This is a genomic window from Methylosarcina fibrata AML-C10 (genome assembly GCF_000372865.1).
GTDB lineage: Bacteria > Pseudomonadota > Gammaproteobacteria > Methylococcales > Methylomonadaceae > Methylosarcina > Methylosarcina fibrata.
In genome coordinates, this window is the sequence record NZ_KB889965.1 from 2,863,635 (window position 1) to 3,094,320 (window position 230,686).

A 230,686-nucleotide genomic window follows, 5' to 3' on the forward strand; every position below is an offset into this window, starting at 1 on the left:
GTTTCGTTCTAAGATGGCTCGTTACCAAAAGATATCGAAATAACCATTCAGGCGGAGCCTACGTCATTCCGAACGCGGCTCAATTTGCGGCTTTATCCGCATGCTATACGCTTTTTCAACTTCGGATCAAAAGGATATTTATGGATTTGGCCTATTCGCTTTCAGGCTTCGCTGTGGGACTGCTGGTCGGATTGACCGGCGTGGGCGGGGGATCATTGATGACTCCTTTGCTGGTTTTTCTTTTCGGGTTCAAGCCCGCGGTCGCCGTCGGCACCGACCTGCTGTTTGCCGCCATTACCAAAACCGGCGGCGTCTGGGTCCATCACGGCAAACACAATTCGGTCGAATGGAAAATCGTCGGATTGCTGGCGCTCGGCAGCCTGCCGTTCGCGCTTCTGACCCTTTACGTGCTCAAACATCTGAGCACCGCCGGCAAGGAAATCAGCGGCGTCATGACCTATTCACTCGGCATCGCGCTGATTTTGACCGCCTTGGCCCTGCTAATACGCAGCGCCTTGCTGCAACGGGCGAAAAAATTGGGCCAGATCGACGACGACCACAGCACCGAGGCCAATGCCGCTCGTTTCAAGCGTTTTCACGTACCGGCGACCATTCTGATCGGCGCGGTATTGGGCGTACTGGTAACGTTGTCGTCGGTCGGCGCCGGCGCTCTCGGCACCGTCGCGCTGTTGTTCCTGTATCCTAAAATGACCACGGTAAAAATCGTCGGCACCGACCTGGCTCATGCGATCCCTCTAACCGCCGTAGCCGGACTGGGCCATCTAGGGCTCGGCAACGTCGACGCCGTGTTGCTGGGAAGCTTGTTGATCGGCTCCCTGCCCGGCATCTGGATCGGCAGTCATCTCAGCGCAAAAATTCCGGAAGCGGTGATGCGCCCGATTCTGGCAAGCGTTCTGCTGCTCATCGGCCTCAAGTTCGTGTTGCAATAATCTCTCCGCCCGGACAGCCGCACGGCCAACGTGCGCCGTTTTCAAGCGCTGTCCGGGCGTCTTTCCGGCGTCGAGCCGATTCCCTCGCCTTTTTCGAACGCGAACAGGGATGACGAAGCCCGTCAATCCTTTCCCGCTACTCTTGTTTTCATCATCAAGACCGCAATGGCCGAAGCCGGCTTCTTTCAAACCTGCCGCCGTACTTTTCTCACAGACGTCCCGACACTCGCCATCGGCCAATTACGCTTGACTCGATGGTAACGGCCTTCCCTTGCCGCCGAAGCGAAATATAAAACGTGATATTTCCAGTACTTGGCAAATTTCTGCCATTTTTTTTCATTTTTTGGTGGGGTTTTTCTTCTTTCATTCGTCTTATTCAACAACACTCCTTCATGTTATGAAAACCGGCATGGATCGAACCGGCCGTGCCGAGACGTCTGAAGTGAAATAAATCATCCGGAAAAATTTCAATCGATCGCTTGATACCGAAGAAGTCCATTTAAACCCGTCCATGCAATCCGATTTGAAACGTTTTCCGGTCGTCCTGCTTTGTGCGCTCTCGACGGCCTGTCAATCCTTGGTCGAACACGGCCGGCACCGCGACGCGCCTCCGGCTCCGGAGCAGTGGGCCGCCGCGACGCCTTCCGATGCCGTCCAGAATCACTGGCTGGAAGATTTTGCCGATCCGCTGCTGGCGGCGACGGTACAGTCGGCGCTGTCGAACAATTTCGATCTCAAGGCGGCCTCTGCCCGAATCGAGGCGGCGCGCGCCGAGATGCGCATAGCAGGAGCGGGGCGCTGGCCGCAACTGGCATTGGCCGCCGGCTACCGCCGAGGCGATCCGGGCGAACTCGACGAGGAAACCGGCGCTTTCGAAGCGTTGTTCAACCTGTCCTGGGAACTGGACGTCTGGGGACGCATCCGCGCGCAACAGGAAGCCGCAGGGCAGGAAGCCGAAGCCACTCTGGCCGACTGGCAAGCCGCCCGGCTGTCGCTGGCGGCGCGCACCGCACAAAACTACGTCGAGCTGGCCGAGGCGCGGGAGCAGGTCAAGGTGGCCGAACAGTCGATGCGCGACCGGGGCACACTGGTCGAACTGTTGCGTGGGCGCTTTCGCCGAGGCCTGACGCATGCTCTGGACCTGCGCCTGGCCCTGACCGATCTGGCCAACGCCGAAGCCCAGCTTGCCGAACAACGCAACCGCGTCCAGATCCTGACCCGGTCACTGGAAGTCCTGCTCGGCGGTTATCCGGAAGGCCGATTCAAAAACGCGGAAACGCTGCCGCCACTGCCTCACGGCGTGCCCGCAGGTCTCCCGTCCGAACTGCTCGATCGCCGCCCCGATCTGAATGCCGCCTTCGCCCGTCTTTCCGCTTTCGATAACCGGCTGGAAAGCGCGCGCAAGGCGCTGCTGCCCCGTTTCACACTGACCGCGAACGGCGGCTCGATCAGTTCGTCCCTGACGGACTGGGCCGATCCGCGCGCCGCCGCCTGGAATTTTGCTCTCGGCCTGCTCCAGCCGATTTTCACCGGAGGCCGCCTGCTCGGCGATATCGACCTACAGCAAGCCCGGGTTGAAGAAGCGCTGAACGGCTATAAAGCGGCGGCACTCAACGCGTTTCGCGAAGTCGAACAGAGCCTGACCGCCGAAGGCCGCTTGCGCGAGCAGGAGCAGGCCCTGCGGGAAGCGGTGCGGCAGACCGACGCCAGCCGCAAACTGGCGGTGTATTCGTATCAGCACGGGCTGATCGAGATTCTGACCTTGCTGGACAGTTACCGCAGCACCCTGAATGCACAAAGCGCACATCTGACCGCGCGCCGGCAATTGCTGAACAACCGGATCGAACTGTATCTGGCGCTGGGCGGCGGCTTTTGAACGTCAACACTTTATGAAACCGATAAAAATCGTTCTTCCGATTCTGTTACTGTCGGCCTCGGCGGCCGCCTCCTGGGCACTGATCGCGAACAAGCCGGCGGCCGCTCCGCCCGCCAAAAACCGGCCGCTGCCGCAAGTGACCGTCGCCATGGCGCAACCGGAAACTCTGCGCATGAACGTGATTTCACAAGGAATCGTCAAGCCGCGCACCGAAATCGACCTGGTCAGCGAAGTGGCCGGCAAGGTGGTGGCCATCCATCCGGCTTTTGCGGACGGCGGCTTTTTCAAAAAAGGCGAACGCCTGATCGCGATCGATCCGCGCGATTACGACTACGCGATCACGCGGGCCGAAGCCCTGGTCGCCGAGGCGCGCAAGGAACTGCTGCGCGAAGCCGCCGAAGCGGAACAGGCGCAAAACGAATGGCAGGCGCTGGGCGGCGGCGACGCCAACGATTTCGTGCTGCACAAGCCGCATCTGGCCGAACGCAGGGCGAAACTGGCCGCGGCGAAAGCAGATCTGGCGGCGGCGCGCCTCAATCGCAGCCGCTGCGATCTGGCCGCGCCATTCGCCGGCCGCGTACGCAGCAAGCAAGCCGACGTCGGCCAATATCTCGACAGCGGGCAGATCGCCGCTCGCATCTATGCGACCGACCGTGCGGAAGTCCGCCTGCCGGTGCCGAGCGCGGAGCTGGAATTTCTCGATTTGCCGCTGACTTATCCGGATGCGGGTCAGACTTCACTCGGGCCGGCCGTCAGGCTCAGTGCCCAGTTTGCAGGCCGAATGCACAACTGGGAAGGCCGCATCGTGCGCACCGAGGGCGCTCTCGACGACAAGACCGGCCTGTTGTATGCCGTGGCCGAAATCCGCGATCCGTATGCTTACCACAAGGACCGCCCACCGCTCGCGGCCGGCCTGTTCGTGCGGGCGGAAATCGCCGGCAGCGAGCGCCGCGATCTGATCGACATTCCACGTGCGGCGCTGCACAGCGGTTATCAAGTCTATGTCGTCGACAAGGACAATCGCCTGCGCCAGCGCCGCGTCGAAGTGTTGCGCGCCGATACCGACCGGATCGTGCTCGGCAAAGGATTGCAGCCGGGCGAGCGGGTGCTGGTGTCCGGCGTGGAATTGCCGATCGAAGGCATGCAGGTCGCGATTCAGACGTCTTCTTCCTCCTCTGCGGAGCCCGGCCATGGCGCGGATTAAAAACGGTCGTTCGCTGCTCGGCTGGTTTGCCGGCAATCCGGTCGCGGCCAATCTGTTGATGATTCTGATTTTTATCGGCGGTCTCAACACCCTGGAGCAGACCGACCGGGAAGCCTATCCCCGCTTCGCGCCGGAGCGGATCGAGGTCAATGCGTTGTATCCGGGCGCGGGTCCGGCCGAAATTCAGCAAAGCGTGTGCATTCCGATCGAAGAAGCCATTCACGACCTTGAAGGCATCAAACGCCTGAACAGCACCGCCACCGAAGGCAAATGCGAAGTCGGCGTACAGGTGCTGCAGGACTATCCGCTGCGCGATCTCTCGAGCGCGATCCGTTCCCGGGTGCAGGCGATCCCAAACCTGCCGAAAGAAGTCGAGCGCATCGACATCGACGACTCCGGCTGGGAGTATCCGGCGATTTCGGTGGTTTTGTACGGCGATGCCGACAAGTTAATCTTGCGCCGCCTTGCCGAAAAGGTACGAGACGATCTGGCCAGGCTGGACAATGTGCGTCTGGTCCGGTTATGGAATGAAAACGAGTTCGAGGTCGCGGTCGAGATTCCTGCCGAAAGGCTTCGGCAACAGCAACTGACGCTCGACGACGTGGCCGAGGCAGTGCGCCGCGAATCGCTGGATCTGGCCGGCGGCGTGCTGAAAGCACCGACCGGCGAATTCCAGTTGCGCGCGAAAAGCACCGCCGACACGCGCGACAAGCTGCTGGCGTTGACTTTGCGCACCTACCCCGACGGCACCCGTCTGACCCTGGGCGATGTCGCCACGGTCACCGACGGCTACGCCGAAAAAGGTTTCGAATATTACAGCGACGGCCAACGCTCCGAGACGATCGCGGTGATCGCCCGGCACAATCTGGTCGGCGCCGCTGAACAGGTCGCCCGCTACGTCGAAGACCTGCGCCCTACCCTGCCCGAAGGCATCCAGGTGAAAACCCGGCGCGACAATGCGCGTTCGTTTTCCGAACTGCTCGATACGCTGACCTTCGAAGGCGTCAGCGGTTTCTTTCTGGTGCTGCTGGTGCTATGGCTGTTTTTGACTACCCAGATCGCGCTCTGGGCCGCGGTCGGAGTGATGATTTCGGTGTTCGGCGCGCTCTGGTGGCTGCCGGCCTCCGGCGTGACGCTGAACATGCTGTCGCTGTTCGGCTTCGTGTTGTCGATGGGGGTGCTGGTCGACGATGCGATTATCGTCAGCGAACGGATTCACGAACTGCAAAACCGGGGCCTGGGCGCGCTGGAGGCGGCGATCACGGGCGTCCGGGAAGTCGCTGTGCCGGTAACGCTCGGCGTTCTGATCGGTCTGATCGCGTTTTTGCCGGGCCTGTTCGTGCCGCCGAGCTGGGCGACCCAATTCATGAAACCGGTCGCGATCGTGATGATTCTGTCGCTGGCATTTTCGCTGGTCGAAGCCTTGCTGATCCTGCCGGCGCATCTTGCGCACGAAACCCAAGAAGAAACCGCCTGGCCGGGCATCGCCCGCCTGCGCGCTGCGCTGAACGGCGGCCTGTCGTTCTGCAACGAACGCGGCTACCAGCCTTTTTTGCGGTGGGTGCTGGACTGGCGCTACAGCACGGTGGCGCTGTTCGCCGGAGCGGTGATCCTCGGCCTGACCCTGGTCAAACACGATTACGTCAAGGTGTCGCTCGAAGAGGATGTCGGCTACGACAATTTTCACATCCATCTGCGTCCGCCGCTCGGCACTCCGTTTGCAGAAACCCGCGCCCGCATCGGGCAATTCGTGACGGCGCTGAAACAAGCCGAAGAAGAACTGAACCGCACCCAGCCGCCCGGTTCGCCGAGCGTGGTCGAAGGGCTCGACGTGTTCATCGAAGAAGTCGATCCCACCATCTGGGTCGAGTTTTCGAGCGAAGCGCGCAAAACCTTTCACATCCGTGATCTGATCAAGCGCTGGTACGACCACGTCGGGGACGTCGGCGACTTCCGTCCCGATTTCCATACGCCGACCGAACAGGACGTGATCGATCTCGAACTCGAAGTGACCGGCCCCGATCCCGCTGCCCTGGCGGCAGCGGTCGAAGAACTGAAAAGCCGAATCGCCGCTTATCCCGGCGTGACCAAAATCGAAGATTCGCGGCGTCCCGGCAAGCCCGAGCTGCGCCTCGAGCTGACGCCGTCGGCCGAACGGCTGGGGCTGCGCCTGCGCGATCTGGCCCTGCAGGTGCGCCATGCCTATTTCGGCGACGAAGCGCAGCGTTTCATCCGCGGCCGCGATCAGATCAAGATCATGCTGCGCACGCCACGTTCGGAACGGCAGGATTTCGCCGATCTGCGCGCGCTGGCGATCGCGCTGCCGGACGGCGGCCAGGCGCCGCTCGGCGAATTGGCGACAATCGGCTTTGCGCCCGGCTTCGGCGAACTGACTCGCGAAAACCGACGCGGCATCGTTTCGATCCAGGCGCGCCTGGACAAACGCCAGCCGCTTACCGGCGAACAGATCTTCAAGGAACTCAGGGAAAGCACTTTTGAAACGCTGGAAAACCGTTATCCCGGCCTCGAAATCTCCGGCGGCGCAGCCAAGGAGGAAGCCGATCTGGTGATGGCGGGGCTGAAGCGCAACACGCTGATTTCGCTGGCAGCGATCTATGCACTGATCGCGGTCAGTTTCCGTTCCTATTTGCAGCCCTTGCTGTTCATGCTGGCAGTGCCGGTAGCCTGGCTCGGCGCGCTGTCGGTGCACTGGGCGCTCGGCATGACCATGACCTTTCAATCGGTGGTCGGTGCGGTCGCCGCCAGCGGCGTGGTCGTCAACGACAGCATCGTGCTGCTCGACTACATCCGCCAGCGCCGCGCCGACGAATCGTCCCTGAGCGGATTGATCGTCGAAGCCTGTGCGAGCCGCTTCCGGCCGATCGTGCTGGTGGCCCTGACCAATCTGGCCGGTTTTTTTCCGATGTTGTTCGAGACCAGCGAACAGGCGATCTTTCTGGTGCCGATGACCTTGTCGCTGACCTTCGGCCTGCTGCTCGGAACGACCGCAACGTTGATACTGATACCGGCCTGTTACGCAGTGCTGCAGGATTTCGGCCGCGCGGCAAAGTGGCTGCGGCAACGCCTGGGCTCGGAAACCGGACAAGCGGCGCCGCGGTAGAGTACGCACCGCGTACCTTTTCAAATCTGCCCTGCTCGGACGATTTTACAAATCGGTACGTGACCCTTAGGAACGGCTTTAACCACGGCCGAGGCGTCTGCAAAAACACCCGGTTTCGGGAAGCCGCACGGATGCCTTGTTGGATTTTGCTTGGCTCGGCTCGACCCGAGCGTCCATAAATAACGGCATACAGCCTATTTTACAACTACGACTTGACAGGAGAAAACCCATGACCAAAAGCACTTTTCGCTTACTGAGCCTCACTCTGGCGATTCCTTTGCACGTCAACGCCGGCACCCTCGTCGACGGCAAATGGTCGCTGGCTACTTGCGGCAACAAACCCGAAGTGCCGACGATCGACCAAACCAACGTCGAAGCCTTCAATCAAAGCGTCGCCGACATCAATGTCTGGCAGCAGCAGGCCAAGGCCTATTATGAATGCCTGGTCAAGGAAGCGAATGTGGACAATGCCGTCATTGCCGACACGGCCAATGCCGCGCAAGCCGATTACCGCGCTGCGGTCGAAAGAATCGGCAGGGAAGCCGATGCCGCCAAAAAGAAACTTGAAAGCAAATAACAATCGGAGTTACCGGATTGTGCCGCCCGGATTTTGCCCGGCTGCGGCAAATTGCCGCATTTTTTTGCGCGCCAAGGTGGGGGTTTTTGCGTTCTGAAACGTCTTATCAGAGTTAGGTACTCTAAAAATAACGATTACACAGTACGGACAACATTCCTATGCAACTCTTAAATAATCGGGAAGTCGGCTCGTCGGCGCCGGCTTTCCTTTATCCGGGCGGAACCGTAGCCGGTCCGTTATCTTCCCGGCAAGCCCTGCTCGCGCTGCTGATCCGGGAAAAGCGCCCAGGTTATCTGTTCGGCGAAATCGTGCTGGCCGTGTTTCTACTGCACGCGCTGGCGCTGCTCTGGCTGTTCGCGCCGACCGATCCGATCGCCCAGGCCAAACCGCTGATGATGGAGGTTTCGCTGGTCGCCTCACCGAAACAAGAGACCCATCCAGCGCCGCCGGCACCGCCCAAACCGCCGGAGCCGCCCAAAAAGAAGCCGAAGAAAAAACCGGTCGTGAAGAAGCCGCTGGCAAAAGATGCGGTGGCCTTGCCCAAACCGCAGGAAACCGACGCGGCTCCGGTGGAAGCGCCTCCGTCGCCGCCGGCACCGCCTTCTCCCGTCAAAACGGCCGCACCGCCGACGGAAACCTTTACCCAAGCGAATTTTCAGGCCAATTACGGCTTCAACCCGAAACCGGAGTATCCGCGCCTGGCGCGCAACCGCGGCTGGGAGGGCAAAGTCCTGCTGAAGGTGCAGGTATCCGCCCAAGGGCTCAGCGACAGCGTCGAGGTCCACCACAGCAGCGGTCACGACATCCTCGACGAGTCGGCAGTCGCCGCGGTCGAGAAATGGAAATTCATTCCGGCGATGCGCGGCAGCACCCCGGTCACCACTTCGGTGATCGTACCGATCATTTTTACGTTGAACAATTGATAGCAGGAGACGTCAATGCCTTATCACATTCCCCCCACCGCCATCGTCGACGGCACCCTTTACACCTTGCTGGCGTTTTCGATCGCGACCTGGTCGCTGATCGTGTTCAAAATCTGGCAGTTCGCCCGCAACGGCATCCATAACCGGCGCTTCAACAGCGCCTTCTGGAATGCGTCCGACATCGGCGCCGCCGAATCCCTGCCCGTTCTGACCGCGCGTGGGCCCCAGGCGCGGATCGCCCGGCGCGGCTTCGGCTGGCTGAGCGAAATGCGCGCCACTTCCGCTCAAGCCCTGAAATTCCGGGGTTCGCCGGAAGAGTTGCTCGGTCATGCCTTGCGCCTGCAAACGCAGGAAGAGCAGCGCGCCCTCGAAAGCGGACTGACCCTGCTCGCCAGCATCGGCAGCACCGCCCCATTCGTCGGACTGTTCGGCACCGTGCTCGGCATCATGCACGCGTTGCACGAAATCAGCCGGAGCGGCTCGGCCAGCCTGGACGTCGTCGCCGGCCCCATCGGCGACGCGTTGATCGCGACCGCCGTCGGCATTGCCGTCGCGGTGCCGGCGGTGCTTGCCTACAACTTTTTCGGCCGCCGCGCCAAACAACACCGGCAGGCGCTGGACAATTTCGCCGGCAGCTTTCTGCACCTGGTCTTCAACGTCGACGGCGCTCGGGAGTAATTGGTCATGGCTTTCAATACGCAATCCTCCGAAGAACAGGACGCGATCAGCGACATCAACGTCACCCCGCTGGTCGACGTGATGCTGGTGCTGGTGATCATCCTGCTGGTCACCGCGCCGCTTCTGACTCAGTCGGTCAAGGTCAATCTGCCGAAAACGGCGGAGACGACGCCGGACGTGAAAGACCAGCCGCTGCAGCTCGGCATCGATGCGCAGGGCCAGGTCACGCTAAATAAAAAACCGCTTGTGGATCTCGTCGCGCTGGAGGCCGAACTGACCGTAGAGCTCCAGAACAATCCGGAAGCGGCGGTACATCTCTACGCCGACCAGGGCGTCCTCTATTCAAAGGTAGCGGAAGTGATGGCTTCCGCCCAGCACGCCGGCATTACCAAGCTGGCATTCGTGACGGTGGAACAGTAGGTCGCGCATGCCCGGGTTATCCGTCGGCTTTCCAGGAAAGCCGTTCGCGTATTACGGAAGCCAAGAGCCATCGCCGCTTGCTTCCGTAACCCATGCGTGATTTGACGCAGTCACTGCGGCAAATCCCACAACCCTATCACCGAAGGGCATACCCGCATCGGTTGAGAATGCCGCATTGATTAACACCGTCGTAAGCCGCGTTACCTGCTACGCCACACTCAGCGCCAGCCCGCCCAGCGTTTCCCCCTTTCCGCAGCCCCTTCTAGCACGACGCTCCCATCCTTGGCACGCATTCTGCTTGTTGCTAATACCCTTCTTCATCCGATGGCCATCGTCGAATCCTGAGTATGAGCAGCAAGCCGGAATGACCCTGAAAGAACTTCTCGACCAATTGTTTCGCAGCCACCATCAAGAATTGCTCCGCTTTGCCGGCCAGAGGGCCGGCGACGCGGCGGAAGATTTGGTGCAACTTTCGTTTTTGCGCCTGCTGCAACATCCGGACATCGACACGATTGCCAACCACCGGGCCTATCTCTACAAACTGACCGCGAATGCGGTGATTGATCATCACCGCAAATTAGCCGTGCGCGCGCATCACCATGCCGATCTTGACGAGATTGACGAAGTCCCTTCGTTCGCGTCCTGCCCGGAAGCCGTGCTGCATCATCGGCAGATGCTCGAGCGCTGCCTACAGGCCCTGGACGCGCTGCCGCCGTTGCCGCGCACGATTTTTTTATTGCACCGCTTCGACGGTTTGACTTATCCTCAGATTGCCAAATTGTTGGGCCTTTCGCGCAGCAGCGTCGAGCGGCATTTTTATACGGCATTGGAGCATTGCTTCGCCGCCTCGCTCGCCCAAGTTCCATCGAGTATGTAATTGATGAATTCGCCGGCCCCCAATGCACTGTCCGAACCGCAACGGCAAGCCTTGCGCTGGCTGTCGCGCCTTAACGCCGCCACTTGCAGCGATAGAGACCGGCAGATCTTCGAGGACTGGCTCGCCGAAGCGCCCGAACATGCCGAAGCCTATCTCCAGGCACAGCAATTCTGGCAGCAGCTCGGCGGCCTGACCGATGTCGCCGGCGCCAGGCTGAAGGACGCGCGCGGCTATGTGCAAACGGCTCGGACCACCCGCCGCCGGCGCAACACCACCCTGCTGGCTCTCGCTCTCGCCGCCGGCCTGTGCGTCCTGCAACCCGAACTTGTGTTAAAACTCACCTCCCAAAGCTATCAGACCGCAAAAGGCGAACAGACCGCGATCAACCTGGCCGACGGCAGCCGTATCGAACTGAACACCGACAGCGACTTACGCGTCGCGCGTCTGTTCGGTTCCCGCACCGTCTGGCTGGAACGCGGCGAAGCCTGGTTCGACGTCAAACACGACGGCGCGCATCCGTTCGAAGTCATCGCCGGCAACGGACGCATCCGCGACGTCGGCACCCGCTTCAACGTGAGCAGAGACGGAGACAACACCACGGTCGAAGTAGAGGAAGGCATTGTGGCGCTCAGCCGTGATGGTTCCCCTGAACAGTGGGTCAAAGCCGGCCAGCAAAGCGGTTTTGACGCCGAAGGCCGGCTGCGGCCGGTCCACGCCGGCGACTCGAATGCCGCCGGCAGTTGGCGGCGCGGACTGTTGATCTTCAAACGGCAGACTTTGTCGGACGTGCTGCGGCAACTTGCGCGCTACCATCAGGTCGAGTTCGAGCTGCCGGATGCAAAACTGCAAAGCCTGAGCGTCAGCGGCCGTTTTTCGACCAGTAATCTCGACGAGAGCCTGAATACGCTGGCCAATGGCTTGGACGTCAAAATCACGCGGCTGTCGCCGATGCGTGTTTCGATCGAGGCCAGACGGTAATGCGCTGCGTCAGAGTCCAAAGCTAACTTTGGAAGGCGTCCCTGAATGCAACCAAAGCAGGCCTTGGACTCCGCTCCCATTGTCGTGTCGTAAAAGCTCCCTCTCCAGCGGGAGAGAGTTGAGGCGAGGGGAAATAAATTAAGGGAAACATTGCATTATACTCCCTCACCCTGCCTCTCCCGGAGGAAGAAGGTTCGGTTATGACTTTTACGAAACCTTGAAGCCAATTGAGTCAGCAGCATCCATTCCGGCCGCACCGAAGCGGGTAGAAAAAAGCCGTTTGTGAAAAACAACGAAAAAATTTTAAAAATCGTGAGGTGTCAGCCCCACATCAAACGTTCATACGGGAAACCACTCAATCAATGGAGACCCGATGAATCCGACCCGACACCTGCTGCTGGCCGCATCCTTTACCCTTTGTTCCGCCGCCGTGCTGGCCGAAGCACAAACCTATAACGTCGACATACCCGCGCAGCCGCTGTCGTCCGCACTGGAAGCCCTGGCGCAACAGACCGGCATCAGGCCGTTTTATTCGGACGCCATTGTCGCCGGCAAAACTTCCCGTGCGGTATCCGGCCGCTTGACCGCCGAGCAAGCCTTGTCGCGGCTGTTGTCCGGCAGCGGCTCGAGCCACAGGTTTAACAGCGATAAAGCGGTGGCGATTACCGCCGCGGAAACGGACGCAAAAACGTTGCCGCCGGTAACGGTGTCGGGACAGGCAGAGTATGACTCGACCGATCCTTATAACAAAAGCTATACCGTCACTAACAGTTCTACTGCCACGAAAACTGACACGCCGCTAATAGAGACTCCGGTGTCAGTGCAAGTTGTGCCTAGATCGGTGATGGACGACCAGAAAACCACTCGTATCAAAGATGCCTTGGAAAATGTCAGCGGTGTAAGAGCGCAGCCGACATTAGGGGGTGGCAACGGCTTTATCATTCGCGGATTTCGCAATGGTACAGTTTATCGTAATGGTCTATTGACTAACGGCAATGCTTTTGTCGGCTTTCCAAGCGAATTCGATGCCGGTAATCTGCAAAGTATTGATGTACTTAAAGGTCCGGCTGCTGTGCTGTTTGGTCGCATTGAACCCGGCGGCCTGATCAATATCACCACCAAAAAGCCATTAGACATCCCTTATTATTCGCTTGAGCAGCAATTTGGTTCTTATGATTATTATCGTACTCAATGGGATGCAACCGGGGCGATTACTGATGACAAGTCGTTGCTGTATCGCTTCACTGGTGCTTATCAGAACAATAATTCATTTAGAGATTTTGTTTTTACGGATCGAGTGATGGTCAATCCAAGCATTACTTGGCGGCCAACCGAGATGACTGACCTGACGCTTAATGTTGAAGGTTTGGACCAGGATTATCAGACAGATTTCGGTATTCCGGCGATGGGTAATCGTCCCGCTCCAGTTCCTATTAGCCGTTCGATCGGTGACCCGAATGACCCGGTGGATCACATATCCAAAGCGCTAGTTAGTACTGAGATAAATCATCGATTTAATAATGATTGGGCAGTACATAACCGTTTCCTCGCCAGCTTTAATAATGAATATACTAAGTATTTGACACCATCTCCCACAGGCGTATTGGGACCGGATGGTATTGTAAAACGCAATATTTTTGGTCATGATAACGAGCTTGAAAGCTACTCTACAAATTTGGATTTGACCGGGAAATTCCGGTTGGGCTTTTCCGAGCATGACATCTTGGTGGGCTTTGATTATTTCCAGTCCACGCAAAAATACCACTCGTTTGGTGAGTATGCCTTCCCGAATAACAGCTTGGACATCAACATATTTAATCCATACCCAAGTTACGGGATCAGTCCGGAACTGATCAGACAAACCTTGGCGCAACCTAACAGTTGCTGCGGCGGTGAGGATTTCGCCTTTATTTATAGCCAATGGTACGGAGCTTATTTCCAGGATCAGATCACCTTGTGGGATAAGCTTCATATTCTAGGCGGCGGCCGCTACGACTGGGCGGATTCCGGATTTTCTTACAAAACTTCTTTTGAACTAGCTGAGGCTACCTTGCCGTCAAATAAAGTCGACGGCTTTAGCCCTCGAGTCGGCATACTTTATCAGCCGGTCCCTTGGTTAGGGGTTTATGGCAATTGGACGACTTCGTTTAATGCCAATAATGCCCCGGCCGCTAATGGCTCGACTTTTGATCCGCAAAGAGGCGAACAATTCGAAGCAGGCGTGAAAACGCAGGTATTTGATGACAGATTGATCGCGACCTTAGCATACTATCATTTGGTTAAGGACAATATCTTGGTGCCGGATTTAGCGACAGCCAACTTGTTCGATAGAATCAGCAATAAACAACGCAGCCAAGGGATTGAGTTAGATATTACGGGACAGATTACCAATCAATTGAGCCTGATCGGCAGCTATGCTTTCACCGACGCCCGTGTTCTGGAAGACCATGTTGCAGAGGGTAATCCGAGCAATGCCGGACATAGGATGCCAAATGTTCCTGAGCATTCTGGTAGCTTGTGGTTCAAGTACGATGTTAATGGCTATGATTCCCAGGAAGGCTTTAGTTTCGGCATAGGCGGTATTGCGGCGGGACAACGTCAAGGCGATTTTGCCAACAGCTTTCAATTACCGGGCTTTGTCAGGATGGATGCCTTTGCCGCTTATAGAATGAAAGTGGGGGCAACCAAGGTTACTACGCAGTTCAACATCCGTAATTTGTTAGATAAAAATTATTACGAATCAACCGATCCTGACTTAAATACCTCACCTAATTTGAGCATTGCGCCGGGTGCGCCACTGATGGCTAATGGGTCGATTCGGGTAGAATTTTAGATGCGTAGGTCGGGCACGCGCTTTTTGTGCCCGACATTTCCAATGGCTTGAAGAGGACATGGTTTCAGACCATCGCAATATTCCGAAGCATAATCGCCACATGAACGTCGGGCAACGATAAAGCCGTTGCCCGACCTACAGCTAAAATATCGGGCAAAAAGCGTTGCCCGATCTACAATTTTATTATTCGCTACCGCGTTTCGTGTGGTTGTAAAACGGCCATTTGCTTATTTCGGAGAGAGTCGCCATGCGCTATCGCCGCGCCAAAACTCCCGGCGGCACGTATTTTTTTACCGTCGTGACTTTCCGACGGCGCAAATTCTTGTGTGAACCAGGCAACGTCGAACTGCTGCGCACCGCTCTCCGTACTGTCAAATCCGCCTATCCTTTCACCATCGATGCGTTCGTACTGCTGCCGGATCACCTGCACTGTATTTGGACATTGCCGCCCGGAGATTCGGATTACCCGATGCGCTGGAATGCCGTCAAAAAATATTTCACCGATCATTGCCTCGACGAATATAAATTGCCGCGCACTGCCTCAGAGCGGCGCAAGCGGATGCAAACCATTTGGCAACCGCGTTATTGGGAGCACCAAATCCGCAACGATCGGGATTTCGAACAACATTGCGACTACATCCACTGGAACCCGGTGAAACACGGTTGGGTGCCGCGCGTCGCCGATTGGCCATATTCAAGCTTCCACCGTTTCGTACGCGTTGGGCTGTATCCACCGCATTGGGCGGGCACAGCGCAAGCCTTCGACAGCATCGATTACGGCGAGTAACTCCCAAACGGAGCGCAGGTCGGACTCGCTTTTGTACCCGACATGTCCAATGCTTCAATCCGATACAGAGTTTGGGACCCGCCATATCGGGATATGATCGCCACTCAAACGCCGGGCAGTGACGCAGAGCGTGGGAACGATGAACCTGCTGGACAAGGAATATTTCCCTGCCTCGGCGTTCAGCCGCAACGGCATCGAGGTCGGCGCGCCGAGAATGTTTATGGGATCGGTGCGGATAGAGTATTGATATTGCCGGCCGGAGTTTGTAACCTTGATCCCGAATGCTTCAAACCCGTCCGGCCGCTTCGATAACACATGATGGCCGGACTACTTGCTTACGTTTTCGATTTAAAACTCCACCCGCACCGACCCCAAAAACAAGCGCGGCGTACCGACCGTGCGGCTGCTGCAGGCCCCGCACAGATAGGCGTCCGGAAAATACGTCTTGTCGAGCAAATTGTTCACGTTCAATTGCGCAGTGATTTTCGACCGGCCGGCTTTCCAACTGTAGGCCGCCAATAAATCGACCGTCGCGTAACCGGCGGTTTCGTAACCGTTGTTCGATCCGTCGGTGGAGCCATCGCGCAGATTGACGCCGCCGCCGACCTTCAATCCGTGCAGCTCACTCTGCTGAAAATCATAGGTGGACCACAAACTGCCGACGTTGCGCGGCACCGCATACAAACGGTTGCCGACCAGACCGCTATTATCCTTGGTCACGCGGGTATCGAAGTTGGCGTAGGTCGCGATAATATTCCAGCCCGGCAAAACTTCGCCGCGAATGTCTATTTCAGGTCCCCGGCTGCGTACCTCGCCGGCCGCGATCGAAAAATTGCCGGTCATGTCGGTCGGATCCCGGGTCACGACATTTTGTTTGGTAATGTCGTAATACGCCAAGGTAGCACTGAATCTGCCGTCGAAAAATTCGAACTTGCTGCCGATTTCCCACTGCTGCGCACTTTCCGGCGACAACGGTTTGCCGCTTCTCGTCCTGGCCCATTGGTTGGAGACGCCGAAGTTTTCGATGTAATTGCCGTAGAGGCTCCACCAATCGCGCGCCTGCCAGAGGACACCGACCCGAGGCGTCACCGCGTCGTCGGCCGGTTGCGAGGTTTCCGCGAGATGATCCCATTGTTTGACGTTCTGGTAGCGCAAGCCCCCCAACAAATGCAGGCCGTAAGGCAATCTGATCTGATCCTGGGCGTAAAGACCGAAATAATCGGCACTGTTGTTGCTTGGCGACCAGGCGGTCGTGAAAGGCGTAATAGGCTGATCGTTCTGCACCGGATTATAAACGTTGATCGATGCCAGATCGGTAACATAGGGGTGCGAGAGATTGTCCGTACGGTAATAATCCCCCCCTATCAGCAGTGTGTGCTTGAACAGACCGGTATTGAAATGCCCGGTCAAATCCACCGTGGTGTAATAGGTAGCCTGCTGGCCGGGAATATGGTAGCGGGAACGGGAAAGGGTATTGTCGGGATTCAGTTCCGAGCTCGCAGCGGTAGTCCATTCTTGTACGGTATCCAGCAAATCGGCGACGAAACGCTGCTGAATGGTCCAATCATCGTTGAATTGGTGCGACCAATTCAAGCCGATCAGTTTTTCTTCGACGCTGCTCGGCGTCCGTCCCATCAAGTTGCGTGACCTCGGCATGTCGATAAAGTGCCCGTTGATATAAGGCCAGGTGTTATTGTCGTAATTGAGGTTGTCGTGTCGGTATTCCATCTCCAAGGTGGCTTGCGTCCGGGGGCTGATATTCCAGGTCAGCACCGGTGCCAGAAAAGTCCGCTCATTGTTCACGAAATCGCGGAACGAGCCGCTGCTTTCGAACGAGCCGTTGAAACGGTACAGCAGCGTGTTGCCTTTGGTCAAAGGCCCAGCCGCATCCAGCGTGGTACGGTACAGATCGAAAGAACCGAATTGCTGTTGCAACGCATAGTAAGGCGTCGCCAACGCTTGTTTGGTCACGACGTTGACCATGCCGCCCGGCTCCATGCGCCCATACAGAATCGCCGCCGGCCCTTTGACCACTTCCAGACGCTCCACGTTGGCCATTTGCCGAGTGCCGATCGAGGAATACTGGCTGTCGACACGAAAGCCGTTGCGGAAATAGGTCGAAGAACGAAAACCCCGCAGAAATATATCGTCCGAAAGCCCGCCGGAACCGATACTGATAGTTGCGCCGGCGACATTTTTCAGGGCCTGAGTCATCTGGATCGTCTGCTGGTCGTCCAGTACCGCTTTAGGAATCACCTGGACGTTGACCGGCGTTTCCATCAGCGGCGTCTCGGTTTTGGTTGCCGAGGCGGCGGCCGTCGCCGAGTAGTCTTTGTTGTAAGGATCGTAGGCATCATAGTCCGCGTCGGCGGTAACTTTCATGGCCGGCAAAGTCGCCGCGCCGGATTGGCCGCCGGGCCCGGCCGGCTCGGCCTGGCGCTGCAAAATCACGCTATCGCTTCCGCTGAGACGATAGCCTAACCCCGATCCCGCCAGCAGTTTTGCGAGCGCCTGCCGGGGTGTGTAGCGCCCCACGACGCCGGCGCTGTTAACCCCTTGGGTCAACGCGGATGGAAAACCGACTTGCCAGCCGGTTGCCGCGATGAAGTCGTTGATCGCCGCCGCCAGCGGTTTGGCTGCGATGTTGAAATCAACGGTCTTGACGCTTGCTGCAGGAGGATGTTCGGCGGTACCGGCATAAAGGGCCTGCGGCGCGGCCAAGGCCGGCAAGATCAAGGCGATCGCGGCGGTCAGTTTGCGCCAGGCTCCGGGTACGGGCCGAACGGTGGTATCGGAAGGAATCATGCTTTCTCCTGTAGGTTGAAAAAGTTTTCAACGCGCGATGCCGCGCGGATGGAGAAAGAGACGTTTCGACAGGACAACTACACACTTGAGCAGAAGAAATTTTTTTGCCTCCCTGTTTTTTCGCTAAACCTACATCGTCAACACCGTCAAATACGGCGACAAATGCACGACATGCGCACCGACAATGTCGGCGAGGTTCCGGATCACGGCGTCGATATCGCCGAGTTTGTAATTACCGGTGATTCGGGTCGCGGCCAGCTTGCCGCCGGCTAGATAAATCACGCCCGGATGGTAGCGGTCGAGTTCGGCGACGACTTCGGCCAGCGGCCGGTCCTGAAAAATCAGCCGCCCTTGCAGCCAGGCGAACGCCGGCAAGCTGTCGGCCGCGCTGCGTTTTTCGACGCCATGCGCAGAGATGGCAGCCTGCTGACCGGCGGTCAACCGTAGCGTTGCGCCGGTGCCGGCGGCGCAGGCGACGATGCCGCTTTCGACCGCAACCTGCGTAGCGCTGCCGGCGCGCACCGTGAACCGGGTACCGACGACCTGCACCGTGGCGTCCGCCGCGGCGACGATAAACGGCCGCGCGCTGTCGGGCTTGACCTCGAAATAAGCCTCGCCATGCAGAATCCGGATGCCGCGCCGTTCGCCATCGAAATCGGAGGCCAGCGCGGTGTCTGTGTTCAAGGTCACCAGGGAGCCGTCCGCCAGGACGATGCGGCGCTGCTCGCCGGCAACGGTCGCATAATCGGCGCGCCAGCGGTCGATCAGGCCGCCGGCATGCAAGCCCCAGCCCATCGCCAGCAATAAACAGGCCGCTGCCACCCACGGCCGCAGCGGCCTGCGCCGCGCCACCGGCAACGATATCGCCGCATAATGCGCCAGCGCGTCGTTCAAGACCGGCGATTGCCACAAATCCGCCACCCGCGCATAGGCCTCGGCGTGTTCGGGACTGGCGTCATGCCAGGCGGCAAAGGCCCTCCGAATCTCCGGCCCGGCCTGGCTGTCCTGCAGGCGCGCGAACCAGGTCAGCGCCTCATCCAGGACGGCGGCTGACGCGGGGTTGGGATCGGGAACAGTGTGCAAGGCCATCGATACGAGTCAGGAAAAGGGCAAGCCGGGATTTTAGCAAGATAAGACGTTTGGGCGATACGCCCGATCGCATTTGGCACTTTTTTCTTAACACGACAGACATGAGACGGATTTCTTCACCCCCGTAAAATAAAACTCTTCCGTGAGCGTCGCTCCCGCCACTCGCTTGCGATTTTCGATAGGGACTGGCTGTAGCGTCCAACGCGGAGACACCGGCAGCCACCTTAATCCTCTCCGGATTGCGCCGCCAGCAAATGCGCCAGCGCCGCGCGCACGTTCTTTTCGACGGCGCTGCGGGAAAGGCCGAAATGAGCGGCAATGCGCTCGTAAGTCCAATGATGATATTTGTGCAGCAGCAGAATTTGCCGTCGGCGCTCGCTCAAACCCGCCAGGGCGCGGATCATTTTCTGCACCTGTTGCTGATGATCGAGCGTTTGCTCGGGCGTCGGCAGGGCCGAAGGCAGGCGCTCCAGCAGACAGCTTCCGTCGTCATCGTCCGGCTCGGCAACGGTGGACCGATGCCGTTGCTTGCGCAGATGATCGAGCGCCAGATTGCGCCCGACCTGGTATAGAAACGGCCTGGGAGCGGCAATGTCCCGGCTCCCGGATGCCTGTGCGAAACGCAGATAAGCTTCGTGCGCCAGATCTTCGGCTGTGTCCGGACAGCCGACGATGCGGAAAATAACCGCGATCAGCGCGTCTCGGCAATCCAGAAAAAAGGCGTCGGCGTTCAAAGAGGCTATCCGGGGAGTTGGCGGAAAATTCTGCCGGCAACCCGTCAATTCGGACCGGCCTGCACTGTGACAGCAAAATCCGAGCCATCTTCGGGTTTTGCGGTTTTCACCGTCCCCGTCCGGTTTGATGAACGAAAAACCGTGTCATATGCCACAAGTAAACCGTGGCATATGACACAGCCGATTCGGACTGCCGGGCCGGGAGCTCTGTTGATCGGCCGTCCCTCTTCGTCCCCCGGCAACAACATTCGATAAAAAAATTGCCGAAACGGGTGGGGATTTTACGAGCTGAAACGTCTTATTACAGTGTAAGTCGAAACCGGCGCCTGCCGGCCGGCTTTTCATCCTTGTCTTTTACCGCGAGCTTTGTCATGAAACCATCCATTACCGGCAAATCCAGGCATTCGCCTTTGATTACGAAGCCTGCCTGCCTGCGGGCCGGCATTCTGACCATCCTGATCTGCGTTTTCGCAAAAGCGCATGCCCTTCCGGCGCAAACCTCGGCGGCTCCGGCGTCCGCTCTTTCGGTACAGGAGATTGAGCCGCCCAGCGCCGCCAAAAGCCGCCAGGCCCATCTGTCGGCCGCGAGCGGCGGCAAATTGATCCTGAGCTGGGTGGAGCCCGCGCCCAAGGCAGAAAAAATACTGAAATTCGCCTGGTACGACGGCAAGACCTGGTCGGCGCCGCGAAACGTCGTCCGCCTACCCGCCATTTACGATCTGCCGAAAGTAATTGAACTCAACGACGGCGCGCTCGGCGCGGTCTGGGGCACCGAAACCCGGATCAAAAAACAGTCGAGCAACGAAGTGTACGTTTCCCGTTCGGCGGACGGCGGCCTGACCTGGAGCAAGGCGGTCAAGGCCAACAGCGACCAGAAAGTCAAGACCGCCCGTTACAACGCATACATCGCCCCCTTGCCCGAAGGCAACATGGCGGTATTCTGGTCCGATGCCCGGCACCGGAAAAAAGACAAAGGAGAGCAGTATCTGATGGGTACCGTGATGGACGGCAAAGGCCGGGTCGAGCACGATTTCGCGGTCGACGACAACATCTGCTCCTGTTGCCAATTGCTGCCGGCCCGTTACAAGGATCAACTGTATCTGACTTACCGTGACCACCTGCCCGGCGAAGTGCGCGACATTGCCGTGCTGCCCTGGCCCGGCCTCCGGACCGCAAAAGCGGTGCGCGTCCATTCCGACAACTGGGTGCTGGACGGCTGTCCCGGCCAGAACGTCGGCGCTTCCGCATCCCAAAACCGCTTCGGCGTCGCCTGGTTTACCGCCGCGGGTGGCAAGGGCAAGGTTCAGGCCGCGTTTACCGACGATCCGGGCAAAGGCTTCGGCGCCCCGGTCAACGTCGACCCCGAGCATCAGCCGCAAGGCGAAGTCAAAATGGTGATGCTCGACGACGACCGCGCCGTGGTGCAGTGGCTGCGCACCACGCCCGAAGGTCCCTCGCTGCAACTTGCGCTGGTGTCCGCTTCGGGACAGGTGCTGGCCGAACGCCAGCTCAGCAAGCCGAGCTGGAAAACGGCCTTCGAATGGCCGAATCTGCCGACTGCGGCGCAAGGTGGCGGCAGCGCTTATTTTTCCTGGCTGGACACCGAAGCCGAACGCATCCACGTGGTCAAGGTAGGGCTTTAAAATGACCGCAAAAGCGCAACCCCGGCTTTCCTTCCTGCTGTTCCTGTGCAGCATTACTCTGATTTGCTCGACCGCCAGACCGGTAACGGCCGGCGCATCGCTCCATGCCTTCACGGCCGGCAGCCTGGAAAAAATTCAGGCCGACTATGCCGGCCGTCCTTTCCTGCTGGTTTTGTGGTCGCTCGACTGCCCGCCCTGCCGCAAGGAGCTGAATTTGCTCGGCGATCTGAAAAAACGGCATGCCGACTTCAATCTGGTGCTGATCTCCACCGATGCCATCGAGCAATCGGACCAGGTGTCTTCGGTTCTGGCTTCGCACCACCTCGCCAATTCCGACGCCTGGATCTTTTCGGAAACCAGCGCGGAACGCCTGCGCTACGTCATCGATTCGTCCTGGTACGGCGAGATGCCGCGCAGTTATTTTTACGACCCTCAACACCACCGGGCAGGAATCAGCGGCGCCTTGAAAGCCGACCGGATCGAAGCCTGGCTGGCCTCATTCAAAACCGCGGCGGCCAAGCCGTAGTAAGCCGGACAGACAAAGCGAAGCCCGACAAGCTCTGTTGGGCTTCCCGGCGTCAGCCCAACCTGCCCGGACTCAATCGCTCCTGATGACCCTTCCCTTCATTCCGGACCGCTGCCGTAAGGACGGGTGATCACTTCGAGCAAATGCCCGTCGGGATCGTCGAAATACAGACCCCGGCCGCCGTCGTGGCGGTTGATCTCGCCGGGAAGCGCTTTACCCGGATCGGCCCAGTAATTAAGGCCTTGTTCGCGCAGGCGTCGGAAAACCCGGTCGAAGTCGTCCTCGCCGATCAAAAAGGCCAAATGCTGCATGGCGATGGCGCCTTCCTTGTCGTGGAAATCCAGCGAAACCCCGTTGCCGAGTTCGACGACGAGAAAGGGCCCGAACGGGAAGGCCGGCGGCAGGCCGAGCATTCCGGTCAAGAAGGCCGACGATTTCCGTTTGTCGCGGCACCAGACGATGGTGTGGTTGAGTTGTATGCTCATGGCATTTTTTCCTTATGGGCAGAAACCCGGCCTGATACGTACATCCGGTCCGGGTTTTTTGCATCGTTAAACCCGAACCGCGCTATTCTTTGCGCGTATAGGTAAGCTCCAGCATCTTCATTTCTTTGCCGCCGTGGTGAGCGCCGTACATGTCGAAGGTCTGGTGATTGCTGTCGACGATCTTCCAGACGGCGCGGTGCGTCATGTAGCCGCCGCCCGGCTCTTCGTGCTTTCCTCTCAGCGTGATGGTTTTGCCGTCCGCGCTCGCGGTGCCCTCCATCAGGAAAATACCGGTGCCCATGTTGTCCATCCACGCCGTGATATATTTCTTGCGCAGATTGTCATAGCCGTCGATCCCGATGCCAGAGAAAGGTTTTCCCATCATGCTGCCGTTGAATTCCTGGTAGAGAAAGCGCCCGTCGAGCAGCATCTTCATTTCCGCGCTGCCGGTCGATTCCGCCGGCGGCTTGCCGGGTTCCATCCATTCCCGGCTCTTGACGGTCCAACTGCCGGCCAAGGTGGCGAACAGTTTGTGAGGTTCTCCGGGCGTGGCCAGCTTGGTATAAAGCTCCATCATCGCCTGGGGATCCATCGGTTTCTTGGCCTGTTTTTCCCTGGCCGTAGCACCGGCTGCCGCCAGCATCATACAAAGACTGATCAAGACAAGTGACAAAATACGCATGGTTTTCTCCTTTTATTTAACGTCGAGTGAAAGAAATTGACAAATATTCGGGAATTGCCCGCGCCGTCAATGCGCCGGCCATCCCGAGACTCATTCCTGAATACTAAAATTAGGAACTCAAAAACGCTCATGAGTTCCGTCCTTAGTCGTACGGGGGCGGGACAAATCGACAAGCCCGGAAGAAATTTTTTATTTTACGCGGCCGGCGGTTTCGATTGTCTCCGAATGGATCCGATCAATTGAAACAGGATTCACCCCAACGGAACAGCCCTGTATCGCTCTTTCTACAAGGCTGCCCGAAGCAACCCAAACCACCGGTTCGTACATCGATTCCGAAATCACCCGGAACGTCGGCCTCGTTTTCGACGATCTCGGCAACATGATCGGAACCGACAGCGGCAACACCGGCCACCGCTTTCATGACGTCCCCGTCCACGGCGGCAGCCTGTGGAATACCTACCGGTTCCAGGACGGGGAATTACAGGGGCTGACGCTGGGCGCGGGATTGGTCGCTCGCGGCCAACGGGAAGGCAATAACCAGAACGACTTTCAAATGCCGGGTTATGCGTTGGTCAATCTGATGGGCGGATACGAATTCAAAGTGGGCAAGTCGAAAGTCACCGTTCAGTTGAATGCCGACAATCTGCTCGATAAAAAATATTTTCCGAGCAGCATCGGTTTCGGCAGAAGCCGGATCGACATCGGCGCGCCGCGCACTTTTCTGGGCTCGGTAAGGTTGGAATTCTAGAGCGGTTTCTGTTTGCGATCGGCGAGCCATTCCACACGGTTCCCACGCAGAGCGCTCATCGTTATACACATCCTCCGTCATTCCGGCATACCTTCTGAGGCACAAGTGGATTCCCGGCAGGCATCGAATTCATCCTGCTTTTAACCTGTTGGTGACTACGTTTGTTTTCTTGCAATCGCTGCACGCCTTTTTTGCAGCCAGCGGACGACGCCGGTAACAAATAACAAAACACAAGCCAAGCCGGACAGAAGTACCAGAATCCGCCCCGGCATGCCGAAAAAATAGCCGGAATGCAAAGGCCACATCCATTGCATGAACACGCTTCCGCCCGACCCTTGCAGCGAATCGAAAACGTGCAGCAATTCTCCGTAGCGGTCCACGATCACTTTGCGGCGGCCGTAAAATCCGGCACCCAACGGCCCGTGCACGGTAAAGACGTAAACGCCGGTTTCGTTTTTGGGAACGGAAAACCAGTAAAGACGGCCATCCGGGTAAAGGGAGGCCGCTTTTTTCCAGGCCTGATCCACCGTCACGGCAACGCTGTCGGTGCTCGGCTCGGTGCGATAATCGCCGACGGCGGCAACGGGTGAGAAACGCTCGACCAACCATTTGAACGGGCCCGGCAAATTCATCGACACGCCCGAGATAAACACGGCCGACAACAACACAGTCGAGTAAAAGCCGAAGGTTTTGTGGAGATCGTAGTTGAGACGTTCGCTGCCGGCATGGCGTTTGACGGTCAACGCTTGCCGCCATTTTCCGGTCAACGGCCACCAAACGATCAAGCCGGTCAGCAGGGAAATGAAAGCCAGCACTCCCAATATTCCGACCAATACTGCGCCGTCATTACCCGCCAACAGCGTGTAGTGGAGTTTGAAGACGAAACCCATGAAGCAATAGGCGGTCAGATCCGTGGCATGATAATACACACGGGTGCCGACGATTTGCGCCGTGTATGGGTTGACGAAGGCATTGACGCTGTGTGTGGCACCATTGCCGGCCGGCACGTCGAAAAAAACGACGTACGCCTGCTCCGGGCTCGACGGCGGATAGGCGTAGGTGAATACGGCGCCGGTCGGCATGGCCGCCTGGGCGGCGGCCACGATGTCGGCCAGCGGCCGAATATTTGCCGCTTCGGATACGGCAACCGTCGTCAACTCGGGATTCAGCCAGCGATCGATTTCCATCCAGAACGTCAAAATGCTGCCGGTCAGGCCGATCACCACGAGCACGGCGCCCGCAAACAAGCCCAGATACAGATGAACTTTGAGCCAGAGCCTGCGCCGTTTTTTAAGCCGAGTGAGCCGTTGGTTGCGCCAGGTCGGTTTAACCGTTAAGAGATTTTCAGGTTGTTCCATAAGCTTATTACTCCATCATGGCGGCGTTGTAGAAGCGCAGTAGGTCGGGTTGGCGAAGACAACCCGACCTGTCGGAAGAAGGATATGTTGGGCTGCCGTCAAAAATCCAGTTTGACCGATCCGAGAAAAGTAATCGGCTCTCCCGGCGTAACACCGACCCGATTGGGTCTGGAAGACGCATAGTACTGCTTGTCCAACAAATTCTGGATATTGAACTGCACGGTCAGGTTCGAGAAACCAAGGTGTTTGACGTATTTCAATGCCGCATCGACTCGCGCATAGCCGGGAAGCTGGTAGCTGTTGGCCAGATCGCCTTCGCGCTGGCCGACCATGAACACGCCCAATCCGGCGCTAAGTTCCGGGAAATTAAACTCGCCGAATTTATGATAAGTCCACAGGCTGCCCGAATGCGTCGGTACGCCGTACAGACGATGCCCCTGATTGCCGTTGCCGCCCGAACGGTCCTTATCCTTGGTGATTTCGGTGTCGGTCAACGCATAACTGCCGATCACGTCCCAATTCTCCGCGACTTGGCCCTGAATGTCGAACTCGATGCCGCGGCTTTCCGCGGCGCCGGTCTGTTCGACGAAGCCCTGTGCGGCCAATGCCGGATTGGAATGAGCCGTGCGGAGATTTTCTTTGGTCAAATGGTAAAAGACCAGGCTGGAAGTCAGTTTTCCGTCGAGCCAGTCGGTCTTGAAACCGGCTTCGCACTGGCGCGAACGATTGGGCTGCAACGATGCGTTATTGACCGTACGCCCGGTCACCGAGCCGTTGAAGCCCTGCATGTAACTGGCATAGACGCTCAACCAGGACCAAGGTTGATAGAGCAAGCCAACGCGGGGACTGAATTCGCTGTCGCTGGCCGTCGCTGGATCGGAGCGGTCGGCATTGAACGAACTGGCGGATTTGGCATTGTCGTAGCGAAACCCCGCCAATAAATGCCAATTCTTGGCAATGGTAGCCTGATCCTGCAGATAAAAGCCGAACCATTTGTCGTCGACTTTTGCAAACGAGTTGTAAGGCATGACGGTGGTGTCGACGATGCCGTTGCCGTAAACGGGATGGTAAATATTGATCGGATCCGGACCGTCTGCGCCGGAAAGAGAAACGCCGTCTTCGGTAAAACTGGAATCGAACCAGTCGCCGCCCACCAACAAGGTATGATCGACGCCCCAAGTCGAAAATTTACCGGTCAAATTGAGCGTGACGAAGTCCGAATTGAAGTCGTGCGGAGCGGCATACCAATTTCGGCTCAAATCGCCCGTCGTTTCGTTCAACGTGCCGGGACTGTTTTCTCCGCTTCTCATCGCGTATTGATCGTTGAATTTGAAATACTTGGCCTGTATTTTCCAGTCGTCGGTGAAATAATGCGTCAACGTGATGCCCCCGCCTTGAGCCTGATGCGGGAAACGGTCGGTCGGTTCACCTAAATAACGGCTGATCGGGATGTTTGCCGGCCGATTGCCGATGACGGGAATTCCCCAGTCGATGATGGTTTCCTGGTCGAAATATTGATACTCCAGGTCAATTTGGGTCCGGTCGGTGATTTTCCAGGTCAATTTGGGCGAAACGAAGGCTTGTTCGTTGAAAGTAAAATCGCGAAACGTGTTTTTATCGAGATATTCGAAATCGAGACGGTAGGACAGCGAGCCGTCTTCGGTCAACGCACCGGTGGCGCCGAGCGTGGTGCGGTAGGTATCGTAGGAGCCGAACTGCTGCTGAATGGAATAGCCGGCTTCCGGCCGAGGACGCTTGGTCGTGACGTTGATCAAACCGCCGGGCTCCAGGCGCCCGTACAGCATCGCCGCCGGTCCTTTCAGCACTTCGATGCGCTGCACGTCGGCGGTCGAGAACAACGCGCCGACCGACAGCGAACCGTCCCGGTAAACTTGCGTCAAGCCCCAATTGTTGGTGGAGTTTTCGAAGCCGCGGATGATGAACGTGTCTTCCAGCGTGCCGAATCCGAAGCCCTTGACTACGCCGCTGACGTTTTTCAACGCGTCTTCCAGACGAATCGCCTGCTGATCGTCGAGCACCGCTTTCGGAACGACTTGTACCGACATCGGCGTTTCGATCAAGGGCGTGTCGGTTTTGGTACCGGTGCTGGCATTCGGAACGGAATAGTCCCGGCTGTTCGGATCGTTCGGATCGTACTCGGCATTCCCCACGACGCGCATCACCGGAAGAGTCGCCGTTTCGGCGCTTGCCGTGCCGCGGCCGGCCGGCGTGATCGTCACGGTACCGTTGCCGTCCAGACGATAGTTCAGCCCGCTGGCGGCCAGCAGCCGTCCGAGCGCCTCGCGCAGCGTATAATCGCCGGCCAACGCACGGCTCTGGCGGCCGGCCGCAGTTTGTTCGGCATACAGCATCTGCGCGCCGGACTGGGCCGCGAAAGCCTGTAACGCCGACGTCAAGGGCTGTGCAGGGATCGAAAAATGCAGCTTTTGCTCATCCGCATCGGCGGACTGGGTGAAGGCGGCGATAAGGGCCAAACTCAAGCGTTTGCCGGTCTGTGTCATGGTGCGTATCTCCTGGTTTAGGGTTTACAGGGATAGACGCACCGGCTTTGAAAAGCCGCCAGCTTTTTGCAGAAATTTTCAAAAGACGGAAAGGACCGTAAAGCGTTTTTGCGACATCAAAACGCCATGAGCCACCATCGTCGTGGTTGTATTGCCTAGAGCCGAAACGCCTTACGCGGGGCGCAGGAAATCGCCTTAAACAACATCAGCAGAACGCCCGATCAGCGGCGGGCTTCCAGAACGATTTCCCGCTCGCCGATCCATTTGGCTGTAACCGGCAACAAGGCACCGACCGCATCGAGCATCGCATTCAGTTCGCCGGTGCGGAACGTGCCGTTGACGCGCAGCTTGGCCAGTTCGGGATCCGGCACGCGAATCGCGACATCGTGATAACGGCCGATTTCCGCGAGCGCTTCATCCAGCCGCAACCCTTGAAACGACAACAAACCTTGCCGCCAGGCCGTTGCCGAAGCAATGCTCCGGCCATCGGCCGCAATAAAGGCGCCGTCCCGGTAAGCGGTCTGCTGCCCGGCCGTCAAATCGCGCCGGTCTTCACGTGTTTCCACCGAAACGCGGCCTTCCTCGACCGTCACGTCGACGCGCTCCGGTTTTACATACACGTTGAAAGCAGTACCGAGGTCGCGAATGACTCCGTTGCCGGCGGCCACTTCGAACGGGCGATCCCCATCGTGCCGCACGGTGAAAAACGCTTCGCCGTGCAGCAGGTCGACCTGGCGCCGGCTGCGGTTGAAACGGACGCGCACTTCGGTGCCGGTATTCAGCTCGATGCGGGAGCCGTCCGCCAGCGTGACCGTCTGCCGTTCGCCGGTTGCGGTTCTATAGGTGTGGGTCAGGCCCAGCCCGCCGTCGGCGGAAAAAGTGCCGTAAATCACGCCGATCACGACCATCGCCGCTGCCGCGTAAGACCACAAAGGCCTCGCGGCGGGCCGCTTGCGGTAATGCAAGGCCGCTTCGCGCGCCGGGAAAGGAGCCGTTTTAAACCGATCCAGCCATTGCCAGTGCTCGGTAACGTTGAGATACGCCCGCGCGTGCAGAGGATTTTCCTCCAGCCAGGCATCGAGGTCCGCACGGTCTTTTGCGGTAAAAGCGTCGGAGCGGCTGCGCAGTAGCCAATCAACGGCCTGTTCGCGCACTCGTTCCGGAATGAAGGATGTTTTCATACGGGTATCGATAAGACCTCAACCGAAAGATTCGACATTTTATCGGATTATCTTTATAGACGCCTGCGGCATTGAAATCCGCCATGACTTTTACGGCGACAGGGCATCCATGCGCTTGCTGATATGTTGCATGGCAAGACGCACGTAACGCTCGGAACAACGTACCGAAACGCCCAGACGGACGGCGATTTCGGCATGGGAAGAGCCTTCCAGGCGGAATAGAATGAACGCATGACGCTGCAATTCAGGCAATTCATCCAGCCATCGGCTCAGATGATCGAGCGCTTCCCGGGCTTCCCAGTAGTGATGAGGGGATAGCCTGGAATCCGCAACGGTTTCCGCTTCGGCTTCGTGATCACCGCATTGTTCGCGGATTTTCGCACGGCGATGTCGGTCGACGGCCAGATTGGCGGCCGTCTGAAACAGAAAGGCGCGCGGGTTGCGTATCGCTTCCGGCTCCGGGTATTGCGACAGGCGCAGAAACGATTCCTGGACGATGTCCGCGATGTCTTGTTCTTTCGGCCAGCGCCGCGACAGAAATGCGGTGACTTCGTGCGCGTAATTCAGAAAAACGTCATGCAAAAAAGGATGGACGGATTTGGGCATTGTGTCGGCAGCGGTTTGAAACGCAAGACATAAGGATTTCGTCAAAAACGACTTTCTGAAATCCAATCGCAGGTGGGAGCGGTTTTACGCGAGAGCGCCTCGATCGCGGCTAAAGCCGTTCCCACGCCGAATGGGCTTGAAATTCGTGGAAGTCATTTTGCGGAATCCCAAGCAACATCGATGCCAATGCGCTGAAATCGCCGATTCGAGTTCTAACGTGGCTCGTGCAAAGCATCCATGAACAAAACCAGGAAACTCAACCTCCCCGCCGCTAATAAGAAACCCAATTGGCTGTGTGATATGACATACGCGCTGCGCCATATCACACAGTAAATCACGATGCCGCTTGAGCTTATTAACCCGGACCTTAAAATACCGTTCGCCCTGAGCCTGTCGAAGGACCTGCCTGATTGGGCTTCGACGGAGGCCCAGCCCGAACGGAACGCCGGGAATAAAAAGGCCGGGTTAATAATCGAGCATGACGGCGGCAAGCCGTACCCTGTTCTTCGCCGGGTCGGTCCAGGCAACGAAAGCCTGTTGGCCTAAACGTACCATGCCGGGGTATTTGCTCGGCCATTTCGGAAAATCGCCCCGGTAAATGACGGTTTGCCGACTGATGCCTCCTGCCTCAACCATTGCGATGCGCAGTTCGTCTTCCGGTCCCGCCCTGCCCCGCCAACTGACCAACGCCGCATCCTGGTTCAACAACGATACGTTGACGTAGCCGTTGGCGTTGTCGTCCACTTCGACCGGTTTCGCGAAACGCTTGCCGCCGTCCTTCGAAAACGCAACCCTGACGCGGCCTTTGCCGTCGGCGGCGGAAAACCATGCGGCCGCCGTAGCAGGTCCCGACACATCGACCGCCGGTCCGTTGCTCGGACAACCTTCGATATGCCAGCCTTCGCCCGGCACCGACGCCGCCTGCGCCTTGCCGCCCGGCCGCCAGCGCACGGCGGCGGTATCGCGGATTTCGCCTTGCGCATGGTCGCGGTAGACCGTCAGCAAGTCTTCGCCCCGAGCCGCGGTATAAACCCGGCAGCAGGAGCACACGTCGCCGTCCAACGTCGTCTCTTTGCCGGCGCGTTGTTGATTCTTCGCGAGCACGGTCGCCATCAGCCGGTAACGGTCCTTTTTCTTGTGGCCGTCGGCGTCGCGCATGTCGGTCCAGACCAACGCGATGCGTGCGTCCGGCAACGGCGTCAGCGACATTTGCGCATCGTAGATGCGCGCCTTTTTGGCATAAGGTTTGAATGCCGGGCTCCAGCTCAGGCCGCCGTCTTGCGACCGGGCCAGGTAAATGTCGGCGGCGTATTGGCTTTTCCCGCCTTTGACGTAAGGCATCCAGGCAGCGGCCAGACTGCCGTCGTCGAGCCCGAACACGACCGGCGGATCGCCGAGTTTGCCGTCGACCCGGCTCACGGTGCGGACGGGCGACCAAGCCGGCCCTTCACGCACGGCGAAGCGGACCGTGCTGCTTGGCCCGTCGCTTTCGACCCAACTGAGAATCAGGCGACCGTCGGCGGTTTGCGACAAATGGTGCTGCTTGCTGCCTTCGGCCGCCGGCACGTCGAGTTCCTGCACCGGAAACGCGGGTTGTCCACCGGCGGCCGCCGCCGAACTGCAAAACCCGATGAACAATACGGCCGGAAAAAATCTTGTCAATACTATAAAAACCGTCATTTCGTTTATTCTCCAAAAATCAAAACATCATGGTCTCGGCAAAGGCGTTGCTGCCAGGGGAAGATAACCCGGCTTCGATTGGCCGGCGGTAATCCTTGCGTAGGTTGGGTTAACAGCTTTATCGTTAACCCAACCTATCCATACATCGAATGTTGGGTTGCAAAAAGTGCAACCCAACCTACGCCTACTGTCAATACTCCAGCCGGAGCGAGCCGATCGCGGTCAGCGGCGCGCCCGGATAGACGCCCAGGGCCGGCGCGACGTTGGAATCGGGATCGGTCGATTCGTAATATTCCTTGTCCAAAAGGTTACGGACGTTGAATTGCGCGGTCAGGCGGGTCGGCCCCACGTAACGCTTGTAAGCGACAAAGGCGTCCATGCGCACATAGCCCGGCAGTTGAAACGAATTCTGGAAATCGCCTTCACGCTGACCGGCCAAAACGCCGCCGACGCCGAAACTGAAGCCTTCCGGCGCGTCGGTGCCGTTCAACGCGTACTTCAGCCACAGGCTGCCGGCATGTTCCGGTACGTTGGCGAGGCGGTTGCCGGCCGTGCCGCCGCTGTGGTCTTCGAGAACGCGCGCATCGGTAAAGGCGTAACTGCCGATCACGCTGAGCTTGTCGGTGACGTAGCCGGATACGTCCAGTTCGATGCCCTGGCTGCGCTGTTTGTTGGCGATTTTATCGAAGGGGTCGGGCGTCGACAGGTCGCTGACCAGGATGTTGTCCTTGGTCAGATAGTAATACGCCAGCGTTCCGATCAGGCGACGGTCGAACAGTTGCGTTTTAATGCCGGCTTCGAATTGCTCCGCAATCTGTGGAGCAAAGGTCCGTCCGTCGGCGGCCGGCGCGTTGTTGGCGCCGAACGACGTGGTCCAACTGCCGTAGATGCTGAGTTCTTTCCAGGGTTCGTACAGGATGCCGACCTTGGGGCTGAAGCCCTGGTCTTTGCGGGTATAAGGGTCGACCAGATAGCCTGCGGTTTTGAAATCGAAAGCGTTGCCGCGCCCGGTTTCCGCCCAGTCGTGACGGCCGCCGCCGATGATGTGCAGTTTGTCCCACAGCGTAATCTGGTCCTGAAAATAAACGCCATACCACCCGTTGTAGATCACACTGCGATTGAGCCCCGGACGGGAAGATGTCAGAAAGGCCGCGTCGAAGACCGGTTGCGGAATACCGTAGCTGGAGTACGGGTTATAGATGTTGATCGCCAGATTCGGGTCGGGGGCAATCCATTGCCCATCCGAGCCGTACTTGTTGAACACGCGGTAAAAATCAAACCCCGCCAGCACTCGATGCCGGGTAAAGCCGAGATCGAATTTACCGGTAATGTCCAGATTGGTCGCGTAGGTTTCCTGCTCGTTGCTCTGGCTGAAGATATTGCGCTGCAACAACCCGGTAGACTGATTCAACGCGGCCGCCGCATTGAAGGCGGGCGCGGGGTTCACGAACGTATTGATGCCGTCGGTCAGGCTGGCCAGAAAGCGGTTGTGTATCGCCCAATCCTCATTGAAACGATGGTTGATTTCGGAGCCGACTTTCACACCCGACTGATACCCTAGCGGCGTATTCGGATCGCCCAGATTGCGGCTGATCGGAATCGGCGCGGGGCGCTTGCCGATAACCGGGATGCCGAAGTCGGCGGTCGCGAATTTTTCCGTGCCCTCGATGTCGATCGTAACGTCGGTGGCGTCGGTCGGCCGCCAGGTGATGCTTGGGTTAAACAGTTTGCGATCGGCCGAAACAAAATCGCGAAACGAATTGTTGCTCTGATAGGCGCCGGAAAAACGGTAGAGTAATTGTTTGTCGTCGGTAATCGGTCCACCGGCATCCCACTGCGTGCGGTAATGATCGTACGAGCCGAACTGCTGTTCCAGCGAATAATACGGCGCATCCAGCGGCCGTTTGGTCGTGATGCTGATCAGGCCGCCCGGCTCGGTGCGGCCGTACAACTGCGCCGGGCCTTTCAGCACCTCGATGCTGTCCAGATTGCCGGCGTCGAAATCGCCGAAACCGCCCTCGTTGGTCAACAGGCCGTTGCGATAAATATTGCCGGTTCGAAAGCCGCGGACGATGAAGCCGCCGCCCGCACCCAGCGACGGCTGTGCGCGCACGCCGCTGACGTTTTCGAGCGCGTCCTTGACCTTGGTCGATTTCTGGTCGTCCATCACCGCGCGCGGCACCACCTGCACCGAGAACGGCGTTTCCATGAGCGGCGTGTCGGTTTTGGTCGCGGTACGGGAATTCAATCGTTGATAGCCCGGATTGTAAGGGTCGGTCGCCTCGTATTCGGCGGCGCCGCTGACGCTGACCGGCGGCAGCGTTGCCGCGCCGGACGCGGGAGCCGGCGCGGCGGCCGGCGGTTTCTCCACCGTTACCGTCTTGCCGTTGGCGAAGCGGTAACGCAGGCCGGAGCCGCCCAGCAATCGCGTCAATGCTTCCGCCGGCGTGTAGTCGCCGTGCACCGCCGGGGCGCGGACGTTTTCGGCGATGCCGTCCTCGTACAGCACCTGCAGGCCGGTCACGGTCGAAAAGCGGGCCAGCGCCGAGGGCAAAGGCTGTGCGGGAATGTTGAACGGCTCGGCAATGACCGTCGCCGGCGCCAACAGCGCGGCGGTCAGCATGGCGGGGCGGAAAGAAAAAGGCAACGGGGTCGACGGCATAAACTCAATTCTCCTTGGTCAAAAACTCGGGTTGTGACACAAGACGAAACAAGCGGGGCTTTACCCTTAGTGCCGATAAAAAATTTTTGAAATCCTTACCTTGGGAGGCTGCCGTAAAAGTCAATACAGAACCTTCTCCCCGAGGAAGAGGCAGGGAGAGGGGGTTTTTACGGCCTTCTCCTTTGGCGAAGGGTTAATACAATACGACCACGCCGCCCGGAATCCGCACCGCCCGGGCGTGCAATATGGCGGTAAGTGCATCGACGACCCCGTCAGGGTCGTCGGCATTGAAAATGCCGCTGATCCTTCGTTCGGCCAGAGTCCGGCTCACCACAGCAATAGGCCCCGCTCGATAGCGGTTGACCTCCGCGACCACTTCTGCCAGGGGTTGCCGATAGAACACCACCTGGCCGCGCCGCCAGGCCAAAAGGGTGTCCACATCACCTGCGGACAGGGCCTCAAAACGGCCGTCCCGATAGCCGATCTGCCGCCGGGCAGAAACGGAGACCGACGCCATGCCGGAACTGACCGCCACCACGCCTTCGCTGACCGTCACCTGTACCGCTCCGGCCTGCTTTCTGACGTCGAAAGCCGTGCCTACCGCGCGCGCTTCGACGTTGCCGCCGGCAACGATGAACGGCCGTTTTTTATTCGGCGCGACTTCGAAATAGGCCTCGCCGCGCAACAAGTCGATCCGCCGCTCCGCGTTCGAATAATGTACGGCCAGGGCGGTATCGGTATTCAGGAGCAAGCGCGAACCGTCGTCCAGAGTGACGGACAGGCGCTCGCCCGAAGCGGTACGGTAATCGCTCACCGCGTTTTGGTAAAACGTCGGCAACCGAACCGAAACAACGGCCAACAGCAAAGCCAGACAAGGCCATGCCATCCGGAGGCCGGGCCTCGACGGCGGAGCCATCACAGACGCTTCGGCAGCCAGCCGGGCATGAACATTGACGGCCGGTGCGCGCAGCACCGTCCATAAATCCTCGATACGTTGATAAGCCTGCCGGTGCCGCGGGTCGGCTTTAAGCCAGGCGTCAAACCGCGCTCTGTCGTCGGCACTGACGTCGTCGGCCCGGAGGCGGGCAAACCACGTCGCGGCCTGATCGGAAATACGGGATGCGGTCCTGAAAGGTCGTTCTACCATGGCACAAGGCGGTCTCAAATAAATCCCATTATGATGACGAGTTCGGCTTTATGCGGCAAGGGCTAAGTAATGGAGTCCGCATCCGCCTGCAACCGACTCAGCGCCTTGCGCATGTGGCTCTCGACGGTACGGACGGAGATTCCCAATTCCTCGGCCACTTCAGCATACGATCTGCCTTCGACCCGGCACAGCAGGAAGACGCTGCGGCACTGCGGCGGCAAAGCGTGGATCAAGGTTTCGAAGCGATCCATTTGCTGGCGCGCCGCCAGCACGCGATCCGGTCCCGGCTTTACGCAAACGATATCTTCCTCCGGTTGTCCCACGTAACGCTGCTGTTGCCGCATTCGCGAGCGCAAATGATCCAGCGCCAGATTATCGGCTACCCGGAACATGAAAGCGTGCCAGTTTTTGATTTCATCGCCGGCCGGATAATCGGCCAGACGCAGGTAGGTTTCCTGAAGCAGATCGGCCGCGGCTTCGCTGCATTGCACGCGGCGCAACAAATAACGCCGAAGTTCCTGACGTGATCTCAGAAAAACTTGCAAAAGATCGTGCTCCAATGAAGCCATAAAAAATGATAGAGAAATGCCGAATTCAAAGAACAACGGAAACAGGGAAAGTTTGTCGACAACCGTCCGGTTACTGAAGGCAATAACCGTGCCGATATGGGCAACATCTTAAAGAACCGAATTTCTTTCAGCCTCCAAGCAGTCTGGCTCCGCCATGAAACCGGATGCAAATACGGGCGTCCGGCTTTGTTAAGGGATAGCCGGAACAGGGCAGGATAATGCTGAATGCACGATATGACGCAGCCGATTGTGTCAAGTGACGCAATGACGGCGCTCAAAAGCGGATTGACGAAAACGGGTTCGTCCGTTATCTTGAGCGGATATATCGTTGAATTTTTCGAAGATACGGCATAAAGTGATTCGGATGGCATTACCGCAAGTACCATTTCATCTCAATGCGGAAGATTATTTACGGTACGAATTATCGACGGACGGAAAACACCAGCTCATCGACGGTGAAATTTACGCGATGGGCGGCGCAAGCGAGCGTCACAATTTGCTTGCCGGCAATATTTTCAACGAATTTAAAAATAGATTAAAAGGCCGGCCCTGCCGCACGTTCATGGCGGACATGAAACTCCGGGTGGCCGAAGATTTTTTTTACCCGGACGTGATGGTGATTTGCGGGGAAGACAACGAGAGCGCCTATTACAAAACCGCGCCGACCGTCATCGTCGAGGTCCTGTCCAAAACCACGCGTAAATTCGATCAAAGCCGAAAGCGGCTGCGCTGCCAATCGCTTCCGACTTTGCAGGAATACGTGCTGGTCGAACAAGACAAAGGCGAAATCCTGGTTTTCAGCCGTAAAGACGGCTGGCAATCGTTATATTATTACTTGGGCGATGAAATCGTTTTCCCTTCCCTGAACGTCGCCGTGCCGGTCGAGACGATCTACGAGCAAGTCGACAACGAGGACGTCGCCGCCTTTCTCGAACAAAAACGGCAAAACTCGTCGGACGAACCCGTCAGATAGGTTGACGACGAAGGAACCCCAACGCACCATCGCACCGGGAATGCATTAGGGTTCGCAAGCTCGCCCCAACCTACCGCTCTTGCCTGACTGGTTATAGCATTCCCGCCCCTCTCCCAGAGGGAGAGGGAGGTTTATGACTGAATCAGAGCTTCCTCAAGAATGTTAAAAGCCGATCCCGCACAGACTTGAACTCGGGAAGTCAGGATAGTAAATCCTTGACGGGAGGCTCAAGACCGTACACTCGAATCGAAAAGGCTCTAAAACTCGACGCGCACCGATCCCATGAACGAGCGCGGCGCGCCGGGGATATTGCCGTAGAAGCGCTGGCTGGCGTCAAAAGTGTCGGCGCCCGAAAAATAGCGTTTGTCCAGCAGATTGTAAGCATTGAACTGGGCGGTCAGTTTGGTCGCGCCGACCTTGAAGCTGTAGGCGGCCAACGCGTCCCAGGTGAAATAACCGGGCAATTGAAAGCTGTTCTGCGGATCACCCTGGCGCTGGCTGACCACGCGCATGCCCGTGCCCAAGCTCAAACCTCTTAACAGCGGATCGTCGTTGAAATCGTATTTGGTCCAGAGATTGGAGGAATGTTTCGGAGCATTCGGAAAGCGGTTGCCCTTTAAATCCAACGCGGTGTCTTCGATCACTTCGGTATTGGTCAACGCATAGTTCGCGATCAGGCTCCAGTTGTCGGTCAGTTGCCCGGCCACGTCCAGCTCGATGCCGGTACTGCGCGCTTTGCCGATCGGTATCACGTACTGCGCAAAGGCCGACGGACTGACCGCAATATTGGTTTTCGTCACCGAGAAGAACGCCAAGGTCGAGTTCAGCCGGCCATCGAAAAACTCGGTCTTGAAGCCGCCTTCGTATTGCGTGGCTTCCTGGGGCTTGACCGGCCTGCCGTCGATGCCCTTGCCGAAATTGTTGCTGCCCAGCGATTCCGTATAGTTGGCATAGACCGACAGCCACGGCAGCGCACGGTAGAGCACGCCGACGCGCGGGCTGAATTTGCCTTGATCGCGCCCGTTTTGCCGCAATGTGTCTTCCGCGCCGGAGAACGATTGCGAGGAACCGCCGGAACTCAGGCTGGCCCAATCGTAACGGCCGCCGCCCAAGATGTGCAGCTTGTCCCAAAACACCATCTGATCCTGAAAATACACGCCGTTCCACGATTCGGCGTTCAAACTGTAATTGTTCGGATCGGTCGGAAACTTCCCTGGATAAGGCTGAGGATTGTAAATGTCGATGCTGTCGACCAGCGAGCAACAACCCCAAACCGATTTGGTGTCGTGCTGAAAAAAATCATGCCCAACCAGCAGCGTGTGTTTGACGCCCCAAGTATCCAGATGGCCTATCAAATTGGTGTTGAACGAATAAGTATTGTCGTCGAGCACGTTGAGGCGCCACAGATAGCGATCTACGAAAACCTGGTCCGGATGAAAGCCGAAAGGAAACGCATCGAGCTGGTTTCTGCCGCCCAGAAACGCCGAAAACTGCTGGCTGATCTTCCAGTCGTCATTGAACGCATGCGACCAGTTGAAGTCGACGACTTCGCGTTCCTGGTTGGATGCGGACTGGGGATCGCTCAACGCGCGGTTGATCGGCAGGTCGACCGGACGGTTGGCGCCGTCCCTAACCGGAAAGCCCTCGTCCCAGGTGAAATCGTCGCGCTGATACTCCATGCCGATGCCGAATTGCGTGCGATCGGTCGGTTTCCAGCTCAATTGTGGCGCGATGAAAATACGGTCGCGCATCAACAGATCGCGATACGATTTGTTGTTTTGATAAGCCAGATTGAAGCGGTAGGCCAATGAGCCGTCCCGGGTCAAAGGACCGGTCGCGTCGGCGGTCGTGCGGTACAGGTCAAACGAACCGAACTGCTGTTGCAGCGAATAGTAGGGCGTATCGAGCGGCTTTTTGGTGGTCCGGCTGATCATGCCGCCGGGCTCGATGCGTCCATAGAGGATCGCGGCCGGCCCTTTCAGCACCTCCAATCGTTCGACGTTGGCGGTTTCGGCGGTCCACGAGCTTTCGCGAATGCCGTTGCGGTAGATTGCGCCGTTGGCGTCGAAACCACGCACGACGAAATTGTCGTAAGTCGGCGAAGTGCTCAACTGTACGCCGCTGACGTTCTTCAATCCGTCGGCCAATGAAATGGCCTGCTGATCCTGCAACACCGACCGGGGCACGACCTGGATCGATGCCGGCGTTTCGATAAGCGGCGTGTCGGTACGCGTGGCGGTCGCTGTATCGAGCACCGCATAGTTTTTATTGTACGGATCGTCTGCCTCGTACTCCGCTTGCCCGGCGACCGTCACCGGCGGCATCGTGTCCATCAATTGGTTCACTTTCAGCGGAGCCTTTTCGATCACGATCGTACCGTTGCCGATCAGGCGATAACTTAGGCCGCTGTTGCGCAACAGTTTGGACAGCGCCGCTTCCGGAGTGTAGCTGCCGTGCAGCCCCTGGCTCGACAAGCCGGCGGTGATCCCGGTGTCGTATACCAGTTGCAGGCCTCCCTTTTCCGCCAGGCGGTTCAAGGCGGTGGCCAAAGAGCCTGCCGGAATGTCGAACTGCCGGTTGGCGCCCTCCGCCCCGGCCCTTGCCGAAAACAGCAGCAACGTACTCAAAGCCAGCGATAGTGCTGCTGCGGCCGAACGGCCCGGACTTCCGCCAGGTGTTGTGTTCAATGTCATAAAGATCCCCCAGGATTGTTTTTTGGACGTCAACAATCCTCTGACGCGCAACGCGTGCGAAACAGGAGGAGGGGTAATAAAAAAATTTTGCTAGCGATGCAGCCAGATCAGATAACTGCCCAGCCGAATCGATTTGACGTGCAGGGACGTTTCCAGGGCGGCGAGCACCGCCAGCGGCTGATCGGTGCGAAATACGCCGTTGACGCGGCGCTGCGCAAGTCCGGCATCGCTCATCATCAGATAGCCCTGGTAATAGCGGTTCAGCTCGGCGATCACCTCGCCCAGCGGCCGGTCTTGAAAAACCAGCACGCCTCGCCGCCAGGCGGTTGCATTGGCGCCGTCGATGCGCTCGACGGCGCCGAACCCCGTGTTGGCATTAAAACGGATCTGCTGGTTTTGATCGAGGATTCTGCGCGTCGGACCATCGGCCGGACTCCGCATCAGATCGACTGCAACGCGGTGTTCGGTCACGCTGACCTCGGTCTGACTGCCTCTCAAGCGGATGTTGAACGCGGTGCCCAACGCAGTGACCGTGCCTCGGCCGGCTTTCACCCTGAAAGGGCGGGCAGCGTCCGGCTGCACTTCAAACCAGGCCTCTCCTTCCAGGAGAACCAATTCCCGATGCCGCTCGTCGAGGCGCAGAGTCAGAGCGCTGTTGCCGTTGAGATGGACGACCGAGCCGTCGCTTAACTGCACGTCCTGCATTTCGCCGAAACCGGTGCGAACGTCGGCCTCGAGCCATAACGGCAAGGAGCCGAACAACCACCAGATCAGACTCAAAGCGGCAAGAGAGGAAGCCAACCGAACCATTCTGCGCGCCGGCGGTCTTGTTCGCCCGACCGTTTGCTGCTGCGAGAAATACGACTTAATCGCGTCGAGCTCGCCCCACAGTCCGCAAACGGCATCGAATGCCCGGCCATGGCGCGGATCGGCCGCCAGCCAGCGGGCGAAAGCGGCCTTTTCCCCGGCGCCGGCGCTGCCGCTGTCGAGCCGGATCCACCAGTCGGTGGCCGCCTCCCTAATGGCGGATTGCTCCGATGAGCGGTGTGTCGGTTTCATAAAATAACGGAATTGGATCGGTCGACGGTCATTATAGGCTCATGGCAGGACGGGGAAAACAACGAGCGTTATTGCTCGTCGATTTTTTGCAACGTCTGCAAGGCATGCCGTAAATGCTTTTCGACCATGTTGCGGCTGATGCCGAGGCGTTCGGCGATTTCAGCCTGGCTCAAGTTTTCGAATTTGCGCAGTATGAATACGGCGCGGCATCTGGGCGGCAGAGTATTGACCGCCTCGACCAGTTTGTCCAGCCGTTGCCGGGCAACGGCGATCTGTTCGGGGTTCAGGCCGTCCGCCGGTTGCAATTCTTCACTCGACAAGCCGGCCTGTTCGGCGTGGCGGCTGCGCACCCGGTTACGGCGCTCGTGATCGGTCGCCAGGTTGGCGGCGATCCGGTGCAGCATCGCGCGGGGATTGTCCGCCTGTTGCCATAAATTGCCCGAGGACATGCGGTGATACGTTTCCTGGACGATGTCGGCGGCCGTTTCCAGACAACCGCAGCGCCTGAACGTTACCCGGCGCAGTTCCGGATCATAAAGCTTGATCAGTTGATTGATAAAAGCGACGTTACTCATACCGTGAATGATTTCCAGACAGGTGTACGGACAAACCGGTAATCAAGTTTTATGCCAATAAAACAGTAGATCGGGCCGGGCAAGACGAAGCTCGATAAAAACCTGCGGCAAACCTGTTCGGCTTCCTGACGCCGGTTCCCTGCCCGGATTTAAATTGCGTGAAATAACGGATTGGCCGGGTCAAATGACACAGTGAAATCGACGGGCCGCCCGGACAGGCCTAAAGCGCCGGCGGCCTTTTTCCGAACAGCGGACCGGCCTACCGGCCTGTCTCTCCGCAAGCAGAGCCGAAGCGGCTACTCCCTAGAATTCGTATTTCAACGAGCCGAACACGTTGATCGGCGAGCCGGGGATGACGTCCAGGTCGCTGCCGTCGGAGTTGGCGTAATATTCCTTGTCCAGCAGGTTGTTGACGTTCAATTGGGCCGTGAATCTATGCCGGCCCACGGTATGGGTATAGGCCGCCATGGCATCCAGGCGAACATAGCCCGGCAGGATGAAGGTATTGTCGGCATCGCCCCAGCGCCTGCCGACGGCTACCACGCCCAGACCGGCCTTGAAGGCTTCGTTGAATTGCCAGGTGCCCCACAGACTGCCCTGATGCCGAGGCACGTTTTCCAGCCGGTTGCCCTGCAGGCCGTCAAAATCCTGGGTGTACTTGGCTTCGGTATAAGCGTAAGTGGTCAATAGATGCAGTCGGTCGGTGATCTGTCCGGCCAGATCGAACTCGATGCCTCGGCTTCTGATCGCGCCGGCCAGAATTTGAAAATTGGGATCGGCTTCGTTGGGATCGTCGGTAAGCAGGTTGGTCTTGGTCAGGTGGAACAGGGCCAGCGTCGAGGAAAGCCGTTTATCGGGCGTCTCTGCCTTGATCCCGATCTCGTATTGTTTGCCTCGCTGCGGATCGAATTTCGCGCCGTCCGCGCTGACGCCGTTGTTGCCGCTGAACGACTTGGTGTAATTGCCGTACAGGGACAGCCAGTCCAGCGCCTGGTAAAGCAGGCCGAGGCGCGGGCTGAACGCATCGTCTTTCTGCGCAACGCGCCCCGCTCTGGCCGCGGCGAGCGACATCGGGGAAAAATTGGCGCCCGTGGTGACGTTGTCGTAGCGGCCGCCGAGCAACAGATGCAGTCGGTCGAAGAAGGTGATCTGGTCCTGAACGTAAGCGCCCAGCCAGGATTCCTTGCGATAGAAAAAGCCGTTGTCGGTGGTCAGGGCGTCGAAATCCACCAGTCCGTAAACCGGATTGAATATATCGATCGAAGGCGCCGCCTCGCTCGCGGAAGGGGATTCGGTGGAAGCAAGAAAACCGTCGAAGCCGATCAACAAATTGTGCCGGCTGCCGAGAAGGTCGAATTTGCCGTTCAAATCCAGGTTGCCCGAATGGGTCATGACGTCCTGCACACTTTTATATGCGGTGCGGTTCAAGGTGCGGTTATCGGCGTCGAGGCCCCCGAAATTGAACAGCGTCGGCCCGCTCAGCGTCCAGTCCTTGAACAGGTAGCGCTGGGTTATTTTCCAGTCCTCGTTGAGGCGATAGGTCCAGTCGAAACCGACCAGCGTACTTTCGACCGATTGGCGATCCGGGCCATCCTTCAAGGTACGGGTGATCGGAATCGGCGCCGGACGCCCATTGATCGCGGGAATGCCGAAATCGGCATTGAAGCGGTCGTGCTTGTATTCCAGCTCCAGATGGGTTTCGATGCGGTCGGTCGGCCGCCAGGTAACGACGGGGGCCACGAAAAAGCGCTCGTTGCCGACAAAATCCCGGAACGACTGGTTGTTGGTATAGGATCCGTTGATCCGGTAAAGCAAAGTCTTGTTCTGATCGATCGGACCGGTGGCGTCCATCAGCGTGCGGTACTGATCATAAGAGCCGAACTGCTGCTGAATGGAGTAGTAAGCCGTATCGAGCGGCTTCTTGGTCACGTAGTTGACCAGACCGCCCGGCTCGATGCGCCCGTAGAGCACAGCCGCAGGCCCCTTGAGGATGTCGATCCGCTCGATGTTGGCGATGTCGTAAATATCCTGCCGGTTGAACAAGCCGTTGCGGTAGGCATCGCCGAAACCGGAGCCGGCGAGGCCCCGGATGATGAAGTTGTCGTAGAGATAGCCGCCACCGGTTCGGCCCAGCACGCCGCTCACCTGGCCGTTGACGGCGTCGGGCAGCGTCGTTATCTGTTTGTCCGCCAGGATCGCTTTGGGAATGACCTGGATGGAAACCGGCGTCTCCATGATCGGCGTGTCGGTCTTCGTGGCGGTCGTGGCATTAGGCCGGTTGTAATCCGGGTTGTACGGATCGGCCGCATCGTATTCGGCGCTGCCGGTCACGGTCATCGGCGCCAATAGGGCGGCCTCGGCTTTTCCGGCTTCCGCCTCAGGCCGGGCTTCGGCTTTCACCACCGTAACGGCGCCGTTCGGCGTCTTCACGGCAATCAGGCCACTGCCGGACAGAAGTCTGTCCAGAGCCTCCCGGGCGCTGTATTGTCCGGAGACGGAGGGCGCGGTCAGTCCCTTGACCAGCTCGGCGGGATAGCTGATTTGCCAGTCGGCCTGTTCGGAAAGCTGATTGATGGCCGTCTGCAATGATTGGGATGGAATGTGCAGCGCGCGCCTGCCGTTATCGTCAGCGGGCGAGCCGAGCGGCGCCAGACAAAGAGTTGCGGTGACGGCCGTCGCCAGCGTGTTCATCCGGCGGGTTGGGTGGATCGTATTCGGTCGTGACATTCAATGGTCTCCTTTGATGACGGTTTGCCGGTCCGCGCCGCCTATTGGCGGGCAGCGGCAGGGTGTTCTCAAGGAAGACAATCGACAAAAAAATATCCGCACCTGGCGAAATCACTTTTTTATCGTTTTCATGCCGGACATTGCCGCCGGCGTCGCGAGAGGCTTCGCTTCCGCAGGCGGCATTTATTTTTGGAGACCGCACCCCGCTGTGCCGGCAAGACGTTGACAAAGCAAGCTTTCAGCTCCTGCCCTTTTCGGGGGGCGGTCAACGCCGCCCGATCACCGTCAGCCAATTGCCGACATAGGTAATTTTGATCGGCAAGGTTTGTTCCAGCGTATCCAGCGCGCGGGACGGCCGGGTAACGTCGAAGCGGGCATTGATGCGGTAGGTTTTCAAGGTGGGATCGCTGAACAGGATCAGGCCGGGCAGATACCGGCCCACGTCGTTGACGACTTGTTCGAGGGGGGTGTCCTGAAACGACAGGCGGCCTTTCAGCCAGCCGCTTTCCCGATGGTCGGCAAGAGGCCGAACGGCAGTCAGGCCCGATGACGTATTGCCGACCTGTTCGTCCGGATGCAAGAGCACGTTTTGCCGGTTGGCCTTGTTGCTGACGTTGACCAACCCCTGCATCACGGTGACCTTGTCTTCGGCGGCTCCATCCCGAACGATGAAGCGGGTGCCAAGGACTCGGGTTTCCGTCTCTCCGCTGTCGACCACGAACGGTCTGCCTTCATCGCGCCGGACGTCGAAATAAGCTTCGCCTTTGAGCAGGCGAACGAACCGTTGTTCTTCGTTAAAAGCAACGGCGACGGCGCTGTCGGTATTCAGGGTGACGTTGGAGCCGTCGCTCAGCCGAACGGTTTGACTGGCGCCCACCGGAGTATAGTAATCCGCCTGAACGCGGGTGACGGGATCGAACAGCAAAGCCAGTAAGGCTACGCTCGCCGCCAGGCTCAACGGCAGCCATTTTCTGACGGCATGAGCGTTGCGCCGCTTTTTGACGATGCCGTCGGACAGGCCGATGCGTTTTAACGCCTGATTAAAATCGCTGTCGTCCCATAACTGCGAAGCTTCGCTGTAGGCTTGCCGGTGCGCCGGACTTTGCATTTTCCAGGTTTGAAAACAAAGGCGTTCATCTGTCGACAATTCACCCGACTGCAGACGGGCAAACCAGACGATCGCCTGTTCGGCGATCTGATCGGCCTGTTCATTGTCCGGCCTGGAAAAAGGTTGTTTGGGTGCTTTCATCGATTGAATTTTGTTATGCTGCGATAAACGGTAGATACTTCTGTTCCAAAACCTCACTCGCCGTCCCATGCCAACAATTGCCGGCGGATGCAGCTCAGTCCCCTGGCGATGTGTTTTTCCACCCCGCTGACGCTGATGCCCAGTTCTTCGGCAATTTCCTTCTGGCTCATGCCATGCACTTTGAACAAGACAAATACATCGCGGCAGCGCGGCGGCAATTCTTCAACGATCCGGACAAAACGCTCCAGCCGCTGCTTTTCGGTCACCAGATGCTCGGCGGACGGACTGGCCTGATCGTCGTTCGTCAGATGCTGCGAATGCGTGTCGGCGATCTTGTTCCGCCTCAGGTAATTGAACGCCAGATGAGTGGCAATGCGGAACAGAAAGCCGCGCGGATGCTCGATGGTTTGCCGTTGCGAGGCTTTATGCAGGATCAAATAACTTTCCTGAACCAGATCGGCCGCGGTCTCGTCGCATTTTACAATCTTTGCCAAATGTCTTGTCAATTCGATCTTGTGCCCGTAAAACAGGGCGTCCATATTGAGCGTATCGGGTAGCTGTATTCCTGCCATGTCGTTTGCCGGTGATAATTTAAGCCGAACGTTTCACGTTAGGCAAAAACTTTGGCAAGTCTTGTGCCAAACATGTAAAACACGGATCTGGCAGGGAATTGAACAATGAAGATCGGGAATACCGGATAAAGTGCGGCATTTCCCATACGGGGTGCGGCAAATCGCGCATGTTGTGATTTTTGCCCGGCATTTTCGGCGTCCTCCGTCTGTGCGTCGCGCACAGGCAGAAAGGCATCGAACTGCCGAGCCAACGGTGAATCCCCTAACAGATTACGTGTGAATTCACTCAATATTCTATTCTCACCGACCCCATGAATGTCCGCGGCGCGCCGTAGTGTGAAGGGCCATAGCTGTAGATGCTGGCAATATAGGTTTTGTCGGTCAGATTGTCGATGTTCAGTTGCGCCGTGACACGGGAAGCGCCGATCTTCCAGAACTTGCTCAACATCACGTTCATCGTGACGTAGCCCGGCGCTTGCGCGGTCTCGTCGTAGCCGATCTCGCGCTGCCCCACCGCCTGCATGCCCGCGCCGATTCTGACGCCCCGCAACAGCGGCTTTTGAAACTCGTAAGTAGTCCACAGGCTGGCGCTGTGCACCGGGGCATTGTTCAGGCGCTTGCCGCTGTTTCCGAAACCGGCCGAATCCTTGGTCGTTTTGGCGAACGGCGTATAGGCATAGGCGCCGATGATGCTCCAGCCCGGCAGAATTTCGCCGCTCAAATCAAATTCGATGCCGCGGCTCTCGGCCTCGCCGACGGCTTTGGTGACGTTCGGCCCAACCTCCATCGGCAGATTCTGTTTGGTCAGGTCGAAATAAGCCATCGTCGCGCTGAAGCGTCCGTCGAACAGCTCGGTTTTGGCGCCGACTTCCCATTGCTTCGCGGTTTGCGGCGGCAACGGCGTTTTCGTCGACCAGTCGTAATAGTTCGAGGCGCCGAAGTTTTCGGTGTAGCTGCCGTAAAGCGAAAACTCGGGAATCGGCTGCCAGACCAGGCCGCCGCGCGGCGAAACCTTGTCCGCGCTGGTGTCGGAATAAGAGGAGCCGTGCCAGGAGCTGGTCGCATTGTCGTAACGAAGTCCCGCCAGCGCATGCAAATGATAAGGCAGCTCGATTTGATCCTGCGCATACAGGCCGAACCACGGGAGCGTCCATTCAGCCAGGTCCACGTCGCCCGGCAGGATGGCCGGCGGTCCGGGCTGGTGGATCGGATGATAAATATTGGTAACGTCGCCGGTCTGAGGAGTAAACCCGGCCGAGGTGGCTCGGTAGTCGGTACGGTAATAGTCGCCGCCGATCAACAGATTGTGCTTTAGAAAGGCGGTATCGAATTTTCCGTTCAGCTCCAGCGCGTTGAAAAAATTGTGCTGATAATCGTTGCCGTCGGTGTTTTGCGCAAAGAAATACCGTGTCTGATCCCCGTTCGGCTGCACGGGGGAAAAGGCGCCTGTCGGGAACTTTCCCGACATGGTCAGGATGTGGTTGGTAAAGTTGAAGCGGTGCCGCAGCCGCCAGTTGTCGTTGAATGCGTGCACGGTGTTCAACGACAACATGACATATTCGTCTTCCTGAATATTCCAAGGATCGCCGAGATTGAGCGAGCGTGGAATCGGCGCCGGGCGATCGCCCAGGAGAGGAACCGTGCCGCGCCCCAACTCCTTGATGTCGCTGTATTCGATCTTGAAGGTCGACGTGGTCTGCTCGCTGATGTTCCAGCGCAGGGAAGGCGCGACGAACAAGCGTTCGTTACCGCCGAACTCCTGAAAGGTGTTGTTGGATTGATACCCCAGATTGAAACGGTAAGCCAGATCCTTGTCGGCGCTCAAAGGGCCGGTCGCATCGACGCTGGTGCGGTAGTGATCGAACGAGCCGAATTGCTGGCGCAGGCTGTAATACGCCGTATCCAGCGGCTGCTTGGTCACGAAATTGACCAGCCCGCCCGGCTCGGTCCGCCCGTACAGAACGGAACCGGGGCCTTTCAAGACTTCGATCCGCTCGATGTTTTCCAGGTCTTCGGTATGCGCCCATTGGCTCTGATTCAAATAGCCGTCCCGATAAACGTTGTAGTTGCCGAAACCGCGGATGAAGAAGGTGCCGGTCCCGCCGGAGCCAGTGACCACGCCGCTGACGTTCCTTAATGCCTGGTCGACGGTAATCGCTTGTTGGTCTTTTAACACCTGCTGCGGAACGACTTTTACCGAGAACGGCGTCTGTATCAGCGGCGTATCGGTTTTGGTCGCGGTAACCGCGTTGGGACGGTTGTAGTCGGTGTTATACGGATCGGTCGAATCGTATTCCGCCGTTCCCACCACTCTCATCGCCGGCAACGTCGACGAAGCATCGCTCTTCGAATCCGCGGCCTTGACCGAAACCGAATTTTCGTCCGTAAAGGTATAGGTCAAACCGCTGCCTGCCAGCAATTTTTCCAAGGCTTCGCGTGGACTGTACGAGCCTTGTAAGGCCGGGCTGGTCTTGCCCTGCACCTGGCTGTCCGAGAAAAATACCGCAATTCCGGCCTGATCCGCGAGTTTTTGCAAGGCGCCGTGCAAGGATTGGGCGGGAATATGGTAGGTCTGAACTTTCTCGTCCGCCACCGCGCTGCCGAGGCTTGCGCACAACAGGGCGGCGACCGAAATTTTCGTGGGGTGGTACATTCATTATCTCCTTGTTTTTAGTTGTTCATAAACTAAAACGAAGAGATAAAAAAAAGCCGACACGCTAAAGCGCAGTTTTCTGGAATTATTAAAAAAATTTTTAATTGGCGGCATGCGTGCCGATGTTGTCCCCTGCTTTCTTTGGCTAAAGCAGCCTGATGTCGCCTGAGTAATCCATACATACAAATTGAAAACGATCCAAGGCCGCCAAGTTAAGCCGGCAAGGTAGCCCGCATGTAATGCAAGGCAATGCGGGATCATCGGAGCCACAAAAATCCCGGATTGCGCAAGCTCCATCCGGGCTACCCGCTACCCGCTATTTGCTCTCAATGCCTGGCCAGCACGATTTTGCCGCTGCCTGCATAACGAACGGTCAGATTCAAACTGTTGGCGATGGTGGCGAGGTTGCCATCCAGGCGGTCGATAAAAAAGGTGCCGCTGACTTTGTTGTCGGCCAGCTTTCGGTCGGACAACTGCAACTGCACGTTGTGATAGCGACTCATTTCGGACAGTACTTCATCCAGCCGGCGATTGTCGAAAATCAGTTTGCCTCGCCGCCAGGCGGTGGCGGCGTCAATGTCGAATTGAGCAGGCGGATCGATGAAATCGCCGTTTGGGTCATAAGCGACGGTCTGCGATGCGGTCAGTTCGCGGCTTTGTTTGGCTTCGACGCGGACGCTGCCTTCCCGGACCGCAATAATGACTTGTCCGCCCTGGCGATAGACCTCGAATTCGGTGCCGATGTCGATACTGCGGCCGGCCCCGGCGGTGACGATGAACGGCCGCTCGGTCTGGTGCGCCACGCTGAAATAGACTTCGCCTTTGACAACTTGGACCGATCGTTGCCAGCGATTGAGGCGTACTTTAACTTCACTGTCGGTGTTCAATTCCAGCCGCGAACCGTCGGCCAGATCGACGGTTTCACGGCCTCCGCGCGCGGACCGGTAATGGGCGCTGCTGCCGTACCAGCCTTCCGATGAAAACGTGGCCACGCCGACGGCCAGCAGGATTGAAGCCGCCGAGGCCAACTTCAACCAACGCCGTCCGGCGTGTTCTTGCGGTTCCGAGCGGTAACGCAGGGCGGCCTTTCGGACGGCGGCGTCGTTTTTGGCAACGCGTTCCAGCCAGTCCATGCGGCGAGCGATTTCGGCATAGGCCGCCTGATGTCCGGGGCTTTGTTGCAGCCACTGATCGAAGGCCTGCAACTCGTCGGCCGGGCAACTTTCCGCGCTCAGGCGGATCATCCATTCGATGGCTTCATCCTGGAGTGTTTCGGCGATGTCGGTTGCGGCAGGGACGGTCATGGTATCGGCGGATGCCCGGTTATTTTGTAAGGGTATTATTGAATAAAACGAATGCCGGGGAAAGTACCGCCGGCGAAATAGCTTGAATCGTTGCGGCAAACGGTTTGCGCTACTCCTCGAAACCCGGATGTTTGAGCAAATGCCGCAGAGCGATGGCGAGATGGCGTTCGGAATTGCGTTCCGAAATGCCCAAACGTTTGGCGATTTCGGAATGGGAAAGCCCTTCGATACGCTTGAGCACGAATACGTAACGAGTCACTTCCGGAAGCTCCTGGAGCATTTCGCTCAGCAGTTCCAGTTCCTGCTGCTGGCTGATTTGGGTTTCCGGTGCCGGCGTGGTGGACGTTATGCCGGAAACTTCCCTGTCGTTTTCGAGGTCGGGCGCCGGTTCAAAGCGGTATCGCGTCTCCAGCATTTGTCGCCGGTAAAGATCGATGCTCAAATTCGACGTGGTTCGGAACAAAAATGCACGGACGTTTTCAATCGATTCGGGATCGGGGTGTTGCAGCAAGCGCAAATAAGCCTCCTGCACCAGATCTTCCGCCCCATTGCCGGCGCGTTGCGTGGCAAACAGCAACAACTCCTTGCTGTGGCGGAGGAATAACTTGTCCATTAAACCATTGATAGTCATGTCGGTAACGCTTGCGGCGGTCGTGTCTGTTCGGTTTTGTTTAAAAAAATCGTAATTATTCAGTGAGAAGGCCAATCGACGAAGGGATCAAGCGGATGCATTTTGTCTGGCTTGGATTTCCTTTTCTGATGAAGAGGCTTTCAGAGCTTTTCGTTGAACGGTTAACAAATTTCGTCTGTGGACTGTTTACATTTCGCCTCTGGATAGGCGGCCAGACCATTAAGATTTATAAGCAATTTTTGAGCCAAAATTTGCTTATCGCAGTCCGGCAGGCCGGGCAACAGTAAAGTAGGCAGGGATGAATGCAATGAAACCCAGCAAGCCGGGTAAAAGCCGGGATTCACGTTGTTCATCCCAGCCTACGGTGCTAAAACATTGGAAGCGTCAGGCGCAAAAAGCGCGCCCCATCTACCTGCTCGGTTTTTGTAGACCGGTCCATTTTTTTGCCCGCCGTTTTTGCAGCCAGCGGATAATCCCGGTCACATACAGCACCGGACAAGCGAGCCCGGACAAAAACACCAGCGCCCTGCCCGGCCAGCCGAACGCCTGGCCCGAATGCAGCGGCCACTGCCAGTCCAGCAGCACGTCGCCGGCGCTGCCGGTGCCGGACTCGTACACTTCCAGGAGTTCGCCGCTGTATTGGTCGATGACGAACTCCCGGTAGCCGATGAACGGTCCGAGTTCGTCCACGTCGCGTTTCCAAACGTAATAAATGCCGTCTGGCCCTTTCGGCGCGGTCAGCATCCAGAAGCGCCCGGAGGGATAGCGGCGATTGACCGCCGCTTCCACCGCCGCGGGTCCGATCGGTTTTTGGTCCCGCCGAACCGTGGAATGGTAAGTTTGCGACGGCAGGCCTTCCCAGGCGTTGGGCCGGGTCAGGTGCGAAAACGGTTCGACCAGCACATTGACCCGCTCCGGCAGATTGAAATACACGCCCGAGAACAACACCACGAGCAATACGGCCGACAAATAGACGCCGGCGAACTTGTGCAGATCGTAATTGCGGCGAGCGGCACCGGCACCCGGTTTGAAGATCAGCGCCTGCCGCCACTTTCCGGTCAACGGCCACCAGACGATCAGTCCGGTCAATACCGAGATGATCGCCAACACGCCCAGAATGCCGACCAGCGTGCCGCCGGTTCTGCCGAGCAACAAACACCAATGGAGCTGCATCACGAAACTGACGAAAGGCCGCCCCCAATAGCGCTGGTAAGGATGCCACAGTTGCTTCCCGGTCGCTTTTGCGGTGTAAGGATCGACAAAGACGTAATATTCGTCGCCACTGCCGTTGGGCGGCGACGGAAGAACATACAGCAGCTTGTAGGCAAGGTGTTCATTGCGAGGGTAATACACCTTGTCGAAACGGCTGCCTTCCGGTTTAATGGTTTCTGCCGCCGCGACGATTTCATCCAGGGAATGCAGGCGGCGCTGCCCTTCCGGCGGCGCTTCGATCTGCATCTGTCCGGCGTTTAGCACTTCCTGCAATTCCCAGTAAAACACCGCAATGCTGCCGGTCAGGCCGACGACGACCAACACCGCGCCGGCGATCAGGCCGAGATACAGATGCACTTGAAACCAAACACGACGGCGCTCTTTCAGGCGCTGCAGACGGGCGGGGTTCAAAATTCCACCCGGACCGAGCCGAGAAAGGTTCTGGGCACTCCGGGCTGGATGCCGTAAGCGCGCGTTTCCCACGTCGAAGACGTGTAATAACGCTTGTCGAGCAGGTTGTCGACGTTGAATTGCAGACTGACTTTCGACGGTCCGGCATGGAAGGAATAACCCAGCGCCGCATCGAGCCGGGCATAGCCCGGTAGCTGAAAACTGTTTGCGCGGTCGCCCTGGCGCTGATCGGCAATGAACACGCCGGCACCGGTCCAGAGCCCCTGCCAGCCGAAGCCGCCGAAGTCGTACTTCGACCAGAGGCTGCCGGCATGGGTCGGCACGTTGGCGAATTGATTGCCTTCAATTCCGGTCGAATCCTGTGTGAATTCGGTATTGGTCAGTGAATAAGTGCCGATCAGGCTCCAATTCTCGGTCATTCTGCCGGAGATGTCGAACTCGATGCCCTGGCTGCGGCCTTCGCCGGCGAACACGCTGAAGCCTTGCGCCGCCAGCTTCGGATCGGAATGCGGCTGGCTGATGTTTTTCTTGGTCAACTCATAAAAGGTCAGGTTTGCGGTCAGCCGTCCGTTCCACCAGTCACCTTTCAAGCCCGCTTCATAACCTTCCGACATTTCCGGCTTGACCTGGGTGCCCGGCGAGACCCGGTTGACGTTCGCCGCGTTCATTGCCCGGACGTAATTCGCATACAGCGAAAGCCAGTTCATCGGCCGGTACAACAGGCCGACGCGCGGACTGAACTCGCCGTCGTCGGTAGGATTTCCCCAACTGCTGTTGTTGGTCGCCTGGTCGTATCGAGTGCCGAACATCAGATGCCAGTCGTCCAATATCGTGACTTGATCCTGAACGTACAGCCCCCACCAGAACGTTTCGGTATTGCTGCCTCCGCCTGCCGTTTCAGTGGCCGGATCGATACCGGGCCGCCCGTAAACGATCGGCTGATAGATATTGATCGGCGCCGGAAAACTGGTGCCGCACGCTTCGCACAAAAAATAACTTTTACCGGTGCGGCCGTGGGTATGGTAAATGTCGCCGCCGGCGGTCAGCGTATGTTTCAGGCCATAGGTGTCAAACTTACCGGTCAGATTGATCAGGCCTTGAATGCTGTCCTCGAAATAGTCGTAGAAACTGTAAAACCGCGAGGCATCGCCGGTTTGTTCGTTCAGGGAGTCGATAAAGGTGCCGCCGGACTCCTGGTTCTCGTAGTTGTAGCCGACTTTGGCGTTTAGCTTCCAATGATCGGAGAAGGCATGCGTCAGGCTCATGCCTCCGTAAAGCAGGCTGGAATCGCCATCGTCGCCGGGTTCGCCCATGAAACGGCTGATGGGCACGTTGGCCGGCCGGTTGCCGACGGCCGGCAAGCCGAACGTCGTCGGACCGTTGACGTCGTGATAGCGGAAATCGACGTCGAGCTGCGTTTGGGGCGAAATTTTCCAGGTCAGGGACGGCGCGATGAAGCCGCGCTCCTTGCTCACCACGTCGACGAACGAATGGCTGCTCAAATATTCCATCGTGACTCGGTACAACAAATTGCCGTCCTGCGTGATGGGACCGGTCGCATCGCCCAGCGTACGGTACAGATCGAACGAGCCGAACTGTTGCTGCAAGGAATAGTAAGGCGTATCCAGAGGCCGTTTGGTCACATAGTTGATCAGGCCGCCGGGCTCCAGTCGTCCGTACAAGGCGCCCGCGGGCCCTTTCAATACTTCCACCCGTTCGATACCGGCCAGCGAATGCGATTGCGGCAGATCGCGCAAGCCGTCGATGTATTGCCGGCTGTCGGTATCGAAACCGCGCAGATACGCAGTGTCGTAAACGAATTCCTCGCCTCGGGAATCGAAATAACCGCTGACGTTTTTCAGCGCGTCACCGACCCGGATCGCCTGCTGGTCGTCGATCACCGCTTTCGGCACCACCTGGATCGACAACGGCGTTTCCATGATCGGCGTGTCGGTTTTGGTCGCAGTCGAAGCCATGGTACGGTTGTAGTCGGGATTGAAAGGATCGGTCGAATCGTAGTCGGCCACGCCGGTCACGGTCATCGGTTTCAGCGTGGTGGCTTCGTTGCCCTTCTCCGTCTCATCGCGACCGACGGCTTGTGCTACGGTGATCGCACCGCCTGCCGTCTTGCGGTAGGTCAGCCCGGAATCGGCCAGCATGATCTTCAACGCCTGTTCCGGCGTGTGCCGGCCGGACACCGGGCGCGACCGTAAAGCGCCGACTGCGCCGGCCTGATACAACAAACGCAGGCCGGCGCGGTCGGCCAGTTCGGTCAGGGCGCTGTCCATCGGTTGCGCCGGGATGTCGAAGGTTTGCTGGGCGGAGCCGGCCAGTGCCGGCGCGTCGAAACCGCCGGCAAGCAGCGCGGCGATGCAGGCGGGCAATAATCGGTTGGCGTTGAACTTTGCTTTGTTGTTTCGCTGTCTGGTTCCCATGTTTTCCCTCTTAACGGTGAGTCGGCAATAACGCCGCGTATGGGTTAAGACGGATCAGCGGGAAAATCTTGTAATCGGACTGTGAATTTTTATCCCCGGAGCAACGTCAGCCACGGCGTGATGCGGGTGATGCTGACCGGCAGAATGTCGGCGATCATGTCCAGCGCGGCGGTGGGGTCGCCCACGGGAAAGACGCCGGTGACGCGCAAGGATTCAAGGCTTTCGCCGACAATCAGCATACGGCCTGGGTAATAGCGGTCGAGTTCGGCGATGACCTCGGCCAGGGGCCGGTTTTTGAAGATCAGCTTGCCGCGCCGCCAGGGCGAAATCTGCCTGGCATCGATTGCGACAACCGGTCCGAGACCGTGCTCGGGACTGTAGCGGGCCTGTTGTCCGGCATGGATCCGGCTCGATTCCGGATAATCCTTTTCATGAGGCCCCTTGATGCCGACGGCGTGTTCTTCGACCGTCACGCGCGTGCCCCGGCTATCCATCAAGACTTCGAACACGGTGCCCAGAGCCTTGACGACGGCGGTGTCGGTGGCGACTTCAAACGGCCTGACCGGGTCTTTGGCCACGGTAAATACCGCCTGCCCGCGATGCAGAACGATGCGTCTTCCGGTCCGGCTGAAGGCGATCGAGAACGCGGTATCGGTATTCAGCGCAATGCGGCTGCCGTCCGTCAGGACGACGGTTTTTTGTTCGCCGACGCCGGTGTAAACATCGCTGAGCCAACGTTCGCCGTAACCTGAAAACTGAAGCATCGACGCAAGCAAAAGCAGACCGGCCGCCAAACCGGTCCAGTACCGGCCGCGCCGGGTGCCGGTGGCGTCTTGCCGGAGGCCGGCAACAGGCGCCGTGTTCATCAGCATGGCGTTCCCCATCTCCAGCCAGAGCCGTTCGGCTTCCGCAAACGCCTTGCGGTGCGAGAGACTTCGATTTTGCCATGCCCGGGCCTCGGCCCGATCCGTCTCGCTCGCCTTGCCGGAATGCAGCCGGATCACCCTGTCGATGGCCTGGTCGGATAACGCGGAAATGGTGGAAACCGGAGATTTGGTCATGGCAATATTGGAACGCTCTCTAATATTCTTATTATTATGACGGATGAGTTAACAATTGTTGCCCATCTTTTTTACCGACAAAGACGGGCAGAGGGCGGCCGATGCGCCGCTTTCAATAATTTTTCAGGCGGTCGCGGCAATGCTGCATCGCCCTTGCCAGATGCTTGGCGACCATACTTTCGGAGAGGCAAAGACGCGCGGCAATCTCGGCATGGCTGCATCCTTCGACCCGGTTCAGATAAAAGGCCAACCGGCACGCGTCCGGCAGTTCGGCCAGCGCCCGATTAACCGCTTCCAGCCGCTGCCGCTGTTGATACCGGCTTTCCGGGCCGGGCAAGTCGTCGGGGATATTTCGCCAGGCCTCCTCGTCGACCTCGTGCGGCAACCGATGACGGCACCGGCGCTGAAAGTCGATGACCAGGTTGGCGACGGTCCGAAACACGTACGCGCGCAGATTCTCGACCGTCTCGGCGCTTTGATGCCCGTTTATCCGCAGAAAAGCGTCGTGCAGGATGTCCGGAGCCAGATCTTCGGTGCCCGCTTTTCTGACGATGAAACGGCTCAGTTCGCTGCGATGTTCCTGGATAAAATCGGCGATGCGCTGAAGGGTTGCTTCGGGAACGTCTGCCGTATCTCCGGAAGCGTCTGTGCCGGTGTTGGCTTTCTGCTGAGATGGATTGAAATGATCGCTCATGGACAGGCCAGGGAGGTTGGATTAAAGCCTGGAGAGAGCATTTTTCATGCCTGCTTTCATTACCGGCCCGAGTACGGAATTTTCCCCCGGACGCTCGAGCAGAAAGTGCAAGTCACTGCGGGAAATGGCGCATCCGGTGCGTCAAATGACACAGTGCGCCGGCAGGCCCGATAAAGCACGAGCCCACACGGCAACCGGGACCGGGCCTGTGGAGTTGCGGGTAGCGCATAAACTGGCCGGCACGGTTTCTTCGCCTACCACGACTCCCGTTCCTGCAGGGCAAACACGATCGGCACCCGCACCGTGCTGGCCATCGCTGTTTCGCCGCGCATGGCCGGCACGAACTGCCAGCCTTTGACGGCCTCAGCAGCCGACTCGTCGAGCAGGTCATGGCCGCAACTACGTTCGACCGTCACCGATTCGGGTTTGCCTTCCACGCTGACCATGACCCGCAACACGACGGTGCCTTGCCAGCCCCGATTCCTGGCGGTACGTGGATAGTCCGGCTTGGGATTGTGCAAGTAAGCCGGATTGACGTAAGCCTCGGTATAGGGCTGGGTTTCCGCTTTCGGAACGGGACTTGCGTTAGTCAGCACCTTCGTTGCATCGTTGGTTTCGGGCTGCCGTTGCAGAACTTGCTCCGTCGCCGCAAACGCGGACGGCGCCCCGTCAGCCGTTTTTTTCAGCCTGGGCTTGGGCTGGATCTTTTTCCGCGGCATTTTTTTTGCCGCCGGCCGCGGCGGCGAAGGCGGCGCCTGCACGGGTTTGGGTGCCTGGACCGCCAACAAGGACACTTCAATAGGCATCGGTTTGGCGGCGGGTTCAGGGTCGGCGGTCAGCCTGAACCATCTGACGCCGGATACATGCAGCCCTGTCACCAGGACCAGAATCCAGAACAGCAACGCCATATTAAGCGGGCGCCCTCTGGCGGGCGTCCCGGCCTGGATCCAATCCGCGCGATGGCCGCTGACTTTGGGTACATCGAGAAATGAAGCCCGATGTTGATCGAGGCGAAAAAAATTTCGGGTCGGAGCGTTCAAAGACATAAAGAAAACAGTTGTTCAAGATGTCCAAAACGTATCAAAACGCATGCCAACGCCACCGACTCCGTCCTCTACATCATCGTTTCCGCGATTCGCGCAACGATATCGGAAGATGGAAAAAACGCTATCCGGAACTATTGGGTCATATCCCGCAGGCAGTGTGGCATATGAAGCACTGCGGCAATCCGGCTTGCAGGCGGCGTCATTTCTGCTCATGGACAACGGATTCCCGCGCTGGACGATCAACCGCGACAGGTTGCCCATGCTGCCGGCACGGTAACGTCGGCCCGCCTTTTCTTTCCGGAAAACCCGGTTTATCCGCTCCGCATTTTTCGACGGCCTCTTTGCTTCTGCCGCCAGCGGATGAAGCCGGTGACAAACAGAACCGGGCAAGCCAAGCCGCTTAAAAACACCAGGATGCGTCCGGTCCAGCCGAACGCCTGTCCCGAATGCAGCGGCCATTGCCAGTGCGTGAAGATTTCTCCGGCGCTGGCCTTCCGGTCGGAAGGATCGTCCACATCGAGGATCGCGCCGGAGTATTGGTCGATCACGACGCAGCGGCGGTGAATCAGGCTGCCTTCGGCCTGGATGCCGTCCTTGCAAACGGTATAGGTGCCGGTCGGCGAGGAAATGCCGTAAATCCAGTCGGCGCGCCCCTCCGGATAGCGCCGGTCGGCGATCGCCACCGCGTCCGCCATCGTGATCGGCGGCTTGCCCGCTACCGGCTTCGATTGAAACCAGTAGCGGTAAGTCACCGGCGAAAACAATTCCAGCACCGGTACGACGTGTTCGGGCGCGTCCATGTAGATGCCCGAAAACAGCACCGGGATCAGCACCGCGGCCGAGTAAAAACCGAAGGTCTTGTGCAGATCGAAATTCAAGCGTTCGGCGCTGGCCCGCCGTTTGACCGTCAACGCCTGCAACCACTTGCCCGTCAAGGGCCACCACACGATCAAACCGGTCAGCACCGAAATGATCAGCAACGCCCCCATCAAGCCGACCACCTTGTAGCCGACGTCCTCGCCCAGAAACAAGGCGTAATGCAGTTCGAACACAAAGCCGATGAAGGTCAACGGAAAAGGATTGTCCGACGTGCTCGTCAGACGCTTGCCGGTCACTGCGGCCGTGTACGGATTGACGTAAACTTCCCAACTTTCGCTGCCGCCGCCGGCCAGAGGCTGCATGAAATTCATTTTCAACGCGGCTTCGCCGTTGCGCGGATAGTTCGAAAAAACATGCACGGCCGTTGCCGGCATCGCCCGTTTGCCGGCCTGAAACAGTTCCGCCAGCGGCTTATAGTCCGGCGCATTCTCCGGCACCGCGACGGTCAGCAGCGCCGGATTCAACAGCTCGTTGATCTCGGCGTGAAACACCAGAATGCTGCCGGTGACGCCGAAGACCGACAGAAACAGGCCGAGCGCAAGACCCAGCCACAGATGCATGTCCAGCCAGAGTTTGCGGCGGAATTTAAGCCGCTCCAGGCGTGCGTTTTGAGTTGGCAGGACGGTGGTTCTACTCATCGGTAGTCGTGACTGTGTATTTTCAAAATGGACTTTCAAGTTTTTCATATCACTGGCCATGGTTCCCACGCTCTGCGTACCCATAGGGCATTAAAATGGGAACGGGTAAGGACGCTCCGCGTCCCGAACCGCAGAGCAGTTCAAAAAACGTTTCCACGCAGAGCGTGGGAACGATCAAAACTCCACTTTAATGGAGCCGATTGCCATCAACGGCGCGCCCGGATAAATGCCGTTGCGCGGCGAGACGTTGGAATCGGGATCGGTCGATTCGTAATAGGTTTTGTCCAACAGGTTGCGGATATTGAATTGTGCAGTCACCGGCGTTTTTTTGACGTTCCACTTATAGGCGGCGAAGGCGTCCACGCGCACGTAACCCGGCAACTGGAAGGGATCTCCGTAATAGAAAAAATTGCCTTCACGCTGGCCTGCCGCGATTCCGCCCAGGCCGACGCTGAACCCTTCCAGAGCCTGATGACCGTTGAAATCGTACTTAAGCCACAAACTGCCGGCGTGCTCCGGTACGTTGGGCAGGCGACTGCCCTCGCCGCCGTCGTTGTTTTTGGTGATGCGGGCATCGGTATAAGCATAACTGCCGATAATGCTGAATCGGTCGGTCAGTTGACCGGTCACGTCCAGCTCGATACCCTGGCTGCGCGCTTCGCCAATCGCCGCGCTGACGTTCGGTTCACCCGGCACCGAGGTTAAAATGTTGCTCTTGGTCAGATGGTAATAAGCCAGCGTCGCCAGGAGCCGGTCATCGAACAACTGCGTCTTGACGCCCGCCTCGAATTGCTCGCCGATTTCGGGATCGAACGTTTGCCCGGTCGCCGACACGCCGTTATTGGCGCCGAACGAGGTCGTCCAGTTGCCGTATACGCTCAGCCAGTGCCACGGTTGATACAGAATGCCGACGCGCGGGCTGAAGCCCTGGTCCTTCCGTTTGATCGAAGGCGACGAGCCTTCCAGGGCGTTGTCGGCTTCATCAAAACTGCCGCCGCGACCGCGGCCGACTTGCGTCCAGTCGTAGCGGCCGCCGCCGAAAACATGCAGCTTGTCCCACAAGGTGATGTGATCCTGGAAATAAACCCCGTACCATTGCGTGACGAAGCGCGAGTAATTTCTGCCCGGCTGCACATAAGTCGCCAGCGTTCTGTCGAAAACGGAAGGATCGATGCCGTAGCTGGCGCTGGGGTTATAGATGTCGATGGCAAGATCAGGGTTCGGATTTTGCCAGTCGCCCTGGGTATGATAGGTTGTATGCGATTGGGTATAGTCGAAGCCGACCAGGATGTCGTGTTTGGTTTGCCAAAGATTGAACTTGCCGGTCAGATCGAGGTTGGTCGCGTAGGCTTCGACCAAGTTTTCTTCCGAAAAAATATTCCTGTCCAGCGTCCGGTTGTCGGGCCTGAGCGCGTTGCCGAACGCGGGCGACGGATTGACGAAAGTCATCTCGACTTTTTCCCGGCTCATCAGGAAACGGTTATGAACCGCCCAATCGTCGTTAAAGCGGTGATTGAACTCGGTGCCCAGGTGCACCTTGGAAAGATGATCGACCGGATCATTGGGGTCGCCGAAGGAGTTTTCGATCGGAATCGGCGCAGGCCGGTCGCCGATGGCCGGAATGCCGAAGTCGGCTTGAAAATCCTGGTCAACGCCTTCGACGTTGAAGCTGAGTTCGGTTCGGTCGCTGATTTTCCAGGTCAGGCTCGGCGAAACCATCACCCGATCGGTAAAGATCAAATCGCGAAACGACTCGTTGTTCTGGTAGGAACCAGTGAATCGATACAGCAAGTTTTTGCCGTCGTCGATCGGCCCGGTCGCATCCCACTGAGTACGGTAATAATCGTAGGAGCCAAACTGCTGTTCCAGCGAGTAATACGGCAGGTTTAGCGGTTTTTTGGTGGTCACGTTGATCAGGCCGCCCGGTTCGCCGCGTCCATATAGCATCGCCGCCGGGCCTTTCAGCACTTCGACGCTCTCCAGATTAGCGGTGTCGAATTCGCTGTTGAAGCCGTTCGATTGCGTGGTCAACAAACCGTTACGAAAGACTTGATCCTGACGAAAGCCACGCACGATGAAGCCCGTACCCATGCCCAGCGTCGGTTGGGCGCGCACGCCGCTGACGTTTTCGAGCGCATCCTTGATCCGGACGGACTTCTGATCGTTCATGACCGTTCTCGGCACGACCTGAACCGAGGCCGGCGTCTCGATGAGCGGCGTGTCGGTCTTGAGGGCCGTGCTGGAATTGACGACCGTATAAGCCGTATTGTAAGGATCGGCCGCATCGAAGTCGGCTTCGCCTTGTACCGTCATCGGCGGCAGCGTATCGCTTGCCCGGGTTCCCTCCACGGCCTTTGCCTTCAGGGCCGCCGCGTTACTACCGGTAAAGGTATAATCGATGCCGGTCCCCGCCAGCAGCCTGCCCAATGCCTTGCCCGGACGGTAGGGACCTTGCAGCCCGGCGCTGCGTTTGCCCTGCAATAGGCCGTCGGCGTAAAACAGATGCACTCCGCTCTGCTTCGAAAATACATCGAGCGCGGACGCCAGAGGCTGCGCCGGAATGTTGAAATCGACGGTGTTTTCCTGAGCGGCCTGAGCGACGGCAACCACTCCGAGCCATAAACCCAGCGCGGCGGGCGATGAAAGATGCATGTTTCCTCCGAGATTGATGACAGTCTCGGATAAGACGGCTCAGTCGGGAAGGGACCGCCACGGCAAGGCGAAATTTTTTTCGTTTGCCATCGTGTATTTTCAAAGCGAACTTCGCTTCCGGAGTCCAAAGGATCGGCCGTCGAATTATCGTCGGTCAGCCAGCACCCCGGATTGCGTTGTGCGGAAACAGGGTTTTCGTGGTGGCCGAAAACAGAAGGTCATCGCCGAGCGTCAAAGCGTTTCAGCGTATTGTTCCATTGTAATAGCGGTTGGTCGGCGGTCAGGAGTAGCGCTCCTTTGATCTGGGCGGTGGCCACAATGAGCCGGTCTGCGGGGTCGCCGTGCAGGACAAGTTGGGCGGCTGCGATGCCGATGTCGCCATCAACAGGAATTTCAAGCAACCCCAGGCGCAGAAGGTCGCGCCGCCACGCCGCTGGCGGCAGTGCCATGGTTATCCGCCCTTTGGCGACGAGCATGGCGGTTTCCCAGAATGAGATCGCCGAAACCGCCAGTTATCCCTGCTGTAATGCGAGGTCGGCACACTTTCGTGCTTCGGCTCCCAAGGAGGGATCATCCTGGTCAAGCCAAATCAAGGCATGCGTGTCTAGCAGGACGAACATTCGGCATCCCAGGGTTCACCTAACGTTCCCACGATATCCCCGGCAATGCCGATTTTACTTTTATGGCAGCCGGCGAGGGTCGCAGGTCTTGAGACTATCGGACTTAGCTGCGCTACCGGCTGGCCGTTTTTGATGATGATGCTATCGCCTGAATCCGTCACTTCGTTCATGAGTTGCAGGCATTTGGCTTTAAATTCGGAAGCTTTAACGGTTTTCATTCTATTACCCCCTAAATGACTATGGGCATGACTATAGTTCTGCGAATATAGAAAATCAAACGGATTGGAGAAAGGGGCCGGGTTGTCATCTATAGATTATGAACTGCGCCGCCTACGGCAAGATTTCCCCGCGAACGGAACGATGGAAACATTTGGAATATATTCGACCTATACTTGACCACGCCTGTATAGCGAGCCATGATTGACCGACCCTAGCCAAGGCTATGAGCATTTCCATGCAAGTCAACATTCTCGAAGCGAAAAACCGCTTGTCCGGCTTGGTTGCCGCCGCCGAGCACGATGAAGAAGTCATCATTGCCCGCAACGGCGTGCCTGTCGCCAAAATCGTCAAATACAGCGCGCCGCGGGTAGCGACGTCCGGTGCCTGGAAAGGCAAGGTTTCCTATTCGGAGGACTGGAACTCGGCCGCCACCAACGCAAAGGTTGAAAGTTTATTCCACGATGCGCCTGTTGCTTGATACGTGTATCGTGTACGACGGGTTGATGGGCGTCATTGCGGACCGCCCGTTGATTAGTGCAGCCTTCCGGTAATTTCAGCGAGTAGGTTGATGACATGGACTCCTCTTTACTCCGTTTAATTGATTTGGTGCATTATGACACCGCAGGAGGGAGAGGAGTCCATATCATCAATCTACGCGGCTACGCGCTACCTTACGGGTTTATCCAGCTTACCGCGTAGTTTAGACGGAATATTTAAAACTCTATTTTTACCGATCCTAAAAACGTCAGCGGCGCTCCGGGAAAAATACCGTTGGAAGCGGAATTCTGCGATGAAGCGTAGTAATGCTTATCCAGAACATTATCAATATTTAACTGCGTAGTAATTTTTGATTTGTTCAGATACCAAGAATAAGCTGTCATCAAATTAAAGGTAGCGAAGCCGGGAAGTTGAAATTTGTTGGCGTTATTGCCTTCTCGTTGTCCACGCGCAATCATGCCTGCGCCGAATTTAAGCCCGCGCATATCGCCGCTTTGTAGTTCATAAGTCGCCCAAAAACTTCCACCATGTTTTGGTACATTGAAGAACCGGTTTCCTTTGTTCCCGCTGTTGTCCCGTGTGATTTCAGAATCGGTAAGAGCATAACTGCCTATGACATTCAAGCCGGGATAAACCTCTCCTGACATATCCAATTCCAAACCTTGGTTACGCACCTCGCCAGTGTTGATAGAAATGCCTCTGTTTGCAAGATCCGGGTCTGGATGCGGCGTGGCAATATTATGTTTGGTTAAATCAAACCATGCGAGCGACGCGGTTAAACGATCATTGAATAACTGCATTTTCATGCCTACTTCCCATTGCTCGGCCGTTTGTGGAGGCAGAGCTTTATTGTTTTGATCTTTATTGAATGTATTTGCTAGCCCGAAATTCTCGACATAGTTGCCATAAAAACTCAATTCATGTAGAGGCTGCCATACGACACCGAATCGGGGCTTCACTGCATCTGCGCGCTGATTTCCTATAGTTGTATCTGTAGGGGAGTTTCTTGCCGTAAACACATCTTTAGTAGCCACTTCCGCATCATCGTAACGAAAACCGGCTAATAGCTGAATATTAAAAGGAAGCTTGACTTGATCTTGAACATAAAATCCGTACCAGTTTTCATCAATACTAAATATTTCTGTAGTGTTAGGATTATTTAATAAGCCAACAGAAGTTTCCGTAAAAATTGGATTAAATAAATCAACTGCCTGTGCTGTTGCGACTTTTGCCAAGCCGCTTGATGCCGTTGAATTGTAATAATCCCACCCGAATAACAAGGTGTGCTCAAGTGGTCCGGTATCAACCTTCCCTGTCAAATCGAGCGATGTATAATATTGTTCGCCAGACCAATTACTGGTTCGTATTCTCCGGTTCATATTACAAGTTGAAAGATTACAGCCGTTGGCAGGACCGGCCACAGCTATACCAGGAGATAACGGGAAATCCGCTATAAGCGCATTAAATTTATGGCTCACAGACCAGCGGTCATTGAATGCATGAGACCAATTTAGCCCGGCCCAAAACGAATCGCTTTCTTGTATCAATCCTTGAGGTCCCGCTAAGTTGCGGTTGCGCGGCACTGCGGCGGGTCTCGTCCCGATTGCCGGCAATCCTTGATCGAAAGTATCACTGCCGTGTTTGTATTCAAGTTCCAATGTTGCTTGCGTTTTATCGCCGATATTCCAACGCAGGACCGGCGCAAAAAATACGCGGTCGTTATTGACAAAATCACGAAAGGAACCGGCGTCTTCATAAGCGAAATTGAGACGATAAAGCAGGGATTTATCGTCATTAATAGCCCCTGTCGCATCCGCCATCGTTCTATAAAAATCGAACGATCCGAATTGCTGCTGTAACGAATAATACGGCGTGGACAAAGGTTGCTTTGTGACAACATTGACCATGCCGCCCGGCTCTACTCTTCCATAAAGAATCGAAGAAACACCTTTAAGCACCTCGACACGTTCGAGATTTGCAGTTTCTCTAAATCCGTCTGTCAGCCATGATGCGCTTACCCTCGTACCATTGCGATAAAATTCATTGTTTAGGAAGCCTCTTATCATTGCTCCGCTTTGATTATGACTGTCTCTCGTCAATGTATAGACACCACTGACATTATCAAAAGCTTTTTCCAAACGTACAACTTGTTGATCGTTTAACACTGCCCTAGGGATAATTTGAATATTAGCCGGCGTTTCCATGATCGGCGTATCGGTCTTGGTCGCCGTCGTGGCGTTGGGCCGGTTGTAATCCGGGTTGTAGGGGTCTGTGGAATCGTATTCGGCATTACCCGTCACCGTCATCGGCGGCAGCGTGCTTGCACCGGGCGCGGAGTTGATGGGCACCGATCGTTTTTCCAGCGTGACGGTATGATCGTTGATGTAGCGGTAACCATAACCGCTGCCCTGCAGCAACCGGTCGAGCGCCTGTTCCGGTGTCATCCGCCCCTCCAGGCTTTTGGCATTCAGCCCGCGTATGCCGTCGGCATTGAAAACCACTTCCAGACCGGAATCGGCGGCGAATGCCATCAGCGCATTGTTGAGCGATTGTGCCGGAATGTGGAAGTCGCGTGCGGCATCGGCGGCCGCTACGGTTTGGACGTTCAGCCAGACGCCGAAGCATACCGTCGCCGCCGTCCGTAGCATCGTGCCGTGCCGGAGCCTGTGAGTCCTGTTGTCGAAATGTCGTTGCATGAGTTCTCCGGGTTATGGTTGTATCTGCTAGAGAACCCGTGCGAACCGGAAAAAATCACCGTGAGCCGATGCAACTATTTTGTATGCCGATGCGGTATAAAAATATTTTTACTTATAATTCAAATAAATAAGACTTGATAAACGGCATGATTTTGTCAATTCGATAGAACGGGCGCAGGCAGCGGCTGCCGCGACCGGAGGCGTAAGACGATCTTGGACGTGGCGGGGTTGGTAACCTCGTTGCTTACGTTTGGCCATGAGCATTGGCCAATAAAATGAAACGTAACGGTCGGGTTTGCAAAACCCGACCGGCGCGAGTAAATATGTGCGTCCATGCGCCGTAGGTGCGAATTTATTCGCACCTACAATAAGATAGCGCTTTCGCCCTGCTCCCACTCTTGTCTTTCGATTTTCACGGTAACCGCATTGCCTTTCTGACCGGGGCTTTGCTAACGATGCAGCCACACCCACCACGGACCGACGCGGGTTTGCCGCAACCCCAACGCCCGGCAGACCGAATCGAGCACCTTGTCCGGATCGTCCACGGTAAAGACGCCGGTGATGCGCAGCTTTTCCAGCCCGTCACCGCGCAGAAAAACACGTCCTGCACGGTAGCGGCCCAACTCTTCGACCAATTCGGACAGCGGCCGGTCGTTGACCCACAAGCGATGCCGCTGCCAGGCCGTGGCCTGGTCGAGCGGGACCGGTTCGGGGGCCGGCAACAGGCTTCCCGGCCGGTAACTCAGCTTTTGGCCTTGTTCCACTTCAATTTCGGAAGGCGGCTGCCGGGCCGCTGCCGGATCAAGGCCCACGGCGACCGCATGCTCCTGCACAGTGACGGTCACGTCGCCGCTGTCGGCCTGATACACGTCGAAGACCGTGCCGAGGGCGCGAACCGCCAGCCCGTTCGCCTGCACGACGAACGGCCGGCGCGGGTCCCCGACCACGGTAAAGCGCGCCTGCCCCCGATGCAGGATAACGTTTCGACGGAATGCGGTGAAATCCACCGAGACGGCGGACTCGGTGTTCAACAGCAGGCGGCTGCCGTCGCTGAGCGTAAACTCGCGCATCTCGCCGGTTTGCGTGCGGTAATCGCCGAACAGTGCGGCCAGCGGATGGAAACGGCCCGGCAGGATCAGGTTGACGGCCAACAGCCAGACGGCGGCCGCCGCCAGCGAGGCGGACAGCCACACGGGGTAGCGTTTTCGGCCCCGCCTGCCCGCAACCGGCAAGTCTGCGTGAACCGGCGCAGCGTTGGCCGCCCGGTCCGTGCTTTGCGCGCGTGCGGCCAGGGCCATCTCGTCGAACAAATTTTCCGCCTCGCCGAAGGCTTCGGCATGGGCCGCATCCTCGGCCAGCCAGTTCGCGAAAGCGCGCACTTCCTCGTCGCTCATGTCGTCCGAGCGCAACCGCACCAGCCAGTCGATCGCCTGGCATTTGATTTCGGAGCGCTGAGTGTCGTTTGCGGTTAGCGGCATGACGGAAGGTTAGAGAAAGTGGGCTCTGATAAACAATAATACGTTCGACGGACGAAATCGTACAGTGATGATGGCTGCGATGTTCATGCGTCGTCCAGCCGGTCCGCGCAATGCGCCATCGCTTTAGCCAGGTGCTTGCCGACCATGGACTTGGAAATGCCCATGCGCGCGGCAATTTCGGTGTAACCGAGGCCTTCGACGCTGTGCAATACGAATGCGGTCCGGCAGTTGGCCGGCAAATCGTCGAGCGCCTGCTGCAACCGTCCGAACCGTTGCTTCGAGATGAGGATGCGTTCCGGATTAGCCGAATCTTGACCCGCAAGGGTATCGTGCAGCGTATCAGTATCGATTTCGGCGCCGAAGCGGTTTCTGACCGCTATCTTCCGCTGATAGTCGACCGCCAGATTGACGGCGATATGAAACGCCAGCGCGCGGGCGTCGTCCGGCGGGCTTTCCCGACAAATCCGGTGCAGCCGGAGATAGGTTTCATGCGTCAAATCGGCGGCTGTTTCCCGGCACTTCAAACGTCCGGTCAAAAACCGCAGCAAATCCTTCGCGAGCGGCTCGGACCAAAAGGATAAGGTTAAGGCTGATGCGGAGTCGGTCACGGTCAAGGCGTGTTCAAATCATGTTGGCGATTCATCGGGCCGGTTGGCGCTTTCTTCCGCTGAAGAGGCATCGTGATATTGTCCGTGTCTGACTCAGCGAGCTATCGCAAACTATAGGCAAAAATCATGCCTTTATTAGCCGGGGGACGAGTGGTTTCGCCGGATCACGCAGTGCAATTCTCCGGATGCGGACGGAGCAACCAGGGATACAAAGGCAAAACCGCCAGCCCAACCGGCTTCGGCAAGCACGGTCTCCTGTTTTTTCGCGCTCCGGTCAGACTATCTACTAAAGAAAAAAGTGTGTCATATCACGCAGTCGTTGCGGCAAACGACGTACTTTTTCGGAAACGGGAAGTCGGTGCCATGAACGGAATTCAGGACGGACGTCGAGCCGTGCGCCGCGCCCGGCGTTTCTGCCGCCAGCGGATAAGGCCGCTGACGTAAAGCAGCAGAGGTGCCAGGCCGACAATGCACCAAACGATACGGCCGGCAAGCCCCAAGGCTTCGCCGCTGTGCAGCGGCCACAGCACGTTCAAGAACGTTTCTCCCCCGGTAAACCGGTTCGGATCTTGCACGGCCAAGATTTGGCCGCCATACTGGTCGATCCATACCTTGCTGCGCGGCCAGCGACGGTTGGCTTCGCCCGCTTGCCTTTTCGAAATACAGTAAACGCCTTCCTTGCCGTCGGGCGTTTCCACGCCGCGCAGTTCCGCATCGGGGAAAATCCTGTCTGCAACCGCCACAGCGCGCGCTACCGAAATCGGTCGCGCACCCGCAGAAAGCCGGGACCGAACATCCGGTTCCTGCAGATGCTTGTCCTTGACGGCCGAAACAACGCGTACCAGCGGCTTGATGTAATCGGCATAACCAAACGAAAATCCGGTAAACGCCAGAATCAATAGAATAATCGAACTGTAAAAGCCGGTAGTCTTATGCAAATCGAAATAAAACCGCTCAGGACTTGCGCCCCGTTTTACGGTCACGGCTTTTTTGAAATTTCCCCCGCGCGGCCACCACAGATAAAGCCCGGTCGAAGCGGACGTGAACAAAAACAAGCCGAAAAAACAAACCGAGTTAAAACCGATCCGCCCGACTCGTGGACCGATTTTGCCGGTCATTAACGCGGCGTGCACTTCATAGATCAAGGTCCATAACGTGCGTCCCCAATAACTCTCGGCCACGATTTTTCCGCTGTAAGGATCAACCAGTACCCGGAAGGGCGCATACAACTCATCGGCGGTTTCTGTCGGCTTCGGGTATTCCGCCCATAAATAATCGTTGCCATAGCCCGGCAACAGCAGCGACCATTTTCCCTGCTTGTCCGGATGCGCGGCTCGAACCGTTTGCAGGATGTCGTCCAGCGAACGTGGCAGTGCCCCGGTTTCATGACGTACCGGCGGCAGCCCCAGCTCTTCCAGCTCATGGATGAAGACATTAAAAGACCCCGTCAGCCCAAGAACGACAAAGAAAAATCCCAGCGTCAGGGCAAGCCATAAATGCACTTTCAGCCAAGCGCCGCGAACACGCCGGCGCCAGCGCGAGGCGCTATTGATACTTGCAGACATCGTCAAAAAATAAGATCGCATGGTGATCACTCCCTCAAAATTCCAGACGGACCGAACCCATCGCCGTCAGCGGCGCACCCGGGTAGATGCCGACGCGCGGCGGCGCGTTTTGAAACGGGTCGGTGGATTCGTAATAGGTCTTATCGAGCAGATTGCGGATATTGAATTGCACGGTCAGACGCGAATCACGGAGTTGATAGGTATAGCCGGTATAGGCATCCAAACGAACGTAGCCCGGCAACACGAAGGTATTGTCGTCATCGCCCTGCCGCTGGCCGGCGGCGAACACGCCCACGCCGAACTGCCACCCGTTGAGCGGCTGGTAATGACGAACGTCATACTTGAGCCACAGGCTGCCGGAATGCTCGGGCACGTTGTTCAGGCGGTTGCCCTGCAATCCGGAGTAGTCTTGGGTGATACGGGCATCGGTAAAGGCATAGTTGCCGATGAGGCTGAGTTCGTCGGTAATCCGGCCGTTCAAGTCGAACTCGATGCCCTGGCTGCGCGCCTTGCCGATCGCGGCCATGGCGAAAGGATCCGGACTATTGAAATCCCGAGTCAAAATGTTTTCTTTGGTCAAATGGTAATAAGCCAATGTTGTAATTAGACGCTGATCGAAAAACTCGGTTTTCAAACCGGCTTCGAATTGCTCGCCTCTTTCCGGATCGATCGTTGCACCGGTCGAGGTGAGGCCGTTGTTCGCCCCGAACGAAGTGGTCCAGTTGCCGTAAACGCTGGCCCAAGGCCAGGGTTGATAAAGTATGCCCACGCGCGGACTGAAGCCCGTATCCTTGCGCGTCGGCAAAGCCGCTTCGGCAGCCTCAAACGAATCACCTCGGCCACGACTCGTCGTAGCCCATTCGTAACGCCCTCCGCCGAGGATGTGAAGCCTATCCCAGAGCGTAATGTGGTCCTGGAAGTACACGCCATACCAGTCATCTCTAAAATAGCTATGGTTTCTGCCAATCGGGAACGGCGTCGACAGCGCCTGAGCATAGAAGGAAGGGTCGATGCCGTATACCGGGTTATAAATATCGATTTCCAGGCCAGGCACCGGCGCCTGATAATTACCCTGCGTCAGATAAGTGCCGGTCGAGCGCAAGTAATCGAAGCCCATCAACGTTTGATGCCGAGTACCCCACAATTCCAGATTGCCCGTTAAATCCAGATTGGTGGTATAAGTCTCGGATGAAGCGGCCTGCGAAAAAATATTGCGCAAATAGGTGCGGTTGCCTGCACTCGGATCGAGAAACTGTGCGACCGTGAACGCATTAGCGGGCTTGACCGAGATATTGTTGTCATCGACAAAAGTCGCCAGAAACCGATTGCGCAGCGTCCAGTCCGCATTGAAGGCATGGGTCAAATTAAAGCCAAGGTTCACTCGGGAATTAGTATCGACAGGATCGTTGGGATCGATGAAGGAGCGGCTAACCGGAATCGGCGCCGGCCGGTCGCCGATCGCGAACAGGCCTCTGTCGACCTGATAGTCCTCATGCAACGCTTCCACTTCCAGGGAAATTTCGGTGGCGTCACCGGGCCGCCAGGTCAAAGACGGGTTCACCAGCACCCGGTCGTTAAAATTGAAATCCCGGAACGAACGATTGTTTTGATACGCACCGGTAAATCGGTAACTCAACGACTTGTCTTCGGTCACCGCATCGGTGGCATCCCATTCGGTGCGATAGAAATCGTAGGAGCCGAACCGCTGCTCCAGAGAATAATAGGATTCGTCCCGAGGCTTTTTGGTGACCAGGTTGATCAGGCCTCCGGGCTCGATACGCCCGAACAGCACCGCCGCCGGGCCTTTCAACACTTCGATCCGCTCCAGGTTGGCGGAATCGAAATTCGATTCTTCACCGACGGACAAACCCAGAGCAACCAGACCGTTACGGTAGATGCGTCCGTTCCGGAAGCCGCGGACAATAAAAGCATTGCTTCTGCCCAAAGACGATTGCGGCCGCACGCTGCTGACGTTTTCGAGCGCGTCTTTGATCGTCGTCGTTTTTTGATCGCTCATCACCGCTTTCGGCACCACCTGAATCGATACCGGCGTTTCGATGATCGGTGTATCGGTCTTGGTCGCCGTGCTGGAGTTGTGGATGGTGTAATCCGTATTGTAAGGATCGGAAGAATCATAGGCGGCCGTCCCGCTCACCTGCACGGCCGGCAAGGTCGCCGCCGACTTCGGTTCCAACTCCGCCTTGTTCAGCTTCGGTTCGATAATCGCCGTATCGCCGCCCACCATCCGGTAGCCGAGGCCGGAGCCCTGCAGCAACCTGTCCAAACCATGCTCGACCGTGACCGTTCCGTGCAGCGCCGGCGCTTTAAGGCCGCGCGTCAGATCGGTATTGATGACCAGCTTCAGATCGGCCTGATCGGCAAAGTCGGTCAGCGATTCGGCCAGATGGCCGGCCGGAATCGCATAGGCGCGGGCGGCAGGCAGCGCAGGTTCGGCGGCGGCGCTGCCGGGATGGGCCAGAACCAGCGCCATGGCAGTCAAGGCGGCGGGCGCCATGTCGTGGTTGACGAGGGTTTTCCTCATGTTTTCTCCTAATCTTGTTTGTGAGGACGATGGGGCGTATCGAACGCTCCTTTTCTTCACAACGTTTCAGGAAAAAAATCATGAATACGGGGGCCGTATATTCGCGAAATTTTTTTTGCGCGCAGCGGCGGACCGCGGCCTCATGCCCGCCAAGGATTTAGCGGTCAACCATTCCCGCATGCGCCGGCGCCGCTCCAAATCGTGCTTCGGGCAGTCCACAACAGGTACTGGAGTCCAAAGCTCGCTTTGGACTCCGGGAGAATCCCGGGTGAGCCATATCACACACTTTCGGCGGCAAGCGGCTCAACCATATCCGTAACCCGGCAATATCATTTTGATGAATAAAGTAAAATCTTGGTATGGCGCAAGTTTTGCTTAGGATTTCGGCATTATCCAGCCATCGTTTCACCTTTAATCTTACGCATTGCTCATGACTGCCCGCGCGGATACCCTCGGCCATTTCTTTCTGGAAACCCGTGACGAACTGATCGGCTTCTTTTATCGGCGGCTGAAATGCGCCGACACCGCCAAAGACCTGGCCCAGGAAACCTATCTGCGGCTATTGAGCTGCGAACGGCGCGCGCCGGCGCAAAATCGCCGGGCGCTGACGTTTTTCATTGCCGGCAATCTGGCCGTCGATCATGTGCGCAAGGAATCCGTGCGCGCCCGCCATGCGCCCGTCTCCCCCGAAGCCGCCGACTTCCTGGAGCAGGTTCCGTGCCGCAACCCGGACGCCGAACGCCGCGCCAGCGCCTGGCAGGATCTGGAGCGGATCAGTGCGGCATTGGACGAACTGCCGGAAGAAAACCGCAGCGCCTTTTATTTGAGTGCCATCGAAGGACTGACTTACGCGCAAATCGGCGAGTGCCTGGGCGTGTCCGAACGGGCCGTCGCCAAACGCATCGCCAATGTCTTGAAACATTGCCGGGCGCGGTGTGCGGCGGACTAGCGGAAAACGGTTTATCTCCGCCCGGCTTTGGTTTATCGTTACCATTTTTACCTTTACCCCTCGTCTTTAATGTCTACCGAATTCGACAATACCGGCGAAACGCTGGCCGACACGGCAATCGACTGGCTGGTACTGATGCGCTCCGGAGCGGTCGATGCGGACGCGCGCCGCGCTTTCGAGCGCTGGCTGCAGGAAGACGCGGCGCATCGGCAAGCCTATGCCGAGGCTGAAACCCTGTGGAGCAGCACGGCAAAAGCGCTCGGGCAATCCGGTGCGCCGGCAGGCGCCCTGACGCATCGGCCGCGCGCCGGACGCAAGACGTGGCATGCCGGTCTGGCCGTGGCGGCAAGCGTAGTGTTGAGCGTTGCCGTCGTCTGGACGGCGCTCGCGCCGCGCTTGCTCGGCGATTATTCGACGCAGGCAGGCGAGCAAAAGCGCGTCGAGCTGGCCGACGGCAGCACGGTGCTGCTGAACACCGACAGCGCGATCGCACTGGACTGGTCCTCCGAACGGCGCCGCATTATCCTGCTGAAAGGCCAGGCCGAATTCCGGGCAGCCCCGGATGCCGCGCGTCCTTTCGTGGTGGCGGCGGGAAATCTGTCGGTGCGTGCGCTGGGAACCGTATTCGAAGTGTACGAGCAGGCGTCCGGCGCGGTGGACGTTAGCGTCAGCGAACATGCAGTCGCGGTCGGTCTGCAGGAAGCCGGTGGCGAGGCGCGGCGGGTCGAGGAAGGGCAGCGGTTTCAGTATGCGGGACACGGTCCCTTGGGCGCGGCCGCCGCCGCAGACCTGCACCGGCTCAATGCCTGGAAGCGGGGCAAGCTGATCTTTAAAGACCGTCCTTTGGCTGAGGTGGTGGCCGAGCTGAATCGCTACAGCAGGGCCCGGATCGTGCTGCAGGGCGGCAGGACCGGCAGCCTGCGCGTCAGCGGCGTGTTTCCGGTCGACGGCGGGCTGGTACTGGAGGCGTTGGAGAAATCGTTCTCGTTGCGGGCGCTCCATTTGGGGCCGTGGCTGGTGATTTTGCGTTGAGAAAGCGCCGGAAGGACTGAGTTTTCCATTTCGTCAAGCCTCCGCCGGGAACCGTTACCGTCAAAATGTCCCAATAGGATGTACCGACGAAGGAGGCGCATCGATCGAGACCGCGACAGTAGCAGGGTGCGCACCGCGTACCTTGAGGCGCTTGATTATTCGGCTGGCTTCAAAACGGCGTGCCGTGCAAACGCTACGGATCTTTTCTGAATCGGATAGAGCAATGTTGGGTTGCCAAACCGCGGCAACCCAACCGCTTCAAGCCGGCGCCGAGGAGACCCGTTACCGTTGCGTCGGCCCGTCCGCCGGAACCAGAGCCACCTGCCCTGCCCCGCGCCGCGCCACCTTGACCGGCAGACCGGCGGCGATCGTGTTCAGAGCCAGGTCGAGATCGCCGGTCGGAAAGCTGCCGCTGACTTTCAAATGTTTCAAGGAAGCATCGTCCAGCGCCAAATCGACTGTATGATAACGGCCCAATTGCGCCAGCACTTCGTCCAGCGGCCGGCTCTTGAACACCAGACGGCCGTCGCGCCAGGCCGTGGCGCTTGCGGTATCGGCCGCTTCGACCAAGCCGAAGCGGTCGTCGGCACGGTAGGTCAACTGCATGCCTGGATGCAGCAATTGCCCGTCCCGGTTGGCGGCATTGTCGACGCTGACCTCGCCTTCCAGCACGGTCACCGCGACCCGGTCGCCCTGGCGGTACACGTTGAACTGTGTCCCGACGTCGCGAATCCTGCCGCCGGCGGCCTCCACCGCAAACGGCTTTGCTTCGTCATGCCGCACCGTGAACAGGGCTTCCCCGCGCGCCAGCACGGCGACCCGCGCGGACCAGGTATAGACGACACGCAGCTCGCTGTCGGTATTCAGGTCGATCCGGGAACCGTCGCTCAACACGATATGCGCCTGCTCGCCCTTGGCGGTGCGATACACGCCGTTGTCGAACCAGAGGCGCCAGAGCGGCGTTGCCGCGACCGCCAGCAAGAACGAGGCGGCCAGCGCCAGTCCGGGGCGGAATAAGCGCCGGCGGCATTGCGCCTGGCGAAGATAGGCGCGCGCGGCCGTCAGCTCGGGCTGTACGTCCCGCCGCAAGGGGCCGAGGCTCCGCCAGAAGGTCTCGACCTCGCGGTAAGCCCGCCGGTGGCTTTCATCCGCATTCAGCCAGCGGGCAAAGGCCCGCCGCTGCGCCGCCGTGGCGGTGCCGGAATGCAGGAGCGTGACCCATTGGCTGGCTTCTTCATGCAGCCCGGCCGGGCGTTTCGATATTGATGGAGGCATGATCTATTGTACCCTGGAAAGCGTCGGCAATAAGACGGATTTGCGCGTAAAAAACCGCCAGTTATTGTGACAATTCGTCTCGCGCTTCCTCGAAACAGCGCGCCAGCGCCTTCGCCGCATAGCGTTCGACCGTGCGCGCCGGAATACCCAGAGCCTTGCCGATTTCCGCATAGGTCAGGCCGTCGAAGCGGTGCAGTAAAAATACATGCCGGTAGATCTCGGGCAGATCGTTCAAGGCGCCCAGACAGCTCCTGAGTCGTAATTGCGCATCGGTTGAAGCCTCGGGCCCCGGCTGCGGATCGGCGACGAGGTCGATCTCGTCTTCGTCGCCGGCATGGCGGGCGCGGATTTGCCCATGCCGGAAATAATCGGTGCTCAAATTATGCGTGATCCTGTACAGATAGGCGCGCGGGTTTTCGATGCCGCCGTTCTCTGCATGCTGGATGAAGCGCAAATAGGCCTCCTGGACCAGGTCTTCGGCGACTTCATGATTGGAATGCTGGCCCGCGAACGCCAAAAGCTCCTGGCGGTGCCGGCGGAATAACAGATCGAAAGCGTGTTGTTTGGCAAAGGGCATGAGGGACAGTAAGGAAACTGACAGCGTTCTCGGCTTATCGCAAGCAAGTTGCGGACCAAACTAGCGGATGCCCGCCCCATGCGGCAGGATTGCCTTCCCGCGAACCGTATTTTGTCGTTTGTTTCCAGGCCGTTGCGAGTCTCCGGAGTCTGGCCGAAAAAGCCGGCGCACCGCCTCGGGCGTTTGCGGATAACGCGTTACCGGGCAACCGGGCCCAGCAAAAGCATGTCAAATAACACATCAGATGAGTCATTTGACATAGTTCAATTATTTTACCGGGTCGGCCTCATCACCTATCACTTTATCCCGTTCCACAAAAGGCGGGCAAAGGGATGTCGTTTTGCAGGCCGCGGATAAACCAGGAGACCAGGCTGCGGCGGAGTTTCCTGAAGCTCCAATGGTCGGGATCGTTTTGCTTCCCTATTTTTTTTCGAGCGGCGTCGGACACGTCAAGGCGTCGTCCTGGCCGACACGGACGCACCAGTACATCGCCAATGTCATGACCAGGACCAGCCGCTCCAGGCGGTCCGCATGCCCAAGCTGTGAGCTCTCCAGGTCGAAACCCAGGCCCTTGAAGTCGGAGAACATCGGCTCGATGGCCCAGCGCGCGGCATAGTCCAGCACCGACGCCCGCGACGGAGGGCAGTCCATCGCAATGATCCAAGGCTCTGGATGCCCGGCTTCGTGGAGGATGCCCAGATTCGTCATGCGCTCCTGGGTGAACAGCCTCACCCCAGACAGATAACGTTCCGCCACGCCTTGTGCCAACTGACCGGTAGTGGTCTCGTCGCCCTGCCCGGTGTCCGCCAGCACGTTGCCTTGCAGCCGCAGCCGGTAGCCCCAACCATGGGTCTGGATCCAGCCGAACAGCGCGGCCGAGGGGTAGAACCGGTCTGCCGAGAGCAGCACCTTCACCCCCGCAGGCAGCCAGGCCCGCACCTGCTCCAGCAACCTTTGCTGACCCTCGAAGCCGATGTTGGCCGGCCCCGCCTCCGCCCGCCAAGCCAAGGGCAACGCCCGGTCGCCGACCCGCAGGGCCACCACCAGCAACGCCATCCGGTCGCCCAGGTCGGTCTGATCCATCGCCAGCAGCACGGTCTGGCCGTTCCACGCTGCCTTAGCCAGCGCCTCCCGTGCGAACGGTTCCATCACCGTCATGGCGCACAGCAAGGGATTCTTCAGCAAGCGCCTCAGCCATTGTTCGCGCATGTCCTGCCGCTCGGTCTCCAAGGGCAGCAGATTGGCCAGTTCCACGGTGTTCGGCGTCTGGCCTTCGATCATCGCGCCCACCGCCAGCGCCAATTTCCCTACCACCGTCTTGCCCAATCCCGGAAGTGCCTCCGCAAGCCCGCGCTCCACTTCATTCGCCAGTTTTCTTACAGTTCCCAAGCTTGCCTTGATTCAAAAGTTGCAGAGAGGGATAGTTTACCTGAAACGGATAGGTGATGAGGCACCAGGACAAACACTGCATTGGCCAGGCCGGCGTCCGGTTTGGGGCTGCTTTGTCGCCTTGTCGGCCTTGCGGCTGGACGACGACTGGCTCATCATTGCCAGCTCCGGGGTACCGCAGGCTCAAGCCATCGACGCTTACGCCCGGCGCTGGGAAATCGAATCCCTGTTCGGCTGCCTTAAGAGCCGGGGCTTCAACTTCGAGGACACGCACCTGACCAATCCCGGACGGCTCAGCAAGCTGTTCGGCCTGCTCGCTTTGGCCTTTGCCTGGACTTACCATACCGGGGAGCAGCTCGACAGCCAGCAGCCCATCCTTTTTAAAAAAGTATCGGACGCCCCCTCAAGTCCGTCTTCCGGCACGGGCTGGACTTCCTCCGCCGATGCCTGCTGAATTTTCAACTGCGGATTGATGATTTCCTATGGGCTTTAAAGTTTTTGTCCTGTACTTAGATTTCGCCGTTACAATTTGCCGGATGCACGGGTGTATGGCCGGACGGGTTTTGCAAACCCGTCCGTAAGTTTTATCGAAGCGGCAAAGCGGGTTTGAAACGTTAGATCGGGGTTACAAACCCCGACCTGCCGAGGGCCGAGTTGTTAAAATTCAATCTTGACCGAGCCCAAGAAGGTTCTCGGCTGCCCCACCTCGATGCGGTATTTGCTGAAGGCCGAAGGAAAGTAGTCTTTATCCAGCAAATTGTTGACATTCAATTGCAAGCTCACTTTGGAATGCCCGACTTTCCAGCCGTAGCCGCCCATTAGATTAACCGTCGCATAACCGGGCAGTTGCACCGTGTTGTCGACATCGGCTTCCGATTCGCTTCGAATAACCACCCCGGAACCGAATTTCAACCCTCTCAAGTCGCCTTCCTGAAATTCGTAATTGGCCCATAGGCTCCCTCCATGTACCGGCACGTTTCTTAGCCGGCCAATGGGGGGATAAGAAGAGTCATTCGCTTTAGTCACATTGGCCTCGGGCGTAAAGGCATAAGCCCCGATAAGACTCAATCCGGGTAAAACTTCACCCTTCAAATCGATTTCCAGACCTTTGCTATGCGCTTCGCCAATCGGAATGTTAAACCCTGGATTTGCCGGATCGGCTGCGGCGATGTTTTGTTTGGTAAGATCAAACCAGGCCAGGCTGGCTATGAACTTTTGGTTAAACAGCTCCGTTTTCAGCCCGGCTTCCCATTGCTGTGCGCTTTCAGGTTCCAATGGCACTCCGCCGACGGCTGTGCCCGATACCGCCTGCACGTTTTCACTGTAGCTGCCATAAACCGAAAGCTCCGGAATGGGTTGCCATACCAAGCCGCCTCTCGGTGTCAATCTATCCTGTCGCGGAACCTCGGTTGGGCTCCCGTTAAACGCACTGTTTGATTCCATGCTGTCGTAGCGAAACCCGGCGAGCATATGGAAGTGATACGGCAGTTTGATTTGATCCTGCAGGAAAAGGCCGAACCAGTCATTATGATTCGAAACGGTGAAGGAAAATGGGTTGCTGATACTAGCGCGCAATTGGTCTTCGTTCAAATAGACGGGATTGAAAATATTGAGCGTCGCCGATCCCCCACCGATGTCGAAATTAGCCGAATTCCTATAGTAATCTCCGCCCAACAGCAAAGTATGGTCCAATCCAAAGGTGCTGAATTTTCCGGTCAAATCCACCGAGTTGAAGTAAATCTCCCTATCATTTGGAATAAATGCCGCTGTGAGCGTCAAGTCGCCATTACTCGCCAAGGCATTGCCCGTCGGGGAAAATTCATTGGAACTCTTTAAATACGCATTGAAGCGATGACGGAACGTCCATCGATCGTTAAACGCGTGCGACCAATTGAGTCCGACCAGGGTGTCCTCGAAAGAGGTCATGATCGGATGGCCCAGGAAGCGATCTCCTGGAATTTTGCCAACCTGACCATTAATCGCTACGGTGCCAGGGTCGAATTGAATGTCGCCTTGCCGGTGCTCCAACTCCAGATTCACCTGGGTGCGATCACTGATATTCCATTGCAATACGGGGGCGACGAAAACCCTATCGCCTCGATTGCCGGTATTCTTGAAAGTACCGACGTCTTCATAGGCAAAGTTGAGCCGGTACAACAAGCTGCCGTCCTTGGTCAAAGGGCCGGTCGCATCCGCCGTGGTCCGGTAAAAATCGAACGAACCGAATTGCTGCTGTAACGAATAATAAGGGTTCGAGAGCGGTTTTTTCGTAACATAGTTGATGATGCCCCCGGGCTCACTCTGTCCATACAAAATTGAGGCTGGTCCCTTAAGGACTTCGATGCGCTCCAAATTCGCCGTCTCTCTCCCCGAACTTATGAATTGATTGCCGAAAGGATAGCCGTCACGGTAGGCCACAATGCCGCCGTCCATGCCGAAACCGCGCAAAATGAATTGCTCGAAAATTCCGCCGGAACTCTGGCCGCGATAAACGCCGGACACGTTATCCAAGGCGTCGTTCACGCGCACGATTTGTTGATCTTTTAACACCTGTTTGGGAACGACCTGAATCGAATAAGGCGTTTCCATGATCGGCGTGTCGGTCTTGGTCGCGGTGGTGGCGTTCGGCAAGCTGTAATCCCGGTTATAAGGATCGGTCGTGTCATATTCGGATGTGCCGGTCACGGTAACCGCCGGCATCGTCTCGGCGCCCGAACGCGGCGCCGTGGTCGATTGCGCTTTCTCCAGCGTGACCGTGCCGTTCGGCGTCTTCCGGGCGCTGATCGGGGTGCCGGCCAATAGTCTTTGCAGGGCCTGTTCGGGCGTGTAGCGCCCGGAAACGCCGGGCGACTTGAGGCCGGCGGCGAGTTCGCCGGGATAGCTCAACTGCACGTTCGCCGCGTCGGCAAAGGCATTCAAAGCCGTGCCGAGCGCTTGCGGTGGAATGTCGAAGACGAGAGCGCGTTCTTCGGCGATCATCACGGGCGAGGTAGTGATGGCGACCAAGGCCAGGGGCGCCGATAGCAACCGGGGATGCGGGCGGAACAGGATGTGTGCCATTAAATTCTCCATTGCGAACAAAACGTGCCCGGAAATGTCCGGGGGTCGCAATGTAAACGGGCGGGAGAATTTTTCCCTCAGTGTCTGCTGATGAATTTTTTACCGGCTTCGGTGAGGGATGACCTCGGCACCCCGAAAGGCAGTGCCGTGACAGGGCCAATTATCAAGACTTTGTGGGAGCGACGCCCACAATCTGGCCTAGCCGATCACGACCAGCCAGGGCGTCAGCCGGTAGAGCCGAATCGGCAGCGTTTCCGCCAATGATTGCAGCGCCCGGTCGGTATCGTTCAGATCGAAACGACCGCTCACCCTCAGGCCTTTAAGCCGCTCGTTGCGGATTACCACGGCGCCGCGCCGATAGCGGCCGATCTCGGCTAACACTTCTTCGAGCGGCGCATTGTCGAACAGCAGCTTGCCCTTGACCCAGGCGGCGGCATTGCCCGCGACCGGCTCGACCTCGCCGATATGCGCGGCCGTCACGCTGATCCGTTCGTTCGCTTTCAATAAAGGCGATTTTCTTTCCCCCTGCCCGACTTCGACCAGGCCGCTGACGACGGTGACGGTGTCGCTCTCCGCCTCTTCCCGGACGCTGAAGCGGGTGCCGACCACGCGGGTCACGCTGTAGTTGCCCTCGACCTGAAACGGACGGTCCGGATAGCGCCGCACTTCGAAATAGGCTTCTCCACGCACCAGGCGCACCCGGCGGGTGGCTCCCCGGAAGTCCGCGGTCAGGGCCGAGGCCGAATTCAGCGTCGCCAGGCTGCCGTCCGCCAGTTGCACGCTGCGGACCTCGCCGACGTCGGTGCAATAGTCCGCCTGAAGACAATCGAGAACAACCGGGCGGCAGACGAGCACGCCGATCGCCAGCGAGGCCGCCAAAGCCAGGATAAATCGGGGGCGAACGTTAAATGGCCGTCGGCCGCGGCTGCTGAGCGGGAAGTCGCCGAGTACCCGCTGTAATTCGGGCTCTGCCCAGAACCGGTCGATCTGCCGGTAGGCTTCGGCATGGGCCGGACTTTCCAGCAGCCAGGCCCGGAACAGGACACGCTCCCGGTCGGTCACATTGTCCGAGCGCAGGCGGGCAAACCAGGCGATGGCCTGCTCGTCGATGGCCGCGGGGGAGTCTGGGGTATCAAAGGAATGCTGTTTCATGAATCCATTATAAGCCGGTGCGTCGGCAACCGAGAGGGAAAAGTCGGCCGCTGCATCAAAATACCGTCGAATTTGTTGCCGGACTTTTCATCGAATAGACGGACCGCTCGGAAAAATTCTCAGCCGTCGGAATCGACCGGGAGAAAATGCTTGCCGAGACGTGTGCGGCAATGCTGGAGCCCCTTGATGATGTGCTTTTCGACGGCGCTCTCGGATATGCTCAGCCTGGCGGCCGTTTCCCGGTAGCTGAGCCCCTGCACCTTGTGCAGAATGAAGGCGTCGCGGCAACGCGGCGGCAGTTCGTCGATCGCCTGACGCAGGAGAGCCTGCCATTGTTCCCTGGAAACAGCCTGCTCGATGGACAAGGAAGAGGCTTCGGGTTCGTCGTTGCCGCTTTCCAGTTCGGCGTGACGGGCCACGACCTTGTTATGGCGCAGATGGTCCAGCGCCAGATTGCCGGCCGTCCGATAGAGAAACCCGCGCGGCTGCTCGATCGCTTGTTCGGCAGCCGTACGCGTCAGGATCAGATAGCTTTCCTGCACCAATTCCTGCGCGATTTCACGGCAACAGACGGTGCGCGCTACGTAATTGATCAGTTCTTTGCGATACAGCCGGTATAAAGCACTAAGGTCCAGAGTCATTCGAGATGGCAAAAAATATCCGCACAATGAAAAAACAGCCGAGGTGCGAATGGTTGAAGCAAGTTGAATGCCATCGACTTCAAGCGGCCAAATCCGGCCCTTTCGGACCGTTTCCGGCCGGACAAGTGCGGCATATGGCTCAGTTGCTGTGGGATATGCCGCAAAAAACGGCTCATTTTTTCCGTAAGGCTTCGGATCGGAAACGCGGAAAGGCCGGCCCTTCCAACCCGGCCCTGCAATTCAACATGGAAAATCTGCCGGACAAGGAATGCGTCGCCTCCGGCAACGGCTTCGCATCGTTCATTGACTGGACGTGGCCCGCTGCTCCGCGGACGTTTTAGGATCGGTTAAAGTGGAATTTTAGCAGCCTTTTTTATTCGAATGTACGGCCTTGAGCCTGCCGTCAGAGCTTGGCCGTAACGGCGGCCCGGATTCGAGTCTTTACGGGAAGGGCCTTGATCGCGGCTCAAGCCGCTCCTACGAGAAAGGGCTTTGAACTTTCTTAACGGCATCAAGGATAGGGCGAATGCCTTTGCCAGGTCACGCGCATTCCTACAGACAGACGGCTTGGCCAGGATCCGGACAACCGCCAAGAACAAATGACTCTTACGTGGCTAAAAGAGAACCGAGATACATGATGGCGGCCGCCGTCGAAAACAATTTGAGTTTGTGGATTAAGGACAGCGACAGCCAGTAGCGCAGGCATTCGGCTTTGCGCCGGTGCCAGGCTTGCCGCGCGAAATCGACGCCATGTCGGCACAGGCGGGGAAGAGTCCGCCATAGCCAGTAGATTATCAATCCCGCAATCAGCAGCAGGATATAAAAAGTGACGGTCTGGCTGCCGTGGCGGGTCGTATGAAACAGATGCTCCACGGTATGCTCTATGCCCAGCTCGAACCATTCAAACAGCATGTGCAATGCTTCAAAAGTCAGATGCAGAGCGCTCAGGAACAAATCGATCACCACATCGTACAGGACGATGGACAGCGTAACGAGCGCCACAATGATCAAATCGAGATTTTCTTTAATCATGTCAATTTCTAAAGGCCTGGTTTTAGAAGCTGGCTGAAAAAAGGGAAAAAGCCCTTCTGGTAACTTTATGCCGGTTGGATGCGACAATTCCGCTAACGACGGCGCCTTTCTGAGAGGTATTTTTCGCATTGCGCAAAATTACTCGAAGCGCCCGAGTCTCATCCCGGAACTTTTTTGACTCAACCGATCGATTTTGAGCGAGGTCTCCTCAAAAGATTGCACCAGCTTGTCGAAAGCCGCATGCCGCCCGACGACTTGATCGTCCGGCCGATCGGACGACGGCGCCGCCGCTCCCGATTTGCCTTCCGCTGCCGCCGGATTCCTCGCTTCCGAAGCCTCCGAACCGGAATCGGCCGCATCTTCGAGAGCCGCTTCGAGATCCGGATCGTATCTGCCGTCGTGTTCGCCGTCGCTGATCAAATGACGGCGGTATTGGAGAAAGGATTCACGGGTAAACACATACGGGTCCAGCGCCGCCTCGTCGATGAAGTTCAACGCCCCTTGTGCATTCGCGCGCTCGTTGATTCCTTCGAGAATGCCGGTAAACGGCACGTAAGTGCCTGGATTGGCGGCTCTGTCCACGATGCCTCCGCCGCCGTCACGGATCGTGGTCGGTCCCAGGAAAGGCAGCACCAGATAAGGCCCCTCGCCGACGCCCCAAACCGCCAGGGTTTGCCCGAAATCTTCGACGTTGCCTTGCAGGCCAAAATGGCTCGCCACGTCGAACAAGCCGGCGACGCCGAGCGTCGTGTTGGCCAGAAAGCGGCCGGTATCCGAAGCGCTCTGCCGGAGCTTTCCTTGAAGAATGTCGTTCAACACCACATTGATGCCTTTCAGGTTATTGAAAAAATTACTCACACCGGTTTCCACGAAATCCGGGGTAATGAATTTATAACCGTCCGCGACCGGTTTAAAAAAATATTGATCCACCTTCATGTTGAACGAATACATGGAGCGGTTGAAGCCTTCATAAGGATCGGCCCGGACTGCTTCGGCCTCGCCAAAACCTGCCGCCGGTTCCAGGCGTTTCTCGCTGCCCGCGCATCCGGTGAGCATCGAGACGCCGACCATTAACAACGCTTGCGCTAAAAGCATTCGGCTTTTGCCTGAATAGAATGAAGTGGACATCAGTTACAACTCCTGCTGACTAGGTGTTTCGAGCGGGTTTCCATTTCAGATGGAACTTTTGCCGCCCTCAATAAGTTTCGAATCGATATTACAATACAGTATAACACTTTGCCCTTTGTTGTCCCATCGGTTCATTCCATGAGCCCGACAGGCCGGTTTGAAAGGCTAACCGAACCTCGAGCAAACTATTGGCAAATCGGCTCCAGTCAAGGCAAAGCCGGGACTTTAACCTTCCCGGAAGAAATTACATGAGGCATGTAAAGTTCATCCCCGGCAAAAGAACCTGACTGGTCAAGGCCCATCTTAGCGAACGAACCTTTCACAAACCTTGCAACGAAGGATGAATGAGAAGAACGGAATAAGCGCCGCAGGAGCCGTACTGCGCAGCACTATTTCCAGAGTGTTGCAGGACAAAGCCGGCCCGCTCGAGGAACTCAGTCTTGGCTCCTGCGTTTGCCATCGATCTGGTAAATGGACAAAAAGCCGCCCCAATGGCTCTGGTAAACCAGGCTGACGCCGTCCGGCAGCTTCTTGAGCGAATCCACGAAAGGCAACAGCCGCATCAGAAGCGTATTTTTGGTTTTCTCGTCGGCCGTGGACCAAACCCGGTAATAAGCGCCTTCTTTTTGGGCCAGATAATTGCCGTCGCCCGTCTCGTTCGCCCAGCGTTTGACCTGGGCAATATCGGCATGCAAGTCGTTGCCCGCCGGGATATTCTTTGAATTGAGCGGCAACGAAGCGCCGCCGTAGGCGGCCATTTCGCCAAGATGCAGCAACAGATCGCTGTCGACCAGAAGATAGACGGGCCGGGCATCGCCGAAATGCGCGGCCATTTCGGCCAGGGCCTGCTCGCTGTCCATCGTCAACCAGCGCGCCATCTGCTCGAGGCGGCCGGCTTCCTCCCTGGATGCGGGAGGCAGACTCTCCTGCACGGCCTTCCAGACCGGATTGGAAAAAGTTTTCAGAGAAGGTTTGTGCAGCCACGTTTCCCTGCCGCTCAAATAGTGAATGCGCTGGCCGCTGTCCCACCAGCTCAAAAACAGCGCATCTTCCGGAGCCTTGCGGACGATGACGTCGGCGGCCTCTTTCCAGATATCGTGCCGCAGGCCGGTCGGGCTGGACGCGATCGCCTGCGCGTCCTTCGGAAACAGAACGGCGGCCTGAGGCGCTCCCACTGGGTCCTGATAGCGAGCCACGAGCAGGCTGAACAGCTCCCGGCCTTCCTGACTGAAGACGTAGCGTTCCACGGCCTGGGCGGTAAAACGCCCAGGCGCATCGGTTTGCGATTCCTGCGTACGGCGAACGTCAAGCTCCGCGCCGGAAGGGCTGCCCGCCGCGCCGGAGGCGGCGGGGGCGGCCAACTGGCGATACAGTATCGCACTCCCGCCGGCCAGAAGCGCGATACTCGTCAGCAACAGAAATCCTTTTCTTACTTTAGGACTCATCAAGTTTACTCTTCGCCCTATTCGTTGCCGCCGGTTTTCTGGTTGCGGCCGGGCCTCAGAACCAGATAGGCCACGCCCAGACCGAACACGATCAGCAACAGGCCGCTGACGACCAGACCGTTATCTCCACCGTCGCCGCTCTTCGCCGCAGCGGCAGGCGCGGACGCGGGCGCTGGCTTCCTGGCGGCCGCTTCGCGCAGGCGGGTGTCCTCGTCCATGATGTTGGTATAGTCCCGCATCAGCTCGGACCAGCCTTCGGTGTAAGTAAAGCCGCCGGGGTTGGCATGGAAAATACCTTTATAGTGTTTGATCAGGTCATGTTCCCACATGTCGGCATGGATGCGCTCCACGCTGGTGGGATTGTTGCCTTTCGCCCAGAACAACTGGAAGAAGCCGGCAGCAGCGTCCTTCTCGGGCGCGGGCGGATTGGGCCGGTTGGTTTTCTGGCCGACCAATAGGCCGTCGTCGTACAGTTTGCTGACGACTTTTTTGGCTTCCTGTTCGACCGCCAGACCCTGAATGGTGCCTTTGTCGGCGGTATCGAGATAAGTCTTGGCGAATTCGGCCGAATGACACAGGCTGCACGTCTCGACCCAAGCCTGCTTGCGATCCTCGAACCACGGATGGCTCAGATTGTCGGCAATCGCCGGCGTCGGATTGAAGGCCCAGCGCACTTTACGGACTAAGTTATGGGAAAACTCGCCTTTGTATTCGAAGTGGCAGACCTGACAGGTCGGCGCAGTGTAACCGCCTTTGGCGATGGCGTCTTTCAACGGCACCTCGAAATTCCATTTGGCTTTGCCCTGAGTCAGGTACTGCGTGCCGTGCTTGGACAACAGGAAATTCTCGTACTCGTTATGGTCCACGCCGTTGTGGCAGGTCGAGCAGGCTTCAGGCTGCCGGGCCTCGGCGACGGAGAAGGTATGGCGGGTATGACAGCCGTCGCATTTGTTCTGCTGGTAATGGCACATGTCGCAGCCTTGCGCCACTTCCCGCTGCGGCATGGCCGCCCAGATGGTGTTTTCGACGTTCGCCTCCCAGTCGACCGCATGGGACGGATGGCCCTTGCCCCATTGCTTCTGCGGCCATTCCTGGTCTTTTTCGGACTCGGCTTCGGCGAATTCGTTCACATGGCAGGTACCGCAAGCGGCGCGGTCGGGCATGACCAGGTTTTCGGCGTGATTGATTTTTTCCTTGCCGACGCCGCCATGGCAATCGATACAACCGACCTGATCGAGTTGTTGGTCCTTCGGCAGCAAGCCCTGTTTCACCAGATTGCTTTCCACTTCGGCAAGTTTTTGCTTCTTGTAGGCGCGCACGTCGGTGTCCGGCAGATTCCGGATCGCGGTCAGGTCGCTGTGGACGCTGTTTTTCCAGGCATGGAAGGCGCCCGGACTGGACGCTTCATGGCAGGTGACGCAGTCGTTGCGGCCGAATTCGCCCTGAATGGTTTTGGGCGGCTTGTAGAAATCCTTGGGATTCCAGTATTTCTGGATGGGAATCGGTTCCCAATAGGCGGCATGCGATCCCTTGCCCGGGTGCGCATCGTAATAACTCTTCTTGAGCTGTTCGAAATCAGGAGGTTCCGTACCGGCAACTCCCATAGAACTGAACCCTATTAAGCTGAATAGCAAGACACTCAGCAGATCAAGCATTTTGTATTTCATGAGACACCCCTGGGCCGATTTGGTTATTATATCGATTCGAAACTAAGGTTCAGGGTATTATACTCCATAAAAAAAATATGGGTAAAGAATCGGTTTACGAAATCCGGATGTACCGGGGCAATTTTTATTGCCGAAAGTTCGGACAAGCCGCCTGCCCGGGCAAATTTGTGTGATATGCCCTGTTCGGCTGTGTGAAATCCCGCAAAACTCGTTCCCGGAAAGCCGGTCGGGCTGTTTTCTCGATTCCGCCGGAGAAGTCAATTCGAAACTTTCTCGATGATTGGTCGGTTTCGGCATGAGTGTTGCTGTTCAATCTGGCGCCCCCATCCGGCCATGCATCCATTCATGTTCAAATTCACGCCCGACTTTACCACTTTGCTACTGGAAAAATACCGTATCGAACTGACCGGTTTTTTGATCAGTCGCGTCAATTGCCCGGAAGTCGCTGAGGATATTATCCAGGATGCGTTCTTTCGGCTGACCCAATTCGAATCCGCCAGCCGAATCGACAACCCCAAAGCGTTTTTATACAAAGTCGTCGGCAATCTGGCCATCGACCACCAGCGCAAGGAGCGACGCGAACAGGCCCGTTATGCCGATGAAGACGCCTTGCGGGATCACGCCGATGCCGCACCGGGCCCGGAACGCCAGGTATACGGCGATCAGCGGATGGCCCATTTGCGGATCGCCATTGCCGAACTGCCGCCGCGCTGCCGGGAGGTATTCATTCTGCACAAATTCAGACATTACTCCTACTCTCAAATCATGAACGAGCTGGGCATTGCCGAAAACACCGTGCTGAAACACATCGTCAAAGCCATGGAACATTGCCGGCGACGCATGCAGGAACTGGAAGCGGAAGGCCGCTGATGCAGCCGTCGATGCCGGATTATGCCGCGCTTTCATGCCTTTTCAATCACGGCCGCCGCAAGCAAGGGTCCGCGCATCGGCCGCTTCTGCAAACGATTGGGTTTCGGGACGTTATCGGCCACCCGATCATTGCGCTATAATCCGCTCATGACCCTATCCCGACCCGAACAGGATGCCGCCGACCGGCAAGCCATGGAATGGCAGGCGCAACTGAGCTCGGACCGGCTCAGTGAAGCCCAGCGGCTCGCTTTCGAGAACTGGCTGAAGCAAAGCCCGGAAAACGCCGCCGCCTGGCGCTCAGTCAACGACTTCTGGACCGGTCTTGACAGCCTGACCTTGAGCGATCTGTATCTCGACAGCGCGGCGTCGCCCGAGAAAACTCCGCGGCTTCGTTCCAAGCCGCGATTCCGGCAAGCCGGCTTGGCCCTGGCCGCCTCGGTGCTGCTTCTGGCCGGTGCGGTTTACCCGAAATTCGACGGCTATCTGGCCGATTACCGTGCCACCACAGGAGAACTGCGAACGATCGCCCTGGAAGACGGTTCGACTCTGCTCCTGAACACCGCCAGCGCGATGTCGGTCGATTATTCGCCGCAGCAACGGCTGATCACCCTGCACGGCGGCGAGGCTTTTTTCACCGTCGCGCCCGATCCGGCCCGGCCGTTCGTCGTAGCGACCGAAGCCGGCCGGGTAGAGGCGCTCGGCACTGCCTTCGACGTGAAAGAAACCGGCGGAACGACCGAGGTTACCGTGTTCGAACACGCGGTCAAAATCACTACGTGCGACGGCGAGGTCAAGGAAAAACTGGCTCAAGGCCAGCATCTGCAATTCAGACGCGACCGAATCAATCCCACCGCCCGCATCGACCTGCAGCACGCCGGCGCCTGGCATCGCCGGCGCCTGGTGTTTCAGGACCGATCGTTGGCCGAAGTCGTCGCCGAACTGGACCGCTACCGGCCCGGCAAAATCCTGATCATCGACGCCGCGATCGAAAAGCTGCCGATCACCGGCGTCTTCGGCATCGCCGACACCGACGTGGCACTGGCCAGCATCGAACAAAGTCTACCTGTTAAGGTCAGGAAATTGCCGGGCGGATTGGCGCTGCTGTCGGCCAAGTAAGGATAGGGTCATAAATAACTTCCCGATTAAATTTTCCGTTCATCCCGAGCCCTTCGTTAAACTCATACCGTTATACACAAGTCCGATAGGGGTAGGGAAAGCGATCAAGCCTTCCCTCCCTCCAAACCGTGCGTGCGGTTTTCCCGCACACGGCTCTCCAGTTGATGTTTTCCTCGTCGGGAGTGTCTCTCGGTTTGCCAGGCTGGATATAAGGCGAACAGCCCGACCTCCGCGAAGAAAGCATTGGTCCAACGTTGATGGTCGGCTAGGCATCGTCCCCGACCTGGTCGTTTCTCCTGTTTGCGCAATAGCGCCCGCAGTCGTCGCCGCAGAAAACCATCCAATTTGCGAAAGACACTCGGATGGGCATGTTGGAAGTAGCCATACCAACCCCGCAGCATCGGGTTCAGGTCGGCGATGACGCGAGACAAACTTTCGCCCCGCGTTCGCTTCGTCTTCGCCCGGATGCCGTCTTTCATGCGCATCAGGCTTTTCTTGCGGACCCAGCGTTTCCCGGCTTCAAATCGGTAGCCGAGAAAGTCGAAGCCTTGACCCGCCTGCCGACTGTCGCCCACATGGGTTTTATCGGGATGCAGTTGCAGCGCATTGGTGTCAACCCATTGTCGCACTTCCGTGAGCGCCGCCTCTGCTTCAGCTTGGCTTGCGCACAAGATCACAAAGTCGTCCGCATAGCGAACCATCCGGTAGCCATGTGCCATCATCCGTTCATCCAGCGGGTGCAAATACAAGTTGGCCAACAACGGACTGATCACCGCGCCTTGCGGGGTGCCGCCCGTCGGCGTCCACCGTTCCGCTCCCCGCAGGATGTCCTGCTCCAGCCAGCTTCGCAGCAACGCCAGCAATCGACCGTCGCTGATGACGGTTTCGACCCGCTCCATCAGGCGCTCGTGCGGGATGCTGTCGAAATAGCCTTTCAGGTCGGCGTCCACCACATGGGTGTAACCTGCCTTGAGTAGTCGGTCCACTTCGCGCAAGGCGTCCTTGCAACCGCGTCCGGGACGGAATCCATAGCTGGTCGCCAGGAATTTCCTCTCGAAGATCGGTTCGATGACGAGTTTAACCGCCGTTTGCACGATTCGGTCCTTGACGGTCGGGATGCCCAGGGGCCGGGTTTGTCCTCGGACTTTGGGAATGTCGACCCGTTTCACTGCTTGCGGGCGATAGCATCCTTCGCGCAAATCTTGGCTGAGTTCGGCCAGATACCTGTCCGCTCCTGCCGCGAACCGTTCAACGCTTTGGCCATCGACACCGGCCGCGCCTTTGTTGGCCTGAACTTTAGACCACGCCAACGTCAACGTTTTCGGTGCATAGACCTTGTCCATCAGGCTGTACCATTTGCCACCTTCGACGCCGTTGACCAGCGCCGACACCATGCGTTCCGTCCAGATAGAAGCTTCTACCCTTGGCTGGCCGCCACGGTTGTCTGCATCTTGTTTAGCCCCTTGGGGCACTGTCGATACTGTCATTTGCCTCTCTCTGTCTTTGACGCATTCATCTTCCTGCCCGGCCTTCCCTCGAACCGGTTTTGCTAGCCGATTCTCTCGCGGTTTTTTTTTCCTCCGCTTCGGTACTACGCGGGCTCTGACTCCTGACCCACTTCGCCGTGAAGATCAGGTCTCTCCGCTTACTCCGCTTTGCTTTCCGAACATCCCGCCCCCAACCACACCATGCGCCCAAACGCCGCTTTGACGTCACTTCAGCGCGTTCGACTGTTTCCGGGCTTCGCCATGAATGAGCAAGCTCGCCGCCACATGCCGCCGAATCGGGTTCGTCAGCCTACGGGCTGTTCTTTCGCCTCCGGTTGCTCTCCACCCCGCCTCGCGGCGACGCAGTTACCTTCCACTATGCAGGATGTGACTTCCCACAACAAGGACTTTCACCTTGCTAACAAAGCGTCCTCACGGACGCACTCATTCCGGCAGGGATTGCCGGAATCCAGACTACAGGGACGTATCGGGCTTGCCATCCGTGGCCCTGGATACCCGCTCTTGTGCCCTTTGGGTATCCCGGCGGGTATGACGGCATTTGCGTATAAAGGCATCCGTTAAACTCAGGAGAGCCTTGTCGAAGGATGGACGGAAAATTTCCAGCCAATGCGGCCAGTCAGTGCAGGTCAAGCCTGTGCATCACGCCAAATCGCTCAGCCAGGGCACACAGCCGTTGGTCCAGCGTCCATAGCTCGACCCCCGGCATCATCAGGGTGGACGTCAGCAGAAGCATGTCCACCAGACCGCAGCCCAAGCCGAACAGGCGTTCGCGCTCGATGAACGCCATCGCCTCACGCACGCTGGCCTGCCGGGCCTGTTGCAATCCATCGAGATCGGCCAACGTTTGAACCCGATTGGGCGGTGTTCCACACGCAATCTCGCCCAAGACCAGAGGATGCGCCATCACAAGGTCAAGCACCAGCAGATCGACCAGCGCCTCATTGCCATACCGGAAGTGATCGACCCACACCGAGGTATCGACCAGAACGCCCCTCATCGCCCCGAATCCTTACGTCGGCGAGGTATTTCCTGCATCTCCGGCGCCGTTGCGCCCAGGGCAGCAAGCCGCTTGGCGGACTGAACCCGCACAAAGGTCTTGACAGCTTCGCGGAACAGGTCGGCCTTATCCATGCTCGGGTCGGCAACTTCCAGCGCCCTCTCATACAGGGCGTCATCAATCGTCACAGTGGTTCTCATACGCACCTCTTGGCATCAAAGTTGGTGTAATTTTGCATCAAATTTGATGCACTTGCAATAGACGATCGCGGTAGCCAACCCCAAATTTCATTGTGGGCAAACACAGTTAAATCCGGATAGCCCAAAAAATTTGCCTCCTGGAATGGATACTCCACCCCAGCTGTTTCGTCATTAACTCCAAGCCGCCGTTTTACCCTCTGCAAACGGCGCACCGACCGACATGAAAACAACCCTTGGAGCACCAATGACCCATAAACCCTCCCCTCTTCGCCACGGCATCATCCCGCCTAAAAACGGCGCCCCGGCCAAGGCGCGTGCCTTGGCCCTGACCGTCTCCGCCCTCTGCATCGGACCATTGCTGATGTTGCCCCCGCAAGCCGCCGTGGCTGCGTCGGACGACAGCGCCAGCCAGACCACTTTTGACTTCGCGATTGCTAAAGGCTCGCTCTCCAGCGCGCTGCTGCAATTTTCCGAAACCACCGGCAAGAAGGTGCTGTTCAATGCCGATCTGGTGCGGGGGCTGAACAGTTCCGGCTTGCACGGCCGCTATAGTACGGAGCAAGCGCTGCGTAAGCTGCTGTCTGGCAGTGGCCTGATGCCCAGAGAAACCGGCAGCGGCAGCGTGACGCTGGAAAGGACACCGCACTCCTCATCGGCATTGGGAGAATCGACACTGGGAGCCGTGACGGTAACGGGCAGCGCGGACTACAATTCGACCGATCCGTATAACCCGAACTACAATCGCACTAACGCATTCACTGCTACCAAGCTCGACACTCCGATCATGGAAACGCCTTATTCGGTTTCTGTCGTGCCGCAACAAGTATTCAAGGACAAACAGGTCGTCCGCGTTGAAGACGCGGTCAACACGGTGGCCGGGGTGCAGACCAGTTGGACCAACGGCGGCACCAGCGACGTATTCATGATGCGTGGATTCCAGAACACCAACCTGTATCGTGACGGTTTTTTGTTGCCGTCAATTTTAGGCGGCGGTTCAGCGAGACGGCAAACCGCCAATTTGGAGCAGATTGAAGTGCTGAAAGGGCCTGGCTCTATCCTGTTCGGACGCAACGAGCCCGGCGGCGTGATCAACTTAGTGACCAAGCGGCCGTTAGCAACTTCTTATAATTCAATCCAACAACAGTTCGGTTCGTACGGATTTTACCGGACTTTGGTTGATTCGACCGGTGCTGTCACATCCGACCACACGCTGTTGTACCGAGCTAATCTGTCTTATGAAAACGCCGGTTCATTCCGTGATTTCGTCAGTAACGATGACGTATTTTTTGCACCGAGCCTGACCTGGAACATCTCCGACCGGACGCAAGCCAATCTGGATGTTACCTACGAGCATTTCGACGACAAAAATGATTCGGGCATACCATCGTTTGGCAACCGCCCGGCGCCGATTCCGATCAATCGGGCGATCCATGAGCCTAAAGCCAACAAAAACCGCGGCGACAGAACTTATGTCGGTTTCAACTGGTGGCATGAATTCAACGACAATTGGAAAATCAGCCATCGCTTCGGTGCCGAATTTACCGATTTGGAGTCCGATTTCATCTTCTTCGGATTTCCGGATCCGGCGGGCAACCTGAACAATGTCGGCAATGACTACCGTGGTTTCAACAACGGCATCGTGCATGAACAGAATTACTACACAACTCTGAATTTGACCGGCAAGTTCAATACCGCCATGCTGGAACACAGCACGTTGTGGGGCTTTGACTATTTTGTGATCGACGATCAGGGAGAAGGCTCTTGTTGTGACGACTTCCGGGGTGGGGCAGGTTTCAATATCTTCAACCCCACTTATCTCACCTCAAGGCCAGACTTCGTTTACACCCCTGGTCATTACTGTCCGGTTAAGAACGGTCTGAAATCGCTATAAGCCATGATTTTCAAGATCTCCAGCGCAATAAAAAGTGGTGTCGATTTGAACGAAGATTTGGTGCAACCTTCCGGCTTTTGCCCGGGAGGCGGCAATGAATACTGGCAAGACTTTGTTTGCCCAACTCATGGACTTTTTGCCATGGACCACATTCACGCGCATCGTCGACCGTTACGACGGCAACCGTCGGGTACGAACCTTTTCGTGCGCCGAACATTACCGAGTGATGGCCTTTGCGCAACTGACCTACCGGGAAAGCCTGCGCGACATCGAAGCCAGTTTGTCGGCGCAAGCCCACAAGCTCTACCACCTGGGGTTCCGGGAACCCGTGCGGCGCTCGACTCTGGCCGACGCCAACGAAACACGCGATTGGCGGATCTACGCGGAATTTGCTCAGCGGTTGATTGCTCATGCGCGAACACTCTACGCCCAGGAAGACTTGGGATTGGAACTGACGAACACGGTCTATGCGTTGGACTCGACCACGATCGACTTGTGCCTGTCGGTGTTTCCTTGGGCCTTGTTCCGATCCACCAAGTCGGCGGTCAAAATGCACACTTTGCTTGACCTTCGGGGCAACATTCCGAGTTTCATCCATATCTCTGACGGCAAGCTGCATGATGTCCATGCGCTCGATCTGTTGTTGCCCGAAGCCGGCGCCATCTATGTGATGGACCGGGGTTATATCGATTTTGCCAGACTCCATGCGCTGCACCGTGCGGGCGGTTTCTTTGTGACCCGTGCCAAAACCAACCTGGCTGCGCACCGCGTCTACTCCCATCCGGTGGACCGAGAAACCGGCTTGGTGTGCGACCAGACCATCGCGCTGGACGGCTTCTACACCCAGAAAGACTATCCCGATCATTTGCGCCGTATCCGTTTTAACGACCTCGACAACGGCAAGCGTTTGATCTTTCTGAGCAACCACTTCGAGTTACCGGCACTGACGATCTGCCTGCTCTATAAAAGCAGGTGGCAAGTTGAACTGTTTTTCAAATGGATCAAGCAGCATCTTCGCATCAAACAATTCTATGGAACCTCCGAGAACGCCGTAAAAACCCAAATCTGGATTGCCGTTTCGGTCTATGTGCTGGTTGCCATTATCAAGAAACGACTCAATTTGGAGGCTTCCCTGTACACTTTGTTACAGATTTTATCAGTCACTCTGTTTGAAAAAATCTCATTACAACAGGCACTTGTGAATTCACAACACAAATCCAGCAGCTCGGATTTCGATAACCAATTAGATTTATTTAACTTTTAAACCGGACAGTAGTGACCCCTGGTGCGAACTTTACCCAGAATTGGTACGGCTTGTATTTCCAGGATCAGATCAAGTTCCCATTCAACATCTACGGCAACGTCGGTGTCCGCTACGACAATGCCACCACTCAAAACAATAGGAATGGCTTAGCAACAGACGATGATCATGTCAGCCCGCGCGGCGGCTTATTGTGGAAACCGCTGCAATGGTTGTCCGTGTACGGCAGTTATAGCCAAAACTTTGGCGCCTCCAACAATATGTGGAGTGCACCGGGGCAACAACTGTTGCCGCCGCAAACCGCGGAGCAATGGGAATTGGGCGCAAAAACCGAATTTTTCGGTGGTAGGTTGACGGCCAGTTACGCCTATTTCGACCTAACCAAGCAAAACCTCCCGGTTCCCGATCCCAAGCATTATCCGTTGATGATAACCAGTGGCGAACAGGAAAGTCGAGGGCATGAGTTGGAACTGGCCGGAGAAATTTTACCCGGCTGGCGAGCAGTTGCCGCGTATACGCATCTGTCCTACGCTAATATCAACTTGGGGTGGAACGGCGGCGTTGGCGACGACACCGGGAACCGTTTGTTCAACGCGCCGCGTAATTACGGTAGTTTGTGGAATACCTACGAATTCCAGAACGCAAGCCTGCGCGGACTCAAAGTGGGCGGCGGCATCATCGCCTCCAGCCAAAGCCAAGGCAACAATAATAACGACTTCCAGTTGCCCGGTTATGTCACGCTTAATCTGATGTCGAGCTACAACACGAAAATCAACGGCAAATCGGTCACTTTCCAAATCAATGCCAATAATTTGCTCGACAAAACTTACTATCCCGGGTCGAATTCGTGGAGCATGATTGGCGTTGGCACTCCGCGTACCTTTCTGGGATCCGTAAGGCTTGAGTTTTAACCTTTCCGAATGAAAATCGACCGAAGCAGAACCGTAGATAGGGGTGGCTCTGAGAGCCCCGACGTTTCTCGGGCCGGCGCTCTGTTAGAGTTCGCTGCGTTTTACTGGTTTACTGGTTCCCAACGTCTACGTTGGGAACCAGTTTCGCCAAGCTCCAGCTTGGCGAAGCGGAAAGCTGGAGCTTCCACGCGGCATTCCCAAGCAGGAGCTTGGGAACGAGGGGAAGCAGGAAAGCCCGTAGGCTGGGATGAACCTCGTGAATCCCAGCCTCAAGGTCGGTCTATTGATTGCCGGCGTTATGCCGGCAATCAAAACGGACGTTTAGCGGCTAGCCCGGAAATACGCCATATCCGGAACCTTCGGCGGGCCGGCTTTGTCTCAGTCGGGTTTCCCCTACGTCTTCGGAGAGAGGCTCATGCCCGGATCAACTTTCAGATCCCTGCTTCTGCTTGCTCTCCTGAACGGCGCGCCGGCCTTCGCCGAAGTCACGATCCGCTTCGAACCCGTGGAACGCTACACCGATCTGGGTCTCAGCGGCGCCGCCACGCCGGCCGTTCAGGAGAGTCTTTTGAAACAGCTTGAAAAACACCTCAGACAGCTCGGCGAACAGTATCTGCCGAAAAGCGATACGCTGGTGATTGCAATCCAGGACGTCGACATGGCCGGCGCGATGGAGCCCTGGCGCTCGCCCAACTTGATCAATACCCGCATCATCCGCGACATCTACCCGCCGCGATTCACTTTGCATTACCTCTGGCGCGACCAAGCCGGCCGGTCCAAAGCCGACCGCGAGGAAACGCTGACCGACCTGAATTATCTGATGCGGCTGGATGCCGCCCGCTACCTGAACAACGACCCTTTGCGCTACGAAAAAGCGCTGTTGGATCGCTGGTTCCGGGAGACGTTTGCGGCAAAGCCCAAGCAGTGAATCCGCGTGCGTCCCCTGTCTTGTCGTTGAGGTAGGCGATATGCCGCAGTGGCGGGTTTCGTTTTATGGCATATCACACAGTCTGTTCGCAGCGCCCGGCCTCTCCCATGGACATACCCTTGATTTGAAAGACGATTCCCGGCATGGCGCGATCCTTGCTGAAAATCCTGTCTGTCGCTGTCTACAGGATATCCCATGTCTCACACTCTGCTGTTTACGGCTTTTCAGGAGTCGAGCCTCGGCTACGAGGAAAACGGCGCGCGCCATCCCGACAAAGAAGCCGTGCAGGTCGAGCAACTGTACATGACGCACCATGCCTCCCTGAAAAAATTCGTGCTGAGCCGCACCCGTTCCCGGGAGCAGACCGAAGTCATTCTGCAGGAGGTGTATTTGCGCCTGATGGAGATCAGCGACCTGTCGGCAATCGTCAACCCCGGCGCCTACCTGAAAAGGATGGCGAATAATCTGTGGATAGACCTGCAACGCCGGCAACAACTCAGGCAAAAGCACATGACCGACGAGCCGATGGAAGACGTCGCCCTGGAAGTGGCCGAAACCCAGGCCGCCGTTTTCGAGCAGGTCCATCACGCTCAATTGCTGGCAGCTTATCAACAATTGCTGCGGGAATTACCGCCGCCGGCCGGCGAGGTATTGCTGCTTTATCAACTGGAAGGATTGAGCCATCGGGAAATTGCTCAAAAATTCGGCAAATCGAAAAGCTGGGTCGAAAAAACCATCGCCCAAGCTTTGCTGTACTGCCGGGAAACATTGCAGGGGCTGGACAACTGAGCCTGCCGCACAGCATCCGCCCGGCATGGGATGTTCCTCGCCTTTTCGCGGGACAATCGCATTCGGTTCGAGTAAACTTCAGCCATTCCCAAAAACCATCCGAAGCCCTTCCTCGGGCGGACGGCAATATTCTTTCACATTGGTTCTGCGGACGAACAATGACTCTTGCTTGATGAATACCGACCCTCCCCACGATAACCGCATTCAGGCCACGGCGGCCGCCTGGGTGGCCAGGCTGGCTTCACGCGAAGTCAGCGCCGGGGAGCGCGAGCAGTTCAACCGGTGGATCGCGGCATCGCCCGCTCACCGCGCCGCGTTTTTCGCCCTGCGCGCGCACTGGCAGGGGCTCAACGAAGCGGTTCGACTGGGGGCGGCGCCGAAGCGGCAACGCTCATGCCATCGCGGCCTGGCGGTGGCAGCGAGCCTCGTGCTGGCTGTGCTGCTGTATGCGCTGCATCCTGCGCTCGAGGATTACTGGCTGGCCGATCACGTCACGGCGGCCGGCGAACAAAAAAACCTGATTCTGGCCGACGGCAGCACCGTCGTCATGAACACCGGCACCGCGCTGGCGGTCGAGTTCGATGCCGGGACGCGGCGCATCCGTCTGCTGCACGGCGAGGCGGAGTTCATCGTCGCCCACGACCCGGCCCGGCCTTTCGTCGTCGTTTCCGAAAACCGCGCGGTGACGGCGTTGGGCACCGAGTTCAGCGTCTCCCGCTGGGCCGACGAATTCGCCGTCACCGTGTTTGCCAGCGCCGTGCGCGTGACCCGGAACGGCCGGATCGTCGACGAACTCAAGCGCGGCCATCGGCTGCTCCTCAAGGGAAACGATCCTCCGCAAACCGACCGCCATGCCGATCTTGACAGCGCCCTGGCCTGGCGCCGGGGCAGGCTGATCTTTACCGCCAAACCGCTCGGCGAGGTGGTGGCGGAAATCAACCGCTACCGGCGCGGACGGTTGTTTCTGTTGGCGCCGGCCGCAAGCCGACGTCCGGTCAGCGGCGTGTTCGACGTCGACCAATTGGACTCGCTGCTGCCGGTGATGGCCGACTCGCTCGACCTCAAGCTGGCCAATCCCGGCGGGTACTGGTCGGCGCTGTATTGACGCGCCGACCGCTCACCATACCTTGGGCCGAAACACCGCATCGTTGCGCACCGTCAAATGGTCACCGGTCTGCACGATCACGAACAATCCCTGTCGGTAAGCATAGCGCGCCACGTCGTCCGGCAATACCATCGCCGCGACCGCACCCATGATCCGCTTGTCGGCATACGCGGGCAACAGGCGCTTGGCCTTTGCCAGACGCGCGAGGTGCTCGTTCACGTCGTCGACGCTCAACGTGCTTTTGCATTCGACCGCAACCACGTCGGCATCGTTGACTACCAGCAAATCGATTTCGACCAATTCCTCGCCGCGTTGCGAATTGACGTTTTGATGCACTTCGTGCACGTCGATGCCGCGCTCCCGAAACAAACGCACCGCGGCAGGGCGCACCATCCCTTCGACGAAATCGCCGAGCTTGTTGCCCAAGCGGCCGATGCTTTCGCTGACCTCCCGGATCTTGCGGTCGGTCTCGCGAGAGATTTCCCGAAGTTTGCGGTCGGTTTCGAGGGATTCCTGCTTCCTTTCCTCGACCATTTCCCGAAACTTCCGGTCGGTTTCGCGGAACTGCTGCTTCGTTTCCTCGGCCATTTCCCGAAACTTCCGGTCGGATTCTTTAAACAACTGCCAAATATCGTCCAGCGTCGGTTGTGAAGTACTCATGGCGTTCAATCTCGTGTCGTCGTTTACGGGACGATTATAGCAAATCGAAAGGCGCCTCTCTTCGTTTCCGCGCCGTGCATTGCCCAAACTCCATAGACCGCGAAAAACGCCTGCCATTCCCGGCAACGGCTGCACGCGCGTTTTCGACCGGACGTCACTATTTTTACGACTTCTTCATCGCTGTTTCGTCATGGGAGACATGAGGCACAAACCGTTCACCGATGAGGAAACCCGACCCATGCAAAAACACCATCGATGCCTGAAAAGCACCCTGCTCGCCCTGCACATCGTCCTGTACTGTTCGACCGGGCTGGCGGCGAAAGAGCCGGACGCGAATACCCGCCGGCATTTTCAAATCGCGCCGCAGACTCTGGATTCAGCGCTCAAGGCGTTCAGCGCACAAAGCGGCCTGCAATTGTTTTATCCTGCCGAACTGGTCGCCGGAAAAAACAGCCCGGGACTGAGCGGACAATTCGCGCCGGCACAGGCCTTGCAACAGTTGCTCAAGGCCTCGGGATTGCAATACCGGATCAGCAACGCCAATACGGTGACGCTGGAAAAATCGGCGGATCCCGCCAAGGAACCTTTCGAGCCGCAATCGGCGACGCTGCCGGCGATGACGGTGAAGGGCGTGGCGGAGTATGATTCGACCGATCCTTATAACCCGGACTACAACCGGCCCAACGCCACGACCGCGACGAAGACCGATACGCCGATCATGGAAACGCCGTTCTCCATTCAGGTCGTGCCGAGGGCTGTGATCAACGACCAGCAAGCAATCAAGGTGGAAGACGTCGCCAAGAACGTCAGCGGCGTGCAGCCTGGAAACAGTGACGGCAACTATTACGACGGCTTTATCGTACGTGGTTTCGACATCGGCAACAGCACTTACCGGAACGGTTTCAGGATTCAAAATACCCAGAGCGAAACGGTGAATCTGGAGCGTCTCGAAGTTCTGAAAGGCGCCGCGGCGATGCTATATGGACGAATTCAACCCGGCGGGATGCTCAATCTGGTGACTAAAAAACCGCTGGACACGCCGTATTATTCCTTACAACAACAGATCGGCTCCTACGATCTGTACCGCACTACGCTCGATGCGACGGGGCCGGTGCCGGGCACCGACTCCTTACTGTACCGTTTCAATCTGGCTTATCAGAATAACGAATCTTTTCGCGATTTCATCAATACCGAGCGCATTTTCGTTGCCCCCAGCTTGACCTGGAAGGCTTCTCCGAGCACCCAGTTCAACGTCAATATGGAATATCGGCATGAAAACTCTGCGAGCGACTATGGTCTTCCGGCGGTCGGGAATCGGCCGGCACCGATTCCGATCAGCCGAAATTTGGGTGAACCGGGAGCCAATCAAAGGGACGACGCATGGTTGGTCGAATTTACCGGATCGCACAAATTCAATGACGACTGGATGCTCAAAGGCGGAGTGAATGCCAACTCGACCGAATACCTTTGGCAAGACGTATCCAATCGCATCGGCAGGCTGCTGCCGGATGCACAGGGCAATCCCGAACGCATCCTCGAAAGAGGCGTCTGGTTCGGCCCCAGCAATCGCTATTCTCAAGGGATCTATGTGGATTTGACCGGTCATTTCGATACTTGGGGCGCGAAACACAATGTCCTGTTCGGCGGCGATTATTATAACTTCGAGCAAGACGTCTCGGTATTCACCAATAACTACGCTCCGGTAGGCTGCCCGATCAATATTTATGCGCCGACTTATGGTTGCGTGGACTTCGCTAAATTCAGGAATGCGGCGCCGGATTCCAATACTCGTAATGAAGAGCAATGGGGAGGAGTTTATTTTCAGGATCAAATCACTCTGTGGGAGAAACTGCATATTCTAGGCGGCGGCCGTTACGATTGGGCAACGGTTCAATCGGGTTTTTCAGCCACGTCGCTCAATGACATCGGCCCGCTGAATACGATTCACAACGGACGCTTCAACCCGCGCGTGGGCGTGACTTATCAACCTTGGCAGTGGTTGTCGGTCTACGGTAACTATACGGAGTCTCTAGGCTCTTCCAATGGAACTTCGAATACTGGACAAGCGTTTGCACCGCAAACCGCCGCGCAATACGAAGGCGGCATCAAGCTGGCCTGGCAAGCCTTGACCGCCAATCTCGCGTTTTATCATTTGACCAAAGACAATATCCTGGGTGCCGATCCGAATACCGGTCTCAGCGTGCCGCTGGGCAAAGCGCGCAGTCAAGGCATCGAGGTCGACGTCTCCGGCAAGGTCACCGACCAATTGAATCTGATTGCGACTTATGCGTTTACCGATGCCCGTCTGCTCAATAGCAACAGCGAAGGCCCGGCCGGCAGCCGCGTGCCGAACGTACCCGAGCACCAGGCCAGTTTTTGGGCGAAGTACAACGTGACGCCGCAATTCAGCCTCGGCAGCGGCGCGTACGTGGTTGGGCAAAGGCAAGGCGATCCGGCCGAATCGTTTCAATTGCCCGGTTACGTCCGTTGGGATGCGATGGCTGCGTATAAGTGGCAAATCGGCAAAAGCCGTCTGACCGCGCAGGTCAACGTCAACAATATCCTGGACAAGGAATATTACAAATCCGGACAAACCTGGACACGGCTCCGAATCCCGGCTGGCGAGCCTTTGAGCGTGTTGGGTTCGTTGCGCCTGGAGTTCTGATTATTATTGTAATATCCGGCTGTCTGTCGTTTGGGGCATCGCCATGTCGATGCTATGGACTTCTCGCCTCTGCATGGAAAAAAGAAGATTGGCCGCGCGTAGCCGCGTAGGCCGGGGGAGCGCGCGAACCCCAACATCATCGGCCTCCCGGGTATTCAAAGACGCGCGTGGAGGCAACGGCTGTCGTGTTGGGGTTCCTGTCGTCCACCTACGCTCCCCGAATTTTTTATATGTCCCAAAACCGGATGCGCCATTGGTTTTTGGGTTTTACTTCCGGACCAGATAACCGATGATGCCGCCGGTGGCGGCGGAGAGAACCGACATGGCCCATTTTTTCTCTTCGGCGCCGGCAGTAGCGGAAATCACCGTGGAATAACACAAATACGCAATCAGGACGACGAACCCCAAGGCGGCAACAAACAGTGCGACTTCTTTGAACAACCGCACATTGCGCTCGGCATCGGTTTCTTCCCGGTCAATCGATACGGTAAAAGTATGATTGGGCGGCGGCCTGTTGAGATCTATACGGCTCATAAGCCGATAATTTCGGTTTCCAACTTTTGGGTTTCCGGCTCCACCAGACCGATTTTCAAGCCGCGCCGCTTGCCTTCTCTCGCTGCCAGGTACAGGGTAATGGCTTTGCGTAAAATTTCGCTTTTATTGGTTTCGCTTTCCTGAGCGGCTTGGTCCAGCTCGCGATTGAGATCGTCGGACAATACGACGTTAAAACGGACAGACATAAAAATTCCTCCAGAGTAACATGATGCGTCATTTATACACATTTTTCACACATATGCAAGCCCGGCAAATTGAACCGCGGCTTCGACTCCGGTATTCGAATACCCCAGCGCCTGAAACGTCGGGCAAAACACGATCGGTTCCTCTGAAAAGCCGCTGAGCCATAATCCGCGTCTCGCCCGTTTCTGGCAGCAACGAATACGGCAAATGCCATGAAACAGATGCGTCATTTGACCCGAAACCGGTCGATCGATTGCAGACGTACTCACGCTTTTCCCGGGCTTCATCGGGACAAACAGATAAGTGAAGCAATTAACCTGCCAATATCGGCGGCTTATTGTCGCGCGTCAATTCGCCGCATTTTCCCGTAAAATAAAATTCGTTAGACTTGTTTCCACTCCAGGGTCATTGTACCGGCACTTGCCGGGGGTTGTTCGGGAAGCTGCCGTCCTGGCGGAAATTACCGGGAGGCGGCGGAAGTTAAAGCCTTTTCGAACCGCCGTCCAACCGGCGTGGGTCTAACGTCTCCGCCCGGACGACAGGAAAACGCTCTCGAACGGCGCGTCCGACCGGTGCTGGCCGCAGGTTACTACGGCAGGAATTTGCGCGGCATGGCCCGATGACCCTGGATTCCATCTTGTTGTACACCCTGAGCTGTTTTTTCGCGAGTTACTTCCTTCCACGACCTTCGCGGGTAATTTCCATTGCCCGCATTTTTTTAAACATCCATGAATCGCAGTTCACCGGCAAAAAAAATCAACAAAGTGTTATCCGTCCTGGACATTCTAAAAAACGGCAGCCCACGAAGCAGGATGTGGCTGAACCAAAACTTGGCATGCTTTAATCATCAGGAACGATATTTTTCATCAGGATTTCCACATAGGCCGGCGTATCCATAAACAACACGTGCCGATCTTCCCAATGCTGACGGTCGTATCCCATGGCTTCGACCAACTGATAACGGGTCGGAGTGACGATAAAACTCTCCAGCCGAACATCTTTATCAGACAGACGTTGCTCGATTTCCTTGATGACTTTATGGAAACGCACCTTGTCGTGCTCCGGCCCTTCATGGGTAATGCCATGCGGTTCGATAAAGGCGACGACCTGTCGTTTGCCGGTAACCGACCACAAGATAAAATCGGGATAAAAATTGCCCGCCTCGAAAAAACCTATGCCGCTGCCGCGCGATTTATTGCGCAACAGAAAAATGGATGTTTTGTTTTCGAGCAGCTTGGGTTCATGGGCTTCCAGCCAACCCATCAAATCCACGACGAAATTCTTCTCGCTGTCGTTGAGCGAAACCTGGGCAATCGAAATCAGACAGTCTTTCTCTGCATACAACAATGGTTGATAGAGATGATTATCCAAAATGCAGGCTTGCAATTTCTTAGCTGGAATTAGTCGACTACCTTTCCTTGCATTAATTTCTTCTTCAATTTCGGACTTCAATTTTTCGATGTCGGCAATTAAATCCGCTTCGCTGGCATCGACCGTCAGATGGTAGGATTCATTATCTTTTGGTAAATTGTCATCGTTTTTTTCCAACTCCCGAACTTCAAACCGGGGTCGAATAAACGCGTCCACGGAATGCAAGTAATACCGTTTGCAGTATTTTTTCAGCAACTCCAGGGCCATTTGATTCCAGACGCGCACGTTGGCGTAGTGATTCATCGCCATCAGGTTTTTCGGCACGTAAAGCACGTACCAGTCATGACGTTTCAACAGGCTGTGGATGGCTTGCGGCACAATGATCAGGCTGTACAGATTTTCCCTGGCCTTGTACTGTTCCAAATCGAAATAAAGCTTGTTGATGTCCAGAAAGGCGATGTGCTCATCGCTGAAGGCCGCTTCATTCGCATTGGCGGCAGCGGCGCCCGATTTTACCCCTTGCGCGACGATTGCCTGAATCTTGGGATACCAGTCCACTTCGATGCGGTTTTTGCGCATCGCCTCCGGAACCCCGCCGAGTAAGGGCATCGCTCTGTCGCGGGAAAAACTGTATTCGCGGCCGTCGCTTTTTTTCAGCTTGGGCCGGATCACTTTCAGCTTGTGGCCAAAATCGTAAGTGACGTTCATCGGAATCTGGAACACTTCCTTGCGGTCGTTGGCCGGGAGACCTTCTTCTTCCAAAAAGCCGCGGAATTTCTCCATAAAATCGGCCTGCACCCCGAACACGTTCAAGGTTTCCAGGTAATGAACGTATTCCGGTTGTTTGAGCGGAGTCGCCGCCCGCGAACGTTTCAACGACCACTCGTAGCCTTTCAAACGCACGCCCCGGCCAAAAAGCTGAATGATTTGCGAACCCTCGCTGCGGCCGACGCGCATCAAACCCAAGGTCGAAACCCGCCAGCAATCCCAGCCCTCCACAAACTTTTTCGCTCCGATCAGCAGATTGATCGGCGAGGACGATTCCTTGATGCCGGCGAATTGCGCGGCTACAAAATCGCTGTCGTCCACTACGATTTGCGGGCAAGTTTCTTGTATGTGCTTCGCCAGCCCCAAAGCATCGCCGACATTAATCAAGCCGAAATGGTTGTCCCCATGACCGGCTTTCAAAACCAACTCGCCGCTATCCCCTTTCAAACGCAGAACGTGCAATTGACCGCCGGCGCGGTTGTTGAACAACGTGCCGAGGATGTCGGCGTGCATCTCGGCAGCCTTCTCGCCTTTTTGTAGTTGCTTGCGCAGAAACAAAAATGCGCCATGGAAAATATCGTGGCCGTTCCTATCGACCAAGCCGGTCGCGGTGCCGTTGTCGTGCAACAAGGTTTCGATCGATTTGACGGCTTGCTGTGGCTCGGACAGAAATCGGTTGATGAAACGCAACACCTGCACGATATCGGAGGCGGTGTCGTCAACGACCGTCTCGCCTTTTTTATTCCTTTCGGTGGCTTTGGCAACGCTCGAACCGACAAACACCCAGAGCGGCTTCTCGACGTTATAAGCCGCATATTGAAGCCTGCGTTCGCGGTACAAGCGCAACTGCTGGTAAAAACTCAGCAAACAGGCCGACAGGTATAAAAACTCGTGATCGGTTTGCGTTTTGGGAATGTTGAAGATGCGATAGTCCTTGCCGTAACCGTCTTCATAAAAATAACGGTAGGAATAATCGAACAATACCGCTTTGGCGTAACTTTCTTCGATTTTGGCGTTGCCGGAGGCTTTGACCGCCTCTTTGAACGTCGCCGAATATTCGAACGCAAAGCCTTTTTCTACCAGCCGTTCGCGCTGCTTCATCCAGCCTTCCTCTTCCGCCTTGCCCATGCCGCGATGGCCTTCGTCCACTAAGATCAGGTTCTGATCGCCGAGGTTGCGGGTAGCGATGGTATTCGGGCCGTCCTTGTCGCCCAGCTTGGTGATCTCGATAAAGTCTATACGGCTCAAATGGCCGTAACCACTGGCGAAAAGATTGGCGGTACTGCCGATGTCATTGTTGTCCAGCACCAACCTCGATACTTCGATGCCGCTCTGTTTCAACTCTTGTTCGTGCTGGCTGCTCAAGCCTTCGTTCGGCGTGATCAACAAAGTGCGCGTCACGGCGTCGTGCTTACCGGCTTCCTTGGCGTAATGGGCAAACTGGCGATAGTTGATGTGCATCAGCAGGGTCTTGCCGGAACCGGTCGCATTTTGCAGGCACAGTTTATTCAATTCGTCTGCACTGTATTCGCTGATGCCGGTGCTGTACTGCTTGGCGTGCCAATGGTCATTAAAGCGCCGCACGTAATCGTTCAATTGCGCCAAGAGTTTATCCCGGTCGGCAAGGTAATGGTGCAGATAAATTTCCGCAAACAACAACGACAGCCATTGGTAATATTTCCATTCGATCGGCCGGTCCCGGCCTTCGTTGAGCCACAGCGTGTGGGCGACGATGTTTTGCTCGTAGTTGAGCAGCGCCGCCGGACTCAAGGTGGCGCCCGGTTGCCAATGGTTTTGCAGTTGCTGATAAAAATAATGCAGGTTGTCGCTGTCCAGACCTTCCCGGCAATCGCGCAATTGTTTCGCCAGCAACTGCATGGGACGCACCCGGCGGTTGCCGTCTTGATGTTCAGCAAAAGTATCGATGCCCAGCAAAGACAGGATCCATTGGTTCAGTACCAGCTTGTCGGCAAACGGCAATGTTTGTCCGGTCTTCTTGCCGCCGGTCTTAGCGGTTTTGGGTTTTACAGCCATTTGAATCGTCTCAATGTAGGGTGGATAAGCGAAGCGCATCCACCAAATTTGCCTTCCATGGTGGATGCGCTTCGCTTATCCACCCTACCTTAATCACTCGCAATCGATGTTTTTTATGTTATCCGGCAATCCGCCGGCACCCCAGCCAACGTCATACCAACCGGCTGAAACAAATTTTCTAAATGATGAATAAGGCCATTCGCCAGGAGAGCTAACCAAGCCATGTTTAACAGGATTGAAATGAATATAATCCACATGCCGCCGCCAGTCGTTCTCATCGCGAATGGCATGCTCCCAAAACCGCCGCTGCCAAACATCGCGTTCGCCCGGTCGTCTTCCCGAATCACCGATACGTTTGGAAACGTATTTTTTGATTTCCCGCCAACGCCCTGAAAAATCCGCATCTCCGTTAGGTAAGCGCCAAAGGCAGTGCAGATGGTCGGGTAAAACCACTATGGCGTCGATCTCAAAAGGTTTCGCTGCCATCACTTGTTTAAATGCTGCTCGCAAAACAGCTACATTGCAAGACTCGGAAAAAACGGGTCGGCGTCGGTAAGTCACCACTGTAAAAAAATAGCTGCCTCCAGGAATGTAGACGCGCCGGTATTCGCTCATTCTGTAACCGCCATTTAACTTATCTCGACGTCGATGTAGGGTGGATAAGCGAAGCGCATCCACCAAGCCTTTCATGGTGGATGCGCTTCGCTTATCCACCCTACTTGATACTTACCGCCACCAACGGCGTATGCGCTTGATAGCCAGCAAGCGGGCTTTTTGTGCGGCGCGGAGCAAGGCCGTCTCGACCGAACGGGCATTTTCGTCTTTAGCTTGATTCAAGGTGGCCGCCTTGCACCATTCGGGCCGGCAATGATAACGACTTTCTTGGCCAAATACGGTTGACCTGACGATTCGGCAGGATTCATGCCTTACTCCCCGGCCCACATTGCGGCATGGAAAGCCTCTTCGATCAACCGTACCTTGGTCTGCTCGCCTTCGACAACAGGATTGGGCAAGGCATGGCTGCCGTTGACGTAAATCACGCCATAGGCGTGTTCGCGCGGCGAAATCTGCAATTTTTCCAGCAGGTATTTTTGCAGCACCGCATTGTCTTTTTCCGGGTTATCGGTCAGCTTGCGCCAGACGATCAGCGTCGGAACTTTCGAAGTATTGTCGCCCGGCACTTTTAAGGTGTAGCCTTCGATCAGGCGAAACCAATAACGCGGTTCATCGTGGTCGTGATGCTTGGTGGATGCGGCTCGCGCCTTATCCACCCTACCAATGCCATTCGTCGTAGATGTAGGGTGGATAAGCGAAGCGCATCCATTACCAATGCCATTCGTCATGGACGTAGGGTGGATAAGCGAAGCGCATCCATTACCAATGCCATTCGTCATGGACGTAGGGTGGATAAGCGAAGCGCATCCACAGGATTCTCCGGCATCCAAGGCCACCGGCTTCAGCCGCGTACAGCGCAAGCGGGTGTTTTGATCTTGCGGCAAGTCGGGATCGGTTTCTCGGGCGAATTCCGCCGAAAATGTTTGCGGCGCGGCCATGTGCCGCACCCACAAGCCGATCAGCCAGTTAAAGGTTTCGATCAGATCGATGCTTTGCATCGTTTGCTCGTCGCTGCCCGGCTTTTTAATCCGCATTCGGTAAGCGGCCGGATCGCGAAAATCGGCGACGTTCAGCAGGCTTTGGCTGCCTTGGGTTTCCACGTCCAGGAAATAATTGAGCAGATAATCGCGGCGCAACTCGGGATTGCTCGCCAAGGCCGCATCGCGGGCGGCATCCTCTTTGAACACCAGATTGTTCAACACGTCTTCGTAGCTTTCCAGGCGCAGGTACTTGAAGCAGTGGCTGATGCCTTGGCGGGATACGGGCTTGCCGTCTTTCCAGTCTTTGGAATAGACGACTTTTTGGATGCGGGGTTTGAGGACGGTATTGAAATGATCGCCTTGCTCAACAAGAAGGTATTTGCGATTACCGTTATCTTCACGGTTGAGATTAATTATTGCGTGGGCAGTTGTCCCGGAACCAGCAAAAAAGTCAAAGACACTAGCCGTCTTCGAAGTCGTAATATGCAGTAATTTTTGAATGAGTCGGGTCGGTTTTTGCGTAGAAAACGTGCCTTCTCTGGAAAAAAGATCGCTACCTTCCTTTAAGCCTTCTTGCGAATGTCCAGAGGATTGATGATCCCACCATGTCCATGGGACCATGCCTTCCATTTCATTCAAAAACCGTTTTACTGCAGGACGGCCGGAACCGTCTTTTCCGAAAATAATACGTTTATCTTCTTTTAACTTTTCGTAATTTTCTTGCGTAACCATCCAGCAACGTCCCGGCGGCGGTGTAAGCTTTCGACCATTTGGCGTTTCTATTTCATACATTTGGTTAGGACGGAAACCAGGCGCCGTAAAATTATCTGCCTTCCAAGGTCCACGAGGATCATTATCCGGATTAGAAAACTGTTTGATTTGGTCATTTCCTAAGGGCAATAGATTACGCTTTGCCTTGAATTCAAAAGGATCAGTTGCGTAAACCAATATATATTCATGTGCATCGCTAATTGCTTTGCGAATATCTGGAGAATATCGCTTTTGCCATATCAGGTCGGCTATTTTGCAAGCATCTCCATATAATGACGATAATAACAGGGATAAATTAACCACTTCGTTATCGTCAATAGAAACGGAAATGCTGCTATCATCGGCTTGCAAGGATTTTGCCAAAGCTAATCGGTTATGGATATTCGATAACCAGCTCGAATGCTGGTAACTATCTTTATAGGCAAATCCATCTCCGCCCGTGTTATACGGTGGATCAATATAAATACACTTCACCTGCTCCCGATATTTCTCCTGCATCAAGCCCAACGCCTGAAAATTCTCCGAATGGATCAGCACGCCGTCGCATTGCGCGTCCAAATCGGGAATTTCGGCCAGCAACCGCTGTTTGAAACCTTCTTCGAATAACGCGGTATCGACCAGCAGAAACGGATTGGCTTTGAGAAACTCCAGCGTGAGCGGCTCGCTGTAGCCGGGGTGCGTCAGATCCGCGGCAATTTCCGCCGCTCCCGGCATCCTGCCTCCCGCGGCATTCGTACTTCCCTGTACATCCGCCGCTCCCGGCATCCTGCCTCCCGCGGCATTCGTACTTCCCTGTACATCATCAATAGCAAACAACTTGACCCATTCTTCGCGCTGGCGATCGTTGGCGGCAACCTCGGCGTAAAAGCTTTCCGGTATGCGCTCCAGAGTGATGCAGTAATGGCTTTCGGTGACGAATTTTTTCTTCAGCCACAGCTTTTTTTGGAACTCTTCGAGTTGCGCCAGAAACGCAATCAGTTGCCGGGCGATGCGGCGCAGTACGCGGATTTTGGCCAGATAGTGTTCGACTTGCGGCGCGTCGGCGTTCTCGACGTCGTCGAGGCGCATGATTTCGTTCTTGATGTAAAAATCCAGCTCGCGGCGCAGGAATCCGCCGAGGTCTTTATGGATGAAGTAATCCATAGTGTTGCGTGCGGCGTATTTTTGCAGGTATTTGCCCAGCAGGGTGCGTTTGTCCTTGCTGTCAGTCGGCGCTGGCAACGTCAGTCCTTTAAGAAAATCCACCGCGGCCGGTTGGTTTTGCAATGCCTTGACGATGACGGCTTCCGCTTCTCGCAGCCGGGTTTCCTGCCATTTATTGTCCTGACCGGTTTTTTCGGCATCGGGGCGGTATTCGAAATTGATTTGTAGGGTGGATAAGCGTAGCGCATCCACCGGCGCGTCGGTATCGGTGGATGCGCTACGCTTATCCACCCTATGTTCGCCGTCGATGAATTCAACCGGCCTCGCGGCGTGGATCAAGAAAAAGCGTTTCTGCTCGCTGGCAGCCTTGATGTTGCCGTGCTCGCCTTCGCTGGCCGCGACGATGCGGAAATGCACTTTTAGCGGTTGTTCGTCATGGCTGGCGAATTGCTCCAGTCCCGGCGTTTTGGCTGATTGCGCTTGCTGGCGGATCGCTTCGTTGAGGTCGAAGCTGTAGTTGTTCAGATATTCGCTGCTCTTGATGTAATACTGGTCCTTGTTCGCCCAGTGCAGATACACCTCGCGCCCGTCATAAGGCACGGCATAAGGCGCGGCGCGGCTGCCGCTTTCGCGGGCGTAATAACGGCGCGACATGAAGTCGCCGTTGTCGTAATAGCGTTCGAAGAAACGGTAGAGATGGTCGTAAATTTCGCTTTCGGCATGGCCGCCGTCCTTGGTCTGCTCATAAGCGGCCTTGGCTTCCTTGACGCCGTCGGTATCTTCCGGGTTGGGCGCGTCGAATTTTTTGGCTTGTTCAAGCGCCGCTTCGTAGTTTGCCCTGGCTTCCGCGATCCGGTGTTCATCGGCTTCGCCAAAGGCGTCCTGAATGACTTTGAGCAGGTCGTTTTCCAGAAAGTGCGTAATCTGCACGCTTTTGGCGTGCATGATTTTATAGAAACCGAAATCCAGTTCCGGTTGATCAAGTTGGAAGAGCTCTTTCAGCAGGTTGACGAGGCGGGTGCGGTATTTATCGGTATTGTTCATTATAATTTTTTAGAAAAGACGCCGGCATCGGATAGAGATTGCGACAGCCGGCCTCTGCCGTTGGGCGCATGCTGCAGTGTAAGCTCGTGCGCGAAATATTTCGCATGGAAGGACGTGATCACTTGCAAGAATTCACCATCTCGGAATATTTCATCGCAACTGTTTCAGCAATATACTTTGCACGCGCATAGCGGCAATTTGTACGTTTCTGTCCGAAAACGTCAAAAATTTCTTTATTATAGATAGGCCATGACGTTCAGGTCGAACAGGGGGCCGACTATTTTACCAGTGAGTCGGTTATCCTCTCCAAAAACGCTCGAAAGCACTTCGCTACCATAACAAATGACTAAACAACCGCACTTCATCCCCGCCCTGCATTTTCACTGGCTGACGCCGTATTACGATTTTTTCATCGAAAAGACCTTCCCCGTGACCGAGCTCAACGCCTGTCTGCTGCAGGAAGCGGAGATCAGTCCGGGCGATGCGGTGCTGGAGGTGGGCTGCGGCACCGGGACGCTGGCGCTGCTGGTCAAACGGTCGGCGCCGGACGCTGCCGTGGCGGCGCTCGACGTCGACGCCCGAATTCTGGCCATCGCCCGGCGCAAGGCGCTTGCTGCGGGGCTGGCGATCGGCTTTCAACAAGGCTCGGCCAGCCGGCTGCCTTACCCGGACAACCGTTTTGACCGGGTTCTTTCCGGGTTCACGTTTCATCACCTGACGGACGAAGACAAGCGGCATGCGGCGGCGGAAGCGTTTCGGGTGTTGCGCCCGGGCGGCGAATTCCATCTGCTCGATTTCGGCAAGCCGTATACGCTTTACGGCAGGCTGGTGTCGTGGGCGCTGCGCTGGACGGAAGAGATGGACGGGAATGTTCGGGGACTGCTGCCGGACCGGTTGCGCGCGGCCGGTTTCGCCGAGGTGGAAGAGCGGAGACGATTTTCGACGCTGTCGGGCTCCGTGTCGTTGTACCGGGGGCGGAAACCGGGATAAGATTTTACTCTAACAGACAGAAAATCCGTTATTGTCGGGTTACGCTGCGCTAACCCGACCTACACAGGCTGCCGAATTTCGGAAACCCCTCTACGAAGCCGCTGCGGAAGGATTCTGCTGCGCCCCCTCCAGCGCCACCTTTAACGCGTCGTCGACGTTTTCCAGCCAGACAAACCGAAGCTGTTTTCTGACGACGTCGGGTATTTCCTCAAAATCCCGTTGGTTGCGTTTCGGCAGCAGTACGGTTTTGATTCCGGCCCTGGCGGCGGCGATCACTTTCTCTTTGATGCCGCCGACCGGCAGCACCAATCCTCTGAGACTGATTTCGCCGGTCATGGCGACGTCGCTCGGCACGGTGCGCTCGGAAAAGGCGGAGTAAAGCGCGGTGAACAGCGCGATGCCGGCGCTGGGCCCGTCCTTGGGGATGGCGCCCGCCGGCACGTGGACGTGCACGTCGCTGTGCTCGAACAGGTCGGGGTTCAAGCCCAGCGGCTGCGCCCGCGCCTTGACCAGGCTCAGCGCGGCCTGGGCGCTTTCTTTCATGACTTCGCCGAGCTGCCCGGTCAGGATCAGTTTGCCGTTGCCGGGCAACCGGGTCGCTTCGATGAACAGAATATCGCCGCCGGTCGGCGTCCAGGCCAGCCCCGTGGCGACGCCGGGCACACTGGTGCGCATCGCGACTTCGCTTTCGAATTTCCTGGGCCCGAGAATGGCCGGAATCTGCTCGGCGTCGACCCGTTCGTGCTCCGCCTGGCCTTCGGCGATGCGCATTGCAACGTGGCGGAAGACCGCGCCGATTTCCCGCTCCAGGTTGCGGCAGCCGGCCTCGCGGGTGTATTCCTGAATGATGGTCTCGATGGCGCGGTCGGTAATGAAGCATTGCTCTTCCGTCAGGCCGTTCGACTCCAGTTGCCGGCGCACCAGATAGCGCCGCGCGATCTGCGCCTTCTCTTCGAGCGTGTAGCCCGACAGCTCGATGACTTCCATGCGGTCGCGCAAAGGAATCGGAATGCTGTCCAGCACGTTGGCGGTGCCGATGAACATGACGTGGCTCAGGTCGAAAGCCACCGCCAGATAATTGTCGCGGAAGGTCGAGTTCTGCTCGGGGTCCAGCACTTCCAGCATCGCCGAGGACGGATCGCCGTGAATGCCCGTGCCGAGCTTGTCCATCTCGTCCAACATGAACACCGGGTTATTGGTGCCGGCCTTGCGGATGCCCTGAATGATGTTGCCGGGCAAGGCGCCGATGTAGGTACGCCGATGGCCCCGGATTTCGGCTTCGTCGTGCACGCCGCCCAGGCTGGTGCGGACGAACTCCCGTCCGGTGGCGCGAGCGATGCTGCGGCCCAGCGAAGTTTTGCCGACGCCCGGAGGGCCGACGAAGCAAAGGATCGGGCTCTTGCCGTTCGGATTCAGCTTGCGCACGGCCAGAAATTCGAGGATGCGCTGCTTGACCTTCTCCAGGCCGAAATGGTCTTCGTTGAGAATGTCCCGGGCTCTGGCGATGTCGATGTTGGCCGGGCTCGCCACCGACCACGGCAGTTCGGTCAGCCAGTCCAGATAGGTGCGCAGCATCGAGTATTCGCCGCTGGCGTCCTGCATGCGCCGCAGCCGGTCGAGTTCCTTGCGCGCGTGTTTTTCCACTTCTTCCGGCATCTTCGCAGCGGTAATGGCCTGATCGATTTCCTCGATCTCGGCGGCGTTCTCCTCGTCTTCGCCCAGCTCTTTTTGAATGGCTTTCATCTGTTCCCGAAGCACGTACTCGCGCTGGCGTTTGCCCATGGTTTCCTGGGTTTGTTCGCTGATCTGGCTGGACAGCTTCAGAACCTCGATGCGGTAATTCATCAGGTCCAGCGCCCTGTCGAGCCGTTTTTGAACGTCGAACAATTCCAGTATCTGCTGCTTCTCTTCGGCCTTGGTGATCAAAAAGCTGCTGATCAAATCGACCAGCATGCCCGGCGAAGTCACCGACTGGATCGCGTTGATCAATTCGGCGGGCGCCTGCCGGGACAGGTTCAGGATTTCGGCGGCCTGCTGCTTGAGCGTGACCACACGGGCGTCGATGCCCTTGCCGGTCGCCTCGGATTCTTCATATACGTCGATCCTGGCGACCAGAAAAGGATAGCCCGGCAGAAACTCCCTCACCCGGAAGCGCTGCTTGCCCTGGCAGATGATGTGGTGGTTGCCGTCGGCCGCGGTCAGATACCGCAGGATCTCTGCCACGGTGCCGACTTGGTATAATTGGCCGGGTCCGGGATCCTCGTCGTTGTCGTTCAATTGCAGCAACAGGCCCACCGGTTTTTCGGAACGGACGGCGTGCTGCACCGCCGCAACCGATTCCTTGCGGCCGATGACCAGCGGCAGCACGACCTGAGGAAACAGGACGGTGCCGCGCATCGGCACCACGACGAGCGCATCGTCGGGGACGGCCGGAATTTTCCCGAAAACGTCCTGGTCCGACGGCAAAGCCTGTTTCGGAGCCTCTTCCGAACTCGACAGCGAGTCCAGAATCAGATTTTTAAGATCCTTGATGTTCATAAAAATCCGTTACATTTTTCGCAAGGTAAGGAGCAGGCACCCCTGAATCAGTTCATGGGTTCCCAGTTCAAAATCGCCTTCGGGAAGTTCGATAGACCGCTCAAAACGCCCGTAAGGAATTTCCAGCCGCAGGATTCGAGCTTCCGTTCGGATCGGCAGATTGCGCTCTCCCTGAATATGGATCCGGTTGTCTTCCAGAGCGATGCGAACATCCTCGGGGCTGACTCCGGGCAAAGCCATCATGATGATGAATTCCTCCGCGGTCTCGTAAACATCGATCGGCGGTTCCCAGGTGAGCCGCTGCACCGGCCGCGCCGACGGCCTGAAAAACTGCCGATGCAGCCGATCGGCCCGGTCGAGCATTTCACAGGCTTCCGCCCACATCAGTAATTCAAGATCGCGTAATGGCATGTACGTTAGTCCTACGATGAGCTGATAAGTTTATTTACTGCCCTTCTTCGCGTTTTTCAACAGCCCGCAACCATGCAATAAAGACAACCCGATACTCGGAGTGAGGCCCGTCCCGGATGGCAGGAAGACGGTTTGGCCACAGTACGCGTTTTTCTCAAAGATGCTCGAAACTGTCCATGGCGTTGCCAAGCCGCGGTGTGCCCTCCCATGACCGTAATTAAACGATTGGACCCGCCGAAAGGACGTTTTTATCCGTCTCTTTCATCAATCCTTTGTAAGCCCGCACAAAACTTTAAACCCGACCGCATCGATAAAGCGGTTTCACGGATACACGATAGTGGCCTGAGGACTCTCTTCGTCAGGACTTTCCTTGCTGATGGCTTCTTCGACGAAACGGACTTCGTCGCCCACCAGAAGAGCCTCGAAGCCTTTGCCAACCACGCTGTTTCGATGAAAATAAACTTCACGGCCGTCCTCGGCTTCAATAAAACCGTGGTCCCGTTCCGGAACCAGGCGAATCACGACGCCGTTCGTCTGCAAATTGTGCGTTTTCACTTCGCCGCGCTGAATGCGGGCATAGTCTTCGAGTTGCCTGGACGCGGCATTAAAAGCATCCCGTATCGCAACATAGGCATCCTCATGCTCTTTGCGGTCGTGATGATCCCGGCTGACCACAATTTCCCGGTTCGGCGTCGTGATGTCGATACGGACATGATATTGATTCCCCTGGTGGTGATGCCGGTGGTCGGCTTCCACGGCCACCCGGCAGCTCATAATGTGCGAATGAAATTTTTCGAGTTTATTGACTTTTTCACGAATTCGGGCCTCGACGGCTTCGGAAGGAGGAATACCACGAAAAATGATCTGTAATGGGATTTGCATGTCACTGTACCTATGAATAAAGTTGTGTTTGCTGAGCAGATTTTAAGTCGTCGGCGCATGGAGGGTATCGTAAAAGCTCCCTCTCCCCGTGGGAGAGGGTCGGGGTGAGGGGGAAAATAAAGTAACACATTGATTTATACCCCTCTCCCTGCCCTCTCCCCTCGGGGAGAGGGTTCTGTATTGATTTTTACGACAGCCTCGCATGCAAAACGGATCCGGTCGGTTCGAATGGCGAGACGTAGACAAGATTATTACCAGATTCTAATACCATAGCGCGTGCCTTTATCTCCACCCATCGATTGCACAGCCGATTGGGCCACATTCTTCTGTCTCGATTCCTTCTACTGGAGGTCTCATCTCCAGTGTCGAAAGACGGTTTATCTTAAATGGATTTTGATTTGAGTTGCAATGAATTCCGGCGGGCATTTCTCGCTCCGCCGGAATTCAAAAACCCGGCGGGTCTTTCTCGAGATCGTCCAGAAATTCCGTCAGCACGCCCCGATCGGCATGCGGCATGATCACCACGTGCGCATAATCCAGCCGCTGCGAGCCGATCGTCAGATGCATCGTGGCCAGTGAATATTTTTTCACCAGCCGGTCGCTCGGCCTTCGGAAAAAAACGGTGTTGGACAGATCGTTCATGCGCGCCGGCTGCCAGCCGGAAAAGCGGGACTGCATCCGCTCCATCAGCCAGGACGTGTTCGCCAACATCGATCGTGCGTCTCTTGCCAGTCTTTCCTGCGCTTCGGGCGTCGAAAAATAATAAAACTCCGCCGGCTTGACCGCATCCCGGGAGCAGGTGATCGTGCCCGGCACTTGGTGGATGTATTCGGGGTCGTGAATGCGGCCGAACAGTTCGTTAAATTCCTCGAACCGGCTTTTTGTCGTGATGAACAAACCGGCCGGCGCCGGAAATCCGAAAAACTTGTGGCAGGATACCGCAATGGAATCGTAACGCGGCGTGCCGGGATCGGCCGTGCTCCGATAAGCCACTTCTCCGGCATGAGCCGTAAAGGGAAGATAGCCCCCGAACAGAGCGGCATCCAGATGCAGATAATAAGAATGCCCCTTGAGCGCCTGCCGAATCCGGTCAAGGGAATCGACGGCTCCCTTGAAAGTAGTGCCGACGGTGGCCACCACCAGCGCCGGACGGGAAACGTTGTCGGCCAGCTTCCGTTCGAGATCGGACGGATCCATGCCGCCGTCGGGCAGCGTATCGACGAATACGGCGTCGAGCCCCAGCAAATCTCTCAGGATCTGGATCGAGTAATGCGCTTCCCGGGTGAAATACACCTTGGGCAATTTGCCGGTACGCCCTTGCAGAAGAGTCCGCCCCATGTACATGCCGTGCATGTTGCTGTCGGTGCCGCTGTGCGACAAAAAGCCCCAGATGTCCTGCGGCGGGAAAGCATACAGCTTGCTCATTCCGGCAATGAGCTCGCGCTCCAGATCGTGGGTATTGTAAGGAATGGCGCTTTCCTTGTACGGATTGCCGACATTGTTGTAGGCAAATTGGCCGATGCCCACCGACTGCAACTCTTGCCGCCAGGCAAAAAATTCTTCGGAGGGCATGGTCAAGTTGACCGGGTAACCCAGAAAACGGTTTTTCAGCCGGGCCAGCCCGGCCTTGTTTGCCAGCGACGGATGGACGGTTCCGGAAGAATGTGCGTCCCGATCGGCCGGGTCTTCAAGAAAGGGAGGCGTGCATCCGGTTGCTGCCGTGAGCAGCCCTGCTGTGCTGTAACCCAGAAATCGACGACGTGTCAGCATAATACTCCGTGTATTGATTTATCCGGCCGAGTTCCCGGGCCGGCTGAAGAGCCTGCAAGTTCTCGGGGACTCGACCCCGGCGCAAGGAAAACGCTCTCGGTCGGCCCGGGAGGCAGGCCAGGGAGAGTGCCGGGAATTATACAATCAAAGCTTCCCGGAGCGGAAAAAAGAGACGGCTTTTCTCAGCAACTTCCGCATTTCTTCCAGCACCAGTACGGACGCCGCAACGCCGCCGGCCGTCAGCCAGTCCGAAAGGCTTAATTCGGTGGTGCGGAATATGAGCTGCGCGGGCGGCCAGTGGGTGGCGATGAATTGTAGAATAACGACGCCTAAAATCGACAGCCAGAGCATTTTATTGGCAAAAAACTGCTCGTTAAAGGCCGTTTCCCGCTCCGAGCGCGCATTAAATACGTTAAATACCTGAAATAGCACAAAGGTAGTAAAAGCCAGCGTTTTCGCATGAGCCTCATCGCCGTTCAGCAAATCGTGATAGAGAACGCCTAAGGTGCCGACGGCCATGGTCAGGCCGTAAGCAAACAGATTGCCGAAACGGCGCCAGGAAAGAATACGCGCCTCGGTAGCGCGCGGCGGCTCGGACATGGTGCCGTCGCGACACGGGTCGATGCCCAGCGACATCGCGGGCGGCCCGTCCATGATGATGTTGATCCAGAGCAACTGCACCGCGCTGAACGGCAGCGGCAGCGCCAGCAACGGCGCCGAAGCCACGGTCAGAATGGCCCCGATGTTGGTCGACAACTGAAACCGGATGAACTTCACCATATTCTCGTAAATAACCCGTCCTTCCCGGACCGCTCTCACGATCGTGGCGAAATTGTCGTCGGCCAGCACCATCGTTGCGGCTTCCTTGGCGACATGAGTCCCGGTAATGCCCATGGCGATGCCGATATCGGCAGTTTTCAGCGCCGGGGCATCGTTCACGCCGTCGCCGGTCATTGCGACGATATGGCCTTCGGCTTTCAGTGCCTGAATGATCCGGACTTTTTGTTCCGGGGCGGTGCGCGCAAAGACGGCAATCCCGTCGATCAGGGCGGACAAACTGCGGTCGTCGAGAGCGGCCAGCTCGCTGCCTTCGATCACTCGGCCCGACAAGCCCAGTTCTTTCGCAATCGCGCTTGCGGTTATTTTCTGGTCGCCGGTAATCATCTTGATCCGGATCCCGGCGCGATGGCAAAGCCGGATAGCCTGCCTCGCTTCCTGCCGGGGAGGATCCATCAAGCCGATCAGGCCGAGGAAAGTCAGATCCTCGATGTATTGAAACAGATCGCCCTCGTGCTCGAAATCGTGCAAAAGCAGTGTTCTCTCCGCGACCCCGATGACGCGCAGGCCGGTCTCTGCCATCCGTTCGTTTTGCGCCAACAGTGCTTCTGGCCGCATCGGCATAGGCTCGCCTTCTTCACCGGCGGCAAAACGGCACATTCGGATCAAGACTTCCGGCGCGCCTTTGATGAATAGCCGGATCTTTTCATCCTGCCGATGAAAAGTGGCCATAAATTTATGGGCCGCATCGAAAGGCAGTTCGGCCAGGCGCGGCCATTGGAATGCAATCTCTTCGTTGTCGATGTCGCCTTTGGCCGCCAGCACCAGCAATGCCGCTTCCATCGGATCGCCCAGCGCCCGGTTTTCCCGGACGTGGCTGTTGTTGCACAAGACCAGCGGGAGCAACAAGCGGCTGAGGTCGGACGGCGCTTTTTCTCCGTCCGCCGGGCGAATCTCGCCGTCCGGTCGGTAGCCGCTGCCGGTCACGCGAAAGTTCCGCCCTTGGTAAAAGACGGAGCGTGCGGTCATTTCATTCAGCGTCAGGGTTCCGGTTTTGTCGGTGCAGATGACGGTTGTGCAGCCCAGCGTTTCCACCGCAGCCAGCCGTTTGACGATGGCGTGCTGCCGCGCCATCCGATGCAGTCCCAGAGCCAGGGTCACGGTCACCACCGTGGGCAATCCCTCCGGAATTGAGGCCACAGCCAGGGCGATGGAGGTAAAGGCGGTCTGGAGAAGTTCCTCGCCCCGCAACAGATTAACGGTAAACAACAACCCGATGACCGAAAGCGCGATCGCGGCCATGCGCTTGCCGAGCCCGTCGAGCTGCCGTTGCAAAGGCGTCGCGGCGTCTTCCGATTGCGCCAAAAGACCGGCCAGTTTGCCGATTTCGGTCGCCATGCCGGTCTCGGTCACGATCATTTCGGCGCGCCCGCGGGTCACGGCATTGTTCATGTAGAGCATGTTGCTGCGTTCGGCCAGCGGCAGGGAAATCGAAGCCAACGCCTGGCTCTGCTTGGCGACGGGCAGCGATTCGCCGGTCAGAGAGGATTCGTCCACTTCCAGCGCGTGAGCGCAGAGTATGCGGCCATCGGCCGGAATCTTGTCGCCGGCCTTGAGCATGACGACGTCCCCCGGCACCAGCAAATCGGCGGCCAGGGACTGGCTGCGGCCGTCACGGCGCACTTCGGTCTGCAAGGCCAGCATTTTTTTTAATGCCGCCAGCGATTTTTCCGCCTGAAACTCCTGATAAAATCCCAATAGCGCATTAATCAAAATGACCACCAGGATGACCGCGCCGTCCTGAAGGTCGCCCACGAAGGCGGCCAGCGCCGAAGCGGCCATCAGGACCAGAATGAGAACGCTCTTGAACTGCGAAAAAAACAGCAGCCAGGGCGACCGGGCGGGCGCTTCCGCCAATCGGTTGGGGCCGAAACGCTGCCGGCGCGCAGCCGCCTCGGCTTGCGTCAAACCGCCGGACGGATCGGAAGCCAGCGCCGCCGCTACCCGGTCGAGCGGCATCGTATGCCAGTCGGGCCGTTCCGGCTCTTTTGCGGCGGCGATCGGTGGTTGCCCCGGCGGTACCGGCCGCCCGGCCCCGAGCCGGTGGCGGCAGGCTCGATAAAGCCGGGACACCGCCCAGGAAATCAATACCGCTCCGGCAGCGATCAGCAATGCGGCTAACGAAATAACGGCTATCGCCGTCAGTAAATGGCTTGCGATGGGGTCTTGCATAGCTGGGAAAGCACTCCGGTTAAGATCGAATGATTGCTTTTGACTTTGCGCGGACTCGTTCTGCGGCAAGGCCGGCCATGGCCATCGGAACATTCGTCGCCGCGAAGGTGAGCAGGAAAACCATTGGACAGAAAGCGAACCGCTTCATTCAGAACGGTGGTTAAAGACCAGCTCGACGCGGGTTCCGCCCAGGTCTCCGGCCCGACTCACTGCAATCCGGGCCTGGTGAAGATCCGCAATTTCCTTGACGATGGCCAGACCCAGTCCGCAGCCGTTGCCCTGACTGCCCGGAATCCGGTAAAAGCGTTCGAAAACCTTGCTCAGTTCGTCGGGCGCCATACCGGGTCCGTCGTCCTCGACGACGAGCCGCGGCCGGAGGCCGGCTTCGAGCTTCACCAGAATATTGCCGTGTTCGAAACCGTAAGCGATCGCATTGTCGAGCAGATTGGCCAGAAGTTCGCCGAGCAGGATCCTGTCGCCTCTGACGTACACGGCCCGGTCCGGGCCTTCGTAGCCGAGCTCGATTTTCCGGTGCAGCGCCTTCGGCACCCAGTCGATGCAGATCTCCCGCACCAGCGCGCTCAAATCCACCCGGTTCAGTTCCGGGCTGCCGGAAACGGGTTCGGACCGGGCCAGCACCAGCAGTTGCGTCGTCAGATGGGACAGGCGGTCCGCGCATTCTTCAATCTTCGCCAGGGCCGGCTTCATCGCGACCAGATCCTGTTCACGCCGGGCCCGCTCCGCCTGAAGCTTGAGTCCGGCCAGCGGCGTGCGCAATTGATGCGCGGCGTTGGCGACGAAGCGCTGCTGGCTGGCGATGGCCAGGGCCAGGCGCTCGAACAGGCCGTTGATGGTGTTCGCAAGCGTTTGCGCCTCCAGGAAAACGTGGGTTTCCGGAATCGGCTCCAGATCTTTCGGGGAGCGCTCGGCGATGACGGCGGCCAGGTCGTGCAGCGGTTGCAAACCTTTTCTGAGTCCTGCGGACAAATACGCGGCAGTCACCACGATCAATAAAATCTGCGGAACCAGATCGGCCAGAAAAATATCCCGCATCATCGTCCGGCGTTTGTTGCGGGTCTCGGCGACGTAAACGGCAATTTTATCGGGCGCGGCGACGTCGTCGATGCGAACGGAAACGATTCTGACCGGTTCGCCGTACATTTCGTCTTCGTAAAAAACGGAGCGGGAGCGGTCGGTTTTCCGCTTTTTCGGCTCCGGCACCGAAGGGTCGCCGGCGAGAACGCCTTTTTGGGAGGAAACAATTTTAAAATAGGTTTTGTCCAGTTCATCCCATTTGAAAATCGCCAGAGCCGCCGGAGGCAATTCTACGACCGCCTCACCGCTTTGCACCCTTATTTCCTGCGTCAACGACTTGGCCGAATCGAGCAACCAGCGGTCGTAGGCTTCGTTGACGTAATAAAACGTGAACACGTAAGTCATCGCGATATCGAGTATCACGAAACAAACAAGAGGAACGACCAGCCGAAAAAAGAGTTCGCTCTTAAGACTTTTGATTTTCTTCATCCTCCGTCCTCTCCAATAAATAGCCGAGCCCCCGCACCGTTCGGATAATGACGCCGTAGGGCCGGATCCGCTTGCGCAGACGGTGAATATAGATTTCAATGGCGTTGTCGGTCAGAGCGTCGCCGTCGGCCGACAAGCGTTGACCGATCCGGTCCTTGCAGACGACTTTTCCGGCCTGCAGCAACAGGATTTCCAGAGCATTGTATTCACGCCTGGACAGCGCAATCGGCTGGCCTTCCGCCAGCACCTGATGATTGCGCGTATCGAGCGTCAGTTGCCCGATGACGATGTCGTTCCGGAAGCCGCCGTAACAGCGGCGGATCAGGGCGTGAATTCTGGCCTCCAGTTCCCTGAGTTCGAACGGTTTGGTCAGATAATCGTCGGCGCCCTGCTCGATCCCGACGATTTTGTCGTTGACACTGTCGCGCGCGGTCAGGATCATGATCGGCACCGGCACCTTACGATGGCGCAGTCTGCGCAGCAGTTCCAGCCCGTCCATGTCGGGCAGCCCCAGATCCAGAATGACCAAATCGAAGTCTTCCGCCTTCATTAAAGACTCGGCGTAGGATCCGGAAACGGCCGGGGTGACTCGGTAGCCGTTTTGAGTCAGCGTATGACTCAATCCGTCCGCCAACACGGCATCGTCTTCAACTAATAAAATTTTCATTGGCCCGAAGTTTTGAAAGGTTGATGAAAGCTTTCGCGGCTAAGATAAAAATACTTAAAAAGAATAACGCCGCCAATGCTAGTGTACCTGATGCCGAACAGAAACAAATAGAGGCGCGTTTTTGACCTGCGAGGTTTTGAAAATCCCCTCAGGTCTTTTAAAAAACGCCGTTCTTAACTATAAACCCATTCGATTAAAGGATTGACAGCGTGTCCGGATTCGATTTCAACAACCTGAAAACCACACTGAAAAACGATCTTCCTGCGGCCATTGCCGTGTTTCTGGTCGCCATTCCGTTATCGCTGGGGATCGCCCTGGCCTCCGGCGCGCCGTTGTTTGCCGGCTTGATTACCTGTATCGTCAGCGGACTGATCGTCGTTCCGTTAAGCGGCTCTTCGCTGGCCATCAGCGGACCGGCCGCCGGTATCGCGATTATCGTCGCCTCCGACATCCATGATCTCGGTTTCGGCGGGTTTCTGCTGGCCCTCGTCTTTGCCGGAATCCTGCAGATTCTGATGGGCATGATCCGGGCCGGGGTCATTGCGTATTACTTTCCCTCCTCGGTCATTAACGGCATGCTCTTCGGGATCGGGATCATCCTTTTTTTGAAACAGTTGCCGCATGCGGTCGGCTATGACCTGGACTACGAAGGCGACGATTCCTTCCTGCAACTGGACAGTTTCTCGTCGTTTTCCGAACTGTCCCACATGCTGGAGTTCGTGTCGCCGGGAGCAATCCTGATCGCATCCGTGTCGCTGGCCGTGCTTGTTTTGTGGGAACAGCCGTTCGTCAAGAAACATTCTTTCTTTCACCTGCTCCAGGGCGGCTTGACCGCCATCCTGGCGGGCGCCGGCATCAATCAGTTGTTGATCGCCTATTTTCCGGAGATGGCGTTGGAGAGCACTCATCTGGTCAATATTCCGGTATTCCAGAACACGGCCGATGTGTTGAGCCAGTTGTATTCCCCCGATTATGCGCAATTCGTGAATCCCAAAGTCTACGTAACCGCGTTGACGCTGGCGATTGTCGCGAGCCTGGAGACTCTGCTTGCGGTCGAAGCCGTGGACAAACTGGACCCTTACAAGCGGGTCACCTCGACCAACCGGGAACTGGTGGTCCAGGGCATCGGCAACATCGGCTGCGGTTTCATCGGCGGTTTGCCGATGACCCAGGTGATCGTGCGCAGCTCGATCAACATCGAAGCGGGCGCCAAAACCAGGGCCGCCGGTTTCATGCACGGCCTCCTGCTGCTGGTGACGGTTATTTTCATTCCGGCCGTGATCAACAAGATTCCGTTGGCGAGCCTGGCCAGCATCCTGATGGTGACCGGTTACAAGCTGGCCAAACCGGAAGTCTTCAAGTCGATGCACAAAGCGGGAAAGTATCATTTCGTGCCTTTCTGCATCACCGTTTTGGGGTTGGTGCTGACCAACATGCTCACCGGCATCCTCATCGGGCTGACCGCCGCTTTCATTGCCGTCCTGCTGGAGAGTTACAGAACTTCCTGTTATTTCTTCGAAGCCAAAATCGGCAATAAAGCCATTTTGAGGCTGTCCGAGCACGTCTCGTTCCTGAACAAGGCCAATATCCAGCAAACGCTGGAACACCTGCCCGACCATTCGGAAGTGGTGATCGACGCGACCCGTTCGAAATACATCGATTACGACGTGTATGAAATCATCCAGAATTTCAGGCGCGAGGCGGAATTGAGGAACATCCGGCTTACTGTGGAAAATCTGCGGGGCTACGGGCCGTTGCCTCCGCTCGAGAATGCACGGGCGCAGACCTACGATTCCCAGCAATCGTTGACCCCGGCGAAAGTGCTGGAGCTGCTGAAGGAAGGCAACGAACGGTTCATGAACAACCTGAAATCGAACAGAAATCTGCTGGAACAAGTCAACGACACCCGCCAGGGGCAATTTCCGATCGCCATCATTCTAAGCTGCATCGATTCCCGCACTTCGGTGGAGCTGATTTTCGACCAGGGTCTGGGCGACGTTTTCAGCGCCCGGATAGCGGGCAACGTGGTCAACAGCGACATTCTGGGCAGTATGGAATACGCCTGCAAAGTGGCCGGGTCCAAACTGGTCGTGGTGCTCGGCCACAGCCATTGCGGCGCCATCAAGGGCGCCTGCGCGGACGTCGAACTGGATAATCTCACCGGGCTTCTGACCAAGATCAAACCCGCGGTGCATTCGGTAAGGCAAAACGAGCCGCCCGAAACGCTTGCCGACGAAAAGAAGCTGGTGCAAAGGGTTGCGGAGAAAAACGTCATGTTCTCCGTGGCCCATATCAGAAAGCAAAGTCCGCTATTGAACGCCATGGCCGACAACGGCGAAATCGGAATCGTCGGCGCCATGTACGATATTGAAACCGGAAAAGTGGATTTTTATCAGGACAGTTGAGTGAAGGACAGTTAAAACATAGGCCGTCGCGACCGGAACAGCGGATCCGGCCGACGGCGCGGATTGAAGGTGATCGACATGGTTGAATATGTGTCCATTATTCTCGAAAAATTTCATACGATTCGGGAAGGTTATAGAAAAGCATTGGCTTATGGCATGATCGGGACGATCGTTTACGCCCTCCACGACGTTTTGATCGATTGGACGCTGCACTCTCTCCATATCGCCTTCGAATGGTTTGAATTCGGCCTGGAGGAACTGATCGAGCATGTTTTCCATACCACCCGACAACAAACGCAGGCGATTGTTTTTTATTTGCTGTTGTTCCTGGGGCTCTTTATCTGCTACCGCCTCGCGCTCAAACTGATCGCTGTTTATCGCCATCTGCAGGCACTCGCCAAAGTTCGGTGCGCGGAATTTAAAATCCATCTGCATTGCTTCTGGAGCGATCAAGCCGTCATCGAAAAAATCCCGTTCATCCTGTCCGGTTCGGCCAGTGTCGCCGTGATGGCTTTTTTTCTTTTCAGTTAATGCTTCTCGGGAGCTGTCGGTAAAACCCGGTCGCGGGGAAGTCACAGATCAATCAAGACGGCGGGAATGCCGACTTTGTAAGTTTCCGGCGATCCTTCCCGCTCTGCGAGCGGAAGTGAGAGCATTGTCTTATCGCCCTGCCGGGAATGCATTCGCCCGGCCAGCCTAATCATCCCTCGCCCACTGCCGCTATTTAACCTCGAGCGTCAGATAACCGCGCCGTTTCGTAATGGCTTCCGATCGTTTTCATTTTCTCCGGAATATCTCTAACAAAGGGCATAATGAGATAATATAAGGCACTTTTTGCATTTTCGGTGATACGGTTTTGCTATGACCCTTGGCTTTTCCATTATTCGTGCCGCTCATTATGCCTTCCTGATTATTCTGATTGCGGGCGTTTATTTCCTATTGGGTCTGTTCGGAGAAATATTCAAGGTCCCCCCCAGCAATTCCGGTGGCTTCTGGCCCCCTGCCGGGATCGCGCTGGCCGCGTTGTTGTTATGGGGCAAGCGGGTCTGGCCGGGCATCTTTATCGGCAACTTCGGCATCAGCGCCTATGCGTTCGGTTTCGATGGCGCGTCCGTTCCGATCTATCTCGCCACCGGCATAGGGGCGGTTCTTTGTGCCTGGGCCGGAGCCTGGGCCATTGAGCGTTTCATCGGCTTTCCGGATCCGTTAACCGAAGACAGAAACATCCTGATCTTTATGCTGATCGGCGGGCCGTTGGCCTGTTTGATTCCAGCCACGGTCGGCATGGCCGCCATGTATTCGAAAGGGATCGTCTCTTTAACCGAGCTTCCCGGCAACTGGTTCAGTTGGTGGGTCGCCGATACGATGGACGTGCTGGTGTTTACTCCGCTCATGCTGATCCTGTTTGCGGAACCCCGGCCAATCTGGCGCAAGCGCTTCAGCTCCGTGGGCATGCCGCTGATCCTGACCTTCATATTGGTGGTGATGCTGTACGGCTACGTAAGCCGTCTCGAGCAGAAACAGCAACAGCAACAATTTGTCGATCAAACCGCCACTCTGTCGCAAGCATTAATCAGCCGCATCGAAGGCAATATTCAGGCCATTGAAGCGGTAAGGAATTTTTTCTACGGTTCCCGGCAGGTCGAGGAAACCGAATTTGTTCTGTTTACCCGGCAATCCCTGTCTCAATTCAGGGAAATCATCGCCTTCCGCTGGCTCAATTTCGACCCGAACGGCGAGAGCCGGATTGCTTTTTCTTCCAGCCTTGACGGTACACGAAACGAGGGCGGCGCAGCCGACCGGCTATTGCCTCCGCCTATCAGCAAAATGATCAAGGAGGTTCCTCTTTCTCCCGAAAGAATTTCGATTACCGTCGACAACGGCAAAGCCTGGTTTGCTATGGCTGTCGCGTTACCGAGAGAATCGAACAAGACGTATCTGCCGGGAGTGATTTTGACGTCGGTATCGGTGGCCGACATGGTCCGGTTGGCGTTTCATCGTCTCAAAACCGACGGCTGCCTGTTGACTATCGGGATTGCGGACAACAGCGGATCGGACAGCAAACTCGTTTACGGCGATGCCGGGATCGACTTTGCGCAATACAAATCCGGCCAGCAATTTTCCGTGCCCATCGCCGACCGGTACCGCTGGCTGGTCACGTTTTATCGGAATCCGGCCATCGTCAATTCCTACATCCATTGGCCGTTGTGGTGGGTGTTGATCAGCGGCCTATTGTTCACCAGTCTTCTGGGCATGGGCTTGTTGACGCTGACCGGCCGTTATTACCGAACGGAATCGATGGTCGAAGAACGGACCGCCGCCTTAAGACAGGCCAAGGAGGCGGCGGAAACGGCCAATATCACGAAAAGCCAGATTTTGGCCAACATCAGCCATGAATTACGCACTCCGCTCAACGGAATTTTGGGGTTTACCCAGTTATTGCAGAAGAAATCTTCGCTCGCCGAGGAAGATAAAAAGAAAATCCAGATCATCAGACAATGCAGCGAAGACTTGTTGACTCTGATTACCGGCATTCTGGACATTTCTTCCTTTCAATCGAACAAAATAAAGCTGGGCAGCAGCGAATTCGACTTTCACGCGTTCCTGAACCAGATCATGGAAATTTTCGTGCTTCAGGCCAAAGAAAAACAGTTGGAACTGGTCGTCGAAAATCATGCCGTTCCCCGCTACCTGATAGGCGATGAAAAACGCATAAGGCAAATCCTCATGAATCTGCTGGACAATGCCCTGAAATACACCGACGCAGGGCGCATCACCGTTTCCTCCGGTTATCAACACGGCCACCTGTATTTATTGATCAAGGATACGGGCAGCGGGATTGCCGAAAAGGATCTGGAAAAAATCTTCCGCCCTTTCGAACAAATCAACGAATCGGAGTATGCCAGGCCCGGCGTCGGGCTGGGCCTGGCCATCACCCATGAACTGGTCAACATGATGGGCGGCGGCATCTCGGTGACCAGCCAGTACGGGGCGGGCAGCGTTTTTTCGGTCTCGCTGCCCTTGCCTGCCGGCGAGTCGGCTTCTCCGGCCTTCGCACATCCGGGCCTTGCCGACAGCGAAAGCGAGGAGAGCGTTCATGTATTGATCGCCGACGACAATGAAATCAATCTGTTATTGCTGGCCAACCTGCTTGAGCTGCAAGGCTGCAAGGTGGACTCCGCGGTCAACGGCATGGAGGCGCTGCAACTGCTGATGACCCATTCCTATCAGCTCGCCCTGATCGATCTCAACATGCCGGTCATGAGCGGCCTGGCCTTGTTGAAGGAAATCAGAAAGCTGCACATCGCCGTAAAAATCGCGGCGATCAGCGCGTATGCCGATGAAAAAAAAGTTGCCGAAGCGCTATCTGCGGGGTTCGACGATTATCTGACCAAACCGGTCGACGAAGACCGCCTGATCGCGCTGATCAAATCGGTCAGCCGCCGGTAGACCGGTTGCGGCATCCATCACGCCGAGAAAGACGAATTGTTAAAGACGGTCAATACATCCGCCCCTTGATGATTTCGGCATCACAGGGCTCAAAGACATGGACGCCGTTGCGCCCTTTTTTCTTGGCCATGTAACAGGCGGCGTCGGCTTCGCCGATAACGGAAGAAACGCTGTCGCTTTCGGCCGTCAAAGCCGTCACTCCGACGCTCACGCCGACCGAAAACGTTTCCCCCTGCCAGTGAAAACGGAAATTCCGCACGGCATCGCAAAGTTCCTCGGCGATTTGCCGGGCCCGCTCGACCGAGCAGCATTCCAGCAGCAAGCCGAATTCGTCACCGCCCAGCCGGGCCAGCGTATCGCAGGGGCTCAGCAGACTGTGCAACAAATTGCCCAGGCTGTGCAGCAATTCGTCTCCGGCGGCATGGCCGCAAGTGTCGTTGACCACTTTGAACTGGTCGAGATCGAGATAACAGAGCGCGTGCTCGAACCGGTCTTCGTGGGTGCTGGCCAGGGCACGTTCCACGCTGTGCTCGAACTCTACGCGGTTGATCAGGTCGGTCAAAGGATCGTGGCTGGCCTGATAGGAAAGCTTTTGCGCCAGCGCCTGCGCCTCGGTGACGTCGCGAAAGACGATCACGGCGCCGGTAATGTGTCCCTGGCTGCGTATCGGGTGAGAAGAATACTCGGCTTGAAACGAGCTGCCGTCCTTGCGCCAGAGGGTACCGCTGGATCGGATCCGGGCGCCTTTCCGATAGGCGTCGGCGATGGGGCATTCCAGCGCCGGATGAGGCGTGCCGTCGCTGCGGCTGTGGTGGATTTTCACATGGATGTCCTGGCCCAGAAGTTCTTCCCGTTTGTAGCCCAGCATTTCGAGCGCGGCCTGATTGATGAAAATACAGCAGCCTTCGGCGTCGAGCCCGTAAATGCCTTCCCCGGCCGATTCCAGCAGCAGGCGGAAGCGCGCTTCGCTTCTGCGCAAAGCCGCATCCGCCCGCTTGCGCTCGCACAGCTCCCGGTCCAGGTTGGCGTTGGCGGACTTCAGCAGACTGGTTTGTTTTTCCAGTTCCGCGGTGCGCAGAGCGACCAGTTCCTCCAGGCGCCGCCGGTAATAATCCAGCTCCTGCTCGATCACCTTGTCGTCGGTGATGTCGACCAGGATGCCTTGAAGGTAAAGCGTCCGTCCGGTTTCGTCGAGCACCGGATTGGCTTCGTCGAGAAACCAGCGTATCCGGCCGTCGGCCGTTCTCATCCGGTATTCGCAGCGCAAGGACGTATGATGTTCGTACGTCCTTGCGAACTCTTCGATCACGCGCTGGCGGTCGTCCGCATGCACCTGTTTGAGCAGCCCCTCGGAAGTATTCAGCCAGTCTTCGATCGGAAAGCCTAATTGCCTGATTTGCGGGCTGATGTAGTGGAGCTTGCCGGGCGGATTTTCGAGCGAAGCAATGTAGGTGATTGCCGGAATCTGCTCCACCAGATGGCGATACTTGGCCTCGGCCTCGTACATTTTTTTTATCGCCTCGGTTTTCTCCCGGATCGCCCATTGCTCCCGCAGCGCCCGGATGATGATGGCCGGCAGCCATTGCAGGGAATCCTGCTCGCCGTCCTTGACCAGATAGTCGCGGGCGCCCCGTTTGAGAGCATCCACCGCGACCACGGCGTTGTTCGCCCCGGTCAGCATCACCACCGGAACCGGCAACTCGCCCGTTGGATCGGCCAGTTCGGCAAGAAATTCCACGCCGTTGAAATCCGGCAGGTAATAGTCGAGCAAAATACAGTCCGGCTGCTCGGCCTGGGCCAGGTCAAGGCCTTGCTGTCCGGACTCGGCCTCCAGGATCTCGAACACATAGTCCGGATGCTGATTGAGCGCCTGCCTGCAGGCGAGGCGGTCGATGGAATCGTCGTCCACCAGCAGCAGGCGTATGCGGGAAAGATCCGGGCTGTTCATTCCGGCACCTCGCTGAGGGTCCAATAGAGATCGATGGCGCGCATGGTTTCCACAAACTGCTGATAATCGACGGGCTTGCGCATGTATCCCGCCACGCCGAGATCGAAGCTTCCGATCACGTCCCGCTGCTCTTCGGAAGTGGTGAGCACGATCACCGGAATCCGTTTCAAATGATGGTCCGACTTGATTATCCGCAAAAATTCGATACCGCTCATAATGGGCATGTTGAGGTCCAGCAGAATAATGCAGGGGCGCTCATTGGCGTGACCGCGCAGGTAGTCGAGTGCCTCTTCGCCGTTTTCCATATGCACGAGGCGATTGGTGACGTGCAGGTCGGCGAGCGCCCGGCGCACGGTCATGGCATCGACCACGTCGTCTTCGACGAGCAGAACGGCTTTACAAGTCATTTTCATGATGAGGCTTCCTGAATAAAGTGGTTGGGAACGGTGTCGGGCAGCGTAAAGAAAAAGGTCGTGCCCTGACCGCGCACGGATTCGAGCCAGATGCGGCCGCCGTACGTTTCGACGATTTTCTTGACTATCGTCAAACCTACGCCGGTGCTTTCCACGCGGTCGCGCGGATTCAGGGTCTGGAACAATTGAAAGATGCGTTCGAAATGGCGTTCTTCGATACCGGCCCCGTTGTCGGCCACGCTGAACAGCCACATATCGCCTTCCATCCGGCACTCTATGCCGATCCAGCCTTCCGGTTTGTCCATAAAGCGGATGGCGTTGGCAATCAGGTTCTGGAAGACTTGTTGAATCCGGGTTCGCTCCGCCCGCACCGTCGGCAGCCCTTCCGCGCCGGTAATGATAATGTGAGGAGGCGGCGCCAGCAAATCGACGACTTCCCGAACCAATTGTTCAAGATCGACGGTCACCACCGTTTCATGCACCATGCCGATACGCGAATATTGCAATACGCCGTCGATGAACCCGTCCAGACGGCGCACCCGTTGCAAGAGAAGCCGCAAATGTTCCCGGCCTTCGTCGTCGAGTTTGTGCCCCTGGTCGGAAGCGATCCAGTTGGCCAGCGAGCCGATGGCCCTAAGCGGCGCCTTGAGGTCATGGGAAACGACGTAAGCGAAGTTTTTGAGTTCTTCGTTGGCGTTTTCCAGTTCGTGAATCAGCCGCGCCTGCTCCGCTTCCAGATTTTTGCGCTCGGTAATGTCTTCGATGGAGAGAAGGATCAGCTCCCGTCTGTCGCCTGCCGCCAGAAATCCTCGCGCATTGAGACTCAGGATGCGGTGGCCGATGTCGGGAAATTCATGCCGCAACTCGAACGCCCCCACCGGGCAGACTTTGACGTTAATATCAAAAAGGAGTTGCCGAAGCTCCGGAAAGTTCCACTGCCGGCCATGCAGCTCGAAAAAGGGCTGCCCCAGAGTTTCTTCCGGCGTCAACCGGAACATCCGGAAAAAGGTTCGGTTGGCCGAAACCACGCGGTAACCGGTATCCAGAACCACCAAAGCTTCCTGAATGGTCGCAAGAATGCTTTCCGAGAACTCCCACGCCGCCGCGAGGGCTTGCTTGCGGCGAGTGATGTCGTAAATGGTCGCCAGCACCAGTCCGTTCTCGATGGGGCTAAGACTGACGTCGGCAGCGAATTCGCTGCCATCCTTGCGTAAACCGTAGATTTCGAGATCGGTACCCATCATTCGGCTGGAGGGATAAGCCGCATAATCGGCACGCTGCTTCGCATGCAGCGCCCTCAAGCGCTGCGGAATCAAATCCTCGACGGTCAGCGCGGCGAGTTCTTCCTGAGTGTAACCGAACAACTGTTCGGCAGCCGGGTTGACCAGGAGAATATGGCCTTCCGAATCGGCGATAATCTTCGCATTGATCGCCGCATTCATCCACCATCGCAGGTTTTTTCTTTCCAGAACGTCTGAAACCAGAGTCCGCATAAACAACTGTCCGGTTTTAATTGAGTCGGGAATTCGTTTACGAAATTCCTCTTGATCTCGGGCCAGGGAGATTGCTCCAACAACCCTACGAAAAATACGGGGGACGGTATCTTGCGTAGGGTTGTGGCGCGTCTGCTTGAGAGCTTGTACGAAATAATAGATGAAGCATTTGTATGCTTCTTGCGGTTATTTTATTGATAAAAAACCAACATAACAATAAAGCAATATATTTATAACAACATATCATTAACTACCGGAGACATTGCTTTGCTCCCGAATGAAATGACCGCTTCGTTCCATCGGACTTATTCAGGCGAAAAGCGCGGGGAACGATGCTTCATTGCTAACTCCCGGTTTCAAAACAAAAATCCGTCCTATGCAGAGCCTGTCAAGCATCTGCCGGCATATAAAGTTGAAAACTTCGCTCTCTGGCGTCGGTCGGGCAAAAAGCGATCGGGATCGGTTAAAAAGAGCCGTTCTGCCGGCCGTTAAGGCGGGCAGAACATTAACGTCCGGGTTGTTTGTCCCCGACGGGAAGGACTTCCCTCGACAAGAACCGCGTCTACAAGACAACTTCTGCGGAAATTAGACAACCTGGAAAAAGCCGGGATTCCAGGTTGAACGGTTAAATTCCTTAATTTTTATAATTTAATTGTACAATATAATTAAAAGATAATTAAAGAATAAAATGCAAAAAGAAAAAGATAAAAATAGATACTTAAGTTATCCATTGTAAAAGCTTCGAGCTTTCGAGAAAAGCTACGTCGCAGCGGACAGGCGCCCTGAATCTCCGCCCGAATTTAGAAAAGAACGCCGGAGCATTTTCCGGCTATGTACTATGCAACCGGATCAAACCGAAAAACTTTCTCCGCAGCCGCAGGTGGCTTTGACGTTGGGGTTATTGAATTGAAAGGCTTCGTTAATGCCTTCTCTTCGGTAATCCAGTTCGATCCCATCCACGTAAGGCAGATCGCTTTTCCGGACGATGACTTTGACTCCGAAATTTTCAAACACGGCGTCGTCTTCCATCAGTTGATCGGCGTACTCCAGCGCATAGGCGTAACCCGAGCATCCCGACTTTTTGACGCCCAATTTCAAGCCGATGCCTTTGCCGCGTTTTTCCAGTTGTTTCTTTATCTGCCGGGCTGCATTCTCGGTTAACAATACGGACATATCGACCTCTTTATGGTTGGCGCACCAACGTTTTCAATAAATTGACAAAAGTAAAAATTTCCGCCTCGGTATTGGACTTTCCCAGGCTGATGCGGACGGCGCTCATGCCCAGCTCTGCATCCACGCCCATCGCGACCAATACCGGGCTGAGTTCCTTGCCGCCGCTGGCGCAGGCCGACCCGCTGGAAACGGCGACGCTTTTTTGATCCAGCCTCATCACCAACATCTCCCCGTCGGTTCCGGCCATGCCGAATTGTACGGTATTGGGCAATCTTTCGGCAGAACGAGCGAACAGAGTGACGCCCGGAATCGAGCTCAGTTGCGCTTCCAGCAGGTCCCGTAAAGCCCGAAGACGGCGGCTTCGCTCCGTAAGTTCGGCGCCTGCCAGCTCCGCCGCCTTGCCGAAACCGACGATGGCGGCAACATTTTCGGTGCCCGCCCGCAATCCTTGCTCCTGACCTCCGCCCCGCAAGATCGGCCTGATCTCGACCGACTTGTCGAAAACCAGGGCGCCGCAGCCTTTGGGACCGTATATCTTATGGCTGGACAACGACATCAGATGAACCCCGAGTCCGCTAAAATGCACCGGGATTTTGCCCGCCGCCTGCACGGCATCGGTATGAACGAGAATACCATGGCTTTTTAATTGCTCGGCGTATCGGGCGACAGGCTGAACGACGCCGGTCTCGTTGTTGGCCAGCATCATCGAAACCAGGCCGGGCTTGCGTTCGAGCAAACCATCGACGGCGTCCTGTTCGATCACTCCGTCGGCATTGACTTCGATCAGGGTCAAGGCGTGACCCTGACTGTGCAAATGCTCGGCCGGCTCGATAATCGACGGGTGCTCTACGGCCGAAACCGCCAATCCCCGGCCCGGCGGGAGGCTCGCCAGCGCCAGATTATTGGCCTCGGTGCCGCCGCTGGTAAATACGATTTGCGAGGTCGAGGCACTCACCAAGGAGGCGACCTGCTCGCGGGCATTATCGATGGCGCTTCTGACGATTCTGCCTTGACGATAGAGACTGGAAGGATTTCCATAAAAGGCGCCCAGATAAGGCAGCATCGTCTCCAACACCCGCTCGTCGAGGGGGGTGGTGGCGTTATGATCGAAATAGATCATTCAGGAGCAATACATAAGAGTCAGACCGTCCGGCTCGGCCGCGTAAACGCCGCTCAGTCCGGATAAACGTTAACTCCGGTTTGACGGTGGATTTCGATGATATGCTGGGCTTCCAGCTCCTGCCGCCGGGCCACTTCCTGAACCTCGTGTTTTTCCAGCAGATCGGCCAGCGTAATGCCTCTCAGGTATTCCCGTATCTGCTCGCTCAAACCCATCCAGAGATCGTGCGTCAGGCAGGCCTGTTGCTTCTGGCAGTTGGCCTCGCCGCCGCATTTGGTGGCGTCGATCTGCTCGTCGACCGCGGCAATAATGGCGGCGATGCTGATATCGCTCGCCTTTCCGGCCAGCTTATAGCCGCCGCCCGGCCCGCGCACGCCTTTGACCATTCCGGCGCGGCGCAATCGCGCGAACAACTGTTCAAGGTAGGACAGGGAAATGGTTTGACGAGTAGCAACCTCTGTTAAAGTAACGGGTATCTTTTGGCTGTGAAAAGCCAGATCCAACATTGCAGTGACCGCGTAACGGCCTTTAGTGGTTAAGCGCACAACACACCATCCTGAAGAAATTACAACATTCAAATACTATACTTAACCTAGTGTAATAGTCAACTATTAAACCTTAAAAATTTAATACTTAATGGATTACATAACTACTTTCAGACCGCAAGGCCGAATTAGAGACTATTGCTCCGGTTCAATTTACAATTCTTTTGAATCGAGCCGGAGATTGCCGGAACCTATGGAACTGATCCAAACCGCCCCCCTTCTGTCCGGAAAATTATCCGGCCCCCGCCAATAGCCCGTTTCCACGTTGAGCTCAGGAATGGTAGAGGATGTATCCGGGCATTGATAATTCTTTCCGACAATCGATAAATAAATTTGTAAAAATTATTAATATTTAGTAGAATTCTGGATCTTTTATTGAGCCTTTAACAGAAAGACGAAGTCACGATGAAAACATTTAGTGCAAAACCAGCAGAAGTCAAGCGCGATTGGTACGTAGTTGATGCGGAAGGGAAGACGCTCGGACGTCTTGCTTCTGAAATTGCGCGTCGTCTTCGCGGCAAACACAAACCGGAATATACACCGCATGTCGATACGGGCGATTATATCATCGTAGTCAATGCCGAAAAAATTGGTGTTACCGGCAATAAAGAAAAAGACAAACTGTATCAACATCATACCGGCTACATCGGCAATTTGAAAACCGTCAGCCTCGGCAAATTGAGAAAAACCTTCCCGGACCGCATTTTAACCACCGCGGTTAAAGGCATGCTGCCCAACAACCCGCTGGGCCGCGCCATGTTCAAGAAACTGAAGGTTTATGCCGGTCCCGAACACGATCATCAGGCTCAACAGCCAAAAGTTTTGGAAATTTAAGCGAGTAAACCATGGCAACAGCTCAATATTATGGCACAGGCCGTCGTAAAAGCGCGGTAGCACGCGTTTACGCGACATCCGGCACCGGCAAAATCATTATTAACAAAAAACCGATCGAAGAATATTTCGGCCGCAAAACCGACCAAATGGTTTCTCGTCAGCCTCTGGAATGCATCGAGATGGCCGGAAAATTTGACGTCAACGTGATCGTCAAAGGCGGCGGCCCGTCCGGCCAGGCTGGCGCCATTCGCCATGGTCTGACACGCGCGTTAATGGCTTATGACGAAGCGCTGCGCTCCCCTCTGCGCAAAGCCGGTTTCGTGACTCGCGACTCCCGCGAAGTCGAACGGAAAAAAGTCGGATTGCACAAAGCAAGAAAACGCCCTCAATACTCCAAACGTTAATCATTGCATTAGCGTCCTATGTGGCCTTTGGCTGCATTGCATAAAAAAGGCTGCGATCTCCAATGATGCAGCCTTTTTTTTTGATTTTCAGATTAACTAAAATTTAACATAAATTTAATTCACTTTTAACCCGAGCTGCTCCATACTGGCGGGATAACGCCGATCGGCATTTGCATCGGGTCCGCGATACTAAAACAGGCATCATGAAGATTTCAATTGTTATCCCGGTGCACAACGAAGCTGAAAACGTCCTTCCGCTACTGGAAGAGATTGAGGCCGCAATGAAAACAGCCGAAGCTTACGAAATTATCTTTGTGAATGACGGCAGCAAGGACAACACCGGAAGCGTGCTGAAAGAAGCCATGCCCCGGCACAAACACCTGCGGGTTCTTCATCATCAACAAAGCTGCGGACAAAGCACAGCCATTTTCAACGGCGTCAAGGCAGCCGTCCATCCTTTCATCGCGACGCTGGACGGCGACGGCCAAAACGATCCGGCCGACATTCCCCGGCTTTACGAAGTGTTGCAGCAAAAACGGAAACTCTCGCCCGACTTATGGATGATTGCCGGCTGGAGAAACGCCCGGTACGACTCCCGATGGCGGCTGTTTTCGTCCCGAGTTGCCAACACCGTTCGCTCGGGACTCTTGGGGGACAACACGCCGGATACCGGCTGCGGTCTGAAAGTCTTCTTGAGAGAAAAATTTCTGGAACTGCCCTATTTCGACCATATGCACCGTTTTTTGCCGGCCTTGATCCTGAGAGCGGGCGGACAAGTGGTCTCCGAACCCGTCAAGCATCGAGCCCGGTCCGCCGGCCGTTCGAACTACGGTACGCTGGATCGGCTCTGGGCGGGCATCACCGATCTTCTGGGCGTCATGTGGCTGCAAAAAAGAGCAAAACGCGCGGTCATCGAGGAAACTCAACATGGATAAAGAAACCATCTGGCTTGCCGTCGGCTTTTTAGGACAGGCATTATTTTCTGCCCGTTTTCTGGTGCAATGGATAAAAAGCGAAAAGGAAAAAAAAAGCGTTTTTCCTATCGCCTTCTGGTATTTCAGTATTGCCGGGGGCGTCACTCTGCTGGCTTATGCCGTTTATCGAAAGGACCCCGTATTCATTCTGGGCCAGCTCAGCGGACTTTTGATTTATTTTCGTAATTTATATTTTGTTTTTTACGAACGCAAAAATCCGGTTGCCTGATCCGAAGCCTTGAGCCATCCTGACATGTACCGACTTCTGCCCGTCCGCTTATGGGTATTCCTTGTCTGGGCGACTTTAATTGCCGTCAGTCTTTACACCAGACCCTTGCTGCCTGTCGACGAAACACGATATGCGGCCGTTGCCTGGGAAATGTGGCTTCGAAATGATTTCCTTGTTCCCCATCTGAACGGAGAAAGCTACAGCCACAAACCGCCCTTGCTGTTCTGGCTGATCGCATTAAGCTGGAAGCTGTTCGGCGTCAATGAAATCTCGCTTAGACTCATCTCGCCGCTGTTTTCCTTGGCCGCTTTATATTTATCCGCCCGCATCGCCCGTGTGTTATGGCCGGATAGAAGCAGAACCGCCGAACTGGCGCCTCTGCTACTGCTGGGATCGCTGGTCTGGATCGTTTACAGCACGCTGACGATGTTCGACATGATGCTGGCGTTTTTTGTCGTGCTCGGCATCTTTAGCTTGGCCAAACTGGGCGACACCCCGAGGTCGATGCCGTATTGGAGCTTGCTGGGGATGGCGATCGGCGGCGGCCTTCTGAGCAAAGGCCCGGTGGTATTACTGCATCTATTGCCGATCGCGCTGCTGGCGCCGTGGTGGCTGACGGAAAAACCCGCCGGTTTCCGCTGGTCCCAATGGTACGTCCGACTCTTTTTCAGCTTTGCGCTGGGCGCTCTGATCGCCCTCGGCTGGGCCGTTCCCGCCGGCTATTCCGGCGGCGAAGCCTACCGGAATGCGATTTTCCTGGGACAAACCAGCGGCCGCCTGGTTGAATCTTTCGCTCACCGATATCCGTGGTGGTGGTATCTTCAGGTGCTGCCTCTTTTATTACTGCCCTGGTTGCTGGCAAAACCCTTGTGGACCGGTTTAAAAAAACTGACGCTGCAAGACCGTGGCGTTCGTTTTTGCGCCGCCTGGATCGTGCCGGTCTTTCTGGCTTTCTCTCTGGTCAGCGGCAAGCGCATCCATTACCTGTTGCCGTTGCTACCGGCTTTTATTCTGCTGGCGGCGCGGGCTGCGGACGAAACCGCCGAAGAGAAAGGGTGGGAAAGAGCTCACCGCCCGATCGTTACGATTTATGCCGTGCTGGGCCTGGTTCTGGCCTGCCTGCCCCGGTTGAACGATAAATTCCATTGGGCGCAAGACTTGTCATCGCTTTCGCCAGCGTGGGGCCTCCTGCTGCTCGCCAGTGCCGTCCTGTTGGGGCTAAGTAGAGCTGCCACCGCGGCGCAATCGGTTTTTCATGCCGCCGTCGCCTCAGCCGCCGCATTGATTCTTGTCTCCTGCGGTTTTTTCAGCCTGAAAGCCCGGAGTTTCGATACCACGGAAGCAGCTCGACAAATTTCCCGGCTCATGGCGGAACAAAAAGAGATCGCCTATTACGGCAGCAAGTACCACGGCCAGTATCATTTCAGCGGCCGTCTGATCCGCCCTATTTCGGTCATATCCCGCTATCAGGACCTCTACCGCTGGGCCCAAGGCCATCCCGACGCTTATATTATTGTCGACTACCGGGAAACCGACGCTTTACCGAAAACAATTTTCAGTTACAGCTATCCTTTCAAGAACCACAAGATCGGTGTAATGGCGGCAAAGGCGCTGCTGGAAAATCCAAATCTTGCAAACGAACTCCATCCTTTTTGATTCAGTTTCAGCCCGTACGGTTTTACTCCGAGCGCCGGCGCTCCGACGTGACGTGGAGCTTCGCAGTCGGCATGATTTGCCCGGGCGGCATAGATTGCCGAGTCTAGTTCGGCGCCGAATCAAAAAGACCTGAGGGGAATCTGCCCGATCAGACCGTTTTTCTTTCCTTAACCGAAGCCATGGCATGACGCCGAGCTAATCGTTCTGTTTTTTAAGCAGATTTTCGATCATGGGCCAGCCTTTCTCACGCCAGATTCTGACGCCGGCAGACACCATCCTTTTGCCCTGCTCGGCCAACGCCTTAAGATCCGTCAGAAAACTGCGCAGACGGGCCTTATTCTCTTCCGAAGTCATTTTTTCCCGCCATTGCAAATAGTGAGCGCCGATGCCGTCGATAAAAACCGGCCGGTAAAACCACATTTCGAGAATGGAAGTGACCCACATGAACAAAAAGGAGACGGCCATGCCCATACCGGCCAGAATGACCAGCCAGGCAAATAACGGATGTATTTTGGTCAGCCACCAGGACATGATATCGGCCAGCAGAAACCCGTAAGGCATGCCGATGGCGATGCATTTGTATTGAGTGGTCGTCGTTTCGGCGAAACTGAAAATCAAGCCGACGAACATAAAAATGAAACTGATGCCGAACAGATGGATGTGCGATACGCGAGTCAGGGACTGAAAGGTCGCGCCTTCATCCTGGGCCGTCAAAGCTTTCAACGGCTCGAAACGGCTAAAGTCCGGAATTCCCGCGGCGTCCTTGTTGTGGCACATAACGCAGCGGTTTTCGATGATTTTATCGACGCCGGACTCCTTATACTCGTCCGGGTCCGCGCCGTCTCTGACCCACTGGATAATGGCAAAGCGTTCGTTTTCAGGCGCGTTGTTCTTCATCGAACCGTTGAGCTTCGTTTCCAGAACGGTTCCCGAACGGTTTCCGTAATAACTGTAGACAATGTCGTCGATCGACAAACCGAATTTTCCGTCGGCCATACCGTGAGTGAACAATATTTGAACGAGCGCAACAAAATAACCGATGCCTACGGTGCACAAGTAACCGGTAAACAATACTTTTAGCGGGGTATCCTGATCTTTTAATGGCGTATATTTTGAAGTCATGTCACAGTCCTGTTTTATAAATTACTTTCCGCAATGGCCGATTGTTTTCAACCAGGCCGAAAAAACGGCAACTGTTGAAAATCAAGTCGATTAACGCGGTATTTCGGCACATCTTGCCGGAATTCGGCGCCGCTCAAACTCAGCCGGACCGAGCGGCGCTATTTGTTTTTGCGACGGAAAAACTTAAATTCGAATGCTATGGCGCGCCCTTTCGGGAGCATTGAGAAATTAAGCCGGAACCACGTCCGGCAAGCGTCCCGGCTATTTATTCAGGAACGAAGCGACTCATGATCGTTGCATTCCATTCCGATCGGCATCGGCCGATTACCTGCGATCGACTCGATGCGAACAAGTCAAGGAATAAAGGGAAATGGATTACTCGCCTTTATCTTAACATACTCTATTTTTCAGTATCATTGTTCGGGCTTAAAAATAGAGAGATTTAATTCAAAAAATATCCGAAGAGATTAAATTTTTTATTTCCACCGATTTCATTCAATGCAGAGTCTTCGCCTACAGCGAAGAGCGGCCGGCCCGATACGCGCGCATGAGCATCACGAATGCCAGAAAATCGTACAGGGAATGAATAATGATCGGTATCAGAAGGTTCCGGTGCCCCTCATAGTCCAGCGACGCCCCCAGATAGATTCCCACCAGCCCGGCCAATACCGCGTAAAGCGGGGTGACCGCATGCACCAGTCCGAAAATGACGTTGCTGGCGACAAGCCCGGTCAGTCCGCCCCACCGCGTCTCCAGCCAGGGCTGGACGACGCCGCGAAACAGGAGCTCTTCCGATATGCCGGCAATCAGGGCCAAAATGAACAGATCGGTCCAATGATAACGGTGCAGGCCCGGCCCCAGCGTTTCCAGCAACAAGCGCCTGATCTTTTTAAACGACTCTTTCTCTACGTGCTCCAGGGCCACAAACATTAAAAAAAGCGGAACGGTTCCCAGCATTCCATAAGCGATCGCCGATTCGGAAAAATAAATGTCGGCGAAAGGGTCTATATCGGCCATCCAGCCTAACAGGATCGCAACAAGAATCAACGAAGCTTCAAAAAGACAAGCCTTTACAAAAAAATCGCTCGGATTGAAGTGAAGTTTGTCCGTTTTTTTCATAATCTGCTAAACCGGCGCTGGAGCATGTCGGGCAATTTTGGTTAAAATGAGACAGAACCGGAGTTGTCTCTTATGCAATGTTATATTTATAAAAGCTCTAAAAAGCAGAATCTTTACCTGTACATTAAAAACAAGGACGATTTCTCAAGCGTTCCGGAAGCGCTCTTCGGCAGCCTGGGCAAGCTGGACCTGGTCCTCGAACTGGAGCTGACGCCGGAACGCAAATTAGCCAAGGAAGACCCCGAGAAAGTCATCGCCAGCCTCAATCAAAAAGGCTATTTTCTCCAGTTGCCCGCCACCGACGTACCGCCTCCCCTGCAATTGCAGTGATCCGTTCAACGAAAATCACATAACCCGGTTACGCCTTGGGCAGGGTCACCCCGGTCTGCCCCTGATATTTACCGCCTCTGTCCTTATAGGAGATTTCGCACACTTCATCGCTGCCGAAAAACAGCATCTGCGCGACCCCTTCATTGGCATAAATTTTAGCCGGTAACGTGGTGGTATTGGAAAACTCGAGGGTGACGTGACCTTCCCATTCCGGCTCGAGCGGCGTGACATTGACGATAATGCCGCAGCGCGCGTAGGTCGATTTCCCGAGGCAGATGGTCAGCACGTCCCGGGGAATCCGGAAATATTCGACGGTGCGCGCCAGCGCGAACGAATTCGGCGGAATAATGCAGACGTCCGACTTCACGTCGATAAAACTGTTCGAATCGAAATCTTTCGGGTCGACGATCGCCGAATTGATGTTGGTAAAAATCTTGAATTCATCGGAACAGCGCACGTCGTAGCCGTAGCTGGACGTGCCGAAAGAGATCACGCGCCCCCGCCCGGAGTCCCTGACCTGACCGCTTTCGAAAGGCTCGATCATGCCGTGTTGTTCCGCCATCCGGCGTATCCATTTATCCGATTTAATGCTCATGGAATAGTCAATACCTGCAATATCTAAAATAGGGTAATGTCCTCAATGCCCTGTATTTTCAAGAAGGAAAAGTCCGGAAGCCCGTACCCAGAAAGACCTCCTCTTGAAAAAAGCCGATAGCATCAAGATACCCGCAAAAATAAGGCCGTAAAACGGCGATTGTAACAAAGTCGATCACGACGGGCCACGAACTTGAGATCGGAACGAGCCTCGGCCAACCGGAAGGCGTGGTCTCGATAAAAACCTCAAAGGCTCAGCCGGATTTCATCGAAATTGCGCACCTCTCGGTGTTCGGCTTGCGAATCGGGCGCATCGCCCCTGGCCAGGCAGATTGTATGAAATCCCGCCGCCCCGGCCGCGTCCAGTTCCTCCTTGCTGTCGGATAGAAACAGGATCGTGTCCGGCTCACGGTCCAGTTGCCCGGCGATTTTACGATACGACTCAATCTCTTTCTTACCGCCGATCCGCGTGTCGAAATACCCCGAGAACAGAGGCGTCAGGTCGCCCTGTTCGGTATGGGAAAACAATAATTTCTGCGCCTGGACCGAACCGGACGAATACACGTACAATTCCAGCCCGCGGGCTTTCCAGGCTTTCAGATTGTCCATGGCATCCGGATACAAATGGCCGTGGAAGGCCCCGCGCGCATAGCCTTCTTCCCAGATCATGCCCTGCAATATTTTCAACGGCGTGATCTTTTTGTCTTCGTCCAGCCACTCGATCAACTGCGAAATCACTTGCTCCATCGTGACCTCGTCCCGGGAACGCGCCTGAATTTCCCGGCGCACCTCATCCAGTTGCCGCCGGACTTCGGCATCGCCGGCGTGCTCCCGGACAAATTCGGCCAGATGCGCCCGGGCATACGGAAACAGAACCTCTTTGACAAAAGACAACGAAGTCGTGGTGCCTTCGATGTCGGTAACGATCGCTTTAATCATGAGAGTGCGTTCACGTATTGGTCGAACGTCGGAAAGGATCGGGCGATCTCGCTGCCGGTAAAGCGGGCGATCCAGCCTTCGGGGGTCGTAAACAAACGAATGCATTTGAAAAAAGGACGTTCGCCCATGTCGAACCAATGCGTCGTATCCGCCGGCACGCTGATCAAATCGCCTTTTTCGCACAAGACGGCATAAACCTTGCCGCCTGCATGCAGATAAAACAGCCCGCGTCCGTCGATGAAAAAACGCACTTCGAAATCGTCGTGAACGTGCTCGGCCAGAAACTTCTGCCGGAACGCATCCTTGTCCGGATGGTCCGGATTCAGGCTGACCACGTCCACCGACTGAAAACCGTACTGCCGTTTCAATCGTTCGATGGCATCCTGATAGGCCAAAATAACAGCCTCCTGATCGGCGTCCGGAGCCAGTTCGCCATTGGCCGTCCAGCGCTCGAACTGCACGCCGATTCCGGCCAGCGAATCCCGGATCGAGGAAAAATCCGTCGTCGTTTCGCCCGAACCGGGCTCATTTTCAGCATAGACGGTTAAAGCACTCATAATCTATTGACTCCATTAAGTCGTAACTCGCAATCAAACATATAATCCAGCGCTTCCAGATGACGAAGCGCTGCGTCGACCGATTCGCCCCAGGTATAAAGGCCGTGCCCGGCAATGACATAAGCACGGCAATCGGCATGCCGGTCGATATAGCGGTCGACCTGCTCCGCCAGGCGGGGGATGTTCTGGTCGTTGGCAAAAATAGGCACGGTAATGCGGGTTTCATGCGTCGTGATGCCGCTCAAGGCCTTCAACAGCTCGTAATTTTCCAGCCGCAGCTCGTCTTTGAAAATCCTGGAAACCAGCATCGCATTGATCGAATGAGGATGCAGGACGCACTGCGCCGTCGGAAACCGCTTATACAATGAGGTATGAAGAAGCGTTTCGGCGGAGGGTCTTTTACCGTCCAGAGAGACGGCGTCGGCACTGATCAGCATGATGTCTTCCAATTGCAGACGGCCTTTGTGCCTGCCGGAAACCGTGATGGCGATCGTGCCGTCCGACAGGCGTACGGAAAAATTGCCGCTCGTGGCGGGCACCCATCCCTTGCTGTCGATAAAGCGTCCGGCCTCGCAAAGGGCCGTCGCCGCGTTGATAAAATCTTGACTGTAAATCATCTGGGACAAAAACCTCTCTTCCCTTGTCTGAATTGCCTTGAATCAGCCCGGTAAGATTATATGTTGATTCGCCTTAAGAAAGTAGAGCGCAATCCGAAACGGGGTGAAATTATTCGATTGAAAGAACCGTCCGGCCATGCATCAGGTACAAGCCGTGAAGGACTCTTCGCCGGGATAATTCCCGGATATTCTTACGGGCCCCCGTTAAACCGGCTATTATATTCATTCCACACAGCCGGAGATAACAAATCGCCGTCTTAAAAACTCCTCTCCGATTGATGAATAAAAAAATTCTTGTCGCTATTCTGGCCCTCGCCGCACTGTTCCTTGTCTATTATCTCATGATGCGCCCCAAACCGGTTGCGGTCGAAGTGGTCCGCATCGAGCCGGGCGAAGTCAAGGCCACCGTTTCCAATACTCGGGTCGGCACGGTCAAGGCTTGCCGGCGAGCCCTGCTGGCTCCGGCGACCGGCGGTGAAGTCGCCCGCATCCATGTCAAGGAAGGCGACACGGTCAAGCAGAACCAGTTGTTGATGGAAGTCTGGAATAAAGATTTAAAAGCCCAGCTCGAGCTGCAGGAAGCCCAAATCAGGGCCGACGAAGCCACTGCGGAACAAGTCTGCCAGCTCAAGGGCAGCGCCGAACGCGAGGCCCGGCGCATTTCCCTGCTGCAGCAGCACAATCAGATCGTCTCCGAAGAACAGGTCGACACCAAGGTGACCGGAGCCAAGGCCCAGCGCGCTTCCTGCCGGGCCGCCCAGGAAGCCGTTGCGGTCAGCCGGGCCAGCCGGAATGCGGTTCAGGCCGCCGTCGAAAAGACGCTGGTGCTGGCGCCCTTCGACGGCACCGTCGCCGAAATCAACGTCGAACTGGGCGAGTTCGTGACGCCTTCGCCGACCGGCATCGCTACGCTGCCCGCCATCGATTTACTCGACGTCAGTTGCCTGTACGTGTCCGCTCCGATCGATGAGGTCGATGCGCCGCAAATCAAGACCGGCATGCCGGCCTGCGTCTCGCTGGATGCCTTTCCCGACAAGCGCTGCTCCGGCTCGGTCAGCCGTATTGCGCCCTACGTTCTGGAAAAGGAAAAACAGGCGCGCACCGTCGAGGTGGAAGTCAAACTGACCGATCCCGGCGAGCTTCGGGATCTTTTGCCCGGTTACAGCGCGGACATCGAAATATTGCTCGCCAGCAAGCCCCGCGCGTTACGAGTCCCCGCCGAAGCCGTGCTGGAGCAAAACAAGGTCCTGGTGATGGAAGAGGACGGCTTGCTGGTGGAGCGCCGCTTTACCCGGGGGCTGGCCAATTGGAGCACCGTGGAGGTGCTATCGGGACTTCAGGCCGGCGACCGGGTGGTCCTGTCCGTCGGTCAGGAAGGCGTCCATGCCGGAGCTTATGCGGTAGCGAAAAATGATCCGGCTTGAAAATATCCACCGCTCCTTTCGGGTCGGCGAGCAAACGGTTCATGCGCTGAACGGTATCAACCTGACCATTGCCAAGGGTGAGTACGTTTCGGTTATGGGCCCCTCGGGCTCCGGCAAATCGACGCTTTTGAACATTATCGCCCTGCTCGATCAGCCCTCGTCCGGCCGTTATCTGCTCAACGGCGAACCGGTCACGCAGTTGAGCGACGATCAACTGGCCCGGGTCCGGCGCGAGCACATCGGCTTCGTATTTCAATTTTTTCATCTGATTCCCCGGTTGTCGGCGGCCGAAAACATCGAGATGCCGATGATCCTCGCCGGAATTCCCGCCCGGGAAAGAGCGCAACGGGTCGACAAGGCGCTGCGGGAGGTCAGTCTCGAAGACCGCGCCCGACACCGGCCGGATCAATTGTCGGGCGGACAACTCCAGCGGGTCGCCATCGCCCGGGCGATGGTCATGCAGCCTGAAATTCTGCTGGCCGATGAACCCACCGGCAATCTGGACAGCCAGTCCGGCAAGGAAATCGTCGAATTGCTGGAAAGCCTGAATCGGCAAGGCGTCACGCTGATCGTCATCACCCACGACCAGAAGCTGGGCGACCGGGCCGGCCGGCAAATCCGCATCATCGACGGACGGATCGTGTCGGGTTGAGCCCCCTTGCCGTGAAACCTGCCGGTAAAACCCAATGATAAGGACGAGGCCGTTATCCGAGCCTGACCCTCGGATCCACCAGCGTATAGGAAATGTCGGTCAGCAACAGGCCCAGGATATAGAGCACCGAACCCAGAAAGACCATCGCCCGAACGATGGCGAAATCCTGGCTGTTGATGGCGTCGATGGTATAACTGCCGAGGCCCGGAATGCTGAAAAAGGACTCCATGATCAGGCTGCCCATGAACAGCAGCGGCAGGATCACCACCACGCCGGTTAAAATGGGAATCATGGCATTCTTCAGGACGTGGCGCAGCAGCGTTCGCTGTTCGCTCAGCCCTTTGGCGCGAGCGGTGCGTACATAATCCTTTTCGACCTCTTCCAGAAACAAGGTTCGATACCAGCGGGCCCCGGAGCCGATCCCGGAAAAAACGCCGATCAATACCGGCAGCCAGAGAAACTTAAACGCAGCCAATCCCTGATCGTAACCGGAAATCGGTACCAGCTTGAGCACTTTGCCGATGACGAACTGTCCGCCGATGATGTAAAACAGCGACGAGACCGACATCAACATCACGCACAGAACAATGCCGCCGAATTCCAGATAAGTTTCCCGGAACAGCACCATCAACAGAGCGAAACCGATGTCGACCAGCAAACCGATCATCAGGGTCGGCAAGGCCAGGGCAAGACTGGGCCACATGCGCTGACGGATGTCGGCTCCGATATCGCGTCCGCTGTCGGAGATGCCGAAGCGAAACCAAAACAGCCCGACCGATTTCCGGTAAAAAATGGTATCGGTGATCTTGCCGGCACCTTGTTCTTCGGCGTTCCACAACAACGGCACCTCGTAACCGTGCTGCTGCTTCCAGTTGTCGATCGCCTCCCGGGTCACGTGCTTTTGCCCAAGCTGCATGCGGGCCATGTCGTCGGGGCTGTTGACGACGAAAAACAAAACAAAAGTCAGTACGTTCACTCCCATCAACAAAGGGAAGGCGTACAAGACCCGCCGGATCACATAATGCATCATGGCTGAATTTCCTGCTGGTTGAATGGGCGTCGCAGTCCGGAGGCCGCCGTTTGCCGGCTTCTTCGGCGATAACTTCGCACCGCCGGAATCAACGTCAAAACAAAGACGGCACCGACCAGCGCCACGGGCCAGAGCACGGGCTGATTCCATGCCTCTCTTTGTTTTTCCCTCAAAACCGGATCGATCCGGGTGTATTTGAGCCGATTATTCGCCATCAGATTCGGCTTGAGGTTAGTGTACCAGCCGTGAAACAGCGAGAACGCCTTGGGATGGAAACCGAACAGCCAGGGCGAGTCATGGCGGACGATGGCCTGCATTTGTTGAATGATCCGGAAGCGCTGTTCGTTATTGTCCATGTTGCGCATCGCTTCGAACAGACGGTCGAATTCCGGATTAAGATAATTCACCGCATTCTCGCCGCCGTATTTGACTTTGCCGTTGGGCCCGTATAGCAGGGCGAAAAAGTTTTCGGGATCGGGATAGTCGGCATTCCAACCCCAGACGAACAATTGCGCGTTGCCGGTCCGTATTTTTTGCTGAAAACGGTTGTAATCGGTTCCCCGAATCACCAGTTTGACGCCGATTTTTTCGAACTGCTTGCGGAACCAGCTCATGGTCGGCCGGTCGTCGACGCCCACGGCGGTGGTATCGAAATACAGGATCAACGGTTCTTTGGTTTTCGGATCGATGCCGTTGGCGTAACCGGCCTCGGCCATCAATTGCCGGGCCACGGCGATCGGTTTGCGCTGCGGCTTACCGTCCACCCAATCGTAAACCTCGGGATTGATCCCCGCCCGTCCCGGCTCATTGCCGAAAATACCCGGAGGCAACGCGCCTTGAGCGGCGACGCCGCGCCCGTTGCGGAAAATGGCGATGAACTCTTCGTAATCCACCGCGATGGCGATGGCCCGGCGCAATTTGCGGGCAGCTTCGGATTCGCCGCCGACGGTGGCGTCGAGCATGTTGAAGCCCATATAAAAAATCGACGTTTCCACCGAAGTATGCAGTTGAATCCCCTTTTCACGCATGCTCTCGGTCAGGGCGACGCCGCCGCTGCCGGTAAACTGGATGGCCTGATCGAAACTGTCGGAAGCGATGCCGGAAGCATCGTAATAGCCTTGCAGGAATTTGTTCCAGTAGGGTATGGTTTCCTTTTCCAGCATGAACACGGCTTTCTCGATGAAGGGCAGCGGTTTGCCGGCATCCTTCAGCAGGCCTTTTGGCGCATCCTCCGGCTCGCCCTCGGCAGGGTAGGTTTCATGATCGAACAACGGATTTTTCATCAACACCATGCGCCGGTTCGGGTTATTCTCGGCGAGAAAATAAGGCCCCGTACCGATGGGATACCAATCCAGGGTAACGTTTTTTTCGGACAAGCCCGGCTGTTCGTAAAACTCGACCGCCTCCCAGGGCATCGGTGCAAAAAAAGACATGGCCAGCCAATATAAAAATTGCGGGTATTTACCTTTGATCCGGATGCGGTAGCGGTAGCGGTCGAGCGCTTGCACGCCGGTCATCGTCTTGTTTTTAATGTCGCCGAGCGGGTGGCTCTCCGACTCCCCGGCAAATTCGGCAAATCCGACGATGTAGTTTTTCATGATTTCGGCGATCGGCGACTGATTTTTAGGATGCGCCAGCCTTTTAATTTGATAAACATAATCCTCCGCAGTCAGTTCCCTGGATCCGGTTTGTTCGAAGTCGGCCAGCGACTCGGTCGCATCGATCGCGTCTTTGCTCAAGTGATGATAGAGATAACCGCCCTGCGCATTTTTTGCCAGAGCCGGATGCGGCTGGAAACCGATCGAGGGCCGGATTTCGATCAAATAATCGGTAAAGGCAATTTTTTCCGCCGGAGCATCCTGGGCCAGCTTTCCGCCCGCCGCATCGTAATAAGCGATCTCCGGCATTTTGGCGGCCGTCAGCGGTACCAATTGGTACGGTCTTTTCAAATAATGGTATTGAAACGGCGGCTCGTAAATCTGAGCGATGAATACGTATTCGTCCTCACTGTAAGACTTTGCCGGATCCAGGTGCTTGGGCCGCTCCGAGAAGGATTGATACAACACCGGCCGGCGGCTCTCTTCCTCGGGATAGGGATTGTTCAACAGACCGTCGCCGCAACTCGTCAACAACGCGGCGAACAAAATCATCATAACCTTAGCGTTCCGGATTTTCATTGTGCGCTTTACCCATCAGCAATCTCTTTGTCGGCAAAATTGTTAAATTTGACAACGATGCCCGCCCATCGTTATGCTTCTTTTCTTTCCCGTATCGACAGAGGAGCAAGCCGCCGGTTCACCGGTTCCTTGCGATTGCAACCCCTTGTGGATCGAGACGGCACGTTGGATTCCATTTTATCGCGTTTGCATCGCCTTTTCGTTTTCAGCCTCGATCCCCGGCCGTTCCCGGAGAGGCAGGCAACCATCGCCCGATGCAAACGCGGCGAGTATAACAACAAAAGCACCAGGAGATCATAATGGGTTTTATGCAAGGCAAACGGGTCTTGATTGTCGGCTTGGCCAGCAATCGGTCCATCGCATGGGGCATCGCTCAGGCCATGCACCGGGAAGGCGCCGAATTGGCGTTCACCTTCCAGAACGAGAAGCTGCAAAGCCGCGTCCAGGAAATGGCCGCGGAATGCAATTCCAACATCACCGTCGAATGCGACGTCGGCCTCGACGAACACATCGACAACGTCTTTACCGAATTGGGCCGGCACTGGGACGGGCTGGACTGCATCGTGCATTCGGTCGCGTTCGCGCCGAGAGACGCGCTGGAGGGCGATTACGTGAACGCCACGACGCGGGACAATTTCCGCATCGCGCACGACATCAGCTCGTACAGCTTCACCGCTCTGGCCAAGGCGGGACGCGGCATGATGGCGGGACGCAACGGTTCGCTGCTGACCCTGACTTACCTGGGCGCGGAACGGGCCATCCCCAACTACAACGTCATGGGCGTCGCCAAAGCCAGTCTGGAAGCCAACGTACGCTATATGGCCGTGGCGTTGGGGCCCGAGGGCACGCGGGTCAACGCCATCTCCGCAGGCCCCATCCGCACGCTGGCCGCCGCCGGGATCAATAATTTCAAATCGATGCTCAGCAAGGCGGCCGACGCCTCGCCGTTGAAGAAAAACGTCACCATCGAGGAAGTCGGCAACGCGGCGGCTTTTTTATGCTCGGACCTGGCCTCCGGCATTACCGGCGAAATCACTTACGTCGATGCGGGCTACAATATTGCAGGCCTGGCCGCGGCCGGTTAAGTTTCGGCCGGACTGCCCAAAAAGAAAGGGAGCTCAAGGCTCCCTTTTTTATGCGCCGTTAAAACGCCTTATTCGCTTTTCGCCGCCCCGGGCTGCGAGTGTACCGTGATGTCGGTATCCTCTTCCAGGGTGCCCAGCAAGGCATCGAATTCGGTCTGCCCGAAGGCTCTGGCGATATTTTTTCTGGCCAGATCCATTCGCTTCTTATCCTCTTCGGTCATGACTCCCGGAGTCACCTTGAAAAGGCTGGCCACCACCTGCTCGCCCGCCGGCAACGCCGCCACCAGCACGGTCGGCTTGTCGCCGACCGGCTTGGCGGCCTTGAATACGGCATCGCTCAAAGGCTCCGGCACGCTCGTGTCGTTTCGCGACAAACCGGTCAGTTTCCTGATCTCCAGCTTGTTCTCCGCCGCCACCGCCGGCAGGGACTCGCCGGCCTGCAGGCGCGCCTTTATTTTCTGCGCCTTGTCCACCGCCTGCTGCCTGGCTTTTTCAGACAGCAAGGTATCGGCCACTTCCTGTTTGACGCTAGCCAAATCTCGGACCGAAGCCGGTTTGTGCTCCAGCACCCGGAGTACGACCAGCCGCTCCGGGCTGATTTCGATGGGCGTGCTGTTATTGCCTTGCAATACCTCTTCCGAAAAAGCGGCTTCGCGGACTTTCGCCTCGCCGGCAATCCCCTCGCCCTTGTCTTTGGTAAACAACGGCGACTGCTTGACGGCAAGATTCAACTCTTTCGCCACCGAATCCAGATTGTCCGGGTTTTCGTAACTTTTCTCGGCCAGCTTTTCTCCGGCTTCATAGAATAAATTTTCCGCTTTGGATTTCTGATAGGCTTTGGCGACCTCGCCTTTGATCGCCTCGAACGGCTTGGTCTCGCCGGGCACCAGCTCGGTCACTTTGATCAGATGATAGCCGAAGGAGGTCTTTACCGGCTCGGACACTTCGCCCGCCTTCAATGCCATGGCCGCCTCTTCGAACGGTTTTTCCATGACTCCGGGAGTCAACAGGCCCAGATCCCCGCCTTTTTTAGCCGTTAACTTGTCATCGGAGACTTCTTCCGCCAGTTTGGCAAAATCCTTGGTTTCGAGTTCTTTTTTGGCCTTTCGGGCTTTTTCCAGCGCGGTTTTATCATCGGTCTTATCGTTGACCGCAAACAGGATGTGGCTGATTTTTCTTCGTTCGGGCGTGCCGTACTGGTCTTTTTGCTCTTCGTAGTAAGCTTTGAGTTTGTCGTCCGTTACTTCGACTTTTTTCGCCACCTCATCCAGCGTCAGTTCGACATAGGCAATCGAAACCTGTTCCGGTGTTTTGTATTGGTCCTGATGCTGTTGATAATAGGCCGTTATCTCCTGCTCCGAAGGCTGTTCGGTCAACTTCGGCATCGCCACCGTCACATACTCGACGTCCCGTTTCTGATTCTGGATTTTGAAGAAACTTTCCAGATCGTATTGGGTGGCGAAGCTGCTGTCGGTAATGCTGCGCTGGAACTGTTCCATCGTCAGCGCGTTCTTGATCCGGTTGACGAACTCCGGAGACGAGATCCGCTGTGAGCTGAGCAGCGATTTATAGCGTTTTTCGTCGAACTTGCCGTCGACCTGGAAATAGTCCAGGCTACGAATATAATCCCGGGCAACGGCATCGCTGGTCACCAGGCCCTGTGCATGAACGTACTGCAACAGGACTTCGTCCTTGATCAGCTTATCGAGCGCCTGAGCTTTTAAAGTGGCCTCATCGATTCCAAGTCCTCGCAGGTTCTGGCTGTATTGTTCATAAGCCTGATTGACGTCGCGCTGATAGAAATCCTTGTCGCCTACCGAGGCTACGGGCGCTTCCTTGCCGGTATCCAGATAGTTTTGAATGCCCCATAAGGCAAAGGGAATACAGATCATTAACAAGATGGCCCATGCGAAAGCCCCTTGCGCCTTTTCTCTAATTGTCGTCAGCATATGCTCGGTCCTAAAAAAACAAATTGCAATTAGCAAAACCGGAGTAAAAAAAAAGCCCCGGACCAGACGGCACGGGGCTTTTAATTTGGCGGAGCGGACGGGGCTCGAACCCGCGACCCCCGGCGTGACAGGCCGGTATTCTAACCAACTGAACTACCGCTCCAAAGTCTGGTGGGTGCTGAGGGGTTCGAACCCCCGACCCTCGCCTTGTAAGGGCGATGCTCTCCCAGCTGAGCTAAGCACCCGACTAAAGAGCACTAGTTTACAGCATCTTTTAAAGATTTGCCAACTTTAAATGAAGGAATTTTTGCTGCCTTGATTGTAATTTCTTCTCCGGTCTGCGGATTACGGCCTTTCCGCTCGGCTCTACCTTTAACGGAAAAGGTTCCAAAACCCACCAATGTGACGGAATCATCGTTCTTTAATGCCTCTGTCACAGCACTGATAAAACCATCCAAAGCTCTTCCAGCATCCGCTTTTGTCAATTCAGCCGACGCTGCGATAGCATCAATCAGTTCCGATTTATTCATTATTCCCCCTTAGGAAGTCAATTTTAATTTTGTATTGGCAATAACCCGCTTGAGTCAATCTATCCTTATGCGCGATCACAAACTACACAAGAAAGTGTTATTAAATCAATAGCAACAAATCAGGTCAAGCACTAACCCGAAGAGACTCCGATTTTTTCTGCAATCTTCCGAAAAAGGAATGAGCCTAGACTCCTGAATCAATGCGCCGTCAACCCCTGATTTTTGATTTTAACCGCCTCCATCTCGGCTTTGGCTTGCTCCTCGGCAGCTTTTTTCAGAGCCGATACCGGCATGTACTGCAAAGCCACTTCCAGCACCTCGTCGATCCAGTGAACGGGCTTGATAACCAGATTTTGCTTGATGTTTTCCGGTATTTCAACCAGATCTTTCTCATTTTCCGCCGGAATCAAAACCGTGGAAATGCCGCCCCGGTGAGCCGCCAGCAGTTTTTCCTTCAAGCCGCCGATCGGCAATACCTCGCCGCTCAGAGTGATCTCGCCGGTCATGGCGACGTTGGCGCGAACGGGGATTTTCGTTAATGCCGAGATGATGGCCGTGCACATGCCGATGCCTGCGCTCGGGCCGTCCTTGGGCGTCGCCCCTTCCGGAACGTGGATGTGAATATCGTTTTTCTGGAACTGCTCGCTGTCGATGCCGAGCGCTTCCGCCCGGCTCCTGACGACCGTCATCGCGGCTTCGATGGACTCCTTCATCACGTCGCCGAGCTTGCCGGTCGAGGAATGCTTTCCTTTGCCGGGAATGACCGCCGTCTCGATGGTCAACAGTTCCCCGCCCACTTCGGTCCAGGCCAGCCCGGTCACTTGCCCGATTTGATCCTGTTCTTCGGCCAGGCCGTAGCTGTAACGCTTTACCCCAAGATAGGCATCCAGATTTTCCGGCGTGATCTCGATTCGGGCACCCTTCGGCTCCAGTAACAGACTCTTGACGACTTTCCGGCACACTTTCGAAATATCGCGCTCCAGGTTCCGGACGCCCGCTTCTCTGGAGTAATAACGGATCATGGCGCGAACGGTGGCTTCCGGAATCTCGATTTCATGAGGCTGCAAGCCGTTGTTCCGGATCTGTTTCGGAATCAGGTAACGCAGGGCGATATTGATCTTTTCGTCTTCGGTATACCCCGACAGGCGGATGACTTCCATCCGGTCCAGCAGGGCCGGGGGAATGTTCATCGTGTTGGCGGTCGCAACGAACATGACGTCGGACAGATCGAAGTCGACTTCGAGATAATGGTCCGAAAAGGTGTGATTCTGCTCCGGATCCAGCACTTCGAGCAAGGCGGAAGCCGGATCGCCGCGAAAATCGGCCGCCATTTTATCGATTTCGTCGAGCAGAAACATCGGATTGCGGGTTTTGATCTTGGCCAGGTTCTGCAGAATTTTTCCGGGCATCGAACCGATGTAAGTCCGCCGATGGCCGCGAATTTCCGCCTCGTCGCGCACGCCGCCGAGCGCCATGCGCACGTATTTCCGGTTGGTTGCTCGGGCAATCGATTCGCCCAGCGAAGTTTTACCGACCCCCGGAGGTCCGACCAGGCATAAAATGGGGCCCTTCAACTGCTGCACCCGCTGCTGCACGGCCAGATATTCGAGAATGCGCTCTTTCACTTTTTCCAGGCCGTAGTGCTCCGATTCCAGAACCTGTTCGGCTATTTTCAGATCATGCCGGACTTTCGTCTTTTTCTTCCAGGGCACGCTGACCATCCATTCGATGTAGTTGCGCACCACGGTCGCTTCGGCCGACATCGGCGACATCAGCTTGAGCTTGTTCAGCTCCGCGGTCGCCTTGGCATTGGCTTCTTTGGACATACCGGCTTTTTCGATTTTCCTCTCAAGCTCTTCAATTTCATTGGGCGTATTTTCCATTTCTCCCAACTCTTTCTGAATCGCTTTCATCTGCTCGTTGAGATAATATTCCCTTTGATTTTTCTCCATCTGCTGCTTTACCCGGACGCGAATCCGTTTTTCCATCTCCAGGAGATCGACTTCGCCTTCCATGTAGGTCATCAGATGTTCCAGCCGCCGGGCAATATCGGCATTTTCCAGAACACCTTGTTTTTCATGAATTTTCAGCGTCATATGCGCGGCTATGGTGTCGGCCAGCCGGCTCAGGTCGTCGACTCCGGACAACGCATTCAACACCTCGGGCGGAATCTTGTTGTTCAGTTTGACGTATTGGTCGAACGAGCTGACGACCGTCCGCTGCAGGACCTCCTGCTCTTGCGGCGAAATCCCCAAAACTTCTTCAAGAGCTTCCACGGCAGCCGAATAATATTTCCCGGTTTCCTTGTAGCTCAAAACCTTGCTGCGAAGATTGCCTTCCACCAAGACTTTTACCGTTCCGTCAGGAAGCTTGAGTAATTGCAGAATATTGGCCAGCGTACCGACTTTGTACAGATCTTCAAAATCCGGCTCATCAACGTCCGCTTCTTTTTGCGCGACCAGCAAAATTTGCTTGTTGTCCTTCATCGCGGCTTCCAAAGCATCAATCGATCTTTCCCTGCCGACAAACAAGGGAATGACCATGTGCGGATACACTACGACATCCCGAAGCGGCAATACCGGGATAAACACATTTTTCTGTTGCAATTCTGTCATTTTCTGCGCTTCCATAACTGGAACCCTTCATATACTGTATTTGGAATATTTATTATGGGGTCACTGGCAAAAATAGCAAGGATTGATTCCCCGATACTTTGAATTTTGCCCGTGGTCTTGATGGCTTCGGCATCGTCTCGAAAAAATCCGTAAGCCGCGTGGCCGTCGTTGATCAGGATAAAGCCGGGCGAATCCTTCAGACCGGATTCGCCTTGGTTATCCTATGACAAGCGTTGCCGCGTCAAGATTCGATAGCCGGCATTAAAAACGGCAAAAAATACCCCTTCGTTGCCGGTCAATTCTTTCCGGAGGTTCGACCACCGGCTTGTCTTCCTGCAATGGACTCGGGAACCTTACCGGCACGGCAGGGCTCTATGAAGACAAATTCGCGAAGATTTTCAGTTCGAACACCTGTACAGCGTTTTAGATTCATCCGGAAACAAAGCACCAAAATGATCATAAAATAAAAACCGAAGATAAAAATGCGGACCCCAGCGCTTTCAACCTCGTCTGCTCAATCTGTCGGTGAACGTATAAAAACCCAATAACTGACCCCGGAGTCACCAGATGAAACGGTATTTGTTCATTTCCGCCATTTTACTGTTGAGCGCCTGCTCCACCCTGCCGCCGGCCATCAAGAATGCGCCTGCCGTCGACGTCTCGTACCCGCAGGCCAGCGCCGACATCAACAGCTATAAAAATATCCCGATCCGCTGGGGCGGCGTGATCATCGACCTGCAAAACGAGCAGGCTTACAGCCTGTTGCAGGTTTTGTCCTATCCATTGAACAGTAACGGGCGCCCTTCGACGGATGAACCGTATCAAGGGCGCTTCCTGATTAAAACGTCCGAATTTCTGGATCCGGCCGTGTACGTCAAGGGGCGGGAAGTGACCGCCGCCGGCGTTCTTAAAGGCGACAGCGAGCAGCGAATCGGAAATAAAACGCTCAGACTGCCCCTGATGGAAAGCACCGTTCTACATTTATGGCCGGAATACGACGTGAACCGTTATTATTACGGCGGTTACGGCTATTATCCTTATTACTGGGGCGGCTATTACGGTTACAGCCCTTATTACTGGGGCTGGGGCGGCCTCTACCGGCCTTTTCCTCCCTATTAAGGGAGAAATCCGTCCACATCGGGACAGTTTCCGGCCTTAAGCCGCGTTATTGTGAGAACTCGATCTCGTAGCCGGTAAATTTGCGGATGTTGACGACTCCGGAGTCCAGTATCAGATACTGGCCTTTAATGCCGTGCAGAACGCCCGAAATCTCCGGAGTCTTGTCGAAATTCAAGGCGGAAATCTTGACCGGATAGTTGTCCACCGGAAAATGGAGCTCCACCGGCTTCTCCCCGGACAAGAACTCCACGTCTCCGACGCCGAAACGCTGGCTGATGGCGGCCAATTCGGCTTCGCAGCAAGCCGTCAATTCATCGCGCTTTTTTTCCAGATCCACGGTCTCGACCTGATTCTTCAGCATCTGCTGCCAACTCGTTTTATCGCTGACGTGTTGGCCGATGACCGCCTCGATCAAACCGGAAATATGGCGTGAAGCCACCTTGAAAATAGGCAGGGCCTGCACCGCCCCCTGATCGATCCAGCGCGTCGGCACTTGCGACTGACGGGTAATGCCGACTTTGATGCCGCTGGAATTGGCGAGATAGACGATGTGGGGCTGAAAGCAGAAGGTCTGGCCCCATTCGGGCTCTCGGCAGGTGCCCGCTGCAAAATGGCAGATTTCGGGCTTCACGATGCAGCGGTCGCACTCGGCCGACTTGATGAAACAAGGATAACAGTAACCCTGGTTGAAACTTTTTTTCGTCGACCTGTTGCAGCGGACGCAAATTATTCTGCCGGTATGTTTCAGCCGGACCGGTTTTCCGATCAATGGATTCATTTCGATGCTCCGGCCGCTCAATTGCAGGGTGTACTGCACCGGCCGATCCAGCGCGGCGTTCATTTTGGTTAAATTGCCCAGCATATCCATCTCCTCAGATTTTTTTATAGCCGTCGCTGTTACCGCCCACCCAGCGTTCCTGCTCCGACTGGAGCCGCTCTTTTTTCCAGAACGGCGCTTTCGATTTCAACGCTTCCATGATGTAGCGGCTGGCGTCGAAGGCATCGCCCCGGTGCGCCGCCCATACCGAGACCAGCACGATCGGTTCGTTCGGCCGAATCTCGCCGACCCGGTGCACCACCAGAGCATCAAGAATCTGCCAGCGCCGGGAGGCGTCGCCGACGATGTTCTCCAGTTCTTTTTCGGTCATGCCGGGGTAATGCTCCAGCGTCATGCCCAGGACGCCGTCGCCTTCATTGAAATCGCGCATGGTGCCGATAAAAATACCGGTTGCGCCGAATTTTCCGAATATCCCGGCCGAAGCCTCCTGGTACAGGCGCGCCTCGTTCCACGGATCGAAGCCTTCTTCACAGATTTTTACCTTCATTTGGCGCCTCCGGTAACCGGCGGGAAAAAAGCCACCTCGTCGCCGTCCCGGACAACGCTGTTCCATTCCGCATAATTCATGTTGATCGCCACCAACGTATTGTCGGGCACGGCTTTATCCGGCATGCACAACCGCCATACGTCACGGGCAGTCAGGTTTTCAACGGGGGCCAGAACGTCTTCCGGGCGCCCGGCCTTTTCTTTTAAACTGGCAAAATAGCGGACTTTAATTGACATGCTTGATCAGGCAATGATAAAAATTCGGGTTTTATGATGCGGCCCTGCTTTAAAAGGCCGTTCGCTAACCCTTCAAACTCTTTATTGTACCGAATTGTGACGCACACACCACACTTTAACCGGGCCGGGGAGGCCGTCATGATCGATGTAGGCGAGAAAGCCGTGACCGAGCGCACCGCCGTCACGGAAGGCTACATCGAAATGAAACCGGCCACGCTGCAATTGATCCTCGCCGGCAACCATAAAAAAGGAGACGTGCTGGCGGTCGCCCGAATCGCTGGCATCATGGCCAGCAAAAAAACGGCCGAGCTGATTCCGCTGTGCCATCCCCTGCCCATTACCCATGTGGAAATCAATTTGACCGCGGAAACCGAAAAAAATCGCATTCGCTGCCAAAGCACCGTTAAAACCGTTGCCCAAACCGGCGTGGAGATGGAAGCCCTGACAGCGACTCAGATCGCTCTGCTGACGATCTACGACATGTGCAAGGGCGTGGACCGCGGCATGGTCATCCAGTCGGTACGCTTGCTGGAAAAAGCGGGCGGCAAATCGGGACACTGGCAGGCACCGGAAGAAACCGCCCAGGATTTCAGGCAAGGCCGTTAAGATCATTAAGATAGGAGGAGACAAGACAGGGACAAGACGGAGCGATTCAAAGTCAAGATACGGCCAACTAAACCGGGAGCCGGATAACTTTTACCAACTCGTTCGCAATTGCATCGGCCGTTTTTTATCGAATATAATCGTGTTTCAAGCTTTTCCAAGCACCGCCGTCAGCCGGTTGCGGCCGGCTTCCATTCCTGTCTTATCCTCAGACGCTTACCCAATTACAGCAGAGAACTCCATGCCGATGACCATCAAAGAACTTGCCGATTTATGCGGAGCCCGAATCGAAGGAGGAGACTCTTCAGTCAGCCTACTATCGGCCGCCGACATTACCTCGGCCAAACCCTATCAGGTTACCCAACTGACAAATAGCCGGTACGTTCCTTATCTCAAGGAGACCGGAGCTTCCGCCTGTTTTGTCGCCGAAGGGTTTGCCGTAGACGCCAAACCTGAAAATCTGGCGTTGCTGGTCTGCCCCGACCCCGAAATCAGCTTTATCAAAGCGGTTAAATTGCTTCATCCGGACAGAGAATACGGTCGATTCATCGCACCCCAGGCCGTCCTGGAAGAAAACGTCAAGCTCGGCGACAACCTCTTCATCGGTCCTTACGCCGTGATCGGAGAAAATTCCGGCATCGGCGACAACACTCAAATTCTGGCCGGAAGTTATATCGGCAGGAATGTAAGCATCGGAAGAAATTGCCGGCTTCATCCCTACGTCGTCATCTACGACGACGTCCAAATCGGCGACAACGTCATCATTCATTCGGGCGCCATTATCGGCGCCGACGGATTCGGTTACAAGTTCAGGGATCATGCCCACGTCAAGGTTCCGCAAGTAGGCAACGTGGTCATCGAAGACAATGTCGAAATCGGAGCCAATACCTGCGTTGACCGCGGCGCACTGGGCAGCACCACCATCGGATACGGCAGCAAAATCGATAATCTGGTTCAGATCGGGCACAACAACAAGGTCGGCAAGCACGTCATCATGTGCGGACAAACCGGCGTGTCGGGCTCCTGCCATATTGAAGACTATGCGATCCTGGCCGGCAGTTCCGGTATTGCCGACCACGTCACGATCGGTAAAGGCGCGGTGGTCATGGCGCGTTCCGGCGTCGCCGGCAATATTGCGGCGGGTACCCAGGTATTCGGCAGCCCGGCAAAGGAAAAGAAAATAGCCTATAAGGAACAGGCCGCCATCAGTAAGCTGCCCGAGTTGCTGAAGAAAATCAAACTGCTCGAAGAAAAAATTCAAAAGCTCGAGCAAGGTGAAAAATAAACCTTGCAAACGACCGGCACGAACCGGACGTTCGAGCCATAAATACGAAGCTAATCAATGCTTCGAGGAGTTTCTAGCCGAGAGAAGTCTTGCCGTCGACGGCAAAGCACGACGAGGAATGATGCAGGACTTACCGGCATTCATTTTCACCGGTCCAGTTACGCGTAAATAAAAAAAATCGATTGCAAATTGGCCTATCTGTACTTGACGTCCAACTCAACAATCGAGCGACCAATGACTGTAGAGAAAACCGGCGAAAATTGAGGAGGGGGAGTTGATCTAATTAAAAAAGAAACTCCCCGACGGCTTACTACCATCGGGGAGCATTTTTTTAGTTTCCTTCGGTACCAGTTACGTTGCTGGTAGATCTTTTTTCTAATTTTGCGAAAACTTCGGCATTACTTTGAGCAACAGCGCCGCTTTCCAAATGTTTCATTTCGTCTTTCTTCAACAATACAACCAGAAGAATAATCGAAGCGATGCAAACTCCAACGATTATCCATGTGTTATCTTTTTCTTGTGCTTCAGCCATTTTTAAATCCTCTATAGTTATTAAAGTTATATTAATGTTTAAGCCCCTCTCCTCAAAGGAGCAACTCAGAAAATATTTTTTATGAGTTGGTTGTCGAATTAATTTTAAACAACGATGTAATTTTTATCATGAGATAAGGCTCTATGTCAAAACTATAGATAAAAAAAAATTCAAAAATCCTCATTTCTTTTCTTCAGCCCGCAGAGAACGGCTTGAGCGCATGCGCCGGCGCGATCGCTTAAGTTACTGATAGAAAATGACAATATCTTGATAAGAAAGCGAAACCTGGCCGCGGCCTCCAATTCAAGGCGCTATTCCTCTCTCTGCCCGGAACCAGTCTTCGGAAGGAAGCCGAAGCCGCCAAGTTTTCCGCCATCGGCCAGCTTCTGAAAGTTTCCGACGCTTCTTCGGGCAACCATGGCCGCCAAAGCTCAGGCCAGAACTTAAGAACTAAACGCTGCCGAAATTGCCCAATCAGGGCGCGCCGCAGCTTGTTGCCGATTGCAGAGTAATGCCGGGATGTTTTTTTTGCAGAAGCGTCAAACGTTCCGCCACTTGCCTTCCTCCTGCAATCAAAACATATTTCCGCTCTTGATTTCTATATCTCGGCATGACTTCGGCATCGATTCCTTTTGCTCGAAGCTGTTCTTTCATGACCACCGCTTTTTCTTCCTTTTTAAACACGCCCAGCGCTATTCCGCCTTTTTCCTCTCCTTCCGTCATTTTCCATACGTCGGCAAATCCCAGGCCCTTCAGCATTTTCAGATTGGCATCGCTTTGCTCCGGTGTTTCCGCCGCGGGTTGATAAACCAGATAATCGCCGACGGCTTGCCCCGGCCGGGACTGAATCTGTAGCCGGGCATTGACTGCCGTCAACTGCCTGCGCCATTCATTCAACAGTTTCTCATCGGTGAAAGGCCCGGCTTCAACACAAACGTGCCCTTCCGTGCGCTCCTCTCCGACACGATCTTCGGCTGCGGAATTTTCACCGTTGGCCAAGACGGGCTCCTTTCGAAGCACTTCCGATCCTGAGCCGGTAAACGGATGTTCGACATTGAGCGGTGCCCTGCCCTCATTCGCACTATCGGCCGTTTCTCCAGTTGCGGCGCGGTTTTGCCCAGCACCGGAATCTATGCCTTGATGGTCTGCAATTTCGGCCGCCGCGGCTGTCTCCCGGCCGGCAGGAAGAGGCTCGTTCAGTTCGTCGGCCAGCACAATCGACTCCTGTACGGGGATGCCGGGCGTTTGGGTTCGTTCTGCAACCTGTTGCACCGCATTCCTGTGGTATTCCCACATGAAGAATGCCACATTTGCCAACGCCACGAAAAAGAAAACCGCTTTCATACCGCTTCTTCCAGAACAATAGCCAGCCCGCGGAAGACCAAATCGGAATCCACCACCACCCGGTAAGCCAGATGTCCGGCCACTCGTTCAGCATCGCCTCCGGTTAATATCAACAGGCTATTGCCGGGTTGCGCGGCAAAAACGTGTTCGATCAGGCCGATGGCTGCCGTCAATACTCCACTGTCAATCGCCGCTTCGGTATGGTTTGCCGGCCCCGGATCATAACGGGCGTCGTCGAATTTTAACGCCGCCGTACTGGCCGCAAGCGATTGTTTCATCAATCTCAGGCCCGGGCAGATTAGGCCGCCTTGATGGCGGCCATGGTCATCGAGCAAATCCACGGTGATGGCCGTGCCGCAATCGACGATACAAGCCGGCATAGAATAGTAACAGTGGCGCACGGCGATTAACGACAGCCAGCGGTCGGCACCCAGCTTTTCGGGCTGCAAATACGCATTGGTCACGCCAAACGCATCGGCTTGCGAGCGGATTCGGGTGATTTTCGCGCCGGGCCAGAGCTCAAGTGCGGCCTTGCAGACAAGCTCCGCGGTGTTTTCCGCGCCGACGCAGGAAACGGCTATCCGCCCCGGTGGAGGTACGCTTTGCCAGAGTTCTTTCAGTCGCTCTTCACTGAGTTGCGAATTGGCCAGGAAGTCTCCGGGAACGAGACGATCCGCCTCGGTCATTGCCCACTTCAAGCGAGTATTGCCGATATCCACCAGTAAATTCATAAGAGGGGACTGCTGAAGCTTAACTCGCCGGAAGCGAACGATTGAACGGTTCCGTCGGGACGCTTCATCAATAATAAACCGTTGTCGTCGATGCCCTGCACGACGCCTTCATAGCGGTGGTGGCCGACAAATACGGCGGCAAATTGATTCATCAGGCAGTCGTAGCGCCGCCATTCGTCCAGATAGCCGCCGATACCGACGGACTCGTAGACATCCAGTACCGCAAACAGGTTATTGATCAATTGGCCTGCCAGAGGGTTTCTGCGCAATCGGCTTTGGCCGGTCGCTCTGCTCAAGTCCGTCCAGGCCTGATCAATCGATTCGGCTTCCTCCTCGGTCAAATACAAATTGAGCCCCAAGCCGATGACCGCTGCGCAAGGCCCCTGATTTTCTCCGGAAACCTCGATCAGGATGCCTCCCAATTTTTTATCCCGACAATAAATATCGTTGGGCCATTTCAGGCCGATGCCGGGGACGGAATAATGCTTCAACGTTCTTATCGCCGCAACGCCGACGGCCAGACTCAATGCGGAAATGGCCGCGGGCCCTTGTTGAAATCGCCAGAGAATCGAAACATAGATGTTATTGCCGTAGGGGGATACCCAGCATCTTCCCCGCCGTCCCTTGCCGGCCGTTTGCTGCTCGGCAAAACAGACCACGCCCGACGGCGCGCCCTTATGCGCAAGCTCGTTTAAATAACTGTTGGTGGAAGGAATCTGGTCATGAATCTCCAGCGAAGCAAGCAAAGCCCTGCTTTTTTCATCAAGAAATTCACCGATCTGGGCATGATCCAGCAATTCCAGAGGTTTCTCCAGCCGATACCCCCTGCCGCTGACGGCCGCATGCCGAAGACCGATTTCGGTGAGAAAGGACAACTGTTTCCAGACAGCCGAACGCGTGACGCCGACTTGATCCGCCAGTTCGGTTCCGGAATGAAATTCTCCGTCGGCCAGAATGGACAGCAATTTTTTTTGTTTTTCGGAAATAATCACGAAGATAAACTCTATAATTTGACTGCATCCGGAATTTGGCAACAAAAATGGCCCGAATGAAACAGAAATCGGGCTCGATGCCGAACCGCAGCGGTGAAAAACGGCCCAAAAATCAAGCCGTCTAAAAATCTACAACTTCTTCTTTTTGGCCTTGATTTGCTGAATTTGCCTTTTTACCAGATGTTGGATCAGCAAGTCGCGATCCTGTTCCCTCATACTGATGAAATCGGCGCTGATCAGATACGGCGAACCGCCGGGACTTTCAGGCTCCAGCGTGCATTGAACGACTCTACCGCAAGTCACCATCAGCACCCGAAAAGAGAGCAGCATCAGCCGAAGCTCCAGAAACCTCTCCGGCTCGATGGCTTTATCGCTGTGAAACGCCAGACCTGAAGCGCTTAGGTTAATGGCCCGGGTATTTTTTTTATCCTCCGGATTGATCTGAAGCATGACGGACTGAGCAATCAGATCGATTTTGCTGTCGAGCAATTTCAGCAAAGGGGTGACGTCGGGATGGCTTTTTTCCATCCTGTGCAGCAATTTCCCGGTTTCCTCGGAGATACTGTCCAGCAACGAAGACAGAGTACACTCATTTAAAATGTTGTGAGCGTTCTGGCTGGATTCGGTCACGTCCTGTTCGTCTATGATTCTGTAATTCAGTTCGACCGTATCTTCGATACGAAAATATTGCCGCCTATTTTCAGCCCTGACCATATTCTAATTATGCTCTTCTATTTAGATTTTTTAATGATACCGTCTGCGATTAAATTCGGATTCGCGGAAAAACTGTCCGATCGTGCGGAAAAAGGATAACAAATTCTTGTATGGCGCGGTCTGCAAATGCCATTCGGCCATAACACGGAAAGCCTATTGTTTGACGAAAATATCGTTCAACTCCGTCAAAACTCTGTAAAATTCAAAATGCATGCCGGCCAATATCGCTTCCGCGTTTTGCAGTTTATTTTGCTGCCCAGCTTGTTCCAACATATAACATCGTGAAGAAAGCTCTTTCGCACCGACATTGGCGCTGATCGATTTCAAGCTATGGGCCAGCTTGCGCACCTGGTCCGCGTCATTACTTTCGATGCTCAGTTGCAACGATTTAAACGTCTGCTCGGCGTTTTGCTGGAATACCTGCTTTAAGTGCCCCATAAACTCGATATCGTTCGGGTCGTCGAAATTAAAATTCTGAAGAAGAAAGCTGAGATCGATCGCCGAACCCTGACTGCTCGATTCGACCGTATTCCGGGCAGGCGCGGCAATCGAACGGGACGGCTCTGCCCCGACCATCATGCGTTCCGGCAACCATTTTTGCAGTACTCCATTCAAATCCTGGCGCGTGAAAGGTTTGGTCACCCATTCATCCATGCCGACCGCCAGACATTTCGCTCTATCTTCCGCCAAAGCATGCGCCGTTAAAGCAATCACCGGTATGGGCGTCCGGACTCTTTCTTCGGACTCACGGCGCCTGATCGCCATAGTGGCCTGATAACCGTCCATCACCGGCATCTGGCAATCCATAAAAACGAGATCGTAGTGTTCGCGCTGTAATTCGTCGACCGCTTCCAGGCCGTTATTAACGATCTTGACCTGACAACCGAGACTCTCCAGCGCTCTTTTGGCCAACAACTGATTGGCGGGATAATCTTCAGCCACCAACAGACGTGCGCTGAACCGGCAATCAGCCACAAAATGGGTTTCCGCCGGCACGGCTGCCTTTTTTTCGAGTTCAACCCAGAACCAGAAAGTGGCTCCTTTACCCGGCTGACTGGTCACTCCGATGTTGCCTTCCATCAAGGTCACCAACTGTCTGGCAATGGCCAGACCCAGTCCCGTGCCTCCGAATACTCGGGTCATGGAGCCGTCGGCCTGAGAGAAGGCATCAAAAATCAGCGCCTGTTTATCTTCTTCAATGCCGATTCCGGTATCGCTTACTTCGAATAACAGACGGACTTTGCTCTCCGACAGGATCGGATGACTGGAAACTCTTAAAGTCACTTCTCCCTGCGCGGTAAATTTAATCGCATTGCTGAGCAGGTTGACCAGGATCTGGCTCAGCCTCAGCGAATCGCCCTCGACACAAGCCGGTAATTCGGAATGAATCAGACGGTAACCGAGACCTTTGACTTTTGCCTGGTTTTCGAACAGGTAAAAACTCTTTCCGATCATCTGATTGCAATCAAAAGGATGATAATCGAGAACGAATTTTCCCGACTCGATCTTGGAGAAATCCAGAATGTCGTTGATGACCCTAAGCAATAATTGAGCCGACTGCTGCACAATTTCTACGGAATGTCGCTGCTCCTGCGTCAGGTCGCTTTCCGATAAAAAATCGATCATGCCCAACACCGAATTCATCGGCGTTCGGATTTCATGGCTCATATTGGCTAAAAACTGGGATTTTGCCCGGTTAGCCATTTCAGCTTCTTCTTTTGAAGCCAGAGCATCCGCCACCGCCAGCTTAAGCACCTCATTTTTTTTCGAAAGCTCGGCCGTTCGCGCGCCCACCTGAAATTCCAGGTCGGCACGATGTTTGTCCAGCATTTCGTCCCGCTGCCGAATTTCAGCCAGCATGTCGTTGTAAACATCGATCAACTGGCCAAACTCGTCATTGCGGGTTTTTTCCACCCTGGTCGTAAATTTTTTCTCGATGGCCACCGCCTTCATGGCCTGCATTAATTCCAGTACCGGCGTTGAAAATATGCGTTGCAGCCGGGCCGAAACCAGCAGAGTTGAAAAGAGGGTAAATAAAACGATCATCCCGATAATTCGGTAAAATTGAAACAAAAACGTATTCAATCGGCTAAGATCGTCCACTAAATGAAGAACGCCGACGAATTCGTTGTCGATGAGAATGGGATGAAAAAGATGAAGCTGACCGTAACGGTCGTAGAGGGTCAGTTCCGAAAAGGGAGCTTCGCTGGGCCTGTTTGCCGTCAAACCGAATGGGCTCTTATACCATCCGCCCACTTTGCTGACGAGGGACGGCGCCGGCGCCATGCCTTCGATGGATGCAATTTCTTTTTTCACGAGCCGGATAATTTGCCTGCCGGCAAGTCTCTCCACTGCCCGGTAAGAAGTTTTGTATTCGGCGAAAACGGCCCCTTCGTCTTTATATAAAAAAGCCGCCACGACCTCCGGCTGGGTTCTTAGCATGCTCAGAGTCTGCTCGGCGGACTGGTAATCCACAAAAACCAACGCGACCGAACTGTTCCAGGAAACCATGTCCGCCAGCGAGGACAAGTTCCGCTCCGTTTCCTGTTTGCGGGTAATGTATTCGTTAATAATAATGGCAGAAGCAACCACCAATAAAGCCAGCAAGGAAGCCGCGCCAATAATCAGCATCAGCTTGTAGCGGATGGACGCGTCACGAAAGCTGATTTTCATTCCTCATCATTACCTGTATTTTTCACATTAATAATGGATGTCAATGCTAAAACTCGGGAACTGATTTTAATGCCTGACCTTGTCACTGCTTCCAGATTGACCTGAATATGTATCTTTCCGTCTTCCAATGCTAGATTGACCAAGCCTCCCCGCTCTAAAAAATCATCCCGTTCTCCGATAGTGAGCGCGGGCTGCCCCTCTATAAGGGAAAGCACTTGAATCAGGGCGGTTTCCTCCAATTCGCTCACATAGATCATGTTGCATTGATCCAGGTGGACCGGGTCGTGCATTTGAATAACATGAAGAGACCGCTTACCTAATGGTTTTTTTTCCATTTGCGCGAAGGCCTGCTGCATATTCTTATTGCCGAATACGCAAAGATTAATGTTAAGATTGTCTGCCCCTAAGGCCCCCTCGGGCCATTCGGTAAATCGGGCCAAATTTAACGATATGGCCGCCTTGACCATATATTCTCTGGCAAAATCGGCAGATTCGGCACGATAAGCGACACCCGCAAGAACAGCAAAAAACAACATGAATGCGACGCTTATCAATACATTCTTCTTCATATTTCGGTCAAGGCGATAATCAATCGGAACAGCCAGCCCAAACGACTCCTTAAACCGGTATCTTCAGATCGCCTCATTCGGTCTTGGTTGAAAAATATTGACTCCCGGGAACAACTTAATAATTTTTATGCTCCGGCCAGACAATCATGCATAATAATTAAAAAACCGAGCCATGCTTAAATTTTCAAATCCAATCAAACCATCGTCTGCCGATTCTTTCCATGTTTCGACAAAGACTTACTCAGCAGTGGATCTCTCTTCAAATACTCTCCAGACCATCAAAGCCATAACATGAAATAACAGAATTCCCGAAAATGATTGCAATTTTTGAAACAGCCTGTTTGAAGACACTCCCGGCAGAATAAAAACCGAGACAGCCTGGAATTCAAATAAAACTCTTGATTGCGGGAACCGGCCGGATGGGTCGAACTACAAACCCTACGACAAAAGCATCTTCCTGTCCAATCCCGCTATCAATAAATCCGGCTTTCGTACCGCTTGCCGCATTGCGTTCGAGCCTTTTCTCCAACCGGAGAAAAAACCGGGCAACACAAGCAATTTTTCAGTGAATTTTTCCGCCGGGACTGAGGCTGATTTTAATGGATGCGGTACAAAGAAGTTCGGAAAAATTATTATAAGGTTAAGCTTAGTTCAAAATCATCTTCAAGAGCTTTTACTTTATAGTAGAAATTGAAGAAATTTAACACCACGAATTCAAATGTTGGCCATAAACCGGAAAACGGCGGTGAGTCACACACTTCTTCCGTTGAAGACAGGCATCTTCTTACCCAAGCGACCTGTAACAATCGGCAATGACCTCTACACCGGCGACCGCCTGAAATATTCTCGAACCGGAAGTCATCGATTATTTCAAGCCGTCATTAAAAAATTCCGGCGATTGCAAGGGCCTCGCCAAGAATTGAGCTTATCGAGATGCCGGGCTGCATACCTTTCTATAAAAGGAAATTCATTAGACTCATGCTTGCCCTGGCTTGACTTGAAGGCCGGGAGCTTCCGGCGCCGTCGCCACCGGCGATAGGAAAAATCCTCAATAAACTCCGCAAGCCCGTTTTTTTGTGCAGACAGTATGAGGTTTTACCGAGATGGATAAAATGGAGGTTTAACGTCTTTTCTGGAAGGTAATGGATCAAGTTCCTGCCCGGAAATATTCCTTCCTGGTTGACGGATGAATCAACGGAACCGGACAGACTCGACTCCAGCCTTCCATTAAATATTGGAAAAATCGCATCGATATCGGACATTTACCGAGCGATCCGCAGCGACAGTCATCGGCGAGGCGCAACTTTCGGATAAAAGGCTTGGCGGAGCCCAAGCTCAAACCGCTCAAAAATCGAAATCAAAATCTTCAAAGTCCCCAAGCTGCTCTTTTAAGCGTTTCTTCTCCCAATACATTTCTATTTTCCGGCGAGCCGCCATTTTTTTTACCGCTTCCTCGTTCTCGGCAGGAAAAGCGGTGTACTCATCGATCAGATTCAAATCGAAATCTTCGATGTCGATGTCGCTTTCGTGCTTGGCTTTGTCAACTTCGGGTTCAACAGAAGGATTATTCGGTACGGATGGAGATGCTTCTTTAGTCATAGTAAAATCAACCTAAAAAATAAGTGCTTTATAATTATCAGTCACAAACTTGTAAAGAAAATTATTAAATTACCCTCATTTAATTGTTCGGATCGGTTCCGGTTGCCGGCGGCGGTCAATGGTTTTTTGCTCTTCCAATCGCTCGATTCATTAGAAAGAGGATTGCAATTGTTTCGACGGGAACGGACGGAGACCTGTGCCTCCTGCCTTAAAATCCATAACCTTGCTCAGGAATAGAATAGCATTTGTGATCAGCTCAGTTCTTAAATCTTCGTTAAATTGTCGAGCAATTAGAGCCTCGAGCTAACTCAATAATTCAACCCAGTGCACTATTTTTCCTGGGCGGACCGATTGCAAGTAACTTAAACAGCCGATATTGGCCGTCGCAATCAGGTCGGGCCGTCCCGCCTCCAGCGTCTTCAGTTTATTAGTCAGCAATTGCTTCGATATCTCCGGCTGTAATAAGGAATACGCTCCGGCCGATCCGCAGCAAAGGTGCGGATCGGCCACCACGGTGAGCTGATAACCGACCTGTTCCAGCAAGCCCTCCACCACGCCGATCAGTTTTTGCCCGTGCTGGAGAGTGCAAGGGGAATGAAACGCGATCTTCTTTCGCGTTTTTTTTAATTTGCTCAAATCTTCCGAAGCCAACACTTCGCCGACGTCTTTGACCGCCGCCGAGAACCGGGCGGCTTCCTCGGCATAAACCGGATCGTGCCGCAATAACCGGCCATAATCTTTGGCCATAACGCCGCAGGCGGACGCGGTCATGACGATGGCTTCGGCGCCCTGCTCCAGATAAGGCCGGCAGGCATCGATATTTTGACGCGCGAAAGCCAGAGCCAGACCGGGCTCGGACAAGTGACAGGCTAATGCGCCGCAGCATCCTCCCGCAGACACCGGTGTCAATGTCACGCCCAATTGATCCAGAACCCTCGCGGCAGCCACATCAATGGCCGGAGCCAGAGGCTGCTGCACACAGCCCGGAAGAATCAGCATTTTTCGGCCATGCCGAGGCTCGGGCCAAGCCGCCACGGCTGGTTTCGGCGGAATTTTGCTCCGCAGGGACTCGGGTAAAAGAAGCCTTGTCTTTCTTGCCAGATTCAGCAACGCCTCAAAACGGCGCCGGTAGGAAAACATTCGAACGATCAGGCGCCGCCTGAGCGCATCATGGAAGGAACGCCCGGCTTCCCTGTCCACCACCGCCCGTCCGGCCTCAAGCAATTGTCCATACCGGACTCCGGAAGGACATGCCGTTTCGCAGGACAAACAGGTCAGGCAGCGGTCGAGATGCCGCTGAGTCAACCGGGTAGCGGGCCGGCCTTCCAGCGCCTGTTTCATCAGATAGATTCTGCCGCGCGGGCCATCGCGCTCATCGCCCGTCAGTTGATAAGTCGGGCAGACCGCATTACAAAAACCGCAGTGCACGCAGGAGCGCAAGATGGCTTCCACTTCGTCTTTCTGCCGTGATTCACCGATCAAGTCGGTCAGTCTGGTTTGCATTACCACTCCCTGTACATTCTTCCGGGATTGAACAGGCCGGCGGGATCGAACGCCTTCTTGAGATGAGCGTTAATCTCTTGCAACTTGCCTGTCAGAGGCTGAAAAACATCGCCTGTTCGATCCTGACCTTTGAAAAGTACGGCATGACCCTGAGCTTGGGCCGCAAGAGCAAAGATTCGCGCCGCCGGCTCTTCGGATTTCAACCATCTTAATCCGCCGCCCCAGTCGTAATACCAGTGGCCCTCAAGAGCCAGCGGAGGCGTTGCCGAGGGGAGGCACAGCCTCCAAAGGTTTTGACCGGTTTGAAAAAATTCATGCCGCTGCTCGTTCAACTGCCGCCAATAGTCCGGTTCGGCGGTCACCGCATCGCCTCCGGTTTGAGCCGCTGCCGCCCTGACCGCCTTTTCGGCGCCAGAAAACCTGACGTAGAGCCTGCCTCCGTCGTAACTCAACCCGGAAATCGACAATGCTTTGTTCGCCAACTTCGTCATTCTGTCGAAAGCTTTTTCGGCATCGAGCTCGAAGCAACAGGTCAATTCCGCCTCCGGCAAGGGCAATACCTTTAACGAAATCTCCAGCAATACGCCCAAGGTACCCAGCGCCCCGGCCATTAATCTGGAAACATCGTAACCGGCCACGTTTTTGATCACTTCCCCGCCGAACGAGAGCACTTCGGCTTTGCCGTTGATGATCCTGCAGCCCAGGACGAAATCCCGCACCGAGCCGGTAAAGGGCCTTCGCGGTCCGGAAAAACCGCAGGCTACGGTTCCGCCCAGGGTCGCCCCGGCGTTGAAGGAAGGCGGCTCAAACGCAAGCATCTGCCCCGCTTGTGCCAATTCGCTTTGCAAATCGGACAATAACGTGCCGGCGCGCGCGGTGACGACCAGTTCCGACGGATAATAATTGACAATGCCTCGATGCTGTTCGACGCTCAGGACCTTTCCGGTCGTTTCCCGCCCGTAAAAAACCTTGCTCCCACCGCCGGTTATCGTCAACGGCGTCTTTTCAGCCAGGGCATCGGCCACGGCTTGCCGCAGCCTGTCCGTTCGATCGTTTGCAATTGGGTTGGTCATGCCTTGATGCGCGTTATTGATCCGGTAGCGAAAGTAAGTTGTGAAGGCCTCTTCTAGAAATCCAGCAAACCGAACAGATTTTTCGGATCTTCGGGTTCGGGGAGCATAGACAGTTCCGTGCCCAGCCGGTAAACACTCGCCAGTTCGTAAACGACCCGAAGAATCGAATAATCTTCCAGGGCAAAGCCGACCGAGTCAAATAAAGTAATCTCCTCAGCATTCTCTCGCCCGGCTTTTTTCCCGGCTATCAGCTCCCATAATTCCGCATGGACCTGGCCGGGGCCGACCTGTTGCGCTTCGCCTTCCTGCAGGCTTTGCGGCATGTATTCGACCACCAGTTTGACCTGCCGCAGCAAGTTTTCGGAAAATTCGGTCTTGCCCGGACAGTCTCCGCCCATGGCATGGATGTGAGTACCCGCAGCGATGTCGCCGATCTCAAACAAGGATTGCCGCTTCTTGGCGGCGGTGGCGGTGATGACGATGTCCGCACGAGAGACGGCCTCGATAATGCTTCGGCAGGGCATCAAAGCCCATCTTTGCCGTTTCAGATTGGCGGAAAATTTTGCCATGGCGCGGCTATCGCAATCGTAAAACCGGATGCTGTTCAGCCCGAAAAAGCGGGAAAAACCTATCGCCTGGAATTCCGCCTGCGCTCCGGTACCGATGATCGCCAACGAAGCCGCGTCATGGCGGGCAAGATAGCGGGCAGCTAATACTCCCGTTGCCGCCGTTCTGAATGCGGTTAACAAAGTCATATCGCAGATCATCAAAGGATAGCCGGCCTCGACCTCGCTTAATTGACCGACAGCGATCACGCTGAGCTTGTCTTTCAGAGTATTGCCCGGATGGCCGTTGACGTATTTGAAGGCATACAGGCTATTATCGGAACAGGGCATCAATTCGATAACGCCGTGAGGATAGTGAGTCGCATGGCGCGGCGATAGATTAAATTCGTGCCATCGACCGAAATCCTCTTCCAGAGCCAGGACGATGCGATCGAAAAATTTTTCCAGGCCAATAATATGTACCAGCTCACGGATATCGGTCACGGTAAGCAATTTCATAAAACAACACCGGCTCTTACGGATTCCATTCGACGATGAAATCCAGTGTATCGCTTATTTGAAGCGGGTCAAATTAAATCGGAAGGAAGAGATCCTGGTTCTTTTAAAAATCAAGAAGAAATGGCCGAAAAACCGGGGCATTAACGGAAACAATAATTCGTACGGGAAAGATTTTTTCAGGCAAGATAATGAATTCCGGAAAAAACCGAAATGAGGAGCCTTTAGAGAGGCCATCGGATTAGGTAGGAAATTTCGAAGAGATTCTCTCCGAAGGATGAACCTCTTCAAAATCGATGCGTTCTATGATCAACTAGGTCAACAACAGAAGCCTATGGCGAGACGTCTTCTGTCTCCACCCGTTCGGCTCAGCAAGAGATACAGCGCCGATAAGATTACAAGGACATTTTGTCATACAACGACAGCACCTGTTTGACATAATTCTGTGTCTCAGGATAAGGCGGTATGCTGTAGTTGTATTTGATCACCGCATTTTCGCCGGCATTGTAGGCGGCCACGGCCAGCTCCAGGTTCGGCGTGAACATTTCGATCAAGTCTTTCAGATAACGGGTGCCGCCCTCGATATTTTGATCGGGATCGGTCAGATTGGTCACTCCGTAACGTTTCGCGGTGTCCGGCATAAGCTGCATCAGGCCCACGGCGCCCGCCGAGGAAACGGCATGGGCATTGTAGGCGGATTCGGTTTGAATCACCGCATGCACCAACCGCGGGTCAACCCGGTGTTTGTACGCCGCCTGATTGATCAGGTCGGCAAACTTGCTTTTATTGCGCAGCCGGGACATTATGGAAGGTTTGCCCGAAAAAGTTCCGGTGCGGTAATAACGCGACGAATAATAATGCGGCAGCGCCGACTCCAGGACACGCTTATAGCCGCTCTGAAGAGGCTTAACATTAGTATAATGGGTCTGGCCATTGCCATCGGTATAACGATAGATATCGGCCAGAACCCCTTTCGAGATGAAAAAGGCCAATAAAATTAATGTTATTCTCATTATTCCCCCTATCCAGCAGGATTGATCACTACTAAACTTGCAGCTTTAACAGCTCTTTTTCTAGCTTCTTCAATACTCTTGGCATTTGCTAAAGCCACTCCCATGCGCCTGTTGACAAACGACTCAGGCTTGGCGAATATTCGGACTTCACTGTCCGGTACGGCCAATGCGTCGGCCAGACCTTCGTAAACAAGATCGCGGCCGTTGAATTTTCCGAGAATAACTGCACTCGCACCCTCTCTGATCAGAGAGGTATCTACCGGCAACCCCAAAATGGCCCTGGCGTGCAGCTCGAATTCATTTTGTTTCTGAGTTACCATTGTAACCATACCTGTATCGTGTGGTCTGGGACTTACTTCACTAAACCACACTTTTTCTCCCTTTACGAACAATTCTACGCCAAATACACCCAATCCGCCGATTTCGTCGGTGACTTTTTCGGCGATTTCCCGCGCCGATTCAATCGCGGCCGGGCTCATCGCTTGGGGTTGCCAGCTTTCCCGGTAATCGCCCTGCTCCTGAACGTGCCCGATAGGCTCGCAAAAATAGGTCCGGACGGCGCCTTGTTCGTTCAGCGCCCGCACCGTCAGCAAGGTAATTTCGAAATCGAAATCGATGCTGGCCTCAATGATCACCTTGCCGGTATCGACGCGTCCGCTGGATCTGGCGTAATCCCACGCGGCTTTAAGCTGTTCAGGACTTTTTACCCGCGACTGACCTTTGCCGGAAGACGACATCGTCGGCTTAACAAAGCAAGGATAGCCGATATTTTTTCCGACCGCCAGCTCTAATTCTTCAAAGCTCCCGGCAAAAGCATAAGCCGACGTCGGAAGTTTCAGTTTTTCCGCCACCAGCGTCCGGATGCCTTCCCTGTTCATGGTCAATTGGATCGCTCTGGCGTTCGGAACGACGGTGCAACCGCCCTCGTTTTCTATCTCGGTCAGGGCCTCCGTCGCGATCGCTTCAATTTCGGGAATGATGAAGTCGGGCTGCTCCAGGGCAATCAGTTTTTTTACCGCTTCGCCGTCGGTCATGTCGATCACGTGGCTGCGATGAGCAACCTGCTGAGCCGGGGCATCGGCATAGCGGTCGACGGCGATCACTTCAATGCCGTAGCGTTGCAGCGAAATGACCAGTTCCTTGCCGAGTTCGCCGCTGCCGAGCAACAGAGCCTTGGTGGAACCATTGGATAATGCCGTGCCTATTTTCATTTTGAACCGGATAAATAGTTGTCGATGTCTTCTTTGGAAAAACCGATCTTTTTCGCCACGCGGTCGGCATGACTGACCCTCGAAATGCCGGGAATCAATCGATAAGTCGGCGCCTCGTGGGCAAATTCGACCTGCTTCGGAATGCCGATGCCCTCGGCGACGAAATGATCGACCAACTGATGATTGTGGGTAATCAGCACGGTGCTATTGCCTTTACGGTAAAAGCCGTTCAGCACGGTAGCGGACGATTCCATTTTTTCTTCGAAGGTCGTTCCTTCCGATAACTCGTCCAGAACCACGAGGCTTTTCGCCGTCGTCGCCAGAAAAATGTCCTTGGTTCGTTTTAATTCGGTGCCGAAGCGCCCTTCGCCGTCGACCAGATGGCTGATTTCGGGCGCCTGATAAAAAATCCGGTCGGCCACGGTCAGACTGGCGGATTTCGCCGGCACGAAACAACCTATCTGGGCCAGCACCTGAATCTGGGTGATGGTCTTGCAGAAAGCCGTCTTGCCGCCGCTGTTGGGTCCGGTAACCAGCACCAGCTTGTCGTCTTCGAGCACGAAGTCGTTGCCGACGTAATTGGGATTGGCTTTGCCCAGCACCGGATTCTTGGCGTCGACCAGCTTGATGCGGTGATGAGGTGCGTCCACCAGTTCGGGCAGGACCATGTCGCTGCCAAAATCCTCGGCAAACGTCACAAAAGACAGCAACTCATCGATTTCACCGAGGGCGTCCAGCGCTTCGCCCACCGCTTCGGAATTTTTGAACAGATTTCTTAACGGAATAATGCAGTTGTCCCGGTCGTAGCCGCCGACGATCGGAAAATACACCAGCAACAACGGCGCGAAGAAAATGATTTGAGCCGGCGTCGTGATGTTCATGGCCATCGGCAACAAAGCCAGAATGACCGCCAGCAGAATAAAAATGAGCGGCTTGAATAGCCGGGGCTTGAAAATCACTGAAAAAGGAAAGAGGCCTTTCTTCTCCTCCCTGCTTTGGATGACGCCTTCGGTGACATAAACCGGCCCCTTCATCAGCGAATATTCCCGGGTCTTCGCAAACGAGGCGATCCGGCCGAATACGTCGCTCAAATACCGGCTTTCGGGCGGCACGGCGCGCTGCACTCCTTCCACCAGCTCCAGCATGAAACGGACGCCTCTTCGGTATTGAGCATAGCCGTAGCCCTCGATTTCATGCTCGCCCCTGGCCGTCCCCAGGGAACCGATGAAGAGCCCGTACAACAGCATATAAAAATGGTTTTCCCCGGCGGCGGCGTGTTTCAGGAGGCGTTCGATGCTTTCCCGGAGCTCCGGATTGTTTCTGATTTCCTCGGCCGCCGCCTGCTTTGCCTTGAGATGATCGAGATCATTCGAGGGCTGCGTCAAGGAGCGATAAAGAAACGCCTGGCCGACGGTGGTCTGTGCGGAGTTAACGGTTTCGAAAACCTTGTCCAGCTCGATCGTATTGAAAGCGCTTTCATCGACGACGCCTTCGCCGGTGCCTAAAGGCTGACTGGACTTCACGGCGGGCCAGGCCTCTGTCCAACTTTGTAATAGGGTTTCTTTCATGATGTCCGCTCTTGATCGTCTGGAGACAAAAAAGGAATGCAACTCAAATCCATCGGTTTAATTTTAAAAAATCCCGCTCCGGTTGTCCGCTTGTTTGCCGAAAGAAGTCCCTGCCCGACCGTTTTATCTTGCCTGATAAGCGGTAGGCTGAAGCGGAATCCCGGCCTTCATGCCCGGAACCTTAAAGCCGAGAATCAATTATACCGGCAAGCGCGTCGGCATGGGCTTCCGAATCGTTCAGCGCCGGAATGTAATGATAAACGGATCCTCCGGCATTAATAAAGACCGCTTTGTTTTCCATCGCGATTTCTTCCAGGGTTTCCAGGCAGTCCACGGCAAAACCGGGACAGACGACGTCCACTTTCTTGATGCCTTGCGCAGGAAGTCCTTGCAAAGTCTCCAGGCAGTACGGCTTGAGCCATTCGGCCTTGCCGAAACGCGACTGAAACACCATCAGCCACTCGTTTTCACCGAGGCCCAATTGCTCCGCAATCAGCTCCGCCGTTTCCCGGCAATGATAAAAATAAGGATCGCCCCACCGGGTTAATACTTCGGGCAGGCCGTGAAACGACATCAACAACAGATCGTTTTTGCCGTGCTCGCGCCAGCTTTGCCGGATGGATTCGGCCACCGCCGCAATATAGCGGGGATGGCGATGGTAATCGCTGATGAAGTGCAGATCGGGCAGATGGAACCAACCGTTCAATTCGCTGACCGCCGCGTCGTAGACGGAAGCCGTCGTGGTCGACGAATACTGCGGATAGAGCGGCAATACGATCAGTTTTTCCATGCCCTGCGCCTTAAAAGCGGCCAGCCGGCTGCCGACCTGAGGTTCGCCGTAACGCATCGCGTAATCGGTTATGACGCCTTTTGCCTGAAGCCTGGAAGCGATTTTCCCGGTTAACTGCCGGGTCAGAAAAATCAGAGGCGAACCTTTAATATCCCAGATTTTGCGGTAAGCCAGGGCCGACCGGCGCGGCCGAAACGGCAGCACGAAAAAATGAAGAACGACCCACCACACAGGCCTGGGCAGATTGACGACGCGTCGGTCCCAGAGAAAATCCCTGAGAAAACGCCGCACAGACTTGGCCGTCGGCGCCTCCGGAGAACCGAGATTGACCAGCAGAACGCCGGTTTTTTTAGCGGACATGGCCTAGCGGCGTCGGATCAGATTCAGAAATTCCGAACGCGTGCTGAGCTCTTTACGGAAAATGCCGGTCATCACCGACGTGGTCATGACCGAATTCTGTTTTTCGATGCCCCGCATCATCATGCACAAATGCTGGGCCTCGATAACGACCGCAACTCCCTTGGCGTCTACCGCATGCTCGATGGCGTCGGCGATCTGTTTGGTCAGCTTTTCCTGAATCTGCAGGCGCCGTGCATACATATCGACCACGCGCGCCACTTTGGACAAGCCCAGCACTTTGCCGCGGGGCAGATAGCCGACGTGGCATTTTCCGATAAACGGCAACAAATGGTGCTCGCACAAAGAATACAGTTCGATGTCTTTAATGATGACCATGTCTTCGGTGTCGGCGGTAAAAATGGCGTTGTTCAGCACCTCATCAAGCGTTTTTGCATAACCGTTATTGAGAAACTTGAATGCCTTGGCCGCACGCGCGGGAGTATCCTTCAAACCTTCACGGTTCAAATCCTCGCCGATGGCTTCGATAATTTTGGCAAAATGTTCTTCCACGAGCTGATCCTAAATTGAGAAAAATACAAGGCAGTATACCTCATTGCCAAGTGAATTTTAATGCTTCCAGCAATACCGACTCATCCGCGCCCCGTTTGCCCGCCTGTTCACTGATGTGCCGGCGCCAGGCCCGGGCGCCGGCGGCGCCGTGAAATAGGCCCAGAATATGCCGCGACACACTGTGCAGGCGGGTATCGGTCTTCAGTTGCCGGCGGACATAGGGAATCAACCGCTCCAGGATCTCCTCGCGGCTAACGATGGGAGCGTCGGTTTCGCCGAAAATACGCCGGTCGACTTCCGCCAGGAGATAAGGATTATGATAGGCTTCCCGGCCTATCATGACGCCGTCCACGCGGGTCAGCGCCTCTTCCGCCTGGCTTAACGACGTAATGCCTCCGTTCAGAACAATGTCAAGATCCGGAAAATCCTCTTTCAATTGAAAAACCACTTCGTACCGCAGCGGCGGCACGTCCCGGTTTTGTTTGGGCGACAAACCCTTGAGCCAGGCTTTGCGGGCATGGACGATAAAGGTCTCGCAGCCGGCTTCGGCCACGGTGGCGACAAAATTCACCAGCTCTTCGTAGGAATCGCGCTCGTCGATCCCGATCCTGGACTTGACCGTCACCGGTATCGAGACACTGTCCCGCATCGCCGCCACGCAATCGGCCACCAGTTGCGGCTCGGCCATCAGGCAGGCGCCGAAACGCCCGTTTTGCACCCGGTCGCTGGGGCAACCGACGTTCAGATTGACCTCGTCGTAGCCGTGATCCTCGACCATCCGGGCGCACGTCGCCAGATCGTCGGGATGGCTGCCACCCAGTTGAAAAGCGACCGGGTTCTCGGCCGGATCGAACGCCAGAAAGCGCTCGCGATCCCCGTGGATCAATGCTCCGGTCGTCACCATTTCGGTATAAAGCAGAGCATGCCGGGTCAGCAGGCGGTGGAAATAACGGCAATGCCGGTCGGTCCAGTCCAGCATCGGGGCTATACAGAACCTGTGAGCCTTGAATTGATTGGGTTCTGGATCGTTAGCCGCTTTGTCGGCTGAGCTCAACATGCGATATTTGTCGATATTTTTAAACATTTTCTGAGTATTCTTAATTATTTTGGCGCTTCAATTTGCTCAAAAAATTGGACTGATTTTGTCGATTTTTGGCTTCAAATTCATTAAAAACCACAAATTATATCTTTCGCACTTCAAAATTCGGCAGTATGCCCCTTCTCCCACATTGGGAGAGGGCTGGGGTGAGGGTTTAATAAAACTGAATTTGATGTGCGGACACTATAGCTCGCTCCCTCAGCTACCCGTGCGCAAATGCAATTCATTGCGGGCAATCTTTGACGTTAACGTTCCGACCACTAATGCCTTGGCTAGAAGTTTACCGGACTTAATTCATCGGTAATTCTGTCGTCGCCGAGCCTAGCCAAAGTAGCGATCCACCGATCTGTCTGCCAATGGCAGCCGTTGCCGGCCCATAGGGCTTTGACTTGAACTAAGGCCTCTGGGAGTGAAAAGAACTTGACGTATTGCTGTTTTCCCCTAAAAGACAGCGTCACCTTTTTCCAAAGGAGTGAACCAACCAACTATTGTAAAATGCCTTGAGCCGATTACCAACTTACCGGTTGATGGAAAATAATCAACTCCGGTTTACATCTTTGCTTTCGAAAGTAGTTCTTGGCGCTAAGCTAATTCCGTTTCGATGGAATCAACCGTCTCAAAGAAGGAGGTAGCCCGAATATATTTATGATAGTCCTCATGCTGAAGAGGGTTAAGCGCCTCGATAAGATCTGGGCCACACACAGCCATTTTTGTGAAATCGCGCTTAGCTGATTATCCAATCTCATAATGTTGGCTGGCTGTTATCGATCCTAAACGGAAAGTCACGGAAATATTTTTAATTTCAGGTTAAAATTCCCAAACAGACGTTCAAATCGAAGATAGCCCCACATCTAGGCAGAGTTGGACAAAATGAAGTCCCGCATTTATGCTTTAACCATTGGAAATATATAGATTTCAGCATATTTAAGGCACAAAAATGGCTTCCGGGGCACTATTAAGACAACTTATTAAGTCAGGGTCAGAGGGCGACTCGGAATCTTTTCGTCGTGTTTCGGAAAAAATCATTCAGGAAGAACGGGATAAACAGCACCATCTTTTGGCCAACGACTTGGAAAAAATCCTTTACGGCCGACGCAGCTCTTCCGAACAAGCAAAGCGGTTTGTATTCTCGAAACTGCCTGAAGACAAAGAGCGCGGCTTGGCGCTATTGCAGATAAAGGAACCCTTACGCCGAATTGATGATGTGGTTTTGTCTGATGAAAATCGTTCTCTGTTGGACGAAATCCTAGAAGAGCATCATCGTGTAGAAACTCTTAAGTCGCATGGCTTATTTCCTGCGGACAGGCTACTTTTTTGCGGCCCCCCAGGCTGCGGCAAAACGCTATCGGCAGAAGTTGTAGCCGCAGAATTAAGTTTGCCTTTGGCAATTGTCCGAATCGACAGCGTTGTTTCTTCTTATCTGGGCGAGACCGCTGCAAACCTGCGTAAGGTGTTCGACTTTATCGCCGCTGTTCCTATGGTAGTTTTATTCGACGAGTTTGATGCATTGGCAAAAGAGCGTGCCGACAGTGCTGAACATGGCGAGTTAAAGCGCGTTGTGAATGCTTTTTTACAACTGTTGGACGCTTATGACGGTAAAAGTCTGTTAATCGCAGCCACCAATCATGAAGGTATTTTAGATTCCGCAATTTGGCGACGCTTTGACGAAGTGTTAGTTTTCGAAGCTCCCAATTTGGAACAGCTCAAACGCTTACTTAGCATCAAACTTAAAGGTGTACGGAGGGAATTCGAGATCGACAACGGCAAAATTTCTGGATTGCTCAAAGGAATGTCACATGCCGATGTCGAACGGGTTTTACGTCGTGCCATTAAAGAAAAAGTTTTATCAGGTAAGGAGTTTTTAACCGAACGTCACATTCAATCAGCCATCCGCCGTGAAGATGCAAGAAGGAATCGAGTTTCTAAACAGGAATAGTTATTCATGACATCAAGTTATCCACATTTGCCGCTGCAACGTGAAGAACCAATCACAGAGAAAAGGCCTGGTAATCCACCGCGTTTTAAAGAGCCTGCCGATCCGGCAGAACATGCAAAAAACCTTGGATTACAGCTAAAACACACAATCCAACAAACAGAGAAAGATATTGGTGGTTTTGATGACCGCAAACTGTTTCGTTTTCAGATAGAAAAAGGCTTCAATCCCGATGAACTCAGGAAGATTTCCAAAGAAATTGAATTCGTTAGTCAAGAGAACGACGAAATAGTGGTTGCCTTTATAAGCCACTCAGCTCTGCAATCATTCGAGGCCAGATTAGCATCAATAGCTAAAGGGGAAACCGTTACCAACAAACAAATCTATTACGCATTGCATGCGATGAGTGGATGGACTCCGAACGATAGAATCGGTTGGTCATTAAAACAGGAAGGATTCCCAGAAACGGAAAGCTTTTACCTCGACCTTGAACTTTGGCCAATTGAGGATAACCCCAAAGAGCGTCAGTTGCTTTTAAGTCGTTTCGAATCCTGGCTAAGAGAAAATAGCATCGAATCTCCTGACAGCGTTAAACAACCTGGCCTGACTATTTATCGTGTTCGTTGTGATCGTAATCAAGCAGAAAAATTGCTGCATCACCGCGATATACGGATCGTTGATTTACCGCCGCGTTTTGGCCTAAATTTGAGGCATCTCGGTTTAGATATTCAGCAGTTCCCCATCCCCCCTTCGCCATTACCCAATGCACCTGGGGTTGTGGTTTTAGATAGTGGACTGGCAAGCGGGCACCCGTTGTTGGGACCAGCGGTGGGCGATGCGCAAAGCTTTTTACCCGGTCACATGGCAGCAGATGAAACGGGGCATGGCACACATGTCGCAGGTATTGCTCTTTATGGCGACTTGACTAAGTCAATAGAGGCTGGCTCGTTTACTCCGGAATTACGTCTTTTTAGCGGCCGTATTCTGGATAAAAACAATGAAAATGATGGCCTGATAGAAAACCATATTGACGATGCTGTTCGATATTTTGTCGATCAATACAATTGTCAGGTTTTCAACCTGTCTTTCGGCGACAGCCGCAAGCCTTATCTGGGTGGACACTTACGCGGTTTGGCATATACCCTGGACAGGCTGTCGCGTGAATTAGGCGTTTTATTCATTGTATCGGCTGGTAATGTCCTGCCCGGACAGATGGATGGTCTGGCTTGGAAACAGAATTATCCCCAGTATTTAGTCGATGATGAGTGGGCGATTATCGATCCGGCCACAGCACTCAATGTGCTGACCATTGGCAGTATGGCTCGCTGGGAGGCTAGTCTGAATGCTCAGCGTTATAGTCATGACCCCGCTGAATTGCCCGTAGCTAAAACCGAACAACCATCACCGTTTACTCGTCATGGCCCTTCCGTTGGTGGCGCCATAAAGCCTGAGTTGGTCGCCTTCGGCGGCAACTGGGCCTTGAATGCTCGTAATGGCGCCAATCATATAATCGAACAGGGTTTAGGCGAGTTATCCACCTGTTTAGACTTTGCACAAGAAAGTCTACTCGGGGTTAAATGCGGCACAAGCTTTGCTGCTCCGCATATTGCCCATATAGCAGGGAAAGTGCTATCTGAGCATCCGGAAGCCAGCTCCAATTTAATACGTGCTTTATTGGTAACCCATGCTGCGATACCCAACGCTTCATTGGATATTTTTGATGATCAAGACTATGTCAGAAAAGTGTTGGGCTACGGTCACGTCGATGCACGGGCACTATTCAAATCATTGGAAAATGAAGTAAACCTGATTGCCGAAGGCGCGATCGAGAACAAGCGGCATCATTTTTACGAATTATTGATACCGGACGACTTTGTCTCATCAGGCAAACGGGTACGCGAAATAGTAGTCAGCCTAGCCCATACGCCGCTGGTTCGATCAACTCGCGTAGCCTATAAAGCTACTCGCTTGTATTATCAATTAATTGCTGCGTCGGATCTCGATCATGCGGTCAAAATGTTTAGCAAGGCAACCAGCGAGGATGACTTTAAAAATATACCAGAATTACCCAAAGCTAGTGTTAGTTGGAGACGTAGAAGCCAAGGTACGGTTCAAAGTGCAATGTGGCAATTTAAGCAAATCAACCGCAATTCCAAATTAAAAACCGATAAGCTCTTCGTAGTCGTTACTAGAAATGATCATCCTTGGGGTGAGGCTATTACCAATACATCCGAGGAATACTCGCTGGTTGTTTGTTTACGTGACCGTGAGAATCAGCAAGCCAAACTATACAGTCAAATTCAGAGTCGCTTACAACAACGTCAACGAGCAAGGGCAAGAGGTTAACGATTTACCTGCCAGTAGCATGATTCCCTGAGCGAATGTCAGCTTTGATGCCACAAGCTTCCTTTGAAATTTAATTGTTGATAGTCTGCTTCTGACCGATGTCTTCCAACTAACAAAATTAACCGCTAGCGATAGCTTTGGAACAGGCTGAGTCGTATAGACATTCACGATGGGAGGCGTAATCCGGTGCTTCCCTATCGAAATCATCCGCATCCCAAGCCTCCATTTCCAATAGGCGCCCAGTGCCGATAAAATGAGGTTATGTTTGTTGTACCGTCAAATTTCTCCTGCCTGGATGCCTGCCTTGACCAATCGCTTCACCCAGGCGCCGCGTTTGCCATGGGTGCCGAGCGACTTGACTAAACCGGCTTGAAATTCGGCTTCTCGCCCGGCTTGGGCCATGGCTTCGGCCAAGTCTTTCACTGCTTGCAAGGCCTGGTCATAGGCATGGCCGGTACCTCGTTGCAAGGTTTGGTCGATGTCCGCCCAAACCCTGTCCGCATGAGCCGCCAAACGTTCCAGTTGTTGTTTGCGCTCGGCACGGCGCTTGGCTTCCTCGGCTGCACGCCTCTGCCGTTCGATCTCGAGACGCTGGGCCCTTGCCCTTTCCCGGCCGGCATCGATTTCGGCCACCGTGCGACGCGAAGAGAATGGCAGGTGGGATGAGCGTTCCCGTTGCCAGGCCAGATAACGTTGCCGCAATGCTCGCTCCGCTTCCAGGCTGCGTCCTTCCAACAGCAAACGCATCGTTGCTTGCATAGTCTCCTGGGTTTGCAACGCAAGCCAGTCGCCCAGATCCGAATTGACGGTATCACGATCGAGCAACGCAGGACTGGCGCCGGCCGCGGCGGCCAGCCAGTCGGGATTGATCTCAAGAAATTCCGTCAAGGCGGTCTGTGCAGGGGTCAATATTTGCAAGCCCGCCGGAACGGGCGGCTCGATATCGTCGTCGCCCAATTCTTCATTACCCAGCCGCGCCAGCCAGCCTATATAAAGAGGCCGGGTATCGCCCCGCAATAACTCGTCCCGCAACGGCAATAAACTGCTTATCCAGCCCGGGCCGTCATCGTGATTCCAAAAACGTTCGAACTCGCCCGAATCGTCGTTAAAGCCCCAATACACTATCCAATGATCGACCGTGGACGTTGCCCCGAAAGCCTCGCTAAAGCCGGATTGCGTACCGCATCGCGATGGCTGAGTGAAGGGGGCCAGCACAGCCTTATCCCATGCCGAAAGGGGTAAACGCAACATTAAACTGCACGTTCCCCAATTGGCCGAATAAACGTGTGCATCGAAATAACGCCGCATCCAATCGAGGGGATCGCCTTTGAGATCGCCCCAATGGTATTCGTTGATGAAGCTGGTCGCCGTGATGGTCGCGCGGGAAGAACGGCTCCGCAGTTCCGCTTGTTGTTGTGGGGTGAGCGGCCGGTCGACCGCTCTGAATTCGTAATATTGGTATTCACTCATAAGATGTCATCAAGCAATGGCCTGCCCGATTCTGCGCATTCCCGAGATTTGGCTTTCAAAACAATTGATCACCCAACGGCATTCGGCATTAAGCGTTTTTTATTTTTTCTGAGTCAATCAATTTCATCAAATTCCTGTTTAAGCTTTTGAGAGTGTTCCCTACCGGAAAAAACAGTTCTCGCTCGTCCCGTTGCGCTATTCAGCCTGTCAAAAATCCAGACGGGTTCTGAAGCCCACTACCCAGGCATCCTTCGGACCCGGCAGATTCACGGCCGGAAAAGGGCCCAGAGCGGGCAGGCCCGCTTCGGTCAGGGCGGAATTGATGTACTGAACGTCCGCGGTCACTTGCAGCCAGGGCGTCACCGCGGCATTGTAAAACGCTTCGAAGCCGGTTTCGTCGTGAATTCCCAGCCGGTTGAGCACGGCTTCGTTGCTGGCGCCCAAAGCGTAACCGCCGACACCCCAGGTGTCATGAGACCGCCACGAGCCCACGCCGATACCTCCGAAGCCGAAAGCGACGTTCCATTTAACCGGGTTCGGATGGCCGTCCGAGACGCCGGCACGCAGGAACGGCCCCCAGCCGCCTTTCGCATCGCCCTGAAGATACTGGTGAGCATTGTAAAAGAGAGCCCAGGTGTCGGCATTGGTTTTGATCGCCTCTCCCGCTGTCAGCAGCGAAGACAACTGCAACCGGGGATCGGCGCCGAAGTCCAGTTTTTTCCGGTCGAAACCATAAACGAAGCCGACCGTTTGCTTGCCGGGCAGGCCGGCCAGAGCATGCTTGAATTGCCATTCGGTCAGAAAAGTCGTGCCGTGGTCCCGCTCGAAAGGATCATAGCCCGCCGTTTCCTCGGCATTGATCAATCCGATCTGTCCGCTAATGTTTCGGGTCGGCAGGAAGAGGGCGGAAACGCCCAGGGTCGTCAGCAAAGGCACGGCCGCGCCGATCACCGGCGAAATCCGCATGCCGACGTTCATGAAATGGGAACGGGAGCGCAAAGATCCCGCGAATTCGTTTCTATCGCCGTCCGCCATATTGAACAGGCCGAAGGCGATGCCGAACCGTTCCGACAAAAACTGGGCATAATTCAGTTCGGTCAGCGCCAGCACGTCCTGATTCGCATGCTTCGGCACCTGCGGCGACAGGGCATCGCCGTTGACCGGCATCAGGCTGCCGGGGCGAAGGCCGAGCGAATCGCCGACTCGCCCCTCCCCCCGCACCGTCAGAAAGCCGCCCGGCCAAAGCCCGGCTTTGCCGGTGTCAATCTTCAGCAGCATATTGAACATCGCATCGCTTGCCGTTTCGCTCAAGCCGGGAAAGCGCTGGCTAACCCGGTTGCCGGGGAACCGGCTCAACAACGAACCGTCATATCCGCCCGAGGCCACGTGCTGGGTTACCTGAGTCGCCTCCAGATCCAGCGTGACGCCATGCTCGGCCATTTCGTTGCGGACCCCGCCCCAATCGCCGGACAATTTGGGCCGCGAGAAAAGATCTCCGGAATAGATCCCCTCGCTCGAAATATCGGCGGCCTGCGCGCCGTGACCGAACGCCAGCGTGGCCAATATCGCCATGGGTATCATCGTACGCATCGTCACGATCCGCTGATAGAACAGTTTTGTCCGTTGGTGAACGTTTAAAAAGACCCCGCTCCCAGGCGCGTCCTTGCATTGCCGGCGGCCTTTAAGCCGACCGTATCTGCCGGCAAATCGGCACAAACGCAGTCGAAGTTTCGTTCTCCATGAAGCCGTTTTCACGATCAATCGGGAAGGTCGGGTTTCAGTCAATTAATGACTTAAATTTTTCATGGTATATTACGGGCCACAACCATTCGTTCCTATTGGACCTTAGGCTAAGTTTATGCGAAGTTCGCACCGGACAAATCATACAGTCGCGTGTTCTCTTGGTAATTATCGTTTCGAAAGGAAGCTTGCAAGGCATAACAATTTGCCCATTGATTTTCCGAACAACGAAAATGGTAATTCCATCCGTCAAGTCCCGTTCCGGTCCCGGTCGTTGGATTAAGCACTGATCGAGTAAAAGTAGAGGAATTCCGTTGAGCTGGCTTACGGTAATCTGGTCGATGGTCGCGGCATTCTCCCTGACCTTTGCCCTGCTGCATCTTTTCTTCTGGGCCAAGGAAATCAAGCCGCGGGCGAATTTATCCTTTGCGGCGGCCGCCTTCGCCGCTTCCGTTATCACTATCATGGAACTGATGGCGATGAAGACGGCGTCTCCCGAACAGATGGCGGCCCTTCTCCGCTGGGTCCACCTGCCTGTTCTCGTGCTGAGCGTGGGAATCATTTACTTCGTCCGCGGCTACCTGGCCTCGGGGCGGTGGTGGCTTGCCGTGACGGCCATCGGTTTGCGTTGTCTGGCGTTGATTCTGAGTCTGACCACCGGACAGAGCCTGTTTTTTAAGAAAGTCCTCGGCCTTAAGCGTATAACGGTTCTGGACGGCGAAACAGTCTCACTCCCTCTCGGCTCACTCAATCCGTGGTATTTCGTCGGTCCGCTCAGCGTCCTGGCGCTCGCCGCATTCGTTCTGGACGGCGCCTTCACCTTATGGCGGCGTGGAACAGACAGCGACCGCCGTCGAGCCGTCCTGTTCAGTGCGACCATTTTCTTCTTCCTGATAACGGCAGTCGGCCATACCTGGCTTGTCAACTCAGGCGCGATCGATTCTCCCTATATCGCCGGCTTTTCCTTCGTGCCCATTCTTCTCGCGATGTTCTATGAGTTAAGCTGCGACATGCTGCATTCCGTGCAGCTTACCGACCAGTTGCGCTTGAGCGAAGCCGAATTGCGCAACAACAAGCAGCGGATGAAATTGGCGGCAAGAGCTGCGGATCTCAGGTTGTGGGAATGGGACATCGTGCGCGATCGCATCTGGAGCACCGATGGAATTCGAAGCCTGTACGGTCTTCTCCCCTACCAGGAAATCGGCCTGGATCATTTTCTGAACATGCTTTATGAAGAAGACCGCGAACGGGTCCGGGGTGAAATAGCCCGAGCGCTCGCCAATAACGGCCATTACGAAAGCGAGTACCGCATCCGGATACCGGAAGGGCGATTACACTGGTTCAACTCCAGAGGCCGCGTCGAGTTCGGCGAAAATCATCAACCGCTCCGAATGCTGGGCGTCACCATCAACATTACCCGGCGCAAACAGGCAGAACTCGAGGCACAGCAGCTACGTCACGAAATGACCCACCTTTCGCGCGCCCTGCTGCTGGGCGAACTGTCCGGTTCGCTGGCGCACGAACTGAATCAGCCGTTGACGTCCATCCTCAGCAACGCCCAGGCCGCGCAACGCTTTCTTGCCCGCGACCCGGCCGATCTGGCCGAAGTCCGGAATGTTCTCACCGACATCGTCGAGGAAGACCGGCGCGCCGCGGAGATCATCCGCCGCCTGCGCGCGCTGCTCAAGAAGGGCGAGGCTCAACGATCGGCCATCGATTTGAATAAAACGGTGCACGACGTTCTGAAGCTTGTGCACAGCGACCTGGTGAATCACACGACGACCGTCCATCTCGCTCTCGATCCGACGCTTCCCTCCGTTCTGGCCGACCGCATACAAATCCAGCAAGTGCTGCTCAACCTGGTCATGAACGCCTGCAAAGCAATGATTCAAACCGACGTGAAAGAACGTTGGCTGCTCATCGCCACGACCTGGAACAACGCAGACAAAATCCATGTCTCCGTTGCCGACCAAGGACCGGGCATTCCCGCTGAAGACAGAAAAACCGTCTTTACGCCGTTTTTTACCACCAAGGCGAACGGCATGGGCTTGGGGCTCTCCATTTGCCGCACCCTCATTGCCGCTCAAGGCGGAACCATCTGGGCCACGCAGAATCTTCCTCACGGCACCGTCTTTCACTTCACGCTGCCGATTTTTCCGGAAAAAAAGGCATGAAACCATCCGTTCCCACCGTCTTTGTCGTCGACGACGATTTCCTCATTTTGAAAGCTCTGACCCGTCTTTTCCGCTCCGTGGATATGGAGGCCGCCCCTTTCGCCTCGCCTAGGGAATTCCTTGACCAATTCGACCCCGGCGCACCCGGCTGCCTGGTGCTCGACCTCGAAATGCCGGGCTTCGGCGGCATCGAGCTGCAACAGGAACTGGCGGCTCTGGGCAGTGAATTACCGGTGATCTTTCTCACCGGTCACGGCAGTATTCCGGCCAGCGTACAAGCGATGAAACAAGGCGCCGTCGATTTTCTGACCAAACCGGTGCATGACGGCGACTTGCTTGAAGCGGTCCGGGCCGCCCTCGAAAAGGACCGTATGAACCGAAGGGCGCGCAACGAACTGGCCGAGATCCGGGAAAAACTGGCCCTGCTCACCCCGCGTGAACGGGAAGTGCTGAGCCATGTGGTTTCCGGCAGGCTCAACAAACAAATCGCCGCGGATCTTGGCACCGTCGAAAAAACGATCAAAGTCCACCGCGCCCATTTGATGAGCAAACTGGCGGTGCGCACGGTGGCCGACCTGGTGCGTCTGGCGGAGCGCGCCGGCATTACGCCGGCTCACAAGAAGTAGCAAACTGAAAGCAGGAAGCCTCCGAGCCGGTATTGATGGCCGCGCTGACCGGCTCGATTTATTTGAAAGCATTGCGCAAGTTCGTCAGCCTGTCGACGATTGCCTTTTTCATTTGCTCTCGCCCGATCGCGTGCTTGAGGCTGCTGCCCATGCCGGCCACCTGGTCGGTAAAATTACGGTTCGCGTAGAAAATCAGCGAGCCGCTCCGGTAAGGCAGGCATGCGATGCTGAGCTGATTGGAGTTATAGGAATGGCCCACGTAAAACTGGCGGGACAGAATCACCTCGCCCATGTTCCCGGCGCTCATGATGACCCGATGCCCCAGAATGGCCGTGGGCCGCCCTTCCACCTTGCGGTTAAGCCAGAAAAACCGATCTTCGGCCCCTGCGGGCAACGCCGCCGGATAGTTGAGCCAGGCCCGGTAAAGCTCGGGAAAGTAACGCGCCAGCACCTTGCCGGCCTTGGCCGCGTCCCTAAGTTCCGCCGCCGGATCGGCTTCGGTGCCGTTGCCCCGGTCATAGGCCGGGATTCCTTTCAAACCGTTTTTGCGATAACCGGCCCAACGATCGAACAGAATCTTCCGATAGGCTGGCGCGGCCGCATCCGGTTTCCCGCCTCCGGCCTGCCGAAGGCTCTGGAATTCTTCAAACGACAGATTGAATTGGCTTCCGGGCTTGGCCTCCAGAAAATCCCGGGCATCCTCATCCGATTTGAAAGCAAAGCCTTTGAACGCGTCCGCCGTTGCCTGATCCGGGAGCGTGCCTTGCGCGATCATATCGCCGTCGACCGTGGCCAGGCCTTTTTTACTGATGAACCGGATAATTTTGGACGGCGCAGCCGGCAGATACATGACCACGCCTGCCGCCAACTCGTTTTCTTTATCCTCCGCGACCTCGAAGGAAACGGTTTGCCCCTGCTCCAGACCGGCCAGTTCATTCTGTCCGATACCGAGTATCTTTCCTAATTCCTCCGTGTCCGGAAGCTCGGCGGCATGAAGCTCGATAACGCCGATCAGTCCCAGCGCAAGGGCGGCGCTTCGCCATTTTTTCGATACAGCGGTATGATTTGGATTGGGCATGTTCTTAATCTATTCAAGAAAAAGGGACTGAACGCTGCCTTCGGCTAACCAGACTTTCGCCTCGGCAAGCCGGGAGGCCGGAAAGAACTCGATAGCCGTTTTCCGTATCGGTTTTCCCATAAACATCAACGCGTCGTCTTTCCATTTCTCGTCCCCGACCATGGCGATCCTGACGCGTTGCAGCTCGTCCTCCGATAAAAAGAACGTATCTTCCCAGCCGGGTTCCCGGCTCCAGCCCTGAAATCCGTCCAGCTCGATCAATATCCGGAACCGGCCGAACCGTTCCAGACTCGACTCGCCCAGGCGTTGAAGCTTGTGAAAGTCGCCGACGGTAAGCTGCCCGCCGATTCGGATCCAGTGCTCGCTGTCAAGCGTTTTAATAGATTCAATGGTCATCGCGGAATCTCTTGATTGATGAATGACAAAGGAGCAAAGCAGGCTTACTGGCGAAATCGCGGCAAGCGCCTCCTCCGGCTCCGCCGGTTTAACGGCGCAAGAAAAATCAACAGCTTGAAAGGCGGAAACCGGCTTGCACCCAGGGTCAATTTTCGGTAAAGCAAGCGGTTCATATACATCCTTCGCTAAGGATCGGGACGGGATGAGAGCGATGAAACATGCCCTCGTTCCGTTTCCGTCAACGCACTTCACTAAGGGGTCGCCGCTCCGGTAGTCCATGAAGACAAACGTTCCGCGGTTTTCTCGCACCATTCGTCAATGGCGTGTTCGGCGTCGCCCCACTGCCATTGAAATCCGGTCGTGAAACTGCCGCCGCCGATGCGCTTATCGGCAACCGCAGCCAACAAATCGCCAGAAACCGCATCGGTGATTTTTGCTTCCGCTTGAGCGCCTCCGACAAAAGGAAAGGTGCCCGAAGCCAGATACTTGAGATTGGCCAGCATGTGCGCTTGAGGAACGATCATCGATACGCTGCGCAGCACCGGCGTGGCCGTTTCGGCATCGGTCATCGCCACGGTCAATTTCATCGTTCCGGGAGCCGGATGATCGACGATTTCAAATTTCTTGCCGAGCTGCTCTCTGAGCTGTTGAGAAAAATAATTAATCAGCATTTGCTGGTCGGCAGCCGAAACCGACGTGGAAGAACCGCCCCAAAAAGTCACCGGCTCGATCATGACCTTGCTGTAGCGGGTCCATTGTGCGGCCGGATTGATATAACGCAGGCTCGCCTGATCCTTACCGCCGGGGGTCAGTTGTCCGCAGACGTCGCTCAAAAGGCCGCAATTGGCCGAGGTCTGATCAATAGGCGCTTTCTGCGTCGTCGTACACGCATTCAACAGAACGGCGAAAGCCATCGCCGAAAAAGGAGCCCAGGCTGTCATTCCGAATTTTTCGGCAGTGTTATCATTCTTCATCGTTTTTCTCCTTGAGTTTTGGTTTGCTTGTTGTAGCCAGAAAAACTTTAGGGGTAACGGTACGTCCGCTTACGGTTCAATCGGACGGATCGCCTTATCGATGGCGTCCAGCAATGCCTCGTCTTCCACGGGTTTCCGCAAAAATGCGGCAATGCCCCGGCTGACCGCGGCTTGATGGATTTCCTCGCGGTCGTCTCCGGTGATAACGATCACCGGCAGTTTCCGGTCGGACAGCGCCAGCCGATCCAGCACCGCAAGACCGTTCATCGGCATCATGTTCAGATCCAGCACCAGGCAGTCCGGTGTGCCGTTTTCCAGAGACCGCAGGAAATCGACCCCAGTCGCAAAGGTTTTCGCGGCAAGTCCGGCGGAACGCAACAGCCGTTCCAACCCCTTCAAGATCGTTTCTTCATCGTCAACGATGGCGATCACTGTCTTCCCACTGTTCGTCATGAACCTACTTTATCGATTTCAGCCCGGCGGCGCTATTGGACCTTAGCCTAATACCGGAACTTCGTTTTTCAGCAGGTCGGCTAAGTCATGCTGGCGAATGACCGTCCGGATTATTTATTTCCTTGCAATTCCCTCACCCACCGTTGCATACCCTCGTCATCCGGCAAAGCTTCGGCAGCTTTCCTGGCGTAGCCCAGCGCTGACTCATCCTCTCCGGCTTCACGCAGCATGGCAACGAGCGCGCCGAGAAGATCGGGATCAGAAGGGTGTTTTGCTTCAGCCTTCTTCAAGACCGCCAGCGCTTCGCGAAATTTACCCGATGAATGCAAAGCCACGGCATAGACGTATGCATAGCGGGGATTCTCGGGAGCGAGCGTCGACGCAGCCCTCAGTTCCCGCAACGCAGAAGCCGTCCGGCCCTGGCGCACCCGGAGCAGACCCAAGGCATGGTGCAGGTCCGCCGCGTTCGACAACCGGATCAACCCTTTCTAAAGCAGCTTTTCTCCTTCGTCGTCACGACCCTGTTGCCGATACAGATCGGCGAAATTGACGTAGGCGCCGATCAAGAGCGGATCGAGTTCGAGCGCCCGGCGATAGGCCGCCGTCGCGGCATCGATCCGGCCCTGACGCAACAGAAAATTGCCTTCGTTGACATTTTCCTGGGGCCAATCGGCATTCAGCGCTAGGGCCTCCCGGTATTCCCGGCTCGCTTTATTCCGGGCTTCCCGCAGGGCCGACGGCAGCAAGTCGTCGGACACATCGGCCAGAATGCGCGCCGCTTCGATGCGAACGCCACGGATGGGATCGGACAGCAGCGGGCTCGCCGCCTCGGTGCGGAAGGCCGGCTCGAACCTTTCGGCAAGGCCCAGCGCGGCCACACGGACAGTGGGGTCGATATCTTGCAATAGCTGCCGCGCCTCGTCGATGAATTCGGGGCGCAGGCCGGGCTCTGCCAGCGCCGCCGCGGTCGCCCGAATCACGGCAGGAATCATCGGGTCTTGAGCAAGATCGAGCAATGCGGGGACTGCCCCGGTCCCCTCCGTAACGCCCGCTTGCAGCACCGTTCCGTAATGCGGGCGTTTGCGCCAGGAGGATCCGTACCATCGGTCCAGCGCGGCAGCCGCCCATTCGGGCTTGCGGTCCTGATGACACTCGGTGCAGGCGTTCGGGCTGCCCAATCGGCTCGACAGGTCCGGCCTGGGCAAACGGAAGCTGTGATCGTGCCGGCCGTCGATGACCATGTAATTCCGTTTCGGCGCGTGGCAATCGAGGCATTGGGCGCCTGTCGAGCCTGCCTTGTGGAAATGATGCCGGCCGGTATCGAAGGCGGCCGCCTGATGGCAGCGCGTGCACAAGGCATTGCCTTCGGCGCGCAGTTTCAGCGCGTGGGGCTCATGGCAATCCAGGCAGGTCACGCCTTTCGAGTACATCCTGCTCTGGCGGAACGAGCCCCAGGTGTAATCCTCCTCGCGCTGCTGGCCGTCGGCATAATAGGCCGGCTGCATCAACAGCGCCGGACGATGCGTCTCCTCCAGAGGCCGGCCGGGCAAGCCGCCTTCGGCCAGCGTCGAGCGGCGCGCATGACAGGCCCAGCAGACATTCATCAGGGTATCGCCGGCCGGCCGGTCGCGCTGCGCGAACCGGGCGTCCGGAGCCGGAAATCGCCAGGCCTCCCGCCATCGGCTCTCGAGCTTCACCACAAGCCCTTTGTCGTCATTCGGGGCCGGCGCCTTCCCCTGTCCGGCCCAGTCGACATGGCGCGAAGCGGGGCCATGGCACGCCTCGCAGGACACATTCAAGGCGCTGAAGGTGGTTCGGTACATATCGGTCGTCCGGTCGTAGCCTTTTTTAAGCCCGGTCGAGTGGCATTCGGCGCATTGCATGTTCCAGTTCTGATAGCGCCCGGTCCAGTGCAGTGGATCGCCGGCATCCATTTTTTCTCCGGGATAAAGAGAAAACCAGCGCTGTCCGCCTTCGGACTTCGGACGACTGTCCCAGGCGATGCCAAGCGCCTGATAGCGTCCTCCGGGAAACTCGATCAGATATTGTTGCAGCGGGGTGACGCCGAACGTGTATCTGATCTGATAATCGGCCGGCTTGCCGTCAGGCCCGCCGGTGCGCACCCAATATTTGCCGTCGCGCTTGAAAAAAACGGATTCCACACCGAAGTGCTTGAATTTCACCTCATCGAAATGGCCGAGCACCGTCTCGCCGGCCGCTTCCTGCATCGCCAGAGCATGGTGCGAGCCGCGCCATGTTTCAACCTCGTTCCGGTGGCAATCTCGGCAGGCCTCCGCGCCGACATAGCCCGGCTCTCCTGCCGGCGGCACCGATTTCGTCCTGACGATCGCCGAAGCGGGTCCTGCCGGCTGCCCGGCATAAAACCATACTCCGGTTAATGCCGCGATCAGGACGAAAGCGGGCAGAATGCGCCAACGGCGCTTCCTTGCGGTCCGTGTCCGAGACGGCAACGGAACCGCGGTCCGGGCTGTTCTGGGCGTCTTACGAAGGTTCATCCGGACGATTCAACCCGACTGAATAAAAGAAGGCTATGAAGTGGTGGCCGGGGCCTGGCTCCAGCGCTCTCTGGGCACGACTTTCGCCGATTCCGGATCGGTCATGTAATGCGGCGACATGATCTGTACGCCGTACTCGTTGAAAGCATCCTGGATATTCTGATGCAGTTCCGAATAAAGCTTCGGCATATTGTCGGCCGACGCGGCGTACACGTTCAGCTCGTACCTGACGTAAAAATCGTCCAGCGCGCTTTGCTGCACGAACGGCGCCGGCTCGTGCAGCACTTGTCCGGTCCTTTCCGCCGCCAGCAAGAGCAGTCCATGAACCTGCCGCCACGGCGCGTCGTAGCCGATGGTAACGGTGGTCGGCAAAATTAGCCTCCCTTCTGTGGCGGCAAAGCTGTAATTGGTCACCTGATTAGTCATCAATACCGAATTCGGAATCGTGATCTCCACGTTTTTCAGCGTGCGCAGGCGAGTCACCAGCATGGCAACCTCCGTTACCCTGCCGGACGTATCGCCGATCTTGACCACATCCCCGATCCGGAAGCCGCGCATATAAGTCAGCACGACGCCCGCCACCATGTTTGCGATCAGCGAGGTCGACCCCAATGAAAACAGCACGCCGAGAAAAATGGAAATGCCCTGAAAAGCACGGGAATCGGATCCGGGTAAATACGGATAAGCCACAGTAACGGCAAGAACGATGACCATGAAGCGGCATATCTTGTAAGTCGGCATGGCCCAATCGGGATAAAATCCGGCGAGCGTGATTTCTTCTTTTTCCACGGCCGAAAAAAAGAAACGCAAGATGCCCAGGAACCAATGAACGATGAAGGCAAAAATGATCAGAAAAATCATGTTGGGCAGGCCGTTCCAGATGTTGTGGCCGATTTGTCTGATAGGCTCCGCCACGAACTCGAACAGTTTTTCGGCGAACGGTCGGGTCCAGGGAAAGAAACTCAGGATAAGACTGAAATACAGATAGAGGCTTCCGATCACCATCAGTAGCCGAAACACTTTGAGTATCCCGGTGAGCATTCCTTGAATGACGAAATCGAAAATTCCGATGCGCGTATGAGACAGCCAGCGGCGAACTCTCGCACAAAGATCAACCTGGGCCTTGTCGAAAAACTTGAAAAGCCCGTAAATAAAAGCGATCAATCCAGCAGTCGCCAGTAAGGCGAAGAGCAGTCCCTGAAGCAGATTGCCGATACTGTGCGCCTCGCGGTATTGAGTAATCGCAACACGGATTTTTTCGGCTAATTTCGTGGCCCGTTCATGCCTGGAAACCGCCTCCCCGGCCACATCCGGATCCAATACCGATAGGATGATCGTATCCCCCGCCATGACATCGGACGAAATGTCATCGTCGGTAACCGTGATGCTGTCGACGTCAAGATAGGGATCCTCCGCCAACTGCCGGATGCGCTCGGCGATTTTATCGGCCCGAAATTGCGCAGGAAGGCTTTTCAAACGGCGCACGTAAAACAGCGTCTCCCCGTCCACGACCACCGCCACCGGCTCCGCAGGCGCGGTCGTCGCGCCGGCAAGCTCCATCATGGGCCACGGACTGAACCAGAAAAGCCCCCACCACAACAGCCATCCGAACTTCATTGTCTCTCCGCCTCCGCCGAACCGTCCCCGGGCCGTTTCCGATTTTTTATCCTTGCCCGGCATTGCCTATAAGAAACAACCGGATGATTTTATCCCTGCCGATGACGATCACCAGCTCCCGCAAGGAGCAATAGAGGAAGAATAACACCGCGAGCCACATCTGGATGACCCAGAAATGAGGCCAGACGACTTTTGCCATGAGATGACGGTGGGCTTCGGCAAAGGCGCCGTATTCCCGAAGCAGTGGAAAAAGATGCTCCGCATAGCGGAACAAAAACGCGAACACGAAATAAATCGCGCTTTTCCAGGCAACGTTGTAGAGCAAAGGCTTATCGGGAAATTGATTCATCAAGGGCAGATTGTCGGCGATCAACACCACCTTGCCGACGATCAGGGCGCCGACCACCGCCCCTCCGAATCCGCTCAGAGGCAGCCCGTATTCCCGCTGAATCAGACGCTGGGTGATCGAAAGCAAAAGGAAGGCGAAGAAAAAAAAGAGCGTAGGCGGCAGAATGAGAAGAAACTCGTGCTTCAATTTTTTCAGTCGTTTCATTGGATCATCTCGTTAACGAAATCCGGCGAAAAATAATGCTTGATGGTTGCTCTTCCGGGCCAGAATACATCTTCCGGGGCATGAGAAGCAACCGCCGTCACCGGCATCAATCCATTTCCTACGGCGGCGCCACCGGCATGTAAATGACGCCCGTGCTGCCGTAGGCCTGAGTATACCAACTGGAGCCGCACTGATAATACGTTACTCCTTTAACGACCGCCGTACTGGGGTTGCATGGCAGCCCTCCGGATGGCGGAGGCGGCGCGCTGTAAACGACGGTCGTAGAAGGAGGCGGAGCGGCCGACGAGCTTTGCGAGGACGACGAGTGGCCGGCCGCATAGCCGCCGACGGCTCCGAGCGCCGCCGCACCGACCGCCACGGCCGCGACTTCGCCGTCGTCCCAGTTATTGCTGTTGTTGTAATAGACTGGCGGAGGCGGCGGGTAATAGCCTCCGGCCGGTGGCGGATAATAACCGGACGGATAGCTTCCCTTATAGGACTGCGCCGTTTGCTGCCGGCTTTGCGTGCGGCTCGTATAGCCTTGCTGGCGGGTTTCGACATTCTCGTTCGAATATTGCTGCCGCTGTGCCTGATTCTGCGACATGGAGGACTGGCGCTGCGCCTGGTTCGCGGTCGTCGTCGATTGCCAGCCCTGTTGGGTCGCCGCCCGGTTCGCCGATGCGGTCGAAAACGCCTGGGTCCGGTTCGCGGAAATCGATTGGGCGCTTTGCGCCCAGCCGCCTCCCGAACTCATCGACCCGTATCGTCCGGCGCCGGATGAAAAGCTGCCGCTGGAGGCGGCGCCGTAGCGGGAAAAACCTCCCGCGCCTCCTCCGCCCCAACCGCCTCCTCCAAAACCGCGGGCTTGGGAATCATTCAGGGCGCCTAGCGGCAATATTAAAAAAACCGCCATGGCCTTAACGATTAATTTAGGTTGGGTTTTCATTTCTTTTCTCCCGATGGATCCGGTTTTGCCGGCGTCTCAAGCGCCACTTGCGGCAATTCGGCAGCGAAGGCAATTTTCCGAGCCCCTTCCGGAGGAGTGAAGACGAATTGATTAGCCGGGATTTCAGGCGCGAGATTCCAGTCGGCAAAGTCCGCCCGATAGGACGGCTGACCCTCCGCATTTTTGTAGGTCAACACCACGCGCATGGGCAGCGGCTGGGCTCCGGCAGGAATCCAGACCTGATAATCGACCGTGTCGGTACGGCCGGCCAGGTGATGGACCGGCGTCCCATGCATTACGTTCTGCTCCACATACTCCAGCGACTGCGTGCGGTTTTCCAGTTCGGCCGGAAAGCGGCTGAGCAGAAGTGCCGCCAACGGCAGCCGCATATGCAGATCCTTCAGGAAATAAGTCACTGCCTCGTCAATGCCGCCCGGCTTGGCTATCTGGGCGTAGACGTTTCCGGTCGGGGTAAACGCCGTGATCTGCTGGCCGTCGTAAAGGATAAGATGCCTTTCGCCGTCGCTGTGGCCCACTTCGACCCGCAGTCCATCCGGGCGGCTCACGAGAATCTTCCGGCTCTCGCCGAATTCAATCTTCTGCCCGGACGCCTGCAGCACTTCGTAGTTTCCCGTCAAATTCACGCTGAACCTTGGCGTCTTGGCCAGAAACCCGGCCATGCTCGTCAGTATTTTTTTGGCATCGCGCTCCGTTGCGGCGACCGACGCCGGCGCCCGGACCGCCGAAGGTGGCGTTCGGGTGACCGCCTGTTCCCGGACGCAACCCACTATCATCCAAGGAATTACGGCACATAGAACGGAGCGCTTCAGACTCCATCGATCATCGTTCATGCTGAACACTCCTCTTGAAACATAAGGTGGGCATTAACATCGGTCTCATCCACCGGCGGGCTCTTAAGCCGGGGGTTGGGAAATACCATTGTATTTTTGCCCGCGCCGGCCTTGCTATTGGACTTTGGACCAAGGCCTGCTGTCTCCTGACTCTCAACAGCGCCGACGGGACCGCTCCGGCAAAACCAGAAGCCGTTGTTTTTTTTATTGGCCGCTTTCCAGAACGTTTGCGGTCTGAGAAAAGGCATTGCAATTATTCCGGTCACGGCAGGCCACCATGTAGACGGTTTGCTTGTTGCAGCCCCTGACGCCGATGGTGTATTCGGTCCATTCATAGCCGCCGGCGGCAATGCCGTTAATGTAAGTGACTTTTTGCGAAAGCACCGTCGCCGTCGCCTCGGGACAGTTCAGTTCGAAGCGTCCGCGGGTCAGCGCCGTGTTTTGGGCTGAAGGAGCATTCTCTGCCAGAAATTCGGCCTCGGTCGCGCAAGCGCTCAAAAGGACAGGCAGGGCAAGAGCGGCCAGACCCGGCCGAAGCACATTCCAGGCATTGATCCCGTCATTCAATTTCTCTGTTACTCTCATTGGCTTTCTCCTCTTGATCTGATTTGGCGCGCCGGTCATTAACCGAGGGCTCTGGAAGACTTTCCTTTCCCGGCAAACAGTGCGCTTCCTTACCGTTGCGCTCTGTTCGCCCTGTTTCAGCCAGGGATGGCGGCAATTCCCTCCGGTCAAGGGCTGGCTTGGCATTGCGAGGCACGGCAGGGGCAGTGAATCCAACCTTGTTGTCGAAGGCTGATCTTCAGCCAAGAGTCAATTTCAGCCATATCGCATTGATACAAGCTGTCGCCAACGGAAAAGCGAAATCCATCTTTACCGCGCCCGAAGCCGAAAGTCAGCTCATTCCGAAAATGCATTGTAGGCAGGCTCGAACGAATCCGGCTATTGGACTTTGGACCTAGAGGAAATGGATAGCCGAACCGGTCCCGAACAGCGGGATAACAGGGAACCCTGTCCTGGTTGAGGTTGATCCATTGCCTCCTACCTTGCGAAGGCAGAACAAGGAGCCATCTCCTCGAGATAGAGAGCGACGGGCTGCCGTGACCGGAAAATCCTCTCCGAATACAGCTTCTGCTCAGTTAAAAATGGACTTTATGCGACAATTGGTGTATTTTTAGCAACATGTCTTCAAATAAGTAGCTTTCTTGCTAAAATTGTCGTTTTCCCGGAAGAAAAAATTTTGACGGTTGTCGGCTATGGAATGTTCGACCCATTCCGTGGGCGGGCTAGGAAAACGTCGACCAACAACAGAGCCGTTCAACCGAAATCTTTAATTTTTCTTCGAAGGATGAGCGAACGACTGAAATCGGCGGCTATTTCCGTCCCCGTTCGATTCGAGAGTGACCGCGAAAGACGCGCCGCTCATTTAGCAAGACAAAACATTTCCAACCACCGATGCCTTTTCAGTTGAAGCCGGCATTGGCAATTGCCTGCCCGGAACAGAAGAATAAATCGGAGCCAAGGCTGCGATCTTGAAGATGGACCTGAATAACAAATAACTTTAGGAAAATACTGTAAGTCCCGAATCATAATGGCGACAAATGCTTTACTTTTCCTAAACAATGAGCTATTTAAGTGTCTTTAATGAAGGACGGTTTTAATCGTTAAGATTAACCCTTTGATAGAATTCGATTAACAATTAACAGGAGATTACTATGCTGAAACCTATCGCTCTGGCTGTGGCCGCGCTATCGACAATGAGCCTGGTAGCCGAGGCGCAAGCCGATGAATATCAGGACGACAGATGGTACGTTGCCCCTTTCGGGACTTTCATCAACTCCGGCGGCGACCGGGGAGCCAATGATGAATGGGGAGGCGGCATGGGCATCGGCAAGATGATTAACGACCATTTCAATGTCGAAGCAAGAGGCTTTTACCAACGCCTGGGCGGCGATTCGGGCAGTTGGGACATGACCGGCGGCAACGCGGATCTGCAATATTATCTGTTCCGCGACACCTTTTCGCCATACACCGTTCTGGGCCTGGGCGCGATGAACACCAGCCACGGCGGCGACAGCGGCACAGGCTTTATCGGCGAAGCAGGGGTCGGTTTTACCTATGAGCTCATGGACAACTTCATGCTTCGCAGCGACGTCCGCTATCGTTACAACCACAACTTCAACGCGCAGCTTCAGCCCGGCACGGACGAATTTCACGACATGACCGTCAACGTCGGATTCGTCATTCCGTTCGGCGACAAACCCAAGCCGCAACCGGCCGCCCAGGCCGAACCGCCAGCGCCGGCGCCGGCTCCGGTGGCCACCAGTTGCACGGCGCTCGACGACGACCACGACGGCGTCAACAATTGCGACGACAAATGCCCCAATTCGCTGAGCGACACCAAAGTAAGCAAGCACGGCTGCTGGATCGTCGACGTCAAGTTCGACAACGACAAGGCGATCATCAAGCCCCAGTATTACCCGAATCTGGACAGCGTCGCCGAGGCGATCAAAAACCATCCGGATCTGATGATCGAAGTTCAGGGCCATACCAGCAAAACCGGCGGCTTCAAGCACAACATGGAGCTGTCCGAACGCCGCGCCAACGCGGTTAAGGATTATCTGATCCGCGGCTACCACTTCCCCAACATTACCGCGCGCGGTTACGGCTGGACCCAGCCCATCGACACCAACGACACCGAGGAAGGACGCGCCAATAACCGGCGTGTACAACTCGAGGTCAATGGCCAGCCTCAATCCGCCCCTTAAGCACTCGTAAGGGTTCGGATGAATCAGGCAGGACAGCTTCAGCTTTCCTGCCTTTTTTTTGCCTTCCGGATCAGGGAAAAGCGGATCTGAAGTAAAGAAAGCGAGCTTTTCGCCTTCCCCTACGCCGCTTCTCCACCGAAAAGCCCCAAGGCAAGCCATTACCGACGATATCACCGGAGCAGCGCCGATGAGCAATGAAAATGAACCGACATCCGACAAGACGCTGGAAAAATTTATCTCGCGCAAACTGATCGATCTCTTCATCCAGATCGGATTGATCGGCTTTTTAGTGGTGTATTGCTACCAGATATTCAAACCTTTCATCGGCCTCTTGCTGTGGTCGATCATACTGGCTGTGGCGCTGTATCCTTTAAATGCCCTGATCGCCCGCAAGATGGGCGGCAAGGAGGGCTATGCCGCCGTCGCCGTCGTGCTGTTCATCCTGTTGAGCGTCCTCGCGCCCGCCGCATCGTTGAGCTTTTCCTTCGCGGAATCGACCAGCGGCCTGGTCAAACAAGTCCAAAGCGGCACCTGGCAGGTGCCCGCACCCGACGAATCGGTCGCCGGCTGGCCGCTGGTCGGGGAAAAAGTATACGAACTATGGAGTTCGGCTCATACGGACCTCGGCGCCGTCATAGCGAAACACCGGCCGGCCATCGCGACTTTCGCCAGACAGATACTGGGCTATGCCGCCACCGCGGGCACGGCCGTTGTCACTTTTTTGGCCGCCATGGTATTGGCCGGCATCTGGATGGCCTACGCCGCCTCCGCCCATGCAGCGGCCAAAGCCATCGCCAATCGCATGGCGGGACCTGCGAAAGGCGAAAACTTGATCGCGCTGTCGACTGCGACCATCCGCGCCGTGGCGCAGGGCGTCATCGGCATTGCCTGCGTGCAAGCCCTTTTGCTGGGAGCCGGATTCATCGTGGTAGGCTTGCCGGCGGCCGGCATCTGGGCCTTGCTGGTATTATTGCTGGGAATCGCGCAAATCCCCGCCGCACTGGTCTCGGTGCCGGCCATCGTTTATATCTGGTCCACCCAGGGTTCGACGCCGGCGGCCATCCTGTTCACGGTCTATACCCTGGTAGCCGGTTCGGCCGACAACATCCTCAAACCCCTGGTCCTGGGCCGCGGCGTGGACGCCCCGATGCCGGTGATTCTACTGGGCGCATTGGGCGGCATGGCCAGCGGCGGCATCATCGGCCTGTTTCTGGGATCGGTCATGCTGGCTCTGGGATATCAGTTGTTCATGGCCTGGGTGTATAGTCCCAATGAAGAGGAAAGATAATCAGCGGGAAATTCGTTGGCTTAAAAACAATGGAGCCATTCCCCCGAGGATCCTGCCCGACAGCCCCCGGGGGGAGGACCTTTAAATATCTATTCCGGCATGGCAACCAGCACCTTAGTTTTGCCAGCTTTGCTCTTATCCTCCAAATCATGGCACTGCTTTTCTCTATCAGAAAAATGCTAACCAATTTGCCACATGTAACCTACAAGGTTACAATTGTTCCATGATTAAGAGTTTCACGCACAAAGGCCTGGAAAAATTTTTTACCACCGGCAGTTTAGCCGGGATCCAAGCCATCCATGCCCAGCGTTTGCGCTTGATCTTGTCGTTACTGAATGACGCTCGTAGCCTGAGTGATCTTAACGCTCCCGCATTGAAACTGCACGAGTTGAAAGGCAATCTGGCAGGGTTGTGGGCGGTAACAGTACAAGCTAACTGGCGAGTCGTCTTTCGTTTCGAAGATGGTAACGTTTACGTTGTTGATTATCTCGACTATCACTGAGGAAATTGCGTTATGCGTATGTTTAACCCACCCCATCCGGGAGAAATTCTAGCTGACTTATGGCTTGAGCCAATGGGCTTAAGCATTACCGAGACCGCGCGGCATTTAAATGTATCGCGCAAGGCCGTATCCGAGCTGGTTAACGGCAAGACAGCGTTAAGTGCAGAAATGGCGGTGCGCCTGGAGCTGGCTTTTGGCAAGAGTGCTGAATCGTGGTTGGCGGCCCAGGCCGCCTACGATGTTTGGCAGCTCGAATCCAAGCGAGGCGAGCTAGGCGTTCACAATCTGGCGGCTTGATGCGATTGGCTTACCGGTGCGCGAAGGCCTCGGTGAGGTGCGCGCGTTCGATTACGGCCTGTCTTCTTCCGGATTGAAATAAGGCGATCGTCTTTTATCTACTGAGCCCTGTTGTCAAAATATTATCTGATTACCCATGAGGCTCAGCAACGTTAGCCGCTCTCTGTTGTCGAAAGGTCATTGATTCAATTGGAGAAGCGCCATGAGCAAGAACAAAGTGCAATTCCAAAAGGGATACAGCCTTACCGGTTTTATCAAGGATTACGGCACAGAAGAACAATGCCGCCAAGCCCTATTTAAATGGCGTTGGCCTGACGGATTCCGTTGTCCTGACTGAGGGTCAAACCGTTATACGGTCATCAAGACCCGCAGCCTGTACCAATGCTCAAAGCGTCATCACCAGACCTCCGTGATCAGCGGTACTATTTTTGAGCAAACCAAACTGCCGCTGACCACTTGGTTCATGGCAATCCATCTGATTACTCAGGCGAAAACTGGGCTTTCGGCTTTGGCGCTCAACAAGAAAATAGTGGGTTTAAAAACTCTGGATTCATTCTTCCCTCCGGTCCGGCGTTCAAACCGATCCTTTACAGTGGCGTCCGGCTTGGCCTAAAGTCCAATAGCGAAAAGCGATCATAATAATAAAATATTTGGATTTATTATAGATAAGCGCTAATGCTTTCCAAAGGCTCGGCGGGAGCAGGACGGCCGCTCCGAAGCTGCGGGTCGTGCCCCTTTTCTCTGTATATTTCATCCATCCCAAGGTATTCAAGAATGGAAAATCAAGATCCTCCTGCTTCCCCCATCCGGTCGACTCGGAAAGCATTGCCTAGGAGCCGCAGCCGCAGGTCGGCCGAAGGGGATATTCCTCCGAACTTGACGCCGGCTGGCATCGAGTCGTTCGTGGTCGGCCAGGCCATCGAAGCGGCGCAATCTTCCAAAGAAATAGCGGTTCAGGACATTCTCTCCAATATCAAGGAAGGCGATACCCAAACCCTTGCGCTTACCCTGGAAAGCATTTTAGCGGGCGCTTCCCCAGACGATGCCGTAAAATTGCGCCATGCCTTGCTGGCACAGATAGAGCCCGTCATTTTAAAACGCAAAGCGCACCCGGATGATGAGTTATCGGAAGAATGGCGCGAGGGAAGTTATCCCTATAAGAATCTGATGACTCGAAAGAGCTATGAAAAAAACAAATACCTGCTGCAGGTCGAACTCTTGAAATTGCAAGCCTGGGTTAAGGAAAAGCGACAACGCGTCGTCATCTTGTTCGAAGGCCGCGACGCTGCGGGAAAGGGCGGCACGATCAAACGGTTCATGGAACATTTGAACCCACGGGGAGCCAGAGTCGTGGCGCTCGAAAAACCCTCAGAGATCGAACGCGGTCAATGGTATTTTCAGCGCTATATTCAACACTTGCCCACCGAAGGCGAAATCGTCCTGTTCGACCGGTCCTGGTACAACCGGGCCGGAGTCGAGCGGGTCATGGGGTTCTGCTCCAATGACGAATACAACGAATTCATGCGGCAGGTTCCGGAATTCGAACGGAATCTGGTACGCAGCGGCATTCATCTGATCAAGTTCTGGTTTTCCGTAACCCGGCAGGAACAGCGCCGCCGTTTCAAGGAACGAGAATCCCATCCTTTGAAACAGTGGAAATTATCTCCGATCGACATGGCCTCCCTGGACAAATGGAATGAATACACCAGAGCCAAGGAAGCCATGTTTTTTTATACCGATACCGCCGACTCCCCGTGGACGGTGATCAAATCCGACTGCAAGAAACGGGCGAGATTGAACGCCATGCGCTACGTGCTGCATAAATTACCGTACACTAATAAGAATCTCGAGCACATAGGCCCTCTGGATCCGTTACTGGTCGGCCGCGCTCATGTGGTTTACGAACAAGGGGAAGAAGAAAAGGCCATTTTATAGAAGATGGACCCAATCTTGGCATTCCGAAAAACAAAGGAAGCTTTGCCTTAAACTTGGTATTTATTCAATCGATAAACGAACTGTAGCGTTCATCCTGGATTCCATTTCATTCCATCCAGGCTACGCTTGCTAAACTATATCCAATGATCGTCTATCCTAGGCATTAGGAGGAATTCATGGAAAACACAGCCTTAGCGTCAAAGCTAGGCGCTAGCTTGGAGCAGCTCCAATCCGCTCTGAATCTCGACCTTGCACAAATACGAGCCGAATACCGTATCTCCGGTAAATCAGAATCAAGAGTATCGGCTCACCTAAAAACCCACCTGCAACCCGAACAATGCAGAATGCTCCTCTCGACCTTTTCAATTCCTGCTGCGTGCTCGGATATCTTTCAAGCCCTGCTGCTGGGAGTTCCAAGCGAACGTCAAATCGTTCGTGTCGACCTTCAAGGGACAATTGGTTTATTGTTCAAATCCAATTTACCTCCCACGGGAATACGACCAATGGCGGAAGCATTAGGCTGCGATTCCAACAGTCCGGCTCTCGACTATTTCTCAAACCTGAACCGGTTTCCTTGCGGTTTCGAGATCACAGCATCGAGGAATGGCAATTTGAGCCTATGTATTTACGACTGCATTGGGAGCAGTCAGGATGATCTTATGCGAGCCATCGATAGGTTGGGACCTGGAGAAATGGCGCAATCTTGGAATCAAGTCGTGCCACTGTTAGAAACATCGGTATCTTCTGAGCCTGCTGTTACGATCATCGTAGAAATCCATGATGACAACAAAGTTTCGGTGATTTTCGAAGTGCCTGAAGTACCCATTGATCACATTCACGGTATTTTAAAATTGGACTGCGCCGAACAAGCCGCTTTCCAAAGTGCAAGAAAAATAGCGGTCAAATCCGGCCACAAGGTTTTCAGCAGTGTCTCCATACATTGCCTGGGAAAAAACACACGGGATATTTGTTTCAATGTGGAAGTGAGAGATAGTTTAATTCCGCATAAGGCGAAACCCAAGCATTCTGGCGATACATTAGCACATCAATTATCACGAAATCGCTTATCGCTTTTCGACACCAAAGATCTGCCAATAACCAAACTTTTTCTGCCAGTTGGCATCGGAACTTCGAAGATTCCCAGGATATTGATCAGTGAAGGGACAACAGAATCTCCGATTTTAGAATCGAATCCCCCTTATTACCGCCGAGAGGCTCTCGTACCGCAAGGGCCTTGGCGGGCGCCGAATGCAATGGAACAACGTCTGCTTTTGTACGACTCCCCTCCCGGCAGTCCAGACCTGTGCGTGGCGATCCTCCCTATAGATGTCACGCAAATAACAAAGTTTAACCGCTTTGATCTACAGAATGTAACAACCATTGGACAGGTTGAGGAAGTCAGAAAACATCCACAACTGGCAACAGTCTTTATCGAGTTAGCCGAATACTTAGCCGATAAATTCTCTATGGTATCCGATCAATTCACTTGTCTCGGTCTGTCCGCTTACCCCGGAGGATTGCGGACCGTCTCGTACGACCATGACATCAAGCGTCGTGTCGGCCTTCATTTGGACACATGGGATAACGTGGATCTCGACGCGCGCGCTTCTTCCAGAAACATCCTATTAATCAACTTAGGACGTTCAGACCGCTACTTCCTTTTCGTAAACGTTGGCATGAACATCATGCAGGCTCTTCTCACGGACCTCCCGCCCGACGCAGATGGGCTTGCTGACGAGTTCATGCGGCGATTTCCCGAATATCCGGTAATTAAGATCCGTGTAGCGCCTGGTGAAGCCTACATAGCGCCAGTACAAAACATTATTCACGATGGTTCAACAGAAGGCAGCCAACAATTAGACATCCATGTGGCTTACCTCGGGCGATTCCATGTGTCTCACCTGACGAGCTAAAGCTTACATGCGGCAGGAAGGCTACCTCCCGGCCGGCACGCTCCTTCAGGACACATTATTTACCTCCCTTCAGCTTATCAACTTCGGATGACAGTTGCTTCACAGCATTCCTGAGATCCTCAATCTCTGATATACGGGAGTCGGGTGAACGGAAGCGATAGGTATATACATTGCCAGACCACGGATCACCGCATACCTGGCGCCAATATTCCTCATCAATTCGCAATGACAAATCCGTAACTCGCAGTGCGGGCTCCCCGAACACGTCGGCCAGGGCTTTATTTAACTTCGCAAGGTTCACCTCCCGATCGGGCAGGAAATGCCGTATATGGCCGCGACTGGAATAGCCTTCGCTGGCTGAAAGGTCATCCATTGCTTCTTTACATCCTGGATCACGTACACGTATCGTTGGTGCCTCAGTACACGGAGTTACAGGGTCACCTGGTTTAAGTTTGCTGGTATCCATATTGTTACCCCCCTCGTCGTTTTAAAAATTGAACAGGCTGCGGATGGTTGAGATGAGTGGCTAATCGGGTGGTATCGAGAGTTGGTGGCATCAATTCATAACGCGGCTCTGAAATCTCGAACTTCTCGCCGAGTCGCTGAGCGATATGCTCGTAAATTCTAAAGAGGCTAGGACAGTAATAGTCTCGCTCATGATGGTCCTGAAAAAACTTATAGGCTCGAGCCTGACATCCACCATGACAGACATGTTGCCACTTGCATCGGCTGCATTGCGGATCTGTCTTGCGGTTCCGGTAGTCGGATGCTGTGTCGGTATTTAGAAGTTCCTCGAGCGAATGCTCCAGGATGTTGCCGTAACGCGTGTCCGCATGTCCTGACAAGGAAGCACAAGGATAGACATCTCCAACTGGATCGACAGATATATTCGAAGACGAACATTGCGCCAGTGCGACGCAATCGGCTGGTCGCCCGCTCAGGATGGCACGTGTCTTATAGACAAAATCCGAGCAATAGACATAATCCTCTGAGGCATCGAACCAGCGGTCATACATCTCGATCCATGCCGGTGCATACTCATCCGACCCGAGTCCTACATCCTTAAAATTATCCCGGGCAATTCCAGAACGGTTGAGCGGGATAATGTTAAAAGGTAAATTGTGCTCGGCCATGAGATCGTAGATCTCTCCGACATGGTCTTTGTTGCTGCGGGAGATCACAACGCAAACGCCGAATGGGATATCTGCGGCCTAAACTTTCTGAATCGCTTCGACAACTTTCTGATATGTGCTGCGACCTTGGTGATCGACCCGGTTGCTGTCATGTAAATAGCTAGGACCGTCAATGCTAATACTAACACTGAAGTTCGCCAGCTTGAAGAAATCAAGCCAACTATCGTTGATCAGAGTACCATTTGTCTGGATTGAGTTTTCGCACCGGACGCCTTCCGCGTACTTGGCTTGGTATTGCAATGCTCTTTCATAGAAGGTCCGCTTTGCAAGAAGCGGCTCGCCGCCGTGCCAAACGAAGGATACAACGCGATCCTGTTCGAAACGCCGTACATAAGAAAACGTCTGCTCAATTGTACGGTGCAGGACGTCGTCATGCATGATTGGATCCCTCACGTCATCGTTATAACAATATCTGCATGCCAAATTGCAGAGATGAGTTGGCTTTATGACGTTAGTAAAGTTCATGGCGGTCCACCTTGGGTATTAACCAATGGAAAGATCACATAGAATAGCGCGAAAACCAACGCTAACGCTGTCTTGGAACCCAATAACTGAAATGCCGATCGGCCTTACCATTAGTTAATTACTTTGTCAAGCAACTTATTAATTTATTTTTAAAGGAGACGGTCTTTTCATGCCCCCACTCTATCGGCCTTACAATCCACGTCCTCCGGGAAAGGCACGGAAAATCGCGCTTCTCCTCATCTTGGCCTTGATGTTGAGCGGCTGCACTCTGCTCAAAAACACGCTGGAATTGCCGGAAAAAAGTATCCGCTCCCTGTTTTCGCTTGACCGGGAAAACAAAGCGTCCGATCCTGTCGAACTGCAATCCCAACTGCTCCGTTTTGCCGACAACTCCATCAAAAGGCTCAATCTGGCCATAGGCAAGCTGCAATTAAAGGAAGACGAAGCCACCCGAAAACGCTCGCTGCTGATACGCCGGATTAGCACGACTCAGGATATACTGGCTGTGGCCACCGGGGCCAACATCAACGCCAATCTGCTCGACATGGTCATCCTGGCCAGCCTGAACCGGATGAACGTCGAGGAATACTGGACGTCCAGATACTATGGAGAATCGGCCCAACCCTATCTCCAGGCCGCCAAAGAAGTGGAAAGGCAGATTTTGCGAATCGCGGAAACCGTGCTCAAAAAAGAACAGCTCTCGGAATTGCGCACCGCCATCCGCTCCTGGCACGAGAAACATCCGAACGTCCGCTCTCCCAGCGACGTCGGAGCGATCGGTTTCGCGGCCGAAGTCGCGCAAAGCAACCGCAGTTCCGACGCAATGATAACCGCCAGCGTGTTTAATCTGCTCACCATCGATCCCTTGGCGGGACTCGACCCCGCTACTCGCGAACTGGCCGACACCCGACTGTTCGCCGAACGCGGATTGTTTCTGGCCAGGCATATGCCGACCTTGATCCGCTGGCAAACCGAGCTGTTGATTATAAACGCAGCGGAAGTGCCGCAGTTGGAGAAACTGCTGGCCGATGCGACCCGATTGTCCGAATCGGCGGACCGCTTCAGCCGGACGGCGCAGCGCCTTCCGGGATTCATCAGCACGGAGCGCCAGGCGATCGTCCATGCCCTGGACAAGCAACAGCCGGCACTGAACGGGCTCGCTGCACAGATCGAGAAAACACTGGCCGCGGGCAGCCAAATGTCGAATGCCTCGACCGCCACCTTACAGACTTTTCAGGAAGTGGTGCGGCAACTCCAGGCCAGCCCGTCCGACCCGGACAGCGAGCCTTTCCGGATCAACGACTATACCGTTGCCGCCCAACAGATCGGTGATTCCGCCCAAAACTTAACCCATCTTTTGCATATGTTTAACCGGACGCTGTCTCCCGACAATCTTGACGTCCTGTCCAATCGACTGGACGCCATGCTCCGGCGAACCCAGGCCGGGGGCAAGGAACTGGTGGACTACGCGTTCAGGCAGACCTTGTTTCTGGGTTTGCTCCTGATCGCTTCCGCCTGCGCAATGGTCTTGGCTTCCGCCATTGCATTCTGGAAATTGAAGAAGAAATTCGCCTGAGGCCATGCACCGAACGGCTTGCTTTCCAGGGGCGAGCCGCTTTGAACCTTTCTTCCTATTCCACGCATTCGGCCTCGTAACGCTGCTCTAATGCGAATCTGCGTTGCGGCTTGCCTTTCAGAGACTCGATTTCCTTGCTCATTTCCTCGCAGCGGCTGGCAGACTGCTTCTCGGGAGACTGATAATTTTCATCCCGCATCCAGGAAGAGTCTTTGGCGTTTTCCTGATAAAAAGACGACGTGTCCAACTCCAGATCAAGCGGCTTATTTTCGGCAATGCCTGCCGATGAAACCAGGAGGAGAAGCACGAATAAGGATCGGATTTTCATTTGTAGGCCTCGGTTTGAAAATGAGTGGCAACGCTTCCGGAATTTACTGCTTAGCGATTTCCTGCCGCCAGCGTCTGCCGCACCGCAGCCGCCAATTCGCGGCTCATTCGGTTCAAGCAGTCGTTGAGCGCGGCCACCATGACCTGATAATCCGAGGTCGATGCCGGCGTCCGGTACGAGACCTGCCGGACCTGGATTCCGTCCTCGCCGCGAGCGATCCGCCATTGCGCGGTCAGGCCGGCCTGCCCTTCCGGATTCACATGAAATTCCAGGATGGCGACCGATACCCGAAGCCGGGCCTGGCGGGCGAGCCCGGATCCGTTGGTCGGCACGACGTCGACCGAGGCCAGCCGCGACAGATTCTGCGCCAATACACGGCCGATATTGTCGTCCAGGGATTCGGCCCAGCGGTTCAGCTCGCTCAATCGGTAAGCGTTCGGGCCGGTCGCGGCCACAATCTGCGGACGATCGACATAGCGCGGAATCTTCACGGGACTCAGGGCAACCGCGGGCTTTTCCGAAACGGCCGATGCCTCGCTTTCGCTCTCGCGGAGAGGCTCGAGCAGATAGAACTGTGAAGGCGGCGTCGCTCCGCCGATGCATCCGGTCAAAGAGCCGAGCAAACCGGCCCACAGCGGAATCCAAACGAAACGGTTTGCACGCATGATCAACATCTTCTAATTCTCCTTGCCGGAAATCAACGACTCCGGATGGCGTTCCAAATAATCGGTCAACCTCTCAATCGAACGCGAAGCATCTCTCAGCGCTTCCAGCGTTTCATTCAAAGCCGATTCCGGCCCGATCGCCTCATTGACGTTCGCCATGGATTCATCCGCTCTGTTCAAGGCGAGAGTCGCGGCCTTCAAGGTCTGATCGGTGGACGCCAAAACAGGCTTGATGTCGCTATGGATGTCCTGAACCATCGCTCGGGAATCCTGCATCAACAGATTGGTATTCCGGATGGCCGTGTTGGTATCCTTGAGCATCGGCTCAAGATTCCGGTTCAGAGTCGTCACCGTTTTGTCCATTTCTTCCAGGGTCTTGGCCAGGGCGGCCTTGGATTTTTTGACGTCTTCGGAAGCCAGGAGATTTTTAATTTCCTTCAGGCTCTCCGACAAATCCAGAACGATTTGATCCAGCGGCAATTCGCGCAGTTTCTTCGCCACTTCCTCGGCGGTGTTGCGAAGCTCGTCGGTGGTCTTCGGAATGCCGGGAAACTCAACGATGCCTTTGTAATTCAGATTCACGAACAACGGCGGCTTGTCCGGATGCAGGTCGATGTCGACGTACAGCAGGCCGGTCAACAGGCTTTGTGTTTCCAGGCGGGCGCGGAATCCGGCTTTCACCAGATCGTCGCGGTTCTTCTCCTGCTGCCCGTGCGTCAGCGCCGTCGGAAATTTAACTCCGCCGGTACCGGTAAAAGAATTTCGGTCGATCTCGACCACGACCGGTTTATAAATTTTGAGCTTGACCGGGTCGATTTGTATCGAAACTTCGATGACTTCTCCGATTTTGACACCCTGCATTTTGACCGGTGCACCGATGTCCAGACCGTTCAGCGAGGTATCGAAAAAAATCACGAACCGGGCTTTGTCGGTTTTTAACAATTGCCCGCCGCCGAACATCAGCAAGCCGGCCACCAGCAGCGTCAGAGCGCCGACGGTAAAGCCGCCTATGGCCACAGGACTGATGGGTTTACTCATAAGTTTTGCCGCTCCGTTTCCGTCTGATTGCTCGCACGGCCTTCGCCTCGAGTTAGAAATTGAATGATTTTCGGGTTGTCGGATTCAGCCAGAAGCGTTTTGGGCGAACCGGTCGCCAGCATCGTTTTGGTCTCCGGATCCAGAAACACCGAATTGGTGCCGATCGCAAAGATGCTCGCCAGTTCGTGAGTCACGACCGCAATCGTCGTGCCCAGCGTATCGCGCAGGCTGATGATCAGATCGTCCAAAAGCCTGGCGCTGACCGGATCGAGTCCGGCCGACGGCTCGTCGAAAAACAGGATTTCCGGGTCCAGCGCCATCGCTCGCGCCAAGCCCGCGCGCTTTTGCATGCCTCCGCTGATCTCGGAAGGATAATACCCTTCGAAGCCGGCCAAGCCGACCAGCGCCAGCTTGTAGGAAACGACGTCGGCGATTTCTCCCCTGCTGAAATCGGTAAACTCTCCAAGCGGCAAGGCAATGTTTTCGGCCAGCGTCAGCGAACTGAACAAGGCCCCGGACTGATACAGGACGCCGATGCGCCGCATCATGTTCACGCGCGCTTCGGGGTCGGCATGCCAGAAACTTTGCCGTCCATAAAAAACATCGCCTCGGGCGGGCTGCTGCAAGCCGATCAGATGCCTCAGCAGCGTGCTCTTGCCGCAGCCGCTTCCGCCCATGATGATGAACACGTCGCCCCGGTTGATGGTGAAGTTCAGATCGCGCTGAATCAAAAAGTCGCCGTAAGCCATGGTCAGATCGGTTACCGTGATATGGGGCGTGGCCATGCGCTCTCCCTGCCGTCTCTAAATGCCGAGCCGGTTGCAGATCAGGGTGATGATCGAATCGGCCACCACGATGTAGACGATGCTATTGACGACCGCGGCCGTGGCGGCGTCGCCGACCGCCGAAGCGCTGCGTCCGCACTGCATGCCGCGCATGCAGCCGGCCGTCGCGATCAGCACGGCGAACACCAGGCTTTTAAACAAGCCGATGCCGAAATCGGGCAAATGCACCGACTTGCGGGTTTCGTTGACGTACTGAACCAGCGAAACGTCGAAGGCGCTGATCGTGACCATCGCTCCGCCCAGGATGCCCATCAGATCCGCGTAAAGGCAGAGCAAGGGCAGCATCAGGATCAGCGCCAGCATTCTCGGCATGACCAGAAACTCCATCGGCGAAATGCCCATGGTTTTGAGCGCATCGATCTCGCTGTTGACGTTCATCGTCCCGAGTTGCGCGGCGTACGCGGCGTCGGTGCGGCCGGACATGATCACCGCGGTCATCAAGGCGCCCATCTCGCGCACCGTACCCAGTCCGACCAGGTCGGCGATAAAAATCTGCGCGCCGAACATCGCCAGTTGCACCGCGCCGACAAAAGCCAGAATCAGGCCCACCAGCAAACTGATCAGCGTCACGATCGCCAGAGCCCCGGGCCCTGCATCCTGGATGCACAACATCAAATCGTGCAGGCGAAACCTGGCCCTGCCGCGCAACATGGCGACGCTCGCCAGCACCGTCTCGCCGATAAAGCCGATCAGTCCCCGGGCGTCGGCCAGCGCATTCAACACCGCCTTGCCCAGTTGCGCCAACATCGGCGGTTTTTGCGCGCTGCGCCGGGCGCCGGCCCTTTCCGGCACCGCGCGCGCCAGCCGGAGCAGGCCCTGAACGCCTGGCGGCAGGCCGGAGACGTCGGCTTCGACGGCGTTGGCCCGGCATTCGTCAAGAATTTTCAGAAGATAGGTCGGCAGGCGGCTGTCCCATTGGCCGAGCTCGTCCGCATTCAGACGGATACGGCTGAAAGAACCGAAACTCTTGAGGCTTTCGAGCAGGGTTTCCGCCGGTTTTATCCGGGCGCCCTGCACCCAGTGGCCTTTCAGGCGAATCAGCAAGGCCGAGTCATCGAGACGCACGAGTTCGACCTCGCCCGATAAGTCCTGCTCGTCCGCAGCCGTCTTCGCTTTCATGAAAGTTTCATTCTCATCTATTGAACGGTATAGCCCCGACCCGTCAGACACGCATTCAAGGCGCGGTTGTAGTTAACGGCGGCCTCGTTGGGCGCCGCGGACGCCGCTTTGTCGGCGTCCCGTTGCGCGAAGCCGCGCCTTAAGCCGCCGGCGGCCGCGCCGATGGCCGCGCCTTTACCGGCATCGCCGGCAATCGCGCCGATCGCGGCTCCCGCGGCGGCGCCGCGCGCTCCGCCTCTCAACAACTCTTTGCCCTTGCGTTCTTGCGGCTGGCTGGGTTGGGAAGCGGAAGCGCCGGTGCTGGGATCGAAGCCGCTCTGCTGGACGGCCCAGGTATGGCATTCAAAACGGTCTTGAGCCATCTGCTGCGACGATTGCCCTTTCGCCGGATAGACGATCGGATTTTGAGCAAACACCGACAGCGGCAGAACCAAAGCCGCGATCGACAGGGGCCAAAGATTTTTCAACTGTCTTGTCCGGGTTTTCATGATACTCTCTCTTCAATAATGAGTTTAAATTTTTCAATCGAAACCGCTCAATCCAGAGCACGTTTCGCTATTACCGCCGACTCACTCGACTCTTGTTACCGCCGGCGGCACCCAGCGCCCGTCCAGCACCTCGGCTTTCGGCGCATACAGGCGCATGGTCACGCCCAGCGTTCCCTTGCCCGGCGAAGGCAGCCAGTTGGATTCCTTGTCGGCTCCCGGAGAGTCGTGCCGGATATAGAGATCGAGCGAGCCGTCGGCGTTGAATTTCAATGCGTCGCGATCGCCGATGGCGAAGCGGTTCAGCGGATTGGCGACCTGAAAGCCGTCCCCATCGTATAGAGTAACCGACCAGAAAGCATCAACCGGCGGCAGTTCTTCCTTCTTGAAATGAAGCCGATACCGACTCCCTCCAACCAGCATTTTGCCTCCGGCATCGGCCAAGGCCAATGGATAAACGGCATCCTCGGGTTGATTCGCCCCGAGCCCCACCATGGCGACGATCGCGCGTTTCAGGTAATAATTGCCGTAGACGCCCATCGTATCGGTATTCATCTGCCAGCCGTTGACCACGCGCGCCAGGGTCGGCGCCTTTTCCTTCATCCACTTCAAGCCGTCCGCCGCGGCGCGCTCCAGCCCCGCCTTGACGGCGGTCGGGATCCTGTTCCAATCGAAGCGTGGTCCGGGTTCAAGACCGATCCGCCGCATGCGCTCGACCATCGACCAATCGGTGACGTGGGGCGGGTTGTGCTTCATCAGGTCCATCCCCAGGCTGAAATATTGGCCGGCCGGCATCGTATTCACCTGCACCAGCGGCGGCGTCTTCGTATCCACGCCCGGATCGGCCGCGGCCTTGGCCTTCATCGGCCGGGGCTTTTTCCTCCATCGGGAAAGCGGTGTGATCCGGTATCCGTCCTGCACCTTGTGCACGGCCTCGTAGTCTTTGGAACCGTTGGTTTGCGTGCGGCCGATGACCCAGACGTAGGCTGTGGGTGCGTCGATGCGCCGGATGCCTTTGGGCAGTTGGCCTTTCCACCCTTGCGGCACGACCGCGAAATCTGCGGCGGCCGTGCCGCTGGTCCGTTTGCCCGGCACCGCGAACACGTCGCTCCACAGGTCCAGCATCGGCAGCAGATAATAGCGTCCGGCCGTATCCGGCGCGGAGACGATTTGCGGTTCTTCGGTCAGATCCAGCCAGGCGCTGGAATAGAGCGTGTCGAAATTTGGGCGCACCACTTCCCGAAAATCCGCAGCCGGGAACGCACGCATATGGTGGAAGACGTTCATCGGCCCCATGCCGGCTTTCTCGCCGGGTTCCTGATGGATGGCGACGCGGCGGGTCACTTCCATCGAGATCAAGGGATAAAGATACACATAAGCCTCCAGTCCGATCTCGTAGGCTTCCTGCTCGGTCGCTTTTTCGGCCGCCAGCGGGGCGCCAGTCGCCACCCCGATTGCCAGCGCCAGGGACAACAGAGTTTCGACTAAACCTCTCCGAAAATGAATTGTCATAAGCAATCGTCCAGAATCTTAAAAAATTTGCTTCGATCGTTAATCGGGATGAATGCGGGTAATCTTGGAGCCTTGGATGCCGAGTCCCGCCATTAATCCTTTTTGGTCGAAGATAAAGGCATAGACGTTGTGCTTCGCGGTCGTCGTGGTGATCGATTTGGCGAGGCCGGCGTCGACGACGACAATGCTGGGCCCGACGCCGAGTTCCCAACCGCGGCTGCTGTCGAGATACTTCATCGTTTCGTCCGACAGGAAAAACAGCGCATATCCGTAAGACTGCACCCCGGCCTGCAACCCGTAAGACGCCGCGATGCTGTTGTAATAGCCGGCGGTCCGGCCCCTGACCCGCAACGCGCCGCCCCGTCCGTATTGCCCACCGAACACGAAACCGGCTTTGACGATGGTCGGAAACACCAGAATGCCTTTCGCCCGAGTAGCCAGCTTTTTAGCCTCCGGCGTAGTCGCATAAAGAGTCTGCAAAGCCGCATCGACGTTCCGGTCGATTTCGGCGGCCGTTCCCGAAATGCCGGGATTGCCGCCCACCGATTGACAACCTGCAAGGGCCAGCAGGCTCATCAGTAAAACGGTTAACCCGGTTTTTTTTAACCTGTCTCGATTTGTCATACGCACTGGTTGCCTGACCGTTCGGAATTGATAATCCATGCCGTTCCGGTATCGGGTTTGAATGGATGCAAACCGGGGATCCGGTCGGGCGAATTCTTTCGGACCGATTCCCGACTTGTCTCATTCAAACCGGCACCGGATGCCGGCTATTTTTTCAAATTCAAATCCTTCAAAGCCTGATTGCAGCGCCCGCTGATTTTTTTCTCGTTGTCTTCGAGGCAGGCCAATAATCTTCCTTCGCCGGCTTCGACCGAGGAACAGTATTGTTCGAGATCGTCGCCGCATTCGTTGGCCGCATAGGAAAGCGCCGCCACCGCTCGTTCCAGTTGCACTGCCGAATCGTACAGCGCATACTCGCAGCGGCCCGACAGTTTGTCGCCACGAGCATAGATACAAGCGAGGATGCGCCCTGCGCCGGGCGTGACGTCCTTGCAATAAGCCTCCAGTTCGGTTTGGCAACCCTGCAAAAAAGTCTCCAGGGGGCCCTGGCCGGACGGCGCGGCATCGGCAGCGTTTTTCGGTTGCGGTGCGGCGCAAGCGCCGACTGCTGTACAGATCCAGGCAAGCAAGACAATACGTTTCATATCGATCCTGTTCATTTTCATAATTTGGCTTGAAGACATTGTTTTCTGAAAATAACGGCCGCTTCCCCTGTCTTCCAGTTCCTTCACATCCTCACCGGAAACCTGCGATGCGTGCCATAGCCGGTCTATTTCCTGATGCTCGAGGAAGCCCTCCGCTTAAAGGCAGGTGGCCAATGTAACCTTTTCCTCGATACGCAGCTATTGGACTTTAGGCCAAGTTCATCCGGAAAAGCATCGGATAAAATCGAAGGCACGGGCTCAAAACTTGAATTAAATGAAGGGATCGGCGGTCTCTTGGATCGTCCGGAATTAAAGGCATGAACCAATGAAGTGTGATGGCATCGAACAAACTGTCCTGGCGTTGGGTCCGGGAGAACTGGAAGCACCGCAAATCGTCCGCCGGATAAGACCGTTGTTTTCCAGGGCCCTGAGCGCATCCGGGGACCTTATTTATCTCGCGAACCATTCGCTCGGCCGGCCCCTGGACCGAACCGAAAGCGACGTTCTGGAAGGATTGAGCTATTGGTATACCGAACGGGAACACGCCTGGGAGAGATGGCTGGGCGAAATGACGGCCTTCCGCACGAGGGTGGCGCGGCTGATTCATGCCCCGCGCGCCGATTGCGTGGTGCCCAAAGCCAGCGCCGGACAAGGCCTGCGCGCCCTGCTCAATAGCTACGGCCGCCCCATCCGGGTGCTGACCAGCGCCGACGAATTCAATTCCGTCGACCACATCCTCAAGACCTACGCGCGGCGGGGCTGCATTGACCTCAACCTCATCCGTCCGACAGCCGGCCGCGGTTACCGGCTCGAAGACTTTCTCGGCGCGCTCCGGAAAGGCGCCGACCTGGTCGTGCTGTCGATGGTTCTGTTTACAACCGGCCAGTTGCTGCCCGACCTGCCTTGCTTGATCGCCGCCGCCCATGAGCGGGGCGCCAGGGTGCTGCTCGATCTGTACCATGCGGCCGGCGCCGTGCCGCTCGATGTCGCCGAGCTGGATACCGATTTTGCGATAGGAGGCTGCTACAAATACCTGCGCGGCGGCCCCGGCGCCGGCTGGCTTTATCTTCACCCCCGCCATCTGGAAGGCGCTCTCGACACGCTCGATACCGGCTGGTTCGCATCGCCCGATCCCTTTGCCTTTACCAGGCCGCCTTCACCCGAGCCGGGGCCGGGCGGCAACCGTTTTCTGGAGTCGACGCCGGCCGTGCTGCCTTTTTACCAGGCGCGGGCGGGCCTGACCTTCACATTGGCCGTGGGCGTGGACCGCTTGCGCCGCCACTCCTTGCAACAGCAGTCGCTTCTTGAGGAATTATTATCCGACCAGGGAATACCCTTTCTGGGAAATCCCCAGGAAAGAGGCGCTTTCATCGCCATTCCCGATCCGAACGCACAGCCGATCGCCGAAAGGCTCCGGCACGCCGGCGTCGTCTGCGACGCCCGCGAAGGGCTGCTCCGCTTGTGCCCGGACCTTCTGAATACCTACGACGAGCTGGCGGCCGCCGTCGACCGACTGGCCGAAATTCGGTAGGGTACGCACCGCGTACCGCACAGGAGCTTGATTAATCGGCCTGTCATAAATAAGATACGCGGTGCGTACCCTACGGCTCACGTCTCGGCATCGGGCTGATTTTCCGGAGCGGCTTTAACAAAAGCAGGCTCTTTCAGGCATTGCCGATAAATGCCGTCGATCAGCGGAAACGGCCGCATGTCGCAGTCGAAACGCAGAGCATTGTAGACTTGCGGCACCAGAAACGCATCGGCCAGGCCGGGCGTATCAGCGAAACAATAGCGGCCGCGCCGCTCGCTTTGTTGCAGCCGTGTTTCCAGGGCGGCAAAGCCTTCTTCCACCCAATGGCGGTACCAGTCCTGTTTGCCGTCGCATTGAAGCGCGTTTTTCAGATGATTGAGCACCCGCAAATTGTTCAAAGGGTGAATGTCGCAGGCGATCAGTTGGGCCAGAGAGCGGACATAAGCCCGGTCCAGCGGATTCTCCGGCAGCAAGGGCGGTTCCGGAAACACTTCTTCCAGATATTCGATAATGGCCGACGACTGGGTCAGCGCCCGATTCTGTACGATCAGCACCGGCACCCGCCCCTGCGGATTCAGTGCCAGGAAATCGGCGCGGAATTGCTCACCGCCGTGCTTGAGTAGATGCACCGGGCGGATTTCATGGTCGACGTTTTTCAGGTTCAACGCAATCCGCACCCGGTACGCCGCGGAGCTTCTGAAATAGCTGTACAGAATCAACCGCACGGCCTGACCTCCTGCTCGATCGCGCCGAAAACCGAATTGCCGCGGGCATCCCGCATCTCGATCCGGACCCGGTCGCCGTAACGCAGGAAGCCGGTCGCGGCCGCGCCGCTTTCGATGATTTCCACGACGCGTTTTTCGACGATGCAGGAATAGCCTGCCGCCGCATCGTAGTTGCTGACCGTGCCGGACCCGATGATCGTGCCGGCGGTCAGTTTTCGTGTTCTGGCGGCATGCGCGATGAGCCTTGCAAAATCAAACTGCACGTCGACGCCGGCATTCGCCTGACCGAACAAGCGCCCGTTCCAGTGCACCGTCAGCGGCAGACGGACTTTGCAATCGGTCCAGGCGGCGCCCAGCTCGTCCGGCGTCACGGCCACCGGCGAAAAGGCGCTGGCCGGCTTGCCGTGCAGAAAGCCGAAGCCTTTGGCCAGTTCGTCGGGAATCAGATGGCGCAGCGACACGTCGTTGATCAGCAGGATCAGCCGGATGCGCGAAGCCGCTTCCTCCACGGAGATGCCACAGGCGACGTCGTCGGTGATCACCCCGACCTCGGCCTCGAAATCGATGCCCCAGTCTTCGTCGGCGGCTTCGATCGGATCGCAGGCGCCGAGCATTACGTCCGAAGCGCCCTGATACATCAAAGGATCGTCCCTGAGGCGATCCGGCAACTCGGCGCCCCGCGCCCTGCGCACTCGTTCGACGTGGCTGAGATAAGCGCTGCCGTCGAGCCACTGATAGGCTCTCGGCAGCGGCGCCGCCGCCCGGCGGGAATCGAACGGGACCGAGCCGCACTCACCGGCGTTCAGCATCCGGTAAACATGGGCCAGCCGGGGTTCGACCGCAGTCCAGTTGTCCAGCGCGTACTGCAGGGTCAAGGCCACTTCGGGAACCGGAGCGGCCCGGCTCAAGTCGCGGCTGACCACGGCCAGACTGCCGTCGCGGCCGGCCGTTTTGAGCGTGGCGAGTTTCATTTCCAGGAATCCACGTACCCGGCCCATTCGATCGCCCGGGCCTCGTCGGTGACGTCCAGCGCATCGCGGGTATCGACCATCACCGCCACTTCGTCGGTCATCGTACCGCGTTTCTTTTCGGCGTTCTGCAGCGCTTTCGGGTGCGGACCGTGCGGAATGCCGCCTGGGTGCAGGGTCATCATGCCGGGATAAATGTGGTCTCTGGAAAAAAACTGGCCGGCATGGTAGAAAATCAGTTCGTCGTAATCGTCGTTGCTGTGAAAGAAAGGCACGTTCAGGACATGGGGATCGGATTCGAAAGGCCTCGGCACGAACGTGCAGACGACGAAGCGGCCGGCGGCGAACGTGGTGTGGGCCGACGGCGGCACATGATACCGGTGGCTCATCAGCGGCCGGATGTCGCGCCAGTTCAGACGCACCGGCATCAGCGTGCCGTGCCAGCCGACCGCATCCAACGGGTTGAACGGATAAGTCAGGGTACTGAGGTCGTTCTTTTTTTTGACGACCACCCGCCAGGCGGATTCGTCTTGCTGGGCGAGAAAGGCTTCGTCGATTTTCGGCGTATCCAGAATCGCCGGATCGAAAATGGCCTGATGGCTGACCAGTCCTTTCTCCGGCAGACGGTAGCTGTCCTCGGTCGCTTCGATCATCAGCGCGCCGACGGCTTCCTTCACGTCGATGCGCCACATCGTGCCGCGCGGCAGCATCAGGTAATCACCCTCGCGAAAAGTCAAACGGCCGTAATCGCAGTACAGATCACCCGCGCCGCGATGGATGAAGAGCAATTCGTCGCCGTCGGCATTGCGCGCCAAATGATCCATGTTATTTGCCAGCTTCAGGAAACGAATCCGAATGGCGGGATTACTGAACAGCAGCGGAGACTGCCAGGGACCCTCGCCCGCCGCATCCAGTTTCTGCGTATCGAAGGCATGGGGCTTGAGCGGGCCTTCGATCGCCGACCAGCCGGTGGGCGGATGCCGGTGATGCATCTGGGTGGCGGGGCCGTAAAAGCCTTCCTTGCCCAGTTCCCGTTCGTAAGTGTTCGCCGGCAGATCGGCGTGCGCCTGCCGGGAAGCGGTGCCTTCCACTTTGGGTATCTGAATCCACGGCATTAGATGACTCCTCTCCTGATTTGATCGCGCTCGATCGCTTCGAACAAAGCCTGGAAGTTGCCTTCCCCGAAGCCTTCGTTGCCCTTGCGCTGAATGATTTCGAAGAAAATCGGGCCGATCACGGTATTGGTGAATATTTGCAGCAACAGGCCGCCCCCGGGCTCATGCGTACCGTCGATCAGGATGCCGTCCTGTCTGAGCCGCGCGACCGGCTCGCGATGCCTCGGCAGCCTGACATCGATCGTTTCGTAATAGGCATCGGGCACGTCCATGAAGCGGACGCCGTTGGCGCGCAATTGTTCCACGGCTCCGTAGATGTCGTCGGTCGCCAGGGCGATGTGCTGAATCCCCTCGCCGTGATAGGCGGCCAGATATTCCTGAATTTGCGATTTGGCGTCGGTCGGCTCGTTGATCGGGATGCGAATCTTGCCGCACGGACTGGTCATGGCCCGTGATTTCAGGCCGGTCATTTTGCCGTGGATGTCGAAATAACGGATTTCGTGAAAATTGAACAGCCTCCGGTAAAATTCGGCCCATCGGTCCATGTCGCCGTGATAAACGTTGTGGGTCAGGTGATCGATCTCGGTCAACCCGGCGCCTTCCGGTTTTAAATCGGCTCCCGGCAGCGGCACGAAATCGACGTCGTAGATCGAATGCTCCTCGCCGTAGCGGTCCACCAAATAGATCAGGCTGCGGCCGATCCCCCGGATGGCGGGAATGTTAAGCTCCATCGGCCCGACATTGCCGCGATGGGGCTCCGCACCCAGTTCAAGCGCGCGCTTGAAACATTCCGCGGCGTTTTTGACCCGGATCGCAAACGCGCAAATGGACGGCCCGTGCACTCTGGCGAACGCCTGTGCGAAACTGGCCGGCTCGTGGTTGATGATGAAATTGATCCGGCCTTGCCGATAAAGCACCACGTCCTTCGACCGGTGCCGGGCCACGGCGGCAAAACCCATGCTGACAAACAGCTTTTCCAGTTCCCGGGTATCCGGCGCGGTGTATTCGACGAATTCAAAACCATCCGTTCCGACCGGGTTCGATGCGTTGATCATTGCATTCATTGCATTGCCTCCCCTCCGCCTCATTCTGTAAATGATGAGACTTCGTTGTTTTTATTTAGTTTCACCGATCGCCGGCCGGATTCGAAGAGGCCGGTTTGGCGGCGGTGTTCTCCGGGAATCTTAAACCGTAGCCGGACCATGGATTGTTTACGGGATCTCACTGTCTTAACTTTGCATCCTTCCATCCCGAACCCCGGAGGACCCGGCCATGAACACCCCAGCGAAGCCCCTTTATTACGGCGATTATCTGAAGCTGAGCAGTTTGCTGAATGCGCAATTTCCGGAAAGCGGCCGTTACGGCCGGGAGGCGCACGATGAAATGCTGTTCATCATTACCCATCAGACGTACGAGCTGTGGTTCAAACAGATTCTGCACGAACTTTTGTCGGTGCTTGAGCTGTTCTCGGCGGTTCCTCTGGACGAAAAAAAGCTGCACGTCATTGTCCGGCGGCTGGACCGCATCATCCGCATCCAGCAGGTGATCAACCAGCAGATCGGCATCCTGGAAACGATGACGCCGCTGGATTTTCTGGATTTCCGGAATTTCCTGGTGCCGGCTTCCGGATTTCAAAGCCGGCAGTTTCGCGAGATCGAATTGCGCCTGGGCTTGTCGCATCATTTGAAAAATTTCGGTTTCGGACGTTTCACCGAAGAAGACCGCCGCCATCTCGAACGCGTGGCAAAGCAACCATCGCTGTTCGAACGGGTGGACGCCTGGTTGGCCCGGACGCCGTTTCTGGAATCCGAGGATTTCAGTTTCTGGCACAGCTACCGAGTCGCGGTGGCAAACATGCTGGCCGGCGACGCCGACATCATCGGCAACAATCCGCTCTTGAGCGAGCCGGAAAAAGCGCAGCAACTGGCCGAACTCGAAGCGACCCGGCAGAGTTTCGCCTGTCTGTTCGACCCGCAACTTTATGAGCAATACCGTCGACAGGGGAATTTTCAATTGAGCTACAAAGCCACGCTGGCCGCCCTGTTCATCCAGTTGTACCGCGACGAGCCCCTGCTGCAACTCCCGTTTCGGGCGCTGACCCGGCTGATGGACCTCGACGAGCAACTGACTCATTGGCGCAGCAGCCACGCCCTGATGGCGCAGCGGATGCTGGGCACGAAAATCGGGACCGGCGGCTCCAGCGGCCACGATTACCTGAGATCGACCGTCAGCGGCAAACGGCTGTTCGCGGATCTGTTCAACCTGTCGACCTACCTGATTCCCCGCTCTCAGTTGCCGGCACTGCCCGACTCCTTGCAGCGAAATCTCGGTTTTCAACAGGAGCGCCATTAACCGGGAGAGCGGCGGACGGAGCCTCGACACCAGAAACTTATCGCCTCCGACACGGTCAAAAAAATCGTTCCGCAACCTGTACCGGAGGCGCATCATGCCAGACAAACTGTTAGCCGATTTTGCCCAACGGCATCAAATTGAAACCTTGACCGCGCCGTCCCTGATCGCGCTCAGCGAAGGACAAAAAGGATATTCCATCGAAAAAGCCAGACGCTTCCTCCGCTTTCAAAACCGCATCGACCGGGAACTGCTCCAACACCGCATCATTACCGGCAACGCGTACACGGCCTGGTTCGAGCAAGGCGAACAGAGTCTGGCGCAGATCAAGGCGTTCGTCATTCAATTCTCGGTCTTTTCCAATCAGTTTCTGATCGCCCAGTTGAACAAGATGATTCATGCGGACACGCTGGAAAGCATGCGAGCTTCGAAAGAAATCCTCGCGAACGAGATCGGCGTGCGCTTCAAGTCGAACGCCTCCTGCCAGGACGATGAAAATCTCGGCTCGACCGAAGGCAGCATCGAGGGCGGCGTCTTTCATTTCGGCGCCGGTCATTTCGAATGGCTGTATCATCTGGCCAAAAAACTCGGCCTGTCGTTCGCCGACATCGGCCAGCCCAGACACGGTACCGACGCCACTCTGTTTTTCTGCAACGAACTGATCCGGCTGTACGGAGGCGAAGACTATCAAGTCTCCCAGGCCGCCAGCTACGCGGTCGAAAACTGGGCCGCGGCCGGCTTCTGGAAGCAACTGATCGAAGGTTTCCGGCGGTTTAACGAAAAGAACGGCACCCACCTGCCGCTGGGTTTTTTCGTCTGGCACGACCAGCTCGAATCCCAGCACGCCGCGCATACCCAGGAAGAGCTGGAAGAGCTTTATTTCACGCTCGATCTGGATGAAGACGGCTTTATCCGTTACGGCAACGAAATGCTGGACGGCGTCGCCGCGTTTTGGGACGGTCTCGACGCGCAACGGCGCGAACTGACGGCAGGCCGCTGATTCCTGCGCCCTCAACGAGAGAGTGGCGGCGAAATTCGCGCCGGCCTTTAAACGGAATTCTCGAGCATTCGGCCAAATACGTCCGCTTCGAGCGGCTTGGCGTAAAAATAGCCCTGGCCTAAATCGCAGCCGTGGGCCAGCAAAAAACGATGCTGTTCTTCGGTTTCCACGCCTTCGGCCACCACCTGCAACCCCAGGCTGTGCGCCATGTGGATGATGGCATGAACGATGGCGGCATCGTGCCTGCTCTCCGGCAGACCGGCCACAAAGGATTGATCGATTTTGAGCTTGTCGACCGAAAACCGGTTGAGATAGGCCAGATTGGAATAACCGGTGCCGAAATCGTCGATGGACATCCGCACGCCCATCGTCTTGAAACTGTGCAGCATGTCGAGCGTATTGTTCGCCTCGCGCATCAGGATGCCTTCGGTCAGCTCCAGCTCCAGGCATTTCGATTCCAGACCGGACTCCTTGAGGATGTCCTTGATGGTCTGCAACAGCGCCGGATTGCGGAACTGAATGGCGGACAGGTTGACCGCAACGCGGATCGCCGGCCCGCCCGGCCGCTGCCATAAGGTGGCCTGCCGGCAGGCCGTGCGCAAGATCCAGTTGCCGATGGCATTGATGCGCCCGGTCTCTTCGGCCAGCGGAATAAAAACGGCAGGAGAAACGACCCCCAGTTCGGGATGCTGCCAGCGCGCCAGGGCTTCGCAGCCGACCACCGCCCGATCGGACATGCGAACCTGCGGTTGATATACCAGCCGCAGTTCCATCCGCTCCACCGCCTTATTCAGCGCATTGCCCATGATCAGCCGTCGTTCCGGCTCCTTGTCGAGTTGGGCCGAATAGAACTGGTAGTTGTTCCGACCTTCGTTCTTTGCCGAATACAGCGCGCTGTCCGCGTGTTTCAGCAAAGTCACGTCGTCGCCGCCGTCGTCCGGATACAAGGCGACGCCTATGCTGCAAGTCACGTTGATTTCATGACATTCAATAAAAGCAGGTTCGCCGACGGTAGCCAGAACTTTATTGATAATCCGGTAGACGTCTTCCTTTTTGCCCAGTTCCGCCAGAACGATGACGAATTCATCGCCGCCCTGGCGGGCCACGGTATCGGTTTGCCGAACACAATCCCGAAGACGCTGCGACAACAGTTTGAGCAGAGCATCGCCGACAAAATGCCCCAAAGAATCGTTGATCAGTTTGAAGCGGTCCAGATCCAGAAACAACAAGGCGGTTTTGTACCGGTTCCTGCCAGCCTGGTGGATGGCCTCGTTCAGACGGTAGCGCAGCAAGGTCCGATTCGGCAGATCGGTCAACGGATCGTGGTGAGCCAGATGTTCGATGTTTTTCCGCGCCTGCTCGTGTTCGGTCATGTCGCTGAAAATGCCGACGTGAAACAAAATTTCGCCTTCCGTTCCTCGCACCAGACTGATGAACAGCCATTCGGGAAAAATCTCTCCGTTCTTGCGCCGGTTCCAGATTTCGCCCTGCCACTGCCCCTGGGTCAGCAACGCATTCCATAGCCGCTGGTAAAAAGTTAAATCCTGACTGCCCGATTTCAATACACGGGGATTTTTGCCCGACACTTCTTCGAGGCGGTAGCCGGTGATTCGGGTAAAGGCGGCGTTGGCGGAAATGATCCGGTTTTCGGCATCGGTCACGAAAACGCCTTCGACCAGGTTTTCCACGATATGAGAGTGCAACCTCAGTTGCTCGTTAAGCTGCTTTTCGGCCTGGACGTTACGCAGCAGAATCAGCAATGCATGTTGTCCCCGATAAGTGGCGTAAGATGCCGTCACCGTAACGCAGGCGCCGTTGGTCAACACAATATCGGGAAAATCCTGCGACGAAAACTCCGCTTGCAGGTCCAGAAGACTCAGCAATCGGTCGCATTGTTCCTTCGGAAAAATATCGCCGAGCTGCATTTGACCGGCCGCTCCGGAAATGACGTTAAACTGTTTCAACAGCGCAGGATTATTCAATAATATGCGGCCGTCCCGATTGACGATCATGATGCCGTCGCTGCTGTGGTCGGCCAACTGAAACAATTTGCGCTGCGTGGCCTCCAGTTCCAGGCGAACTCCTGTCAGGGAAGCCTGAGCGCGGTCGAGGCGGAGCCTGGCGCTTTCCAGCTTCTTGCCCAGGCGTCCGGCATAGCCCGACAGAAACGCCGTTTCGTCGAGAGAAAGACGGGGCGCCCCACTCCGTCCGGAACTTTTCGACGCCACCGCATCCAGTTCCAGTAAAAATTCTTCCGGCGGCGTGGGCTTGATCAAAAACCGGTCCGCGCCGATTTGCAAGGCAAACTTGATGTCCTCGGGCTGCGTGAAAGTGGCCGAATAAAAAATAAAAGGAATGCCGGCAAGCCGCGGATTTTTTTTGACCTGGTGGCAGAACATGAAACCGTCCATCTGCGGCATCATGATGTCGGAAACGATCATATCGAAGGACTGCCGATCGAGCAGCTCCAGCGCCGCCTCGCCGTCCGTCGCGGTCGTGATTTGATGTCCTTTGGCCTTCAGCAGGGTTTCCAGCAAATAGCGGGCTTGCTCGTTGTCGTCGACGTACAGAATCTTCATGGCAAAAATTGCTTGATTTGTTCAATAAACTGTTCCGGTTGAATCGGCTTGGCAATATAGGCCGACACGCCCGCAGCCTGAGCGGCCCTGCGGGAAGATTCGGTAGCGAAAGAGCTGACGGCAATGATCGGAATACCGCAGGTTTCCGGCTCCTGTTTGAGACGCCGGGTCGTTTCGAAGCCATCCATTTCCGGCAATTGGATGTCCATCAAAATCAGGCTCGGCCGTTCGGCTTTGGCCATGACCAATCCCTGAACGCCGCTGTTGGCGCTGAGCGTATTCATCCCTGCGTGTTTGAGCAGATATTCCATCAAATACAGATTCTTCTCGTTGTCCTCGATGATCAGCACGGTCTCAACCATATGTTTAAAGTCTCTTTTCGTAGCACTAAAAAATCCGCCGTCCGGATGGAATACCCGCAGACCGGCCGGATAACACTTTTCACCGCAGCGTTGCCGCCGGTGCCGGCAAAGCGGGAAACTGACGCGCAGGCGTCGGTTCTTTCCGGCGAATCAACCGGGTCTTGAAAACCGGGATTTTATCCCTCTGCCGGTGGCAACGGTAAGGTAAAGCGGAAGTTTGATCCTTTACCGTATTCGCTGTCGACCGAAATTTCGCCGCCCAGCATTTCCACCAGTTTCCTGCACAAGTACAGGCCGAGGCCCGCGCCTTCATAAGCGCGCCGGGCCGAACCGTCCACTTGCTGAAAGGCCTGGAACAGCATGCCGATGTTTTCGGGCCGAATGCCGATGCCCTGGTCGCTGACCGTGATTTGCACCGTATGCGCCGACGGCGTGCAACTCACGACGACGTCGCCGTGCTCCGAAAACTTGACCGCATTGTTGACCAGATTGAGCAGAATTTGAAAAATCTTGCGCCGATCGGTCGTTAACAGGACCGCTCCGGCAGAGCAATCCGCACGCAAACGGAGCGATTTCCGGGAAGCCAGCGGCGATACCACCCGAAAGGTTTCCGCAATGACCTCGGCCAGATCGAAGCTCTCGACCGACAGCTCGTCCCGCCCGCTTTCGATGCGCGACAAATCCAGCAAATCGTTGATCAGATGCAGCAAATGCTGGGCGGAATCGTTGATCATGCCGAGCTGCTTCTGCTGTTCTTCGTTCAAGGGCCCCGGTATGCCCATGCGCAGCACGCCGGTAAAGCCGATGATCGAATTCAGCGGAGTGCGCAATTCGTGACTCATCGCCGAAAGAAAGTTGGTTTTCAGGCGATCGCTCCTCTGAATGGCTTCATTGGCCAGTTTGAGATTCTGATTGTTGGTTTCCAGTTCCGAATTCAGCCGATTCAATTGCTCCGAGTAGCGGTCGCGCACGATCAGCTCGCGGTTCATGGTCCGGATGAAAAAAACGCTTAACAGCGCCAGCAAGACCAGCACGCCGACGTCGAAGTAAAAGGTCTGCC

At 56.0% G+C, this 230,686-nt stretch carries 193 protein-coding genes, 2 tRNA genes and 1 pseudogene (1 of these 196 running past the window's edge); 61 read left to right on the forward strand and 135 right to left on the reverse strand.

Annotated elements, in window-relative coordinates:
- Window positions 1-140: 140 nt before the first annotated feature.
- The 13 genes from A3OW_RS0113485 to A3OW_RS0113550 all read left to right on the forward strand — a co-directional run bounded on the left by A3OW_RS0113485 (window position 141) and on the right by A3OW_RS0113550 (window position 15,224).
- Complete coding sequence (locus A3OW_RS0113485; protein ID WP_026223589.1) at window positions 141-950, forward strand: sulfite exporter TauE/SafE family protein; 810 nt, start codon at window positions 141-143, stop codon at window positions 948-950.
- 30 nt (window positions 951-980) lie between these two features.
- On the forward strand, window positions 981-1,211 hold the full coding sequence (locus A3OW_RS0113490; RefSeq protein WP_020563972.1) for a hypothetical protein: 231 nt from the start codon (window positions 981-983) through the stop codon (window positions 1,209-1,211).
- 250 nt (window positions 1,212-1,461) lie between these two features.
- Entirely contained in the window at window positions 1,462-2,826 is a 1,365-nt protein-coding gene (locus tag A3OW_RS0113500; RefSeq protein ID WP_020563974.1) for an efflux transporter outer membrane subunit, read from the forward strand.
- Between the two features lie 13 nt (window positions 2,827-2,839).
- On the forward strand, window positions 2,840-4,030 hold the full coding sequence (locus tag A3OW_RS0113505; protein WP_020563975.1) for an efflux RND transporter periplasmic adaptor subunit: 1,191 nt from the start codon (window positions 2,840-2,842) through the stop codon (window positions 4,028-4,030).
- Window positions 4,017-7,151, forward strand: coding sequence for an efflux RND transporter permease subunit (locus A3OW_RS24995; protein ID WP_020563976.1), 3,135 nt, complete (start codon window positions 4,017-4,019; stop codon window positions 7,149-7,151). Before A3OW_RS0113505 ends, A3OW_RS24995 begins: the two co-directional genes overlap by 14 nt.
- Before the next feature lie 229 nt (window positions 7,152-7,380).
- On the forward strand, window positions 7,381-7,728 hold the full coding sequence (locus tag A3OW_RS0113515) for a hypothetical protein (protein ID WP_020563977.1): 348 nt from the start codon (window positions 7,381-7,383) through the stop codon (window positions 7,726-7,728).
- A gap of 158 nt (window positions 7,729-7,886) precedes the next feature.
- Window positions 7,887-8,651 (forward strand): energy transducer TonB, encoded by a 765-nt coding sequence (locus A3OW_RS25000; protein ID WP_020563978.1) that lies wholly within the window; start codon window positions 7,887-7,889, stop codon window positions 8,649-8,651.
- 15 nt (window positions 8,652-8,666) lie between these two features.
- On the forward strand, window positions 8,667-9,329 hold the full coding sequence (locus A3OW_RS0113525; protein WP_020563979.1) for a MotA/TolQ/ExbB proton channel family protein: 663 nt from the start codon (window positions 8,667-8,669) through the stop codon (window positions 9,327-9,329).
- A 6-nt stretch (window positions 9,330-9,335) separates the two neighbouring features.
- A complete protein-coding gene (locus A3OW_RS0113530) occupies window positions 9,336-9,749 on the forward strand; it encodes an ExbD/TolR family protein (RefSeq protein WP_026223591.1) in 414 nt (137 codons plus the stop codon).
- Between the two features lie 364 nt (window positions 9,750-10,113).
- On the forward strand, window positions 10,114-10,626 hold the full coding sequence (locus A3OW_RS0113535; protein ID WP_020563981.1) for an RNA polymerase sigma factor: 513 nt from the start codon (window positions 10,114-10,116) through the stop codon (window positions 10,624-10,626).
- Between the two features lie 3 nt (window positions 10,627-10,629).
- Window positions 10,630-11,604 carry a FecR family protein gene (locus A3OW_RS0113540; protein ID WP_020563982.1) on the forward strand — a complete coding sequence of 325 codons (975 nt, stop codon included), beginning with the start codon at window positions 10,630-10,632 and terminating at the stop codon, window positions 11,602-11,604.
- A gap of 373 nt (window positions 11,605-11,977) precedes the next feature.
- Entirely contained in the window at window positions 11,978-14,437 is a 2,460-nt protein-coding gene (locus A3OW_RS0113545) for a TonB-dependent siderophore receptor (protein WP_020563983.1), read from the forward strand.
- A 247-nt stretch (window positions 14,438-14,684) separates the two neighbouring features.
- Window positions 14,685-15,224 (forward strand): REP-associated tyrosine transposase, encoded by a 540-nt coding sequence (locus A3OW_RS0113550; protein ID WP_020563984.1) that lies wholly within the window; start codon window positions 14,685-14,687, stop codon window positions 15,222-15,224.
- A gap of 348 nt (window positions 15,225-15,572) precedes the next feature.
- Here the strand turns inward: A3OW_RS0113550 and A3OW_RS0113560 are convergent, their stop codons facing one another.
- The 3 genes from A3OW_RS0113560 to A3OW_RS0113570 all read right to left on the reverse strand — a co-directional run bounded on the left by A3OW_RS0113560 (window position 15,573) and on the right by A3OW_RS0113570 (window position 19,852).
- Window positions 15,573-18,029, reverse strand: coding sequence for a TonB-dependent siderophore receptor (locus A3OW_RS0113560; RefSeq protein WP_020563986.1), 2,457 nt, complete (start codon window positions 18,027-18,029; stop codon window positions 15,573-15,575).
- A 129-nt stretch (window positions 18,030-18,158) separates the two neighbouring features.
- Window positions 18,159-19,118 carry a FecR family protein gene (locus A3OW_RS0113565; protein ID WP_020563987.1) on the reverse strand — a complete coding sequence of 320 codons (960 nt, stop codon included), beginning with the start codon at window positions 19,116-19,118 and terminating at the stop codon, window positions 18,159-18,161.
- A 224-nt stretch (window positions 19,119-19,342) separates the two neighbouring features.
- On the reverse strand, window positions 19,343-19,852 hold the full coding sequence (locus A3OW_RS0113570) for an RNA polymerase sigma factor (protein ID WP_020563988.1): 510 nt from the start codon (window positions 19,850-19,852) through the stop codon (window positions 19,343-19,345).
- A gap of 371 nt (window positions 19,853-20,223) precedes the next feature.
- Between A3OW_RS0113570 and A3OW_RS0113575 the strand changes: the two genes are divergently transcribed.
- Window positions 20,224-21,495: a sialidase family protein gene (locus tag A3OW_RS0113575; protein ID WP_020563989.1), complete on the forward strand. Its 1,272-nt coding sequence runs from the start codon at window positions 20,224-20,226 to the stop codon at window positions 21,493-21,495.
- Between the two features lies 1 nt (window position 21,496).
- Window positions 21,497-22,021 carry a TlpA family protein disulfide reductase gene (locus A3OW_RS25005; RefSeq protein ID WP_020563990.1) on the forward strand — a complete coding sequence of 175 codons (525 nt, stop codon included), beginning with the start codon at window positions 21,497-21,499 and terminating at the stop codon, window positions 22,019-22,021.
- Between the two features lie 98 nt (window positions 22,022-22,119).
- On the opposite strand, the gene A3OW_RS0113585 is transcribed toward A3OW_RS25005, so the two are convergent.
- Window positions 22,120-22,506, reverse strand: coding sequence for a VOC family protein (locus A3OW_RS0113585; RefSeq protein ID WP_020563991.1), 387 nt, complete (start codon window positions 22,504-22,506; stop codon window positions 22,120-22,122).
- An 82-nt stretch (window positions 22,507-22,588) separates the two neighbouring features.
- Window positions 22,589-23,188 carry a DUF1579 domain-containing protein gene (locus A3OW_RS0113590; RefSeq protein ID WP_020563992.1) on the reverse strand — a complete coding sequence of 200 codons (600 nt, stop codon included), beginning with the start codon at window positions 23,186-23,188 and terminating at the stop codon, window positions 22,589-22,591.
- A 379-nt stretch (window positions 23,189-23,567) separates the two neighbouring features.
- Here A3OW_RS0113590 and A3OW_RS0113600 point away from each other — a divergent pair, with 379 nt between their 5' ends.
- Window positions 23,568-23,936 (forward strand): TonB-dependent receptor domain-containing protein, encoded by a 369-nt coding sequence (locus tag A3OW_RS0113600; RefSeq protein WP_020563994.1) that lies wholly within the window; start codon window positions 23,568-23,570, stop codon window positions 23,934-23,936.
- 155 nt (window positions 23,937-24,091) lie between these two features.
- Here the strand turns inward: A3OW_RS0113600 and A3OW_RS0113605 are convergent, their stop codons facing one another.
- From A3OW_RS0113605 to A3OW_RS0113640, 8 genes are all read right to left on the reverse strand, one after another.
- The gene (locus A3OW_RS0113605) at window positions 24,092-25,294 is read right to left on the reverse strand and encodes a PepSY-associated TM helix domain-containing protein (protein WP_020563995.1); all 1,203 of its coding nucleotides are present in this window, start codon (window positions 25,292-25,294) and stop codon (window positions 24,092-24,094) included.
- 98 nt (window positions 25,295-25,392) lie between these two features.
- Window positions 25,393-27,816 carry a TonB-dependent siderophore receptor gene (locus tag A3OW_RS0113610; RefSeq protein WP_020563996.1) on the reverse strand — a complete coding sequence of 808 codons (2,424 nt, stop codon included), beginning with the start codon at window positions 27,814-27,816 and terminating at the stop codon, window positions 25,393-25,395.
- Window positions 27,817-28,037: 221 nt separating this feature from the next.
- Entirely contained in the window at window positions 28,038-28,997 is a 960-nt protein-coding gene (locus A3OW_RS0113615; protein WP_020563997.1) for a FecR family protein, read from the reverse strand.
- 90 nt (window positions 28,998-29,087) lie between these two features.
- Window positions 29,088-29,603, reverse strand: coding sequence for a sigma-70 family RNA polymerase sigma factor (locus A3OW_RS0113620; protein ID WP_020563998.1), 516 nt, complete (start codon window positions 29,601-29,603; stop codon window positions 29,088-29,090).
- A gap of 465 nt (window positions 29,604-30,068) precedes the next feature.
- Window positions 30,069-31,283, reverse strand: a complete 1,215-nt coding sequence (locus A3OW_RS0113625) for a sialidase family protein (protein ID WP_020563999.1) — start codon at window positions 31,281-31,283, stop codon at window positions 30,069-30,071.
- Window positions 31,284-31,473: 190 nt separating this feature from the next.
- The gene (locus tag A3OW_RS0113630) at window positions 31,474-33,945 is read right to left on the reverse strand and encodes a TonB-dependent siderophore receptor (protein ID WP_020564000.1); all 2,472 of its coding nucleotides are present in this window, start codon (window positions 33,943-33,945) and stop codon (window positions 31,474-31,476) included.
- A gap of 193 nt (window positions 33,946-34,138) precedes the next feature.
- Complete coding sequence (locus tag A3OW_RS0113635) at window positions 34,139-35,092, reverse strand: FecR family protein (protein ID WP_020564001.1); 954 nt, start codon at window positions 35,090-35,092, stop codon at window positions 34,139-34,141.
- A gap of 62 nt (window positions 35,093-35,154) precedes the next feature.
- On the reverse strand, window positions 35,155-35,661 hold the full coding sequence (locus A3OW_RS0113640; RefSeq protein ID WP_033412583.1) for an RNA polymerase sigma factor: 507 nt from the start codon (window positions 35,659-35,661) through the stop codon (window positions 35,155-35,157).
- Window positions 35,662-36,025: 364 nt separating this feature from the next.
- On the opposite strand from A3OW_RS0113640, the gene A3OW_RS0113650 reads away from it, so the two are divergent.
- Complete coding sequence (locus A3OW_RS0113650) at window positions 36,026-36,634, forward strand: Uma2 family endonuclease (protein WP_020564004.1); 609 nt, start codon at window positions 36,026-36,028, stop codon at window positions 36,632-36,634.
- Between the two features lie 257 nt (window positions 36,635-36,891).
- Here the strand turns inward: A3OW_RS0113650 and A3OW_RS0113655 are convergent, their stop codons facing one another.
- The 20 genes from A3OW_RS0113655 to A3OW_RS0113760 form a co-directional block, all read right to left on the reverse strand.
- On the reverse strand, window positions 36,892-39,327 hold the full coding sequence (locus A3OW_RS0113655) for a TonB-dependent siderophore receptor (protein ID WP_083918288.1): 2,436 nt from the start codon (window positions 39,325-39,327) through the stop codon (window positions 36,892-36,894).
- A gap of 90 nt (window positions 39,328-39,417) precedes the next feature.
- Window positions 39,418-40,386, reverse strand: coding sequence for a FecR family protein (locus A3OW_RS0113660; protein WP_020564006.1), 969 nt, complete (start codon window positions 40,384-40,386; stop codon window positions 39,418-39,420).
- Window positions 40,387-40,454: 68 nt separating this feature from the next.
- Window positions 40,455-40,961, reverse strand: coding sequence for an RNA polymerase sigma factor (locus A3OW_RS0113665; RefSeq protein WP_020564007.1), 507 nt, complete (start codon window positions 40,959-40,961; stop codon window positions 40,455-40,457).
- A 303-nt stretch (window positions 40,962-41,264) separates the two neighbouring features.
- The gene (locus A3OW_RS0113670; protein ID WP_232422384.1) at window positions 41,265-43,688 is read right to left on the reverse strand and encodes a TonB-dependent siderophore receptor; all 2,424 of its coding nucleotides are present in this window, start codon (window positions 43,686-43,688) and stop codon (window positions 41,265-41,267) included.
- 265 nt (window positions 43,689-43,953) lie between these two features.
- Window positions 43,954-44,937, reverse strand: coding sequence for a FecR family protein (locus A3OW_RS0113680; RefSeq protein WP_026223598.1), 984 nt, complete (start codon window positions 44,935-44,937; stop codon window positions 43,954-43,956).
- Window positions 44,938-44,990: 53 nt separating this feature from the next.
- Window positions 44,991-45,509, reverse strand: a complete 519-nt coding sequence (locus A3OW_RS0113685) for an RNA polymerase sigma factor (protein WP_026223599.1) — start codon at window positions 45,507-45,509, stop codon at window positions 44,991-44,993.
- A gap of 38 nt (window positions 45,510-45,547) precedes the next feature.
- Window positions 45,548-45,799: a hypothetical protein gene (locus tag A3OW_RS0113690; protein ID WP_020564012.1), complete on the reverse strand. Its 252-nt coding sequence runs from the start codon at window positions 45,797-45,799 to the stop codon at window positions 45,548-45,550.
- On the reverse strand, window positions 45,796-48,162 hold the full coding sequence (locus A3OW_RS0113695; protein ID WP_020564013.1) for a TonB-dependent siderophore receptor: 2,367 nt from the start codon (window positions 48,160-48,162) through the stop codon (window positions 45,796-45,798). The genes A3OW_RS0113690 and A3OW_RS0113695 overlap by 4 nt, the downstream gene beginning before the upstream one ends.
- 3 nt (window positions 48,163-48,165) lie before the next feature.
- On the reverse strand, window positions 48,166-48,459 hold the full coding sequence (locus A3OW_RS27885) for a hypothetical protein (RefSeq protein ID WP_157385894.1): 294 nt from the start codon (window positions 48,457-48,459) through the stop codon (window positions 48,166-48,168).
- 29 nt (window positions 48,460-48,488) lie between these two features.
- Window positions 48,489-49,466: a FecR family protein gene (locus A3OW_RS0113700; protein ID WP_020564014.1), complete on the reverse strand. Its 978-nt coding sequence runs from the start codon at window positions 49,464-49,466 to the stop codon at window positions 48,489-48,491.
- Window positions 49,467-49,575: 109 nt separating this feature from the next.
- Window positions 49,576-50,097, reverse strand: coding sequence for an RNA polymerase sigma factor (locus A3OW_RS0113705; RefSeq protein ID WP_033411746.1), 522 nt, complete (start codon window positions 50,095-50,097; stop codon window positions 49,576-49,578).
- A gap of 408 nt (window positions 50,098-50,505) precedes the next feature.
- Window positions 50,506-51,720, reverse strand: a complete 1,215-nt coding sequence (locus tag A3OW_RS0113715) for a PepSY-associated TM helix domain-containing protein (RefSeq protein ID WP_020564017.1) — start codon at window positions 51,718-51,720, stop codon at window positions 50,506-50,508.
- Window positions 51,717-54,155 carry a TonB-dependent siderophore receptor gene (locus A3OW_RS0113720; protein ID WP_020564018.1) on the reverse strand — a complete coding sequence of 813 codons (2,439 nt, stop codon included), beginning with the start codon at window positions 54,153-54,155 and terminating at the stop codon, window positions 51,717-51,719. The genes A3OW_RS0113715 and A3OW_RS0113720 overlap by 4 nt, the downstream gene beginning before the upstream one ends.
- An 89-nt stretch (window positions 54,156-54,244) precedes the next feature.
- Complete coding sequence (locus tag A3OW_RS0113725; RefSeq protein ID WP_020564019.1) at window positions 54,245-55,216, reverse strand: FecR family protein; 972 nt, start codon at window positions 55,214-55,216, stop codon at window positions 54,245-54,247.
- Between the two features lie 112 nt (window positions 55,217-55,328).
- On the reverse strand, window positions 55,329-55,910 hold the full coding sequence (locus A3OW_RS0113730) for a sigma-70 family RNA polymerase sigma factor (RefSeq protein WP_020564020.1): 582 nt from the start codon (window positions 55,908-55,910) through the stop codon (window positions 55,329-55,331).
- A 254-nt stretch (window positions 55,911-56,164) separates the two neighbouring features.
- Window positions 56,165-56,956, reverse strand: a complete 792-nt coding sequence (locus A3OW_RS25010; RefSeq protein WP_020564021.1) for an energy transducer TonB — start codon at window positions 56,954-56,956, stop codon at window positions 56,165-56,167.
- Between the two features lie 311 nt (window positions 56,957-57,267).
- On the reverse strand, window positions 57,268-58,473 hold the full coding sequence (locus A3OW_RS0113745) for a PepSY-associated TM helix domain-containing protein (protein ID WP_020564023.1): 1,206 nt from the start codon (window positions 58,471-58,473) through the stop codon (window positions 57,268-57,270).
- Window positions 58,474-58,647: 174 nt separating this feature from the next.
- Window positions 58,648-61,125: a TonB-dependent siderophore receptor gene (locus A3OW_RS0113750; RefSeq protein WP_020564024.1), complete on the reverse strand. Its 2,478-nt coding sequence runs from the start codon at window positions 61,123-61,125 to the stop codon at window positions 58,648-58,650.
- A 218-nt stretch (window positions 61,126-61,343) separates the two neighbouring features.
- Window positions 61,344-61,637, reverse strand: coding sequence for a type II toxin-antitoxin system VapC family toxin (locus A3OW_RS28320; RefSeq protein ID WP_332309825.1), 294 nt, complete (start codon window positions 61,635-61,637; stop codon window positions 61,344-61,346).
- Window positions 61,638-61,729: 92 nt separating this feature from the next.
- A complete protein-coding gene (locus A3OW_RS0113760) occupies window positions 61,730-61,963 on the reverse strand; it encodes a type II toxin-antitoxin system Phd/YefM family antitoxin (RefSeq protein ID WP_020564026.1) in 234 nt (77 codons plus the stop codon).
- Window positions 61,964-62,199: 236 nt separating this feature from the next.
- On the opposite strand from A3OW_RS0113760, the gene A3OW_RS0113765 reads away from it, so the two are divergent.
- On the forward strand, window positions 62,200-62,442 hold the full coding sequence (locus A3OW_RS0113765; protein ID WP_033412587.1) for a type II toxin-antitoxin system Phd/YefM family antitoxin: 243 nt from the start codon (window positions 62,200-62,202) through the stop codon (window positions 62,440-62,442).
- A gap of 235 nt (window positions 62,443-62,677) precedes the next feature.
- On the opposite strand, the gene A3OW_RS0113770 is transcribed toward A3OW_RS0113765, so the two are convergent.
- The 5 genes from A3OW_RS0113770 to A3OW_RS0113790 form a co-directional block, all read right to left on the reverse strand.
- Window positions 62,678-65,158, reverse strand: coding sequence for a TonB-dependent siderophore receptor (locus A3OW_RS0113770; protein WP_020564028.1), 2,481 nt, complete (start codon window positions 65,156-65,158; stop codon window positions 62,678-62,680).
- Window positions 65,159-65,607: 449 nt separating this feature from the next.
- Window positions 65,608-66,636 (reverse strand): FecR family protein, encoded by a 1,029-nt coding sequence (locus A3OW_RS0113775; protein WP_020564029.1) that lies wholly within the window; start codon window positions 66,634-66,636, stop codon window positions 65,608-65,610.
- An 83-nt stretch (window positions 66,637-66,719) separates the two neighbouring features.
- A complete protein-coding gene (locus A3OW_RS0113780; RefSeq protein ID WP_157386020.1) occupies window positions 66,720-67,244 on the reverse strand; it encodes an RNA polymerase sigma factor in 525 nt (174 codons plus the stop codon).
- A 374-nt stretch (window positions 67,245-67,618) separates the two neighbouring features.
- Complete coding sequence (locus tag A3OW_RS0113785; protein WP_020564031.1) at window positions 67,619-68,830, reverse strand: PepSY-associated TM helix domain-containing protein; 1,212 nt, start codon at window positions 68,828-68,830, stop codon at window positions 67,619-67,621.
- 13 nt (window positions 68,831-68,843) lie between these two features.
- Window positions 68,844-71,351, reverse strand: a complete 2,508-nt coding sequence (locus tag A3OW_RS0113790; protein ID WP_020564032.1) for a TonB-dependent siderophore receptor — start codon at window positions 71,349-71,351, stop codon at window positions 68,844-68,846.
- Between the two features lie 430 nt (window positions 71,352-71,781).
- On the opposite strand from A3OW_RS0113790, the gene A3OW_RS0113795 reads away from it, so the two are divergent.
- Together A3OW_RS0113795 and A3OW_RS0113800 are read left to right on the forward strand one after the other, a co-directional pair.
- A complete protein-coding gene (locus A3OW_RS0113795; protein ID WP_020564033.1) occupies window positions 71,782-72,300 on the forward strand; it encodes an RNA polymerase sigma factor in 519 nt (172 codons plus the stop codon).
- 27 nt (window positions 72,301-72,327) lie between these two features.
- Window positions 72,328-73,332, forward strand: coding sequence for a FecR family protein (locus tag A3OW_RS0113800; protein WP_020564034.1), 1,005 nt, complete (start codon window positions 72,328-72,330; stop codon window positions 73,330-73,332).
- A 282-nt stretch (window positions 73,333-73,614) separates the two neighbouring features.
- On the opposite strand, the gene A3OW_RS0113805 is transcribed toward A3OW_RS0113800, so the two are convergent.
- The 3 genes from A3OW_RS0113805 to A3OW_RS25020 all read right to left on the reverse strand — a co-directional run bounded on the left by A3OW_RS0113805 (window position 73,615) and on the right by A3OW_RS25020 (window position 76,465).
- Window positions 73,615-74,607, reverse strand: coding sequence for a FecR family protein (locus A3OW_RS0113805; protein WP_020564035.1), 993 nt, complete (start codon window positions 74,605-74,607; stop codon window positions 73,615-73,617).
- Between the two features lie 61 nt (window positions 74,608-74,668).
- Window positions 74,669-75,184: an RNA polymerase sigma factor gene (locus A3OW_RS0113810; RefSeq protein WP_020564036.1), complete on the reverse strand. Its 516-nt coding sequence runs from the start codon at window positions 75,182-75,184 to the stop codon at window positions 74,669-74,671.
- Between the two features lie 420 nt (window positions 75,185-75,604).
- On the reverse strand, window positions 75,605-76,465 hold the full coding sequence (locus tag A3OW_RS25020; protein ID WP_232422386.1) for a transposase: 861 nt from the start codon (window positions 76,463-76,465) through the stop codon (window positions 75,605-75,607).
- Here A3OW_RS25020 and A3OW_RS28875 point away from each other — a divergent pair.
- Complete coding sequence (locus tag A3OW_RS28875) at window positions 76,425-77,027, forward strand: transposase (protein ID WP_408605654.1); 603 nt, start codon at window positions 76,425-76,427, stop codon at window positions 77,025-77,027. The two genes, A3OW_RS25020 and A3OW_RS28875, sit on opposite strands and share 41 nt — an antisense overlap.
- A 203-nt stretch (window positions 77,028-77,230) precedes the next feature.
- Here the strand turns inward: A3OW_RS28875 and A3OW_RS0113830 are convergent, their stop codons facing one another.
- The 7 genes from A3OW_RS0113830 to A3OW_RS0113865 form a co-directional block, all read right to left on the reverse strand.
- A complete protein-coding gene (locus A3OW_RS0113830) occupies window positions 77,231-79,633 on the reverse strand; it encodes a TonB-dependent siderophore receptor (protein ID WP_157385896.1) in 2,403 nt (800 codons plus the stop codon).
- Window positions 79,634-79,831: 198 nt separating this feature from the next.
- Complete coding sequence (locus A3OW_RS0113835; protein WP_020564039.1) at window positions 79,832-80,785, reverse strand: FecR family protein; 954 nt, start codon at window positions 80,783-80,785, stop codon at window positions 79,832-79,834.
- 119 nt (window positions 80,786-80,904) lie between these two features.
- Window positions 80,905-81,438 (reverse strand): RNA polymerase sigma factor, encoded by a 534-nt coding sequence (locus A3OW_RS0113840; protein WP_232422387.1) that lies wholly within the window; start codon window positions 81,436-81,438, stop codon window positions 80,905-80,907.
- Between the two features lie 594 nt (window positions 81,439-82,032).
- On the reverse strand, window positions 82,033-82,458 hold the full coding sequence (locus A3OW_RS0113850) for a hypothetical protein (RefSeq protein WP_020564042.1): 426 nt from the start codon (window positions 82,456-82,458) through the stop codon (window positions 82,033-82,035).
- A 138-nt stretch (window positions 82,459-82,596) separates the two neighbouring features.
- On the reverse strand, window positions 82,597-83,586 hold the full coding sequence (locus A3OW_RS0113855) for an MlaA family lipoprotein (RefSeq protein WP_033411747.1): 990 nt from the start codon (window positions 83,584-83,586) through the stop codon (window positions 82,597-82,599).
- Between the two features lie 434 nt (window positions 83,587-84,020).
- Window positions 84,021-85,031 carry a hydroxylamine oxidation protein HaoB gene (gene haoB / locus A3OW_RS0113860; protein ID WP_020564044.1) on the reverse strand — a complete coding sequence of 337 codons (1,011 nt, stop codon included), beginning with the start codon at window positions 85,029-85,031 and terminating at the stop codon, window positions 84,021-84,023.
- Between the two features lie 17 nt (window positions 85,032-85,048).
- The gene (locus A3OW_RS0113865) at window positions 85,049-86,698 is read right to left on the reverse strand and encodes a multiheme c-type cytochrome (RefSeq protein ID WP_026223604.1); all 1,650 of its coding nucleotides are present in this window, start codon (window positions 86,696-86,698) and stop codon (window positions 85,049-85,051) included.
- A gap of 345 nt (window positions 86,699-87,043) precedes the next feature.
- Between A3OW_RS0113865 and A3OW_RS0113875 the strand changes: the two genes are divergently transcribed.
- Both A3OW_RS0113875 and A3OW_RS0113880 read left to right on the forward strand, forming a co-directional pair.
- A complete protein-coding gene (locus A3OW_RS0113875) occupies window positions 87,044-87,568 on the forward strand; it encodes an RNA polymerase sigma factor (RefSeq protein WP_020564047.1) in 525 nt (174 codons plus the stop codon).
- 147 nt (window positions 87,569-87,715) lie between these two features.
- Window positions 87,716-88,684, forward strand: a complete 969-nt coding sequence (locus A3OW_RS0113880; RefSeq protein ID WP_033412593.1) for a FecR family protein — start codon at window positions 87,716-87,718, stop codon at window positions 88,682-88,684.
- 104 nt (window positions 88,685-88,788) lie between these two features.
- Here the strand turns inward: A3OW_RS0113880 and ltrA are convergent, their stop codons facing one another.
- The 3 genes from ltrA to A3OW_RS0113895 form a co-directional block, all read right to left on the reverse strand.
- Window positions 88,789-90,171 (reverse strand): group II intron reverse transcriptase/maturase, encoded by a 1,383-nt coding sequence (gene ltrA, locus A3OW_RS0113885; RefSeq protein ID WP_198291319.1) that lies wholly within the window; start codon window positions 90,169-90,171, stop codon window positions 88,789-88,791.
- A gap of 637 nt (window positions 90,172-90,808) precedes the next feature.
- On the reverse strand, window positions 90,809-91,111 hold the full coding sequence (locus A3OW_RS0113890; RefSeq protein ID WP_198291320.1) for a VapC toxin family PIN domain ribonuclease: 303 nt from the start codon (window positions 91,109-91,111) through the stop codon (window positions 90,809-90,811).
- Between the two features lie 74 nt (window positions 91,112-91,185).
- Window positions 91,186-91,389, reverse strand: a complete 204-nt coding sequence (locus A3OW_RS0113895; RefSeq protein WP_020564051.1) for a type II toxin-antitoxin system VapB family antitoxin — start codon at window positions 91,387-91,389, stop codon at window positions 91,186-91,188.
- A 244-nt stretch (window positions 91,390-91,633) separates the two neighbouring features.
- Here A3OW_RS0113895 and A3OW_RS25030 point away from each other — a divergent pair, with 244 nt between their 5' ends.
- From A3OW_RS25030 to A3OW_RS25035, 6 genes are all read left to right on the forward strand, one after another.
- Window positions 91,634-93,280 (forward strand): TonB-dependent siderophore receptor, encoded by a 1,647-nt coding sequence (locus A3OW_RS25030; protein WP_020564052.1) that lies wholly within the window; start codon window positions 91,634-91,636, stop codon window positions 93,278-93,280.
- 94 nt (window positions 93,281-93,374) lie between these two features.
- Window positions 93,375-94,544, forward strand: a complete 1,170-nt coding sequence (locus A3OW_RS0113905) for an IS4 family transposase (RefSeq protein WP_020564053.1) — start codon at window positions 93,375-93,377, stop codon at window positions 94,542-94,544.
- Between the two features lie 11 nt (window positions 94,545-94,555).
- Window positions 94,556-95,452, forward strand: coding sequence for a TonB-dependent siderophore receptor (locus A3OW_RS0113910; protein ID WP_083918210.1), 897 nt, complete (start codon window positions 94,556-94,558; stop codon window positions 95,450-95,452).
- Between the two features lie 415 nt (window positions 95,453-95,867).
- Window positions 95,868-96,380, forward strand: coding sequence for a DUF3016 domain-containing protein (locus tag A3OW_RS0113915; protein ID WP_020564055.1), 513 nt, complete (start codon window positions 95,868-95,870; stop codon window positions 96,378-96,380).
- A 195-nt stretch (window positions 96,381-96,575) separates the two neighbouring features.
- On the forward strand, window positions 96,576-97,169 hold the full coding sequence (locus A3OW_RS0113920) for an RNA polymerase sigma factor (protein WP_020564056.1): 594 nt from the start codon (window positions 96,576-96,578) through the stop codon (window positions 97,167-97,169).
- Between the two features lie 25 nt (window positions 97,170-97,194).
- Window positions 97,195-98,274, forward strand: a complete 1,080-nt coding sequence (locus A3OW_RS25035) for a FecR family protein (RefSeq protein ID WP_083918211.1) — start codon at window positions 97,195-97,197, stop codon at window positions 98,272-98,274.
- 12 nt (window positions 98,275-98,286) lie between these two features.
- Here A3OW_RS25035 and A3OW_RS0113930 read toward each other — a convergent pair whose 3' ends face one another.
- Window positions 98,287-98,934: a hypothetical protein gene (locus A3OW_RS0113930; protein ID WP_026223606.1), complete on the reverse strand. Its 648-nt coding sequence runs from the start codon at window positions 98,932-98,934 to the stop codon at window positions 98,287-98,289.
- A 238-nt stretch (window positions 98,935-99,172) separates the two neighbouring features.
- On the opposite strand from A3OW_RS0113930, the gene A3OW_RS0113935 reads away from it, so the two are divergent.
- On the forward strand, window positions 99,173-101,599 hold the full coding sequence (locus tag A3OW_RS0113935; protein ID WP_020564059.1) for a TonB-dependent siderophore receptor: 2,427 nt from the start codon (window positions 99,173-99,175) through the stop codon (window positions 101,597-101,599).
- A gap of 267 nt (window positions 101,600-101,866) precedes the next feature.
- Here the strand turns inward: A3OW_RS0113935 and A3OW_RS0113940 are convergent, their stop codons facing one another.
- The 5 genes from A3OW_RS0113940 to A3OW_RS28630 form a co-directional block, all read right to left on the reverse strand.
- Complete coding sequence (locus tag A3OW_RS0113940; protein ID WP_020564060.1) at window positions 101,867-102,133, reverse strand: hypothetical protein; 267 nt, start codon at window positions 102,131-102,133, stop codon at window positions 101,867-101,869.
- Window positions 102,130-102,339: a ribbon-helix-helix protein, CopG family gene (locus A3OW_RS0113945; RefSeq protein WP_020564061.1), complete on the reverse strand. Its 210-nt coding sequence runs from the start codon at window positions 102,337-102,339 to the stop codon at window positions 102,130-102,132. The genes A3OW_RS0113940 and A3OW_RS0113945 overlap by 4 nt, the downstream gene beginning before the upstream one ends.
- An 838-nt stretch (window positions 102,340-103,177) precedes the next feature.
- On the reverse strand, window positions 103,178-106,510 hold the full coding sequence (locus A3OW_RS0113960; RefSeq protein ID WP_232422388.1) for a DEAD/DEAH box helicase family protein: 3,333 nt from the start codon (window positions 106,508-106,510) through the stop codon (window positions 103,178-103,180).
- A gap of 93 nt (window positions 106,511-106,603) precedes the next feature.
- The gene (locus A3OW_RS27185) at window positions 106,604-107,125 is read right to left on the reverse strand and encodes an REP-associated tyrosine transposase (protein WP_083918213.1); all 522 of its coding nucleotides are present in this window, start codon (window positions 107,123-107,125) and stop codon (window positions 106,604-106,606) included.
- A gap of 311 nt (window positions 107,126-107,436) precedes the next feature.
- Entirely contained in the window at window positions 107,437-111,063 is a 3,627-nt protein-coding gene (locus tag A3OW_RS28630; protein WP_020564067.1) for a site-specific DNA-methyltransferase, read from the reverse strand.
- 342 nt (window positions 111,064-111,405) lie between these two features.
- Between A3OW_RS28630 and A3OW_RS0113985 the strand changes: the two genes are divergently transcribed.
- Window positions 111,406-112,053: a class I SAM-dependent methyltransferase gene (locus A3OW_RS0113985; RefSeq protein ID WP_020564069.1), complete on the forward strand. Its 648-nt coding sequence runs from the start codon at window positions 111,406-111,408 to the stop codon at window positions 112,051-112,053.
- 90 nt (window positions 112,054-112,143) lie between these two features.
- Here A3OW_RS0113985 and lon (A3OW_RS0113990) read toward each other — a convergent pair whose 3' ends face one another.
- The 7 genes from lon (A3OW_RS0113990) to A3OW_RS0114025 all read right to left on the reverse strand — a co-directional run bounded on the left by lon (A3OW_RS0113990) (window position 112,144) and on the right by A3OW_RS0114025 (window position 122,854).
- Window positions 112,144-114,591 (reverse strand): endopeptidase La, encoded by a 2,448-nt coding sequence (lon, locus tag A3OW_RS0113990; RefSeq protein ID WP_020564070.1) that lies wholly within the window; start codon window positions 114,589-114,591, stop codon window positions 112,144-112,146.
- 9 nt (window positions 114,592-114,600) lie between these two features.
- A complete protein-coding gene (locus A3OW_RS0113995; RefSeq protein ID WP_020564071.1) occupies window positions 114,601-115,002 on the reverse strand; it encodes an Hsp20/alpha crystallin family protein in 402 nt (133 codons plus the stop codon).
- A 321-nt stretch (window positions 115,003-115,323) separates the two neighbouring features.
- The gene (locus tag A3OW_RS0114000) at window positions 115,324-115,884 is read right to left on the reverse strand and encodes an HPF/RaiA family ribosome-associated protein (RefSeq protein WP_020564072.1); all 561 of its coding nucleotides are present in this window, start codon (window positions 115,882-115,884) and stop codon (window positions 115,324-115,326) included.
- Window positions 115,885-116,328: 444 nt separating this feature from the next.
- On the reverse strand, window positions 116,329-117,654 hold the full coding sequence (locus tag A3OW_RS0114005) for a pyridoxal-dependent decarboxylase (protein ID WP_020564073.1): 1,326 nt from the start codon (window positions 117,652-117,654) through the stop codon (window positions 116,329-116,331).
- A gap of 144 nt (window positions 117,655-117,798) precedes the next feature.
- Complete coding sequence (locus tag A3OW_RS0114010) at window positions 117,799-120,663, reverse strand: cation-translocating P-type ATPase (RefSeq protein WP_020564074.1); 2,865 nt, start codon at window positions 120,661-120,663, stop codon at window positions 117,799-117,801.
- A 144-nt stretch (window positions 120,664-120,807) separates the two neighbouring features.
- Complete coding sequence (locus tag A3OW_RS0114020; RefSeq protein WP_020564076.1) at window positions 120,808-122,187, reverse strand: sensor histidine kinase; 1,380 nt, start codon at window positions 122,185-122,187, stop codon at window positions 120,808-120,810.
- Window positions 122,165-122,854 carry a response regulator gene (locus A3OW_RS0114025; protein WP_020564077.1) on the reverse strand — a complete coding sequence of 230 codons (690 nt, stop codon included), beginning with the start codon at window positions 122,852-122,854 and terminating at the stop codon, window positions 122,165-122,167. Before A3OW_RS0114025 ends, A3OW_RS0114020 begins: the two co-directional genes overlap by 23 nt.
- A gap of 209 nt (window positions 122,855-123,063) precedes the next feature.
- Here A3OW_RS0114025 and A3OW_RS0114035 point away from each other — a divergent pair, with 209 nt between their 5' ends.
- From A3OW_RS0114035 to A3OW_RS0114050, 3 genes are all read left to right on the forward strand, one after another.
- On the forward strand, window positions 123,064-125,259 hold the full coding sequence (locus A3OW_RS0114035; protein WP_020564079.1) for a bifunctional SulP family inorganic anion transporter/carbonic anhydrase: 2,196 nt from the start codon (window positions 123,064-123,066) through the stop codon (window positions 125,257-125,259).
- A 78-nt stretch (window positions 125,260-125,337) separates the two neighbouring features.
- Window positions 125,338-125,790, forward strand: a complete 453-nt coding sequence (locus tag A3OW_RS25040; protein ID WP_157385897.1) for a hypothetical protein — start codon at window positions 125,338-125,340, stop codon at window positions 125,788-125,790.
- 330 nt (window positions 125,791-126,120) lie between these two features.
- Window positions 126,121-128,709, forward strand: coding sequence for a response regulator (locus A3OW_RS0114050; RefSeq protein ID WP_020564082.1), 2,589 nt, complete (start codon window positions 126,121-126,123; stop codon window positions 128,707-128,709).
- A 49-nt stretch (window positions 128,710-128,758) separates the two neighbouring features.
- Here the strand turns inward: A3OW_RS0114050 and A3OW_RS26500 are convergent, their stop codons facing one another.
- From A3OW_RS26500 to iscR, 6 genes are all read right to left on the reverse strand, one after another.
- Complete coding sequence (locus tag A3OW_RS26500) at window positions 128,759-130,657, reverse strand: diguanylate cyclase domain-containing protein (RefSeq protein WP_020564083.1); 1,899 nt, start codon at window positions 130,655-130,657, stop codon at window positions 128,759-128,761.
- Window positions 130,654-131,070 (reverse strand): response regulator, encoded by a 417-nt coding sequence (locus A3OW_RS0114060; protein ID WP_020564084.1) that lies wholly within the window; start codon window positions 131,068-131,070, stop codon window positions 130,654-130,656. The genes A3OW_RS26500 and A3OW_RS0114060 overlap by 4 nt, the downstream gene beginning before the upstream one ends.
- Window positions 131,067-132,563: a sensor histidine kinase gene (locus A3OW_RS26505; RefSeq protein WP_020564085.1), complete on the reverse strand. Its 1,497-nt coding sequence runs from the start codon at window positions 132,561-132,563 to the stop codon at window positions 131,067-131,069. The genes A3OW_RS0114060 and A3OW_RS26505 overlap by 4 nt, the downstream gene beginning before the upstream one ends.
- Before the next feature lie 849 nt (window positions 132,564-133,412).
- A complete protein-coding gene (locus tag A3OW_RS0114075; RefSeq protein WP_020564087.1) occupies window positions 133,413-133,736 on the reverse strand; it encodes a HesB/IscA family protein in 324 nt (107 codons plus the stop codon).
- Window positions 133,737-133,746: 10 nt separating this feature from the next.
- Entirely contained in the window at window positions 133,747-134,856 is a 1,110-nt protein-coding gene (locus A3OW_RS0114080; protein ID WP_020564088.1) for a cysteine desulfurase family protein, read from the reverse strand.
- Window positions 134,857-134,909: 53 nt separating this feature from the next.
- Entirely contained in the window at window positions 134,910-135,401 is a 492-nt protein-coding gene (iscR, locus tag A3OW_RS0114085; RefSeq protein WP_033411748.1) for a Fe-S cluster assembly transcriptional regulator IscR, read from the reverse strand.
- 405 nt (window positions 135,402-135,806) lie between these two features.
- On the opposite strand from iscR, the gene rplM reads away from it, so the two are divergent.
- From rplM to A3OW_RS0114110, 5 genes are all read left to right on the forward strand, one after another.
- Complete coding sequence (gene rplM / locus A3OW_RS0114090; protein ID WP_020564090.1) at window positions 135,807-136,235, forward strand: 50S ribosomal protein L13; 429 nt, start codon at window positions 135,807-135,809, stop codon at window positions 136,233-136,235.
- Window positions 136,236-136,246: 11 nt separating this feature from the next.
- Window positions 136,247-136,639 carry a 30S ribosomal protein S9 gene (rpsI, locus tag A3OW_RS0114095; RefSeq protein ID WP_020564091.1) on the forward strand — a complete coding sequence of 131 codons (393 nt, stop codon included), beginning with the start codon at window positions 136,247-136,249 and terminating at the stop codon, window positions 136,637-136,639.
- Window positions 136,640-136,842: 203 nt separating this feature from the next.
- Window positions 136,843-137,574 carry a glycosyltransferase family 2 protein gene (locus tag A3OW_RS0114100; protein ID WP_020564092.1) on the forward strand — a complete coding sequence of 244 codons (732 nt, stop codon included), beginning with the start codon at window positions 136,843-136,845 and terminating at the stop codon, window positions 137,572-137,574.
- Complete coding sequence (locus tag A3OW_RS0114105; protein WP_020564093.1) at window positions 137,567-137,842, forward strand: lipid-A-disaccharide synthase N-terminal domain-containing protein; 276 nt, start codon at window positions 137,567-137,569, stop codon at window positions 137,840-137,842. Before A3OW_RS0114100 ends, A3OW_RS0114105 begins: the two co-directional genes overlap by 8 nt.
- A 24-nt stretch (window positions 137,843-137,866) precedes the next feature.
- Complete coding sequence (locus A3OW_RS0114110; RefSeq protein WP_020564094.1) at window positions 137,867-139,498, forward strand: ArnT family glycosyltransferase; 1,632 nt, start codon at window positions 137,867-137,869, stop codon at window positions 139,496-139,498.
- Between the two features lie 195 nt (window positions 139,499-139,693).
- Here the strand turns inward: A3OW_RS0114110 and A3OW_RS0114115 are convergent, their stop codons facing one another.
- Together A3OW_RS0114115 and A3OW_RS0114125 are read right to left on the reverse strand one after the other, a co-directional pair.
- Window positions 139,694-140,620 (reverse strand): hypothetical protein, encoded by a 927-nt coding sequence (locus A3OW_RS0114115; RefSeq protein WP_020564095.1) that lies wholly within the window; start codon window positions 140,618-140,620, stop codon window positions 139,694-139,696.
- Window positions 140,621-141,133: 513 nt separating this feature from the next.
- Window positions 141,134-141,739, reverse strand: a complete 606-nt coding sequence (locus tag A3OW_RS0114125; RefSeq protein ID WP_020564097.1) for a CPBP family intramembrane glutamic endopeptidase — start codon at window positions 141,737-141,739, stop codon at window positions 141,134-141,136.
- A 72-nt stretch (window positions 141,740-141,811) separates the two neighbouring features.
- On the opposite strand from A3OW_RS0114125, the gene A3OW_RS25055 reads away from it, so the two are divergent.
- The gene (locus A3OW_RS25055) at window positions 141,812-142,069 is read left to right on the forward strand and encodes a YcgL domain-containing protein (RefSeq protein ID WP_020564098.1); all 258 of its coding nucleotides are present in this window, start codon (window positions 141,812-141,814) and stop codon (window positions 142,067-142,069) included.
- A gap of 28 nt (window positions 142,070-142,097) precedes the next feature.
- Here the strand turns inward: A3OW_RS25055 and dcd are convergent, their stop codons facing one another.
- The 4 genes from dcd to A3OW_RS0114150 all read right to left on the reverse strand — a co-directional run bounded on the left by dcd (window position 142,098) and on the right by A3OW_RS0114150 (window position 144,776).
- The gene (dcd, locus tag A3OW_RS0114135; RefSeq protein WP_020564099.1) at window positions 142,098-142,664 is read right to left on the reverse strand and encodes a dCTP deaminase; all 567 of its coding nucleotides are present in this window, start codon (window positions 142,662-142,664) and stop codon (window positions 142,098-142,100) included.
- Between the two features lie 245 nt (window positions 142,665-142,909).
- Complete coding sequence (mtnC, locus tag A3OW_RS0114140; protein ID WP_020564100.1) at window positions 142,910-143,602, reverse strand: acireductone synthase; 693 nt, start codon at window positions 143,600-143,602, stop codon at window positions 142,910-142,912.
- Window positions 143,599-144,159, reverse strand: coding sequence for a 1,2-dihydroxy-3-keto-5-methylthiopentene dioxygenase (locus A3OW_RS0114145; protein WP_020564101.1), 561 nt, complete (start codon window positions 144,157-144,159; stop codon window positions 143,599-143,601). The genes mtnC and A3OW_RS0114145 overlap by 4 nt, the downstream gene beginning before the upstream one ends.
- Window positions 144,156-144,776, reverse strand: coding sequence for a methylthioribulose 1-phosphate dehydratase (locus tag A3OW_RS0114150; protein WP_020564102.1), 621 nt, complete (start codon window positions 144,774-144,776; stop codon window positions 144,156-144,158). The genes A3OW_RS0114145 and A3OW_RS0114150 overlap by 4 nt, the downstream gene beginning before the upstream one ends.
- A gap of 278 nt (window positions 144,777-145,054) precedes the next feature.
- On the opposite strand from A3OW_RS0114150, the gene A3OW_RS0114155 reads away from it, so the two are divergent.
- Together A3OW_RS0114155 and A3OW_RS0114160 are read left to right on the forward strand one after the other, a co-directional pair.
- Window positions 145,055-146,200 (forward strand): efflux RND transporter periplasmic adaptor subunit, encoded by a 1,146-nt coding sequence (locus A3OW_RS0114155; protein ID WP_026223608.1) that lies wholly within the window; start codon window positions 145,055-145,057, stop codon window positions 146,198-146,200.
- Window positions 146,187-146,852, forward strand: a complete 666-nt coding sequence (locus tag A3OW_RS0114160) for an ABC transporter ATP-binding protein (RefSeq protein WP_020564104.1) — start codon at window positions 146,187-146,189, stop codon at window positions 146,850-146,852. Before A3OW_RS0114155 ends, A3OW_RS0114160 begins: the two co-directional genes overlap by 14 nt.
- A gap of 52 nt (window positions 146,853-146,904) precedes the next feature.
- Here the strand turns inward: A3OW_RS0114160 and A3OW_RS0114165 are convergent, their stop codons facing one another.
- Both A3OW_RS0114165 and A3OW_RS0114170 read right to left on the reverse strand, forming a co-directional pair.
- Window positions 146,905-147,882 (reverse strand): ABC transporter permease, encoded by a 978-nt coding sequence (locus A3OW_RS0114165; protein WP_020564105.1) that lies wholly within the window; start codon window positions 147,880-147,882, stop codon window positions 146,905-146,907.
- On the reverse strand, window positions 147,879-150,035 hold the full coding sequence (locus tag A3OW_RS0114170; protein ID WP_020564106.1) for an ABC transporter substrate-binding protein: 2,157 nt from the start codon (window positions 150,033-150,035) through the stop codon (window positions 147,879-147,881). The genes A3OW_RS0114165 and A3OW_RS0114170 overlap by 4 nt, the downstream gene beginning before the upstream one ends.
- A 323-nt stretch (window positions 150,036-150,358) precedes the next feature.
- Here A3OW_RS0114170 and A3OW_RS0114180 point away from each other — a divergent pair, with 323 nt between their 5' ends.
- The gene (locus tag A3OW_RS0114180; protein WP_020564108.1) at window positions 150,359-151,144 is read left to right on the forward strand and encodes an enoyl-ACP reductase FabI; all 786 of its coding nucleotides are present in this window, start codon (window positions 150,359-150,361) and stop codon (window positions 151,142-151,144) included.
- Between the two features lie 68 nt (window positions 151,145-151,212).
- Here A3OW_RS0114180 and A3OW_RS0114185 read toward each other — a convergent pair whose 3' ends face one another.
- From A3OW_RS0114185 to lon (A3OW_RS0114205), 5 genes are all read right to left on the reverse strand, one after another.
- Window positions 151,213-153,093: a SurA N-terminal domain-containing protein gene (locus A3OW_RS0114185; RefSeq protein ID WP_026223609.1), complete on the reverse strand. Its 1,881-nt coding sequence runs from the start codon at window positions 153,091-153,093 to the stop codon at window positions 151,213-151,215.
- Window positions 153,094-153,179: 86 nt separating this feature from the next.
- Window positions 153,180-153,256 (reverse strand) — tRNA-Asp (locus tag A3OW_RS0114190).
- A gap of 6 nt (window positions 153,257-153,262) precedes the next feature.
- Window positions 153,263-153,338 (reverse strand) — tRNA-Val (locus tag A3OW_RS0114195).
- Between the two features lie 12 nt (window positions 153,339-153,350).
- Window positions 153,351-153,623 (reverse strand): HU family DNA-binding protein, encoded by a 273-nt coding sequence (locus A3OW_RS0114200; protein ID WP_020564109.1) that lies wholly within the window; start codon window positions 153,621-153,623, stop codon window positions 153,351-153,353.
- Window positions 153,624-153,820: 197 nt separating this feature from the next.
- Window positions 153,821-156,253: an endopeptidase La gene (gene lon / locus A3OW_RS0114205; RefSeq protein ID WP_020564110.1), complete on the reverse strand. Its 2,433-nt coding sequence runs from the start codon at window positions 156,251-156,253 to the stop codon at window positions 153,821-153,823.
- 552 nt (window positions 156,254-156,805) lie between these two features.
- Here lon (A3OW_RS0114205) and A3OW_RS0114210 point away from each other — a divergent pair.
- Window positions 156,806-157,357 carry a Slp family lipoprotein gene (locus A3OW_RS0114210; protein ID WP_020564111.1) on the forward strand — a complete coding sequence of 184 codons (552 nt, stop codon included), beginning with the start codon at window positions 156,806-156,808 and terminating at the stop codon, window positions 157,355-157,357.
- A 46-nt stretch (window positions 157,358-157,403) separates the two neighbouring features.
- Here A3OW_RS0114210 and A3OW_RS0114215 read toward each other — a convergent pair whose 3' ends face one another.
- Genes A3OW_RS0114215 through A3OW_RS0114225 form a run of 3 tightly spaced genes read right to left on the reverse strand, consistent with a single transcriptional unit; the run spans window position 157,404 to window position 158,918 of the window.
- Complete coding sequence (locus A3OW_RS0114215) at window positions 157,404-158,219, reverse strand: DUF2797 domain-containing protein (RefSeq protein WP_020564112.1); 816 nt, start codon at window positions 158,217-158,219, stop codon at window positions 157,404-157,406.
- 10 nt (window positions 158,220-158,229) lie between these two features.
- Window positions 158,230-158,682: a molybdenum cofactor biosynthesis protein MoaE gene (locus A3OW_RS0114220; RefSeq protein ID WP_020564113.1), complete on the reverse strand. Its 453-nt coding sequence runs from the start codon at window positions 158,680-158,682 to the stop codon at window positions 158,230-158,232.
- A complete protein-coding gene (locus tag A3OW_RS0114225) occupies window positions 158,679-158,918 on the reverse strand; it encodes a MoaD/ThiS family protein (protein ID WP_020564114.1) in 240 nt (79 codons plus the stop codon). The genes A3OW_RS0114220 and A3OW_RS0114225 overlap by 4 nt, the downstream gene beginning before the upstream one ends.
- A gap of 96 nt (window positions 158,919-159,014) precedes the next feature.
- Between A3OW_RS0114225 and moaC the strand changes: the two genes are divergently transcribed.
- On the forward strand, window positions 159,015-159,524 hold the full coding sequence (gene moaC / locus A3OW_RS25060) for a cyclic pyranopterin monophosphate synthase MoaC (protein ID WP_269746768.1): 510 nt from the start codon (window positions 159,015-159,017) through the stop codon (window positions 159,522-159,524).
- Between the two features lie 238 nt (window positions 159,525-159,762).
- Window positions 159,763-160,806 carry a UDP-3-O-(3-hydroxymyristoyl)glucosamine N-acyltransferase gene (gene lpxD / locus A3OW_RS0114235; protein ID WP_020564116.1) on the forward strand — a complete coding sequence of 348 codons (1,044 nt, stop codon included), beginning with the start codon at window positions 159,763-159,765 and terminating at the stop codon, window positions 160,804-160,806.
- A 331-nt stretch (window positions 160,807-161,137) separates the two neighbouring features.
- Here lpxD and A3OW_RS0114240 read toward each other — a convergent pair whose 3' ends face one another.
- The 17 genes from A3OW_RS0114240 to dusA form a co-directional block, all read right to left on the reverse strand.
- Window positions 161,138-161,338 (reverse strand): hypothetical protein, encoded by a 201-nt coding sequence (locus A3OW_RS0114240; protein WP_020564117.1) that lies wholly within the window; start codon window positions 161,336-161,338, stop codon window positions 161,138-161,140.
- A gap of 474 nt (window positions 161,339-161,812) precedes the next feature.
- A complete protein-coding gene (locus A3OW_RS0114245) occupies window positions 161,813-162,682 on the reverse strand; it encodes a hypothetical protein (RefSeq protein ID WP_020564118.1) in 870 nt (289 codons plus the stop codon).
- Entirely contained in the window at window positions 162,679-163,413 is a 735-nt protein-coding gene (locus A3OW_RS0114250; protein ID WP_020564119.1) for a type III pantothenate kinase, read from the reverse strand. Before A3OW_RS0114250 ends, A3OW_RS0114245 begins: the two co-directional genes overlap by 4 nt.
- Entirely contained in the window at window positions 163,410-164,405 is a 996-nt protein-coding gene (gene birA, locus A3OW_RS0114255; RefSeq protein WP_020564120.1) for a bifunctional biotin--[acetyl-CoA-carboxylase] ligase/biotin operon repressor BirA, read from the reverse strand. The genes A3OW_RS0114250 and birA overlap by 4 nt, the downstream gene beginning before the upstream one ends.
- Before the next feature lie 129 nt (window positions 164,406-164,534).
- A complete protein-coding gene (locus A3OW_RS0114265; RefSeq protein WP_020564122.1) occupies window positions 164,535-165,119 on the reverse strand; it encodes a PilZ domain-containing protein in 585 nt (194 codons plus the stop codon).
- A 153-nt stretch (window positions 165,120-165,272) separates the two neighbouring features.
- On the reverse strand, window positions 165,273-167,792 hold the full coding sequence (locus A3OW_RS25065) for an ATP-binding protein (RefSeq protein ID WP_020564124.1): 2,520 nt from the start codon (window positions 167,790-167,792) through the stop codon (window positions 165,273-165,275).
- Window positions 167,789-168,361: a YfiR family protein gene (locus tag A3OW_RS0114280; RefSeq protein WP_020564125.1), complete on the reverse strand. Its 573-nt coding sequence runs from the start codon at window positions 168,359-168,361 to the stop codon at window positions 167,789-167,791. Before A3OW_RS0114280 ends, A3OW_RS25065 begins: the two co-directional genes overlap by 4 nt.
- A gap of 1,344 nt (window positions 168,362-169,705) precedes the next feature.
- Window positions 169,706-169,960, reverse strand: a complete 255-nt coding sequence (locus A3OW_RS0114285; RefSeq protein ID WP_020564126.1) for a PA3496 family putative envelope integrity protein — start codon at window positions 169,958-169,960, stop codon at window positions 169,706-169,708.
- A gap of 303 nt (window positions 169,961-170,263) precedes the next feature.
- Complete coding sequence (gene glcF / locus A3OW_RS0114290; RefSeq protein WP_020564127.1) at window positions 170,264-171,463, reverse strand: glycolate oxidase subunit GlcF; 1,200 nt, start codon at window positions 171,461-171,463, stop codon at window positions 170,264-170,266.
- Complete coding sequence (glcE, locus tag A3OW_RS0114295; RefSeq protein WP_020564128.1) at window positions 171,463-172,536, reverse strand: glycolate oxidase subunit GlcE; 1,074 nt, start codon at window positions 172,534-172,536, stop codon at window positions 171,463-171,465. The genes glcF and glcE overlap by 1 nt, the downstream gene beginning before the upstream one ends.
- Window positions 172,537-172,589: 53 nt before the next feature.
- Window positions 172,590-173,600: an ornithine cyclodeaminase gene (locus A3OW_RS0114300; protein WP_020564129.1), complete on the reverse strand. Its 1,011-nt coding sequence runs from the start codon at window positions 173,598-173,600 to the stop codon at window positions 172,590-172,592.
- Between the two features lie 392 nt (window positions 173,601-173,992).
- The gene (locus A3OW_RS0114310) at window positions 173,993-174,610 is read right to left on the reverse strand and encodes a lytic transglycosylase domain-containing protein (protein ID WP_020564131.1); all 618 of its coding nucleotides are present in this window, start codon (window positions 174,608-174,610) and stop codon (window positions 173,993-173,995) included.
- Window positions 174,611-174,618: 8 nt separating this feature from the next.
- Entirely contained in the window at window positions 174,619-175,821 is a 1,203-nt protein-coding gene (purT, locus tag A3OW_RS0114315) for a formate-dependent phosphoribosylglycinamide formyltransferase (RefSeq protein WP_020564132.1), read from the reverse strand.
- Window positions 175,818-177,389: a MutS-related protein gene (locus A3OW_RS0114320; RefSeq protein WP_020564133.1), complete on the reverse strand. Its 1,572-nt coding sequence runs from the start codon at window positions 177,387-177,389 to the stop codon at window positions 175,818-175,820. The genes purT and A3OW_RS0114320 overlap by 4 nt, the downstream gene beginning before the upstream one ends.
- A 181-nt stretch (window positions 177,390-177,570) precedes the next feature.
- A complete protein-coding gene (gene hemH / locus A3OW_RS0114325) occupies window positions 177,571-178,539 on the reverse strand; it encodes a ferrochelatase (RefSeq protein ID WP_020564134.1) in 969 nt (322 codons plus the stop codon).
- Between the two features lie 3 nt (window positions 178,540-178,542).
- Window positions 178,543-179,088, reverse strand: a complete 546-nt coding sequence (gene folE / locus A3OW_RS0114330; protein ID WP_020564135.1) for a GTP cyclohydrolase I FolE — start codon at window positions 179,086-179,088, stop codon at window positions 178,543-178,545.
- Between the two features lie 40 nt (window positions 179,089-179,128).
- Window positions 179,129-180,172, reverse strand: a complete 1,044-nt coding sequence (gene dusA / locus A3OW_RS0114335; RefSeq protein WP_020564136.1) for a tRNA dihydrouridine(20/20a) synthase DusA — start codon at window positions 180,170-180,172, stop codon at window positions 179,129-179,131.
- A gap of 952 nt (window positions 180,173-181,124) precedes the next feature.
- Here dusA and A3OW_RS0114345 point away from each other — a divergent pair.
- Together A3OW_RS0114345 and A3OW_RS0114350 are read left to right on the forward strand one after the other, a co-directional pair.
- Window positions 181,125-182,123, forward strand: a complete 999-nt coding sequence (locus A3OW_RS0114345) for an AAA family ATPase (RefSeq protein ID WP_020564138.1) — start codon at window positions 181,125-181,127, stop codon at window positions 182,121-182,123.
- A 6-nt stretch (window positions 182,124-182,129) separates the two neighbouring features.
- Window positions 182,130-184,466, forward strand: a complete 2,337-nt coding sequence (locus tag A3OW_RS0114350; RefSeq protein ID WP_051091820.1) for a S8 family peptidase — start codon at window positions 182,130-182,132, stop codon at window positions 184,464-184,466.
- Between the two features lie 276 nt (window positions 184,467-184,742).
- On the opposite strand, the gene A3OW_RS0114355 is transcribed toward A3OW_RS0114350, so the two are convergent.
- On the reverse strand, window positions 184,743-185,936 hold the full coding sequence (locus A3OW_RS0114355; RefSeq protein ID WP_020564140.1) for a hypothetical protein: 1,194 nt from the start codon (window positions 185,934-185,936) through the stop codon (window positions 184,743-184,745).
- A 207-nt stretch (window positions 185,937-186,143) separates the two neighbouring features.
- Window positions 186,144-187,526: a carbohydrate porin gene (locus A3OW_RS25070; protein ID WP_083918214.1), complete on the reverse strand. Its 1,383-nt coding sequence runs from the start codon at window positions 187,524-187,526 to the stop codon at window positions 186,144-186,146.
- Window positions 187,527-187,990: 464 nt separating this feature from the next.
- Between A3OW_RS25070 and A3OW_RS0114370 the strand changes: the two genes are divergently transcribed.
- Both A3OW_RS0114370 and A3OW_RS0114375 read left to right on the forward strand, forming a co-directional pair.
- A complete protein-coding gene (locus A3OW_RS0114370; RefSeq protein WP_157385899.1) occupies window positions 187,991-189,850 on the forward strand; it encodes a sensor histidine kinase in 1,860 nt (619 codons plus the stop codon).
- Window positions 189,847-190,476 carry a response regulator transcription factor gene (locus tag A3OW_RS0114375; RefSeq protein WP_020564144.1) on the forward strand — a complete coding sequence of 210 codons (630 nt, stop codon included), beginning with the start codon at window positions 189,847-189,849 and terminating at the stop codon, window positions 190,474-190,476. The genes A3OW_RS0114370 and A3OW_RS0114375 overlap by 4 nt, the downstream gene beginning before the upstream one ends.
- Window positions 190,477-190,534: 58 nt before the next feature.
- Here A3OW_RS0114375 and A3OW_RS0114380 read toward each other — a convergent pair whose 3' ends face one another.
- The 11 genes from A3OW_RS0114380 to A3OW_RS26515 all read right to left on the reverse strand — a co-directional run bounded on the left by A3OW_RS0114380 (window position 190,535) and on the right by A3OW_RS26515 (window position 200,445).
- A complete protein-coding gene (locus A3OW_RS0114380) occupies window positions 190,535-191,554 on the reverse strand; it encodes a hypothetical protein (RefSeq protein WP_020564145.1) in 1,020 nt (339 codons plus the stop codon).
- A gap of 9 nt (window positions 191,555-191,563) precedes the next feature.
- On the reverse strand, window positions 191,564-191,950 hold the full coding sequence (locus A3OW_RS27905) for a SpoIIAA family protein (RefSeq protein WP_020564146.1): 387 nt from the start codon (window positions 191,948-191,950) through the stop codon (window positions 191,564-191,566).
- Between the two features lie 251 nt (window positions 191,951-192,201).
- The gene (locus A3OW_RS0114395; protein ID WP_020564148.1) at window positions 192,202-192,924 is read right to left on the reverse strand and encodes a DUF3313 domain-containing protein; all 723 of its coding nucleotides are present in this window, start codon (window positions 192,922-192,924) and stop codon (window positions 192,202-192,204) included.
- Between the two features lie 69 nt (window positions 192,925-192,993).
- Window positions 192,994-193,377 carry a response regulator transcription factor gene (locus A3OW_RS0114400; protein WP_026223612.1) on the reverse strand — a complete coding sequence of 128 codons (384 nt, stop codon included), beginning with the start codon at window positions 193,375-193,377 and terminating at the stop codon, window positions 192,994-192,996.
- A 110-nt stretch (window positions 193,378-193,487) separates the two neighbouring features.
- Complete coding sequence (locus A3OW_RS26510; protein WP_020564150.1) at window positions 193,488-193,859, reverse strand: tetratricopeptide repeat protein; 372 nt, start codon at window positions 193,857-193,859, stop codon at window positions 193,488-193,490.
- Window positions 193,860-193,865: 6 nt separating this feature from the next.
- Entirely contained in the window at window positions 193,866-195,893 is a 2,028-nt protein-coding gene (locus A3OW_RS26020; RefSeq protein ID WP_157385900.1) for a multiheme c-type cytochrome, read from the reverse strand.
- A gap of 33 nt (window positions 195,894-195,926) precedes the next feature.
- Window positions 195,927-197,510, reverse strand: a complete 1,584-nt coding sequence (locus A3OW_RS25080; protein WP_157385901.1) for a mechanosensitive ion channel family protein — start codon at window positions 197,508-197,510, stop codon at window positions 195,927-195,929.
- Between the two features lie 46 nt (window positions 197,511-197,556).
- Window positions 197,557-198,063, reverse strand: a complete 507-nt coding sequence (locus A3OW_RS0114415) for a hypothetical protein (protein WP_020564153.1) — start codon at window positions 198,061-198,063, stop codon at window positions 197,557-197,559.
- Between the two features lie 118 nt (window positions 198,064-198,181).
- Window positions 198,182-199,009, reverse strand: a complete 828-nt coding sequence (locus A3OW_RS0114425) for a hypothetical protein (RefSeq protein ID WP_020564155.1) — start codon at window positions 199,007-199,009, stop codon at window positions 198,182-198,184.
- The gene (locus A3OW_RS25085) at window positions 199,006-199,860 is read right to left on the reverse strand and encodes a DUF2092 domain-containing protein (RefSeq protein WP_026223613.1); all 855 of its coding nucleotides are present in this window, start codon (window positions 199,858-199,860) and stop codon (window positions 199,006-199,008) included. Before A3OW_RS25085 ends, A3OW_RS0114425 begins: the two co-directional genes overlap by 4 nt.
- Window positions 199,861-200,064: 204 nt before the next feature.
- Complete coding sequence (locus A3OW_RS26515; RefSeq protein ID WP_020564157.1) at window positions 200,065-200,445, reverse strand: hypothetical protein; 381 nt, start codon at window positions 200,443-200,445, stop codon at window positions 200,065-200,067.
- 1,130 nt (window positions 200,446-201,575) lie between these two features.
- On the opposite strand from A3OW_RS26515, the gene A3OW_RS0114440 reads away from it, so the two are divergent.
- From A3OW_RS0114440 to A3OW_RS0114465, 7 genes and pseudogenes are all read left to right on the forward strand, one after another.
- On the forward strand, window positions 201,576-202,628 hold the full coding sequence (locus A3OW_RS0114440; protein ID WP_020564158.1) for an OmpA family protein: 1,053 nt from the start codon (window positions 201,576-201,578) through the stop codon (window positions 202,626-202,628).
- A gap of 187 nt (window positions 202,629-202,815) precedes the next feature.
- Window positions 202,816-203,916: an AI-2E family transporter gene (locus tag A3OW_RS0114445; protein ID WP_020564159.1), complete on the forward strand. Its 1,101-nt coding sequence runs from the start codon at window positions 202,816-202,818 to the stop codon at window positions 203,914-203,916.
- A gap of 223 nt (window positions 203,917-204,139) precedes the next feature.
- The gene (locus tag A3OW_RS0114450) at window positions 204,140-204,418 is read left to right on the forward strand and encodes a type II toxin-antitoxin system RelE/ParE family toxin (protein WP_020564160.1); all 279 of its coding nucleotides are present in this window, start codon (window positions 204,140-204,142) and stop codon (window positions 204,416-204,418) included.
- A gap of 12 nt (window positions 204,419-204,430) precedes the next feature.
- Window positions 204,431-204,715, forward strand: coding sequence for a HigA family addiction module antitoxin (locus A3OW_RS0114455; RefSeq protein ID WP_026223616.1), 285 nt, complete (start codon window positions 204,431-204,433; stop codon window positions 204,713-204,715).
- Window positions 204,716-204,917: 202 nt separating this feature from the next.
- Window positions 204,918-205,244: pseudogene (locus A3OW_RS28635) on the forward strand (transposase); the annotation flags it as partial.
- Between the two features lie 245 nt (window positions 205,245-205,489).
- Window positions 205,490-206,650, forward strand: coding sequence for a polyphosphate kinase 2 (ppk2, locus tag A3OW_RS0114460; protein ID WP_026223617.1), 1,161 nt, complete (start codon window positions 205,490-205,492; stop codon window positions 206,648-206,650).
- Between the two features lie 176 nt (window positions 206,651-206,826).
- The gene (locus A3OW_RS0114465; protein WP_020564164.1) at window positions 206,827-208,563 is read left to right on the forward strand and encodes a hypothetical protein; all 1,737 of its coding nucleotides are present in this window, start codon (window positions 206,827-206,829) and stop codon (window positions 208,561-208,563) included.
- A 55-nt stretch (window positions 208,564-208,618) separates the two neighbouring features.
- On the opposite strand, the gene A3OW_RS0114470 is transcribed toward A3OW_RS0114465, so the two are convergent.
- The 3 genes from A3OW_RS0114470 to A3OW_RS0114480 form a co-directional block, all read right to left on the reverse strand.
- On the reverse strand, window positions 208,619-209,029 hold the full coding sequence (locus A3OW_RS0114470) for a hypothetical protein (RefSeq protein ID WP_157385902.1): 411 nt from the start codon (window positions 209,027-209,029) through the stop codon (window positions 208,619-208,621).
- A gap of 4 nt (window positions 209,030-209,033) precedes the next feature.
- Complete coding sequence (locus tag A3OW_RS0114475) at window positions 209,034-209,696, reverse strand: SPASM domain-containing protein (protein ID WP_157385903.1); 663 nt, start codon at window positions 209,694-209,696, stop codon at window positions 209,034-209,036.
- A 78-nt stretch (window positions 209,697-209,774) separates the two neighbouring features.
- Window positions 209,775-210,221, reverse strand: a complete 447-nt coding sequence (locus A3OW_RS0114480; protein ID WP_020564167.1) for a radical SAM protein — start codon at window positions 210,219-210,221, stop codon at window positions 209,775-209,777.
- 169 nt (window positions 210,222-210,390) lie between these two features.
- Between A3OW_RS0114480 and A3OW_RS0114485 the strand changes: the two genes are divergently transcribed.
- A complete protein-coding gene (locus A3OW_RS0114485; protein ID WP_051091822.1) occupies window positions 210,391-211,797 on the forward strand; it encodes a hypothetical protein in 1,407 nt (468 codons plus the stop codon).
- A 55-nt stretch (window positions 211,798-211,852) separates the two neighbouring features.
- Here the strand turns inward: A3OW_RS0114485 and A3OW_RS0114490 are convergent, their stop codons facing one another.
- From A3OW_RS0114490 to A3OW_RS0114530, 9 genes are all read right to left on the reverse strand, one after another.
- Complete coding sequence (locus A3OW_RS0114490; RefSeq protein ID WP_020564169.1) at window positions 211,853-212,125, reverse strand: hypothetical protein; 273 nt, start codon at window positions 212,123-212,125, stop codon at window positions 211,853-211,855.
- 50 nt (window positions 212,126-212,175) lie between these two features.
- Window positions 212,176-212,799, reverse strand: coding sequence for a PqiC family protein (locus tag A3OW_RS0114495; RefSeq protein ID WP_020564170.1), 624 nt, complete (start codon window positions 212,797-212,799; stop codon window positions 212,176-212,178).
- Window positions 212,800-212,802: 3 nt separating this feature from the next.
- Entirely contained in the window at window positions 212,803-213,828 is a 1,026-nt protein-coding gene (locus A3OW_RS0114500; protein WP_020564171.1) for an MlaD family protein, read from the reverse strand.
- Window positions 213,825-214,613, reverse strand: coding sequence for an ABC transporter ATP-binding protein (locus A3OW_RS0114505; RefSeq protein WP_020564172.1), 789 nt, complete (start codon window positions 214,611-214,613; stop codon window positions 213,825-213,827). The genes A3OW_RS0114500 and A3OW_RS0114505 overlap by 4 nt, the downstream gene beginning before the upstream one ends.
- 18 nt (window positions 214,614-214,631) lie before the next feature.
- Window positions 214,632-215,792, reverse strand: coding sequence for an MlaE family ABC transporter permease (locus A3OW_RS0114510; protein ID WP_020564173.1), 1,161 nt, complete (start codon window positions 215,790-215,792; stop codon window positions 214,632-214,634).
- A 17-nt stretch (window positions 215,793-215,809) separates the two neighbouring features.
- Window positions 215,810-216,280, reverse strand: a complete 471-nt coding sequence (locus A3OW_RS0114515) for a glycine zipper family protein (RefSeq protein ID WP_083918217.1) — start codon at window positions 216,278-216,280, stop codon at window positions 215,810-215,812.
- 81 nt (window positions 216,281-216,361) lie between these two features.
- Window positions 216,362-217,789 (reverse strand): DUF1254 domain-containing protein, encoded by a 1,428-nt coding sequence (locus A3OW_RS0114520; protein ID WP_020564175.1) that lies wholly within the window; start codon window positions 217,787-217,789, stop codon window positions 216,362-216,364.
- Window positions 217,790-217,828: 39 nt separating this feature from the next.
- Window positions 217,829-218,413: a lipid-binding SYLF domain-containing protein gene (locus tag A3OW_RS0114525; protein WP_020564176.1), complete on the reverse strand. Its 585-nt coding sequence runs from the start codon at window positions 218,411-218,413 to the stop codon at window positions 217,829-217,831.
- Window positions 218,414-218,559: 146 nt separating this feature from the next.
- Entirely contained in the window at window positions 218,560-218,997 is a 438-nt protein-coding gene (locus A3OW_RS0114530) for a cysteine rich repeat-containing protein (protein WP_157385904.1), read from the reverse strand.
- Window positions 218,998-219,322: 325 nt separating this feature from the next.
- Here A3OW_RS0114530 and A3OW_RS0114540 point away from each other — a divergent pair, with 325 nt between their 5' ends.
- Window positions 219,323-220,528 (forward strand): aminotransferase class V-fold PLP-dependent enzyme, encoded by a 1,206-nt coding sequence (locus tag A3OW_RS0114540; RefSeq protein ID WP_020564179.1) that lies wholly within the window; start codon window positions 219,323-219,325, stop codon window positions 220,526-220,528.
- A gap of 77 nt (window positions 220,529-220,605) precedes the next feature.
- Here A3OW_RS0114540 and maiA read toward each other — a convergent pair whose 3' ends face one another.
- The 4 genes from maiA to hppD are packed head-to-tail and all read right to left on the reverse strand — an operon-like array spanning window position 220,606 to window position 224,400.
- Window positions 220,606-221,253, reverse strand: coding sequence for a maleylacetoacetate isomerase (maiA, locus tag A3OW_RS0114545; protein ID WP_020564180.1), 648 nt, complete (start codon window positions 221,251-221,253; stop codon window positions 220,606-220,608).
- Complete coding sequence (locus tag A3OW_RS0114550) at window positions 221,244-222,224, reverse strand: fumarylacetoacetate hydrolase family protein (protein WP_020564181.1); 981 nt, start codon at window positions 222,222-222,224, stop codon at window positions 221,244-221,246. The genes maiA and A3OW_RS0114550 overlap by 10 nt, the downstream gene beginning before the upstream one ends.
- Window positions 222,221-223,336, reverse strand: coding sequence for a homogentisate 1,2-dioxygenase (locus A3OW_RS0114555; protein WP_020564182.1), 1,116 nt, complete (start codon window positions 223,334-223,336; stop codon window positions 222,221-222,223). Before A3OW_RS0114555 ends, A3OW_RS0114550 begins: the two co-directional genes overlap by 4 nt.
- Window positions 223,336-224,400, reverse strand: a complete 1,065-nt coding sequence (gene hppD, locus A3OW_RS0114560) for a 4-hydroxyphenylpyruvate dioxygenase (RefSeq protein WP_020564183.1) — start codon at window positions 224,398-224,400, stop codon at window positions 223,336-223,338. Before hppD ends, A3OW_RS0114555 begins: the two co-directional genes overlap by 1 nt.
- A 208-nt stretch (window positions 224,401-224,608) precedes the next feature.
- Between hppD and A3OW_RS0114565 the strand changes: the two genes are divergently transcribed.
- Together A3OW_RS0114565 and A3OW_RS0114570 are read left to right on the forward strand one after the other, a co-directional pair.
- Window positions 224,609-225,688, forward strand: coding sequence for a tryptophan 2,3-dioxygenase family protein (locus A3OW_RS0114565; protein WP_020564184.1), 1,080 nt, complete (start codon window positions 224,609-224,611; stop codon window positions 225,686-225,688).
- Between the two features lie 94 nt (window positions 225,689-225,782).
- A complete protein-coding gene (locus A3OW_RS0114570) occupies window positions 225,783-226,685 on the forward strand; it encodes a hypothetical protein (protein ID WP_020564185.1) in 903 nt (300 codons plus the stop codon).
- Window positions 226,686-226,732: 47 nt separating this feature from the next.
- Here the strand turns inward: A3OW_RS0114570 and A3OW_RS25100 are convergent, their stop codons facing one another.
- The 3 genes from A3OW_RS25100 to A3OW_RS26520 all read right to left on the reverse strand — a co-directional run.
- On the reverse strand, window positions 226,733-229,264 hold the full coding sequence (locus A3OW_RS25100; protein WP_020564186.1) for a two-component system response regulator: 2,532 nt from the start codon (window positions 229,262-229,264) through the stop codon (window positions 226,733-226,735).
- Window positions 229,261-229,626, reverse strand: coding sequence for a response regulator (locus A3OW_RS0114580; RefSeq protein ID WP_020564187.1), 366 nt, complete (start codon window positions 229,624-229,626; stop codon window positions 229,261-229,263). The genes A3OW_RS25100 and A3OW_RS0114580 overlap by 4 nt, the downstream gene beginning before the upstream one ends.
- A gap of 176 nt (window positions 229,627-229,802) precedes the next feature.
- Window positions 229,803-230,686, reverse strand: partial view of a sensor histidine kinase gene (locus A3OW_RS26520; protein WP_198291323.1) — the 3' portion only. The gene runs 496 nt beyond the window's last position; 884 of the gene's 1,380 nt are visible here — the last part of the coding sequence; its start codon lies off the right edge, out of view; the stop codon is at window positions 229,803-229,805.

What these genes read in the sequence shown, in the direction of transcription:
- A3OW_RS0113485 (WP_026223589.1), top strand. Translation starts at nt 141, where the DNA reads ATGGATTTGGCCTATTCGCTTTCAGGCTTCGCTGTGGGACTGCTGGTC.
- A3OW_RS0113500 (WP_020563974.1), top strand. Translation starts at nt 1,462, where the DNA reads ATGCAATCCGATTTGAAACGTTTTCCGGTCGTCCTGCTTTGTGCGCTC.
- A3OW_RS0113505 (WP_020563975.1), top strand. Translation starts at nt 2,840, where the DNA reads ATGAAACCGATAAAAATCGTTCTTCCGATTCTGTTACTGTCGGCCTCG.
- A3OW_RS24995 (WP_020563976.1), top strand. Translation starts at nt 4,017, where the DNA reads ATGGCGCGGATTAAAAACGGTCGTTCGCTGCTCGGCTGGTTTGCCGGC.
- A3OW_RS0113515 (WP_020563977.1), top strand. Translation starts at nt 7,381, where the DNA reads ATGACCAAAAGCACTTTTCGCTTACTGAGCCTCACTCTGGCGATTCCT.
- A3OW_RS25000 (WP_020563978.1), top strand. Translation starts at nt 7,887, where the DNA reads ATGCAACTCTTAAATAATCGGGAAGTCGGCTCGTCGGCGCCGGCTTTC.
- A3OW_RS0113525 (WP_020563979.1), top strand. Translation starts at nt 8,667, where the DNA reads ATGCCTTATCACATTCCCCCCACCGCCATCGTCGACGGCACCCTTTAC.
- A3OW_RS0113530 (WP_026223591.1), top strand. Translation starts at nt 9,336, where the DNA reads ATGGCTTTCAATACGCAATCCTCCGAAGAACAGGACGCGATCAGCGAC.
- A3OW_RS0113535 (WP_020563981.1), top strand. Translation starts at nt 10,114, where the DNA reads ATGACCCTGAAAGAACTTCTCGACCAATTGTTTCGCAGCCACCATCAA.
- A3OW_RS0113540 (WP_020563982.1), top strand. Translation starts at nt 10,630, where the DNA reads ATGAATTCGCCGGCCCCCAATGCACTGTCCGAACCGCAACGGCAAGCC.
- A3OW_RS0113545 (WP_020563983.1), top strand. Translation starts at nt 11,978, where the DNA reads ATGAATCCGACCCGACACCTGCTGCTGGCCGCATCCTTTACCCTTTGT.
- A3OW_RS0113550 (WP_020563984.1), top strand. Translation starts at nt 14,685, where the DNA reads ATGCGCTATCGCCGCGCCAAAACTCCCGGCGGCACGTATTTTTTTACC.
- A3OW_RS0113560 (WP_020563986.1), bottom strand. Translation starts at nt 18,029, where the DNA reads ATGATTCCTTCCGATACCACCGTTCGGCCCGTACCCGGAGCCTGGCGC.
- A3OW_RS0113565 (WP_020563987.1), bottom strand. Translation starts at nt 19,118, where the DNA reads ATGGCCTTGCACACTGTTCCCGATCCCAACCCCGCGTCAGCCGCCGTC.
- A3OW_RS0113575 (WP_020563989.1), top strand. Translation starts at nt 20,224, where the DNA reads ATGAAACCATCCATTACCGGCAAATCCAGGCATTCGCCTTTGATTACG.
- A3OW_RS25005 (WP_020563990.1), top strand. Translation starts at nt 21,497, where the DNA reads ATGACCGCAAAAGCGCAACCCCGGCTTTCCTTCCTGCTGTTCCTGTGC.
- A3OW_RS0113585 (WP_020563991.1), bottom strand. Translation starts at nt 22,506, where the DNA reads ATGAGCATACAACTCAACCACACCATCGTCTGGTGCCGCGACAAACGG.
- A3OW_RS0113590 (WP_020563992.1), bottom strand. Translation starts at nt 23,188, where the DNA reads ATGCGTATTTTGTCACTTGTCTTGATCAGTCTTTGTATGATGCTGGCG.
- A3OW_RS0113600 (WP_020563994.1), top strand. Translation starts at nt 23,568, where the DNA reads ATGATCGGAACCGACAGCGGCAACACCGGCCACCGCTTTCATGACGTC.
- A3OW_RS0113605 (WP_020563995.1), bottom strand. Translation starts at nt 25,294, where the DNA reads ATGGAACAACCTGAAAATCTCTTAACGGTTAAACCGACCTGGCGCAAC.
- A3OW_RS0113610 (WP_020563996.1), bottom strand. Translation starts at nt 27,816, where the DNA reads ATGACACAGACCGGCAAACGCTTGAGTTTGGCCCTTATCGCCGCCTTC.
- A3OW_RS0113615 (WP_020563997.1), bottom strand. Translation starts at nt 28,997, where the DNA reads ATGAAAACATCCTTCATTCCGGAACGAGTGCGCGAACAGGCCGTTGAT.
- A3OW_RS0113620 (WP_020563998.1), bottom strand. Translation starts at nt 29,603, where the DNA reads ATGCCCAAATCCGTCCATCCTTTTTTGCATGACGTTTTTCTGAATTAC.
- A3OW_RS0113625 (WP_020563999.1), bottom strand. Translation starts at nt 31,283, where the DNA reads ATGACGGTTTTTATAGTATTGACAAGATTTTTTCCGGCCGTATTGTTC.
- A3OW_RS0113630 (WP_020564000.1), bottom strand. Translation starts at nt 33,945, where the DNA reads ATGCCGTCGACCCCGTTGCCTTTTTCTTTCCGCCCCGCCATGCTGACC.
- A3OW_RS0113635 (WP_020564001.1), bottom strand. Translation starts at nt 35,092, where the DNA reads ATGGTAGAACGACCTTTCAGGACCGCATCCCGTATTTCCGATCAGGCC.
- A3OW_RS0113640 (WP_033412583.1), bottom strand. Translation starts at nt 35,661, where the DNA reads ATGGCTTCATTGGAGCACGATCTTTTGCAAGTTTTTCTGAGATCACGT.
- A3OW_RS0113650 (WP_020564004.1), top strand. Translation starts at nt 36,026, where the DNA reads ATGGCATTACCGCAAGTACCATTTCATCTCAATGCGGAAGATTATTTA.
- A3OW_RS0113655 (WP_083918288.1), bottom strand. Translation starts at nt 39,327, where the DNA reads ATGACATTGAACACAACACCTGGCGGAAGTCCGGGCCGTTCGGCCGCA.
- A3OW_RS0113660 (WP_020564006.1), bottom strand. Translation starts at nt 40,386, where the DNA reads ATGAAACCGACACACCGCTCATCGGAGCAATCCGCCATTAGGGAGGCG.
- A3OW_RS0113665 (WP_020564007.1), bottom strand. Translation starts at nt 40,961, where the DNA reads ATGAGTAACGTCGCTTTTATCAATCAACTGATCAAGCTTTATGATCCG.
- A3OW_RS0113670 (WP_232422384.1), bottom strand. Translation starts at nt 43,688, where the DNA reads ATGTCACGACCGAATACGATCCACCCAACCCGCCGGATGAACACGCTG.
- A3OW_RS0113680 (WP_026223598.1), bottom strand. Translation starts at nt 44,937, where the DNA reads ATGAAAGCACCCAAACAACCTTTTTCCAGGCCGGACAATGAACAGGCC.
- A3OW_RS0113685 (WP_026223599.1), bottom strand. Translation starts at nt 45,509, where the DNA reads ATGGCAGGAATACAGCTACCCGATACGCTCAATATGGACGCCCTGTTT.
- A3OW_RS0113695 (WP_020564013.1), bottom strand. Translation starts at nt 48,162, where the DNA reads ATGTACCACCCCACGAAAATTTCGGTCGCCGCCCTGTTGTGCGCAAGC.
- A3OW_RS27885 (WP_157385894.1), bottom strand. Translation starts at nt 48,459, where the DNA reads ATGGAGCTTGCGCAATCCGGGATTTTTGTGGCTCCGATGATCCCGCAT.
- A3OW_RS0113700 (WP_020564014.1), bottom strand. Translation starts at nt 49,466, where the DNA reads ATGACCGTCCCTGCCGCAACCGACATCGCCGAAACACTCCAGGATGAA.
- A3OW_RS0113705 (WP_033411746.1), bottom strand. Translation starts at nt 50,097, where the DNA reads ATGACTATCAATGGTTTAATGGACAAGTTATTCCTCCGCCACAGCAAG.
- A3OW_RS0113720 (WP_020564018.1), bottom strand. Translation starts at nt 54,155, where the DNA reads ATGGGAACCAGACAGCGAAACAACAAAGCAAAGTTCAACGCCAACCGA.
- A3OW_RS0113725 (WP_020564019.1), bottom strand. Translation starts at nt 55,216, where the DNA reads ATGACCAAATCTCCGGTTTCCACCATTTCCGCGTTATCCGACCAGGCC.
- A3OW_RS0113730 (WP_020564020.1), bottom strand. Translation starts at nt 55,910, where the DNA reads ATGAGCGATCATTTCAATCCATCTCAGCAGAAAGCCAACACCGGCACA.
- A3OW_RS25010 (WP_020564021.1), bottom strand. Translation starts at nt 56,956, where the DNA reads ATGTCTTTGAACGCTCCGACCCGAAATTTTTTTCGCCTCGATCAACAT.
- A3OW_RS0113745 (WP_020564023.1), bottom strand. Translation starts at nt 58,473, where the DNA reads ATGAGTAGAACCACCGTCCTGCCAACTCAAAACGCACGCCTGGAGCGG.
- A3OW_RS0113750 (WP_020564024.1), bottom strand. Translation starts at nt 61,125, where the DNA reads ATGCATCTTTCATCGCCCGCCGCGCTGGGTTTATGGCTCGGAGTGGTT.
- A3OW_RS0113760 (WP_020564026.1), bottom strand. Translation starts at nt 61,963, where the DNA reads ATGAAAACCGTTAAAGCTTCCGAATTTAAAGCCAAATGCCTGCAACTC.
- A3OW_RS0113765 (WP_033412587.1), top strand. Translation starts at nt 62,200, where the DNA reads ATGCAAGTCAACATTCTCGAAGCGAAAAACCGCTTGTCCGGCTTGGTT.
- A3OW_RS0113770 (WP_020564028.1), bottom strand. Translation starts at nt 65,158, where the DNA reads ATGCAACGACATTTCGACAACAGGACTCACAGGCTCCGGCACGGCACG.
- A3OW_RS0113775 (WP_020564029.1), bottom strand. Translation starts at nt 66,636, where the DNA reads ATGCCGCTAACCGCAAACGACACTCAGCGCTCCGAAATCAAATGCCAG.
- A3OW_RS0113785 (WP_020564031.1), bottom strand. Translation starts at nt 68,830, where the DNA reads ATGCGATCTTATTTTTTGACGATGTCTGCAAGTATCAATAGCGCCTCG.
- A3OW_RS0113790 (WP_020564032.1), bottom strand. Translation starts at nt 71,351, where the DNA reads ATGAGGAAAACCCTCGTCAACCACGACATGGCGCCCGCCGCCTTGACT.
- A3OW_RS0113795 (WP_020564033.1), top strand. Translation starts at nt 71,782, where the DNA reads ATGACTGCCCGCGCGGATACCCTCGGCCATTTCTTTCTGGAAACCCGT.
- A3OW_RS0113805 (WP_020564035.1), bottom strand. Translation starts at nt 74,607, where the DNA reads ATGCCTCCATCAATATCGAAACGCCCGGCCGGGCTGCATGAAGAAGCC.
- A3OW_RS0113810 (WP_020564036.1), bottom strand. Translation starts at nt 75,184, where the DNA reads ATGCCCTTTGCCAAACAACACGCTTTCGATCTGTTATTCCGCCGGCAC.
- A3OW_RS25020 (WP_232422386.1), bottom strand. Translation starts at nt 76,465, where the DNA reads ATGATCGAAGGCCAGACGCCGAACACCGTGGAACTGGCCAATCTGCTG.
- A3OW_RS0113830 (WP_157385896.1), bottom strand. Translation starts at nt 79,633, where the DNA reads ATGGCACACATCCTGTTCCGCCCGCATCCCCGGTTGCTATCGGCGCCC.
- A3OW_RS0113835 (WP_020564039.1), bottom strand. Translation starts at nt 80,785, where the DNA reads ATGAAACAGCATTCCTTTGATACCCCAGACTCCCCCGCGGCCATCGAC.
- A3OW_RS0113850 (WP_020564042.1), bottom strand. Translation starts at nt 82,458, where the DNA reads ATGATTAAAGAAAATCTCGATTTGATCATTGTGGCGCTCGTTACGCTG.
- A3OW_RS0113855 (WP_033411747.1), bottom strand. Translation starts at nt 83,586, where the DNA reads ATGTCCACTTCATTCTATTCAGGCAAAAGCCGAATGCTTTTAGCGCAA.
- haoB (WP_020564044.1), bottom strand. Translation starts at nt 85,031, where the DNA reads ATGAGTCCTAAAGTAAGAAAAGGATTTCTGTTGCTGACGAGTATCGCG.
- A3OW_RS0113865 (WP_026223604.1), bottom strand. Translation starts at nt 86,698, where the DNA reads ATGAAATACAAAATGCTTGATCTGCTGAGTGTCTTGCTATTCAGCTTA.
- A3OW_RS0113875 (WP_020564047.1), top strand. Translation starts at nt 87,044, where the DNA reads ATGTTCAAATTCACGCCCGACTTTACCACTTTGCTACTGGAAAAATAC.
- A3OW_RS0113880 (WP_033412593.1), top strand. Translation starts at nt 87,716, where the DNA reads ATGACCCTATCCCGACCCGAACAGGATGCCGCCGACCGGCAAGCCATG.
- ltrA (WP_198291319.1), bottom strand. Translation starts at nt 90,171, where the DNA reads ATGACAGTATCGACAGTGCCCCAAGGGGCTAAACAAGATGCAGACAAC.
- A3OW_RS0113895 (WP_020564051.1), bottom strand. Translation starts at nt 91,389, where the DNA reads ATGAGAACCACTGTGACGATTGATGACGCCCTGTATGAGAGGGCGCTG.
- A3OW_RS25030 (WP_020564052.1), top strand. Translation starts at nt 91,634, where the DNA reads ATGACCCATAAACCCTCCCCTCTTCGCCACGGCATCATCCCGCCTAAA.
- A3OW_RS0113905 (WP_020564053.1), top strand. Translation starts at nt 93,375, where the DNA reads ATGAATACTGGCAAGACTTTGTTTGCCCAACTCATGGACTTTTTGCCA.
- A3OW_RS0113915 (WP_020564055.1), top strand. Translation starts at nt 95,868, where the DNA reads ATGCCCGGATCAACTTTCAGATCCCTGCTTCTGCTTGCTCTCCTGAAC.
- A3OW_RS0113920 (WP_020564056.1), top strand. Translation starts at nt 96,576, where the DNA reads ATGTCTCACACTCTGCTGTTTACGGCTTTTCAGGAGTCGAGCCTCGGC.
- A3OW_RS25035 (WP_083918211.1), top strand. Translation starts at nt 97,195, where the DNA reads ATGGGATGTTCCTCGCCTTTTCGCGGGACAATCGCATTCGGTTCGAGT.
- A3OW_RS0113930 (WP_026223606.1), bottom strand. Translation starts at nt 98,934, where the DNA reads ATGAGTACTTCACAACCGACGCTGGACGATATTTGGCAGTTGTTTAAA.
- A3OW_RS0113935 (WP_020564059.1), top strand. Translation starts at nt 99,173, where the DNA reads ATGCAAAAACACCATCGATGCCTGAAAAGCACCCTGCTCGCCCTGCAC.
- A3OW_RS0113940 (WP_020564060.1), bottom strand. Translation starts at nt 102,133, where the DNA reads ATGAGCCGTATAGATCTCAACAGGCCGCCGCCCAATCATACTTTTACC.
- A3OW_RS0113945 (WP_020564061.1), bottom strand. Translation starts at nt 102,339, where the DNA reads ATGTCTGTCCGTTTTAACGTCGTATTGTCCGACGATCTCAATCGCGAG.
- A3OW_RS0113960 (WP_232422388.1), bottom strand. Translation starts at nt 106,510, where the DNA reads ATGGCTGTAAAACCCAAAACCGCTAAGACCGGCGGCAAGAAGACCGGA.
- A3OW_RS27185 (WP_083918213.1), bottom strand. Translation starts at nt 107,125, where the DNA reads ATGAGCGAATACCGGCGCGTCTACATTCCTGGAGGCAGCTATTTTTTT.
- A3OW_RS28630 (WP_020564067.1), bottom strand. Translation starts at nt 111,063, where the DNA reads ATGAACAATACCGATAAATACCGCACCCGCCTCGTCAACCTGCTGAAA.
- A3OW_RS0113985 (WP_020564069.1), top strand. Translation starts at nt 111,406, where the DNA reads ATGACTAAACAACCGCACTTCATCCCCGCCCTGCATTTTCACTGGCTG.
- lon (WP_020564070.1), bottom strand. Translation starts at nt 114,591, where the DNA reads ATGAACATCAAGGATCTTAAAAATCTGATTCTGGACTCGCTGTCGAGT.
- A3OW_RS0113995 (WP_020564071.1), bottom strand. Translation starts at nt 115,002, where the DNA reads ATGCCATTACGCGATCTTGAATTACTGATGTGGGCGGAAGCCTGTGAA.
- A3OW_RS0114000 (WP_020564072.1), bottom strand. Translation starts at nt 115,884, where the DNA reads ATGCAAATCCCATTACAGATCATTTTTCGTGGTATTCCTCCTTCCGAA.
- A3OW_RS0114005 (WP_020564073.1), bottom strand. Translation starts at nt 117,654, where the DNA reads ATGCTGACACGTCGTCGATTTCTGGGTTACAGCACAGCAGGGCTGCTC.
- A3OW_RS0114010 (WP_020564074.1), bottom strand. Translation starts at nt 120,663, where the DNA reads ATGCAAGACCCCATCGCAAGCCATTTACTGACGGCGATAGCCGTTATT.
- A3OW_RS0114020 (WP_020564076.1), bottom strand. Translation starts at nt 122,187, where the DNA reads ATGAAGAAAATCAAAAGTCTTAAGAGCGAACTCTTTTTTCGGCTGGTC.
- A3OW_RS0114025 (WP_020564077.1), bottom strand. Translation starts at nt 122,854, where the DNA reads ATGAAAATTTTATTAGTTGAAGACGATGCCGTGTTGGCGGACGGATTG.
- A3OW_RS25040 (WP_157385897.1), top strand. Translation starts at nt 125,338, where the DNA reads ATGGTTGAATATGTGTCCATTATTCTCGAAAAATTTCATACGATTCGG.
- A3OW_RS0114050 (WP_020564082.1), top strand. Translation starts at nt 126,121, where the DNA reads ATGACCCTTGGCTTTTCCATTATTCGTGCCGCTCATTATGCCTTCCTG.
- A3OW_RS26500 (WP_020564083.1), bottom strand. Translation starts at nt 130,657, where the DNA reads ATGAACAGCCCGGATCTTTCCCGCATACGCCTGCTGCTGGTGGACGAC.
- A3OW_RS0114060 (WP_020564084.1), bottom strand. Translation starts at nt 131,070, where the DNA reads ATGAAAATGACTTGTAAAGCCGTTCTGCTCGTCGAAGACGACGTGGTC.
- A3OW_RS26505 (WP_020564085.1), bottom strand. Translation starts at nt 132,563, where the DNA reads ATGCGGACTCTGGTTTCAGACGTTCTGGAAAGAAAAAACCTGCGATGG.
- A3OW_RS0114075 (WP_020564087.1), bottom strand. Translation starts at nt 133,736, where the DNA reads ATGTCCGTATTGTTAACCGAGAATGCAGCCCGGCAGATAAAGAAACAA.
- A3OW_RS0114080 (WP_020564088.1), bottom strand. Translation starts at nt 134,856, where the DNA reads ATGATCTATTTCGATCATAACGCCACCACCCCCCTCGACGAGCGGGTG.
- rplM (WP_020564090.1), top strand. Translation starts at nt 135,807, where the DNA reads ATGAAAACATTTAGTGCAAAACCAGCAGAAGTCAAGCGCGATTGGTAC.
- rpsI (WP_020564091.1), top strand. Translation starts at nt 136,247, where the DNA reads ATGGCAACAGCTCAATATTATGGCACAGGCCGTCGTAAAAGCGCGGTA.
- A3OW_RS0114100 (WP_020564092.1), top strand. Translation starts at nt 136,843, where the DNA reads ATGAAGATTTCAATTGTTATCCCGGTGCACAACGAAGCTGAAAACGTC.
- A3OW_RS0114105 (WP_020564093.1), top strand. Translation starts at nt 137,567, where the DNA reads ATGGATAAAGAAACCATCTGGCTTGCCGTCGGCTTTTTAGGACAGGCA.
- A3OW_RS0114110 (WP_020564094.1), top strand. Translation starts at nt 137,867, where the DNA reads ATGTACCGACTTCTGCCCGTCCGCTTATGGGTATTCCTTGTCTGGGCG.
- A3OW_RS0114115 (WP_020564095.1), bottom strand. Translation starts at nt 140,620, where the DNA reads ATGACTTCAAAATATACGCCATTAAAAGATCAGGATACCCCGCTAAAA.
- A3OW_RS0114125 (WP_020564097.1), bottom strand. Translation starts at nt 141,739, where the DNA reads ATGAAAAAAACGGACAAACTTCACTTCAATCCGAGCGATTTTTTTGTA.
- A3OW_RS25055 (WP_020564098.1), top strand. Translation starts at nt 141,812, where the DNA reads ATGCAATGTTATATTTATAAAAGCTCTAAAAAGCAGAATCTTTACCTG.
- dcd (WP_020564099.1), bottom strand. Translation starts at nt 142,664, where the DNA reads ATGAGCATTAAATCGGATAAATGGATACGCCGGATGGCGGAACAACAC.
- mtnC (WP_020564100.1), bottom strand. Translation starts at nt 143,602, where the DNA reads ATGATTAAAGCGATCGTTACCGACATCGAAGGCACCACGACTTCGTTG.
- A3OW_RS0114145 (WP_020564101.1), bottom strand. Translation starts at nt 144,159, where the DNA reads ATGAGTGCTTTAACCGTCTATGCTGAAAATGAGCCCGGTTCGGGCGAA.
- A3OW_RS0114150 (WP_020564102.1), bottom strand. Translation starts at nt 144,776, where the DNA reads ATGATTTACAGTCAAGATTTTATCAACGCGGCGACGGCCCTTTGCGAG.
- A3OW_RS0114155 (WP_026223608.1), top strand. Translation starts at nt 145,055, where the DNA reads ATGAATAAAAAAATTCTTGTCGCTATTCTGGCCCTCGCCGCACTGTTC.
- A3OW_RS0114160 (WP_020564104.1), top strand. Translation starts at nt 146,187, where the DNA reads ATGATCCGGCTTGAAAATATCCACCGCTCCTTTCGGGTCGGCGAGCAA.
- A3OW_RS0114165 (WP_020564105.1), bottom strand. Translation starts at nt 147,882, where the DNA reads ATGATGCATTATGTGATCCGGCGGGTCTTGTACGCCTTCCCTTTGTTG.
- A3OW_RS0114170 (WP_020564106.1), bottom strand. Translation starts at nt 150,035, where the DNA reads ATGATGATTTTGTTCGCCGCGTTGTTGACGAGTTGCGGCGACGGTCTG.
- A3OW_RS0114180 (WP_020564108.1), top strand. Translation starts at nt 150,359, where the DNA reads ATGGGTTTTATGCAAGGCAAACGGGTCTTGATTGTCGGCTTGGCCAGC.
- A3OW_RS0114185 (WP_026223609.1), bottom strand. Translation starts at nt 153,093, where the DNA reads ATGCTGACGACAATTAGAGAAAAGGCGCAAGGGGCTTTCGCATGGGCC.
- A3OW_RS0114200 (WP_020564109.1), bottom strand. Translation starts at nt 153,623, where the DNA reads ATGAATAAATCGGAACTGATTGATGCTATCGCAGCGTCGGCTGAATTG.
- lon (WP_020564110.1), bottom strand. Translation starts at nt 156,253, where the DNA reads ATGGAAGCGCAGAAAATGACAGAATTGCAACAGAAAAATGTGTTTATC.
- A3OW_RS0114210 (WP_020564111.1), top strand. Translation starts at nt 156,806, where the DNA reads ATGAAACGGTATTTGTTCATTTCCGCCATTTTACTGTTGAGCGCCTGC.
- A3OW_RS0114215 (WP_020564112.1), bottom strand. Translation starts at nt 158,219, where the DNA reads ATGCTGGGCAATTTAACCAAAATGAACGCCGCGCTGGATCGGCCGGTG.
- A3OW_RS0114220 (WP_020564113.1), bottom strand. Translation starts at nt 158,682, where the DNA reads ATGAAGGTAAAAATCTGTGAAGAAGGCTTCGATCCGTGGAACGAGGCG.
- A3OW_RS0114225 (WP_020564114.1), bottom strand. Translation starts at nt 158,918, where the DNA reads ATGTCAATTAAAGTCCGCTATTTTGCCAGTTTAAAAGAAAAGGCCGGG.
- lpxD (WP_020564116.1), top strand. Translation starts at nt 159,763, where the DNA reads ATGCCGATGACCATCAAAGAACTTGCCGATTTATGCGGAGCCCGAATC.
- A3OW_RS0114240 (WP_020564117.1), bottom strand. Translation starts at nt 161,338, where the DNA reads ATGGCTGAAGCACAAGAAAAAGATAACACATGGATAATCGTTGGAGTT.
- A3OW_RS0114245 (WP_020564118.1), bottom strand. Translation starts at nt 162,682, where the DNA reads ATGAAAGCGGTTTTCTTTTTCGTGGCGTTGGCAAATGTGGCATTCTTC.
- A3OW_RS0114250 (WP_020564119.1), bottom strand. Translation starts at nt 163,413, where the DNA reads ATGAATTTACTGGTGGATATCGGCAATACTCGCTTGAAGTGGGCAATG.
- A3OW_RS0114265 (WP_020564122.1), bottom strand. Translation starts at nt 165,119, where the DNA reads ATGGTCAGGGCTGAAAATAGGCGGCAATATTTTCGTATCGAAGATACG.
- A3OW_RS25065 (WP_020564124.1), bottom strand. Translation starts at nt 167,792, where the DNA reads ATGAAAATCAGCTTTCGTGACGCGTCCATCCGCTACAAGCTGATGCTG.
- A3OW_RS0114280 (WP_020564125.1), bottom strand. Translation starts at nt 168,361, where the DNA reads ATGAAGAAGAATGTATTGATAAGCGTCGCATTCATGTTGTTTTTTGCT.
- A3OW_RS0114285 (WP_020564126.1), bottom strand. Translation starts at nt 169,960, where the DNA reads ATGACTAAAGAAGCATCTCCATCCGTACCGAATAATCCTTCTGTTGAA.
- glcF (WP_020564127.1), bottom strand. Translation starts at nt 171,463, where the DNA reads ATGCAAACCAGACTGACCGACTTGATCGGTGAATCACGGCAGAAAGAC.
- glcE (WP_020564128.1), bottom strand. Translation starts at nt 172,536, where the DNA reads ATGACCAACCCAATTGCAAACGATCGAACGGACAGGCTGCGGCAAGCC.
- A3OW_RS0114300 (WP_020564129.1), bottom strand. Translation starts at nt 173,600, where the DNA reads ATGAAATTGCTTACCGTGACCGATATCCGTGAGCTGGTACATATTATT.
- A3OW_RS0114310 (WP_020564131.1), bottom strand. Translation starts at nt 174,610, where the DNA reads ATGAGAATAACATTAATTTTATTGGCCTTTTTCATCTCGAAAGGGGTT.
- purT (WP_020564132.1), bottom strand. Translation starts at nt 175,821, where the DNA reads ATGAAAATAGGCACGGCATTATCCAATGGTTCCACCAAGGCTCTGTTG.
- A3OW_RS0114320 (WP_020564133.1), bottom strand. Translation starts at nt 177,389, where the DNA reads ATGAAAGAAACCCTATTACAAAGTTGGACAGAGGCCTGGCCCGCCGTG.
- hemH (WP_020564134.1), bottom strand. Translation starts at nt 178,539, where the DNA reads ATGTCCGCTAAAAAAACCGGCGTTCTGCTGGTCAATCTCGGTTCTCCG.
- dusA (WP_020564136.1), bottom strand. Translation starts at nt 180,172, where the DNA reads ATGTTTAAAAATATCGACAAATATCGCATGTTGAGCTCAGCCGACAAA.
- A3OW_RS0114345 (WP_020564138.1), top strand. Translation starts at nt 181,125, where the DNA reads ATGGCTTCCGGGGCACTATTAAGACAACTTATTAAGTCAGGGTCAGAG.
- A3OW_RS0114350 (WP_051091820.1), top strand. Translation starts at nt 182,130, where the DNA reads ATGACATCAAGTTATCCACATTTGCCGCTGCAACGTGAAGAACCAATC.
- A3OW_RS0114355 (WP_020564140.1), bottom strand. Translation starts at nt 185,936, where the DNA reads ATGAGTGAATACCAATATTACGAATTCAGAGCGGTCGACCGGCCGCTC.
- A3OW_RS25070 (WP_083918214.1), bottom strand. Translation starts at nt 187,526, where the DNA reads ATGCGTACGATGATACCCATGGCGATATTGGCCACGCTGGCGTTCGGT.
- A3OW_RS0114375 (WP_020564144.1), top strand. Translation starts at nt 189,847, where the DNA reads ATGAAACCATCCGTTCCCACCGTCTTTGTCGTCGACGACGATTTCCTC.
- A3OW_RS0114380 (WP_020564145.1), bottom strand. Translation starts at nt 191,554, where the DNA reads ATGCCCAATCCAAATCATACCGCTGTATCGAAAAAATGGCGAAGCGCC.
- A3OW_RS27905 (WP_020564146.1), bottom strand. Translation starts at nt 191,950, where the DNA reads ATGACCATTGAATCTATTAAAACGCTTGACAGCGAGCACTGGATCCGA.
- A3OW_RS0114395 (WP_020564148.1), bottom strand. Translation starts at nt 192,924, where the DNA reads ATGAAGAATGATAACACTGCCGAAAAATTCGGAATGACAGCCTGGGCT.
- A3OW_RS0114400 (WP_026223612.1), bottom strand. Translation starts at nt 193,377, where the DNA reads ATGACGAACAGTGGGAAGACAGTGATCGCCATCGTTGACGATGAAGAA.
- A3OW_RS26020 (WP_157385900.1), bottom strand. Translation starts at nt 195,893, where the DNA reads ATGAACCTTCGTAAGACGCCCAGAACAGCCCGGACCGCGGTTCCGTTG.
- A3OW_RS25080 (WP_157385901.1), bottom strand. Translation starts at nt 197,510, where the DNA reads ATGAAGTTCGGATGGCTGTTGTGGTGGGGGCTTTTCTGGTTCAGTCCG.
- A3OW_RS0114415 (WP_020564153.1), bottom strand. Translation starts at nt 198,063, where the DNA reads ATGAAACGACTGAAAAAATTGAAGCACGAGTTTCTTCTCATTCTGCCG.
- A3OW_RS0114425 (WP_020564155.1), bottom strand. Translation starts at nt 199,009, where the DNA reads ATGAAAACCCAACCTAAATTAATCGTTAAGGCCATGGCGGTTTTTTTA.
- A3OW_RS25085 (WP_026223613.1), bottom strand. Translation starts at nt 199,860, where the DNA reads ATGAACGATGATCGATGGAGTCTGAAGCGCTCCGTTCTATGTGCCGTA.
- A3OW_RS26515 (WP_020564157.1), bottom strand. Translation starts at nt 200,445, where the DNA reads ATGAGAGTAACAGAGAAATTGAATGACGGGATCAATGCCTGGAATGTG.
- A3OW_RS0114440 (WP_020564158.1), top strand. Translation starts at nt 201,576, where the DNA reads ATGCTGAAACCTATCGCTCTGGCTGTGGCCGCGCTATCGACAATGAGC.
- A3OW_RS0114445 (WP_020564159.1), top strand. Translation starts at nt 202,816, where the DNA reads ATGAGCAATGAAAATGAACCGACATCCGACAAGACGCTGGAAAAATTT.
- A3OW_RS0114450 (WP_020564160.1), top strand. Translation starts at nt 204,140, where the DNA reads ATGATTAAGAGTTTCACGCACAAAGGCCTGGAAAAATTTTTTACCACC.
- A3OW_RS0114455 (WP_026223616.1), top strand. Translation starts at nt 204,431, where the DNA reads ATGCGTATGTTTAACCCACCCCATCCGGGAGAAATTCTAGCTGACTTA.
- ppk2 (WP_026223617.1), top strand. Translation starts at nt 205,490, where the DNA reads ATGGAAAATCAAGATCCTCCTGCTTCCCCCATCCGGTCGACTCGGAAA.
- A3OW_RS0114465 (WP_020564164.1), top strand. Translation starts at nt 206,827, where the DNA reads ATGGAAAACACAGCCTTAGCGTCAAAGCTAGGCGCTAGCTTGGAGCAG.
- A3OW_RS0114470 (WP_157385902.1), bottom strand. Translation starts at nt 209,029, where the DNA reads ATGGATACCAGCAAACTTAAACCAGGTGACCCTGTAACTCCGTGTACT.
- A3OW_RS0114475 (WP_157385903.1), bottom strand. Translation starts at nt 209,696, where the DNA reads ATGGCCGAGCACAATTTACCTTTTAACATTATCCCGCTCAACCGTTCT.
- A3OW_RS0114480 (WP_020564167.1), bottom strand. Translation starts at nt 210,221, where the DNA reads ATGAACTTTACTAACGTCATAAAGCCAACTCATCTCTGCAATTTGGCA.
- A3OW_RS0114485 (WP_051091822.1), top strand. Translation starts at nt 210,391, where the DNA reads ATGCCCCCACTCTATCGGCCTTACAATCCACGTCCTCCGGGAAAGGCA.
- A3OW_RS0114490 (WP_020564169.1), bottom strand. Translation starts at nt 212,125, where the DNA reads ATGAAAATCCGATCCTTATTCGTGCTTCTCCTCCTGGTTTCATCGGCA.
- A3OW_RS0114495 (WP_020564170.1), bottom strand. Translation starts at nt 212,799, where the DNA reads ATGTTGATCATGCGTGCAAACCGTTTCGTTTGGATTCCGCTGTGGGCC.
- A3OW_RS0114500 (WP_020564171.1), bottom strand. Translation starts at nt 213,828, where the DNA reads ATGAGTAAACCCATCAGTCCTGTGGCCATAGGCGGCTTTACCGTCGGC.
- A3OW_RS0114505 (WP_020564172.1), bottom strand. Translation starts at nt 214,613, where the DNA reads ATGGCCACGCCCCATATCACGGTAACCGATCTGACCATGGCTTACGGC.
- A3OW_RS0114510 (WP_020564173.1), bottom strand. Translation starts at nt 215,792, where the DNA reads ATGAAAGCGAAGACGGCTGCGGACGAGCAGGACTTATCGGGCGAGGTC.
- A3OW_RS0114515 (WP_083918217.1), bottom strand. Translation starts at nt 216,280, where the DNA reads ATGAAAACCCGGACAAGACAGTTGAAAAATCTTTGGCCCCTGTCGATC.
- A3OW_RS0114520 (WP_020564175.1), bottom strand. Translation starts at nt 217,789, where the DNA reads ATGACAATTCATTTTCGGAGAGGTTTAGTCGAAACTCTGTTGTCCCTG.
- A3OW_RS0114525 (WP_020564176.1), bottom strand. Translation starts at nt 218,413, where the DNA reads ATGACAAATCGAGACAGGTTAAAAAAAACCGGGTTAACCGTTTTACTG.
- A3OW_RS0114530 (WP_157385904.1), bottom strand. Translation starts at nt 218,997, where the DNA reads ATGAAACGTATTGTCTTGCTTGCCTGGATCTGTACAGCAGTCGGCGCT.
- A3OW_RS0114540 (WP_020564179.1), top strand. Translation starts at nt 219,323, where the DNA reads ATGAAGTGTGATGGCATCGAACAAACTGTCCTGGCGTTGGGTCCGGGA.
- A3OW_RS0114550 (WP_020564181.1), bottom strand. Translation starts at nt 222,224, where the DNA reads ATGAAACTCGCCACGCTCAAAACGGCCGGCCGCGACGGCAGTCTGGCC.
- A3OW_RS0114555 (WP_020564182.1), bottom strand. Translation starts at nt 223,336, where the DNA reads ATGCCGTGGATTCAGATACCCAAAGTGGAAGGCACCGCTTCCCGGCAG.
- hppD (WP_020564183.1), bottom strand. Translation starts at nt 224,400, where the DNA reads ATGAATGCAATGATCAACGCATCGAACCCGGTCGGAACGGATGGTTTT.
- A3OW_RS0114565 (WP_020564184.1), top strand. Translation starts at nt 224,609, where the DNA reads ATGAACACCCCAGCGAAGCCCCTTTATTACGGCGATTATCTGAAGCTG.
- A3OW_RS0114570 (WP_020564185.1), top strand. Translation starts at nt 225,783, where the DNA reads ATGCCAGACAAACTGTTAGCCGATTTTGCCCAACGGCATCAAATTGAA.
- A3OW_RS25100 (WP_020564186.1), bottom strand. Translation starts at nt 229,264, where the DNA reads ATGAAGATTCTGTACGTCGACGACAACGAGCAAGCCCGCTATTTGCTG.
- A3OW_RS0114580 (WP_020564187.1), bottom strand. Translation starts at nt 229,626, where the DNA reads ATGGTTGAGACCGTGCTGATCATCGAGGACAACGAGAAGAATCTGTAT.